Raw genomic sequence first — 230686 nt, 5'->3', positions numbered from 1 at the left:
ATCCAGCGAAGCTTCACATCATCGGTTTCCACCAAAGGATGTCGTTCCTCAGTATGCACGTTGATGCGAAACAATCGCAAGCTATCGCTCATCGACTGCGTATTGGAAAATATAATCTGCTCATCGTCTGCCCAAAAGAAACCTTGAACATTGAGACTTGATTGGTAAGTAAGCTGTTTAGAAGAATCTGGCTGTATTAAATCGAGAACAAAGATATTCTTGCAGTGGTCGTGTACACCTAAATAAGCAATCTTACTACCATCGGGCGATAGTCGAAAATTACTCTTATCCGGTTTTACAAAGAAGTCCTCAACAGGTATGATTTCATCACGTCCATTTTTTGACTTACAGGATGCTGCAGCCAACAAAACGCTCACAAGAAAAATCAAAATTCTAAAATTCATATTATTAACCAGCCTCTTTATCAAATATTAGAAAAAAATGTCGGAAAGTACGTTTTGCAACCTTATTTTTACAGCGGCAAACAACCCTATAGCATTATGTTTTTATACAATGTTTCTATTATTATCGAAGATTCTGTTCATCAGTCCTTACTTGATTGGATAAAACAACAACTCTTAACTAACGGAGATCCAGCATTAAAATTGTTAAAAATGCTTTACTCTCCTCATGAAGGACAAACCTATTGTTTACAGATAGTAGTGGAGGATGAGCAGGCAATTGAAGACTTTAAAGCTGGACTTATTCAAAATCTACAGGAACATATAGCAAGCAATTATCAAGATAAAGCTTTTATTTTCGATAGTGTGATGCAATACATCCCACAACAATAAGAAACTTACAGCTTATTTTTAACTTCCGCGTATTTTGGATTATACGATACTTTTGGCGATAAATAATGCAAAAGTACCAATCTGGAATAGCGGTAGTTAAAAGGAGCAAAAAGTACAATTGTCGTGAAAAGCACGATGATATAGGTCCATGGCGATTCGCTCTTTGTCGCTAAGGCGGTTACCAACGCCATACAGAGCACCTCTCCTACTGAAAAGGCATAACTTACGTACATCGCTGCATAGAAATAACCCGGCTCAATCTCAAATTTGAATCCACAGTGCGGACAATGCTCGTGCATCTTCTGCCTAGAAAGTCCATATGCAGAGCCAGAGAACATCTTACTTGTTCTACAGCGTGGACATTTCGATGAAAGTACTGCTTGAAACTTTGAAATAGACATCTATTCTTCCACTCCTTTTGCTACCGTAAAAGAATTGGAAGAACCGGTATGGCGGAATTTCTTATACCATAGAAATCCAACGCCCGCGGCAATCAGAAAAGGCATAGCTAAAAGGAATAAGATCCCATCGTTAAGCCCCTTGCCTTGGGTGTTGCCGTCCTGCGTACTATTCTCTGCGTTAAGAGAACACATTGCACATTGAGCTGAAGCCGTAGAAGTATAACCAACGCCCGTAAACGTCAGAAACAACACAAACAACAATCTAAAGGAATGTTTACGAATCATGCCACAAAGTTAAGTATTTAATCTAACAATCTTATAACTTATCGCTTAGCAGCACATTGAATTTCTCCCAAAAACCATCCACCGGAAGGGGTGCCTTAATAAGCATAGCTTCTTCTTTTATAGGATGTTCGAATGCCAAGGAGCGAGAATGGAGACATATCGTACGCTTTAAACTTCCGCGCGGATATCCGTATTTATTATCCCCAACGATCGGACAGCCCATATACGCCAGTTGACTGCGGATCTGATGCGTACGGCCTGTTAGCGGATTTACTTTCAATAAATAAAAACCGTCTAAATGGCCAATAACTTCGTAATCAAGCTCTGCAAAACTTCCATTCTTCACCTCACGATCATACGCCTTGGTAATCATTTTCTTCCGATCCCGAAGCAACCAGTTCTTCAAAGTGCCTTTCATATGCGGCGGCTTTTCGCGAACAACTGCCAAGTAAGTCTTTTTTACCTTACGATCATGAAACAAACGATTCATACGATCTAATCCCTTGCTGGTCTTTGCGAATAAAATCATACCGCTCACCGGACGATCCAATCGATGGATAACCCCAAGAAAAGCGCCGTTAGGCTTCTGATATTTCTCTGCCACGAAATCCTTCACCATCTCTTCCATCGACTTATCGCCGGAATTATCTACCTGAACGATATCGCCGCCACGCTTATTGATTGCTATATAGTGATTGTCCTCGTATAAAACATCGCTTTCCGTAATATTTGCCATATCTCGTCTTTCTGGTTTACAATGCAAACCTATTGTATTTAAATAAAAAAAGCGACCCGTGGCCACTTTTTAATCTTTTTATTGGAGCAGCGTGCTGCTCCATTTGAAATTAATTTGTTAAAGTATCTTGAGCTTGAGCTGCTTCCTCTTTCGCCTTCTTTTTAAAGAAGCCTCTTAACAAGAAGTTGCTTTGCAATGCCTCCATATTTTGATCAAGCTTCTCTGTTCCCATATTCAGGTTCTTTAAGATTTGCTTAATCTCATTAGCAGCCTCTGCATCATTGGTAAGTACACCAATCGCATTATTCTTATCATTCAAACGCGCCGTTGTCTCGTTCAGATTCGCCATCAAAGCGGATGCAGTTTGCGTTACGCCCTGCAACTGTGCTGCCGATTCACGTAAGCTAGCAAATACCTGTGTATCGGTCGAAAGATCATGAATCAATCCCTGATCTGAATTCAATTTATTGGTCAATGTCACCAAATTATTTACCGCCATATTCGCAGTTGTCATCGTTGAATTCAAAGAGTTGACAGACTTTCTTAAGTTATTAGCAATCTCTTCGTCCGTCATCAATGCCCCAACAGCACCTTTACCTTCTACCATCTGCTTAGACAGGGTCGCAAAGTTCTTCGTAATTTCTAATAAGTTTTCATTGTTCACCTGCAATGTGGAAAGCATCGCCTCCATACCGCCGGAAACGCCCGATTTGATTACATCACCATCTTTAATTGCCGGGATATTCTCACTACCGCCCACCAAACTAATGATCGCATTACCAATCAAACCGTCAGAACTAAGCGTCGCAATAACATCCTTACGGATAAATTGGCTCGATTTCTCTTCCACACTCATCACAACCCGCACATTCTCAACGCTCTCAAACTTAATCTCTTTGATGATACCCACCTTGACTCCCGAGAACCAAACGTTGTTACCAACTTTTAAGCCCTTCACATCTTTGAAATAGGTTGTCAATGCCAGATTCTTGCTAAATTTATTTTGTTGTGTACCCAACACTAAAATACCAGCCACCAAAATAACTAATCCTATCAAGGTAAATAAACCTACGATAATCGATCGTTTTCTCTCTTCTGTTGTTGCCATAAATTGTATTATACAATAAAATTATAATCATAGAAAGGCTTAACCCTTTCATCATTTGTATCAAATATCTCGTCGAATTTGCCAACGCGCTCAAATCGTCCGTCTAACAACATCGCTACACGATCGCCAACCATCTTCGCACAAGCTAAATCGTGCGTAATAATGATAGAAGAAGTTTTATATCGCTCCTGCACCTCATTGATCAAGGAGTTGATATCCAAACAGGTAATCGGGTCAAGACCCGCTGTAGGCTCATCATACATCATAATATCAGGGCGCAAAATTAATGTTCTGGCAATACCGATACGCTTACGCTGACCTCCGGAAAGCTCTGATGGCATTTGATTGATGGCACGAAGCAAACCTACACCATCCAATACGTCTTCCACCTCGCGATTGATCTCTGCTCTTGTGAGATTACGTTTATTACGAACCAATGGAAACTCCAAATTCTCGCGAACCGTCATACTATCGTATAAAGCCGAGTTCTGGAAGGAAAAACCAATACGCAAGCGTAGCGCGCGCAATTCCTTCTCGCTCAATTCGTTCACCGTCTCGCCAAGCACGTGAATGTTTCCCGAGTCAGGTTTCAAAAGTCCCGAAATCAGCTTTATCAATACGGATTTACCAGTACCCGAACGGCCTAGTACAACCAGGTTTTCACCATTATAAAGCTGCAGATCCACATTGCGCAACACGTGCAGATCACCAAAAGACTTACTGACACCATCAACATGGATGACAACATCATCGTAATTAATCTGAGCTACTTTTTTCTGTTCCATACCTGATTACCCCATTAAAGCTAAAATTTGAACAATCAGTAGTTCCTCAATAAAAACAATAAACATCGATGCTACAACGGCGCTATTGGCCGCCTTTCCTACTCCCTCTGTTCCTTTTGAAGAATAATAACCTACGTAGGTACTAACGAAGCCAATCGTGAATCCAAAGACAATTGCACGGAATACCATAGCAAAAACATCTTTTGGAGCAATCGCTTCAAAAACTTGGGTAATATAACTTAACACGCTAAGTTGGTCTTTCGATATAATACTCAGGTAACCGCCCGCTAAACCGATACCAGACACGTAAAAACACAATACCGGAATCATGATGGTCGTTGCGAGAATACGCGTACTGATCAAAAATTTAAATGGATTGGTTCCTGAAACCTCCATCGCATCAATCTGCTCCGTAACGTTCATCGAACTTAACTCGGCCCCGATCTGAGAACCCACCTTGCCCGAAGCAATCAAAGCCGTAACCAGCGGCGCTAATGCACGAACGATAGCAATAGAAATTAAATTGGGAAGCCAAGACGCTGCACCGAACTCTTCCAAAGAGGGCCTGGACTGTTTCGTAAATACAAAACCCACGATAAAACCCGTTAGACTGATCAGCGGAAAGGATTTCCATCCCACTTCATAACACTGCCTAACAATCTCTTTGAATTCATAGGGTGGACTTACTACCTCGCGAAAAAAACGCATCAGGAAACGATGCAGCTTTGCAAATTCAAGTAGTAAAGATTCTATTTTCTTCGCCATTAAAATTGTATAGTTAAAATAATAAGCCGCCTCTCCTACGGCAAATAACCTGCCAAAGGTACAAACTTTTATGGATACACTTAAGTCAACTTTAAATATTAACTCCAACAATTCAAGAAGTCAAAAAGTTTTACAAAAAAATTATACAGTTAAACCTTTTGCAAAAAACCACTGTCATAGAATTAAAATTGGTTGTAAACTTTAACAATTAAGGATATGAAAAACATAAGGACATACAGCTTTCTAGCATCCCTGATCTTGATGATCGTTGGGGTCTTTAAATCCAGCGAAGTATCCGCTCAAGGATACGATGATGTCACTTTTGATGACTTCTACTATGAGCTGGATCCTTATGGTGATTGGGATAATGACCCAGAATATGGGAATGTGTGGTATCCTGATGTCGAAAGAGACTTCAGACCCTACGGAACCAACGGGTATTGGTCAATGACCGAATATGGTAACACATGGGTTTCCAATTATGATTGGGGTTGGGCTCCCTTCCACTATGGGCGTTGGGTTCATTCTGCGCGCCGCGGATGGGGATGGATTCCGGGATACGAATGGGGACCAGGATGGGTAAGCTGGAGATCAGGTGGTGGATACTACGGATGGGCACCAATGTCGCCTGGAATAAGTGTGAATGTATCGTTTAACTTGCCAATAGATTTATGGGTATTTATCCCAACAGCGCGCATCTATGACCCTTATATCCACAGGCACTGGTCCTATGGTTCTAGATACCGCAATATCTACAACAGAACAACGGTAATTAACAATACCTATATTGTAAATAACCACCATTACTACAGTGGCCCATCACGTCGCGATATCGAACGCAACACTGGCCGCCGCGTAGATGTTCGTAACGTACGTTTCGACAACAACAGAGGCGCAAGCCGTGCCGACCGTCGCAATGTATCCATCTTCCGCCCGAACCGCGACAATATGGAGCGTATCAGAGGCGAACGTGCTAGCAGCAGCAGAAATGGCCGTGTAGAAAATAGAGGTAACTCCCGCGTGGAAAACAGAGGTAATGCGCGTGTGGATAATAACAGAAACTCACGTGTGGAAAACCGCAACGAGGGCCGCACCAACCGTTCAAATGAGAGCCGTGTAGACCGTAACGACCGTTCAAACGGCGATTACACAATCAAACGTAACGAACGTGGACAGCGGGAAATGCACATCGGAAACTCAAACGGGAGAAACGAGCGTTTAACGGTAACTAGACAACCGAATAATACACGCACTGATCGTTCGGCAGGAAACATTCGCAACGAAAGCAGAACGAACAGAGAGAGCAACCGTCAGATTCAAAGAGAGCGTCCAACGCGTCAGATTGGTACTTCTGAATCGCGTCAGCCACGCTCTTCGAGCCAAGGGCGCACAGCATGGGATCGCGGCACTTCTTCTAGACCTTCTAGAAGCGAAGCAGCACCACAACGCATGGAACGTAGCCCACGCCAATCAGCACCGAGCTCGCGTGAGCAACGTGCGCCGCAACAACGTGAGCAGCGTGCGCCACAACAACGTGAGCAACGCGCTCCACAACAACGTGAACAACAATCGCGTCAGCCGAGCCGCGTTTTCCAAGCGAGCAACACACAGCGTAGCAGCATGGAAAGACCATCACGTTCATCACAAGTTGAACGTAGCTCGTCAAACGTAAGCCGCCAATCGGGCAACCGCTCAAACGGTGGTAGTGCACGCGTAGAACGTGGAAACGGTCGCGGTAGAAACTAGTATTTTTTATTTAGTCGAGATAAATTTTTCAGAAAGAGCTGCCCTCCAGGGGCGGCTCTTTCACTTTGTACTTAGACCTCCCCGATGCTCCCAAACCACCTGCAGAATTATCGTTATTCATAGCTGCTGACAGTTTTTTGTTTGATAGAAAACCTGCACATTTGTATTTATTTTTTGTTAACTTGATATTTAGCACTAATTAATACAATATATGGCGAGACTCACTTCAATCCTAGATAACGACTTCTATAAGTTTACCATGCAATATGCGGTGGTCAAACTATTCCCAAAAGCTAAAGCGCGCTATCAATTTATCAATAGAGGAAAACATGAGTTTCCGGAAGGTTTCGCTGAAAAACTGCGCGAGGCCATCAATCATATGGCCGAGCTAAAACTTAGCAAAGCAGAGAAACACTTCTTCGCCAAAACTTGCCCGTACATAGATCCCACCTATTTCGACTTCCTTCAAGGCTATCAGTATGATCCCGAAGAAGTGACGATCACCCAAGAAGGAAGCAATGTGGAGGTACATATCGAAGGCTATTGGTATCGAACCATTCTTTGGGAGGTTCCGGTAATGGCATTGATCTGTGAGCTGTATTACGAAGAGACCGGACAAGAGCGCGTATCGGACGAAGAGGTAGCCCAGATCGTTAACGACAAAATGGACAAATATGATAAACTGAACATTACCATTGCCGATTTCGGAACCCGCAGACGACATTCTTATGCGGTGCACGATCTGGTGATCAAGGCACTGCGTGAGCATAATTCGAACACGTTCATCGGCACCAGCAATATGCACTTCGCTATGAAGTACAAAACAAAACCTATCGGGACGCATGCGCATGAGTGGTTTATGTTCCATGCGGCTAAATACGGCTATAAGATGGCCAACTTATTAGGTTTAGAGCATTGGGCAGATGTTTATCGAGGCGACCTGGGAATTGCCCTATCGGACACCTATACTACCGAAGCTTTCTTTAAACAATTCGACAAGAAATTAACGAAGCTCTTCGATGGTGTTCGTCACGACAGTGGCGATCCGATCGAGTTCGCTAAAAAAACCATCAAACATTACGAAAGTAAAGGCATTAACCCGTTAAATAAAACCATCATCTTTTCCGATGGCCTCGACTATGATAAAGTCGTGAAGATCGTAAATTTCTGCAATGGCAAGATCGGTCATTCCTTCGGCATTGGAACTGACTTCACCAACGACGTTGGTCTGAAGCGGATGAATATCGTATTGAAAATGACCGAAGCTTACCCTGACGAAGGCGAGTGGACTCCGGTAATCAAATTATCCGATGAGCCCCTGAAACATACCGGTGACCCAGAAGAAATCAAAATGGCGAAACGCTTTTTAAATATTCCTGACCATGCATAGAGATATCTACGGCGAGGCCCTTTACGATTTTCAAGAGAAGGGCGAATTAACGGAGCCCCTACTCCTACACAGCAGCTATGGCGATATCGAAGAGATGCCTGTGGAAGTGTTCTATCGCGAAGAGGATGATATCCCGGAAATGGAGTTTATCGCGCTCTCTTTATGCGATGGCAAGGTGCTGGATGTGGGCGCCGGCACGGGTGTGCATGCTTTATATCTGCAGGAGAAGAATTTTGATGTCACCGCACTTGAAGTCTCTGAGATTGCCTGCAATATCATGAGAAACCGCGGTGTTCAACAGGTGAAGCATGAGGATTTCTTCAAGTTTCATGGGGAACAATACGATACACTACTGTTTCTGATGAACGGTATCGGTATTGCCGGGACTTTAGATGGTTTCAAGTCGCTGTTACAGCATGCGAAGACCCTGATGACCGATCGCGGGCAGCTGCTATTCGATAGCTCCAACATCGAATACCTATACGAAGAATACCACATTAAACGTCCCGACCACTATTACGGTGAAATAAGCTTCCAATACGAATACAAAGGCCAAAAAGGTGAACCTTTCAAATGGCTATATATCGACCAGCAGACCTTGATCAACATAGCCCACGAGGAAGGCTGGGTCGTGCAAATCCTTTTCGAAGATGAAAACGACCAGTATTTGGTAAGGATGGAACCTAGAAGAAAGGATAGCTAGTACCAGTATACTTTTAATCAAACCCAATACAAAGCCCAATCATAGCCCTTTCCAAGCGGCTTTGATTGAGCTTTGTATTGGGTTTGAAAGGGAACTGAAAGGGCTTTAACTCAAAGCATTTATAAATAAATTTCGAGCATGGTATGGAATTCTATGCTATATTGCATCTGTTAGGTAAAACTTACAATATGGCTTACCGGTACGCAAAACAAACCAATATGAAACGACTTTATTCACTTGTCCTCATGCTGATTCCAGCATTGCTATGGGGACAAACTAAACAGGAAACTTCTGCAATTATGGATAAATGGAAAGAAATAGATCGACTGATCTCCATAAACAATTACGAACAAACAAAACCTTTGCTTGCGGATATCAAGGCCTATGCGCTAAAACATAAGGATGATCCAATGTTTGTGAAGGCTTTCCTTGCCGAGTCTAATGTGTATAGGATAAACAACGATGAAGAGAAGTTTTTTGAACAAGGGCAGGCTCATTTTGAAAAGAATATTGCAGCGAGCAAGAGCGTATTGGTCAAGAGTGTGTTGACTAATTTTTATGCGCAGTATTTGCAATCCATGCTTTATCTAAATTATAGCGAGCCAAAGAATGCTTTTTTGAAAATGAGTCGTAAGGAACGCATGCTCTTCATCGATTCGCTATATGCAAGCTCTTTGAAAAACAAGCAGGAACTGGCTCAGGAGAACCTTTCGAAATGGGCGGCGATCTTCGCTGACACAGAAAATATATCCCTTAGTCCGACGATGTACCATTATCTCGGTTATTTCTATATTTCATTTTTGAATTTAAGTGACTCCCCAAATCCAAAACAAAGGGCGCAATTAGTCGAGGATCTTTTGCAGCGAAGTAGGGCTTCGAAATCGGCAGATGCAATCTCTTATTTATTATCAGCGCAATTAGATCGTTCAAAGTTTACAACGTTAAAAAAACAAGCCGATGCTTACTATAAAATAATTGAAAGCAATAAAAGCGATTACAATACCTACCTCTATTTTGAGCTGGCCAGTGCGTACAAATCAGAACAAAGGCATACAGAAGCGCTACAAATTATTAAAAAAGCGAAAGAAGAGTATCCGAAGAGCAAATGGATCAATTCGGTAAAGAATTTAGAAAATGAGATCCTTCGCCCGGAGATTTGGATCAGCCATAAAAAGTATGAACCATCCGAATGGTACACTCCTTTTAAATTGAATTACAAAAATTTGGATACTTTATACATTCGCGTCTATCAAGCCTACTATTCGCCAAAGGACTTAACAGATTATAAAGTTAATCGAGACAGTTTATCAAATCTAGTGACTGTAAATTCGACGGTGGTTTATGAAGACCAGTTGGATTTGAAAGCATCCAATGATTTCAAAGGCCATTCGACGATTTATAAAATCAATCCGCTGCCCTTTGGAAAGTATATCCTACTCTACTCCAATAATGCTGAATTTAAAGATGATGGTGTTCTCTCAAAAGTTGTTAGCACCAGCATACAAATCAGCGATTTAGATATTTCTAATGTGGAAATGTTGGGTACTTATGAAATACGGAAAATGCAAGCGCTCTTACTGGACAAAAAAACGGGCCTTCCTTATGCAAATAAAGAATTGGCGTTTTATGATATTGTCGATAAACAAGCTAAGCTATATAAACAATTCAAAACAGACAAAAACGGTTTAATTGATTATTCAACCAAAGCGTCAGTCAATACGATGAGACTCAAAGACTATGTGTTTTATATCCCCGAAGAGCGTCAATTTATCGACATCCATTCGCTTCAATATGGTAGTGATGGATTCGAGGAAAGTGAAGATGATCAGGATGAAGACTCACAAACAAGAGCTACGATATTGACCGACCGAGCGATATATCGACCAGGACAGGAAGTTCAGTTCAAAGCAATCGTGTATAACGACAACCCACGAAAAGGCCGAACGCAGGAAGACATGAAGGTAGAAATATCGCTGTTAGACGCTAATTCGCAAGTAGTCGATTCCCTTAGGTTAGCGACGAATGCCTTTGGCTCTGTTCACGGCAAATTGAATATTCCGACGAGTACATTGAACGGTCAGTTCATGATCAGGATAGGAACCAAAGGTGAAGATTTCGGTCAGCAATACGTTCGTGTCGAAGAGTACAAGCGTCCAACGTTTAAAGTTACGCTAGACACCAATAAAGAGACCTACAGCAAAAAAGACACTGCCGTTTTCAAAGGAAATGCAGCAATGCTTTCGGGAGCTCCATTGATCGATGCGGAGGTTAAATATAAGGTACAAGTTAGCTCATATCAACGACGATATCGACAATTTGAAATAGCCGATACCAGTACGTTTACCGACGAGCACGGGAATTTTGAATTTAAAATTCCTTTAATGGATACCGCTTTGGCCGAGCTAACGAACTTTACGCTTTCTTATACGGTAGAGGTCGTTAACCAAACTGGCGAAATGCAGTCGATATCAGCAGCATATACCTACGCGGACAAGCCTTGGAATTTAGCCATTGAAGTTGCATCGCCGGCTATTGAAGGAAAATGGAAGGAGATCAAGATCAACAGTACAAATCCGAACAATCAATTTCTTCCCATGAAGGGCACCGTGAAGATTTACAAGACTACTGGTCCCGATAAAGTAATCTCTGATAAATTTATCCAGTATTTTAACGAAGTCGAGCGTCTGGTTTTAAGTTATGCAGATTATGAGCGCTATTTCCCTCACTATTTCGAGAAGAGCGTATTGAACAAGGAGGTTCGACAGGAATTGGTTGCTACATATGAATTTAATACTGCGGATACCAACTTAGTTCGAATCGATAGCCAGCTGTTCAAAAAGGGCATTTACCGAATTGTCGCGAGCAGTAAGCCCGACGCAGATAGCATAAAAGCGGAACGAACCATTTTTGTGGTTGATGAGGAAACGAAAAGCCATTCCGACAAAACCTTCTTCACTGTATATACGGACAAGCCAGTTTACAATACAGGCGATAAAGTTACCATACATGTAGAATCGAAGAAACAGGATGCAAAGAACGTCGTTCTTCTTTCACTATCAGGTGATAAGATGAGATCGCCAATTCATTTGGCATTAAAGGATGGAAAAGCAAGCTACTCGTTTACACTTGATGAAAATGCGCTCGTAGTACCATTAAGATGGAGAGCTTTGTTTATAGTGGATAATCAGTTAAGCTATCAGGAAGTTCCTGTAGAGGTTAAAAGAACCGAAAAAACCATTGTGATCAAAACCGCATCGTTTAGGGATAAGATTACACCGGGGATGAAAGAGAAATGGAGCTTTACGCTATCCTCAAGCAACAAAAAGCTAGAAACGGAAATTTTAGCAAGCATGTATGATGCCTCACTGGATCAATTTGCTAGCCTATATTATCCATCAACATTCCGAATGGCCTATGCTTATTATAATAATGACTATGACCACATTCAGCAAGGTTTTGACATGTTGAATTATCAAACTGACGAATTTCCAGATCAATTCGCTTACCCATACTACTTCAATTCTTTGCCAACTATTCAGAATTATAATTTCTGGCAAGGGGAGTTTCTGCCATTCCCAAGTCCTGCAGTCTATTTATCGGAGGGCGCGATAATGGGAACGACAAAAGGAGTAGAAGGTAGATCATACAAAAGTATGAGCAGGTCTCTAAACACCGAAAATGTAGTTGAAGAGGTGGTTGTAAGTTTTGATAGCAATTATGCACCGGTTGCCCCTCTTGGTGAATTTGGCCCTAAAAAGGTAGAAGATCTCGATCAGGTTAAAGCTCGCACAAATCTACAAGAAACGGCTTTCTTCTACCCTACATTATATAGCGATGCGGAAGGCAATGTTTCCTTTGAGTTCGACTCTCCGGAAGCATTAACACAATGGAAGCTCCTGTTATTTGCGCATGGTAAGAATTTAGAGGCTGGTACAGCTAGCTTCTATACACAGACGCAAAAAGAGCTCATGGTTCGTCCGAATCTTCCGCGTTATTTCCGCGAAGGCGATGAAATGACCATCAAAGCGCAAGTTCAGAATCTATCGGAAAAGCAGCAAGATGGGCAGGCGAAGATCCAGTTGATCAACCCGGTCGACAATAGCGATGTGACGAAAGAATTCTTGCAGGAGGATGCTATGAAGTCTTTCGTGTTGGCGAAAAAGAATAACCAAATTGTAGAATGGCGTGTTAAAGTTCCTGCTAGCTACCCGACCATTCAGGTAAAAATAGTAGCTGCATCGGCTGAATTCTCCGATGGAGAGATTCAAGAGTTGGCGGTATTGCCAAACAAAGTCTTGATCTTGGAGAGCGAGAAAGTCTTACTTAAAGCAAATGAGGCGAAAGAATTTAAGCTGGAAAGTGCTGCGAAAGAGAACTTGATGGCGAAGGTACAGGTGCAGAGCAATCCGATTTTGGAGATCATATCCGCACTAGATTATTTGAACCATTACCCTTATGAATGTACCGAGCAGAGCAGCAGCCGCTGGTTTGGGTTGAAGATGGTACAGTATATTGGCAATCACTATCCTGCGATTGTCGACTATTTCAAAGAGATCAAAGCGAAAGAAACGAAGAGCAGACTGGAAGAGAATGCGAGCTTGAACGAGTTGAAGATGCAAGAAATGCCTTGGCTGCGCGATATTCAAGGCGATGAGAAAAAGTTGCAGGCACTAGCCGAGCTATTCAATTCAAACATAGATGCTGAGTTGAAGCAACTGGAAAGTAAATTGGCGAAAGCGCAGTTGGCTAATGGTGCCTTCCCTTGGTTCGAGGGCGGAAACTCCAATACGCAGATCTCCATCCGGATCTTAGAGGTGTTCGGTAAAGTTCTTTATCTTGATAAATCATTGATTAATGCACCGGTTCAAGATCAGATGAAGCGATTGACAATTTATTTGGACGCAGACAGCAATATTTATAAGGAAAAAGCGTCAGCTGAACTTGCCTTAGATTATCTATATGCGCGTCATTTCTGGAATGGTTATTTCAAGCTTTCTAAGGAGACTTCCGATAAATTGAATAAGAAGATTGCCAGCGCTCCTATCATTACGGCTACAGGTCCGGCAGGCCTAGCTGCGAAGGCTTGGATTGTTAACCAACTATATGGTTCAGGCAAAGAAGCGAATGAGCTTAAAAATAGAATTCAGCAGGAGGCAATTTTCGACAAAGGCAAAGGGACTTATTGGCCATCGAATGAGCACTATAATAGCGTTAGTTTGCATACCTATCTAGTGGAAGCTTTTAAGAGCTACGACCCGAGCAAGCTGATGGATATTACGCAATGGCTATATTATAAGAAAGAGGCTAACTCTTGGAGAAGTACCTGGATGACAGTGGATGCGATTTATGCTCTGCTCTATGCGAACAATCCGAAAGACTTCGCCATGGAAAATACGGTCAATGTATTGGTTGATGGAAAAACTGCCGAGATGAATAATGCAGTCTTGGGACAGGTCAGCAAGACATTCAGCGTTTCGGAATTAACGTCGAACAAGACTATTCAGATTGCGAATAACAACGATAGAACAATTTATGGTGGTGTTTATCATCAGTATTTCATTCCTGTTGAACAAGTCAAAGCGAATACGAATGAGTTGCGCGTGAGCAAGCAATATTTGGTGGAGCGCAACGGCAAATGGGTGGAAACGAAAGAAGCGAAGCTAGGCGAGCGCATCAAGGTTAAGATTACGGTAGTAAATGATAAACCTTTGCAATATGTACATCTGAAAGATAGCCGACCTGCTGGCGTCGAACCGGTGTACAGACCTTCGGGATACCAATGGCGCGGAAGTTTCTACTTCACGTTGAAGGATGCCTCTACAAACTACTTCTTCGATTATCTGCCGAAAGGAACGCGAGAATATGAGTATGAGGTAAAAGCCAATAATATCGGTTTGTTCAACTCGGGTCTAAGTAGCATTGAATGTATGTACGACCCGACCGTGAATGCCCGATCAGCGAATGTGAAGCTTACGATTGTCGAATAGCATATAATAATAAAGGCCGCCCGATGGGTGGCCTTTATTATTTATTAGTAAGTCTTCAATCCGATGAACATTCGTGGATTACCCAAGTGTATTCAAAGAATTGTTAATAAGTACTTACTATTGTATTTCCTTATTGGTTTCCTTCATCACAATTACCTTTTCCTTAACTTCTTGTTTTTGCTTTTTAGCCTGTTCAGCAATATGATGTCCTCCCAAGATTGGGGCAATCACCAAACCTACCAGACAGGTTAATTTAATCAAGATGTTCATGGATGGACCTGAAGTATCTTTAAATGGATCGCCTACCGTATCTCCGGTTACTGCTGCTTTATGAGCATCAGAACCTTTGAAAGTCATCTCGCCATTGATCATTACGCCGGCTTCGAAGGATTTCTTCGCGTTGTCCCAAGCACCACCAGCGTTGTTTTGGAAGATAGCCCAAAGCACTCCTGATACCGCAACACCCGCCATATAAGCACCCAGAGCTTCCGCTCCCATCACAAAACCTACGATAATAGGTGTAATAATAGTGATAGCGCCTGGCAACATCATTTCGCGCAATGCTGCTTTGGTCGAGATATCTACACATTTACCATATTCTGGTTGTCCTGTTCCTTCCAAAATCCCTGGAATTTCGCGGAACTGACGTCTAACTTCGTTCACCATGTCCATCGCGGCTTTACCCACCGATTGCATCGCAAGCGCAGAGAACACTACTGGAATCATCCCACCAATAAACAAGGCGGCTAATACATCCGCTTTAAAGATGTTGATACCGTCGATTCCTGTAAAAGTGACATAGGCTGCAAACAGCGCTAGCGCTGTCAATGCAGCGGATGCGATTGCGAATCCCTTACCGACTGCTGCTGTTGTATTACCTACAGAGTCCAATACGTCGGTGCGCTGACGCACTTCCTTCGGAAGTTCGCTCATCTCCGCAATACCACCAGCATTATCTGCTATCGGACCGAAAGCATCGATAGCTAACTGCATTGCCGTCGTTGCCATCATAGCTGACGCCGCGATTGCTACGCCATAGAATCCTGCTAATTCGTAAGATCCCCAAATAGCTAAGGCAAATAATAATACCGAAGAGAATGTAGATTTCATACCGGTCGCGAGACCCGCTATAATATTGGTAGCTGCACCAGTAGATGAGTTTTGAACAATATTTAGAACTGGCTTTTTACCCAAACCTGTATAATACTCCGTGAAAGATGAAATCAACCCTCCCACCGCAAGTCCTACGATAGTGGAGTAGAAAACATTCATTCTTGCAATTTCTTTAAACCCTTCTCCAAAGAACTTCATGTGAATAGTCTCTGGAAGCATATATTGAATGAGGAAGAAACATGCGATAACTGTTAAAATAATAGATGCCCAGTTCCCTGTATTCAACGCTCTTTGCACCTGTGCTTCTTTCGCATCATTGCTGCTAACCTTCACCAAAAAGGTTCCGATGATGGAGGCGAGAATACCAACTCCTGCAATTACGATAGGTAAAAGAATAGGCCCCATGCCATTAAAAGCATCTGTATATGCAGTGCCGGTAGCTTCCGACATGTCCTTGATGATATAATTACCAAGAACCATGGATGCGAGAACCGTAGCAACGTATGACCCGAATAGATCGGCTCCCATACCTGCAACGTCTCCCACATTATCACCTACGTTATCCGCAATGGTAGCCGGATTACGCGGATCATCTTCCGGGATACCTGCTTCTACCTTACCCACTAAATCTGCACCTACATCGGCAGCCTTGGTATAGATACCACCGCCGACACGAGCGAATAAAGCAATGGATTCCGCTCCTAGGGAGAACCCAGCCAGAGCCTCCAATACGACGGTCATCTCGTTATAGAAGGTCGAGGTATTGGTAACAAACATTTTAAGGAACAAAAGGAAAAAGATACTGAGTCCTAATACTGCCAATCCAGCAACACCAAGCCCCATGACAGTTCCACCTGTAAAAGACACCTTCAATGCCTGTGGCAATGAAGTACGAGCGGCTTGCGTGGTCCGCACATTCGCTTTTGTCGCAATACGCATACCTATGTTTCCAGCTAAGGCTGAGAAAAAGGCGCCAAAGATGAAAGCAACAACAATAATCCAATGTGTTGTCTCCACTAAGGTTGATACGACGAATAAAGCTACCGACGCAATAACTACGAAAATTAAAAGAATTCGGTACTCCGCTTTTAAGAAGGCCATCGCCCCTTCTTGGATACTCTTCGAGATAAATTGCATTCGGCTTTCTCCCGCATCCTGCTTCCCAACCCAACTCGCTTTCGAAAGCATGAACAGTAACCCCAGAACAGCGAGCACTGCAGGTAGATAAATGATAAATTGTTCCATATAAAGTCTATTTGGTTTACTTTAAAGGTATCATTTTTTTTATATCAAAAAAAATGCGCTTAAGTACATTTTTATATGATATTTAGACAGTTATCGAAATAAAGAGTAGGAAGCTTAGGCTTAGAATACAGGCCAAGAATAAAGATTATCTTTTAGTAATACCTGCTCGGTATCCAGCAATTCGCGAAGAACTTCCAAACGCCTATCTTCTTTCCCAACAGTTAATGTGTCGATCAATTCATGCAGCGTCATTGCGCGAGAAAGCAATACCTGCTGAATCTCCTTCACAATTTTTTTATGTTCATTCTTACGAAAATCTCTCGTCACGCATAGATCACACACTCCGCATGGCTCCTTTGTGTCCTCTCCGAAATATTGCTGAAGGGCAATGCTGCGACAATCTTTGGTATCCAAATAATGGTAAATCGCCTTCACTTGTTCTTGCTTAAAAGCCTTCCGAGCCGCAATAAATTGCATATCGATATACAAGTTCTTATAATCAACTCTTGCTTGAAGGAATTGTAATTGCGGTTTATCAGTCTTACCCAGATAAGTTCCCATTTCATATTGCTGCATCATCTTTAGCATATGGATGACCTCATCAACAGATTTCCCGACCTTACGCGCTAGTTCGAACTCATTGATAGGAACAAAATAGTCGAATACTCCCCCGTAAAGTCTTAGAATAGCCTTCACTAGGTTATCATAAGCAACGCTGCTTACCTGAAACTTATATAGTTCTTGAAAGCCGACTTCGAACTTAAAACGAGCCGGGATATACCGCTTCCGACAGGCTCAGCCACTTATCCCGTTCTAAGAACTTCAGCGCACTAAGGGTCTTTGCTAATTCAAGCTTATACTTCTTTGAAAAATCTACTACATCAAAATCAAATGTCAACCCTTGTCCCGCGCCAATGGCAATCTGGAAATGATTACATAAGTAATGATAGCAGTGTTGAATGAAGGCAAAATCAGGAAAACTAGATTCGATATTTTCCCAAAGGTCATCTCGATCAGCTTGCTGATACAGCAAAACCGGATAGGCCTTTTTCTCATCCCTTCCGGCACGCCCAGCCTCTTGATAGTAGGCTTCTAAAGAATCTGGAATATCAAGATGGATAACAAATCGCACATCGGCTTTGTCGATCCCCATCCCAAAGGCGTTGGTAGCAACAATAACTCTAGTGTGATTCTTTGTCCAATCCTCCTGCTTTTTGTTTCGGACGGACATCTCTAACCCAGCATGATAAAAGTCTGCCGGGACGCCATGATTGAGTAAGTAACGGGCAACCTCCTGAGTTTCCCGTCTATTCCGTACATAGACGATTCCAGTTCCCCCCATCTTCTTTATCACCCGCAGCATCCTCCCCATCTTGTTCTCTTCGTTGAACACCATATATCCGAGGTTTTCGCGTCTAAAACTCTTAGAGAGAACATTCTCCTCTTTAAAACCCAGCTTTTCTTGGATATCTGTTACAACGCGAGGAGTGGCAGTTGCTGTTAATGCTAAAAAAGGCACATTGCTGTGTAGTTCTCTGAGCTTGATTAACTCGAGGTAGGAAGGCCGGAAGTCGTATCCCCATTGCGAGATACAATGGGCTTCATCGATAGCAAACAGATTCACTTTCATGTGGCGGATTCTCTCCTGCACTAAGTCTGAATATAGACGTTCAGGTGCAAGATATAAGAACTTGATATTGCCAAAGATGCAGTTGTCAAGCGCAATATCAACCTCCCTTGCTGACATCCCTGAGAATATAGCGATTGCAGGAATATTCCTTTTGCGTAGATTTTCCACTTGATCTTTCATAAGAGCGATCAAGGGGCTGATCACAATACAGATACCGTCGCTCAACAAACTAGGAACTTGAAAGCAAAGGGATTTACCGCCGCCGGTAGGCATCAACGCAAGCGTGTCCTTTCCGAGCAATACTTCATGGATAATCTCTTCCTGTAGAGGTCGAAACTTCTCATATCCCCAGTATTGTTTTAATATAGAAAGGCTCGTTTTTTCCATTGCTAATTGTCCCAAACATACGCAAAATTCTCTTTCAAAATATAGTAAGGTCGTCCAAGAGAATCTAATTCCTTATTCTTTTTATTGATGAAAGACCAAGAATTGCTAGCATCCAGAATAATAAAACTATGGTTATCAGAGTTCGTCAGTGAAACATTGTTTCGCAATAAAATGAAGGCAGCATCCGACGTACAGGCTTTATTACAGATCGCTATCATTTCCACAGCATTCTGGAGGATGACAGAGTTACTATCCTTCGACATATTCATAAAGAATACATCTTGTATCTCTGAAAATCGCGAAATGTCGTTATGTATAGTAAACTGTATGTTTTTCTGATATAAAGAATCCGCGGAGCTATAGACGTTTACCGTGCCTTCGTTGATAGAAGCAATCGCGAACTCTCTTCCCAGCTGGTAGAACCGTAATCCAACATAAGACTGGAGTGCTATTTCCTTTCTAACTTCATAACAGATGAACATCAATAAACAAAGCATACTTATCCACAGCAATAACCTTTCCTTGAATCGGAAGGCGATCAATAGGCCAAGCAAGATGATATGGGTCAGTACCATCTCTTGCCAACTCCAATAAATACCTTGAATAGATGAGAAAGGTAAAGCCTCCACCCGTCGCAATGCCGCATAACTTAATGCTATCGTATTTTGAAGGACAATCCCAACAAGTTCATTAACAAAATCAATAGGGCATAACATCAATATAATACCACCAACCATAATAATACTCGATGGGATGGCCATAATGAAATTCCCTAGCAAGAAATAGGTCGGGAATTGATGAAAAAAAAACAGTGCTAACGATGTTGTACTTACCTGAGCGGCAATACTCATATACAGTAAATCCAGCGACTGCCGTATTCCAATCTTATAAGAATAATACATACGCTGTAATATCGGCATCATGGTCATAATTCCGAATACGGCTAAGTAAGACAGCTGAAACCCCATATCCAACAACATTAGGGGATTAATGCAAAGCAATATTAATGCAGATCCCGCTAGTGAGTTTAAGCCAATCAGATCTCTTCTTAGCATAAGGGAGAAGAGATATAAACTGAACATAACCGTTGCTCGCAGAACAGCGGGACCAAGACCGCAACAGATAGCGAAAAGCCAGATGAAACCCAAGGAAATCCAAATACCTAATAGTCTTGTTCTTCTCACAAACCGCAAAGGCGACAACACAAATGTGATCACCGCGCATAGGATGGCGACATGCATGCCAGACACACTCAAAATGTGAATAGTACCTGTTTTTGAGAAGGTCTGCATCAACTCATTACTGAGCTCCGCTCTGTATCCGAATGTAATCGCTGATGCCAAAGCGGTATAACTCTGTTCGGGGATATACTGATGAAAGCGATCGTTAAGCAATTGTCTATTGTTTTCAAGCAATAGCGACAGATTCATCCCCTTCTCCCTAGCTACAGTCCGAAAGGATTTCGCACCAAACCAAATCTGATACTGTATACCCTGACTTTTCAAATAAGCTGAATAATCGAATGCATGCGGATTCCGTACGGTTGTGGTTTCTGTTATTTTCCCTCGAATCAGTAAAGTATCGCCCAAGCCAAAAGACACCGATAAGGTGCTATCCTTCCACAACAGTCCCTGGACTAATGGCGATTGGTTCAGTTCTTGGAAATCTTTATTTTCAAACCGCCCAATCACTTTCAATGTCATCCGATAAATCTTATCTCGCTCCACAGGAGATTCATCGACTAGGGCGACCCACAATTGTTCTGTGGCGCGAAGTTCCTCATCCAACATCGGTAGGCGATTGAACGTCATTTGGATTCCAAACAGGAGAAAACAGAGAGAAAGGTAAGCGGAAACCAGATAACTCTTCACGCTGTTCTTTACAAGAAAGAGAATTGGTAAAAATCCAGTCAGGTATACAAATCCATAATGAACAGCAATCTGTTCAACAGTTAAGAAATAAGCGATTGCTATCCCCGAACAGAAAGGAATAAGGGCTTTGACACATGGTGCCTTGGATACGTTAAGTTTAAAATCAAACCCACTCACCACCGAAACCTTACTTGCAAACGAATCTCACTTCTATAATCCTGCTCAATTCGATCCAAACCGGAACCTAGATGGTCGATATCAAAATATTTGCTAATGCCATACTTCGTCCAGACCGTCCATCGACTATTGAGGTTCCAGCGCTGATTAAAATAAAACCGACAGCCATGATGGAAGAAAAATGGAAATGAAAACGAATAAAGCATGTCTCTCTCAAAGCTATAGATGCGGGCATTGTAGCTGTCTATATTAAAATAAATCAATCGACCGCTTGCTTTCCAACGGTGGGACATTCCTGTCCATTGCAGATCCTGATACGCCAATATCCCATACTGAGGCGGCTCGCCGGATTTTAGAAACTGAACGAATTCAACCCGGTTCCCAATCTCCCAGGAATTAGAAAGCTGATACCGAAAACTCACTCTCGCCTGATCTTTTCGAACTTCCGCCAATCGATCCACAATCTTCAAATCAGCGAGAAAATTCTCTTCATAAAATCTATACTGATACCGCAAATTAAGTTCGCCTTTCTTATACCAAGTTCTTTTCAACTGACTAAAGAACATGATTCCCTTGCTTGGAAACCTTGCCCTAAACCGCAGTCAAGGAAATTGATGAATGTCGAAGCTATTTGCCCATTCCCAGCGACGCGAAGGGTGATATAACAAACCTAGATAGATACCCTCCTCGTTTCCTAGCGTCGACAGGCGACCATATCCCTGAGCATAAAACTGATGGTAATCGCTTTGGTAATTTCTATATGCGATCGAACTTGAGAACTTTGAACCCCAAGACGCGATAGCCCCATAAGAATGTCCCCATCCTGCATTCAAACTATGCGCCGATTCACCGAACATAAAAACATTCCGCCAGTTGAGATGTGCAGAGGCTCCACCTTGCTGCAGCTGCTTCCCCCTAAAACGATAGGCATTATATTCGCGGTCGGGCGGCGAAAAGTAATCTTTAAAATGGGTGCTTAAATAATTTAGACCTAACCTAAAGCTCTGCTTTTCATATTCGGAATTTAAACCATAAACCCATTGTTTCACCGCGTTTTTATTGCGCTGTTCCGAAGGCGTCCGATGCAAACCAGACTTGTTAATGCTCGAAACTACCCTGCGGCCATACTTGTCAGAAATCGTCCCTGTTAATTCATTGAATGCCGCATAGGGCGTCATCCGAAATCGCCCTTTCTCCACAGTAAATGCCATGCCTCTCAAGAAACCCGATTCGCGCATCCCACTATGTTGCCGAATGCCTGCACCGATGTTAGCTACTTGTAGCACGGGGTTGCCACGTCCAAACTGACCGCCAGTCCAGATTGCCAGCCCCTGACCAAACTGTATGTGATAATCTCCAACGATAAAACGCTTGAAAATACCCTTCTCCTTGACGAGAAGAGAGCCTGAGTAATAATCAAATCCATAGCGCTGAGCAAATTCAAAAAACGGCTCACCGGCATCCTTGGCCGCATTGAATGTAAGATAGTATTGCTTTCGGTGCTCCTGTCGCACACGGATCCTAAATTTATCGGGCGTACCTAGATAACGCGAACGCAACGGATCATCTATCCCAAAGCCTTTTTTCTCCTCCAACTGCCGAAAATAACTCCCCATCCCGAAACCACTCCCCTCTTTATTGATCTTTCCGAACTCCGGATTTAAAGTCTCGCTCACTTTCACAAAAGGTAAAACAGTCTGTATAGTTTCTAAATCAAATCCTTTAATCCCCTGCAATTCGTAGACTGAAGTAAAATATCCCACCCTTTCTCGATGAGCTATAAACTGCTCTATTTGATAAGAACTGAGAAAAAAAAGCTTGTCCAAATCAATTCTACTGGCTTTGTTCAGATCAAGTCTAGACTTTCGAAACTCCTCGAGCAACTCAACCTGCCCAAATACTTCCTCATCGATCTGCTCCTCATCAATGATATTATCGTTTAAAATCGCGTTCAAATCAACCTCCTTTTCTTGGCATCGGACATTTAAAGAATAATCAGGTCGAGAAAATTCTCCTCATCAACAGAAGATCAGCGGGATACCAGCACAGCAAAGTTGAAGAAATCTTACTGGGCGATTTTTTCGATTTATCCAGCATCAGAGAGAAGGTAGCGAACTATCATGCCTGCTTTTTCTGCCTAGGCATCTCGTCTATCGGCATGAAAGAACCAGAATATAAAAAAACGACTTACGATCTGACTTTAAATTTTGCAGGCTTATTAGCGGAGGTAAATCCAGGAATGACGTTTTGCTATGTATCTGGAGCCGGCACGGACAGCTCGGAGCAGGGAAGATCCATGTGGGCCCGGGTTAAAGGAAAAACGGAAAACGACCTGCAAAAACTGTCGCTCAATGTGTATAACTTTCGCCCAGCGTTCATGAAGCCATTTAAAGATGCAGAACATGCGAAATCGGCGTTGAAGCCACTGATCAGTATCTTCTCGCTATTCCGCCCATTCAACCCTTCCTATTTCTTAACGCTTGAAGAAGTAGGCAAGGCGATGATAAATGTTAGTATACACGGTTACTCCAAACATATACTCGAGACCAAGGATATTGCCTTTATGTCCAGTACGAAATAATATAAAAAAGGGAAGTCAAAAATGACTTCCCTCCTTCTTTACACAGATTTTATTTCTAAAATCTCATGTTTATCTAATAGCTAAATTAAATATCAATTTTCGCATATTTGGCATTGCGCTCGATAAATTCTCTACGCGGAGCAACTTCATCACCCATTAACATGGAGAAGATACGATCACATTCTGCCGCATTTTCAATTGTAACTTGGCGTAATGTACGTCTTTCCGGATCCATTGTCGTCTCCCATAATTGTTCCGCATTCATCTCACCAAGACCTTTATAACGTTGAACATGCACGCTATCTTCTTTACCTGCACCTTTTAGGCGCTGTATAGCAGCCAAACGTTGATCTTCGGTCCACGCGTATTCAAATTCCTTACCTTTCTTAACCATATATAAAGGTGGCGTTGCGATATAAACATATCCACGCTCGATCAATTCCTTCATATAGCGGAAATAGAATGTCAATAATAAGGTTGCAATGTGCGAACCATCGACATCGGCATCCGTCATGATGATTACCTTATGGTAGCGAAGCTTATCCGTATTCAATGCCTTCGAATCTTCGGCAGTACCGATGCTAACGCCAAGCGCAGTGAACATATTCTTGATCTCTTCATTTTCATAGATCTTGTGTTCCATTGCTTTCTCTACATTCAAGATCTTACCACGCAGTGGCATAATCGCTTGATACATACGATCGCGACCTTGTTTTGCGGTACCACCCGCCGAGTCTCCCTCGACAAGGAACAACTCACATTTTGCCGGATCGTTGTTCGAACAGTCAGCTAACTTACCGGGAAGGCCTGAACCACCCATTACTGTTTTACGCTGTACTAATTCGCGTGCTTTGCGGGCAGCAGCACGTGCCTGTGCCGCAACGATAACCTTCTGAACGATCAACTTCGCTTCTTTAGGGTTCTCTTCTAAGTAAGAACTTAAAATCTCGCCCACCGCTACGTCAACCGCACCCATTACTTCGGAGTTACCTAATTTCGTCTTGGTCTGCCCTTCAAACTGAGGCTCTGCAACCTTAACGGAAATTACGGCAGTCAACCCTTCGCGGAAGTCATCCCCTTGGATATCGACTTTCAAGTTTTTCAATAAACCCGAATCATCCGCATATTTCTTTAACGTACGTGTAAGACCACGACGGAAACCAGCAACGTGAGAACCACCCTCAATCGTATTAATGTTATTTACGTAAGAGTGAACATTTTCCGAGTAGGTATCGTTATATTGGAAGGAAAGCTCCACCGGAACGCCTTGCTTAATACCTTCTACGTAAATTGGCTCTGAAATAATAGACTGACGATTGCCATCCAAGAATTTAACGAACTCTTGCAAGCCACCCTCTGAAAAGAACTCGTCTTTTTTAAAGCTGCCGTCTTCTAAAATCTCGCGCTCGTCGATCAATGTCAAGCGGATTCCTTTATTCAAGAACGCTAGCTCACGCAAACGGTTAGCTAATGTATCATAGTTGTAAACCGTAGTGGTCGTAAAGATTTCAGGATCTGGATGGAACGTAACAATTGTTCCGTTTTTCTCTGAAGTACCGATCTCTTTAACATCAAACTGAGGCTTTCCTTGCGCGTATTCCTGCACAAAGATTTTACCCTCGCGATGTACTTCTGCACGTAATTTGGTCGATAAAGCATTCACACAGGATACACCCACCCCGTGCAAACCACCAGATACTTTATACGTATCCTTATCGAATTTACCCCCTGCGTGCAAAACTGTCATTACCAGCTCTAAAGCCGATTTATTTTCTTTCTTGTTGATACCCGTAGGGATACCACGACCATTATCACTAACAGAGATGGAATTATCTTGATAGATTGTGACAATAATATCATCACAATATCCCGCAACAGCTTCGTCGATAGAGTTATCTACGACCTCATATACCAGGTGATGTAAACCTTTAACACCGGTATCACCAATGTACATGGAAGGGCGCTTACGCACTGCTTCCAGACCTTCTAATACCTGAATATTGTCTGCTGAATACGTAGATGCATTTTTATTTTCTTCGCTCATGAAAATACCTTAAAATTACGTTGATTAACTTTCAAAAATACGAAATTTTACGCTAATTATCAAACCGTAAAGCGTTAAAAACAAACCCAAAAACCCGCTCTTTTTTTGCACATATCAACATAGTTTTTTAACGGCTTTTAACCTAAACAACTAGAATATTTAAAATTTTTATCTTAGGTTTGTCGTTTATAAAATTGAAATACACAATAGAATGAATAAAATAGCAAAATTGACCCTAGGCCTAATCGCTACAGCATCGGTAGTGGCTTGTAACCAACAAAGCGAAACCAAAACTCCAGCAGCAACTACGACTACAACCAACGCTGTCGCTGAAGCTAAAGAAGAAAAAATCGTTTATGTAAATTCCGACTCACTTTCTGAGCAATACCAATACTTTAAAGATATTCGTACGAAACTTGAAAATAAAGTAAAGAAAGCACAAAACGACTTGCAAGCAAAAGGTCAAGCTTACCAACGCGAAGTAGCTGAATACCAACAAAAAGCAGCTACGATGAGCGCGACAGATCGTCAAGCAACGGAAGAGCGCCTAGTTAGACGTCAACAAGAAATCCAACGCCTAGATCAAAATGCTTCTCAATCTATCGCACAAGACGAAAACACAGAGTTTACTAAAGTATATACAACAGTAACTGACTACTTAAAGAAACACGCAGAAGAGAAAGGCTACAAATTCGTATTGACTTACTCAAAAACTAATCCTGCTGTTCTTTACGCAGATCCTGCATCTGACATTACTAAAACAGTAATCGACGCCCTTAACAGCGAATATAAAGCTACACAAACAGCAGAAAAGAAATAAGCTGGAAATTCCTAGCTACCAAAAAAGCCGCTAACTGAGTTAGCGGCTTTTTTGGTAGACATTAGATTTTAGACATTAGATATTAGATGCTGGAAAGACAAACAATGCGATAGATTAATACTTAACATCAGCCTAATCAAACCCATATCAAAGCCCTTGCCGAGCGGGTTTGATTGGGTTATGTATTGGGTTTGGAAGGGAAGTGAAAGGGTTTTAAGCTGATGAAGGTTCGTCGTGTTGAGGGAGAAGGATTGAAGGAAAAATTTGTCTTGAACCAGGAAAGGAAGGATAAAAGGATTGGCAGGATCATGGTCATCATAAAATCCTTCCTTTCTTGGTTCAAAACAAACTGCTTCTCTTCAAAAATGTATGCTCTATTGTTGATCAGCGTAACGTCTAATGTCTAAAATCTAATATCTAATGTCCCCTCCCATTGTTCCGACAATTTGCTACATTTGATTATGGTAAAACAGATTTTGAGCAAGGCGCAACATGGATTTGACTGGTTTGATATTAGCAATCCTACGGTCGAAGATTTTGCAGAATTAAAGAACCAGTACAGTCTGAACGATGCCTCTATCAAGGACTGTTTGGAAACGGGGCATTTGCCTAAAATTGAAGAGTTCGAGTCTTACCATTTTTTAATTATCCGTTTTATAGCTGAAAACTTCCCTGAAAACTCCGATCATCTGATTGAGGTAACGAATAGGATTTCTATTTTCTATGATGAGGATTTTGTGATCACTGCCCATCGCTATGATATCCCTGTACTTCAGGAGCTGATTGATATGGACAAAGGCAATAAGCGTTTCAAATCGAGCAAGAGCCTGATCAACACTTTGGTATCCTTGTCCATAAAATCTTTTGAGAATTTGGTGGTCAATAGCTTGGCAACAAAGCTAGACCTTTATGAGGAAATCGTTTTCTTGCATAATCGGAGGAAACCTTTTTTACGTAAGTTGTACTATCTGAAGCGGCAAATCGACCTTATCCGAATTATTTTGACCTTTTATAAGGATATCGTTGAGTATTTTCATATGCCGGAATACCAGAATATCTATACGCAAGATTTGAGAGATCTGTATTCGAGAACGAATACACTTTATAGGAATATTGGAGAAAATACGGCGCAATTGCTATCGATCTATTTTAATATAGAATCCAACCACACCAATGAGATCATGCGGACGCTGACCATTATCTCGGTGTTCTTTATGCCGTTAACTTTTATTGTGGGCGTATATGGCATGAACTTTAAGCATATGCCGGAACTCGAATGGTATTATGGATACGCCTATGTAATGGCGGGAATGGCCATTCTTTCGATCATTATCTACATCTGGTTCAAAAGAAAACGCTGGCTATAATAACGGCGATTTCTTTGGCGCAGTGACCATAAAATCTTTCAGGTAATAAGGTTCGAAATAAGCAACATCCTCAAATTCGCCGGTTTGGAATTTCTCGTACGATAAGGCGTCTTGGAAACTTGCTTTGGCGTCGAAGCCTAATGCAACTTGGATTGCTGGATTCGCATGGAACTGCTCATCAAATTTATCTGCGCCAGAACCAAAGAAGATGAGATGATGTCCATCTGCCAAATAGGCGTCAAAACTTGTAGCATCAACAATCAAAGCTTTCGTCGATTCAATCACCTGTGCTTGGGAGTCCAACACCTGCGTGTACACTTCCTGGCGTCGTGCATCAATCATCGGAAACAACAATGTCTTATCGGACAGTTCTCCTGAGATTACCATAAAGCCATGATACATGGCGTCTAGCGTATTATTAGCAATCATGGGTATATCTAAGGCGTAACACAATCCCTTGGCCGCAGAAACGCCGATACGCAATCCGGTGTATGAACCTGGACCTTTACTTACTGCAATAGCCGATAGGTCCTTCATCTGCAATGATGCTTTTTGAAGCAGCTGATCGATAAACAAGGTTAAGGAAGACGCATGCATATTGGGCTCCTCGCCTACTATTTCATGTAGGGTTACACCGTTTTTTGCTAATGACACGGAGCATAGCGGAGTTGCCGTTTCTATCGAAAGGATATAAATATCTGACATAGTAATATTAAGGAACAGGGTCGTGGCCGTGGCCACCCCATGGATTACAGCTTACAATACGTTTTATCGTTAACCAGCCTCCCTTGAACGGTCCGTACTTCATTATCGCCTCTTTGCCATACTGCGAACAGGTCGGGGTATAGCGACAACTTGCCCCCAGAAAGGGCGAGATAAAAAGCTGATAGAAACGGATGATAATTAAGAAAACCCATTGCAGGGGCAGCTTAATTCCTTTTTCCCAAAGTAGACGAAGCAAGTTCATGTGATAATTTTTCTAACAACATCTTCATTTTCTGATGAAGATCAGTAAAAGGTAATTCCTCTTTACCGATGTATTGTATAGCTAATAGCAAATGTAGGGAATGTTCGTTCAAATAATCATAAAGATTATGTTTTTCTAAACGATAGCACTCACGTATCAATCGTTTTAAGCGATTGCGCATTACGGCATGCTTAAAACGCCGTTTAGAAACTGAGGTAATTACTTGAACTGGGAAAGGTAGTGCGACTGCAGTGCGCGAGTAGATCACGCGATAAGGATACACAACAAAAGAAGAACCATTATGGAAAAGGCCGTCAATTAACCTTTTGCTGCATAATCGTTCTTCTTTTGAAAATGTATATTTCTTCATCTCGATGAATAGATCCGGCATATTAGCGCTCGGCTCGTGGATCACCGGAGACCGAATAGATTACCCTTTGTGACGGTTTTCGTCAGAAACAGTAAGACGTTTTCTACCTTTAGCTCTACGAGAAGCTAATACTCTTCTACCATTTGCAGAGCTCATACGCTCTCTGAAACCGTGCTTATTTCTTCTTTTTCTTTGTGAAGGTTGGAATGTTCTCTTCATGACGCTTTTATGCTTGTTTTAATACTTTGATTCAATTTCTCCCTCCGAAGAGGAATGCAAAAATAAAGTTTATTTCACAATTCCGCAACACTGAAATAATAAATAATAAAACTTTCAATGAAAAACGACACTCGGAAGTTCCTGAGCGCCATTAGGAAGGGAAAATAGCAAATAAATAAGCAGATTATTTCAACCTTCGGCATCCATAATCTGCTTTCCTATAGTATCCTATCTTATTTGTTTCTTAGGATATCGCGAATTTCTGTAAGTAATACTTCTTCTTTTGTAGGTGCTGGAGCCTCTTCAGGAGCAGCTGGTTCTTCACGTTTCAATGAATTGATACCTTTTATCACCAAGAAAATACAGAATGCAATGATGAAAAATTGAATAAGCACATTGATAAACTCACCATAACCGATTGCAACTTCAGCAACACCTGCTGCCTCGTTGCCTTCTTTCAACACATATTTCATGCTTGAAAAGTCGATACCACCGGTTAACATTCCGATTGGCGGCATAATAATTTTATCAACTAGGGCAGTAACGATCTTACCGAACGCTCCACCAATTACAACACCGACTGCAAGGTCGATTACGCTGCCACGCATGGCAAACTCTCTGAATTCTTTAAAAAACCCCATAATTTTATTTTTTATTTTACTGCGAAATTTGCCAGCCTGACTTTAGACTAAGGCCCTAACAAACGCAAAAAAAATGCTTTGATATCACAATCTAAAATATTTTTAAGAATATATAGTACTTATTCGATAGAATAATTGGCAAATTGAAAAATAAATGCAACATATGATAAACAAATATCATAGAAACCGTTATATTTATAGCGTAAATATATAGCCTAGTCATAAAACGACCTTAAGATATTTACATTATAAAACAATTATTTCGTCATAATAAGAAACTCGGGGTCGAGATTCTGTTAGACAAATTTATTAATTTACAATACATCAAAGTCGTCTAAAGTAACAGCAGATACATGAAAAAAATACTAATAGCTGATGACCATATCATTGTTCGGTTAGGAGTATCGACAGCCATTAAAGAAACCCTTAAGAATACCGAAATTGTACATGCTGAAACATATGATGAGGTCTATGACAAGTTATCGAAAAGCAGGTTTGACCTATTATTGCTAGATATCAATATGCCCGGCGGTAATAATATCAAAGTAATTAAGGAATTATTGGAGACACAGTCTGACCTTAAAATCTTGGTATTCTCATCTTACGACGAAAGTCTATATGCCCTACGTTATATTGAAGCAGGTGCAGCCGGATATGTCAATAAGACTACCAGCATGAGCGAATTCACCAACGCCATCAATAGCATTTTTGAACGTGGAAAGTACATGTCGGATGCGATCAAGGATCTTTATGTACAAAAGCTAACGACCAGCAAATCGAAAATTGATAGCCTAAATCCTTTATATAAACTTTCGAACCGTGAAATGGATGTGGCAAGACATCTTATTGAAGGCTTAGGAATTATTGAAGTGTCGAGCCGTTTGAACTTGAGTTCGTCGACTGTGAGCACTTATAAGAGTAGAATTTTCGAGAAATTAAATGTGCACAATATCCCAGATTTGATTTCTCTGTTTAAGATACATGCAGAAAAGGAGTAGTTAAACTACTCCTTTTTTATTATTTCAGTTGTTTCTGGCGTTCGGCATCTAGCTTAGCAAATGCCCCATATCCACTACCGGAATATCTTTACGATCTACTAGTATTAGTTCCTGCTGATTCTTAAACGTATATCCTTCTTCGCTTAATTCCCAAAGAAGCGGCGCCAAGAAGTTGATACAAGCTTTTGCTCCCTGATTAATCGCTCCCATGTTCTGGGTATCCTTGGAATTCTTAGCTTCATTTTCTATCTCAAATGGTCCGCTAAACTTCCGGTCATGTAATGCTGCTACAAAAGCATTCCAGTCCATATCATCTGTACCACCAAAGCCGGGCATCATTGCTGTATAATGATGTCTATCCCAATCATGCTGTGGAACAGCAACACCTGCAGCAGCTGCAAGTTCAGCATCGACATGCTGCATTGGATACACCCCTCCCCACTCCACTCTTGCTTTTCCATCGTTCATCTTGGTTGTTTTTACGTGAATACGTTTTAAACGATCGATATCCATCGCTTTAATAACATCAACAGGATTCACATTTTGCCAAATATCATGCGAAGGGTCATAGATTTCTCCATGTGCCTTGCTAGGAATCATCGCATACATGAGCTTCCGAGCAGCCAGCACCGCAGGCAGATTGTTATAGGTACTCGTATAGCGCGAAGAGCGCCAGCCCTCCATCGGGCAGTTCTCATATACAACAGTTACCCCCAAGTCTTCGGCATATTTAATGATTGGTCCAAACACTCGCTTATACTCCTCTAAGTTCTTCTGAAAACCGTCTATCTCATTGCCCAACGCATGGTTGTAACCGACAAAAGTTCCGACCTTTACATCATTCTCATCGCCACCTAAAAGGTATGCTATTCGTATTAGTTTTAACAAGTGGTTCTGGTTTTTTACGCGTTCGATCTCATCACCACCAATCATATTCTCGAATGCACCCAAAGACAGCCTCAATTCCTTAGTATTAAAGCGCTCTAAGGTCGATTTTGCTTGCTCCGGTCCAAACCCTTCGTAATCTAAATGCGTCGCTGTATGGTCTTCTCTGGTACCATCCTTTCGGAACACACACAGATCGACACCCTGCGCACCATTTGCGCGGGCAATATCCAAGAGTTCTGTTTGATTTAATTTATCATAGGCCGAGCTCATCAACCATATCGGGTTTTGTATTGATTTCATAGCGTTGAAGTTATCAAAAATTTGGGCATTAAAAAAGCCCTGACGGGCTTAGAATGTAACGAGACTTGAAGAAAAGCTTATTTCTTATTCTTTAAATCTTGAATTCCTAGACGCAACGACTGCGATAGCGTTTTAATGTCTTGAAGACCTTTTCTCACGCGCGTACCTGCTGCGCTATTGCCTTTAGAGAAGAACTTTTCTGCATCTCCTTCTAAACCGTCAATAAGAGATTTTAATTCCTTGAATTTATCAATACTTGCCATAACTGTTAGATTTATGAGTTTATATTTAGTAACTAGCTTAAAATTAACATCTTTTTCCAAGAATCAAAATCTAAAAACAAAAAAAAAGGTGACCTTCTCAGGCCACCCTTATTTATTAAATAGGATAAGATTAATCAACATTGTCGTGTAAGAACGAGTTGTTTGGTCTGATTTCAGTCTCTCCATCGTCGAACGATAAAGTGAAACGAGACACTTGAGACTGCGAAGAATGTGGAACATCTTCTAAAGTCTTCTGCTTTCTTTTGTAAGCAGGCTCATTCTCTAATTCTTGAAGACCATTGGAAGATTTTAATTTCATGCTCAACTCTTTCAAACGTAAGATACGCTCTTTCGTTTTCAATAATTGATCTTCGAAATTGATCTCTTCTTTCTTCGCTTCTTCCAATTCTACTTCCGCTACAGGAAATTGTTCAAGTGCTTCGTTAGAAATCGGAGCTTCTTCTTCTTGTTGTTCTTCTGCCGGTTTGTAAGCATCAAATACCGTTGGCAATTTGAACTCGAATAACGAAGGCGTTGTCTTCAATTCAAAACCGTGCGGGTTTGAATCTTCCTCAACTTCATCAACCTCTGATGAGTTGTCGAACTCTAACGTATGACGAATGATCTTGTCACTGTTTTCAGCCACAGCAGCTGTACTCGGACTGGTCACCGTCTTATTAGAAAATAGATCTTGCGGAGGTTGTGCCGATGGGTTTTCTACAGGTTGAGAAGGCTTTACAAAAGCACTTTGATCTACCGCAGGACGCTCAGCAAATTGATTCTGAGAAACAGGTTTAACGAAAGCAGAAGTTTGAACTTCCGGAGTTAAGGGAATAGCAATCTTCTCTTTTTCTTTTTCCTTAACACGCTCTTCCGATGTTTGGAAACCTGTAGCTATAATAGTAACAGAAAGTTCCTCGTCGTAGTTCTCATCGATACAGTTACCCCAGATCAAGTCAGCGGATAAACCAGCTTTCTCCTGAATGTAGTCTGTAACGATAGCAACCTCGTCCATAGTTACTTCGCGTTTTCCGGAAGTAATATTCAACAAGATGTAACGAGCACCTTCAATTTCATTATCTTTTAATAATGGCGATGCTAAAGCACCAGTTACAGCGTCTAATGCACGTTGTTCACCAGTAGCAATCGCATTACCCATGATTGCAACACCACTATCATTCATTACTGTGCGAACATCTTTGAAATCGACGTTTACATAGCCCGGGATAGTAATGATTTCTGCAATACCTTTTGCAGCAGTTGTTAAAATATCATCTGCTTTCGCGAATGCAGCTGTCATGGTCAAGTTACCGAAGATCTCGCGCAAGCGATCATTCGAGATAACTAAATAAGAGTCTACATATTTACGTAATTCGCCAAGACCTTCCTCAGCTTGCATACGACGTCTTTTACCTTCGAAAGTAAATGGAGTAGTAATAATAGCAACGGTTAGAATTCCTAATTCTTTCGCAGCCTTCGCCAATACCGGACTTGCTCCAGTACCTGTACCACCACCCATACCAGCAGTGATGAAAAGCATCTTTGTATTGGTACCCAACATGCGTTTGATATCCTCAATACTTTCGATAGCTGAATTCTCACCAACATCAGGGTCAGCACCTGCTCCCATACCTTCTGTTAAGCTTGCACCTAATTGAACCTTATTTGGAATCGGGCTAAGCTCCAATGCTTGCGCATCTGTATTACAAACGATGAAGTCTACACCAGAAATCCCTTGCTTATACATGTGATTTACGGCATTCCCACCGCCACCACCAACACCAATTACCTTGATAATTGATGAATTCTCCTTTAACATTTCAAATTGTATCGACATATATGTTATCCTATTTAATTCTTCCTCAAGCAATTACGTTATCGCAATTTGACTCAACAATTCTAATGTAATATTACCAAAATCTTAACAACAGTTTTCCACATTTGTTAAAATGTGGAAAAATCGAACGATGTGGAAAATTATTTCTTTCCGATAAATGTGTCATCGTCGATATCGGCGCCATCCTTGATCCAGTCGCCTAAGAATCGAGTTAACCAACCCTCCTTTTTTGACTGTCCTTCCGCTATTTCTTTAACGCCTTCTTTCGCTTTTTCTTTTGTTTGAGGAGCTTTTTTAACTATTTTTTCTTCATTGCGCATCTCCTCTTCTTCAATCGACTGTATACCTTTAATCAACAATCCGATACCCGTTGCATACAATGGGCTCTTAAGCTCGTCAAAGGCTTGTTTGTTCAACATTTCGGTCTTTGCTAAATACTCATTCGGGTAACCAATACGACAATCGATACCTGTGATATATTCAACTAATTGAACTAAGTGTTTCAACTGCGCACCACCACCTGTAATAACAATACCTGCAATCAATTTATCTTCATAACCTGAAGACTTAATCTCGTAGTAAACATGCTCGATGATCTCTTCCATTCTAGCTTGAATAATATAAGCTAGGTTTTTCACAGAGATCTCTTTTGCTTCACGACCGCGGATACCAGGTACACAGATCACCTCGTTATCTTTGTTTTCGTCAGCTAATGCAGAACCGTAACGAACTTTCAATTGCTCCGCTTGATTGCGTAATACAGAACATCCCTGACGGATATCTTCTGTAACGATATTTCCACCCAATGGAATTACCGCCGTATGACGAATAATACCTTCATGGAAGATCGCCACATCCGTAGTACCACCACCAATATCAACTAACACCACACCTGCCGTTTTTTCCTCTTCATCCAACACAGCTTCGGATGATGCAAGAGGTTCTAAGATCAATTCAGAAACTTCAAGATCTGAATTATCTACACAACGCTTGATGTTTTTAATGTCAGTAACACGACCGGAGATAATATGGAAATTTGCTTCCACACGACGACCAGCCATACCAATAGGTTCTTTGATACCAGGTTCGTTATCAATAGTAAACTCTTGAGGCAACACATGGATAATCTCCTCTCCCGGAGGCAAAACCAATTTATACATATCCGAAATCAAACGCTCAATATCTAAACGTCCAATCTCATCATCGTCGTTCTTGGTTAAGATACCACGGTGCTGAATACTTTTAATGTGCTGACCCGCAATACCCACGTTGACAACCTTGATGTCTACGTTTGATTGCCCCTCCGCTACGGCAACGGCCTCACGAATACTTGTAACCGTTTTCTGGATATTTGCTACTACCCCACGGTTAACACCTGCAGATTCAGCTTTGCCGACACCTAAAAGCTCCACCTTATTGACCCCACTACGACGACCAACGGTTACACAAATCTTTGTTGTACCGATGTCCAATCCAACAATAATTGGATTCTCTTTTTCATTTTCTACAATTCTAGGTTTCATATGCTGTGTTTGATGCTGTATGTTATTAATTCTTTCTGTTTACTTCTTATTCATTTTCATCTGCAAGCTGTCGATGAACCAGTCACCATTACGCTCACAAATAATTTGGCCGCCATATTTCACATTCACTTTGCTATAGGCGCCAGTCCCCACTCTTGGCATGATATGCTTATAGAAGGTCGTCAGTCGATTCAATTTATAATCCAATGAATCAGCACTCCCGATAATCAATGACTGCTCACCAACGCGAGGGACGATTTCGATGTCACGATCGCTGTTAACAAAGAGCTGCACGATTTGATTGCTCCATAAATCATCGTTCTTTGTATGCTCGACAACATTTACTAAATCCTTTACCAGGGAAGATTGAACAGGCTCCAAAGCCTTCTTATAACCTTCTTTAATATTTCCGTTCGCCACCATCACATGTGGAACATATTTCAATGTCACCGGAATCTTTTGGTTCTTGGAGTCTACATAATACTCCTGCCCCATTTGATTGATAACACGAAGAACAACCTCACGTTGCAAAACCTGCACCTGCATCGTTCCATCCATGTCCATGTGTACATCTGCTTCCGACACGTAAGGAGATTTCTTTAACTCATTCTCGATCTTCTGCAAAGGAATTTCATTCAGATTCCTACCCACAACACGCCCAAACTTATCCTGAATCATTGACGAAATATCCTGCTGATCAATGAACGTTTCTTTACCTTCTACTAAAACCTTTAGTGACGTACATACCTGCACCTGATCTTTCTTCGTTACGAGGCTCATCAACATACCAACTCCTACCAGGGAAGCAATTCCTAGGAAAAAGTAGCCCACTTGGCGCCATTGTATGTTTCTAATTTTATTAAGCATTTGTCAATACTTCTTTAATCGGTTTAACCAACTTATCAATATCACCTGCACCTACCGTCACAACCAACTCCGGGCTCTCGGATTTTACAATCGCTAATACTTCTTCCGGACTTACCAAACGCTTATTTTCCAAGCGAATCTTTTCCAACAACCATTGAGAATCCACACCTGCGATCGGCAATTCACGAGCCGGATAGATCTCCATCAACAACAGCTCATCTGCTAAAGCTAAAACCTCAGCGAAGCCATCTACGAAGTCACGCGTACGAGTGAATAAGTGAGGCTGAAAAACAACCGTTAACTTCTTATTCGGATATAGCTTCTTCATCGATGTCAAGAAAGCGCGCAATTCCTCCGGATGATGCGCATAGTCATCGATGTAAATATGCTCAGGTGATTTAAAAATATATTCGAAACGACGTTTTACCCCTGCAAATGTTGATAATGCATGAACGATCTTCGGAGCAGCAATCCCTAATAGCTTCGCAACAGTAATCGCAGCAACCGCATTCTCTACATTATGCAACCCCGGAATACCTAAGTGAATATCCTTGATCGTCAAATCTTCCGAATGATAATCAAAATAGAACTCGCCATCTTTAACAACAACGTTCTCCGCGTATGCATCGCAAACCTCTTCACGAGCATAGTTGATATCTGCCGCAAATGGCAATCCCTTCCTTACGATCTTTTGACCATCTTCCACTACGCGATCCAAAAACATTTGGAAAGACTCCTGAAGCTTACTCGCTTCGCCATAGATGTCCAAGTGATCAGCATCCGCAGATGTAACGATCGCAATATTCGGGTGTAGCGTCAGAAACGAGCGATCATACTCATCCGCTTCTACAACCACGACGTTATTATCGCCAAACAATACGTTATTCTGATAGTTCGTGCTGATACCACCTAAGAAGGCAGAACAATCATAACCACTATCTTTCAATATATGAGCAACCATGGTCGACGTTGTTGTCTTGCCATGTGTTCCTGCAACAGCAATCGTGAAACGACTTGCTGAAATAAAACCCAACACCTGTGAGCGTTTGTACAACTCATGACCCGCTTTGATGAAATGAGATTTCAAAGCTAAGTCTGCAGGAATAGCTGGTGTAAAGATGATCAGGGTATCTTCACCTGCCGATTCAAACGATGCAGGCACTGCTGCCACATCATCCGTATAAATAATCGGCATCCCCTCTTCTTCTAATGTCCTAGTCAACTCTGTCGACGTACGATCATAGCCCGCAACCTCACAACCTAAGCGACTAAAATAACGAGCAAGACCGCTCATACCGATACCACCGATACCCAATAAATAAACTCGTTTGATTTTGTCGATATTCATCTTTACTTTCTTATTAGATTCAATACTTCTTGTGCAATCACCACATCAGCATCTGCTAGTGCCAGTTTATTGATTGCGTCGCCTAAGCCTTGCATTTTCGGTTCATCTTTCAACAAGCTTAATAGCTTTCTGACTAAAACCTCACGTGCCTCATTGTCTTTCACCATGATCGCTGCGTCCTTGCTGACTAATGCCATCGCATTTTTCGTCTGATGATCATCCGAAACATTCGGTGAAGGAACCAATACTACAGGTTTTCCAACCACACATAACTCCGAAATAGTACCTGCACCTGCACGCCCAACAATCACATCTGCCGCCGCATATGCATAATCCATACGGTCTACAAAAGCCATCAATTTGATCTCTTCCGGAAGCGAGTCGCCCAGTTCCTCTTTTAGTTTCTCATAGTAGTAACCGCCACACTGCCAGATCACCTGAACACCTGCCTCTACAAACTGCGGAATACCCGCTTTGATACAATCGTTCAATGTCAGCGCGCCTAAGCTACCACCCGTAACCAAAATAGTCTTCTTATTCATGTCCAATGCAAAGGCATTGATTGCTTCCTCGCGCTTGTTCTCAATCGCTACGGAAGACTTACGAATAGGATTACCGGTCAACAGAATGCGCTCGGCTGGAAAAAAACGATCCATACCCTCATAGGCAACACAGATCTTCTTCGCTTTTGCGCCCAACTTCTTGTTGGTCACTCCGGCATAAGAGTTCTGCTCTTGGATGATCGTCGGTAAACCCATCATATTCGCCATCATCAATAATGGACCTGATGCATACCCGCCGACACCAATAGCCACTTCGGCTTTAAACTGTTTAAGAACGCTGCGCGCTTTCAAAAGGCTCTTCAGCATTTTGAATGGAAGCGCTGAGTTTTTCAATAGGGATTGACGGTTGATACCTACGATATCCAGACCTACAATCTCATATCCTGCTGCTGGCACACGCTCCATCTCCATCTTGCCCTCTGCACCAACAAATAAAATCTCCGTGTCGGGCGCCAATTGCTTCAATGCATTCGCAATCGCAATCGCCGGGAAAATATGTCCTCCCGTGCCGCCTCCACTTATGATTACTTTATGCGCCATATATTTAAATAGTACCAACTACCACCTTACGAGCAGCTGGCTTTTTAACTACGTCTAATTCTTCTTTATGCTTCAACTCTTCAATGTTACGGCTCACACTTAGGATGATTCCCAAGGCCACGCTCGTAAACAAAATCGACGTCCCCCCCATACTGACCAAGGGTAATGGAACACCCGTTACCGGGCCAAGCCCTACCGCGACAGCCATATTAGCTAAAGCCTGTATCGTCAAACTGAAGCCCAATCCTGCCGCCAAAAAGGCGCCGAAGGCTCGCGGACTTAAAGTCACAATTCGAATACAGCGATACATCAAGGCAATGTATAAGAACAGCAATACTGCTCCCCCTATCGTGCCATACTCTTCAATAATAATCGCAAAGATGAAATCCGAATATGGGTGCGGCAAAACATTTCGTTGAACTGAATTACCAACGCCTTTTCCGAACATTTCCCCCGTTGCAATTGCAATCTTCGCATTGTTTGCCTGGAAGTTTTTATCCTCCTGGAATGAACCCTTCGAATCATGAACCTCTTCCGTTTGGAAGAATCCCTGAATACGACTGATGTATGTACCGCGACGTGGACCTAAAAGCATAACCAGTGTCAACAACACCGCTCCGCCTAAACATACCACCGCAATCTGTTTGAAGTCGATACGTCCGATCATCAGCAATAAAACACTTACACCAAACAGCATCAATGCTGTAGATAAGTTTGCCAAGGCAATTAACACGAACACCGCACAAACTGCCCCCATAATTGGGATGAACGACTTTTTAACGTCTTTAATTTCTTCCTGTTTTCTCGACAGCATACGCGCCAAGAATGTAATCAAGGCAAGCTTTGCTAAATCCGACGTTTGAAACGTCTGATTGATGATCGGAATAGTCAACCAACGGCTCGCCTCGTTCACCTTGCTACCAAACAGCAAAGTGTATAATAATAAAGGAATCGTGATCAACATTAACAGTTTGGATATACCGGCATAATAGCGGTAATCCAACTTGTGAGATAAGTACATTAATCCTAAGCCTGCAACAACGATAAATAGGTGCTTGAACAGATACATCTCGGTACCTTTGCCTTCTTTATAAGCCAAAGTACCTACAGAACTGTAAACTGCTAATAGTGACCAAATGGATAACAAGATCACAATGATCCAGATCCACTTATCGCCTTTTAGTTTAGAAAAAATGTATTCCATAGATCCCCCCTATATTATTATAAAGCCATTACAGCTTCCTTAAATTTATCACCACGCTCTTCGTAGTTCTTGAACCAATCAAAGCTTGCACAAGCAGGCGACAACAATACCGTGTCTCCCTTTTTCGCAAGATGAGAAGCAATCTGAACCGCATCAGACATTGACGCGGAATTAACGATCACTTCTGTGTCATCCTCAAAAGCCTCATGAATGCGGCCCGTATCTTTACCAATACAGATAATAGCCTTTACCTTAGACTTCACAAGATCACGCAACATGTCGTAATCATTGCCTTTATCCACACCCCCCATGATCAATACGATATCCGTAGAGAAACTCTCCAACGCATACCATACCGAGTTCACGTTTGTTGCCTTTGAATCATTGATATAATTCACGCCACCAACGCTAGCTACATGCTCAAGTCTGTGTTCAATATTTACAAAGGATCCCATACTCTCCTTCATCGACTGATTGCGCAATTCTTGAACTTTTGCAATCAATCCCGCCGCACTGTTATTGTAAACATTGTGCTTGCCCTGTAACGATAATTCTTCAATATTCATGGTAAAAACTTCTCTATTAGGTACTAAAATGTTCAAAGTGTTGTCTGCATCAACAAAAGCCCCCTGTGTTAATGCTTGCTCCTGTGTAAATGGCAAATGAATAGCCTTTGTCGGATGCTTATCCAATGCCGCTACTGTTTCCGGATCATCTAAACAGTAAATGAAGTAATCCGTCTCGCGTTGGTTCTGCAGCATTCTGAATTTCGAAGCCACATAATTCTCCATTTTATATTCGTAACGATCTAAATGATCGGGCGTAATATTTAAGATGACAGCAACGTCTGCACGGAAATGATACATATCATCCAACATAAAGCTGGAAATCTCCAATACATAACATGCATGCGGATCACGAGCTACCTGCAAAGCGAAACTGTTACCGATATTCCCTGCCAGACCAACATCCACCCCACCCTCTTTCAACAAGCTATAGGTTAGCATGGTGGTTGTCGTCTTGCCATTGGATCCTGTAATGCAGTACAATTTCGCATCGGTGTATTGAGCGGCAAACTCAATCTCTGAGATCAATGGTTTATTTAAAGAACGTAGCTGCTTGATTAATGGAGCCTTCTCCGGAATACCCGGGCTCTTCACCACTAAATCAGCATTCAATATCAATTCCTCACTGTGCTTGCCCTCTTCAAAAGAAATCTGCTCTTTTTCCAAGGTTTGCTTATAAGAATCGGCGATCTGCCCCATATCGGAAACAAATACATCAAAGCCCTTATCCTTACCTAAAATTGCAGCACCTACGCCACTCTCGCCCGCACCTAGGATAACCAGGCGGCCAGATTGTGGATAATAGGTATGTGCTATATTTGACATCTTCTTATTTTATCTAACTTTCAATGTAACTATGGTCAAAATCGCGAGGATAATCGACAGAATGACGAAACGCGTCACGATCTTCGATTCATGATATCCTTTCTTCTGGTAGTGGTGATGTAATGGGGACATCAAAAAGATACGTCTACCCTCACCATATTTCTTCTTCGTGAACTTGAAATAGGACACCTGAAGAATTACCGATAGATTCTCAATCAGGAAGACCCCACATAATACCGGAATCAAAAGCTCCTTACGGATCAGGATCGCAAAAGCAGCAATGATACCGCCGATGGCCAAACTTCCTGTATCGCCCATGAAAACCTGAGCAGGATAAGCATTGTACCAAAGGAAACCTGTACATGCACCGATAAAGGCACCGGCAAAAATTACCAACTCACTCGAGTTCGGAATGTACATGATGTTCAAATAGTCCGAGAAAATAATGTTACCCGATACATAGGCTAAAATCGCCAGAGTAATCCCCATAATTGCCGAGGTCCCCGTGGCTAGCCCGTCTATCCCATCCGTTATATTGGCCCCATTCGAAACCGCCGTAACAATAAATACGACCACAACTAAGAAAACCATGAAAGTCGCCCAAGGGTTATTCACACCCAAAAAGTCTAAGACTTTCGCATAGTCAAACTCATTATTCTTATAAAATGGAATATTCGTCTTGGTCGACTTCACATTCTCCGCATAAATCTTTTCGCCAGTTGATGGGTTGATAACCACCTCCACCGGTTTCGAAGAAGTCGGGTTGGTCACTTGCTGACGAACCACGATATCCGGATGGAAATACATGGTGATCGCAATCAAAACCCCAAGACCAATCTGACCGATTACTTTAAAACGTCCCGCTAATCCTTCTTTATTCTTACGGAATACTTTGATATAATCATCCAAGAATCCAATCGCCCCCATCCATACCGTCGTGATGATCATTAAGATGACATAGATATTATCTAGCTTCGCGAACAGTAAGGTTGGGATAAGGATACCTGCGATAATGATCAATCCACCCATCGTCGGTGTTCCTTGCTTCTTCTTCTCGCCCTCCAAACCTAAATCACGAATCGTTTCGCCTACTTGCTTCTGATGAAGCAAACGAATCAAACGACTACCGAATACCGTCGTGATAATTAACGAAACAATAACTGCCATGGCCGTCCGGAATGAGATATACTGGAACAATCCAGCTCCCGGGATATGAACATGTTCATTAAGCCAAGTAAATAAATAATATAACATCCTCTCTAATTGATCTCGTTAAATATATTTTCTAATTCCTCACGATCGTCGAAGTGATTCTTCACGCCCTTGATCTCTTGATACTTCTCGTGCCCTTTGCCTGCAACAAGGATAACATCTCCCGGTTGTGCTAAGTGAACCGCCGCACGAATCGCTTCTCTACGATCGGTAATCGAGAATACGTTCTTCTTCTTCTCCGCCGGCAAGCCAGCTTCCATATCTCTGATGATCTGTACCGGATCTTCTGAACGCGGATTATCCGACGTCAATATCACCTTGTCGCTCAATCGAGCGGCAACTTCCGCCATCTCCGGGCGCTTTGTTTTATCACGGTCACCACCACAGCCTAATACCGTTAATACCTGTTGACCTTGCTTTCTTAAATCAAGAATCGTTTCCAGCACATTCTCAACTGCATCCGGCGTATGGGCATAATCCACGATAGCAACAATCCCATTGTTCGAACGTACCGTTTCAAATCGTCCCTCTGCACCCGAAATCTCGCTCAAAGCAGTCAGAACCTTCATGGTTTCCTGCTCCAATAAAATGGCAGCGCCATATACCGCTAATAAATTGTAGGCATTGAAATGCCCAACCAACTTAACCCATAGCTCTTGACTATCAATCTGCAGCAACATCCCATCTAAATGGCTTTCCAAAATCTTAGCCTTGAAATCAGCCATCTGATGCAGACCATAAGTCTTACGATGCGCAAATGTATTTTGAAGCATCACTACACCGTTCTTATCATCGATATTCGTCAATGCGAAAGCGTAGCGATCTAAATCGTCAAAGAACTTCTTCTTTGCCTTGATATAGTTGGCAAAAGTGCCGTGAAAATCTAAGTGGTCATGTGTGATATTCGTGAAAATCCCACCCGCAAAGCGTAATCCAGCAATGCGTTGCTGAACAACGGCATGCGAGCTCACTTCCATGAAACAATAGTCGCAACCATCATCCAACATCTCACGCAATAATGCGTTCAAAGAAATCGGATCTGGTGTCGTATGTGTAGCAGGAACAATGCGATCGCCGATCTGATTTTGAACCGTTGATAACAATCCAACATGGTAGCCCAACTTCGTGAAAAGATTGAATAACAATGTCGCCACCGTCGTCTTACCATTAGTGCCTGTAACCCCTACTAATTTTAAATCTTTGGATGGATTACCATAAAAATTCGCTGCAAAAACACCTAGCGCAAATGAAGAATCATCAACCAATATATAGGTTACTCCCTCTGAAATTTCAGCAGGATATTCTTCCAATAACACCACGCTTGCACCTAACTCGACAGCCTTTGCGATAAACAAATGACCATCCGTTTGATGCCCACGAACCGCTACAAAGGCAGAACCTGCCTGTGCTTTTCTAGAGTCCAGACATACCGAAGTCACCTCTGCATCGAGAGTGCCTTGGTAATCCTTTACCGGGATAGCATGTAACAATTCTTTTAACAACATATTAGTGTAATTCAATTAACACCTTAGTACCCGACTTCAAACGCTGTCCGGCAGCTAATGACTGATTAAAAACTTTTCCTTTTCCACGTACAGTGGTCTTGAAGCCTGCATTCTCCATCGCAAAGATGGCATCCACTAAGCCCATACCTTTTACATCCGGAACAACCCCTTCTTTAAACTCTGCGCTCGTAAATGGCAAAGCGTTGGTGCTGTTCGCTCCTGAATCCGATTGAACTATCGCATTCCAGTTCACGGACTGAATACCCAACATCTGATAAACCTTTGCTGTGGCATCTTTCGAACCTCTCAATGTATATGGAACTTTCGCTCCTTTAAAATTTACCTGACGCTTGTCTAATGTGCTATGTAAAGACAGGTCATTCGCATAAACCATGTCTGCTAACTCACGAAATACCGGACCGGCAACTGACCCACCGTAATAACCATTTCTTGGGTTACGGATCACGACGATCATCGAATACTTCGGATTCTCCGCAGGGAAGTAACCAACGAAAGATGATTGATAACGACGAGCGCCATATCCCCTTGAGCCGTCCGCCATCTGCGCAGTACCGGTTTTACCCGCTGAACTGTACAACGGACTACGCAAGCGCTTTCCTGTTCCCTCCACCATTACACCTTCCATCATCTTCTGCATCTTGCGGATAGCATCTTCCGATGCCATTTGTTTATTAATGACGCGTGCATCAAACTTTTGCACGGTATTTCCTAAATGCTGGATTTCTTTAACGAATAAGGGAGCCAATAAACGCCCATTGTTCGCTACGCCATTCACCAACGTCAGTGTCTGTAACGGAGTCAATTTCAATTCGTAGCCGTAAGCCATCTGCACTAAAGACAATTTGCTCCATGAGCGGCTATCCGGCATCTTAACCCAAGGCTTACCTTCTCCTGGAATCTGCAAACCTAGTGGATCGTTCAAGCCCCATTTATGCAGCTTACCTGTATATTTTGCAGGGTTGCTACCATAATGCTGATTGATCAACTTGGCAACACCCACATTCGAAGACTCTTCGAATGCTTCTTTTGCGGTAACTTTAGATTTCTTCGGCGGATGCGAATCGCGAATCGTATGGCTCGGCACTTTATACGTACCGTTGCCAATATCTACAATAGTATTCGTGTCGATCACGCCATCATCCAACGCCACCAAATAAGATGCAATCTTAAAAGTCGAACCTGGATCCGCACCCTGCGCAATTGCATAATTAAATTTCTCTCTATAAACGCCTTCGGTATCACGTGTGAAATTCGCAATCGCGCGAACCTCACCTGTATTCACTTCCATAAGGATCACACAACCGTTATCAGCGTTACTTTGGATCAATTGCTTCTCCAATGCACGTTGCGCCATGTCCTGCATATTGACATCGATGGTTGCGATAATATCTGAACCATCCGTCGGAGCAACTTCCATCTCTCTATTCACCGGAATCCAGACACCGCCTGCGATACGCTGCATTAATTGTACACCGCTGCGCCCTTCGATATAATCGCCATAAGCACCCTCTAAGCCGACACGAACGGTGTCGCCTTTGGTATTTTTGTAACCTATGGTACGAGCCGCAAGATTAGTAAACGGCAAAATGCGCTTATTCTCGCGCACTGCTATTAAGCTACTTGAGTAGCGTTTCTTATTTTCTTTGAACCCTTTTAATAAAGGAAATTGCTTTAATGCTTTTAACTGTTGATGCGAGACCGCACGCTTGATCAACAAATAGCGCTGTTTCTTGGCGCGCGCTTCTTTCAATTGTCCCAAATATTGTCTGGACGATTTATCACCGAAGAATTTTGATAGTTGAATTGCCAAGGAGTCTACACGAGCGTTAAAAACATCGTTCTCTTCAGCAGGAATCGCCATCGCATCAAAACGAATGTCGTACTCAGGCACCGAGGTTGCTAATAAGCTACCATCGTTTGAATAGATGTTTCCACGTGCAGCTTCAACAACACGCTCGCGAATTGTCAAACTATCAGCGATCGCTCTCCAACGGTCACCGTCCACATACTGTAAATGCAAGAGCTTCCCGAAAACCAATAGGGCACCAAATACCATTAGCCCGAACGCCAGGTACACCCTAATCAATATGGATTTCCTAATATTCATGTAATGGTTCTTGTATTTACTGTTTAACTTCTTTTACTACTTGCAATTTGATCGGCGGTTCGGTTCTTTCCTTCAGACCTAATGTATCCGCACGTTTCGCTATTTCTGTCTGCGTCGTTAATTTCATCAACTCGGCATTCAACGATTTATAATCCCAACTCAACTCTTTCACCTCTTTCCCTAGGCGGTCGATTCGACGAACCGTATTCTCCGCAAGGTGTCGGTTTGAAATGTAAAGCAAACCCAACAAGGCCAAAAAAGCCACGAACGGTAGGTTCTTGGCAACGAGATAAGTAGAGAGCTTCTTTTGGGAGAAAATGGACTTCAGGAAATCTTCCGTCTCTTCCACCTTTTCTTCCAAAGCATCAGACATCTCCTCTTGCACTTCCTCGCTTAGCTCTTTATTTTTTATCGTATTCCTCGCCATTCGCTAGTCTTTGCTTCAATTACACCTTTTCTGCTATACGCAATTTCGCACTGCGCGCTCTGTTGTTTCTCGCCAACTCTTCTTCATTCGCCACAATAGCCTTCCGGCTGATTACTTTAAATGGTTTGATCTCATTCCCGAAAAAATCCTTCTCCACCTCTCCTTTGAACTTACCCTTCGCCATGAAATTCTTAACCAATCTATCTTCTAAAGAATGGTAAGACATCACCACCAATCGTCCGGACTCTTTCAAAACCCCAACCGTCTGTTCCAAAAACTCCTGTAGGGCTTCTAACTCTTTATTTACTTCGATACGTAAAGCCTGAAATACCTGCGCATGGTATTTATGTTCTTTACCTTTCGGAACTAATTTCTTGATCACCTCTTTTAGTTCAGCAACCGTATTGATCTCTTGATTTAAACGAGCAGTAACGATTGTTTTTGCTAAAGTCTTCGCATTGATGATTTCACCATACATCCCGAAGATGCGATGCAAATCCTCTTCAGCGTAGGTACTCAATACCTTGCGCGCATCTAAGTCCGAAACCTGATCCATCCGCATATCCAAATCCGCATCAAAGCGAATCGAGAAACCGCGGTCAGCATCATCGAACTGATGTGAGGAAACGCCTAAATCGGCTAAGATGCCATCAACGGCACGAATTCCCTCTAAACGCAAATAATTTTTTAAGAACCTAAAGTTTTGATGGATCAACGTGAAACGAGGATCATCCAAAGCATTCTTAACAGCATCCGGATCCTGATCAAATGCGATCAAACGACCCTTTGGCCCTAAGTGTTTCAATATTTCTTTTGAGTGTCCACCTCCACCGAAGGTCACATCTACATAAATCCCGTCTGGCTTTATAGCAAGTGCATCAATACACTCCTGGAGCATCACTGGTACGTGGTAGCCGATTTCGTTACTCATTCTCCATCCCTCCGAAATCAAATCCACCCATAACGTCTTCCGCTAGTGCAGCAAAATCATCGCCCATATCCGCATCCATAATCGCATCGTATTCTGCTTTCGACCACACTTCAATCTTATCAAACTGACATGCTAGAACAACATCCGCTTGAATACCTGCGTACTCTAACAAACCCTTCGGCAATAACACACGGCCCGCAGAGTCCAAAGACAATTCCGTTGCACCACGCATAAATTGACGAATGAAGTTTCTGTTCTTCGCATTATATTGGTTCAGCTTCGCCAGCTGCGCCATCTTCTTATTCCATTCCTCCCTCGTGTAAATCACCAAATTCTTCTCAAAACCTCGGTTCACGACAAGCCCTTCCCTCTCCGCTTCCGGCAGCTGCCGTTTAAGCGAAGCTGGAACCACCATTCTTCCTTTGGTGTCTAGCTTACATTCGAATTCTCCGATTAATTGATTCATTCAGTATACGTCTACACTAATTTTAATGTAAAAGTAGACACTTTCCCCCACAATCTCCCACAATCCCCCACAAAAAAGTTTTCCACATCATAATACGACTACAAAAACAGCCTCTAGCGCAACAAAATCAAAGGATTATATTGAATTACAATAAATTAAAAAATGTATCAAATCGATTGAAAACCATCGACTAAGGAAGGAATAATGGAAGGTTTTCCATAAAAAATTAGAAAAATAGGAACAAAGTGGCTGAAAGTGGGAGAAGATAAAACAAGCTCAAGTCAAAGCCATTCTAAACCCAATATTAACCCCAATCAAACCCGCTCTGGAGCGGGTTTAATTGGGGTTTGAATGGGGAGTAGTTAGTATTTAGTATTTAGTAGTTAGACCTATGGCGGCTATAGAGATTAGATGTTAGATTTAAGACATTGTCTTTGAACCAGGAAAGGAAGGATGCAAGGATGGACAGGATATCACGCCATCGGTCTTTATACTAAGTACTAACTACTAAATACTTTTTCTGAACCAGGAAAGAAAGGATGTAAGGATGAGCGGGATATTACGCCATAGGTCTTTATACTAAGTACTAACAACTATTTCTGAACCAGGAAAGGAAGGATGCAAGGATGGACAGGATCGGGTATAGCGTCCGATGAAGGAATGGACAGCATATTATCTAGGAGACGTTTAGTGAAACGTCTCTACGCGGTTCGTTATGAATACCGCCTATATATTACAAAATTGTATAGAAGCCAATTGGACGCCAATGCGTAGAGACGTTTCACTAAACGTCTCCTTTAACGCACGAAGCCTAGACCATCATCCAACACTATACATGATCCTGTCCATCCTTGAATCCTTCCTTTCCTGGTATTCTAGGTTTTTGACATATGCAAATTTTCTTTAATATTTTTTCTATCACGCTGCATAATGATAATCTTCCCGATACATCTCCTGTCGTCCGATCAAGGAAAACATGATCAAAATCAGCTTGAATTTCACATTGTTCAAGACCAACGGGTAAGCTTTGGTTGTGAGCTTCCGTTGCGCATATTCTCGGAGCGTCTTGTCATGTGTAATGGCAATCTTTGCCGCTTGGTTCAACTCCTGCTTTATGGCCTTGTTGGCCATATGCGAGACTCGCTTTCGACCGCGAATACTGGTCCCGGAAGTGTGCTCAAATGGTATCACACCGGCATAGACAGCGTATTTTCGGGGACCGGTAAAAGCCTTGAAATTCTCCGTATAAACGATCGTCATCCAGGCATTGACCGGGCCTATCCCTTTGACGCTTTTGAGGATCTGATAGTTCCTGTTGAGCGATTCATCGCTTTCGATGAGCTGTAAGATTTCTCGTTCTACTCTGTAGATCTCTTTCTTATAAACATCTATCATTGTTTTACTGACCTTCAGGATCACCTTCCCTGCGTCTTTCCCGTACATCGCCTTGCGCTCAGAGCTGCTCGCTTTGTAACCGGCCATCTCTCTCACTAGACGTTTACGAAAGGAGATCAGCTGCTTAAGATCAAATATTGTAGAATTCAATTTACCGCTTGGTTCGAGCATATAAGCCTTTTCTTCCCCATACTGGGCAATCCTAAAGGAGTCTTGCTTATCGCTCTTGCCACGGACCATGCCCATCGACTTCTTGATCTCTAGACCAGATTTGCGTGTATACGAAAGACCTTTTGACTCGCAATACTGCAGGAATCTATATTCATATCCACCAGTATATTCCATGATAAAGAAGACTTGGCTTGATACAAAACCTTTCCCTCGCATCCACTTTGCCAATTGCTTAAATCCCGAACTGTTGTTCTCGATCTTAATGAAATCATGTGTGCCCCAATGGCAGATGTCCAATGTCTTCTTAGAAACGTCGACACCTAAGGTAATACGATCTTTTTTCATGATCTAAACTTTTTAATGTAAATGATTGAAAAATTGCCCGTTACCTAGTACCTTTGAAGTACCTTTGATAATAAAACTATTCTAGTTTGGCCTTAGGCAATGAATAAGGTAGGCACAGATACCAGGAAAAGTCCTTAACGACTACTTCAAAATAATGTTCAACCTGCCTTATTCATCCTAACGCTTCCGTTAGGTAATACCTTATATCTTCTATTAAGTATTTATTCATCAATTACTCTCTGTTTAAACCAAAGGTTCAAAACAAAAGGCCCCTTCGAAACCAAACGTCCAAAACAAAACAATCCTGCCCACCCTTGCATCCTGCCTATCCTGTTCAAAACGATCCTGCCAATCCTTAAATCCTTTCTTTCTTGGTTCATAGACAAACTTTCATTTGTTGTTTATACCAAACGTTCAAAGACAAATTTTCCTTTCTTGTTTATTCCAAATGTTCAGAAACATCCCCCTTTTTCAAAACCAAAAAAGCCCCCCTTCCGTCTACATAAAATCCAATTCTTTATTTTAATATAAATCCGATAATTTTGTCCTTCTATAATAAAGACAGTAAATCATGCACAGAACACATACTTGTGGCGAACTAAGAATTGAAGATATTGGAAAAACCGTAACCTTAAGTGGTTGGGTTCAGAAATCACGCGACTTAGGAGGGATGACCTTCATTGACGTTCGTGATCGATATGGTATTACACAATTAACCTTTAACAGTGATGATGACGAGTCCCTTCGTAGCCGCGCACGTGAGTTAGGGAGAGAGTTTGTAATCAAAGCGACAGGAACTGTTATTGAGCGCTCAAGTAAGAACAGTAAAATCCCTACGGGAGAGATTGAAATTAAAGTGAGCAACTTGGAGATTCTAAACGAATCGAAGCTACCTCCATTCACTATTGAGGATGAAACGGACGGTGGTGATGATATCCGTATGAAATATCGTTATTTGGATATTCGTAGAAATCCGGTTAAGAACAGCTTACTTTTCCGTCATAAAGTAACGCAGGAGGTTAGAAACTATTTATCGAACCTTGACTTCTGTGAGGTGGAGACTCCTTATTTAATTAAGTCTACTCCAGAAGGGGCGCGTGACTTTATCGTACCTTCACGTATGAACCCTGGTCAGTTCTATGCATTACCACAATCTCCACAAACGTTCAAACAGTTATTAATGGTGGGTGGTATGGACAAGTATTTCCAAATCGTTAAGTGTTTCCGCGACGAGGATTTACGCGCTGACAGACAGCCGGAGTTTACACAGATTGACTGTGAGATGTCATTTGTAGAGCAAGAAGACATCTTGAATATCTTCGAAGGCATGACTCGTCACCTATTGAAAACAATCCACGGTATCAAGTTGGATCAATTCCCTAGAATGACATTTGACGAAGCGATGCGCACTTACGGAAATGACAAACCGGATATCCGTTTTGGAATGAAGTTCGGTGAGTTGAACGCCGTTGCGCAGCATAAAGAGTTTGCTATTTTCAACAATGCCGAACTTGTCGTTGGTATTGCTGTTCCAGAAGCAGCTTCTTATACTAGAAAACAGATTGATGAGCTAATCGACTGGGTAAAACGCCCTCAAGTTGGTGCATCAGGAATGGTCTATGCAAAATATGAAGCAGATGGCAGCATAAAATCTTCCGTTGATAAATTCTACGATCAAGCAGACTTATTGAAATGGGCAGAAGCCACAGGCGCTAAACCTGGCGACTTGATCTTGGTATTATCGGGTCCGGCAAATAAAACACGCGCGCAGTTATCTGCATTGCGTATGGAATTAGGAAATCGCCTAGGTCTACGTAAGCCGGATGAATTTGCACCGCTATGGGTAATCGACTTCCCATTATTGGAGTGGGACGAAGAAAGCGGACGCTATCACGCAATGCACCACCCATTCACTTCTCCGAAGTTAGAGGATATGCCGCTACTAGATACCGATCCCGGAAAAGTGCGTGCTAATGCATACGACTTAGTATTGAATGGTAATGAAATTGGTGGTGGTTCCATTCGTATCCATGATAAAGAAATGCAAGCCTTGATGTTCAAGCATCTAGGATTCACGGAAGAGCAGGCGCAGGATCAATTTGGATTCCTGATGAATGCCTTCCAATATGGCGCTCCTCCGCACGGCGGATTAGCATTTGGACTTGACCGTTTAACCGCAATTCTTGGTGGACAGGAGACGATTCGTGACTTTATCGCATTCCCGAAAAATAATTCAGGACGTGATGTAATGATTGATGCCCCTGCAACAATTGCTTTAGAACAACTAGATGAGTTGAATATTGCGTTGAAACCTTTAACAAAATAGTAGGAATCGGTTTTACCACATCCACTCATTAACGGATAAATTATTATCTTTATAAAAGTTGACCATATCCCGGTCAACTTTTATTTTTGTATACATCGCACACAATACCCTATGGCAGCATCAGTAGCAGACAAATTCCTTCAAGACAGTAAGACTAAATCTTTCGATTTGCGCCATCGCCAGATTATCAATACCAATATTGATAAGTATAATGTGGCTTTTGAGCGTGGCAAATCGAAATTTCATGACTTGGAGAATTCGAAACAGAAGGCTAATCTGATCAAATGGAAAGTGATGGAAAACCTGGACCGTTATTTATTGGATTTCGAGTCTAATTTTACGAAGAATGGCGGCCATGTGATCTGGGCGAATGATGCGGAAGAAGCAAGACAAGAGATTGCGAAAATTATCGAACAGCACAACGCGAAGTCGGTTATCAAATCCAAGTCGATGGCGACGGAGGAGATTGAACTGAATCACTTTCTTGCTAAGAAAAACATCGAGACTATTGAAAGCGATTTAGGTGAATTTATCATTCAGCTTTTAGATCAAAAACCCTATCATTTCGTCACTCCTGCTATGCACCTTAGTTTGGAAGATATTGCCAAGCTATTCCATGAGCGCTTCGAAACGCCCTTGGAAGCGACGGCAGAGGAGTTGACCATGAAGGCGCGGGAGATATTACGCGAGAAATATACGACTGCAGATATTGGCATCACCGGTGCGAATTTCTTAGTTGCTGATTCGGGAAGTATTGCCATTACGGAAAACGAAGGAAATGCACGCCTGACGACATCCTTTCCGAAAGTACATATTGCCGTTGTCGGGATAGAGAAGGTCATCCCGAATATGGGCGATCTGGATCTGTTCTGGCCTCTCCTAGCCTCCCACGGAACCGGGCAAAACCTAACAGTCTATAACACGCTCCTGAGCGGACCTCGAAAGGCCGCCGAGGCTGATGGACCGGAGGAAATGTATGTAATCCTATTAGACAATGGGCGTACCAATGTATTAGAACAAAAAGACCAACGTCAGGGACTATACTGTATTCGTTGCGGTGCCTGCCTAAACGTCTGTCCAATTTACCAAAATATTGGCGGTCATACTTATGAAACGACCTACCAAGGACCTATTGGCTCATTGATATCTCCACATCTGAACGGCATGAAGGAATTTAAACATCTGAGTTATGCGTCTTCCCTATGTGGAAAATGTACGGAGGTTTGTCCTGTAGGCATTGATATTCAAAAGATGCTGTTGTTGAATCGTCGCGATTCGGTTCAGGAAAATTTTACGACCGGATCGGAGAAAAAAGCTTGGGGTCTTTTTACCTGGGCCATACAGAAGCGCAAGATCATTGACTTCTTCGGCGGTAAGACCAAAAACTTCTTTGTAAGGAACTTCTTTAAAAAGGCATGGGGCGAAAGTAGAGAACTCCCTAAGATAGCAGAGAAATCATTCTCTCAGCAATATAAGGAAATGCAAAAGAAGAAGTAATCAAGGGTCTATTTGGACATTAATGCGTAGAGCCCTTTCATGAAAGGGCTCCAAAAAGAAATTCTTTACGCATTATCGTAGAATCGTTAATTTTATACTATCGCTTATCCAAGACCGCAGCATTCTCAGCCATGCGGATAAATTCTGCTCTATAGCCCTCATCATCTTTTCCTTTGGCAGCTTTTGCACGAGCTACTAAATTCTTATAACTCGCTTCTTGCTTATAATCTGAATTACGCAAAAGCATACCCAATTCGGCTACTGCGGCAGCAAATCTAAAGTCTTCGCTCATTTGATCGATACTTGCCATTTTGTTGGATACAATGACCTGTTGCAATTTACTCTTATCGCTTTCCGGCTCTTTGTAGCGGAATTTCACGGTCGCCAATTCTCCATTCAACGTGCCTTGGGCTGCATTCTTATTATCTTGATATTTCAAAGGATCGACCGTACCTATGATGCTGCTCTTCACTCCTACCGGTACAATTTCATAAATTGCTGTTACGCTATGGCCGACACCCATATCGCCACCTAATTTTGCGTCGTTATTGAAATCTTCCGCAGCAAGCAAGCGGTTCTCATAGCCTACTAAGCGGTATGCTTGTACATAAGCAGGGTTAAATTCGACCTGAATTTTAACATCCTTTGCCACGGTAAACAATGTTCCTCCAAACTCGGTAACCATGGCTTTGCGTGCTTCGGAGATATTATCGATATAGGCGTAATTTCCATGCCCTTTGTTCGCTAGCAATTCCATCTTGCTATCTTTTAAGTTCCCCATTCCAAAACCTAATACCGTCAAATGCACACCACTTTCGCGTTCCTTGCTGATCAGTTTTTCCATATCGTCGTCGCTTGATGCACCTACATTAAAATCGCCATCCGATGCTAGGATGATTCGGTTATTCCCGTTCTTCATGAAGTTTTGGCGGGCGATATCGTAAGCTTTCCGAATACCGGCGCCACCAGCTGTGCTGCCACCCGACACCAATTCATCAATCGCTTCTTTGATTTTCATCTTCTGGGTCCCTGAGGTACTTTCTAATTTTACGCCGGCACTACCTGCATAAGTAACGATGGCAACCCGATCTTGATCGCGCAATTGATCCACCAATAGTTTTAAAGATGATTTTACGAGCGGCAGTTTATTCGCTGCATACATAGACCCCGAAACATCGATCAAGAAAACGAAATTGGATGCCGGCAATTGTGCCGACGGAATATCTTTTGCCTTTAATGCAATGCGAATGAGCTGATGCTCTTTGTTCCACGGGGAAACACCCAATTCTGTGTAAATCCTCACCGGATCACCATTCGTAGGCGCTTTGAGATCATATTGGAAATAGTTGATCATTTCCTCGACGCGAACTGCATCCCGATCCGGCAGGTTTCCAGCATTGATCATACGACGAACGTTGCTATAAGAAGCCGCATCTACATCGGCCGCAAAAGTTGATAAAGGATCTTTTAAAGGTGATTTAAAAGCATTCTCATCAATATTCTTGTAACTTTCTGTATCCATACTCACCGGCATTCTGCTAATCATAATACCGGGCGAAGAACTTGCTACCTGATAACTAACGTCGTTCATCTTCGCAACACCCTTCACTCCTGTTACAACAACCTCCTCTAAGACCTGATTTTCTGGTTGTAAAGCAATATTGATTACTGTCTTTTTTCCAACTTTAACCGTTTGCTTTTGATAAGCTATGAAGCTGAACAATAACTTGTCCCCATCAACCGCTTTAATGGAGTACTTCCCGTCTTGCCCTGTACGAGTGCTCTTATATTTACCTAACACTGAGACCTCTACACCTTGTAAAGGGAGATTCGACTCGCGATCTGTCACTTGACCAGTAATAACTTTTTCCTGCGCATGAGCTCCGCCTACTAAAGCGAAAAACACCATCAAAATGCTGAGTATACTTTTCATGATTCTAATTTTTTGTTGAGGGATGCAGATTTCTCTAGATTTCCATAAACCAGAAAAAAAAATTATTTTACCCCTAGAATTTGCATTAGGATCTTGTCAAAACCAACATTACAATCTGATGAAGAGTTATTGGCCACCTACCTACGGGAAGGTGATCTCGCCTGTCTTGGTGACTTATACCAACGTCATAGCGAGATGGTATTCTATGTATGCTTGCGTTATTTCAAAGAACCTGAGCGCAGCCGGGATGCGGTGATGCAAATTTTTGAAGAGCTCATCGACAAGGTAAAGAAGCAATCAATTCAAGATTTCCCGCGCTGGCTATATGTGGTCAGCAAAAATCATTGCCTCATGGCATTACGGTCAGCGAAGAGCAAACCTGAAATTGTTACAAATGACTTTGTGGAATTTGCGGCAAACCTGCATCAGGAGGAAAACTATAAGGAGCGGGAGGAGCAATTGTCGCAATTGGAGAGCTGTATAGATCGATTAATAGAAAAACAACAACAGAGCATCCGCCTCTTCTTCATTGAAGAGAAATGCTATAAGGAGGTTGCCGAGATAACGGGATACAGTATGAACGACGTTAAGAGCGCCATTCAGAATGGAAAAAGGAACCTCAAAATTTGTATGGAAAGGGCACAACATGAGTAATCATTTTGATATCGCTTATTTACGTAGGTATGTGAACGGAGAATTAAGTTCCTCCGAGATGTACGCTATTGAAAAAGCTTCGCATCAGAACGAAATGCTGATGGATATCATTATGGGCTTGGAAGAAGAGCAAAGACTGAAGAGCAGCCTGAACCCTACGGAACTGCATGCTGCGATTTATGAACGTACGCATCCCGGGAAAATAAAAACACTGCTCCCTTATAAAGCTTTGGGAATTGCTGCTTCCTTATTATTAGTACTAGGAATTGGAACGATTTGGTATTTGAATCGACCACAAGACGAGACGGAATTAGCCATGGCACCGGCAGACATTGCAGAAACTGCCCCTACCGATACAACATTAAATAGCATCGAATTAGACAGCTTCGAAGAGGATTCTACCAGCAACTTAATTGCTGCAGCACCGGAATTGAACGAATCTAAAGCGCAACAAAGTACAGCACGGACAGCAGAACGCGCGAGCAGCAGGGAAGAAACTCGGAAGAAGGACCTGGTTATCAGTCCGGACCTATTCATAGATACGGTTCAAGTGATTTCCGGGAAAATGCTTGCAAAACGCTCTCCGGCAAACAATCCGAACGTCATCAGCTTACAAGGCAAGGTGTCTGGCATAAGTGTCGCGCCGCAGGCGGAAATGTCTGCACGCGTCGGCAGTCCGCAGGACTATAAACGTATTATCACGGGCGAAGTCATCGACCAGGATTCGGGTTATCCAATTCCTCAGGCAACGGTTAGAAACGTAAAAACGAATGAAGTGGTGATGACGGATTCATCGGGAAGCTTTGTGATGCCTTCAGCCATAGAATCTACCGAACTCGAAATTCTATCAATAGGATACCAATCCGCACGTATTCTTGCGAGCAATCAGCAGACCATCCGACTTGCACCAGACTATGCAACATTGGATGAGGTAGTGGTCATAGACGCTGGAAAAAATCAGAGTAAAATAAAATCAGAGCCTTTGATCGGGTGGAAAGCCTATAAAAAATATATTAACGACCATAGCAAGGAATCCCTATTTGGCAAAGGGAATGTAACACTTGTATTTGAAATCAATAATTTCGGTCGCCCGACAAATATTATTGTTTTGAAATCTGCCAATCCATCGCTAGATCAACAAGCTATTCAGATCATTAAGAATGGTCCGGATTGGAAAAAAGGTAATGATGGAAAAAGAATTGAGGTGAAGATTGAGTTCAGGCAGTAGGTTTCGATCGAGACATACTAAGGTTCGATAAGCCCTATTTTATCTCCTTCTTGGTCGTATCTAATGTTGGAATAGGTTTGATGGGTAGATCGCTGCGTGTTCCGCTCCAATTCCATAATTTTCTCCAGAATTCTCCAAGCGTATTAAACTCCTGACGGTAAATCAAACCAACGGCATTAATATAATCGTCGGTCGGTGTGAATAGAATATTTCTTGTATTCAAGCGATTGTACGCGCGGAACATTAAATTTCCATCCCTACGCAACTTAAAGGTTAATTCAGCATCGGTAGCAACTTTATTCGAGAAGAATGTTAAGTCTGTGGTTTGCACATTTCTTCTGTCCACAATCCCTCCGGTAAGTACAAGTCGGTCGTTAAAGAATCGGAAGGACGCAGAGGCATCATTCAGGGAGCGGATATTGAAATCTAAGAAATCGATCTTGAGCGATTGTGCTAAGATATTGTTCAACTGGTTGAATGCTATTTCCGTTCCTGCGGACAAGAGAGTATTGTTTACCTCGCGGCCCAGCTCGTTGTTGGAGCTCGCCGTGAAGCTTCGTCGAACGATCAAGCTCAGCGCCTGTTGATTGACATTGTTTGCATCGCTCAAATAAGCTTGGAGCTCGTCTTTGACGTATGGAGTTTGCGGGAAGTTAAGATCGAAAGATACATCGGGCTGGCTCAATGTTCCCTTAATATTCATGTCTGCCTGCGCCATGACGCGTTCATCCTGTCCGGAGCGTCCTGCAGCGTTATACAAAGGCGAGATGGATGTACGCTGTTGATAGATTGCCGTCATATTGATGGTAGCTCCCGATGGCGACCCTGTCCATCTAATGGTTCCTCCTTGCTTGATATCGAAAAACTTATTGAAGAAATCCTGTGCTGTAAAATGGAATTTTCCGGAATTTACGGTGTAATCGCCGAACATCTCAAAATCCCCTAGACTGGAAACTTTTAAGGTTATTTCTCCGGTTCCATTTCCTTTCAAGGAGCCCAGGTCGGTTTGCAGATTGACTTCTGCAGTTGGCGTAAATTCAATATCCATGTTCATGGTCATCCCTTTCAAGAGATACTTAGACTCCTGCTGTTTATTTTTACTGGAATCATTGCTCACAAAGTAGATAAAGTCGCTATCGGTTACCGTCATCGCCGAGTTGAATGGAATGGTGATGGAGGTGTTATCTTCCGATCTTGCTTTGATGTTGATGTCGATTGCAGAGGTCGCTCCTTTAAATTTAAAGGTACCCGTGGCATAAGCCGTCCCGAAGTAGAGGTTATTGTCTTTGTAAGTCGTATTCAGGATCATGGTATTGTTCGTCACCACATCCACATCGATATAAGGATTGCTTAGCTTATTGAGATTGACAATACCGTTGGCAACCGCCTGATGGCCTTTGCTGTCGTTGAAAGCCAATTGGTTCAACAAGATGTTATTCTTGTCTAATAGCACCGTTTGATTGCTGATATTATAAGAAGTTTTAAGGTAATTTACATTGAAGGAAGCATATTCGATTTTCGAAATAGCGTTGAACTCCGGGTTCTTCAGCGTTCCGCCAATTTGAATTTCAGCATTCATCTTCCCTTGCAATTGGGAGGTTAACGTCCGTACAAATGGTTGAAAAAGGATCAGCTCCATCTGATTTAGGGAGCCTTTAAGATTCAGTTCTTGATCGACACCGGCAATTTGATAGGTACCATTCAACTTCAGGCCTTTGTTGAGGTCGTCGAGCAGCTGGAGATCGAGGTTTGCTTGTTTGGTCTCTGGATCAAAATCTGCCAATAATCGAAGCTGCCCGATTGGGATTTGATTGTAAACCAAAGGGCTGGTTTGCACGTTGGCCGAGAGATAGGGCTTTTTAAACGCAGAGTGCAATTCAATATCCCCATTTAGTTCACCATCTAGGCGGATACCCAAAGGTTTCAGCACCACCTCCAGCGCGTTCAAGTTGAACTTGCTGAAGTTGACCTCTAGCTTATCGTCCTCATTGGATAAAACACCATTGAAAGCAACCTTTTGTTGACCTTGGCTAGCAATGAGATTCGTCAGGTAGAATTTACCTTTTGATACTCGCATTTCTGCATCAGTATTTAACGTCCAAGGCTCTTTGTTGACAATGATCGACGATTTATTGAAATGTATATAAGCCGGCTTATTATGCGCAAAATGTATATCGCCATTTAGACGGAGATAGTTCAGATCGGTCTCCTTAGCGCCGTTTATACTGAACAGCAGGCTATCATTTGAAAGGATATTATTGATTTCTATATCAGTCACAAATATGCTATCGCTCAGGAAGAGCTTGTCGGCAGTCACATCTAAGGAAAACGCTTCTTCATCTGCGTTTTCACGGATGTGTATATTTTGTACATTGATTCCCTGATAACGGACGAAGGGGCTGAATGCCGTAAATTCTGCGGTGAAATCTTCCGATGAGAAGTGTGCTTCCAGTGATGCGCCGTCATCCAATATAAGCGTTGGGTCTAAAAATGCAGAAACAGGCTCAAAGGATTTGACATTGAGTTGCAAGTCGAATATCTGTGGATTATAGGGTTCTACTGTAAGACCAATCGCCGGCGCATAGCGCATCGCTAATGCTTTGAAATAAGGGATGAGGGTATTTAGGTCGATCACTCCTTTCATTTCAGCATCCAAGACATTGGAGCGCAAAGTCAGTAACCGATCCATCTGCGTTCCTTCGGCAGAGAAGAAAAGGTCGTTGACAGTGAAGTCGCCTTTTGTTGTTTGCATATTGATCTGCTCAGCAATCACATCACCGTTCAGGTTATTGAGATTATTGCCGGTAAGATGGGTGTTGATTTGAGAATTGAAGATAACGATACTGTCTTTTTCGACAAATCCCATCTTTTTCAGATTGATCAATTCCACATCGGCCGATACGTCATAGCTTGCTTCGGCAGATTGGAAATCCACTTTGGCATCATATGCGAGTTGGGCATTCGGGTCTTGGATAAAACCCGTAACATCGATAAGTTTTTGATCCAGGAGTCCTGATACTTCCACACTGTCGTAGCTGTAGTTGCCAAACTGGAAATTGCGCAAGCCTCCTTCCAATTGGAGTTTCATTTTGTTGAAATCAAGGCTCTGCCCGTCGAAGTCAAAGGCGAACGCTGTATTTTTAATAGACTTGCTGCCTATAAGTTCGCCCAGTTGGAAGGATTTGGACGCCAGATGTCCTTGATAAGTTATTTCTTTTCGTATATCAATTTTGCTATCGGTATTGAGCGCGCCTAATTGGGTATCAAAATCACCTTTAATATCAAATAGATTATATAAACCATTGAAAGTCCCTTCGAATTTGATCAGTCCAAACTGATGCAATTGCTCGGGAAGGGAAAATTTAGCGCGGTTTGCTAATTTAGGGATCAATAGTTCAAGGTCTTTCGCGGAGGTCTGAAGATCGCTGGCTTCAAAATCAAAGATCGTTTTGTCCATATTCGGCAGCCCCTTGATGCTGAAGTCGCCTCTTAGGAGCGTTTCTTTACCTGTTTTGATATATGCATTTTGCGAGCGGATATTGTTTACAGTGCCCTCAACGGTGGCCTGCGGGACACTCGCTGTAAATTGAACCCTGTTCATCGTTGGTGCAAAGTATTCAATGTCGCGCGAATCTACATAGACATCGTCCATCGTTCCTTCGATGTGCACTTTCTTGATGAAATCTCCAAAATCTGCGAACTTCTTATAAGAGAACTTTAGATAGCGTCCAACCTTGGAGCGGTTGGTTTCCAGATCCAACTGATCGAACTCCATACTGGTATTGCTGATATAAGCCTTCGCAAGAAGGCGTTTAATCTGAAATCCGGATTTCTCCTGTAGCGAAAGCTCCTTGATGTCCGTTTTGAGCGATATAGAATCAAACTTAATATTGGCGAGATTGACGTTCAAATGTTGGAGTTCAATATCTGAAAAGTCGACGCCACGGTTATGATGCTTTTGCTGATGGTTTAAAATCTTGATATGATTATCGACCAATGTTAGATTGTGCAGCTGTAGTTCTAATGGTTTTTTCTTTTTGCCCTCGGGTTTCTTTTTCGGCGCAAAATAGTCGATGAGGAATTTAAAGTTAGAACTGTCTTTATAGACTTGAAAATCTACATAGGCCTTGTGCAATGCTAAGTCTTCGATAACAATTTTATTTTGGAAGAAATGTCTGAGCATCAGATCAGCATGGAGCTTCTCCGCACTTAGCATCGGCTTCCCCTGCTGGTCGCTGAGTTTGAACTCAGTCAGCGTCAGCTGGTCGAATGGGCGGAAGTAGATATGTTTAAGTTCAACTTTGGCGTTCAGCTCGTCGGAGAGGTAGTTCGCGACGCGTTTAGTTACAAATGTTTGAACCGATGCGAATTGAAGGGACAATACGACAAGGCAAAGCACGGCTATTAAGCCAAGCAAGCTATACAACGTTATTTTAAGTATTTTTTTGATACTTTTGTGCTTTATTTTAATACATCCCTCAAATGGCTATCATACTCGGTATAGAATCATCCTGTGATGAAACTTCCGCATCTATCTGTATAGACGGCGAAATTCGTTCAAATATCATTGCAAGTCAAGCAATCCATGCGAAATACGGAGGGGTTGTGCCTGAATTGGCATCCCGTGCCCATCAACAGAATATTATTCCCACAGTAGATCAAGCCATTATTCAAGCAAAAATAAGCAAAAAAGATATAGATGCAGTGTCTTTTACGCGCGGACCCGGACTTTTAGGGTCATTATTGGTCGGAACTTCCTTTGCAAAATCCTTCGCCCTGGCGATGGATATTCCATTAATTGAGGTTAACCATATGCAGGCGCACATTTTAGCACACTATATCGATAACCCGAAGCCCTCTTTTCCATTTTTATGTTTAACGGTATCGGGCGGCCATACACAGATTGTGTTAGTAAAGGATTATTTTGAGATGGAGCTTCTAGGAGAAACCTTGGATGACGCTGCTGGAGAAGCTTTCGATAAAACAGCCAAGATTTTGAATCTACCCTACCCCGGCGGACCATTGATTGATAAGCATGCGAAAAATGGAGCCCCTACGGCCTTCAAGCTGCCAGAACCTCAAATACCGGAGCTTAATTTTAGTTTTTCAGGCCTTAAGACGGCTATCCTATACCTCGTGCAAGCGGAGATCAAGAAAAATCCAAACTTCCTCGAGGAACGGATGGATGATCTTTGCGCTTCCGTGCAGGATCGAATCGTATCTATCTTATTGAACAAGCTTAAAAAAGCCGCAAAACAAACGGGCGTTAAAGATATTGCAATCGCCGGAGGTGTTTCTGCAAACTCTGGATTGCGCAGCTCGCTATTAGCGATGGGCGAAAAGTATAAGTGGAACGTTTTTATCCCTAAATTCGAGTACTGCACCGATAATGCAGCAATGATCGCTATTGCAGGGTATCATAAGTTCCTGGAACAAGACTTTGTTGGACAGGATATTTCTCCGCTGGCAAGAATGCATGTGTGAGGCTAGATGTGAGATATTAGATATTAGAGCAATATCTATCAAAACCTGCGGCAATGCAGGTTTTTTTGTTTTGGAGGAAGGATGGAGTTAGTTAGTGAAGGAGGTAAGAAGGTTGTCTTGAACTAAGAAAGGAATGATGAAAGGATTTGCAGGATCCTGAATATCCTTGTATCCTTCCTTTATTCGTTCAAAGGCAAATTTCCCTTTCTTTTTTGAAAACGTCTAAAATCTAATGTCTCATATCTAATGTCTAACATCTACTAAATACTAGATACTTTTAAAAAATTCACTACCTTTATCGGCAAAACAATCGAAACATTTATACTAAAAAATGAGTGCAGATATAAACAAGCTTGAACAAACAGCTTCTCAAGTAAGAAGAGACATTGTTCGCATGGTACATGCATGTCAATCAGGACACCCAGGGGGATCTTTAGGTTGTACAGATTATTTTGTGGCATTGTACTTCCACGCGATGAAACATGACCCTTCATTCAACATGGATGGTATTGGTGAGGATTTATTCTTCTTATCAAATGGGCACATTTCTCCGGTATTTTACAGTACCTTGGCGAGAGCTGGATACTTTCCGGTTAGTGAGCTAGCGACTTTCCGTAAGATTGATTCACGTCTTCAAGGACACCCGACTACACATGAGCACCTTCCAGGAATTCGTGTTGCATCTGGTTCATTAGGACAAGGATTATCTGTAGCGATCGGTGCTGCACAAGCGAAGAAGTTAAACAAGGACAACAGCTTAGTTTATGTCTTGATGGGTGACGGTGAGTTGCAAGAAGGACAGGTTTGGGAAGCAGCGATGTATGCTCCTCACAACAAAATGGACAACGTCATTGCAGCAGTTGACTACAACAATGCGCAGATTGATGGTTCTACAGAAACGGTTCTTTCATTAGGCAACCTGCGTGCAAAATGGGAAGCTTTCGGATGGGACGTGTTAGAAGTTGAGAAAGGTAATGATATGGCATCTGTTGTTGCTGGTTTAGATGAGGCTAAGTCTCGCACCGGAAAGGGTAAACCAGTAATTATCTTATTGCATACGGAAATGGGTAATGGTGTTGATTTCATGATGGGATCACATAAATGGCATGGTGTTGCTCCAAACGATGAGCAATTAGCAAGCGCATTGAACCAAATCCCTGCAACAATTGGTGATTATTAAGATAACATTTGTTAGACTTTAAATGGCTTTGCCATTCTGAACGAGACTTCAAAAAATGAAAAAATATACATATACAGAATCAAAAGATACACGCTCAGGTTTCGGTGCTGGCTTATTAGAAGCTGGTCAACAAAACGAAAACGTAGTAGCGTTATGTGCTGACTTGATCGGTTCATTGAAAATGAACGACTTTATAAAAGCTTATCCTGAGCGTTTCTTCCAAATAGGAATCGCGGAAGCAAACATGATGGGTATTGCTGCTGGTTTGACTATTGGTGGAAAGATCCCTTTTACAGGAACTTTTGCTAACTTCTCTACAGGGCGTGTTTATGACCAAATTCGTCAATCCATCGCTTACTCAGGTAAGAACGTGAAGATTTGTGCTTCACACGCTGGATTAACACTTGGAGAAGATGGTGCTACTCACCAAATCTTAGAAGACATCGGCTTGATGAAGATGTTGCCAGGTATGACAGTTATCAATCCTTGTGATTATAACCAAACAAAAGCAGCTACTATTGCGTTAGTAGACCATGAGGGGCCAGCATATTTGCGTTTCGGTCGTCCTGTTGTTCCTAACTTCACACCTGCAGATCAGAAATTCGAGATCGGTAAAGCCGTGATGTTGAACGAAGGTACGGACGTAACGATTATTGCTACAGGTCACTTAGTATGGGAAGCTATCCAAGCGGGTGAGGAATTGGAAAAAGCAGGTATTAACGCTGAGATTATCAATATCCACACGATTAAGCCTTTAGATGCTGAAGCTATTTTGAAATCTGTTGCAAAAACTAAATGTGTCGTGACTGCAGAAGAACACAACCGTTTAGGTGGTTTGGGCGACAGCGTTGCACAGGTATTAGCGAAAGAACTTCCTACTCCGCAAGAGTATGTTGCTGTAAACGATAGCTTCGGCGAATCGGGCACACCAGCTCAATTGATGGAGAAATATGGTTTAACGGCTGCAGACATTGTAAAAGCAGCGAAAAAAGTAATTAGCAGAAAATAATCCAATATGGAAGATTCCCTGATCATTGCGAAGTTCGCCGATGAGAAGACCCGCGAGGAAGCATTTCGCGAGTTATTAAAAAAGTACCAGCAGAAAATCTATTGGCATGTCCGGAGAATGGTTATTGACCATGACGATGCCGATGATGTTGTGCAGGATATCTTTATTAAGGTTTGGCGTAATCTCGAAAAGTTCAGAGAGGACTCGCAGCTATATACTTGGTTATATAGAATTGCGACGAATGAATGCATTACTTTCTTAAATAAGAAAAAACAAAAGCAGAATGTTTCATTGGATGATGAAACATCTGCTTATCTTTCGGATACTTTAGCGGACGGATCCTACTTTAATGGCGACCGCGCGCAGCAGAAATTGCAGGAAGCGTTGTTGACACTTCCCGACAAACAGCGTTTAGTTTTCAATATGAAATATTTTGAAGACATGAAGTACGACGAAATATCCGAGGTACTAGGTACAAGTGTCGGCGCTTTAAAAGCGTCCTATCATTTGGCTGTTAAGAAGATAGAGAACTTTTTTGCCAAGAATGATTAAACCTTTTGCGCAAAAACTATTCTATTAGTGTACTATGAAAGAAAACAACACATATTACGACAACATGGAAGGCAATAACTTACCTGATTCGTTGCGTGTTAACCCTTTCACTGTACCCGACAATTATTTCAATGAACAAACCAACAGGCTATTGTTCTTAGCAAAATTGGATAGTACAAGCAAGGATGAACGTGCTGGCTTCGAAGTTCCCGAAAGTTATTTCGGTGTATTGAGCGAACAGATTATGTCGCAAGTTAAGATTGACCAGTTTCAGCAACATGAAGGTTTTGAAGTTCCAGCGGGTTACTTCGCAGACTTAAATGATCGTATCATGCAGCATGTACAGATCGACCAATTGCAAGAAGAACAATTTACCGTTCCTGAAGGCTATTTTACGAACTTAAGCGATTCTATAATGGCGAAAGTAAGTGAGGATAATCTTCAAGAGCAAGTTAAAGAAAGTGGGTTTGAAATTCCAGACCAATATTTCGAAACTTCTACCGATCAGATCATGGCATCAATTGCTGTCGATGATTTGAAATCTAAAGTTCAAACGGACGGTTTTACTGTTCCGATGGGATACTTCGACAAATTAACGAAGTCGATATTAGATGAGGTTGAGGATAAGAAGGTTATCCAAATGCCACAACCTACGCCTACAACAGAGCGCAAGAAAAGCAGACCTGTTATTTGGATAGGTGCAGCCGCGGCGGCATGTGTTGCAGCATTTGTTGGTGTTTCTACTTATAATAGTGATCCTAACAATGTAAATTCTGCAGCAACTGTAGCGAATGCAGAGCAAGTTTCCTTGGATGAAATTCCTGAGGATGAAATCATAAGCTATTTAGCTAGTCATTCGGATGGCACGGATTTAGCATATTATGCAGAGTACATCTATGAGCCGGAGGAATCAGCAGCTATTGGTAGTCAAATTGATGACAAAGATTTAGAAGAATACTTAAATTATAATACATTATAATGCTTCGTTTGAAACATATTATTACGACATTCTGTTTGGCTTGCTTATTTTGTTTTGGAGCAAATGGACAATCACGTCAAGATAGATTTGAAGCGATAGAGAATCAAAAATCTGCATTCATTACCAAACAGTTACGATTGACTCCTGCGGAGGCTCAACAGTTTTTCCCTATTTACAATCAGTATACGAAGGAAATTAGAGATGTAAAGATGCAGAAGAGTCGTGGTAGCGAGCGCAGACAAGGAGGCTCCAATTCTTTTAGACCCGGAAATGACGCGATTTCCTTCGATGCGAAAGAAGTCGAAATTAAGAAAAACTATAGATCCCGCTTTGCGGAAGTTATCGGGCAATCCCGAGCTTCTCAATTCTTCTCTGTAGAACAAGAATTTATCGAGTTACTCTACAAAGAGCTGAAAGGCAGGAATCACAGAAATTAACAGAAGAAGCTCTAAGTAAGAGCTTCTTTTTTTCTTATAGGCTTTATTTATAAACGCCTTTGAGAACTTTCATCCTTGTTATTGCACCAATAGCGGCTTGAAAGTTATATTATCGAATAATACCCAACCATGATTAGCAATAGAGAACTTTTTTTACAAAATACCGCACAGACTTCAGAATCCCCAAGACTCATCGAAGTAGAGCGTACCGAAGGCATTTACCTTTATGGACCTGAGGGGCAATCCTATATGGACTTGGTTTCAGGCTTCAACGTGAGTAATATCGGTCATCGCCATCCAAAGGTGCTGGCTGCGATTCAGCAACAGCTTGATAAGTTTATGCATGTCACAGTGTATGGCGAGTTTGTACAAGCGCCGCAAGTGCAATTTGCGACAGATTTGCTAAGCGTTTTACCGAACAGCTTTGGATCTGTATACTTAACGAACTCGGGCGCGGAAGCTGTCGAAGGATCCATGAAAATAGCAAAGAAATTTACTGGTCGTCAGGAAATTATTGCTGCTAAAGAAGCTTACCATGGTAGCACACAGGGAGCATTGAGCTTAATCGGAAACGAGGATTACAGAAAAGCTTACGCCCCACTCCTACCGGGAATCTCTTTTATACAATACAACCATTTACCAGATCTAGAAAAAATCAATGATAAGACCGCAGCCGTTGTGGTCGAAGCGATACAGGGCGAAGCGGGCGTTCGCGTTCCTGACAAAGCCTATATGCAGGCTCTGCGTAATAAATGTGACGAGACAGGAACTCTCCTGATTTTTGATGAAATACAAACTGGTTTCGGAAGGACCGGAAAACTTTTCGCTTTTGAACATTTTGATATCGTTCCGGATATTCTCATGCTGGCGAAAGGTATTGGAGGAGGTATGCCTTTAGGTGCCTTCGTGGCGCGAAAAGAAGTAATGGACGTCATCAAAGCCAATCCAATGCTTGGTCACATTACAACCTTTGGTGGGCATCCTGTATCCTGCGCTGCTGCAAAAGCATCTTTAGAAGTCATTCAACAAGAAAAACTCGTGGAGCAAGTCGAAAGCAAGGCCGCATTGTTCCGAAAGGAACTTGACATCCCTCAAATCAAAGAAATCCGAGGACTGGGCTTAATGATGTGTTTGCAATTGGATAATTTCGAACAGGTTTATGCTGTCAGCAATTATTGTGCAGAACAGGGGTTAATCATCGACTGGTATCTACATTGTGAAACCGCCCTTCGTGTTGCTCCGCCATTGACGATTACCGAAGAGGAGATTAAAGCGGCTTGTAAAATTATTCGTGAAGGGATTGCCAAATTTTGCTAGTTTCCTTATCTTGTATAGGTATAATCAACCTATCCAAAGACCATGAATTCAAGAAGAGATTTTTTAAAGAAGAGTATATTGACTGTGGGGACTACAGCCATGGGCAGCGCGTTGTTGCATGCCGAGGATTTTTCATCCGCAAAGCCTAAAGGTGGAATCAGCATCAATCAGAACGATGTAATTCTATTCCAAGGAGATTCCATTACCGATGCTGGTCGGAAGAAAGACAACCTAAATCCGAATGAGATGAACGCCTTTGGAGGTGGCTATGCAATGCTTGCTGCGGGCGTTTTATTGAACAAGTGTGCAAGCAAGAATATCAAGATCTACAATCGTGGTATTTCTGGAAACCGCGTCCCTGATTTAATGAATCGCTGGCAAGCCGACTGTATTGATTTAAAACCCAACATTGTTTCGATTCTTATCGGCGTCAATGACTTCTGGAGAACGAAAGATCGCGGTGCGATCAATACGCCAGAACAGTACAAAGGACAGTACAAAGAGCTATTGGACAAAACTCTAGCAGCATTGCCAAACGTGAAGTTAATCATCGGTGAGCCATTCGGCTTAAAGGATGTAAAGCATATAAACGATAGCTGGTACCCGGAATTTCCTAAATACCAGTTAGCCGCGCGTGAACTTGCTAAAGAATATAAAACCGTCTTCATCCCCTATCAGGATATCTTTGATAAAGCTCTAAAGGCCAATACGGGCGCATACTGGACTACCGACGGAGTGCATACTTCTTGGGCCGGCGCCAACCTGATGGCAGAAAGCTGGTTAGCTCAAATCAAACTTGGATAGCCAGCATAGGCAATAAATAAAAAGAAAGTGCCGTCCAACTTGCACGACACTTTTAAACAACACGCATTATGTAAAGATAACCTAACTTTTATTATCTTGTGGCTGGCAGATCTCTGACACATCTAATAGGAACCCTATCGTCACGTGAGAAATACGGATCATTCAACCTATAGTAAAGCATATCTTTGTCACCGCCAGTATGTTCTTCCACAATCATTGGCATATGTACCTGCCAAGTTGCGTTTGCAGGCTTAACACCCTGTGTACCGTCGATCGCCATATATAACGCATCATGTTCATTAAAAATGTGATCATGATCTAAAACAGAAACGTTATTCACTATGAAGTAATGCAAACGTCCGGTCTTATAGAATCTCAATTGCCCAGCCGCGCCGGTCGATTGGTCAGTACCATCAAAGTAGATGTATGCATGGCCAGTCTTCTCTCCGTTTGGTTGAACACCATCGAAAGCTCCTTCCACACCAGCACTATTGATTACTTTAAAATATCCCAAAGCGGCGAAATCAGCAAGCTTTGGCATATGCCATTGTCCACCAGCGACAAGCTGACAAGGATCTTGGAAAGTCGCAGGAATTTTTGGAAAATGGGAATCCAGATCTTCAAAATATTCCCAAGGCACGTTCATGGCTGGCACCACCGGATTTTCTGCGGATGCGTAGTTCCAGTAATCGGTTGCATGGTAATCAAAACCAGTTTCCTCTGGTGAACTTCTATTGAAATATATTCCATTTACATAAGCTAAGTTACCTTTCGCCCATATCTTTCCGCCCACCGAAATACCAGTTGATTGCAAACTAAGTCGCAATTGATATTGTACACCCGGTCTTATTACTAGATCGGTGATATTCGCTAAGTTGGTACGAATTGGACCACCATTTAATCCAATTTCCAAAATCTTCAGTTCTAACTGCGCAGTCTCCGCATTGCTTATCAAAGTAGAGGTGCTAGTCACTGTAGCTAGATTTAATGTAGGAAAGTTGAACATTAATGGTGATGGCGTATTTGGATGTGTTAAAGCGCCATCCTTAAGCGCCATATTTACAGTTGGCTCTGCAGTGATGCTAGCTTTCAATGCGCTGATCGTCCCCAGCTCTGAAGCTGCTTCCATCGTTAAAGTAATTTTACTAAAGCGGTGCTTTAAAACTAAGCCCAGTAAATTTTCACCTCCTTGAACTGTCACTTCCCTGTTCATATAAAGCAAGGCTGAGCTTGTCGGTATATTTGATAGGGAAAGCCCGTCCAAAGGACTTTGTGCTACTTCAGGAATTGCCGTTGAATTGTTGAAGGAGTATGCAACAAAGCGATATGTACCTGGTTCCAATTCGAAGCCAGTAGTACTTGCCTCTTGCCCTACGATAAATTCTTTTTGGTCAACATAGCTATTATCGGTATTGAATACCAGGACTCTATACCGAACGCCTTGTTCCATCGGATTGATCACGCTGCTTCCGCGAGTCGAACCTTGTGCTTTTAGCTCTTGAGTTTTCGGTTTTAGCGAAACAATCAAATTGTAATCTTGATTGAATGTTACTTCTTTGACTTGTTCCGATAACCCAGGCAAGACGGATTTGGCATTAGCACTATTGTTGTTGCTTGAGGCTTCCGTGTAACTGACCTCCACACTTTTAATGTTCACAAGCGCAGCACCCCCCTGCACCTGTTTGTCCTTCTTACAAGCATATGCCAATAAGAGGAAGGCTCCAATAATTACGAAACTAAAGATTCGCCCAAATGTCTTCATATAGATATTATTAAATTATAAAGCAACAAATCAGGATCAAACCCTTATGAATGATGGAATTTAGACCAGGATATTTTAGTAAGCGACACGAACTCAATAGCCAAAAAGACTCTTTAATGCTAACAGTTTAAAAAAAGACGATAGACCTTTTTGTACTAGTTCGAACGTGCCGCGACTACTATTGCTTTGCACAAATATTACCCAATTATCCTATTAAGAAAATTACATATATCACTAATTATTTTTAGAAATCCTTTATGCAGTGAAATGTCGACAAGAGATAAAAAAGAAAAGGCGACCGTTAAGATCGCCTTTATTGGAACAACATGCAAACATATAAAGTTTAGAAACTAAATTTCCGAAACTACACGCTTAAACTAAAATAATTCACATAAATGATGATTTTTTTAAGTATGCGACATGCACGCTGCAGTTTAAACTACGTTAGAACTCGATGAAGAAAAAGTGCTAAAAAATGGATTAAAACATCCGCACACATGTCGCAATCATGAATTATTTATAACAAATATTAAAGTTATAACCTAATGTGAAAATGACTTAGGTCATACCTTCATGTTACAATTGGGTAGAAATCACATTAAATTACTGATTACCAACACTATACAGTTACTTCCCAAATAACAACCGTCATTTTATTGCGAGTTTTTTGTAGGTTGAAATTGACACCGACTGTATATCCCATCTAATATTCAATAAAAAAAGGATTAACAAACCTGTTAATCCTCTTTCTAAAGCACATATTTTCTTCTACAGTACGCGTACTAGCAAGCCCTTCAAATACTCACTTTCTGGAAATGACGCTCGCACAGGATGATCTTCCGGCTGGCAAAACTGATAAATAAATTGAATCTCTTTTCCCGCATCTAACGCAGCCCAAGCCAATACTTGCTTAAAGGTGTCGATGTCCATCGCTCCCGAGCAGGAGAAAGTAGCCAATAAACCTCCAGAATTCAAAAGCATCAATCCTCTGCGGTTTAAATCCTTGTAGGCACGGGACGCCTTCTCTAGGGTCGACCGTGAAGGCGCATATTTAGGAGGATCTAAGATGATTAAATCAAATTTCTCTCGTTGTTCCCCTAAATCGCGAAGGTATTTGTTCACGTCAGACTGTACTGCAATATGTTTTGAAGCGTCAAAACCATTCAATTGTATATTCTTCTGCAAGGTCTCTATGGCAAGTGCCGAACTGTCTACCGATGTTACGGACGCGGCTCCCTCACGAAATGCGTTCAACGTAAATCCGCCGGAATAGCAAAAACAATCTAATACTTTTTTGTCCTTAACATATTTCGACGTGAAATATCTGTTCTCGCGTTGATCGCAATAAAATCCAGACTTTTGCCCTTCCACGATATTCACCTGATACTGTATTCCGTTTTCAATAATATCAACAAATGGAGGAGGCATCTCGCCTGCCAATAAGCCGTTGCTGTCTGGCAAACCTTCATACGCTCTAGATTTTAGGTCGCTGCGCTCATAAATTCCTTTTGGATTCAACAATTGTTGCAATTCATCCACCAGTATCGACTTTACGCGTTCCATCCCTGCCGCATGCACCTGCACAGAGATGAAATCCCCATATTTATCTGCAATAAGCCCGGGAAGGAAATCCGCCTCGGCAAATACTAAACGAACAGAATTGTTCTTTTCGTTCAACAGATGCATACGGTTCTTTACTGCCCGCTGCAATCTATCACGCCACCAGCCTTCCGAAATCTCTTTTTGTGGATCCCACTCCAATAAACGTACTGCAACCCGCGATTGCTTATTGTACATCCCGTACGCAATAAATTCATCATCGTGATTATATACGGAAACGATATCACCGTTTTGAAGAGATTCAGACACTCGAGCAATGGCTCCGGAGAAAATCCAAGGATGTAACTGCCAGGCCGCCTTATCCTTTCCTTTGTTGAGGATTATTTTATTCATCCTCGCAAAAGTAGTTAGAATTGAAAAAAAATAAATCAGCTAAATGAAAAAAAAGTCTGTACAAAGAGCAGTGAATGCTTTTCCTCAGCTTAATCAAACCCAAATCAATCCCCTTTCAGAAGGGTTCTGATTTGGGTTTATATTGGGTTTGTATTGGGTTTGAAAGGGAAGTGAGACGTAGATGTTAGATATGAGATATGAGACATTAGAATATTTAGGGTTCTTAGAATGTTGTCTTTGAACCAGGAAAGGAAGGATGAAAAAGATCAGCAGGATCCTGTCAATTCTTAAATCCTTCCTTTCCTGGTTCAGAAAATACTCTTATATCTCATATCTTATATCTAAAAAGAAATGGCGACCATCTCTAGCCGCCATACTCTAAAATCTAATGTCTAAAATCTAATGTCTATTATCTAATATCTGAATCCGCTAGTTATTCACTAGCAGGTATGTTTTGAATGTTTTATAGTCTACCGGCATTTCGACTGCTTGCTTTTCTTTTTCTGCTAAGGCGGAAGCACCGTCGGGCAGCGCCACATGTTGGAATACCTCTGGTTTTATTGCTTCAGGGAATTTGCATGGATGAGCGGTAGATAAGAAAACGGAAGCATATTCGCCGGGATGCTCATTTCTATATGCTTTAGAAGCGAGATAAGCAATTGCTGTATGCGGACACGCTACGTATTTATATTTTTGGAACAATTCCTCCATTCCTTCTAACGTTTGCTCATCAGTATAGGTATAGGAGCTCACTTTGGCTTTTAGCTGATCGAGGTCTTGACCAAACAAGTCTTGAATGCGGACCCAATTGCTCGGATTACCAACATCCATCGCATTCGCCAAGGTTTGTACGGAAGGCTTCGGCTCATAGATTCCATGCTGTAGAAAGCGGGGTACCGTATCGTTGACATTCGTTGCTGCAACGAAATGCGCAACAGGCAATCCCATTTTATAGGCTAATAATCCAGCACCGATATTCCCGAAATTTCCGCTCGGTACGGTGAAGACGATTTCGTCCATTCCCTGCGATTTCAACTGTGCATAAGTCCAGAAATAATAAAAAGTCTGCGGAATGAGGCGGGCAATATTGATTGAGTTTGCCGATGTAAGTCGCAATGCATTATTCAGGTCTGGATCATTGAAAGCTTCTTTAACCAAAGCTTGGCAATCATCGAAAGTCCCTTCTACCTCTAAAGCGCGGATATTCTGTCCGTTGGTAGTGAGCTGTTCCTCTTGTACTTTCGATACTTTCCCTTTCGGATACAAGATAGTCACTCGAGTGCCTTCCACTCCTAAGAAACCTGAGGCCACCGCCCCACCTGTGTCGCCGGAAGTAGCCACCAAAACGTCAAGCAACTGTTCTCCCTGCTTGGAGAAATAGCCCATAACGCGACTCATGAAGCGTGCTCCGAAATCTTTAAAAGCATAGGATGGTCCATGGAATAACTCCAAAACCGCTGTTTCGGCGTCTAGAAACTTAACCGGCGCTTCAAAATTGATAGCGTCATCGACAATCGATTTGAGGTCCGCATCGGGAATGTCGTTTCCGATGAATGCCTTTGCGATCGTAAAAGCAATTTCCTGCAGGGAGTACTGCTGAATATTTTTAATGAAATAAGGATCGAGCTGAGGAATCACTTCCGGCATGTACAATCCCTTATCTTGCGGTAAGGAGTTGAATACGGCCTCTTGAAAGGAGACCCGGAGCGCTTTATTATTTGTACTGTAAAATTGCATATACTATTATTTTAGGTTGATTACTTTAGGACCAGCAACATTGACGGACGACACGTATTGCAAACTCTCAATTCCGTGTGAAGTTAAATGTGCTTGGATTTGATCTACGGCTTGTTGTGCTGCTTCTTTGCCCCTACTGATTGCAACAACGGATGGACCGGAGCCAGAAATACCGAAACTGAGCACGCCGCATGATAGGGCGATTTCCTTCATCGCATAAAACTCGGGGATTAAGATCGCCCGGGTTGGCTCGATAATGACATCGTGCATGCTGCGGCTGATCAAATCGTAATCGCTTCGATAAAGGCCAGCAACAAGCCCGGCGATATTGCCCCACTGCACGACAGCATCCTTTAAAGACACTTTCTCTTTGATCAACTGTCGGGCATCTCTCGTTGGCACATCGACCTGTGGGAATACAATCCCCGCGACCAGGTCTTCAGGTACCGGCAGATTAATCATATCAAGGGGCTCGTATCCTCTAATTAAAGTAATTCCGCCCATCAAAGCGGGAGCAACATTGTCGGCATGTCCGTGCCCGCAAGCCAAACGCTCGCCTTCCACACAGAATGGCATGAGTTCTTCCTTGCTAAGCGGTTCGCCCAGTAGGCTGTTGATCGCGAAAAGACCTGCAACAGTACTCGCGGAACTTGAACCTAAGCCACTGCCAATAGGCATGTGTTTCGTTAGTTCAATCTCCACCCCAATGCTGTCGCTCAAATCCAAATGCGCTAATAACATCTGAACGCAAGCGCTGACCGTATTTTTTTCTGGATCTAAAGGAAGGCGTCCTTCATCGCCATGAATTGCTTTAATAGTAACACCAGGCTTATCAGTTCTTCGCATCAGCACTTCATCGCCCGGGAAGTCAACCGCAAACCCGAGGATATCAAATCCACAGATCATGTTGGCAACCGTTGCTGGTGCAAATACACGAACCTCTTGTTTTATCTTTTCAAAATCTACTTTATGTTTCTCTTCCATTATGGAATCTTGATTAGTCATCATATTCATTGCATTATTTAGCACCAACATTCACTAGGTCGGCAAAAACGCCTCCGGCTGTCACCTCTGCCCCTGCTCCAGGTCCTTTCACCACTAATGGTCTTTCTTTATAACGCTCGGTTGTGAAAGAAATGATATTATCGCTTCCCGAAAGTGCATAGAAAGGATGCGTTTCATCGACCATCTGTAAGCTGATTGATACTTTTCCATCTTCTAAACTACCGATGTAACGAATTACTTTCCCTTCTTTGGCAGCTTGATCTTTCAGATTATTGAAATAATCGTCGGACTTTAACAATTCTGTATAGAACTCATCTACTGAACTAGCTTTTAAGCAGTTCTCCGGAAGTATATTGCCTAGGTCGACGTCTGATGACTCGATTACATGTCCTGCGTCACGAGCGAGGATAAGCATCTTGCGCATAAAATCTACTCCGCCTAAATCATCGCGTGGATCAGGCTCGGTATATCCCAGCTCCTGCGCCTTTTTTACCACATCGTAAAAAGATGCATCACCGTTGAAGTTATTGAAAATATAAGAGATGGTGCCCGATAGAATAGCCTCGATCTTTAGGATACGGTCGCCACTAAGCATCAAGTCCTTCAATACGCGTACAATCGGCAAGCCTGCACCAACATTCGTTTCGTAGAAGAAGTCTACGCCATGCTTTCTTGCGGTTTCATGCAAGGAGCGATACTGCGCATATTCTCCGGAGTTCGCTATCTTATTGCAGGTCACAATCGAGATGTTGGATTTGAAGATCTCCTCATAGTAGGTTGCCGGTAATTTGCTTGCAGTATTATCGATAAACACACAGTTCGGAAGATTCATCGCTTGCATTTTACTCACGAAGCTCGCAAGGTCTGCGACCTCGCCTTGTTCGTCCAATGCGGATTGCCAATTTGATAAATCCACGCCATCCGCGTCGAAAAGCATTCTTCGCGAGTTCGCCAGACCTACCACTTTGATTTCGATATCGTTATGATCTAATAGAAAATCATGTTGTTCGTGCAATTGTTTGAAGAGCGTTGCACCGATATTGCCGGTTCCTAGATTGAATACATGCAATGTTTTCTTGAGCTCGGCAAAGAAGGCGTCATGCACGGCATTTAATGCCTTTGCTAAATCTTCTTTATTGATAATAACCGATATATTGAATTCAGACGATCCTTGCGCGATCGCTCGAACATTGATACCATTTCTTCCTAACGCGTGGAAAAGGCGACCCGACATACCCGGTGTACGCTTCATGTTCTCTCCGACGATAGCCAGAATAGATAAACTCTCCTCAATGACAGGCGCCGAAAGCTTATTGGCCAATAACTCCAGTTCAAACTCTGTACTGATGAGCTTTACTGCCTTCTCCGCATCGCTAGGATTCACCGCGAAAGTGATACTATGCTCTGAAGAAGATTGCGTAATAAGGATCACATTGATTTGCTCTCTGGCTAATAAGGTAAACAGACGTCCGCTAAACCCTGATTTCCCTACCATTCCGCTACCTGTCAGATTGATAACAGATACGTCGGCAATGGAAGATATACCTTTGATGGGATAAGAAGACTTTCCGCTTTCAAATTGAATAACGGTTCCTGCTAGCTCTGGCTCAAATGTATTTCGGATAACGATTGGAATCTTCTTCAAAAATGCCGGAACCATAGTTGGTGGATAGATCACTTTCGCCCCGAAGTAGGAAAGCTCCATAGCTTCAGTATACGACAACACCGGAAGGGAAAATGCCTTTTTCACGATCCTAGGATCCGCTGTCAACATTCCATTCACGTCAGTCCAAATTTCAATTGCTGTCGCATTTAATACTGATCCGAAGATGGCTGCGGTATAATCCGAGCCTCCACGCCCCAGTGTAGTGATACGCCCTTGCTCGTTCGAACCGATAAATCCTGTTACAAAGAGGAGTTTATCAGCGTGGGTATGAGAAAGTGCTTGGATTAGTTGGGTGGTTAGTGGTTCATTAAGGTGGGCATTCCCGAAATTGGAGTCTGTTTTCACATAATAGGAAGCATTGATATACTCCGATTCTGGCACTTCTTGCTCCATGACTTTGGCAACGAGGTAGTTGCTGCATCGTTCTCCAAATGAAACGATCAAGTCACGACTTTGGTTGCTCAATTCCTTCAGTGCCGATACGCCTTGTAAAAGTTCTTCCAGTTCATTGAAAAGCAACTTTAAGCGCGTCAGAACAGGGTTCTGATACTTTACCGCAATCAGTTTCTTGACCACTTCAAAGTGCCTTTCCTCTAATTGCTTTAATCCTTCGTCAAACGGCTTCCCAGCTGCTGCATCTTCAGCCATTTGTGTTAACAGGTTGGTGACTCCTGACATGGCTGATAATACGACTAAAGGTTTTTCACCAGCGTCAAAAGAAGCTTTCACTATTTTTAACACGGCTTGGATGCTCTCTACGGAACCTACGGATGTTCCGCCAAATTTTAAGATTTTCATTCTGTTCTAGCTTGTTTTACTGTATGTTAATAAAAAAAGCCTTCCCCGAATGGAGGAAGGCTTCTAATATCTGTACTAAATTCTATACAATAGACTACTTCCTCCTAAGTTTTATCCCGGTGGTAATAATAATTGTAATAGAAATAGTGTTGATTAGCATTGTTGTTGATTATGATTTCTCAAATATATTACAATTCTTTTTAAAAAATCAAGATTTATTTAAATTATTTTAAATTCCAGATTATTGAGAGAATAATAAATCAAAAGGGAGCATATTAGAAAAATGAAAGATTTTTTGGCAAAATTTGCGAAACTGGCAATTGTTAAAAGTGTTAAAATTTTGTTAAATAGATTCAAAATTGTTTTGAATTCAAGACAGTATGTATTACATTTGCTTCAGCCTGTTGAAAAAATAGACAATAATGTGAATAACTCAACAAGCTGATGGTTGTAATAAAAAAGCGATTTAATGAAAACAAAGAAACTAGTGGCAGTAATGCTTCTCATAGGCTTATGTCTAGTCTCGCAGGCACAAACCAATAGTCAAAAGTCATCTGATCCAGATAACCTAGCTAAAGAATACTTCTCTCAGATCATGGGCGTTGCGGCAAACGCAACTACAAATACAAAGCTTTATCAATTTGTTTACGAATGGTTAGGAACTCCATACCGCTTAGGTGGAGATTCTAAAAGAGGAATCGATTGCTCGAAATTCTCGCTAGCTGTTTACGAAAATGTATTCAATACTACAATTGGATATAATAGCCGTAACCAGTACCAAAACGTAACACCTGTTCGTAAAGGCGAATTAGAACCAGGAGATTTAGTTTTCTTCAAAATCAGAAGCAGAAGTATAACACATGTTGGTGTTTACTTAGGCGACGATAAATTTGCTCATGCATCTTCAAGCCGCGGCGTTATGGTTAGTAACTTAAACGAGGCATACTGGAAAAGATATTATTACAACGGTGGCCGTCCGAAAGTTGATGATGCAAAAATCATGACGGCTGATGCTAATCCTAAAGAGAAAAGCAATTTAAATTAGACCAAACTCTTCAAATTTTATAAAAGAAATCCCAACGCTACAACGTTGGGATTTTTTTGTGACTATCCCTAAGGAGCATTAGTTAATTGCTTTCTCTAATAGAAATTAGAGAACTTTTAGTAAATTTACCGACAACAAAAGAATAGCAATGTCATCTAAGAAAACGCTTATATTAAACAAGGAACAGATCCTTCAAAAATCAAAACGGATTGCTTATCAAATCATCGAAGATAACTTCGATGAACCTGCCATTGTATTAGTCGGAATCGCCGATAGAGGATATGTTTTTGCGCAACGCCTGCAGAAATTGTTATTGGAGATTGAGCCAAACAGATCTGTGGAGTTATTGAAAGTAACGATCCAGAAGACGAAACGTAGTTTGGAGTCTTCAACAGATTTACCAATTGATACCGTAAAAGATAAAGTGGTTATTCTAATTGATGATGTCTTGAATAGCGGAAGAACATTGGCGTATGGATTAGGCGTTTTCTTGAATGTACCATTAAAACGAATGAGAACAGCGGTATTAATTGACCGTAGCCATCATCAGTTTCCAGTTTTCAGCGACTATTATGGATTAAAGTTATCGACAATCCTCAAAGAGCATGTTGAGGTATTGCTCGAAGAATATGACAATACAGAAGATGCGGCCTATTTATCATAAACCGCATCTTTTTTTAATCTCACCAGAGAAGCCTTCGCCCCTCTAGCCTTTCCCTTTGTAAATCTTTAGTTTCTGGCCAATCTTTAGATGGCTCCCACGGATATTGTTATCCGACTTGATGCGATTAACCGAAGAACCGCGATGTTTATTTGCAATTTCGGATAGCGTATCCCCTTTTTTTACCGTATAGGAGACGAATGTAGAACTGTTCTTCGTGCTCGTTTTAGTCTTCGTTGCAGCAATGACGTTCTTAGCCATTTTACTGTCCACTCCCTTGCTTACGATCAGATTTCTACCCGTAATACTACTTTGAGCAGAAAGTCTGTTCCAAGTCCTTATTTGCTGTACGGATACGCCATACTCCTTAGCGATACTTGCTACCGTTTCGCCACGTTTTACCTGATGCCTTTGCTCATCATCGCTCTCGACGGCTGCCAATGCCTGCATCACTTCTACGCGTTGATTATTAAGCGCAGCATAGATCAGTGAATCTGACATCGCTTCGTGGTAAGGAATGATAAGTCGGCGTGGCTTCGCTGGCGATCCAGATACCACTGCTCTTTTATATCCTGGATTCAACTGTTTCAACAAATCTGCTGAACAATTGAGGCCTTGAGCAACAGTATTCAAACTAACAGCTTTATCAACCATCAATACTTTATGATCTGTCATTAAATCATTCTGCTGCGGAACAAGTCCATACAGCTCAGCATGATTCAAAACATAGGTCATTGCGATAAATTTCGGGATGTAATTTTGCGTTTCTTTAGGTAAAAACGGTGATAATTCCCAATAATTGGGATTCACTAATCCAGAACGCTGAATAGCTCTTCTCACACATCCTCTACCACAATTGTACGACGCTAAAGCTAATAACCAATCGTTGAATTCATCATGTGCCTCCTTCAGATATGAAGAAACAGCATAGGTTGTCGAATAGACGTCCTTACGTTCGTCGAAACTACCATCCATTGTTAGATTGTAGATCTTTGCCGTGCCGTAAATAAATTGCCAGGGACCGACAGCCCCCGAGGTGGAGACCGTATGAGGGTTTAACGAAGATTCCACAACAGACAGATATTTGACCTCGTCAGGAATACCCTGCTCGGCAAAAATCTGATCGTATATTGGGAAATAGTAATTACCCAAGCCGAGCAACTTCTCCATGTAAGGTTTGTAGTTTCTTGAAATATACTTATCAAGATATACTTTTACCCGGTCGTTGTATTCTAATGGGATTGTTTTCTGAAGACGGTTAATTCGCTGCGCGATGTTAACATCCTCTGCGGAGAAATCGGTAGACCCTCCTGCTTTCTGTTTAACGGAATCTAGATGAGAGTAAATTAACTCCCGTTCTTTTTCCACTTGATCAATAACTTGGTTTTGAAATGAGTCGTTAAAAGTATGCAAGTCTGTACTGACTTCTTGCGCAACACTTAATTTCAAAACGCTTAGGCCTATTGTAACAAGAAAACTAATTTTTTTGTTCATAAGTAGTTTAATACTGTAAACACTGTTGGTTAGTTCTTCGCTTATCGTTGGCGAACCGAGCGGTAGCTCGTAGGTTTCATAAATAAAAAAGTTTCATTAAACTAGCGAATGCTAGTCTAATGAAACTATATAAATTTCTTTAATGTACGATATTAACGTTGATTGTTAACTGTATCATTGTTTGCTGTGTTGGTTGGATTATTCTCGGCATCAGGACCATCTTTCTGACCTTCTTTAAATTCCTTAACACCTCTACCCAAACCACGCATTAATTCAGGAATTTTCTTTCCCCCAAATAATAACAACGCCAATACTACGATGATGATGATCTCGTTAGTACTGATAAATAATAATCCCGATGTATACATATTTCTTTAATTTACTAATCTCTCATTTAAGTGTATCTAACAAATATAATAATTATAATGGAAAACATTGTAACTATCTTGCTATCCACGAACTAGGATTCATATGCGTTTGACCACGATAAACACTCAAATCAACATACGAATATCCGGCATCTGGATCTGAATCTGTCGTTCCGATCACCGTCCCGGTGCTTATCTTCTGACCATTGCGAACCGATACTGATTTCAAGTTCGAATAAACCGATAAGTACTCACCATGCTGAACAATAACAGCTGACGACCCCATATTAATTACTCTAATTACGGTACCTTCAAATATGGACTTCACCGATGCATTATCCGCTGTTCGAATACGGATATAGTCGTAGAAGTCTCGAACACCACGCTCAACCGTCACATTACCGTAGTTACGTACGATATTACCTTGGCTAACCGGCCATGGAAGGCGTCCTCTATTTGAACTAAATCCGGCCGATAGCTTAGTTGCCTCCGGCGAGTTATTCAATACAGCACTACCTGTCTTCTTCTCAATTTTCTTCTCGGCCTCTGCAACAGTAGTTCCTGATTTCTTAGCTTCAGCTTCAGCTAATCTTCTACGGCGTTCTTCTTCCGCTTTACGAGCAGCTTCCACTTCGCGAGCAATGGCCGACTTAATTGCCGCATCTAAACGACGTTTCTCTTGTTGTTTTTTAGTCAATTGCCCTTTGAAACCACGCTCCTCTTTAACAATCTGACTTAATTGTTGAGAATGTGCAGCCTTATCTTTCGCAATTACATTGCGTTCCGACTGCTGTTCTTTCAATAAAGCTTGTTGGGTTTGCTTATCGCGTTGCAGTTGAGCTAGCTTGAGCTCTATCTGCTTCTTATGCCCCTCAATCTCCGACACCTTCACTTTACGGGCGTCCGTAAATTGCTGCAAGTACTTAACGCGCTTAAAGGCTTGATTAAAATCTTTGGATGCAAAGATGAACATCATCTTATTGTAGGAATTCTTATTGCGGAACGCAAATAGAATCATCTTCTCATAATCTTGTCTTAGCTTCTCTAATTCGTCCTTAAGCTTATCGACTATTTTATTGTTGGATGCAATATTATTGTTGATGATGCGGAGCTCGCTATTGATGGTGCTGATTTTATCCTCACGTAAATCCAGCTGTTTGCTTAAAGCAGAGACTTCTCTTTGGGAGAGTAATTTCTCTTGTGTTTTGGCACTTAAAATCTTCTGAAGTTCAGCAATTTCTTTATCAAGTCGTTCTCTTTGTTTTTTTAACTCCAAGCTACTTTGACCAAACCCTACACTAACAAAAAGAAATATTGAAAATATACTTAATACGATTTTTTTAAATTCCATGAAACGCTAAATTCTTAATATCGTTTATATCAAAACGTCCAAAAATAAGGATATACTTAATACGAAGTTAATAAAATCATAATTTTATTTCCCATTCCCATTTCGTAATTATTTGATTTCCTTATATCTTGAAGGCACATTGAACGGCGTTTCAATAGCCGAATTAAACTCTGATTTATTGTAGAGCATATCCGCAGAAACTTTATCGCCGGCACCCTCAATGTTTAACGTGAAACGTTGAGGAAAATTATATCCACTGATATCTGCGAAGTCACTATATGTTGTTTCTAGCTTTTGGTTCTTGCCCAGCTCGATCAAATTGAAGGTAAAAGGACGATTCTTATTGTTTACTCCATAATGGAATGTCAATCCATCTTTAATGCCAATAACTTGGACATCATCGGAACTTGTAGCCACTTGAAGTTGATCCGTGCGAAGCATATCAACCGTCATATTGCCGACCAAAATATCCTGCAACATCCGGAAGGAAACTCCCTTATTCGTGTAATTATAAATATAAGAAAAGGGCTTAGCGATATATTCTCCCCGAAGCTTATTCATTATCTTTACGCTATCTGGGGTAATCAAGACGCGAGAGGCTTCCACGCCTAAAAGAGCAGTCACAGATATCCAAATTGATTTATCACGGTCCATGCGCACATTTACAGTCGCATTATGCGACTCCTCGCCAACCTGTAGCTTTGCTTTTGCTCGACCGCTGAACGTATGAAAATCTAAATTACTTAACTCGTAATTCTTCAACAATTCAGCTTCCGTAGTTGCGCGAGGCAGTACATCGTCTTTTTTAGCTACTCGTTTCTTGCTTGCGCAAGAAGCAATTATTAATACAGTTATGACTAAGAAACCAAGCTTAGTCCAAATATTTCTTCTCACTGATTTTCCTTTTTAATTTATCCTTATCCACTGCATTGCTAGCATCTGCACTACTCAACGCTCGCTCCCACTGCTTCAATGCTTCCTTGCTTTTTCCTAGCTTCATTAGAATATCGCCATAATGCTCAAATAAAACGGCCGAAGGTTCTGAATTCTTCACAGCGCGCTCCATCCAAACCAATGCTTCCTTATAGTCTCCGCGTTGAAACAATACCCAAGCATAGGTATCCTGAAAAGTACCTGAATTGGGCTCAAATTCATTAGCCCTAGCAGCATATTCCGCTGCTTTATCCAGATTCTCCTTCCTTTCAGACAAATAATATGCATAGTTGTTCATCGCGGTCACATTTGTGCTATCTCTTGTGATAGCCTCTTCGTAGGCTACATCTGAAGCCGATTCCATATCAAGCTCATGGTATAGATCCCCCAGCCCCGCATAGATCATTGATTGAACAAAACCATTTTCATTTGCACTTTGATCTAATGCTCCCTCTAGATATTGCCTAGCTTGCTCATTATCCTTTTTAATAAAATGGGCCATCCCGACAAAGTAAGTAAGGACAGGGCTACCTGGATTATGTGTCAAAGCCTCATTCCCGTGTTGAATCGCTTCGTCTAGCTGATTCAGATTCAGATCAATATTGATGAGTTTGCTCCAAGCGTCAATATGTCTTGGATTCATACCTACGGTCGTTAGAAAAAGCGACTTCGCTTGCGTCAGTTCGCCTTTCTGCCAAAGAATATCGCCTTTGAACATATGGGTATCCGGGATACGAGGATGCTTTAATACCAACAAATTCGCCAACTCCTGTTTCTGATCAAGTGTAAGAGTTGACTTCCCGTTCAAAACAGTCATCATCACACGATGCTTATCCAAGAAGTTTACTTTGTCGGATTCGAAAGCTTTCTTCACATAATCAAATGCCAGCTTCTCTTTGTTTGCAGCATTATAAGCATCAGCTAAATCCAGATATAACAAATCATCTTTGCTATTTTGAATTCCGCGTTCAAGCACTGCTAAGGCATCCTTCGAATTCTTCTCATCCAAGTAAATATAACTCAAGGTGCTATATACTTGGCGGATCGGAGATTTCCTTTTGTCCCAAGCCTGCAACACTTGCTTTGCATCATCAGGACGTTTCAAATCCATCAATATCTCCGCTTTCAACACGTCCAATGTATCCGACTCACCAAACTTAGCTTTGGTAGCTTCATATTCCTTCAATGCATCCTCAGATTTCTTTGCTGCATGCAGCAGCATGATTTTTTCGCGAAATAATTCCGGCTTATCCTTATGCTCGTTGATGACCTTATCGATCAAACCCACTGCCGAATCAAAATCACCTTCCGTTTTATAGAGCTCCATCAGGTGGTTGCCGAACATAAGATTCGCAGGGTCTATCTCCACAGCGCGCTCAGCAGCAGGAATAGCAACCTCTAAATTACGCGCCTGAGCGAACAACAATGACTTCGCATAGAACACTTCGGCACCCTGAGGATACTTCGCAATGGTCGCCTCAATACTGTTCAGCGCATTCCCAACATCACCTCTCTTCAATTGCGATTCGATAGAAGCGAGACTTTCCTTATAACCAGGATCCTGCTTGATATCTTGTTGTGCAAAAGCAGAAGTCCCCAACAGCACAAACAATCCCGCAATCCACATTCTACACTTAAACATTCTTCTCATTTTCTCTTTCTTTATTTTTCACCTCGGGTTTTACCCAGATAGATTAGGGTAAATCAAGGTAATAAATTAATTTTAAAGAGCACAAAAATGCTGAAAAGTTTAAATCAGCACCGCTTAATTAATGTTAAATCTTGATTAAATCGAATTGATAGCGTCTAAAAACACCATTGCAAATAGGCCGCATTTATCCGATCATGAACATCAGCATCCCTATTACTCCCTGAAGTTGTCCATTTAGCATCCTGCAAACCTAAGCGATAACCAACTCGCATATGATGATTCGTCCATCCCCTCGAATTCCGCTTCTTTAGTGCAAGACCAAAATCAACCACCGGACTAAAATGCTCCAGTTCGATCACATTCCCTCGTTCCGACTGCAGCAGTCCCTCCACTGTGGTTCCTTCGTCCTTTACTCGAATTCTCGAATCGGTCGACTGCAAACCAAAGCATACAAACGGACTTACGATCATCTGTCCCGTCACGATCTTATTTGTGGATACAAACATGCCGACACGTCCAGTTCTAACCCTTGCCTTATCCGAAAAGTTAATATTTCCCTCTAGATCTACCCCAATCAGCACAGGTCCAAGGTCATACCCCACTCCCAGTCCTACACCAACCTGTAGCTTTGAAATCTCCGGATAACCGTTCGCTTTCAATAGGTCATTTAAATTCGTGAGATTCATGTAAGAAGCTTGTAGGCCGAAGTATTTATCAAGCTTGGTCCTAAACTTCCAATACTTATTGTTTTGCGTAGAATCACCCATTTCTTGTGCAATTGACCACTGTGAAGAAGCAAAGAGGATCAACATTGTGATCATAAGCACGCTTTTAAAATTCGCTCTCATATAATTAACTGGTTTGTATAGACCAAATATAGTATCCTCGGATCTACTTAAAAAGAATAAAAACCGAAGCGAATAGAAAAAATATTAAAAACAACGATGCTTAGGAACACATTAAAGCAAAAGATATGCTCGATTATCAAAATGTTTTGGAATCGCGTTTTCCAAGTTTTGGGTTCAAAAAACATTAACTATCAGAATTTTAAAAAACGCTTTGCGATTACAATTTAAATAGTGTACCTTTGCGAACCTAATTGTAGGGATTACAATAGGATTTAAAACATTATTAATTAATTAAATAAAAGCAAGTGAATACGTTAAGTTACAAAACTGTCTCTGCTAACAAGAACACCGTTAACAAAGAATGGATCGTTGTTGACGCTGAAGGCGAGATTTTGGGGCGCTTGGCAAGCGAGATTGCGAAAGTGATCCGTGGAAAACACAAGCCAACATTCACCCCACACGTAGACTGCGGAGACAATGTTATTGTTATCAATGCAGACAAAATCAAATTGACAGGAAACAAATTAGGCGACAAAGTTTATGTTCGCTACACAGGCTACCCAGGTGGTCAACGTTTCGTTTCTCCAAAAGAGTTAATGGCAAAACACCCTGAGCGCATCATCGAGAAAGCGGTACGCGGGATGTTACCTAAAAACCGTTTAGGACGTCAATTATTCAAAAACCTTTTTGTTTATGCAGGATCTGAGCACAAACATGAGGCACAAAATCCAAAACCAGTTAAATTCTAAGGAGATCGATTATGTCAACAACTAACACTTCAGGAAGAAGAAAAACCGCTGTTGCCCGCATCTACTTAACTGCTGGTAATGGAAATATCATTGTTAATGGAAAAGACTACAAAGTATATTTTCCAACTTTGCCTTTGCAATATGTAGCTACACAATCTTTATTAGTAGCTGAGTCTCTTGCAAATTTTGACATCAAAGTAAACGTTCAAGGTGGTGGAGTAAAAGGTCAAGCTGAGGCTGTACGTTTAGCGATTGCTAAAGCGTTAGTAGAGCTTAACCCAGAAGTAAAACCAGCATTACGCGCGAAAGGTTTAGTTACACGTGATGACCGTATGGTTGAGCGTAAGAAACCAGGACGTCGTAAAGCTCGTAGAAGATTCCAATTCAGTAAACGTTAATTTAAGGAGGGTCAAAAAATGGCAAGAACAACATATCAAGAATTATTGGATGCAGGTGTTCACTTTGGTCACCTTACTCGTAAGTGGGATCCGAAAATGGCTAAGTACATTTTCATGGAACGCAACGGTATCCACATCATCGATTTGAACAAAACCCTAACTAAGTTAGAGGAAGCTGCTTCAGCAATCAAACAAATCGTAAAATCTGGTCGCAAAGTATTATTCGTTGCAACTAAGAAACAAGCTAAAGAAATTATCGCTGAACAAGCGAAAGCTGTTAATATGCCTTTCGTTACAGAGCGTTGGTTAGGTGGTATGCTAACTAACTTCGCAACTGTGCGCAAGTCTATTAAGAAAATGTCGAACATCGATAAAATGCAAAAAGATGGTACTTACGATGTATTATCTAAGAAAGAAAAATTGATGATTCAACGTGAGCGTATTAAGTTAGAAAACCTTTTAGGTGGTATTGCTGACTTAAACCGTTTACCAGCTGCTTTGTTCATCATCGATGTTAAGAAAGAGCACATTGCAGTAGCTGAGGCGATGAAATTAAACATCCCTACGTTTGCAATGGTAGATACAAACTCTGACCCTACAAACATCGACTTCCCTATCCCTGCGAACGATGACGCTACTAAATCTATCAGCCTAATCGCTGGTGTTATTGGTAAAGCTATCCAAGAAGGATTAGAAGAGCGCAAGCGCGATAAAGAAGAGGACGCGGAAAAAGAAGCTGCAGCAGCAAAAGCGGCAGTAGACAATGGTGAAGCTACTGAAGCGACTCCAGGAAAACGCACTCGTAAAGCAAAAGACGTAGAATAATATTCTATACTATTCCACCGGATAGACAAGTGTTGGTTTCTGGAAGTCAGCTTCCGTAAACTGCTCCTGTCTATCCGGTTTTTTTCTGAATAGGGAAACCTATTTAGCCTGAAAACAGCAAAATCACATATACGACCAGCTGTAAAACATTAAAAATTAACATTCTGTTGTTTTTACAACAAAAGATTGTTAACACTTCAATCGTAATTTTAACAAAAAAAATACTATGTCAGTACAAATTTCTGCATCAGATGTAAACAAACTGCGTCAACAAACTGGCGCTGGTATGATGGACTGTAAAAAAGCGTTAATCGAAGCAAATGGTGACTTCGAAGCTGCTGTAGATTACCTACGTAAAAAAGGTGCTAAAGTTGCTGCTAGCCGTCAAGACCGCGATTCTAACGAAGGTGTGATCATTGCTAAAGCTGCTGCTGATGCTAAATCGGGTATCGTAGTAGAAGTAAACTGTGAGACTGACTTCGTAGCGAAAAACGCTGACTTCATCGCTTTCGCTGAATCAGTAGCTGAAGTTGCTTTAGCTAACAAACCAGCTTCTTTAGAAGACTTAAAAGCTTTAGAAATCGGTGGTGTGAAAATCGCTGACTTATTGATCGATCAAACTGGTAAAATCGGTGAGAAAATCGACGTTTCTAAATACGAGAATGTAAGCGCAGAGAAAGTTGTTGCTTATATCCACGGTAACTACCGCCTAGGTGTATTAGTAGGTCTTTCTGCTGATGCTGAAGGTGCGGAAGAAGCAGGTAAAGATGTGGCAATGCAAATCGCTGCAATGAACCCTGTTGCTATCGATAAAGATGGTGTGGATTCAAAAACTATCGAACGCGAATTAGAAATCGCTAAAGAGCAAATCCGTGCAGAAGGTAAACCAGAAGAAATGGTTGAGAAAATCGCTGCAGGTAAATTGAACAAATTCTACAAAGATTCTACTTTATTGAACCAAGAGTTCGTAAAAGATTCTTCTAAAAATATTGCACAATTCTTAGACTCAGTTTCTAAAGGATTAACTGTTACTGCTTTCAAACGTATCCAATTAGGAGCATAAGTTTGATCGTAGCCTAACAAAGGCTTTATTTAAATCCCGTTCGTTTCCGAACGGGATTTTTTTTTAACCTGTCCGTTTTCACAGGACTCCCCTCCCTTCCTTTCCTCTTGCTGTGTCAATGGAAACATTAAAGTTTTTAAGCATACTTCCAATTAATACCAAATGCTAAGCAAAAATTCGCTAAACTTGTTTAGAGAATGAGCTAGCTATGCAGTACAAACAGATCAACAACAATTCCATCAATCAGATCATGCTGATCATTATCATCATCCTGATCTGTATTTTAATTTTCACCAATCTCTACTATTACTTCCCAGGGTTTCTTGGTGCAATAACCTTATACATCCTTTACCGCTCTTCGTACAATAGATTAACAGAACAGCGACGCTGGAACAAGTCGGCAACCTCCCTCCTGTTTATCCTTATCTCTATCGTATTTATCGTCCTGCCGGTCTGGGCTATGGTGGATTACCTCGCACCACAAATCAGCTCCCTTTTGGGAAATACAGATAAAATTGTCGAACAATTCAACTTGCTCAAAGAATATATGAGCGACAAGCCACTGCTCAAAGACATCGACATGTCTGACGAGGCTCTGGTCAACTCCCTTCAAAGCTTAACAAAATACCTTCCTAGTGTATTGAACTCCGTTGCTGAGGTTGCTGTAAACATTCTCGTTACCTTCTTTGTGCTGTTCTTTATGCAAGTACACAACAAGAAAATGGAGTCTTACATTATTCAGGCAATTCCATTCTCGATCAAAAGTAAAAATGAAATCTGGACCGAGGTAAATCTGATGGTTAGATCTAACGCCATCGGTATTCCTATTCTTGGCCTCTGTCAAGGTATTGTAGCCATGCTAGGCTACTACATCTTCGGTGTAGACAACTTCGTCTTGATGGGCATCCTGACGGGCGTATCGTCCATTGTACCTGTGCTAGGAACAATGACCATCTACATACCACTATCCTTAATCACCGTCGCTGCCGGAGACACCGGAAATGCAATCGGTATCTTCCTGTATGGCTTATTATTAATCGGCAGTATCGACAATATCCTTCGCTTTACCATCCTCAAAACCCTAGGCGATGTTCCACCTTTAATCACCGTATTTGGTGTACTGCTCGGCCTTAAGCTATTCGGAATGCTAGGACTGATCTTTGGTCCGTTAATCCTTTCCTCCGTAGGCGTGCTTATAAAAGTGTATGCGAATGAGTATGGAAAAGGGAAAAGTATTATTATTTAGATTTTAGATATTAGATGTTAGACATTAGAGTAGTGTCCATTTTAAAGTGATTGTTTTTGATCGCTTGGTTTAGAAAGAGAATTTTGTTTTGAACCCGGAAAGGAAGGATGCAATGTAGTTTTGAACCAGGAAAGGAAGGATGAAATGATGGACAGGATTTGGTATGGCGTACAAATGGGGCCCATATGTACGGTATTGATATTCTACGTTTCAGGAGACGTTTAGTGAAACGTCTCTACGCGGTTCGTCATGATTACCGCCTATATAGTTCAAATTGTATAGAAGCCAATTGGACGCCAATGCGTAGAGACGTTTCACTAAACGTCTCCTATAAAAAATACAAATCCATCCCTACATATTTAACGATACCTGATCCTGCTTATCCTTTGATCCTTCCTTTCCTGGTTCAGAATTAGCATCCCATACTCTAATGTCTCATATCTAATGTCTAACATCTACTAAACTAATATCTAACATCTAATCTAATTGTAAGAATTCTCCCATAATTTCCTATTTCCGTCACAATCTATGGAAACAGTGACTTCCGTCACAATATTCGAGCGCCATTATTCGTAAATTAAACTAAGAACAGATGCTAAACATAAAAATTGAATGAAACAATTAGAAAATAAAGTTTCCATCGTAACTGGGGGAGCCTCAGGTATTGGCAAGGCGATCGTCGAACTATTCGTTAAAGAAGGTGCTAAAGTAGTCGTTGCGGACTTAAATGAAAAGTTGGGTGACCAATTGATCGACAGTCTAGGCGACAGCAACATCATTTTTGTAAAAGCTGATGCTTCCTCTGCTGAGGACAACAAGAAAATTGTCGATGTAGCAATCGAAAATTTCGGTGCGCTGCATATCGCTGTCAACAACGCTGGTATTGGTGGAGACTCCGCAACAGTGGGTGACCTGAGCATTGAAGGCTGGAAAAAAGTAATCGACATTAATCTTAATGGCGTATTCTATGGTATGCATTATCAACTGCCAGAAATGGAGAAAGTCGGCGGTAGCATCATTAACATGGCTTCCATCTTAGGGCAAGTAGGATTTGCTAATTCATCAGCCTACGTCGCTGCAAAACACGGTGTTGTCGGATTGACGAAATCTGCAGGTTGGGAATACGCAACAAAAGGTGTAAGAATCAATGCAATTGGTCCCGGATTTATTTCTACACCATTGGTGGACAACGCTTTAGACGCTGATGCGCTTAAATATTTGGAAACGCAACATGCTTTTCAACGCTTAGGGAAAGCTGAAGAAGTAGCCGAATTGGCTCTATGGTTAGCATCCGATAAGTCTTCCTTTGTAACCGCATCTTACTATCCAGTAGATGGTGGTTACTTAGCTAAATAAGCCCCATAATTAAGTTTATATGTTAAAGCATCCGACTACGGTCGGGTGCTTTTTCTTTTTAAAGAATCGACTTTTAAAGCCCCTCAAAAAATCCGACGCCTGTTGGAAACTTGAAAGTTTTCATCGCAATCCTATTGCTAAAAACGAAATCCCTAAAAAAATATTTCTACCCCACTTGGGGGATTCTGCAAAAATACCGCTCTATATTCTAAAGCGGCGCGCGCCGCCAACCAAAATCTTAAACCAACAACACTAGCATAAAAACGAAAGGAGGTAAACTATAGAGATTATTTTACGAAAAAGCTGTTATGTCGTAGCAAGACAGCAACCCATTTTTGATTACCTAACTATGAAAACAAACGCTTAAAAATTATGAAAATCTCATGGAATGAAAAACCAATTCGGTCTTTCTTTAAAATCCTCACGATAATGAAATTTCTATTTTTCATTTCTGCTTTTACATTGCTCTATGCAAACAATGTATTGAGCCAGCAGATAAATTTCAAAATGAAAAACGCCAGTATAGACCAAGTGCTTCTAAAGATCAGTCAAGAAGTAAAACACGACTTAGTCTATGACTCCAAGATATTTACTGGTCAAAAGAAAGTTGATGTTGACTTTAAAAATATCAGCGTGAACCAAGCTTTAACGCAGTTATTTTCCGAGACTCCTTATGTTTTTGAACTTAGTAAAAACGTCATCGTCGTTCGTAAAGCACCAACCAAGACGGAGCGAGCAGTTAGCAGCTCTTCCTATCAACAAAGAATTGTCGGCACAGTAAAAGATGAAGCCGGCAATCCATTACCGGCAGTAACGATAAAAGCGACGAACAGTACTACTGCAACCACGAGCGATGCGGATGGTAATTATGAGATAAACGTACCTGCTGGAACGCAAAGTCTTAGCTTTTCCTTGCTTGGCTATGGAGATCGACAGATCGAAATCAACTCCAGCACGCGCATCGATGTTACCATGACCGCATCTGTTAGCGATATTGATGAGGTAGTCGTAGTCGGCTACGGGACCCAAAAGAAAGTAAATCTGACTGGATCGGTAGCACAAGTTTCCAGTAAAGATCTTTTGAAGCGAAATGCTTCGAATACATCTATTGCCTTACAAGGATTGATTCCAGGCGTCTCTGTTTCGACGACTTCCGGTAGACCCGGTTATGACGGCGCAGGAATAAAAATACGCGGTACAGGCTCGCTGAACTCTGAAAATGGCCCTTTAGTATTAATTGATGGTGTAGAGGGCTACATGAATTACTTAGATCCGAATAGTATCGAGAGTATTACGGTGCTTAAAGACGCCGCTTCGGCGTCGATTTATGGTTCCAGAGCATCTAATGGTGTCATCTTGGTAACCACAAAACGAGGAAGCGAAAATGCCTTAAGCATCAACTACAGCGGATTTGTAGGGACTAATATGCCGACCAATTTTCCAGATCCGGTAAGCGCTATCGAATATATGGAAGCAATTAACGTCGCGCGCAAAAACAATAACCAAACGCCACAATACAGCGATGATATCATCAATACCTATAAAACGCAAGGTGCTGATAACTTCAATTTCTATGACAGCAATTGGAAAGATCTGCTCGTTAGCAATAATGCGCTAACACATAATAACTCCTTGAGTTTCTCTGGTGGGTCGAAACGCATACGTACCTTTGCCAACTTTGCACATTACTCACAAGATGGTAATATCCCCAACAATAAATACACCCGTTCTACCTTAAAGTTGAACAACGACTTTACAATGACTTCTTGGTTGCGCGGAGGGATAGATTTGAATATTCGTCAGTCTAAGGTGACTGCACCGGCGGGTGATACGCCCGAAGCATTATTCAATAAGGTGACTACCTTTGTTCCAGTTTTCTCTGCCATCAACTCTGACGGCACCTGGGGTTATGGTCAGAATGGCGACAACCCCATTGCTTCTGCTGAGGTTTCAGGAGTATCAACCACCACCACACCAGAACTTGCTATCAAAGGGTTCTTGTCACTAACCCCTTTGGAGGGTTTGGAAATTTATACAAACTACAGTCAAAACAGACTGGAAAATAAGGCCGATCAATTCCTAAAACCTTATGACACCTACGAAACTGGAGTGTATAAAGTGACCTATCCTACCACCGGAAACGATAAATCCGAAAGCTGGAACCAGACTATTATCAACCAGTTCAATTTACAGGCATCCTATGAAAAAAATCTAGGCTCGCACTACTTCAAAGTATTGGGCGGTATGCAAACCGAAGAATTGCTAGGACGCTCTTTTGCTGCGGGTAGAAAATTCTTTAAATACGATGGCTTCGAAGATCTGAACAATGGCGATGTGCTTTCTGCAACAAACTCCGGATCGCACTACGAATGGGCCATGCTATCCTACTATGGCCGTTTGAATTACAACTACTTAGAGCGTTATCTTTTAGAGGTAAACAGCCGCTTTGACGCCTCAACGCGTTTTAAAGGTAAAAACCAATGGGGATACTTTCCATCGGTATCCGCCGGCTGGCGCATTTCCGAAGAACCGTTCTTTCAGAATATTAAAAACAGCATCAACGCCTTAAAACTTCGCGGATCTTACGGAACATTGGGTAACCAGGCAATTGGCGGCTATTATCCATATGCGGCAGCGATCTACGCTGGCCATGGCTATTGGTTTGATTATAATCAAGGTACAGGTGTTGCACAAACAGAGGTAGCTAATGAGAACATATCTTGGGAGAAATCACGTCAACTGAACGTAGGTTTAGATGCTCAATTATTGAATTCTAGACTCGGACTTACAGTCGACGTATTTCGTCGCAAAACCTACGACATGTTGCAACGCTTCCCCATTCCAGGTTTTATTGGGCTAACACCACCATGGGAAAACCGAGGCGATATAGAAAATAAAGGATGGGAAGTATCGGCTACTTGGAGAGACCAAGTCAACGACTTTAATTATGCCATTACTGCTAACCTTTCCGATATCAGAAATAAGGTCCTAAATTTATACGGAAATGAGTATATCAATACTTCCACTATAACGAAAGAAGGGGAAGCACTTAATTCCTACTACGGGTATGTTTCTAACGGACTCTTCCAAACACAAGAAGAAATAGATAACGCTGCTGTATATGGTACGAAAGCAAATACAAAACCTGGATATGTTCGTTATGTCGATTTGAGCGGTCCGGACGGCGTTCCTGACGGAATCATAGATAATCATGACCGCACCGTATTGGGTTCCAATATGCCGCGATATGAATACAGTTTAAACTTATCCGCTGAATGGAAGGGCTTCGACCTAACGTTGTTTTTTCAGGGTATTGGTAAAAAAGATCTGTTATATGAAGGCTACGGTGTTCGTCCATTCCTTGTCGGACGATCCATGTTCAAATATCAACTTGATTATTGGTCTGAAGAGAACCCTGGCGCGCAATTTCCAATACTTCTTATTGACGGATCGAATAATAACCCTAACAACATTCCGTCAGACTTTTGGATGAAAAGCGGTGCATTTGTCCGTCTAAAAAATCTAACTTTTGGCTATACCCTCCCAAAAGCTTGGACAGAACGGATGCAAACCAAACAATTCCGTGTTTATTTCAATGCACAGAATCTATTGACTTTTTCAAATGCATATGAAGGATATGATCCAGAAAATGCAGTATCAAGCGGTAGCTTCTATCCGCTCATGAAGACTTTCACATTCGGATTAAATGTAAATTTTTAAGCTAGGCATCATGAATAAGTTAAAAATATCAAACTATATATTAGGCGTATTATTAATATCGTCTACACTCTCCTGTAAAGACTTTCTGGACCGCGAACCAACCAGCTACTCATCTAGTGGATTTTACCAATCAGAGGCTGCTGTTGAAGACGGAGTCTCAGGCGTCTATGCCTCATTAAACATCAACTTGGCCTTCAATTTACCGTTTAACATTATGTTAGACCATTGGACCGGCTTTGCATTCGAGCGTGCCGAAAACACGACAATTGGGGCCGGTGGGTCGCTAAACCCGGATAACGCTTCAGTATCACAGTGGTGGACAGCTTCTTTCAATACGGTTTCGCGAGCAAATGCAGTACTTGTCGGCGCAGAACCCTACCTTGATAAGTTAGAAGGAAAATCCAAACAGTATTTAGCAGAGGCGCGGGTACTTCGTGCCTTCGCATATTGCAATTTAGTGACAGCTTTCGGAAAGGTGCCTTTATTCGAAAAGCCGGTAAGTCAGCAAGACTATAATGTGGAGCGAACCAATGAAGATGTTATTGTCGATTTTCTGTTAGCAGACTTAGATGCTTGTCTCAACGATCTACCATGGATAGCAGAAAACCGTGGGCGTGTGGATCGTGCAGTCGCATATGGAATAAAAGCACGCTTAGCACTATTAGCGGGGAGTTTAAACTTTGGTGGAAAGGGTCCTGCATATTACAAGATTGCGGCAGAATCGGCACAAGCCGTTATCGGGCAAAGACAGTTAGCAGCTAATTTTGAAGATCTATTTAACAAAGCAGGACAACAAAAAGCCGACGTAAGAAATGAGTCCCTTTTCGAAATTATTTATTCGGATAAAGGAATCAAGAAAACACATATGATTGGCTTTGGTCAGGTTTCCAGAAATTACGGACAGACGGGTAGACATCCTTCACAGATACTTGCTGATACTTATGAATGTAAAGATGGTTTACGAATCGACGAATCACCGTTATATGATCCTAAAAAACCATGGGCAAATCGAGACCCTCGATTCCGTTACACCCTTTGGATGCATAAAGATACTGTTGAAGGAAATACAAACGGTACTGAAACAGGACGAGTTAAAATGATTTTGGATGTCTATCAACCGACTACCCAAATATTCAATTTCGCAACACAAACGTGGAATTCGGGTGTTAATGCCGATATAAATTCCGGAGCTGCATGGACGAGCTTCGCGAATGCTGGAGTTGGATATATGTGGAAAAAATACAGTAATGAGAAGGTTGAATCGATCGGTGCACAGACCTGTAATTCCATCATCATGCGCTATCCAGAAATCTTGCTCACTTATGCAGAAGCCAAAATAGAGTTGAATGAACTTGACGGGTCAGTTTACGACGCCATCAATCAAGTTCGAAATCGTTCTAAAATGCCTAATGTTTCTGCCGATCGTATCGGTAACCAGCAAAAAATGCGTCAGCTGGTACGTCGCGAACGTAAAGTAGAGTTTGCGCTCGAAGGTTTGCATTTCTCGGATATGCGTCGATGGAAAATCGGCGACTTGGAAAATGAAGGACCATCGTATGGCTACCCTCTTCCCACTCGCGCAGCAAATGGAAGCGTTCTTCAAGAAGGTTATGATTTGGTTACCCCAGACATGGTGCCTAACTTTAAGAAAACAACGCGTCATGACCTGAACGATATTGCCAATTACGATGCCTATAAATCAAAACTTAAAGTTAGAGACCTGAACCGTTTCTGGGATGATAAATTCTACCTTTTCCCAATTCCGCAACGCGAGCTTGACTTGGCGCCTGCACTGGGACAGAACGACGGTTACTAAATTCAATTACGACAAAGAAACATGAAGAGAAGAAATTTTTTACAATTAGCTGCCCTGACGGGGTTGGGCAGCTTAAATCTACCAATTGTATCCGCAGGAAGTTTGGAAAGCCAGACCAGAGCAAAAACTTACGACGGATCTGATGAAATAAAGACCGACGTTTGCATCATCGGCGGCGGTCTGGGCGGATGTGCCGCAGCGTTAGCTGTCTGCAGAAACGGCCTTCGTGCTATCATGACCGAGGAGACCGACTGGATCGGTGGACAGATATCGCAACAAGGGGTTCCACCAGACGAGCACCAATGGATAGAAACACATGGCGCACCTAGCTCCTACCGAGATTACAGAACTCGCGTTCGCGATTTCTATCGCCGTAACTATCCTCTAACTCCGGAAGCAAGAAACAAGATCAACTTAAATCCAGGAAATGGGTCGGTATCCCGAATTTGCCATGAGCCCCATGTTTCCGTGGCTGTGCTGTACGAAATGCTGTTGCCTTACCTCAGCAATGGACAGCTGCAGATATTCTTAGGATTCAAAGCTAATACAGCTCAAATTCAAGGCGACGATGTGAAGAGCATTGCGATTCGCTCCACTGATGAAGATAAAACGATCAACGTCTTGGCAAAAAACTTTATTGACGCTACGGAATGTGGCGATTTACTGCCGATTACCAAGACGGAATATGTCACTGGAACGGAGTCGAAGAAAGAAACCAAAGAGCTACATGCTTCGGAAACCAAAAGACCTCAGAACCATCAGGCGTTTACCGTTTGCTTTGCGATGGACTATCAAGACGGCATTGACAACACAATTGACAAGCCTACAGATTACGATCGATGGAAAAATTACGTCCCTAAACTGAATCCAGCATGGTCTGGAAAACTACTGGATTTATCCTACTCCAATCCGCGCGACCTCAAACCGAAGCGCTTGGGCTTTGATCCTCGCGGTATTGATACACCGGGTATGTTGAACTTATTCAACTACCGCCGATTGATTCACAAGGACAATTTTACGCCCGGCTTTTACGATGGCGATATCACCATTGTAAACTGGCCACAGAATGATTATATGATGGGCAATCTGATCGACGTATCCGGAGCGGAATTCAAAAAGACAGTGGAAGATGCGAAAAACCTTAGTCGCTCCCTTTTTTACTGGCTACAGACAGAGGCACCACGTGCTGATGGCGGCATGGGTTGGAAAGGGCTACGTCTGCGCGGTGATGTGATGGGCACCGTTGATGGCATGGCAAAATATCCTTATATACGCGAATCGCGACGAATCAAGGCACAGTTTACGGTCTTAGAAGAACATGTAGGCGCAGAGAACAGAAAGTTGGTAGCTGGCGAAAAAGAAGGACAAAAAGCCTTTCAATTTTATGATTCTGTGGGCGTGGGCTATTACCATATCGATCTACACCCCAGCAATCAAGGCGACAACTATATAGATTTCGGATCCCTTCCGTTCCAGATACCACTCGGATCCCTATTACCGCAACGCGTAAACAACTTGTTCCCTGCCAATAAAAACATCGGAACAACACATATCACCAACGGATGTTATCGCTTGCACCCCGTAGAATGGAGCATCGGCGAAGCCGTAGGTCTATTGATTGCTTACAGCACTAAAAACAATGTGCATCCAAAACAAGTCAGAAGCAATAAAAACAACCTTAGCGCCTTCCAGAGCTTTATTCAACAACAGGGAATTGAGACGGCATGGAGGATCTAGATATTAGATGTAAGACATTAGATTTTAGACCTGCAGCAATGCAGGTTTTTTCTGTGTTTAGGGGGGGGATGTTTTGACCCTTTGGGTTAAACAAGAAAGGAAAATTTGTTTTGAACCAGGAAAGGAAGGATACAAGGATGAGCAGGATGTTTCGTCTTTGAACCAGGAAAGGAAGGATACAAGGATAAACAGGATCATGTAGAAAGGATAAACGTGCATTTTTCATAGGAGACGTTTAGTGAAACGTCTCTACGCATTGGCGCCCAATTGGCTCCTAAATAATTTTGAACTATTTAGGCGGTAATCATGATGAACCGCGTACTAAAGAAACGTATGATATCAATACCGTAAATGTGCATACCAATATGCAACGCTATAACCGATCCTGTTCATCCTTGCATCCTTCCTTTCCTGGTTCAAAGACGAATTATCCTGACAATCCTAGCATCCTTCCTTTCCTGGTTCAAGACAAAACAGCCTGCAGTTCTAAAATCTTACATCTAATGTCTAATATCTAAAACTTAATAGCCACCCTAGGTCTAAATACTAACTACTAAATACTAAATACTACCCCATTCAGACCCCAATCAAACCCAATTGAAATTGGGTTTGATTGGGATCTGAATGGGGTATGCATTGGGTTTGAAAGGGCTCTATGTCGAAGCAGTCCCCTTCTATTTTCGAAGCGCATTAGCAGAGTTTCTAAGGAGTTTTCTACTCAAAAACCAGTAACTTAGCAAGAATTGGATTTCAGATGCCTGCTATTCTTAGGATATTTGAGTATGGAAAAGACACAACAAGCGATCAATTACGACCGTATCGCACAGGCGATACAGTTTATTCAGGATAACTTTCAGCGTCAGCCGAGCCTGGAGGAAATTGCTGAGCACGTACATCTGAGTCCCTTTCATTTTCAGCGGATGTTTTCTGAATGGGCCGGTACGAGTCCTAAGAAATTCCTACAATATATTCAGATAGACTACGCCAAGAAATTATTAAAAGAAGAACAACGCACCTTGTTCGACACCCATATCTTGACCGGATTTAGCAGCACCAGTAGATTGCACGATCTGTTTGTGCAGATCGAGGGCATGACGCCGGCGGAATACAAACATGGGGGTGCGGGTCTAAGAATTGCCTATAGCTTTCAGGAAACACCGTTCGGCCGTTGTTTAGTAGCTTCGACCGACAAGGGTATTTGCTATATGGCGTTCACCGACAACGAAGAAGATGCTTTACAGACATTGAAATCCCAATTCGAAAAGGCTGAATTTGTCGCTGAAGAGAAGGAAAGCCATCGTCAAGCCCTAACGATTTTCGATCCTGCAGCAGAAAATCCCGTGGATCGTATCAAATTGCATTTAAAAGGTTCCCCTTTTCAATTGAAAGTATGGCAAGCCTTATTGGAAATTCCAACTGGGAAACTCAAGACCTACAAAGAAATTGCGGAGGCAATCGAGCGGCCGACGGCATCAAGAGCCGTAGGTACAGCGATTGGTCAGAATCCTATTGCTTATTTAATTCCTTGTCACCGTGTGATTCAAACTTCAGGAAAATTTGGCAGTTACCGCTGGGATCCTTTACGCAAAACGGCAATCATCGGTTGGGAAATCGCAAAACAAAAACCCGCAATGAGCAATGAGACTATTTAATAATGCAGATCCCAATAAGAATTGGCTTCCCTACGACGGTACGGTAAACTACTATGGGGTCGTAATCGATGACACCGCAGCATTTTATCAGAGTTTGATGCAGGATATTGCGTGGAAGAACGATGAGGCCATGATCTTTGGAAAACATATCTTAACGAAACGCAAAGTGGCCTGGTACGGCGACAATGCTTTTGAGTACACCTATTCGGGGATACTAAAGCGCGCCTTACCTTGGAATGAAACACTCCTGCGTTTAAAGGAAATCGTCGAGCAGGTTTCAGGTGAAACATTTAATTCCTGCCTCTTGAATCTTTATCACGACGGTAGCGAAGGCATGGCATGGCATAGCGATGGAGAGAAGGATTTGAAAAAAAATGGGGCTATCGCTTCCTTGACCTTTGGGGCAGAAAGGAAGTTCTCCTTTAAGCATAAAGAAAGTAAAGAGAAGGTCGATTTGCTGCTGGAAGATGGCAGCCTTTTGATCATGAAGGATACCACACAAACCCATTGGTTGCATCGATTGCCACCAACAAAGGTCACCCATGGCCCAAGAATTAACCTGACCTTTAGGACGATTGAGGAAGTATAGCGAATTTCCAAATGATCTTTTAGTTACGCTGATAAAATTTGCCTAGATTCATTTGATTAACAGCATCTTTCTATTTGCTATTCAGGAAATTAATCTTTATTTTAGGGAAACTAATTTTATTAACACCTATTTTTAGATTATGAACAACTTTCAACGATTCCTCTTGGCGCCGCTCATATATACGCTCTGCATGTTCGTGTTTTTTTGGTTTGAATATGAACCTGTTAAAGCCATTTTAGGTGGAATCATGGCGGGTCTGATGTTCGGAATATTTTACTACTTCTATCAGACTAATAGGATGAAAAAACAATTGACGACGGACGGACTGGATAAAGAGCAAGTCAAGTTACTTAATGGTGCAAATTATGTTACCAAAAACGATTCGCAAGCCGTTAGATTATACCTTCTTTCCGATCGATTAGTATTTATATTCCATAAACCAAAGACAGCGGATGCTCAGAAAGAAATCCCTCTTGAGCAGATTCAGTTAGTAGAAACGGATATGTCAAAGGGACTATTTTTCAAAGGATTGTCCATAAGACTGAACAGTGGCGAGCATATGGATTTCCGTATATTTGCTCCAAAAAAATGGAAAGCGGAAATTGAGAACGCAATGACGAACAATTTGTCTGCGGGCTTAGCGTAATTCAAACGCGTGACACTTCTTAGATTGTCAATAGTCGAATTGTGCGAATTTTTTCCTTATCTTTGTATCAATCAAAATAAATAGCAGTATGTAATACCCCTCTTTCTATCGTTTTATTCCAGCACCTACGGGTGAGATTTATGGTTTCACAAACTTTGAAAGAGCTATGGTTATTTTACAGAACGCTACTTATATACATCCTAATAAAGATGTCCTATTTCAGGACCTACAATTCACGTTAAATAAACAAGAAAAGATTGCCCTCATTGGTCACAATGGCGTCGGCAAGTCTACCCTATTGAAAATTATCGCGGGAATTTTGCCCCTAAATAGCGGGCTACTATCTGTTGATGTAAGTCCCTATTATGTTCCGCAACTATTTGATGCGTACGAGCACTATAGCATTGCGAAGGCTTTAGGCATTGCTGAGAAGATCGACGCCTTACAAAAAATTACGGAGGGCGACGCTTCGATGGAGAACTTTGAGATCCTCAATGATGATTGGGATATCGAGGAGCGTGCGAGCTATGCACTTCAGGAATGGGGTATGGGAGACTTAGCATTATCAGTTCCTTTAAGCTCCTTGAGTGGCGGACAAAAGGTGAAGGTTTTTCTTGCCGGAATTTCGCTGCATCAGCCAGAACTAATATTGATGGATGAGCCTAGCAACCATTTGGATTTGTCTTCGCGCAAGAAGCTTTACGAGTTAATAGAGGATAGCAATGCCAGTATGCTGATCGTGAGCCACGACAGGACTTTGCTGAACCTATTGGACATGACGGCGGAGCTTAGTCCAAAAGGCGTTCAGCGTTTTGGGGGAAATTACGCAGAATTTGCCGAGCAAAAGGACGTAGAGAAGAACGCATTGGATCAGCAACTTCAGAACAAAGAAAAGGAGCTTCGCAAAGCGCGCGATAAGGAACGCGAAGCGGCGGAAAGGCAAAATAAGCTAAATGTCCGAGGTAAAAAGAAGCAAGAGAAGGCAGGCGTAGCGCGTATTATGATGAATACCTTGCGCAATAAGGCCGAGGGCAGCAGCGCCAAATTGAAGTCTGTACATCAGGAGAAAATTGGTGGTATTCGTCAGGAGCTTCATGATCTACGGATAAACCTCTCCGAGTTGGATCAGATGAAGTTTGGTTTCGACAATTCGGATACTTATACCGGGAAGAATCTTATCGACGCGCAGCAAATCAATTTCTCGTACGATCAAGAGATGCTATGGTCGAATGACCTTTCCTTTAAAATATATCATGGCGATCGCGTTGGGATCTATGGCGATAATGGCGCTGGTAAATCGACTTTGATAAAGCTTTTGTTGAATGAGCGGCAACCTGGTAAAGGAACAATTTACCGTGCAGATTTCACATCCATCTACATCGATCAGGACTACTCGATCATCCGGTCGGCGAAGAGTATTTACGAAATGGCCGAATCCTTTAACCAATCAGGTCTTCAGGAGCATGAAATCAAGATCCGCTTGAGCAGGTTTCTATTTGGGAAAGAATCTTGGGGAAAGTCCTGCGCGGTGTTGAGTGGCGGCGAACGCATGCGATTATTGTTATGTTGTCTGAATATCTCCAGCAAAGCGCCAGACATCATTATGCTCGACGAGCCGACGAACAACCTTGATATTCAAAACATTGAGATCTTATCATCTGCGCTAAATGATTTTCAAGGTACGCTATTATTGATTTCGCACGATAAAGTGTTTATGGAGGAGTTGAAAATCGACAAAAGCATAAATTTAAACTAGAATTAAAGGATTTCTTTTTGATTTAAAATTTCTTTGGCGTAAATTCACATTGTATTAAGGAATATCCTTTTTATCAAACCTCTCAAGCCCAAAAGGAACCATGAGATTGACTCTGCTCTTTGTCTTTGCCTTTGGCTTACTCTTCGGATGTAAGGAGGATGATTTTGCGCCAGAAAATAAAACTTTAGATGTTTCGCTATTACAGCAGTATAGCTGGGAGAACCGATCGGAAGTAGAAGAGCAAGCGGTAGATCAGCCTGTGGTTTACAAATACGCAAAAAGGATAACATTGGCATTCAACGAGATACAATTTTCCCATAAGACAGAATCGTATTTTCTAACCAAGCCGGAGAAAATGGGCAACATTAATTTTATTCCCGCATTGGACAATGGGGAATTTTATGGAGATTATACCATTTCAGCTCCTGACTCCATCCTTACTTTTAACTTCTCCTATAGCAATCCAGTAAATAGCGAGTGGAATGTCAATGCTGATACGGTGAATTCAAGCATCAGATACAAGATATTGCAATTAGATCAACGAAAGTTGGAAATAAAACCGTTGAGCGATATGCAGATTGATGGCACGCATCAAAGTATTACTTTTCAGCCGACTGGAAAGTAAAGTCGCTATAGATTGGGATGATATTCTCGATTGATCTGTTCCCTTAGTTCGGGATGCTTCTTAACATATTTGGAAACAAAGGGACAATATACCATAACCTTCTTTTTCTTTTCTTTGGCAAATGCAAAGGCTTGTTCAGCTAATGCAGACGCTACCCCCTGTCCTTTCATGCTCTCAGGCACTACTGTATGCATCATAGCGATATTGTCTTTGTAAAAACGGTATTCCAGCCGTGCTACCTCGTCGTTATGATGGTATTCAAATTGTAGATTCTTTTCGTTATTGATGATTTCCATAATGCGATGTTGTAATAGGATAACGCTAGATTGGGGTGGATGTTTTGGACTTCGATAACGGAAGCAGATATTAAGCTGATAAAAATATAGGTTTGATTTGTTATATTCGATCTAAAACTCTTTCAGTTTTCGGGATGCGACGAATATTAATCGATGATATTGATTCAGAGGATTTTGAAGATATACTTCTTCAGATCGAGGTTTCATTTGACATAAAGTTCGAACGGAATGAGTTAGAAAATATTTATGCACTTGGCGAGCTTTTTGATCATATTGAGAACAAAATCGAGTTGGAAGACCGAGCCGATTGCACAAATCAGCAGGCTTTTTACATGCTTCGAGAAGCAATTGCGCAAACACTTGAAATCGACAAATCGACCATTGGGTTGCAATCTAAGCTTGCCGATCTAATGCCTCGAAACGAAAGACGAGTTTTGCTTCGCCAAATTGACGAGCATTTAGGATTCAAGCTGAATTTATTAAAACCTTCCAATTGGGTAGAGATTTCACTGATGATACTCACATTAATATCATTTGCGACTTTATTCTATGATTCGTGGATAGGATTCACCGGTCTTCTTATTTCCATAATCGGATTCCGTGTTGTTTATTATTTTGCTAAGGAATTGAAGGTTGAAACTATTGCTGATTTAGTTAAAAAAATGACGCGAGAAAACTACATAAGGTCGAGACGCTACGCAACTACTTTCAATAAGAACGAAGTAAAAAAGATATTAACCGAAATATTTTCTGAGTATCTATCTGTTCCTGTTTCGCGCTAGGGTATTATCTCAACCTGTTTTCTTAATGTTCTATATTTTTATTTTTAGTCCTGCGGATAAGTTTCTTCCGGGCAGAGGAGCCAGGTATTTTAATGGAGAGTTTTGCGGTCTCGCCTCTACGTTCAAAAGATTGTTCCCTGATACGAATGCAGTAACCTGATAGGCCCGAAGAGTGAAGAGATAGCCAATATTGGCAGACAGCATAACATAGGCCGGCATCGCTTTTTCTATATTGATATTTTTACCTAAATATTTTTGCTTCATAAACTGCGTATATGCTATATTGAGATTCACCTTCCTTATGTCCGCACGTACCTGCATTCCGTACCGACTTGTCGGAAGATTAGGCATATAATCTCCTTCCGCCCACTTCCGCATTTCATCATCGGAGGTATTCTTATTTTTTACCAAATCTGTAAATCCTTCGAATTGGATACCCTGCTTATTATCCCATTTCTTTTGGTATTGAAGCGTCATTTCAAATCCCGAGATTTCTGTATCGGCAGCCCGCCATTCCTTTTTGACAAATCCACCGGGATTGGAAAGTCCAGTATGCGCTAAATAGATGTAGTTGTTGAAGTTATTATTATAAATATTAGCGACGAGAGTAAATCCTTGGTAACTAATCTTTGCTTCAGCTTCAATGCTATTTGCAATCTCTGGATTAAGCTTGTCATCACCATTCTCTTCGGTAATAATGGCGAAGTGATTATTGCCGGCGTATAGTTCATTAACATCCGGAGCGCGCTCCGCATGATTGTATGAAAGTCTAAACTGCAATAAAATATTGTAGTGCCATTGTACACTACTGGAGAACTGATTAAGATGAAATGATCTTGGGCTAAGAGTGCCTCCTGCCAATCCCCTTGACGTTTTATAATCTGCATCAGCCTGAGCGTGCCGATCGATCCAATCATGCCTGTAGCCTAGGTCTAATTGAAAGGCTTGTAGCTTGAATTGATGAAGAGTAAAAGCCCCGGTTTCTCGGCTTCCAACATTAGGTAGATAGTGCATCAGCCCCTCTCCTAGCATGGATAAGTTGGAGTAATCAACGCCTGTAGTGCTATTCCAAAAATCCTGAGAATGTAGCTCTACTTCCGATCGAATAGCATGACGACGGCTGTTGAATTGATTGACCTTATAGATATCAAGCAGCTCCCTGTTATCGCCATATTGATAACTGTAATTGAGTGTGACTTTATTTATCAATCTATGGATCGGTTGATACGAACCGATCCAAATAAGCCCTCGTAATTCAAGCTTCGCGTATTGATGGGAGAATAGACCGGAGCTTTCGCCGGAGCGCCATGATCGTGATTGTGCTCCGGCTGTTCTATCTTGGCAAATGCAGGGACTCCGAAATAACCTTCGTTGGCTTTAATGCCTACCCCAATCCTTAAATCATGCTTAATGAAGCTTGTCCCTAGGTTGACGGATTTGCTTTCGCCGTGGCTGTTCGGCATAGTTCCTTTCTCCACGGGATGATAGTCTCGTATTCCGTAAACTTCCCGTACATAGCGTGCTGTATTTTCCGGCTGACCAGCAATAAACTTATCGTTTTTTGGATTCTCCACTTGCGTTCCCCCAATTACCGAGTAAGGTTTGTCGGTGTATAGATCTTCTTCTGACAATCCGTGATCGGGCTCCTTCATCTTTTCGATTACATATTGGCTTAAATATGGATAAAGACTGACGTTCTGTACGTTCCGAGCATCAACAATTACTTGGGCGAGGTCTTCGGTTCCTGGATCGATATCGTTATCATATGCTAAAGCTGGCTTAGGATTTCCTGGGATTTTAAAGCGTTCATTCTTGTAGTTCATTCCTCCAAAATGCCAACCCCAATGCTTTCCGATTTGACCCGCAAGGCTTACGGACTGCTTATGTCCACTGTTTGTCCCGGCCTCTGCACTGAAGCCACCTTGTAGTTTGGTGCCACCCAAATGCTTTGGAATAGTCTGATCAATTAAGTTTACCGCCCCTCCTATCGCCTTCCCACCATAAAGCACACTTGCGCCCGATTTGTGTATTTCTATTGCTTCAACGTTATCGAAATCAACATGAACACCCAAGTTTGGTGAGATCCCAGATAAGTTGTTCGTAGAAAGATTATTATTCAATATGCCTACTCTACTGCCACTTAAACTACGAATAGTCGGCATACCGATATATGGTCCATAATTAGAATTTTGTATTCCCGGAATACTGCTTAAAGTTTCCCCCAGTGTGCGTGACTGTATATTTTTCAACTTCAAACTATCTATATACAAACCAGCCGGATATTTGGATAGTCTTTTTTCGACTAGAACTTCTTCAATACTTATTCTTTTTATTGTATCTCCGGTTAGCGACTGTTGCCCCCTCAATCCACAAGAAACAAATAGAAAGATTAATAACAAGTATTTTCTCGCAATCGACAATAGTATCATCTTAATTATCATTTAATGCGGTAAAAGTAAAAATTATTCACTTAATAATGCAACATTATTGCATTTGTAGAATAATATTTTTTACTTTTGACGAAATCAAATACACATACATGAAAATTATTATGAAACCAACTCTCTCTTTTTCTTGCTTTATCATCACGCTATCTCTTTTATTTTCATCATGTAAGAAGGACGGTACATCGGAACAGAAGATGATACAAGAAGAAACCTCAGACTTTAAATTGCAATTCGGTCAGGATACAACATTGGCATTAACACCCATTGATAACATAAAGGGGCCAGTGGATTATGTACTGTCTTTTGACGAGACTGCGGATATCAAAATATCAGAGTCTATCAAACTGCATGATAAGCTAAAAGATGCAATACAAGTCGATTGGGAGAATAAGAAAATCGTCATTAAAAGCGGGCTACTGTATCCCAACTCGGAGGTATCGACCATTAACGGCGCTACGGTTCCACCGATATATAAAATAAAGCTGCGTGCTGTAGCAAAGGATGGCAAGTTACTGGCTGAAAAACTAATAAGTTTTGTTTTGCAAAAATCATCGGTAAACATACAGAGCTCAAATGGTGAATCTTTGGCATTTATTTACACGCTCTTTAGCGATAAAGCAAGTTCTTTCGAACTTCATAGTGAAGCCACGAGAATCGCCGGTACGAGTTGGAATGCGAAATCCAAAGGAATTGACGGTGAAGCAGTTAAAATTGAGAATAATAAAGTCGTCTTTCCAGGTACTTCCGGGAGTCTGACACAAAAGGAAGAGAAAACCTATGAGCTTGAGCCACAATTATTAAAAGACGGCTTCGCAGTAGCTTCCAGTAAGATTAAGTTTATTTTTATCCCCGCAATTCAGTTTGTATATGGCACCTATTATCCTGATTTAAATCTTACTGTAAAATACAATTACCTTATTGTTGATCTACAAGCTGGTTATGTTTCGAAAGCTCCTGCATTTTATCCAGAATCCTACAAAGGGAAATTCAGCATCGATAAAATCGAATGGAACAACAAACCTTATGATGATAGTAAGGGGATCTTTTCAATCAATGAAGATACAGGGATTATCTCGACAAAGGCTAAGAATGATTTACAGAAAGGAAGCTATAAATTGACTATCAAAGCAACCGCGAAACATGGCTTAGAGTTTACCACGCCGATGACTTTGGTGTTGGAGTAAGGATATTGGCGATTAGCAAACTGAATCATATTATTATTGTTTGACTTAATAGGATAGTCGCTTTTGAATCGTATGCAACTTCAAAAGTGACTATCTATTTATATAAATAACAGCAAATGACACATGGATCAGAAAGAGCAAATTTTTGAAATCATTAGTTTCACCGCAGACAATAGAGAATATTATCCGGCATCAATGGAACACGAAGATTGGATGCCAGAGAACTTTGTGAAACACACGGAAATAGAGGCCGCGTTGGGGCAATCTCGATATGGCGGACCAATTATTGATCTACCTCCGGGAGTTGAACATCCAGATAATCTAAGATTTGCAGCACAGTTGGATTTGTCAAAATTCTCGCCCTTCGACAAATCAGGGCTATTACCTAAGAAAGGTCAACTTATCTTCTTTGCAGAAATACTCAACGACACTGGAAAAGTGATTTATGCAGATGTTGCTAACGAGCAATTAGTTCGAATCACCAAGGAACATGAAGACAATTTCTATACTGGAATCTTAATTGACCAAGTATTTGCTGATACAGAAACGTTTGCAGAACGCTATTACGAACCTGATGACGAAGATGAAGAGACAAATGAAGACGGTCTTGTTTGGGGCTACTTTTCTGGTTCCGAAAAATCAAAAATATTCGGAATTTATACCAATTGCCAGTTGCAGGATGAAGAGATTAAAGAAATTACATTTTCCGACAAAGTTGTACTTCTGCAGATCGGTGAGAATGGATTTAATGATGAAGGAGTTTTCAGCGTATTGATTCCAAAAGAAGATTTGAAGAATATGGACTTCGATAATTGCGAGTTTGTTTGGGCGCAATCTTAGGATAAAGATGAATTCTCCTGGGAAATATGTATACTAAAAAAGCTCATCTTTCGATGAGCTTTTTTCCAGTAGCGGGGAGCAGGATCGAACTGCCGACCTCAGGGTTATGAATCCTGCGCTCTAACCATCTGAGCTACCCCGCCGTTTTTCGGTATGCAAAGATAGCAATAAGGAATAAGTTTCAAAGAAATTTTGAATAAAATAATTCAAATTCTCTACTTTATTTTTCCATTCCTTCACAACCATTTTATAATTAAAAAGATAGAATCTAGCATCTGGATCGCTATTTTGAAGACCCTATAAAAAACAGCCTCCTGCCGTCTTGTTGATAACCGTTCTAATGTGCAAAAAAAGATACTGCCGTACTTTTGGATTACAGTTTTATTCGCTAATATTACAAAAAGTAGGTATGCAAACATACCCACTTGAAGAACTTAAATTGTTAGAGACTTCTACTTTGAATAAATATGTCGGAAAAAATTAAACTAGATTTAGAATATGTACTAAATTCTTCTCCTCGAATTTTATTTCCTTACCTGCAGGAGCCAAATGAGCTGGCGCAATGGTTTGCTGACGATGTAAACTATCATGACGGCATATATGAATTTGTATGGGATAACGAGTCACATCGTGCAAAACTCGTTGCTGTCAAAGAAAATAAGAGCGTAAAATTCAAATGGATCGATGATGATCCTTATTTCTTCGAAATCGAAATCGTGCAAGACGAGTTGACAAACGATGTCGCACTCAGCATAACAGATTATGTCAAAGAAGACAACCTCGACGATCGTAAGAAAATCTGGGATAATTCTATCGGATACTTACAAAGCGTTATCGGCGCATAAAACATACGATGCACCCCAACGACCGTTGGGGTGCATATCTTTCCCCCTCTCCTTTTTCACCACCTTTTACATTAACAATTGCGATTCTCAATTGATCATTAACGTTTTTCTAACACATTTCAAGACGTAAAAATTGTATCTTTGCGGATAAACTAGGACGAATAATCTTTTGACTTTCTACCTAGAAGGCATAGGTTTATATGAAGAAAATACATTTATTAATTCTACAAGCATTTATTAAACCATTCTTGGTCACATTTTTCATTGTGATGTTTGTATTATTGATGCTTTTCTTGTTTAAGTATATTGATGACTTAATTGGAAAAGGCTTCCAATGGTATGTTATTTTAGAGCTATTGAGCTACCAATGCGCTGTGCAGTTAGCGATGGCTCTACCCTTATCCATGTTACTATCTTCTATCATGACGTTCGGGAACTTGGGCGAAAGCTATGAGCTCGTGGCTATCAAAGCCGCTGGCGTTTCCTTACGGAAAGCAATGACGCCGCTATTCGTCGTGGTAGCACTATTCAGTGCCGGATCATTTTTCTTCTCGGATTATATATTGCCGGTGGTAAACCTAAAGATGGGTTCGCTGCTTTATGATGTCCGTAAGAAAAAAGCCGACTTCTTTATTAAACCAGGTGTATTCAATAGTACAATTCCGGGCTATTCTATTCGCGCAAAAGCAAAGAGCGAAGACGGTACGACGCTCTATGATATGATGATCTATCAACATCAGTCAGGTGGTACTGCAGATAATGTCACCTTCGCAAAAGAAGGCTATGTGCAGAACTCGCCAGATAACAGATACATGGTATTGAAGCTGATTGATGGTGTTCGTTATGAAGATGCACGGGTGAAGAACGCGAAGCGTTATGATCCGAGACAGCAGTTTACTCGATTTAGGTTCAAGGAAACGACGACTAAGTTTGACATGAGTTCCTTTGATATGAACCGAACGGATCAGGATCTCTTCAAATCACATCATCAGATGTTGAACTTGAAGCAGCTTCGTTTATATTCTGATTCCAATCACGTTTACATCGACAGCTTACAACAGGTCAATGCATTAGAGGCTAAACGTTATATCAATCTTTATTCTTCCTATTTCCAGAACGGCAAACCTCCTGCAAGCAAAGCAAATATCCATCTAGATGATATTGCCACGAAAGAGCAGTATAGAATGGCCCTAAATAATGCATTAAATCAGGCTCGTCAGGTAAAAGACCTTGCGGTGAATAAGCAGATGGAATACGCTCCTTACAAGGAGAAAGACATTCGCTATGATATAGAATGGCACCGGAAGTTTACATTGGCGGTATCCTGTTTGCTCTTGTTCGGTATTGGAGCTCCCTTAGGGGCTATTATCCGTAAAGGCGGTCTTGGCCTACCTGTGGTTATGGCGATTATCTTCTTCCTTATTTACCACGTTATTGCAACGCTGGCAGAGAAAGCAGCGAAAGACGCTAGCTTAACACCAATGTGGGGCATGTGGATGGCTATCATTGTGCTCACGCCGCTAGCTATCTTCCTGACTTACAAATCAACTACCGACTCCAAACTATTCGATGCCGATCAGTATAAACTGAAAGCCGAAGCCCTATGGAAACGTATTGTCGCATTTTTTAATAGAAAAAAGAAAACCGATTATAGCAAAGGCTAGTATATTATGACAGCATATTAATAAAATAATGCATGATATGCCCTACCTTTGTACTGATATTTACTACAGAATGGAAATTAAATTAAACACGATAGAGGAAGCTATTGAGGATATCAAAGCTGGAAAAGTCATAATCGTCGTAGATGATGAAGATCGTGAAAACGAAGGCGACTTCGTAACTGCTGCGCGCAATGCGACGCCAGAAATTATCAACTTTATGGCCACTCACGGACGTGGGCTTGTATGTGCACCATTGACCGAAGAGCGTTGTCGTGAGTTGAACCTAGGCTTAATGGTCAACAACAATACGGCTGTTTATGAAACAAACTTTACCGTATCTGTCGATCTACAGGGTTATGGATGTACAACTGGTATCTCCGCATCCGATCGTTCAAAAACAATCAAAGCATTAATCGATCCCAATATCCGCCCAGAGGAGTTAGGACGTCCGGGACATATCTTTCCATTGATCGCTAAAGATGGCGGTGTTCTTCGTAGAACAGGTCATACTGAAGCATCGGTAGACTTAGCGCGCTTAGCGGGTTTTGAACCTGCAGGCGTATTGGTCGAAATCCTTAAAGACGATGGAGAAATGGCTCGCCTACCTGATTTGATCAAGGTAGCTGAACGTTTTGATTTAAAAATCATCAGCATTGAAGACCTTATCGAGTACCGTTTGAAACATGACACCTTAATCAAAGAAGAGGTTACTGTCGAGATGCCTACGGAATGGGGTGACTTCAAAATGAAAGCATTTACGCAGAAAAATACCGGTGAGCAGCACTTAGCCTTATACAAAGGGGAATGGAATGAGGACGAACCTGTCCTTGTCCGCGTTCATAGCTCATGTGTTACAGGTGATATATTCGGTTCATGCCGTTGTGATTGTGGACCACAATTACACAAATCAATGGAGATCATCCAGAAAGAAGGTAAAGGTATTATCGTTTATATGAACCAAGAAGGTAGAGGAATTGGCTTGGTTAACAAGCTTCATGCTTACAAACTCCAAGAGCAGGGTTCTGATACGGTAGATGCTAATATCGAACTGGGTTTCAAACCAGATTTAAGAGATTATGGCGTTGGAGCACAAATCCTTCGTTATATGGGCGTTACGAAAATGCGCTTGTTATCAAATAATCCAAGCAAACGAGCTGGACTTATCGGCTACGGATTAGAAGTGGTAGAAAATGTGCCAATTGAAATCCAACCCAATCAGTTCAACGAAAACTACTTGAAAACAAAAAGAGACCGCATGGGTCACACCCTAAGCAACTTATAAGCATATTAAGAGGAGGATTAAACATCCTCCTTTTCTATTAATATAATACCCTAAGTTTTAGCTTTATTCCAAATCAGCATCGGATATGAACAAATCCTTGATTCATACGTTGCTAAGAAAAAGAGATCATGAAAAATACCCTATTGATAGAGAAGGCCTATTTCAATGGTGCCTTTATTACAGCCGATAAGACTTTTGAAATCATCAATCCTTCTACCCAGAAACCCGTAGGCGTTCTACCGGATCTGTCGGTAAAAGATGCAAAGAAATATATCAAGGCCGCTCATGATGCCTGGTTAACATGGCGCGGTACGGCAGTAGGCGAACGTTCGAGAATACTACGACGCCTCTTCGACCTAATCAACGAGCGCCGGGACGAACTCGCCGAAATCATGACCCTGGAAAGTGGCAAGCCGATCAAGGAATCACAAACCGAAGTCGATTATGCCAACTCATTCGTCGAGTGGTTTTCGGAAGAAGCAAAGCGCGCCTATGGCGAAACAATCCCCTCAACGGCCGGAAACAACAGAATGCAGACCATTAAGCAAGGTGTTGGTGTAGTTGCTGCAATAACCCCATGGAACTTCCCATTGGCGATGATTACCCGCAAGGTGGCTCCTGCCCTAGCCGCAGGATGCTCCGTAGTGCTTAAACCAGCCTCGCAGACACCTTTCTCTGCCATTGCGTTCGCTAAGCTTGCCGAAGAAGCCGGAGTCCCTAAGGGCGTCCTCAATGTTATCACGTCGAAAGACAGTCGTGGTTTGGGCGAAGAGATGGCAACTAATCCGCTTGTTCGGAAGATATCCTTTACCGGATCTACCGCAGTAGGTAAAACGCTGATGTCGCAGGCAGCATCTAGTATCAAACGCATCTCTTTGGAATTAGGTGGGAATGCGCCATTTATCGTCTTTGACGATGCAGATATCGATAAAGCAGTCGAAGGTGCTATCGCCGGCAAATTCCGAAATACCGGACAAACCTGCGTTTCTATCAATCGATTCTATGTGCAAGATGACGTTTATGATGAATTTGCAAAGAAATTGACGGCAGCGGTAAAGAAACTTGAAGTTGGAGATGGCTTGAAGAAAACCACGCAAGTGGGCCCACTTATTAATCCTGAAGGTTTAGAAAAAGTAATACATCATGTGAAAGATGCCACAGAGAAAGGCGCAACTATTGCAACCGGTGGAAAAGCCATAAAAGGCAACTTCTTCGAACCGACAGTATTGCTAGATGTCCCACATGATAGCATCATTGCAGAAGAAGAAACTTTCGGCCCCATCTGTGCACTATTCAGGTTCAAGACGGAAAAAGAGGTGATAAAATTAGCCAATGATACACCGTTTGGTTTAGCATCCTATTTCTATAGCGACAATGTCACTCGCTGTTTCCGCGTCGCGGAGCAATTAGAAGCCGGTATGGTGGGAATCAATGCAGGTCTTATTTCCAATGCCGCAGCACCTTTCGGTGGAGTGAAAGAATCAGGATTAGGAAGAGAAGGTTCTAAATACGGCTTAGACGAATATATCGAAGTGAAATATATGTGCTTTGGTTACCAGATATGATAGCGTAATCCAAACATTACATAATTCGGCTCCGTCACTTCGTTTTTGAACTGATACTTTAATTTGTATCCCGCATAAAGCGATAGCTGAACCGGAGCAAAATAATAACTCAAACCAGCTTGTCCATTCGCAACGGAAAAGTTATCCTTGGTACGGACAGGCTGTGTTTCCCCTTCAATCACCGTCATATCATAGGTATAGAATTCTTGGCTAAATCCCCCACCTAAGAACACATTGAAACTAGACTTCTCTTTATTCAGCAGGTTGAAAAGATAGTCTGCGCCTACCGCAACAAAATCGCCACGTCCATGCACCTGTGCTTGCAACGCTTGGTAATTTCCGATATCGTACTTTCCCTGAACACCAAAACTGCCGTTGTAGGAAGGGTCTTCCAACTGCACATCGCCGTAAAATCCAAATGCCCAATTATGATCCTGCGCTTGTACAGAACTTAGGCCTAGTAAACTGCAAAAAAATAATAGTACATATCTCATATGACTGTTTTAATCGACTTTTTCACCCTTCGCCTTTCGGTACTTCTTGTAAAGCTTTATCAATATCATCAATAAAATGCTTAAGCCTAATAGGCCCATCACCCCAAATATCCAATTTAGCGACGATTTGAGCACCACTAAAAATACAATAGCAAAGAGTATCAATGTAGACACTTCGTTCCACATACGAAGCTTATTCGACGTCCAGGTAAGCTTTTCATCACGCAACTTGAACATCATCTGCTGACTGATAAAATGGTAGGCGATCAACCCAGCCACAAAAGTCAATTTGATATGCATCCATCCCATCGACAATAATCCTGGATTGATATAGAGCATCAAAAGTGCAGAAACAACGGTAATATACATAGCAGGCGTCGTGATGACCCACCAAAGCCTATTTTCCATAATCGTAAATTGCTTGTGCAAGACCTGATATTCCACAGGAGATTTAGATTTCGCCTCGGTATGATAGATAAACAAACGCGGCATGTAGAACAAACCCGCCATCCAGCATACGACAAAGATTATATGTATCGCTTTCGCGTATAGATAGAGCATATTAAAATAATATCTTCAAAAATAACAATTAATCAGCCAATAAATAACAGGCGAAGGTAAGGAATAAAGACAAAGAGGAGCTGCATATACACACAGCTCCTCTTTCTATCTAAAATGGAGATAATTAATAGCGATACTCTTTAATCGTTTCCACCGCGAATTTGACGTTATCAAATGGGATATCCGGCATGATACCGTGGCCCAAGTTAAAAATAAAGCCGTCTTCACCGCGCATACGCTCGAATAGATCAAGAATCTTTTTCTTGATCACCGGTTTGTCAGCATATAATACGAACGGATCTAAGTTACCTTGAACCGCCATACCTGCTGGAAGCGATTTTTTAATGTTCAATAAGTCTGCATTCCAATCTACTGATACGACATCCGGTTGTGCTTCGGCCATTAATGGCGCAAAAACAGAACTTCCTTTACAGAAAGAAATCACCGGAACCGTTCTTTTCAATTTAGAAAGAATGTACTTATTGTATTTGTGCGAAAACTCTTGATAGTCATTCCATGAAAGCGCCAAAGCCCAGCTATCAAACAACTGCAAAGCATTTACGCCTGCGTCAACCTGCATATTTAAATACTCGATGGTCACATCAGCAATTTTTTGCAAAATGTAATGTGCCAACTCAGGTTGGTTGTTCAACAAGGTTTTTGTCAATTTGAAATCCTTAGAAGAACCACCTTCAACCAAATAACTTAAGATAGTGAAAGGCGCCCCGGCGAAACCAATCAATGGCACTTTGCCGTCCAAACGTTGTTGGATAACCTTGATGGCGTCGCCAACATATTGCAAGCGATCTAAACAATCTACCGAAAGTTTTTCTGCATCCTGCAGATTTCTAACCGGGTTAGAAAATCTTGGACCCACACCTTGCTCGAAAGACAAGTCGCCACCCATCGCCTCTGCTGTCACTAGGATATCGGAGAATAAAATCGCCGCATCCACATCTAGCAAATCAATCGGCAACATGGTTACATCCGCCGCAATTTCAGGCGTTTTGCACATCTCTAGGAAAGAATATTTGTTCTTAATTTCCCAATACTCTTTCATAAATCTGCCTGCCTGTCTCATCATCCACACAGGAGGTCTTTCCGTAGGCTGCGATAATGCAGCACGAATCAAAAGATCGTTCTTCAATGAATTGTTCACTATTTATGTTTATTTACTTCGTTTTTTATTTTTTCTAGAATAGACTGTTGTCTTGCTGTCAGCTTCAACTTCTCTGCCGCGTCCACATAACCTTCTACCCTATCGTATTCTTTCTTGCGCAAGTTGATGCTCGCCAAATTGATAAGCACCATACCCTTTTCATGGTCGCGACGCCAAGGCAAACGCGATGCCAATTGAAAATGATACTCCGCTTCTTCAATCTTTTCCTCCTTCAACAAAATATTGCCCATCATAAACTCGTAGAAGTTTCTGCGACCCTTACGAAGTCGATCTGGGTTCTTAATCTCCGCTAAAAGGCGTTTTGTTTTTTCATAATCTTGCTTATGAAATGCTTGCGTCGCTAAATATACAGTCCCCTCTTTCAGGTAACTCCATACCAAGTAGGCGATACCTCCGAAGATATAAACTGCAATATTATAATGCTTTGCAAAGACAGCATACAAGAGAAATGCGATCGCAATTGCGATAACTATTTTTCTAGCTCTATTGGTCATCCTTACCTAGTTCTGGTTATCGGTAAACTTATACCCAACACCGCGAATCGAGTGGAAATAGATTGGATGCTTTTGATCGGGTTCAAAATACTTCCTAAAGGTCAAGATGAAATTATCGATGGTACGTGTTGAAGGGTAAACATCATAATTCCAAACCGTTTCAAGAATCTGCTCGCGAGAGACTGCTTCGTTACGACGCTCGATCAGAAGCTTCAATAACATCGTCTCTTTCTTAGTAAGCGAGGTGATTGTTCCATCAGCTTGGTGCAGCTCGAAGGAGTTGAAATAAATCGTCTTATCCCCGATGGTATAAGAGTTCAATTCTTTCAGATCATCACCTTTCATTCCTCTACGGATCAAGTTGCTCACGCGCAGGATCAGCTCTTCCAAGTTGAAAGGTTTTACCAAGTAATCATCGGCGCCTTTCTTTAATCCCGTAATGCGATCTTCACTGCTATTCTTAGCCGTTAAGAACATAATAGGAACTTCAGAATTCTGCAATCGGATAGTTTCTGCCACCTGGAATCCGTCGATTTCAGGAATCATCACATCTAGAATAATTAAGTTAAAACGCTCTTCCTTAAATATTTTCAATGCTTTTTTACCGTCTGTTGCCGTTGTTACGCGATAGCCCTCAAGCTCTAGGTTTAACTTGATCGCCTCTAATAGATGCTCTTCATCTTCAACTAAAAGTATACGTTGTTTACTTTGCATAATTTTCAAAAGTTACTTCAAAGATACTACCGGATGGCTTGTTATCTTTCACCCGGATGGAGGCATTGTGTTTCTGTAAAACAGTCCTCACAATATATAACCCCAAACCTGTACCCTTGGTTTTACGAGTTGCTTCACTGCCCACTCGATAAAATTTATTAAATATAAGTCTTTTTTCCTCGTCTGGGATACCGATACCATGATCAGCAACCGAAAAAATCAGATTTCCACTCTCTTCTTTCAGCTTCACATAGATCATTCCACAGGCTGGAGAATACTTTACCGCATTCTCGACAAGGTTGGTAATAACGTTCGTAATAGCAAATTTATCGGCTTTCAGCTTGATATGTTCATCCAAATCCGCTTTAATAACCTGCGTTTTGCAAGCATTCTTCTGCAAGCGATCGATGATCTGTTCTACCAGTTCCGACATATCAAATACCTCTTTTGGTAATTGATAAGCACGATTTTCTAATTTTGTAGATAATAATACATTCTCCACCAAGTCGTCCAAGCGTTCTATATCTTTCAACGAATTCGACAGGAAAACCTTTTGCTGTTCTCTATCCAATTCTCTTTTTAGAATCGTTTGAATATATAATTTGACAGATGCCAATGGCGATTTTAACTCATGCGTCACAGCAAGTAGAAAGTTTTGTTGCTGGGTATTGATCTCATGTTCGCGCTTCACCTGCTTCTTCAGCTTCAACGCGCCCCAGATAAAAATGAGCATAAAAATCAATCCTTCACCGATAATCATGCCTTTCCTCTCTGGTTCGAATTTAATCAAAATATAACCCCACCACAGTAACTGTGTGATGGCATAAAAAATCAGAAAGTAAAATAGAAATAAGGCTTTTCTCATATGCTATGTTTCCCGTGCAAATGTACTTAAATAGCCTTTCAATAGGAAATACCCAAGACATTATGACAATAAAGCGAGAATCAAAATTGCGTTGCCAAGCGCGGCACTGTATATTTGCATATGTTCAACGACAAAAAGCATCTATTCTTCGATCTAGACCATACCATTTGGGATTTTGATAAAAATGCGGAGGAAACCCTCCACGACTTGTACTTCAAATATAAGTTTGATGATCTTTTCAATATCCCAACTTCCGATAGTTTTATCGAAACTTATACGATCAATAACCACCGCGTTTGGGGATTATATCACCATGGAAAAATAGATAAGCCTACCTTGCGCTATTTGCGTTTTGCGGACACCTTTACCCAGTTAGGGGTTGACCCCAGCATGTTTCCTACAGAATTTGAGGAAGAATACCTCGCCATCTGCCCTACTAAAACGAATCTATTCCCTAATGCGCACGAGACCTTAGCGTATCTAAAGGATAAATATACCCTTCACCTAATTTCCAACGGCTTTAAAGAGGCCTGCGAAAAGAAGCTGGAACACAGCAAGCTGTCCCCCTACTTCAATACCATCGTTATCTCCGAGATTATCGGCATCAACAAACCGGACCCCCGGATTTTTGAACATGCATTACAAAATGGACAGGCACTGCGTGAACAGGCTGTCATGATCGGTGATAATATCGATGCGGATGTTCGTGGTGCGCAGAACGCCGGAATTGAAGCTATTTTCTTCAATCCACTGGAAGTCGAGAAACCCGGCGATGTGAATTATATGATCAAAGATCTGAAGGAACTGCAGGAGTTGTTCTAGCGGGAAATTCTATGCATTTTACTTTTTTGGATTGCTTGCCGTGCGACGATTTATGCTCGCAAGGGATTGCTATGGGTATGCGCCATTGTTAAAGTGTATTAAACCTAATGTATAGCCCTTTCGGCACGGCTCTGATTGGGGTCTGTATTGGGTTTGTATTGGGTTTGAAAGGGAACTGAGTGGTAGTTGTCTTATAGATGTTAGATATTAGATATGAGACATTAGACTTTTGTGTCTTGAACCAGGAAAGGAAGGATGCAAAGATTAGCAGGATGTATCGTCTTTGAAGCAGGAAAGGAAGGATTTAGGGATTGGCAGGATCATGGTTATCTTTTTCATCCTTCCTTTCCTGATTCAAGACAACCCTAAAAAAAGGCGACCGATATTGGCCGCCATAGGTCTTAATACTAAATACTAGCTACTAATTACTAACCTATTTATTCAAAATAAAAAATAAAAATAGACTATAATATTTAAGATTTTTCTCTTTAAATATTTCCTTTAAAGTTTGTATTGCTTTTGATTTAGCAAAGTAAACAGTACTCGGAGTCGTGTCCAGCATATCACATATTTCTTTAGTTTCCAATCCTTCGAAAAAAGACATCTTAAAGACTTTTGCTTGCGTAGCTGGCAATTTCTCCAATTCCTTTGAAATCGCGTTTAATAATTCATTATAGATTATTTGAGCTTCAAAATCCTGGTCGGGTTGGATTAACATATCAAGAGCATCAGAATCGTGTTTCGCACGATTTACATTCAAATCCACATAATCGTAACAAGCATTTCTGGTAGAAAGGTAAAGGAATGCCCTTACATTATCCTCCGTCTTTGTTCTTTCCCTGCCATTCCATAACTTGTAGAAACTATCCGAAACAATCTCTTCTGCTGCGCCTTTATCTTTCACAATTGAATATGCGAAGAAGCGTAACGAACTCCCATATTTCGACATGTAAAAGGTGAGTCCAGCTTCCTTTCCATTTCTTAAATCTGACAATGGCACTGATGAAGGTATCATAAAATAGTGCTTAGGTTTATTCTTGAAATTACTAAATAGTTTTAACACTCTAAAACAAATAGCGTCATTTTATCAATGACGCCATTCAATGTAATATTACGCCGAAAGCTATGAATAGTCCTCAATTAACTGAGAACAATTCAGCGCTTTTTCAAATAAATCCTGCGGGACGTAAAAATAGTGGTTTGAAGCTTCAAAACCGATACGAGAATCACTCCCTTGCACCTCCGCCAAACGAAGAGCCAGATCAATTTCCGATTTCAATATGTTTTTCAGTTTCGCTTTGACGTCATTTGAATTTGACGATTGAAGCTCCCTTCTAGCCATAATAAACTTTGCTTGATTAACGATGCTAGCGTAATGCAAATAAAGAGCTTCCGCAACGTTAATCTCTTGTTGCATCAATTTGCTAATATTATTGTTCTTCGTTGCAGATTTCAAAATCAATATCCCACTTGAAAATCCGTCACACACCTTCTGAAGTTGGCTTACAAAAACATCTTCAGGATAAATACTTCGCCAGCTCTTCAAATCGTCATAAGGCAATCCCACCATGGTCGCTTTGTAATTTGTTTCGTTTTTCCATAGAAGATTGGATGGTCCAGCTTGTAATGGCGCCGTATATACTACACTGATATTGTAAGGAAACTCCCTAAAAGCCATACTAAAAATCTTCCAAGCTTCAGCGACTTTAGTACCGTACTCTCCATAACGATTTTCAGCGACTTTCAATATTGCTTCCTCGAAGGGCATCGATTTGTTTTTGCCGAGCATATCGACTAATTCGAGGTTTGGAGATGGATATCCTCCCAAACTCCAACCTAACATTAATCCCGTTACTCCAGCATTCCTTAAGTTTGAAATATGTTGTCCAACATTGTATAAAGCGGGGATATACGGTATTGCACCGATTTCCCAGCTATTGTTAGCTTGAATTTTTGCCATACAGGCTATATTGTTTTCCTTCGCTATTTTCCAATGCTTTGTAGCTCTTGGTCCAGGACCGATACTGCTTATTGAATACTCGCCTACTTGGCTTTTTATTCCTCCTCTTTCAATTGGCAAACTCCATTCGCTCACGCTCATAAAACTCAGTGACTCGTTCTTCAGACTCGGCAATACAACTTCCGCGATGCCGTCCTGCCACCCCCAGTCCCAAACAATCAATCGTGGTCTTTCAGCATGGCTGGCCAGTGTTTTTTTAGCCTTTCGATACCCATTTTCAATAGCGTCGATATATAAATTATTCAACTCTGCAATAACCTTTCCTGCCCCTTTGGGTCCGCAGTCAGGACATAGATTACCCCGATTGTGCGACCAACAATGCGTCGGATTTTCAGAGGCACTAATCGAGAAAAAACCACCTAAACCTGGTACTCGCTCTGCTATCACTGCAAGTGAACTTTTTAAATATTCCTGCACTTCAGATTTACTCGTACATAATGAATTTCCACTGCCCTTCAACTGAGGATATTTAGCAAAAAATTCTTTCGTTTGATTTCGAGGCTCGTTCAGATACAAAAAGATTTTTATACCCTTCTGACCGGCGCGATCTACCAATTTTACCATATTAGCCAATCGTTTTTCCCAGTTCTTACTTTGTTTCATATCCCAAGGGAAGGGCGATATTTTGCTTAACACAATATGCATCCATATACTGTCGACACCTTTAGCGTGCATTTTTTCTAAATATGCGTCTGGATAAGAATCAGTACTCTCCGATAATAGAGGATCACCAAATAATGCGAAATATGGGTAAGCTAATCTTGGGCTAAACATGGAATCTCCCTCTTCGACTTTCGTCGGACTTGCCGCCGATAGCTCTTCGACAAAATGGAAGAAAGGTTCCTCTTGCTTTGGTAATCCTTTGGGAAACACGGATTGCAAGCGCTTCTTAAACTTCGCCAATTCTGCCTTATCCAAGCTCTTCATAGCTTCGGAATAATTTAAAGTTTTACATTTAGGCTTTAGATTCCCTAGTTTTACGTAGAAAAAATCATCTTCTATAAGCGTAAACTCCAAATGCTCATTTGTCCAATCCATTAAGATCAAAAGTTGAGACTTCGGCAATAAATGCCAATTTCTTCGAATAACAGTTAGATAACTGCGCTCCCACTGCGAATCGCTAACCGATTGCTCCTTCGGCAGCAACATTTCCCGTGCAAGTCCTCTTATCTGCGAAGCGGTGGCGCCAATGGTCTTTGCCATGCGTTCAGTGGGTACTAAATTCCAATTTCGCCACACAAAAGCATGTAGTAAACTTGGAAAATGCGTTGGAACTAATGCCAAAGGCCCCTCAGTATCAGGCTCTATTTGTTGAAACTGATAAGGTATCATTCCTAAGCCAAGGAAGGCTCCAACTGCCAATCCACTACTCGCTAAAAACTGACGTCTATTAATAGATGATGTTAAGGTCATAATATTTACTTTTTTGCAACACAATCAATTTCTACTTTTATTCCCTGCATAAGAACAGATTGTACGGTCGTTCGCGCAGGCTTAATATTTGGAAAATAGGTTCGATAAACGGAATTAAAGGCTTCGAAATCGTCCATATTAGCTAAATGAACATTACATTTCACGATGTTTTGAAACCCCATCTCCTCTTGCGACAAGATTAGTCTTATGTTCTCCATCGTTTGCTTAGTTTCCTCTTCAATATTGTTCAGAAGAAAGGTTCCTGTCGAAACGTCAACAGAACCTTGTCCACTTACATACATCCAATTACCATCTAATATGGCATCGCTTAACGGAGGGTCAGAGTTGAGCGGCCTCATTGGGTGTTTTATACTTTTCATCATTTGGTTTATGGTTTAATATTATAAAAATCTCGACATGTGTTTCCCCATATCGCTGCCTGTTCTAGCTCGGTAAGCTTCGAAATATGTTGTTCAACAATAGCACAAACTTGCGTATAAGATCCGCCGACCTTACATACAGGCCAATCACTTCCAAACATCATCCTATTTGGGCCAAATACCGATAGGCAAAAATCAATGACTTCCTTAAAATCATCGACTTTCCAATGATTCCAATCAGCTTCAGTAACTAGACCGGCTAATTTACAGCCAACATGATCCATTGACTTAAACTCTTTTATCTTCTTTTTCCAGTCTGTGAAATTTCTATTCTTGATGTCTGGCTTACCAATATGGTCTATTATTAATTTCTGATCAGACAATGTCTTACAAAATTCTAACGCTATATCTAGATGTTTCGGGTAGATTAATACATCGTAGCTAAAATTGTACTTCTTCAACAAGGCGATCCCATTCATAAAAGATGGTTTCAATAAATAATTTAGATCAGGCTCCGATTGGACAATATGTCTAAATCCCTTCATCAGGCTATTCTTTGCATAGCATGCCAGTCTTTCTTCAATGTTGTTGCTCCGAAAATCAACCCATCCAACGACCGCAACAAAAGAAGCGTGCTGTTTAGCGATCGTTAATAGAAAATCATTCTCATTTTCACTCTGATCCGCTTGCACTAAAACCCCTTGTTCGATGCCTGAATCATTCATCTGGTGCAATAAATCATCGGGCATATAATCTGACTTTAGGACTTCCATTTCGTCGGTAATCCAAGCATCTTTTATCGGATGGTATTTCCAGAAATGGATGTGGCTATCTATTTTTATCATAAACTTCAGGCTAAACAGGAAGGTCCTGCCGGTTCAAAAAACTTATATCCAAGCGAAAACTCAAAGTGTCCTAATTCTTCTGCTTTTGTTCTCTTGCCGCCTGCTACTTCTGCAATACGAAGAATGATCTCATTCGCAATATCTTCCAAACTGCTCTCGCCCAATAGTATTTTTCCAGCATTCACATCCATATTTTCCTCCAAACGCACATAATTTTCTGGGTTTGCCATGATTTTTATGACGGGAGATATTGCAGAGCCAGCTACTGATCCTCTTCCAGTGGTAAATAAAATACATTGAGCACCCGAGGCGATCAACTCATTCATTTCCGAGATATCATTTGGATTTGGAAAACCGAATGTAGGTACACCATCAGGTACAATATCCATTAAGTATAATCCAGGAACCGTTGGTAGATCGCAAGGTTTTAACAATCCGACTATTGCTGATGATCCACTCTTACAGTAGGCACCGATCGACTTTTCTTCCAATGTTGTCAGGCCGCCCTCGGCATTTCCGGGGGCAAAACTTCCATGCCCCATGTTCGCATAATAGGATGCGGCCTTTAGTATCGTGTTTTTTAGTTCTTCCCCTAAGTCTGGGCGACTTGCTCTATGTTTTAAATCATCCTCTAATCCAATCATTTCACCGGTGTTTTCAAAAATACAGGTACTATCGAGCGTCTGTAATTTATCGAAAGCTAATCCTGTAGCTGGATTGGCAGTCAACCCACTTGTAGCGTCGCTTCCTCCAGAGACCACCCCAATAATCAAATCTTTCCAATAAATCTCAGTTCGAGGAATTTGATCTAATTGCGCTAATGCAAATGTTATAAACTGCTTACCCTCCTCGATAGCCATTTTCGTACCGCCGGTCTGTTGAATACCTACCAGCTTTACAGGTCTGTTGGAAGCCTCCACATGTTTCAGCAATGAGCTCCCGTTAAAACTTTCACATCCCAGAGACACCAATAGCACGGCTCCGACATTTGGTTGAGTGCAAAGCGAATGCATCATTCGCTCGGCGTAGCTATTCGGATAACAGCCACTAAATCCAATCATTTGAACTTGCTGTTCATCGAATTGTAGGGCTATTTTTTGAGCGACATGCCTGGCACATTCTACTAAATAAACGATTAGCACAATGTTTCTAATTCCTTTCCTTCCATCCGCGCGTAAATATCCACTGCCTAGGCTGTTATTTTTACTTGTTATCAAATCGTTCATCCTTAGAATATGTTGGTAAATAATCGCTTTTCAAATTATGTAAATGCACATGTTCTCCAAGTTGGATTTCCTTCGTGGCAGAACCGATCTTCATACAAAATTTGATGACTTTTTCACCTTTTTGGATTTTGCTGGCAGCGAGTTTATGCCCGCGTCCCATATCATAGGGAATTCTAATTGGATTACCATCAATCTCAATGAATTCACCCGATAAAACCGGCTCTTTCAGAACATAGACATTGTCTTTATCATTAATCTTATATAACTTTTCCATCAATTTATACGTTAATGTGGTCTCAGCTTACTGCCTATTAAAGCATAGAATAACAGATATAGATAAGCAGGAATACAGATTGAATAGGCGATTTGATGTTCATACAGATCCGCTAAATAACCGAAGATTAAAGGAAGCACTGCACCCCCAATAATACCCATCACCAACACTGAAGCTCCTTTTTTAGTAAAGCGTCCCAGGTCACGTAATGCCAAAGGAAATACCGTCGGCCATAGTAAGGAGTTTGCGACGCCTAGAGCGGCGACGAGATAGATAGAGATAATCGGTTCTACAACCAATATAACTATTGTAGTTACTATACCCAAAAGTGTGCATATAACAAGTCCCTGTCTTTGGGAAAGTCGTTTTGGTATTAGGCTTACGCCACACAAGTAGCCAAATACCATTCCAAAGGTCGTATACCAAACATAGTGTTCAGGATGTTCGAGATTTAAACTCTTTGCATAATCATTAATTGATCCAAGAGCAATTATTTCCACCCCGACATCAAAGAATATTGCAATCGCGCCGAGATATAAATGTGGGATCTGGAAGATGGATGATTTCGTATTTCCATAAACGCTGGCATCAAGCTCTGAACTTTCGCTATCTTCACCTGGTGCGGATATTTCTGGTAAAGGAGAAAAATATATCGCAACCCCGACTAAAACGGCAATCGCAGCGATACTGTAAAATGGAATTTTTAGGTGGTTGATATCTACATTCTTTAAGTCTAAGAACAGGGCCAAAATAAAGGATGCACCTGCAAGTGCTAGTTTATCAGCGATCCCCATGATACTGATTCGCTTGGCTGCGGACTCCGGCGATCCCAGGATCGTCACATAAGAATTGATGGAGTCCGTGAGCAAGGTCTGCGCAATCCCCAACACAAAAAGGCCGAAAAGGAATAATTCAAAACTCGCTGACTGGGAAGAAAAAGCTATTAGTGTGAACCCACTTGCCAATATGAAAAATGAGGTACATATAGAATTACGGTATCCAATCTTCTTTAGCAACATTGCTGAAGGAATGGCAAAAAGCACGTAAGCTGAAAAAGTAGCTGTCATAATAAGATATGACGTTGCTGTTTTTAATGTAAATGCTTCTTGAACAAAAGGGATGAAATAGGCATTTATTCCTATAGAAAAGCCCAAAACCGCGTACATACACCCGATAATGATTAAATATAGCCTAACATTTGCTGTTGACAATGTTTTCATAATCTTGATATTAGGATTTCGGCTTCAATTTCGCTATCAAATGATCCTTAACTCTGGCTAAGACAGCTTCACCGTACTCCAAGTTGGCGTCTTTTGCAGTCTGCGTATACCATTTATCCTCCGAGAAATGATCCATATATACCCCTTCAGGACATACTGCCATCATTAATGCTGTTTCTAATTTCCCTGCATGATCAATAGGATATTCCTTTTGAATAGAATCGGACAATAATGGATAAGCTTGAATCCAATTAAATGGATTATCGCCTTCCTCATGCCCTTCATAATAATTTGCAGCGTCTGCTTTACCCCACCAGCCTTCACCAGATTGCCGCTCAATAAAATCGAACAAGGTCTGCCGTGCTGCTAATTTGAAAGATAAATCCGTAGGCATCCCTGCTGCAAAATTCTCACTCTGATGATGCACAATGATATGGATATTCCGAAAACCAATCCTTAGCAAGTTCATAAATAATGAACTTGCAAAAGGATAAAGTATATCTGGTCGATTATGTATACTACCATTTGCTTCAGGGCCTTCGACCGCGTAGCTTGAAGCGCCATAATAAAAGGCTGGTAAGATAATAAAGGGAACTTCGTTTTCTAATCGTGCTAACGTCTCCGTAATCACCAAAGTGTCTACTCCTGTGCATAGATGCTCTCCATGATATTCCAACACACCTAATGGAAGAACGACCGGAATGTTGTCAGCGATTGCTTTACGAATCTGTGTCGGAATCATTAATTCGTATCTCATAATAAATTAGTTTTAGCGTTTATCACTACCAACCTTGGTTCTGTTCTAGGTTTCCATTTTTATCAATTTCGCCTTGTGGAATCGGCATAAAATACATTTTGCTTTCAAACACGATCGGTGTTGCATCAACTTCAGGATAAGCATATGTGAAGCTTCCGTCTGCATGCTTGGTTATTAGGGCCCCGTGATATTTTTTCCCGTTTAAGACTGTTTCTGCCAATTTCCAACGTCTTAAATCCCAATATCTCTTCTTCTCAAAGCACATTTCCACATAACGTTCGTTACGAATCAAATCGCGCATCTGCACTTTATTTAGTGATCCTACTGCCAAATCTGACGTTATACCTGCGCGTTTTCGCAGCGTATTCAACGCTTGATAGACGGAAGCATCTGGTGAGGAAAGCGCCTCGTTCTGAGCCTCTGCATAATTCAACAAAACCTCTGCATAGCGCAGTTCTATCCATGGCTGGTCACTTCCTGTGCTGCCGGTATATATTGTATTATCTGGATTGATAGCTTTTCGCGTATAGTAGCTCGTTATGGTGTTATAGATCGTATTCTCTTTTGAGGCGTCATAATCTCTACCACCTGAGTATGTTTCCAACGTGATTTCACGAACTGGCGGACCAGAAGTTGTACCCTTGACTTTAGACCCATTAAATGCGATGAATGCATAAAAACGATTGTCGCGACCGACATAGGGATCGTTCGGATTGTAATTTGATCCCGCTTCTTTGATTCCTTTTCCGTTCTTCATCGGAAATGCGTCTACCAATTCCTGCAATGGAGATAGTTGACCAGCATTGTTATTGGCAAGGATTAGGGGTCTCAATCCAGCATCCCAGCTGTGTTGCTTTTCTGGTAATTTATATTGTATTTCAAAAATTGACTCAACGTGATTATTTGCCTTATCCAACCAGATTTTATTCAAATCGGGATACAAGCTATATTTGTTCAAATCCATTACATCTTTGCTTGCTTTCGCAGCCTCTGCCCAAAGTGAACTATTGTTTTCCTCGTTATACAGAGGACTAGCATAATACAATAAGGCTCTTCCTAACAATGCCATGGCCGACCCTTGGGATGCTCTTCCTCTCGGCGCTGAAGGGGGTAGTTCATCCTTAGCTAATCTTAATTCACTCACGATAAAGTCAAACGTTTCTTTAATACTGGCTCTTTTTACCATCAAATCATCCGAGATGTCTTGTGGTGTTGTTATGATTGGAATTCCACCATAACGTTTGACCATATCAAAATATAGAAAGGCCCTTAGAAAACGCGCCTCTCCTTTTAGGCGCTTTCGCGTTTCGTCATCTAGCGTAGCGCCATCAATCTTTGATAAAAACTCGTTTGCTCGACGAACCTGTTGGTATGCCCAAAAACCCAATGGATTATAAGTCTGATCCCATTGACCTCGAAGGATTTGGTTGGGTGCATCCCCCGTATAATTACATCGACCTTCATCGACGATGTTGTCTTGCGTATTTGAATATTCGTATCCTTGTCTATCATTATACATTTGGTTGACTAATAACTCAATTAATTTACCGTCCGACCATACGTCTTCTTCTGAAATAGCCGATGGATTTTTGGGGTCTAAAAAGTCTGACTCGCAGGAAGAAAAGGCGAAAGTAAAGAAAGCGACTATTGCTATATATTTTGTGAATTTCATAACGTTAATAATTAAAATGAAAGCATAACACCTAGGTTGTATTTACGTTGTTGCGGATAGTAGTTTCCAGCACCTGTTGCAGCTTCAGGATCTAATTCATCGATTTGGCTAATCGTGAATAGATTAAATCCTGATACATATAATCTCATTTTGCTGACTTTGATTTTATCTAACCAGTCGCCAGAGAAATTATATCCCAAGTCCAATGACTTTAATCGCACATACCCGGCCTTGCGCAACCAGAAATTAGAATCGCGATTATTGATTGATCGAGAGTCAACCCATGCAAGCGGATATTTGGCGTCTGGATTCTCAGGAGACCATGAATCAGCAAAATAAGCGAAGTTATTACTTGACCCACCGTTCAAATACATCACACGTCCAGCGGCAGTCAACATCATATTACGTTGTGAAGCTCCTTGGAAAAAGAAATTCATGTCTAAATTCTTCCATGAAAGCGATCCATTAAAACCGTACATAATGCGCGGTTCACTTCCATAGTTAGCAATGACTTTTTGGTCTTGGATAGTAATTTCGCCATCACCGTCGATATCAGCGTATTTGATATCTCCTGGAAGACTTTGCAAACCGAACTGTTTGCCGCCATACCATGAATCAGCTTCTTCTTTTGATCGAAATAAACCCAATGCTTCGTAGCCTGCACGGTAGCCAATGGGACGCCCTAGTTGCTTATTAAAGTCCATCGCATTCGCGGGATCGTCTATTTGTGTTACTTCATTTGTTGCATAAGAACCCACTAGCCTAAAATTGTAACTCCAGTCATTAACAGCGTTCTGATGGCCGATAGTGAATTCAACACCTTTACTTTTAACTTTGGCATAATTTTCATTTGGCAACTGGCGGCCAAAAGTTCCAGGAACCGATCTATCCTTGCTCCAAAGGATGTCGCGGGTATGTCGGAAGAAATAGTCGACTTCGAAATTCAACATAGAATTCCATAGGCTCCATTCCAATCCAATGTTCGTGTTGTCTTGTTTTTCCCAAGTAATATTATAATTCGGATAAACACCATATCCAACCTGTGGTACAGCTTGCCCGTCGACCACAGGCCCTGCCCCGGTTATGATTGAATAACTCTCCAAGAATTGATATGCATTCACTCGATCATTACCTATCAAACCTTTAGATGCCCGTAGCTTTAGGTTATTTATAAAGTTCAAACTCTCATTATTCTTAAAAAAAGGTTCTTCTGAAATTCTCCAACCCGCAGAAACTGCAGGAAAGAAGCCAAATCGTCTCTCTTTCGGGAAACGATAAGAGCCATCATACCTAAACGTCCCTTCAAACAAATATTTTCCTGCAAAAGCATAATTCACGCGCCCCACGAGCGAACGACGTGCATCGTTGATATATCCACGTCCATCAATGGATTGATTAGTTGGCCCACTCGCAAAAAATTCATCTTTTATATTTGATATGAAATCTTCCTTTCTCGCGGTAAAGTTTTTACCTTTTGCTCCATATTGCTCATAAAGTAGCATACCGGCAACATTATGATTATTAAAGTCGCGGGCGTAGTTCAATGAAATATTGTAAGTCGTATTGGTCAAGGCATCAAAACCTTCGGTTAAAGACGTTTTACTACCCACCATTTTTTCATTGGTAACATTTCCCTGTGCATCTTCATCGTACATGGTATAAGGCATCGCGAACACCTTATTGAAATAATGTTGTTTATAGTACGAGAAATTTCCATTCAGTGCGAGTCCTTCAGTCAGTATGTCTAACTTTTGATTGAAGAATAAGGTTCCTTGAAAAATATCGTATTCTTGATCTTTGTACCCAGAGTTTCTTATCATTTCTACCGGATGCGAACCTGTGGTATTAGCAGCTCTACCGCTAGGGTGATATGCTAAACGCGTAGGAGAAGCGTTGATAACACGATGAAAGATTTCCGAAGCGTCCCAACTTGGAGATTCAAATAGCTCCTGTCGTGCTTCAAGATTTAATCCAACCGTTAAACTATTTGTTATTGAAGCATCGATATTTGAACGAATATTATATCGTTTGAAACCGATATTATCATATAATCCGGTTTGGTTCAGATAACCTAGCGAACCAAAATATCGAACAGACTCGCTACCACCCTGAAGACTCAAATTATGTTGATTTTTAGGACTACGATCTTTGAACGTTTCAGCATACCAATCGGTTCCACTTTCCTTAAATTTCTGTAATTCAGCATCGGTATAGAAGTTATTTGCCTGTGCGGGGTTATTCGGATCGTAGCCTTGATTATAGAATGCCTGATTGCGCGTAACACCATAGTCATAAGCGGTCATTAACGTTGGATATTGGGTTGGCTCCTGCAGCCCTACCATGCCAGAGTAAGTTAAAACGGGTTTTCCGACTTTTCCTCTTTTTGTGGTAATCAGGATAACACCGTTTGCTGCTCGAGCGCCATAAACCGCTGCGGCTGACGCATCTTTCAAAACGGAAATGCTAGCGACTTCGTTTGGATCGATATTTCCAAAGCCATCGGAACGAACCACACCGTCGACTACCACGAGTGGATTATTGTCATTCAGTGTGCTTAATCCGCGAACACGAATAGTGGATCCGTTCCCCGGGCGACCATCAGAGTTCACTGAGGAAACCCCAGGCATACGACCACCTATTGCATTCGATAAATTATTTGTCGGTGTTTTTGCAATTTCATCGCCACTAACTGTCGCCACAGAACCTGTTAAATTGATTTTCTTCTGCGTACCATATCCAACTACGACAACCTCATCTATATCATCAACAGCCTCCAATAAGGTTATATTTACATTTGATCGATTGCCGATTGCAACTTCTTTACTCGAAAACCCCATCAAACTGACAATTAAAACAGGGTTTTGAGTGGAATAGGATAAGGAATATTCGCCTCTTTCATTTGTAGAAACAGCAGCAGAAGTGCCTTTTATAGCCACGGTGGCACCAGCTAGAGGCTCTCCTGACTCTTTGCTAACAACGCCTTGAACGTTGCTTTGCTGATTCCAAGCATTAAGACTCTCCGCATGAATTTGCAATTTTTGAGGCTTCAGATTTCCGTTCTGCTTTTGCTTAATTACGATGATGTCATCTTGCATTTCCCAAGAAACCGGCTTTCCGTTTAAAAGGGACTCCATAGCGAGCGGTAAATCCATCGATTTCACATTAATATTCACCCTAAGCTCGGCTAGTTTTCTCCCATTCAGAAAAAACTGTTTACCGGTCTGCTGTTGAATGCTGCGCATGGCCTGTACCAAAGTAATGCCCTCCCCCTTCAGGGTAACTTGCTGCGCAAGTCCATTCCCTAGAACGGTGCAGATATTTAAGAAAGTTAATAAGACTATTAATTTCATGGCTAGTAAAAATGGCTTCCCTAAAGACCTGATACGGTCTTTAACAATTGAATAAAAAATCATAATTTTAAGTGGTTTAAATTGTTTTTGTTGCTTTTAATTGGCCTTCCTACAGTTCAATTGATTAAATAATTGATTTAAATCACGTCCAAATAGTGTAGCAGCACTATTTGGACTCATTTTTAATCCATTATTTCTTAACTACTAACCGAAAGCGGTTATCTTGTTTTTCCATTCTGAATTTTACACCTCCTTTTTCTAGTGTTTTTAGTACTGTGGTTAATTTATTGGAACGATTGATTTCTGCATAAAATTGAGATTGGGGCACCTCGCCTTCATAAAGAACATCGAAATCATACCATCTACTCAATACTTTCAATGCTTGACTCAAGTCAGTATTGTTGAAAATGAACTTATTATCCTTCCATCCTAAAATGTCGTCTGGATTAAATTGCGTCTTCTCGATAGATGAATCGCTAATAATCGACTGCTCTCCTGGAATTAGATTTAATTTTTCCGAAGATCTAAGTACTTCCCTAACACGGACTCTACCATGTACTAAACTTGTTTTCTCAAGTTTATCGTCAGCATAAGCTTCTACATTGAAAGCTGTGCCTAGCACTTCTATAATTTGTCTTTTTGTATGTATTAAGAACGGTGTCCGAACCTGCTCTTGATCTGAAAGGTCTGTATGGACCCTCGTAGAAACTTCGAAATACCCTTCCCCTGACAGCTCTACTAATCGCTCCTGGTTTTTAAACTTCAAAGGATACTTCAACACACTCCCCGAGTTTAACCAAACCTTTGTTCCGTCGCCTAAAACAAGATGATAGTTACCTCCTTTCGGAACCTCCAAACTGAGCATCACAGTGTTTGATAGTTCGGAGTCATTGCCAACAGATGTTCCATCGACATAGGATAAACCGTTATCTATCAGAAGCCCAGATTTCGCGGAATCAAGCTCGATAACTTTTCCATTATCGAGTCGCAGAATTGCTTTGGAAGAAGGCGTTGGAATTTCACTAACAATCTCGATATTAGAACTATTTCGACTTTTTAGATATAAAATAAACAAGGTAGAAATGGAGAGTGTGACAAGTAATAGACTCGCTATACGAAGCCATGATATACGCTTAAACTTATTTGGGAAAACTTTAAATTCTTGCTCCCGAACCTTACCCAATGTTTGAATCCTCAACCTTTCCTCCCATGATTCTTTATCGGATTTTTCTAACTCTAATTTTTCAACTAGATCATCCCACAATACACCATCTTCTCCAATCTTTTCGAGAACCCGTTGGAAATACGGATTGGAAGAAGCGTAGCATTCTAAAATAGTGGATTCTTCCTCAGTTATACTGCCATCGATTCGCTTCTGTAAAAGCGATAAAATTTCATCGAGATTATACATTGGTTATAAACAATTTCACTAGAAACGGGAAACTGAATTAAACCTTAGCAAAAAAGTTTGATTTTTTTACATAAAAAAAAGATCCTCACAGAACAGAGAAAAGTATGCATAATGACTAAACCCAGCTATAACGACGACCCATCACAAAAAAAGGCGCCTTATCGGCGCCCTGCTCTAATGTCTAATGTCTTATATCTAATGTCTACTAAATACTACCTCAAAATTTGTTTCAAAACTTTGGTATAAGCATCGGAAATCTTCTTCATGCCTATATCATTAGGATGGGCATAATCTACGGTAGATTCGATATCGAAGCCAATATCCTGACTTGACACCCAATACAAATTCGCATCGCCTTTTGCTTTAATCTCTTTAAAAGTCTCGAATGCGACCACCGAAGAGGAGCCATATTCTGAAAGGTTGGTTTTGCTCATAATACCCGGCACCTCGCTAGAGCTGTGTGCCATCAGCATAATTGGCGTCTTGGGATGCTTCTTACGCAAGGTAGAAACAGCGTTAATGATCAACTTTTTCAGATCATCGGCCGAACGATCTTTGTTCAATCCTAGGTTAGGGATGCAATCCAACAAATAGGCAGCAGCATCGACATCATTGATGAGGTCGAGGATCGGCTGTTCCAGTCTACCATTTCCGGAGAACGCCAGATTGATCACCGGTTGGCTAAAGTTACGACCGAGGATATTCGTCCAGCCTAAACCTGGACGCGTGGCACAAGCTCCCTGTGCAATGGAAGTGCCGTAGACAATAATTGGTTTTTCTGTATTTTTCTTGAATTCAAAGCTCGTTCCCTCATTTACGCCGATCTCCATCCAATCAACCGCATTATAAAGGGGGAGATAAAGTCTATAGTGGTTCCCCTTATTCGTTGGCACTGCAAGGTTTACATAGTTGTAAGTAATGGTGTCAGCGAACTTGTATTTGCCAAAAGACCATTTCCAATCGCCCTCTTTTTCACCCTTTGCATACAGGTCGACACCGCTCACACCGGTGGTCGGCATATGGGGCATATTCAAAGCATTGCGCACCTTGTAGCGCACGGATACTTCCGGCGAGTTCGAAACAAACTCCACATAGATACCCGCAGCTTGCTGCCCCAGATACCACACCGGTTCACGAACTTCCGATTTCAAATTCAATGGCAATCGAGCGTACGCATCCTCTGTTTTTAAAGCAGCTGTACGTCCCTGCAGAGCGGATTCTTGCAATGGATTATGCCAGGAAATACCTTGAGCCAACAAACTGCCAGTAGCTACAAGCAAGAAAAGAGAGCTCAATAAGCTCTCTTTCCAATTATGAAGTGTTTTCTTCATTATAATACTTTTACAGTTACATTTCTCAACCAAATATCATCACCGTGGTCTTGGAAACCGATAACGCCAGCCTTTTCTTTTCCACCAACAGTACTTAACAACTCAAAAGCCAAAGGCCATTTCTCCTTGCTGAATTTGCTAGCTTGTAGCAATTCAATCCAAGACGGCGTCCATAGTTCGTATTCAACAACTTTTTCATCGTTTTGATAATGCGTTACTTTCCCTTTATTAACGACAATCTTCGCTCTATTCCACTCTCCTGCTGGGAAAGCATTCTGCGGCTTTGCTGGAATCATGTCATACAGAGACGCGGATTTACGGTTGCCATCAACACCTTGCTTTGCATCCGGGTGGTTTTGATTGTCTAGCAATTGATACTCAGGAGAAGAGATATAGATTGGTTGGTTTTTAACCTCTTTGGCTAAGAAAAACACACCCGAGTTTCCCGCTTGCGAGATTTTCCATTCAAATTCTAATTCAAAGTTTTTAAAATCGTGGGCAAAAATAATATCGCCACCTTCCGCCTTCGCATTCCCTCCCGGTGCTTTCGAGAATTTCAATGTACCATTGTCGATAGCCCATTTTGCAGGCACATGGTCTTTATTGTACCCTCTCCATCCATTTAAAGAAGACCCATCAAATAATACATAAGCGCCCGCAGAGTTCTTTTTGAAATCTTTAAGATTGACCTTTGGAAGATTATTTAATTCGTATACAGGCTGCGCTTGAGGCGCTGTGGTAGATGATTTTGTTGCACAGGAACCTAATGTTAAACCAAATGCAACGATTAATCCATACCCAAAATTTCTTTTCATAGTCATTAGTCGATTAAGTTGAAAGATTAAATTTAGTGAAACAAATCGTAAATGCAAGGTTTAAAATTGCTGTCCTTCCATGTCGCCCATATCGTTTTGCTCTCTTCTCTCTTTCTTGTTTAGGTCTTGAATACCGAAACGGTAAGAGAATGAAAGAGTCACCATTCTACGCATCCAACGGTGTGAAAAATGCATTTGACGATCGGCTAGATAGTTTTTCATTTCAAATTTACGTGTATTGAACACGTCTCTTGCGTTCAAGCTTAAGGTACCTTTATTCTTTAAGATGTCTTTCTTAAGCGCTACATCCACCCCTTTCATCGGTTCCATCTGCCCTTGCATGGTTTTCATGCCGCTGCGATAATCTCCGCGAACTTGTGCAGAAAAAGTAGGCGTAAATTTCACGTTGGTAGTCAAGTTTCCATTCCAGTTGAAGGACTCACGCTCGTTTAATCCCAATCCTGGTTTAGGATTGAATTTGATAGAAGATAAGTTTAAGTTTCCTGTAACATCCCACCAGCTAAAAATATTGACCTTGGAGATCAACTCGAAACCGGCGACATCCATATCGGAAGCATTTTCCCATTTTGAATAATTCACGTTTGTGCGGTCACCGACGATCTCCGAAATCATTGATGGATCGTACAATACCGGTTGTACTTCATCATTTACACGACGATAGAAAGCAGAAGCTACGAAATTCCATTTCTCATAGAATTTAGAGAAACCTAACTCCATGGCATGGATATCCTCCGGCAATAGGTTAGGATTTCCTTGCATGAAGTTCTGCTCGTCCGACATGTTGATAAATGGATTCACCTGCCAACCTCTCGGGCGTTGTACGCGACGTGAATAGCTTAACTGGATTTTGTCGGTCTTTGCTTCGCCAACTCCATAACTCAAGAATACACTTGGATATAAACGGAAATAATCTAGTTTTCCATCAGCACGGATAGGTACCGTAGGCGCATCTTCATCGAAAGAATAGATACTGGTATTTAAATAAGCCTGTTCGGCGCGCAAACCTAGTTGCGCTCCTAATCGGTCGGTCAATTTACGCTGATAATTGGCATACAGCGCATGTACAGCACTGCTCATATCGAAATCATTCGTAACAGAAAAATCTGTCGCAAATTCATTCGTAAGAGTATCCAGTAATTCGGAATACTGGCTTTCATCAGCATAGCGCAATATCGAACGGTATCCAGCTTCAAACTTATGATCCTCGCCTAATGGGAGCGTATAATCTAATTGGAAGTTCCAGTTTCTGCCAAGCTCAGAAGTGGTATTCTGACGTCTTAAATCAGCGATGCCGCTTGCATAGGTTTGGTGGAAATCGTTTGTCCCGTCTTCCGTGTCATAACCGAATGACACGTTCGCCATCAACTCTTCGCCTTCACGTTTAAAAGTACGCTTATAGTCTAATTGTGCATCAACTCCGAAATCCTGCTCTTCCTGCATCGCGTTTCTATAACTGCTTGCTCCGTATTCAGGAATGTTCCAATATTGATAATTGATTTTACGGCCGCGTTCATTATCGCGGATACTGAAGTTTCCAGCAATACTTAGTGAGTTTTTATCATTGATATAATAGTCAGACCCCAAACGGATAGTGTGGTTGTAGCCTAATCTGGAGCTCTCATCTTCGCTACGCGTGCGCGGACTTAAATCCGTAACCTGTCCGTTTATATATTCTGTATTATCATTGAAACCATCGCCCATTGAGTTTCTCCTGGCAAAATTGTAACTACCAAAGTAATTCACCTTACCCGGTCTGTAGTTTAATGTAACACCACCGTTTGCATTTTCATAGTTTCCTACAGAAGCATTTACCGAACCGTTCAGTCCCAATCGTGCATTTTTCTTTAGGATGATATTAACAATACCCGATTGTCCTTCGGCGTCATAGCGCGCAGACGGGTTGGTGATAATCTCCACCTTATCAATAGCCTCAGCCGGCAGAGACTGTAAGAAGGCGTTGATGTCAGAACCTGCCATTGCAGACTCCTTGCCATCGACTAAAATACGTACCGAGGTTGAACCACGAAGACTGATCGCACCGTCAGATTCGACCTGCAAGGTTGGCACATTGCCCAACAATTCTTGCGCACTTCCTCCAATGCTGATTGTACTTTGGGATACATCGAATACCTTTTTGTCGATTCCGATCTGCAAATCCGGCACCCTTCCTTGAACTACGACTTCTTCAATCTGCTTACCATTTTCCAAAAGCGTGATCTTTCCAATATTGAAATCCTGGTTCGCTGTAATGCTGATACTACCTCTGTTGTAGGTTTCATGTCCAAGAAAACTTATTTGTATACGATAGGTTCCTGCCGTTAGGTCTTCAAATCTGAATGTTCCAGCATTGCTTGTTTGCTGACCTTTTTGAGCACCCTGCGCGGCCGCAGGAATTAGATTGACACTAGCACCAATGGCTAATGTTGTTCCATCTTGTTCATAAACAGTTCCACGGATAATACCTTTCTGAGCAAATAAAATAAATGGAAATAGGAATAGGATGAGGAGTAGATGATTCTTCTGCATGCAATATCTTCGTTTCTAGTGATAAGATGCAAAATTGCACAATAAAGGGGGAACTGAGCCTATCGTAACTGCATTATTACGTGTGTCTTAGCCCCTTACTCAATGCTAACGGTAAGTCCCTCAGACTTTAAGATCTTTCGATAAACTTCCATTTCTGTATAGGAGCCTTCGAGAATGGCGCATTTTCCTTTGGTATGAACCGTCCAAGCTATTCTTGCCGCTTCTTCTTCGCCATATTGCAGATAATGCATCAAACATTCGATCACATGATCGAAGGTATTGATATCATCGTTCCATAAAATCAATCGATTGGACTCCTTGGTTACGGCTAGTATTTCTTCAAGTGTAAATGCCTCGGTTTCTACCTCTACGCTCATAATGCAAAAATAGCTTATTTTTCAAATAATTCCTTAATTTTGGCGAACTGTTTACTAATAAAGACCCTATGTTTCAATCAAAAATAGCTGGACTAGGCTACTATGTCCCTAAGAATGTATATACCAATAACGATATGACACGTTTTATGGAGACCTCTGATGAATGGATCCAGGAACGTACGGGTATCAAAGAAAGACGATTTGCCGACCGCGTTGGGGAGACTACAACGAGCATGGCAGTTGAGGCTTCTAAAATTGCGATCGAGCGGGCAAATACAACTGCTGAGGAAATCGATTTTATTATTTTCGCAACATTATCTCCTGATTATTACTTCCCTGGATGTGGCGTTTTGTTACAAAGAGAGATGGGAATGAAAGAAGTCGGTGCATTGGATGTCAGAAATCAATGTTCTGGCTTCGTATATGCACTATCTATTGCCGATCAGTTTATTAAAACCGGTATGTACAAGAATATTCTTGTGGTAGGATCTGAGAAGCATTCCTTCGCACTGGATTTTTCAACGCGCGGACGTGCAGTATCTGTTATCTTCGGAGACGGTGCTGGTGCGGTCGTGTTACAACCGACTACAGAACCTGGAAAAGGCATCCTAAGTACACATCTTCACTCCGACGGTGCGGAAGCAGAGAAACTAGCGATGTATTATCCTGGAGCTTCTGCGGGCTGTTATTTGGAAAATCCTCCAGCATGGCCAGAGCAAGAGTTGGGCGGTATGTTGATGACGAAAGAAATGTTAGAGGATGGTTCTGCATTCCCTTACATGGACGGACAAGCGGTATTCAAAAAAGCGGTGGTGAAATTCCCTGAAGTTATTGGAGAAGCATTAGCAAAGAATAGCTTGAAACCGACCGACATCGATATGTTGATTCCGCATCAGGCAAACCTCCGTATCTCCCAATTTGTACAAAAGACAATGGGATTACCGGATGAGAAGATCTTCAACAATATCCAGAAATACGGTAATACTACAGCTGCATCGGTTCCAATCGCACTTTGTGAGGCATGGGAACAGGGGAAAATTAAAGAGGGCGACCTCGTATGTTTAGCAGCTTTCGGTGCTGGATTTACTTGGGGATCAGCTTTAATTCGCTGGTAATAACCCAATAAAACTTTCATGTTTTCATTGAAACACCAACAGGGATGAAAGTTCTTGATGGCTTCTGAAAACAAACACTTTTAGAAAAAAAGAGGGGGCTATCGAAATCGATAGCCCCCTCTTTTTATGCATTCTCTACTGACTCTTGGGAAAGCTTTTCAGTCTTTACGCTCTTCGCTGATTTCTTCTTAGGAAATCCCGAATTAAAAAACACATCCCAAATCGACGAACTTACGCCAAATCCCTTTTCAGGATCTGAGTAATGATGTAACATATGGTGGTCCTTTATTCTCTTAAAGAGTCCGGATTTGAAATTTGCATGATGCATCGCATAATGGCTCTCGTCATAAATCAAGTATCCTAAGAGAAATCCAGCAAAGAACGCCGCCAAGGTAAACTCGGCAAAGAAAAAACTAAATAGAATATAAATAATAGTAGCCATTGGAATACTGGCTGATAATGGCATAACTAGACGCAATCTATCCTTCGGAAAGTCATGATGTACGCCGTGGAAGATGAAGTGAACACGTTGACCGAACTTTGAAGTAGGTTCGTAATGAAATACCCAACGATGAAGAACATATTCTGCTAACGTCCAGAAAGCTAGTCCGAAGATAAACCACAAGGCTATGGCTCCCGCCGTCATCCCTCCTTGAGCTGACGCTTTCCATATAAAATAGATGATAACCGGTATCCAAAAGATAATTGGAACAGTAAAGTGGACTTTGGTTAAGGACTCCAAAAAATCGTTCTTAAACATTCGTGAGGATTCCGTAGAATTGGAAACATATAACTTCTTCGCCATAGCACATCTATTAAAAAAGTAAACCCTAATAGTTAATAATCTAGCCGCAATAGCGTTCGGCTAGCCTAATTGAATTAGAACAAATGTACTTAAAAATGGTTCGGCGCTCTTAAATTAGCTGATATTTTGACAATTTTTAGATAAAAGTCAGAAATAGAGTTAGATTTTAGATATCAGATGTTAGATATTAGAGTATTGCGGCATGTATTCGGCGGTTAGTTATCGGTGAGAGGAAGATTGCAAGGAATATTAGAGTGGAATCTAAAGTTTTATAACAAATTTCGATTCTTAACTAATAAAGGATGAATGTTGTGAATATTCACAGTCTAATGTCTTATATCTAACATCTAAAATCTAAACACCAAAAAAGCCGCTGACTAAGTCAGCGGCTTTCCTTATACAAATATTTGTTTTGCTTATCCGTTTGATAGCGCTGCAGCACCCGAAACAATCTCTGTTAACTCGGTAGTAATAGCAGCTTGACGAGCTTGGTTGTATGACAATTTCAATGAACGCAATAGATCACCTGCGTTTTCAGTTGCTTTATCCATTGCAGTCATACGAGCACCATGTTCTGAAGCATTAGAATCTAGAACAGCTTTGTAAAGCTGAATCTTAATTGCTTTAGGAATTAGCTCTTCAATAATCTTCTCTTTAGAAGGCTCGATAATGTAATCAAGTTCTGCAACATTCTCTTCTTTTTCTTCAGGTAGCAGAGGTAAGATTTGCTCTGAAGTAAGGATTTGAACGGCAGCATTGCGGAATTGGTTATAAACAACCTCTACGCGGTCGATATTACCTTCCTTGAATTGATCCATAACATATTCTGTCACTTTAGACACGTTTTCAAAGTCTAAGTTGTTGAATAGTTCATTATGGTTCCCAATTACATTAAAGTTACGTCTGCTAAAGAAATCATGACCTCTCTTACCGATAGCGATAATACTAACATCACCTCTTGCAAATTGATCTGCATACTTATCAGCGATCAAGTTGTTGGCAGTCTTAATGGCATTCGCGTTGAATGCTCCAGCCAAACCTCTATTCGAGGTAACCACAATAACCATAACCTTAGTAGGAATACGATCTTGTGTATAAGGCGAATTATTACCCTCTACAGATGCTGAAACCTGCGCTAAAATGTCTCTTAACTTGTTAGCATAAGGACGCAATTGCACAATAGCATTTGTCGCACGCTTCAACTTCGCAGCGGAAACCATTTTCATAGCTTTCGTAATCTGCTGAGTTGATGTTACGGAGGTAATACGATTTCTAACTTCTTTTAAGTTTGCCATATTTCTTTTTTAGATATAGGATCTTAGATTTCAGATGAGTGAACTATCCATTAAGAATAAATCACCCATCCTACTCTATGATCTAATGTCTATACTCTAATGTCTAATTAATATTTAGAAGCTAATTCTTTAGCTACTTTTTCTAATACATCAGTCAACTCATCGGAGAACTTACCTGCTTTTAACGCTGATAATACTTCTGGATGACGTTGCTCCAATTGAGTTAAGAACTCCTCTTCGAATTGTCTTACTTTATTTACTGGAACAGCACGTAATAAACCTTTTGTACCTGCGTAAATAATAGCAACTTGTTTCTCTACAGCTACTGGTGAGTATTGACCTTGTTTAAGGATTTCCACGTTACGAACACCTTTATCTAACACCGCTTTAGTAGCCGCGTCTAGATCAGATCCGAATTTCGCGAAAGCCTCTAGCTCACGGTATTGAGCTTGATCCAATTTCAATGTACCAGCAACTTTCTTCATCGACTTGATCTGCGCATTACCACCAACACGTGATACCGAAATACCTACGTTGATCGCTGGACGGATACCTGCGTTGAATAAGTTAGACTCTAAGAAGATCTGACCGTCAGTAATCGAAATTACGTTAGTCGGGATATAAGCTGATACGTCACCCGCTTGAGTTTCGATAATAGGAAGAGCTGTTAATGAACCTCCACCTTTAACTAAGTGTTTGATAGACTCAGGAAGGTCGTTCATGTTACGAGCAATCTCATCTGAAGAGTTGATTTTCGCAGCACGCTCTAATAAACGAGAGTGAAGGTAGAATACGTCTCCTGGGTATGCCTCACGGCCTGGAGGACGTTTTAATAATAATGACACCTCACGGTACGCCACTGCTTGTTTAGATAAATCATCATAAACGATTAATGCAGGACGACCTGTATCACGGAAGAACTCACCGATTGCAGCACCCGCCATTGGCGCGTAGAACTGCATTGGAGCTGGATCAGCCGCAGATGCAGACACGATCACTGTATAAGGCATTGCACCTCTTTCTTCCAATGTACGTACGATGTTAGCAACTGTAGAGTTCTTTTGACCTACAGCAACATATATACAGAATACTGGTTGACCAGCATCATAAAATTCTTTTTGGTTCAAGATAGTATCGATACATACCGCAGTTTTACCTGTCTGACGGTCACCGATTACTAACTCACGCTGTCCACGACCAATTGGAATCATCGCGTCAATCGCTTTGATACCAGTTTGTAATGGCTCAGTTACTGGTTGACGGTAGATAACACCTGGCGCTTTACGCTCGATAGGCATTTCGTATGTTTCACCAGCGATAGGTCCTTTACCATCGATTGGCTGACCTAAAGTATTTACTACACGGCCTAACATACCTTCACCTACTTTAATAGATGCGATACGGTTAGTACGTTTGATAGTATCACCTTCTTTGATTTCATCTGAAGAACCTAAGATTACGACACCCACGTTGTCTTCTTCTAAGTTCATCACGATACCTTGTAATCCGTTTGCAAACTCAACCAACTCACCTGATTGAACTTTTGTTAAGCCGTAAATACGTGCAATACCGTCACCTACTTGTAATACGGTACCCACTTCTTCTAATTCGGCTTCTGACTTAAAGCCTGACAATTGCTCTCTTAGAATTGCCGAAACTTCATCTGGTCTTACCTCTATCATTGTTTAAATTCGTATAAGGGGTTTTTATTCTATTATTTCTTGTCTCGCTAGGCCGATTAATTCTGCCCTGCGAAATGTCTTTCTAATTTCTCTAATTTACCGTTGATGCTTGCATCAATTTGTCTATCACCAACGCGAACAACAAAACCACCAATTAAAGACTTATCAACCTTGTTAGACAAGATTACCTCTTTATTGATTTGTTGAGCGATAGCAGTACGCAAAGCTTGTAAATTATCTTCCGATAGCGGAGCTGCTGACGTAACTTCTGCTTTCACAATGCCCTTCACCTCGTTGTACTCAGCGATGAACTCCTGCGCAGTAGCAAATACCAATTCAGCACGTCCTTTTTTCACCATGATATTGAAGAAACCAATAATCTCTGGCTTCACCTTACCTTGGAATAATGCGTTCAAGATCGCCAATTTCTTATCTGTTTTGATAATTGGGTTCTTTAAAACAGCTTGCAACTCGGTACTCGATTTAATGATCGACACGATTTCTTCCATGTCGCCCTTAATCTCGTCTAAGTTGTTATGCTCTTTTGACAAATCAATTAATGATTTGGCATATCTTGAAGCTACTTTGAAAACTGACATACGTTAATTCTTAATTTGGTAAGCAATTAGTTTAATTTCACATCTTTCAACAAATCAGAAACTAATGCTTCTTGTTTGTTTTGATCTTCAAACTCTTTGCTTAATACTTTACGAGCAATATCCAAAGATAATGCAGACACTTGATTTTTAACCTCAGCTAAAGCTTTTTGTTTTTGGTCTTCGATCTCACGTTTTGCTTGCTCGATGATTTTACCACCTTCTGCTTGAGCTACTTCTTTCGCTTCAGCAACAATCTTATCTTTCAATTCTTTTGCTTCTTTCAAGATGATATCACGTTCCTCACGAGCTTGCTTTAATAAAGCCTCATTCTCGTTCGTTAAACGCGCCATCTCTAACTTCGCTTTCTCAGCAGAAGCTAAAGCATCAGAAATACCTTTTTCGCGCTCTTCTAAAGCGTTTACAATAGGTTTCCAAGCAAACTTACCTAGGATAAAGATAACGATCAATAAGATGATCAATTGCCAGAAGAACAGACCGTACGAAAACTGATTAATTAATGCGTCCATTTATGTATGTATAAAATATAGATTTTAAGTTCTTTTTTTTGTTAAAACATAACTTGCAACCAACCGTTACAAGTTATGCTTATTTTTTTCAAATCTTGGGGCTTATTTACCTAAGATTAAAGCACCGAATGCTAAACCTTCAACAAGGGCACCGATGATGATCATTGCAGTTTGAATTTTTGATGCTGCTTCTGGTTGACGAGCGATAGCTTCCATTGCAGAACCACCGATTTTACCTAAACCTAAACCTGCACCAATTACGATTAAACCTGCACCTACTAAATTTGGGATCATAATAATTATTATTTATATAATTTAACAAAAAAATTCTACTAGTGATGAGCGTGTTCCTCTACTGCCATACCGATAAATAGGGACGACAACATGGTAAAGATAAACGCCTGTAAAAATGCAACCAATAACTCTAGGAAGAATAAGATCAATGTCAATACCATCGATACACCGATACTTCCAGGGATAGTTAATTGATGTTGGAATAAGTAAACGATTGCAATTAATCCCATTACTACAGAGTGACCCGCTGTAATGTTTGCAAACAAACGTAGCATCAACGAGAAAGGCTTAGTAAACATACCTAGAACCTCAATAGGAGCTAATACGAATTTAAAAGGAACCGGTACACCAGGCATCCAGAAGATGTGTTTCCAATAGTCTTTATTCGCTTTGAACGTAGTGATTACGAACGTGAATAAAGCTAAACACAATGTGATGGAGATATTACCTGTTACGTTGAATCCAAGTGGAGTCAATCCTAATAAGTTTAAAGTGAATATTAAGAAGAATACCGAAAGTAAGTACGGCATAAATTCTTTGTAGCGGTGACCGATGTTAGGGATTGCCATCTCGTCACGAACGTAAAGCACTAGCGGCTCTAATACACGTGCGAAACCTTTAGGGATAGCGTTAGCACCGTTTTTATAAGTTTTTGCTAAACCGATGAAACCAATGAACAACAACACTGCTGTCAACATTAAACCTAAAACATTCTTCGTAATCGAGAAGTCTAATGGTTTTTCATTCGTTGCATGATGCTTATCATCATAGGTAATCGTGCCGGCAGCATCAGTTTTATAGATTTTACCGTGGTATAGTTTGTAATAATTTCCAGCCTTTTCAACTACTTTATCGCCATGTTCAAATTCAGCAGCTGAAAACACATGAAGACCGTTGTCAATCAAAATTACAGGAAGAGCGAAGCCATAATGCTTGTTCGCTTCTTTATCCACGAAGAACGTCCAATAGTAATCATCCTGTAAGTGATGATCAATGTGTTCTTTGATTTCTTGGTCTTTTGTTTTTCCCTCAGTTCCGTGTGCTTCCTCAGCAGCGAACGAGCGAAATGGGCTTACAGCGATAAATAATACTGCGATAAATAAAAGTACTCTTCTAAGACTCACCATTTTAACTAGTGTTGAATTATGACAAATTTTGCGCAAAAATACAATTTTATTTGGCATTAGTTCACATTTATGAAAACTTTTTGAAAATTTACTTTTCCACATTGCGACCTTCCGTATTAAGTAGACGAAATGCAATGTAGACGTCGAAAAAGAGGTATAAAAAGAATACGCCTAAGAAATTCAACTCGATGAAATTATTCTCCAATAAATCTAGGCCAGAATGAATAAAAATATAGCTCGCTACAGACTTCAACAACATGGCTCCAAGGAACACAAAACCCAATTGTTTTGGCATCGCATATTCGGCGCCATAAAGGAATAAAATCATCACTAAAGAAGACACCGCACCAAAGGTATACATGCTCGCCAAGCTATAGTCTGTTCCAATCCACCAATGATCTTGATCATTAATCTTAAGGATAAAATAATGCAGCCCATAGGCAATACCCGTCAGAACAACCAAGTAGATTAAGAATTCGAAAATTTTATTCATTTTTATTGATATAGTTTACCTGTCTAATAAATTGGTACATCGAAACCAACACACCCAGCATCGTCAATCCCTTCATCCACCACTCTCCCTCAACTTGATATTTACCATCTAGCCAAGTCCCAACCCAATAGAAAGCATAAATAGTCACGCCCATTTGAAAAGGCATACTCGTGAAAACCAACCACTTATTTACTTTCTTGTTTGATTTTTCTTCTTTCAAAGGTATTCGATTTCAGCAAATATAATTATTTATACCTACGCTATGGCTTCTCTGCCAATATTTCCACGTGTCTTTGTGCTATCCGAATTGCCGGGTAATCCACATCAGGCCCTAACATGGTCTTCAGCTCCAATGTTGTCGCCTCGGGGTTCTTTTCTATCAGTGTAACAATCTGTGTTAGCTCCTTTTCCGTCATCAGGTCGGTCGCTTCCAGGTCGGTACCCATGAAATTGATTAAATGCCCATAAATAGTGCCTACGACCATATTGCGTTTCTCCGCAATTTCCGCAATCTCCATCCCATCCTGAAACATCTCTAAGGTAATCGACTTAGTATCCTTTTCCTTCTCATTCTCCGACTCTTTGGGAAGATCATCCTTTGGCTTCGCCCAAGTCAACAATTCCTCCGAAACTTGGTCATTCGACTTGGTCAATGCCTCCGCAATCGTCAAGCTGTGTTTCAGTTGCTCAAACTTACGTTTGAAATCTAACAACAATCCCTTCAACAAAGTCACATACTTCTTCGTGCGCTTCTTGACCTTCCAAGCTTCTAAATGAGCTTCCAAAGCCTGAAGGCACTCCTTTTCAAAGGTTGGCAAAAACCAATTCACCGCAGCCTTAGAACGATCGCAGATCAGGTCGTAATCAATTTCCTCTCGTTTGCTCAATAGTCCATGCAGTTGAGTCATAAATTTATTCGCCACCTGCTCTTGTTTTTTCAGTGCGTCTAAAATGCCCGTTAATACCGTAATAGCCTCCTCCTTCTGTTCCATCTTCTTGTCGCGATACTCTTCCACAAGTTTCTCGAATTCATCCGTCAATTGATGCCAGCGGAAAGAATGCAAAAGGATTTGACCTAGATAATTCTGCCTGCTCTTCTGCAGGATCTCGTCTAGATTACCCATAGCGGCCATTTGCTTCATAAAGTTCACCACCTGATGATCGGTGCGAATAGCAAATGGAGAAATCTTAGAACGCAAAACTAAGCCCTCTAAGCCCGTCAGTCTACTCAAGGCTACATAGACCTGCCCTGCCGCGAAAGAAGTCCCTGCATCAACGATAGCCTTCTCAAACGTCAATCCTTGGCTCTTATGAATCGTGATTGCCCAAGCCAACCGCAAAGGGAATTGCGAAAAGGTACCTAATACTTCTTCTTCAATCTTATCATCCCCTTTGTTGTAGGAATACCGAATATTCTCCCAAGTCTCCCGCTTCACCACGACATCTTCCTCATCATTTGGAAAAGAAACGATTACCTGATGCTTATCTAAATTAATATCCTTAACCGTACCGATCTTTCCGTTATAGTATCGTCTATCCTCCCCTGTGTCGTTTTTAATGAACATTACCTGTGCACCGATACGCAAACTCAGATTCTCGTCGGCAGGAAACATCGACTGACCAAAATCATCCTTAATCAGCGACTTTATCTGATGTAGCTTCGTATCCAAGCTCATCAGCTTTTCCTGATTTATTTGATCAGCTAGGCGATTATGCGAAGTCAGCGTAATGTATTGCTCGTCTTTTTCCGGAACAAAATCCGGTTTATAGTGTGCATTCAGTTCTTCCAGTTCTTCAGCGCTCGTCTCATTATTTCTAATGCTATTCAACACACGAATAAAGGCATCGTCCTGTTGTCTATAAATCTTTTTTAACTCGATCAATATCGGCGGATGTTGCTTGAATACCTTAGCATCGAAGAAAAACATACTGCTGTAGTAATCTCTCAGAACCTGCCATTCTCTGTCCTGCACCACCGGCGGAAGCTGATATAAGTCGCCAATAAACAGGACTTGCACACCACCAAAGGGGCGCATATCCCGACGAACGTTCTTTAGTATGACGTCGATCGCATCCAGCGTATCTGCGCGTACCATCGACACCTCATCGATAACCAACAACTCCAGCTCTTGAAGAATAGCTCGACGCTGTTTCGTTAGCTTGATTGTGCTGAATAAACGATGCTTGTTGTAGATAAATTGATCTGTTTCACCCCATTGCAGAGGATAATCCTCAATAAAAACACCAAAAGGCAGCCAAAACAATGCATGTAGCGTAGTGCCACCCGCATTCATTGCCGCCACACCTGTTGGCGCCGTAACAGCCATCTTCTTGTAGCTATTTTCACGAATAAACTTCAAGAAGGTGGTTTTACCAGTACCGGCCTTTCCTGTTAAAAATATAGGTTGTTGCGTCTGATTGACGAAAGCAACAGCTTGGGCAAAAACATCATTATCGGTATCGAAACTCTGAGACATAGCAAGTAAAATTACGAAGACAAATATACGTCAATTCGGGCGAAGGACTTTCGAAATATGCTTGTATTAATTCAAAAGTTATATTATCTTCACCATGTAAACGTAAATAACCATGGCATATATTGATAAAAATGATTTGTTCCAAGAGGTTGAAACAAAGTTGACCGAGAAAGGCTTTAAGATTGAGAATGTTGATCAAAACAGACCGTGGGGTGGTTTCTTTGTTATCAATGAGGAGCAAGCACAGGAGTTTGCCAATGCATACTTCGAAGGACTTGACGTTCAAGATTTAAAGATCTCTGGCAAATTGAGCCCAAAGATTCTTATTGTTGGACCGAACAAACGTCTTTCTTGGCAGTATCATCATCGTAGAGCAGAAATTTGGCGCGTCATTCGCGGCGAAGTAGGCGTAGTAACAAGCCCGAACGATGAAGAACATGAATTAAAAATCTTGAAAGAAGGCGATTCTATCCGCCTAAGTCAAGGTGAAAGACACCGATTGGTAGGTATGGAGTCCTATGGCGTAGTTGCTGAAATCTGGCAACATACGGATGCAGGAAATCCATCGGATGAAGAAGATATTGTACGCGTGCAGGACGATTTCGGCCGCGGAGAATAATAAACGGTATTCGAAAGAAAGAGGCTGTCTAAAAAGGTCTCTTAAAGAAAGAACCCCGTCATTAAAAAATGGCGGGGTTTTTCTGTTTTTTTGTCCTTAAGATTTTGTATCTTAAGGTGCACCCAAAAAAACAATATGGCAAACATACAATTCAAAGCGCTTCCATCCAATAGTCCGAGTCTATTTCCTGAGAATATTTTAGATCGTATTCCAATGAATCATCCGGTTCGTTTGGTGAGTCAGGTTGTTGATCAGTTGGATCTTGAACCTATTATCCGTCAGTATAAAGGCGGAGGCACCACTAGTTTTCACCCTAGAATGCTCATTAAGGTGCTGTTCTACGCCTATTTAAGCAATATCTATTCTTGCCGAAAAATCGAGCAGGCCCTTCACGAGAACATCCATTTCATGTGGCTTTCAGGGAACAGTACACCTGATTATCGTACGATCAATTATTTCAGAGGAAAGCGTCTTAAAGGACAGATACAAGAGCTGTTTGCCAGTATCGTTCGTATGCTACATGATATGGAGTATGTTAGCTTGAAAGTTCAATATGTAGATGGTACCAAGATCGAGTCTGTCGCTGGTCGTTATACGTTCGTTTGGAAGAAATCGGTCGAGAAGAATAAGGTAAAGTTAGAAGCAAACATTGCTTCGGTTCTTTCGGAAATCGAGGCTCAGATCGCCCAAGACCAATCTTCATTAGGTAATCAAGAAGTTAGCAAGGCCATCGATAGCAGTCAGTTGAAGGAAAAGATCGAAGCGATCAATGCCAAGTTCAAAGGAGCCAATAAATCTACTGATAAGCAACTTAAGAAACTTGAAGAGGACTATTTACCTCGACTAGAGAAATATGAAGAGCAACTGGAAGTACTGGGAGATCGCAATAGTTATAGCAAGACCGATACCGATGCTGTGTTTATGCGGATGAAAGAGGACCACATGAAGAATGGCCAGCTTAAGCCAGCCTATAATGCCCAAATCAGCACCGAAGATCAGTTCATCACCCATTACAGCATCCATCAAACAACTGCCGACACCACAACCCTGCCGGAACATTTGGAAGGCTTTGAGTGCCATTACGGAAAACAAAGCGAACAGCTTGTAGCAGACGCGGGTTATGGTAGCGAGCAGAACTATGAATTGATGGAAAAACAGGGCATAACTGCCTTTGTCAAGTACAATTACTTTCATGTGGAACAGAAGCGCAAGCATAAACAGGATCCTTTCTCGGTACAGAATCTGTATTACAACCAGCAAGATGACTATTATGTATGTCCCGCAGGACAGAAGCTCAGCTTTATCGGTCATGCAACCAGAGTTAGTGCCAACGGATACACAGCCCAGGTCAGCTGTTATCAGGCTCAGCGATGCGAAGGCTGCCCGATGCGCAGTGGGTGTCATAAAGCTAAAGGCGATCGGCTCATTGAAGTGAACCATAGACTCAATCAGCTCAAGGATAAAGCCCGGGAAAGGCTGGTATCGGAAGAGGGAATGTACCATCGAAGCAAGCGCCCCATAGAAGTGGAATCCGTTTTCGGTCAGATGAAAAGCAACAACAGGTTTACCCGGTTCACAATGAAAGGACTGGAGAAAGTCGCTGTGGAGTTCGGATTGATGGCCATTGCCCATAACCTCAGAAAATGGGCGAAAAAGTGGGCAAACGATGTCTTCTTTGGGAATGGTTATAGCGATAAAACACTATATACAATAAAAATTCGAGTCAGGAGCGTTAAAACCATAAAATATCGACTTACTGCTTAAAACTCAAAAATGAAAACAGTAATGAAATCGCAAAAGCTATAAAACAGAAGAAGGTGCCTTTTTAGACACCTTCTTTTTTGTACCCAAAAATCCCAATATCCACTTCCTCTAGCAGAATGCGGATTATTCGACAAAGGACTCGACGATACTCCTACATGCTGCAAAGCTTGATTACGTTTACTGTTAAGTTTTTTTATATTTTTGCAATGGTTCATTCATATCTAGTATAAATTATGACAGCATATAACGAAGACAGTATACGATCGCTCGATTGGAAAGAGCATATCCGGTTAAGACCAGGTATGTACATCGGTAAATTGGGAGATGGTTCTGCTTACGATGACGGTATTTATGTTTTGCTAAAAGAAGTTGTGGACAACTCAATTGATGAGTTCGTAATGGGTGCAGGCAAAACGATTGATATTACAGTCAACGACAATAAGGTTTCCGTACGAGATTATGGTCGTGGGATTCCTATTGGTTCTGTTGTCGATGTTGTTTCAAAAATCAATACCGGTGGTAAGTATGACAGTAAAGCCTTTCAAAAGTCAGTAGGATTAAATGGTGTGGGTACAAAGGCAGTAAACGCCTTGTCTAACCAGTTCACCGTACAATCCTACCGCCAAGGACAAACACGTATTGCCCTATTCAGCAAAGGCGAGCTACTAACCGATGAACAAAAAGAAACGACGCAAAGAAACGGTACATCCGTAACCTTCTACCCTGACGATTCTATTTTCAAGAACTACAAATATCGTTTAGAATTTGTAGAGAATATGATCTGGAACTACGTGTTTCTAAACTCTGGATTGACCATCAACTTCAACGGAGAGAAATTCATTTCAGAAAATGGTCTTAAAGATCTATTAGAGCGCAATGTCGACACAGAAGGCATGCGCTATCCTATTATCCACTTACGTGGGGAGGATATCGAAATCGCTTTGACCCATGGTCAGCAATATGGGGAGGAGTATTATTCCTTCGTCAACGGGCAGCATACTACACAAGGAGGAACACATCAAGCAGCATTCCGCGAGGCGCTCGTAAAAACCATCCGCGAATTCTATAAAAAGGAATTTGATGCGTCAGACGTACGTGCCTCTATCATTGGCGCAATCGCTATCAAAGTTCAGGAACCGGTTTTCGAGTCGCAGACGAAGACAAAACTGGGTTCCCAAAGTGTAGGACCAGACGGACCGACCGTCAGAACCTTCATCAACGACTTTGTTAAGAAAGCATTGGATGATTATTTGCATAAAGATTCTGCAACGGCAGACGCTTTATTAAAACGTATCATGCAATCGGAGCGCGAGCGCAAAGATATTGCCGGTATCAAGAAATTAGCTAATGAGCGTGCGAAGAAAGCTTCGCTACACAATAGAAAACTGAGGGATTGTAAGATTCACTTCAGCGATAAGCATGAACGCAATTTAGAGACTACCTTATTCATCACGGAGGGAGACTCGGCAAGTGGATCCATCACCAAATCGCGTGATGTACAAACACAAGCAGTCTTCAGTTTAAAAGGTAAGCCCTTAAACTCTTACGGTCTGACCAAGAAGATTGTCTACGAAAATGAAGAGTTCAATTTATTGCAACATGCGTTGAATATTGAAGACGGTATCGAAGGATTACGTTATAACAATATCGTAATCGCAACGGATGCCGATGTCGACGGAATGCACATTCGCCTGCTCCTGATGACATTCTTCTTGCAGTTCTTTCCAGACTTAGTGAAAGCGGGCCATGTTTCCATCTTGCAAACACCATTATTCCGCGTAAGAAACAAGAAAGAAACAATCTACTGTTACTCTGATGAAGAAAGACAGCGCGCGATCGCCAAATTGGGCGCCAAGCCTGAGATTACACGATTTAAAGGTCTTGGAGAGATCTCACCATCGGAATTCGGTTTATTCATAGGGAATGACATGCGTTTAGAACCTGTTATCCTTTCAAAAGACAATAAACTTCCACAGTTGCTTGAGTATTATATGGGTAAAAATACCCCAGATCGTCAGCAGCACATCGTCAACAACCTACGGGTTGAAGTTGACCTTGAGGAAGAACTGGCTAAAGAAGCCGTATAACCTATATGGGGGAGGATTTCCTCCCCTACATATATTTACAACCTAACCTAACATGCATAATCAAACTTTAATTCTCATCCAATGCAGGGATGCAGTTGGTCTCGTGGCCATCATTTCCAATGTATTGGCACAGCATCATCTGAACATTGTTGCGATGCGCGAGTTCGTGGATGAAGTCGATCGTAAATTTTTCGTACGCGTAGTGTGTAGTGGAACATTGCACAATAAAAGCAAACTTCAAGAAGACCTGTCCGCGCAGCTTCCAGAGAGCACCCAACTGACAATCAATCCGGATATACAGAAGAAACTCGTTATCCTGGTTACCAAAGAACACCATTGCCTAGCGGATATTCTGGTTCGCTATTATTTCAAGACCCTACAGGCCGACGTCGGTGCAGTCATCGGAAACTACGATACGCTTCAACATTTTACGGAGAAGTTCGATATTCCTTTCCATCATATCTCGCATGAAGGAAAATCTAAAGAGGAATTTGAATTCGACCTTGCTGAAGCAATAAAACCCTACCAACCCGATTATATTATCCTTGCGAAGTTCATGCGTATTTTATCGCCGACCTTCGTAAGCCAGTTTAAAGGTAAACTCGTAAACATCCACCACTCCTTCTTGCCCGCCTTTATCGGTGCAAACCCATATCAGCAAGCGCATGACCGGGGTGTAAAAATTATTGGAGCAACCGCACACTATGTCACCGACGACCTCGACGAAGGACCCATCATCGTGCAAAACACCAAGTCAATCGACCACAGCTACGACGTACAACGTATGCGAACAGCAGGAAAAGAAATCGAAAAAGCGGTACTCATACGGGCTATACAGTTGCTGACGGAGGATAGAGTGATGCTGAATGGAAATAGGACAATTGTTTTTAAGTAGTAGTTAGATTTTAAATGTGAGATATTAGACATTAGACGGTCTTGAACCAGGAAAGGAAGGATGAAAAAGATGAGCAGGATCGGGTATAACGTCTTTTCAGGGAATAGACATCGTACGTTTAAAAGGAGACGTTTAGTGAAACGTCTCTACGCGGTTCGTCATGATTACCACCTATATAGTTCAAAATTGTATAGAAGCCAATTGGACGCCAATGCGTAGAGACGTTTCACTAAACGTCTCCAACTCTATACCTGACCTCTAATCCATACACCCTTCCTTTCGGATTAGATACTAGACATTAGACCCGATCCTGTTTATCCTTGCATCCTTCCTTTCCTGGTTCAAGACAAACTTTCTCTTCCTTTTTAGCTAAAAACAAAATGGCCCTGCAAAAAATGCGCCTAATCGGCGCCATACTCTAATATCTAAAATCTAATGTCTAATATCTATAAACGCCCTAGGTCTAACTACTAAATACTTACTACTAAATACTATATTCATATCTTCGATCACTATCCCCCATTTGATTCCTCTTTTACTCCCAAATCAAAGCCCTTCGGAAGCGGCTTTGATAGGGTTATATATGGGGTTTGAAAGGGCTTTGAAAGGAAAGTAAACCAACGAAGCTTGGGAGCTTCTATTTCGTCGGTGTGATGCATATCACATTTCCCCCTATGCTGCATTACTTTTTCTTTGCTTAAAATTTTGCTATTTGCGACGCACAGATAAAGAAGATGACCCATACATTTCACATTCCTGTATTAGGATTGGCCTTTTCCGTCGACACTCCGCTTAAAGTAGCTCAATACGGCATTTCCTCGGTAATGTCTATTGTAGACGATGAGCTCGTTGAGAGACTGAGAGCCTACTATTCTAAACAGCATAATCTACCTTACGAAGAGATTGAAAAATATAGTCCTGATGCTCGGGCGAACCGCATCAGCGCGTATTTAAACATGGTTAAAGATTTAGTCGATAAGCAAATTCGACATATTAAGCGAGCGAATTGGTTAAAGGATGAACATGCGATACAGTATTTTCGACTATTACCGGAAGGGGGATTGAAGCAGCTTTTCAACACATGGCTGACACTAAACCCTAGCCAAGAAAAGGAATCGCTTACAGAAATTATTAAAGAACAGATTACCGCCGGCGACATCGATGTCAACATCATGTCTAAAGTCGACAAGATAAACCATGCAAAGAACGGCGAGATGCTTCCGGAACAATTCTCCGATGCCTCGGCTGCCCTGCGTGGATTTGCGAACAGTAACTTACGATCATCTGTGGTTTTGTCTGCAGGGATGAATCCTAGGTTGTATAGTTACCTCGCTGAGTTTCCAGCCTTTATGCCGAATAGCGCTGGAACATTCGATAAGAAGATAACCTTAAAAGTCTCTGATTATCGATCTGCTCTTATTCAAGCTAAATTTTTAGCGAAGAAAGGTATTTGGATTTCCGAATACCGTATCGAATCGGGCTTAAACTGTGGAGGACATGCGTTTGCCACCGAAGGCTTCCTATTAGGCCCGATTCTAGAAGAGTTTAAAACAAATAAACTTAATATGATTCAGGAGGTTTTGCCATTGTACCAACAAGCATTGGCAGAAAAAGGGATAATTTTTAACGATACACCCCTCCTAAAAATCACCGTTCAAGGTGGTGTAGGTACAAATCGGGAACACCAGTTTTTGATGAACCATTATGGTGTCGATCAAGTTGGCTGGGGTTCCCCATTTTTACTGGTTCCGGAAGCAACGACTGTGGATGAAGAAACCCTGCAGAATTTAGCGAGCGCAGATGCTAGCGACTTCTATATCAGTGAAGCCTCGCCGCTGGGTGTGCCTTTCAACAATTTCAGAAAAAGCACCGCAGAGATTAATCGCCTGCAGCGTATCGAACAGGGAAAACCTGGTTTCCCATGTACCAAAAAGTATCTCGTTTCCAGCAATGTTTGTGGCGAGGAATTGATCTGCACAGCCTCTCGACAGTATCAAAACCTGAAGATCAAGGAACTGAAAGCACAAGATCTGCCACAACCGGAATATCAGCAGGCATTTGATAAAATAGTGGAAAAGCAGTGCCTTTGCGAAGGATTAGCCGCTCCGGCCTATTTAAAATATGATATTTTAAAACCTAGAGAACGTAAGGCTGTTGCGATCTGTCCGGGTCCGAATACCGCCTACTTTAAGAAAGTCTACAGTTTGAAGGAGATGGTAGATCATATTTATGGTCGAATAAACGTCTTAAAAAACGTGGAACGTCCATCGCTTTTTGTGAATGAGCTAGAACTCTATGTAAAACACCTAGCCACTTACATCAACAATAACGTAGCAGATCTAGACAATAAGAAAAAGAAATACATCAATAAATTCAATGCGCAGTTGTTAGAGGGCATTGCCTACTATCGCGGATTGCAGGAGCAAGTACAGCAGGCATTCGGCGAATCGAAGGCGAACTTCCTTGAACAATTAAATCGTTATGAATTACAATTGAAACCGCTTGTGGTTGAATAAGACGGTTGAGAAGATACTTATTACCTATGAAAACGGAATTGGCCATCTATTGATGGCCTTTTCTATTTTGCTATTTTTCTGAACTTTCCAAAGACACCTAATGGCAATTTAGGACCAGCAGTTGCCTGAAGAAAAAGCTCTCCGATTTCAAGATTTTCAACCTTAGGGTAGGCTGTTTTTATCAAGTTTTCTACGATTACAGAAGAAAAACCTAATGAATACGTGTTCAGAATAAGGAAGTGCTCGTTAGGATCCAGCAATTGTACAACATCGCGCATCATCTCCATGATATGATCTTCGAGTTTCCATTTCTCGCCCTTCGGACCATGTCCGTAAGCTGGAGGGTCGAGGATAATCCCGTTGTAGGTATTTCCACGTTTCAACTCTCGCTTCACAAACTTCAGTGCATCTTCAACAACCCAACGAATGTCTTGAAGTTCCGATAGTTCCTGATTTTCATTCGCCCATGTAACGACCTGCTTAATCGAGTCGACATGCGTCGTATCGGCACCTGCCGCCTTCGCAATTAACGAGGCGCCACCTGTATAAGCAAATAGATTGAGTACTTTGGGTTTTGGAGTTTTGAAAGATTTAATGGAACTGGAAATATAGTCCCAATTTACTGCCTGCTCCGGAAAAATACCCACATGCTTAAAAGAGGTTAGCCCCAGGCGGAAGCGGATAGCTACATCGGAATTTTTATATTCAATATGCCAACGATCTGCTGCCTTTGGGTTCTTCTTTAACCACTCTCCGCTTGTTGCCGAGCGACCTTTAAACTTAATATGATAACGCTTATTCCACTCAGCTTCAGAAAGGCTCTTTGGCCAAACAGCTTGAGGTTCCGGACGAATAAGAATTAAGTCACCAAAGCGCTCTAGTTTTTCAAAATCGCCACAGTCTATTAATTCGTAATCTTTCCAGTGTTGTGGAGTAAGTAGTTGTATTTGCGTTGAAGTATTCAATGTGATATTTTTCTGCAAAGATAGAAAATTAGAGCAAAGATTCGGGATACCCCCATTATTGCTTGATGGTATCTCGGGCTGCTTTCATTAACGGGCTGGCGAATACGAAGTCGTTGAGTTCTTTATTATCAGACTTCAACATATCCTGATTCGAGCCTTCCCAGTATTTCTGTCCTTTAAATAAGAATAGAATATAATCGCCGATACCCATTACCGAGTTCATATCATGCGTTACGACTACGGTAGTACATTTAAACTCGTCTGTAAGTTCTTGTATCAATTCATCGATAAGAATAGACGTAGCAGGATCAAGTCCAGAGTTGGGCTCATCGCAAAATAAATATTTAGGATTCATGCTGATTGCACGCGCAATACCGACCCTTTTCTTCATACCTCCGGATAGTTCAGAAGGATATAGATCATTTTTTCCGGCAAGATTTACCCGCTCAAGACAGAAATTTGCTCGCTCCACCTTTTCTGCTCTGCTCATGTCAGAGAACATATCTAGGGTAAAGACAATATTCTGCTCTACAGTCATGGAATCAAAGAGCGCGGAGTTTTGAAATAACATCCCGATCTCCTTACGAATAGGCACCTTCTCCTCGAAACTCATCTTCGTGAATTCCTGTCCATCGAAAAACACCTTGCCTTCGGTAGGTTCATGAAGACCGACAATACATTTCAGGAGCGTACTCTTTCCTGAGCCGGATCCACCAATGATCAAACTTACTTTTCCAGGTTCGAACACCGCATCAATACCGGTTAAAACATGGTTATCGCCAAAAGATTTATGAATATTCTTAACTTCAATCATTGTATTATAACATTAATGCGGTAATGATGTAGTCACACGCCAAGATGCTGATACATCCGATTACTACAGCGCGCGTACCTGCCTGTCCTACTTCCAAGGCGCCCCCTCTTACGAAGAACCCTTTGTAAGCTGGTACAGAAGTGATAATAAAGCCGAATACAAATGCCTTGACCATGGCAACAGCCACCGTAAAACCATTGAATCCACCTTGGACACCTTCTATATAATCATCGGCACTGACCGCTCCGGACAATACCCCTCCAAATAAACCACCTACCAAGGCACAGCCAATGGCCACTGTTACTAACACAGGTACCATGATTACCCCGGCAATGATTTTTGGGAGGATAAGGTATCCTGCAGCATTGATCCCCATGATTTCCAGGGCATCGATTTGCTCGGTTACCCGCATAGATCCGATTTGTGATGAAATGGAACTACCAACTTTTCCCATCAATACTAATGCGGATATGGTTGGTCCTAATTCTAGAATATTGGAGTCGCGGTTAATCTGTCCGATTACGGAACTAGGGATAAGATCAGAAACCAACTGAAAGGCAATCTGCATGGTCATAACGGCACCAATAAAGGTGGAGATAATCACGATAAGCCCTACAGACCCTACGCCTATCTCTGTCATTTCATGAATAATTTCCCTTATGTATATTTTCCATTTCTCAGGTTTTCGGAAAACCTTTTTCAATAGTAACAGGTACTCACCAAAATAGTAAAATATCATATGTTGGTTTTATTACGTTTTATGATTCTTAGTCTTGTTTTTAACGTAGTGAAGAACAATTTGTTTTTTAATTTCTCAATATACAAATTACTCTCGACTATTTTCACCGACAAATCTAATTGATTTACCGAAAATATCCCTAGCATAACCTATTTTAAGTGATTTAATTTGTATTATCGTGCTAGTTTTGGGACAACAAAACAAACTAACAATGAACAATAAAGTAGCAACAGGTATATGGTTAGTCTTCATCGGACTGGTATTTCTATTAGACAATTTCCGTGTCATCGACTTTCATTTTTTACAGGTCTTAAGATTCTGGCCGCTCCTATTAGTTTCAATTGGTCTCAACCTATTGTTACAGAACCGACCGTATAGCACCTATTTAACAGCCGGGATCAACATTCTCCTATGTGTTTTCGTGTTCTTTAAAGGAATTTATCCGGACAAAAATGCCAATACGAATTTCGAATCGATGATCGGCAACAGCGTTATTATTGAGAATACAGACGATAAGGACAAAAGTTACAGTAAGACCGTCCGTGCAGACTATAATTCGGAGGTTCAAGAAGCGAAACTGACAATAAACGGCGGAGCCGCTAAATATAGATTTGTTACCAAAGCAGACTCCTCCAACTTATTTAGTGGATCTACTAATGCCAGCAACATGAAGTTGAATTTGGATAAGTCAGGTACGACAAAGACTAAGCTGGAACTTAATTCGAGCATTAAAGGAAATGGAAAGAGCAATAATTTAGTAGAGTTGAGTCTGAATGAGGCTCCAATTTGGAACTTTGAGTTCAATATTGGTGCAGCAGCGGTAGAAGGAGATTTCAAAAAACTGAAAATCAAAAGACTTGAGTTGAACTCGGGAGCTAGCAAAATGACCTTATCGCTGCCTACGCCTACCCTAGGAACAACTGAGCTAGAAATAAATACTGCCGCATCCCAAGTACACTTGCAAATTCCGAAAGGCGTTCCTTGCATGGTGGAATATGATAGTATCATCTCGAACAATAAACTTGAAGATATAGAGCATAAGGATGGCGACGTTCGTAAATCCACAGGATATGACCAGGCAGCAAATCGCTATCACATCGTCATCTCCGGCGCCGCAAATTCCCTAACTGTCGTACGCTATTAAAGGGAAAATAGCTAACTTTGCATTAGCATGGACAGTATTACATCAGCACACTTAGGAGGCGGCTATTGCAACTCCAAAACTACCTATAGCAGATTCCTAACCCGAGAGGTACAAATAGGCAATATTCCTATGGGTGCACATCACCCCATCCGTATACAAAGTATGACAACCGTTGATACGATGGATACGCTTGGATCTGTAGAACAAACTATTAAGATGGTTGACGCGGGGTGTGAATATGTACGGATCACTGCACCGAGCATCAAGGAGGCGGAGAATTTAGCGAATATAAAAAATGAATTGCGCAAGCGGGGCTACGATGTCCCGCTTGTTGCGGATATACATTTTACACCAAATGCTGCGGAGGTTGCTGCACGCATTGTTGAAAAAGTTCGTGTGAACCCAGGCAACTACGCCGATAAAAAGAAATTTGACCAGATCGACTATACGGATATTGCCTATCAAGCAGAGCTTGATCGTATCTATAAGAAGTTTGCTCCCCTAGTAAAAATCTGTAAAGAGTATGGCACCGCGATGCGAATTGGGACGAATCATGGTTCTCTTTCCGATCGTATTATGAGCCGGTACGGGGACACTCCGGAAGGAATGGTGGAGTCGGCATTAGAGTTCATTCGCATCTGTGAAGATTTGAACTACTATAATTTAGTTGTTTCGATGAAATCCTCCAATCCGCAAGTGATGGTGCAAGCCTATCGTTTGTTGGTGGAGAAGATGGTTGCGGAGAATATGAATTATCCTTTGCACTTAGGTGTTACAGAAGCTGGTGACGGCGAAGATGGACGTATTAAGTCGGCAGTGGGTATTGGAACACTATTGGAAGACGGTCTTGGTGACACGGTTCGTGTATCGCTTACCGAAGAACCAGAAAAAGAAGCACCAGTCGCTATCGCATTAGTAAATCGATATGCGAAACGTGAAAAACAGATTCAAGCAGTCGCTCAACGTGAAATTCTAAGATTAACAAACGAGATCACGACCAAGCCTTATGAGACGAAGGAGGTAAATGCTTTTATTGGCGGCTCCCTGGTTCCACGTGTCGTGGTCGATATTTCAAAAAAGAACTTAAAGGACCCATTTATCTTGACGGATGTGGGTTATAAATATGACGCTGTTTTAGATAAGTATCATATGGGCGATCAATCTGTAGATTTTGTATATCTCGCAGACGGCTTGCCTTCCTTTACGATGCCTGGTAACTTAAAACAGTTATATAACTATGGAACTTGGGTTAAGTTGGCGAATAAAACCAATATACACCCGGTTTATCGTTTACAGGAATTTGTTGCTGCCGAGCACAAAGATCCAGTATTGAACCTTGTGCATATCTCGAATGATGATTTGGCGGGCGATAGCTTTTCGCAGCTACCCCTGGACGAGACAGTTGTATTCGTTTTAGAAACCAATCACATCCATGGAATGGCCGATCAGCGCCAGTTCTTTGCGAATCTGCAGGAAATTGGATTAGATAATCCTGTTATTATCAAACGTAGCTATCCGAAGGAAGAATTTTCGGGTCCTATGGGTGATGTCATGAGCCCTGAAGAACCTATCTCGAAGATCCAGCTTTATGCTGCTACCGATTTGGGTGCTTTGTTGATCGATGGATTGGGCTCGGGTATCTGGATTGATAGCGAGGCAACACCTACCGACAAACTTAGCTCAGTATCTTTTGGTATTCTACAAGCAACACGCTCCAGAATATCGAAAACAGAGTATATCTCCTGCCCTAGCTGCGGCCGAACCCTCTTCGACCTACAAGAAACTACGCAGATGGTAAGAAGTCGTACTAACCATTTAAAAGGTTTAAAGATTGCCATTATGGGTTGTATCGTCAATGGACCTGGAGAAATGGCAGACGCCGACTATGGTTATGTAGGTGCAGGTCCCGATAAAATTACACTATATCGAAGCAAAGAAGTCGTAAAAAGAAATGTTAGCTCTGCTCGCGCTTTAGATGAACTGATCGAGATAATTAAATCTGATGGACTTTGGGTGGAGGAAGGTAGTATTTAGTAGTTAGTATTTAGTATAAAGACCTATGGCTATGCATTGAGGTTTATTTTGAACCTTTGTTTAGAAAGGGTAATTTGTTTTGAACCAGGAAAGAAAGGATTTAAGGATTGGCAGGATCATGTTGAAAGAAAAAAAGGATTTCTTAATACCAGGAAAGGAAGGATATAAAGATTAACAGGCGCCGGTCTATTATCTAATGTCAGCTGTGTAAAATCTAGTCTGAACCAAGAAAGGAAGGATAGAAAGATGAACAGTATCCTGATCATCCTTGCATCCTTCCTTTCCTGGTTCAAAGACAAAGCCCCCTTCCTTTCGTGGTTCAAAGACAATGCATCCTGAACATCCTTGCACCCTTCCTTTCCTGGTTCAAGACGCTCTAATGTCTAAAATCTAATATCTAATATCTAAAACCTAACGTCTAGCGAATCTCATTACCGCAACATCGCCGATAATCAAGGTCATGGTATCTCCATTTACGCTGATGACATTTACTTTTTGTAAAGTTTCGAAGTAAAGGCCTTCACCATTTCCTAGACATCCCATACGTGTTGAAGCAACAGGGCCGATTTTGATACTTCTACCGTTGATTTCTACTGTCGCATTATAGTTATTACAAGCGCCCTTTCCGTTTACTTTCTTAGCGTTAAGATCAAAGTTGATTGTTGGTTTTCCTTGTGGAAACAGTTCATTGAATGGGGTGTTTCCGCCTTGGATATAATCCAATTCCCAAGTTCCGGCAAGTTCGCTGTCTGCTGCTACTGCTTTAAACTTAGCTAAAGGCGTGTTTCCTTTATACAACACTAGGATTTCGTCCTCAATTGCGTATTTGGAAGTTTGTGTAACTGCTGAAATCACTTCGCGATCGATTTCCATGTCATCGCAGGCCATCATTGTTGAAATTCCTTGGCTGAACTTAATACCGCCCGCTTTCTTCGTAAAGGAGTAAGCACCATTAAGGGTATTACACCCCCCTGTTACGGCATAACGACTTTCCGAAGGGATAAGCGATAGATGCAAGGTGCGTTTAGTGACTGTGGAAATTTCCTTTCCCCCTATTTCTATCAGTTGCCATTTGTGGCCTGTTAATTTTGAAATATTTGCATCATTTCCCGCTACATTCTTAGCGCCGCCACAACTAGCGAATAAAATGGTGAATACTGCAAGCATGCTTAAAATAGATTGTTTCATATACTTTATATTATTTAATTCTTCTATAAATACCACAAAACAGACGAAAGGTTTAACATTTGTGCTACACAATGTCTGTAAATTTGAATAAATAATGGTGTTCTTTTATTAAATCTGACTATTCTTAGTGAGGCAAATAGCAGGCCAAGAAATAATCTACTAAGTTGGTATATTTTTTATTTATTATGGCGTATTTGTCTCGATTTACGTATGTTTGTAGCTAATCAAGAACTATTCTAAAAAGAAGTTTGGACTCCTTATTTATCTATATTCTCGTACCTGTAGCCATTTTTTTATTTATTGCGCTATTCACACTCTTTGCCGTATATGCAGAGCGGAAGATTGCGGGTTTTGTACAAGATAGATTAGGCCCCATGGAAACCGGCAAATTTGGTTTGCTCCAGACCTTCGCCGATATTCTAAAACTTTTGCAAAAAGAATTGATTACGCCAGCTGCCGCGGATAAAGTATTGTTCGCTTTAGCACCTGTAATCATATTCGTTGCTGTATTCATTGGTTTTAGCGTGGTGCCCTGGGCGCCGAATTTTATGCCCGCCAATGTACATACCGGGCTCTTTTTTATTATGGCGGTTGTTTCTATAGATGCCATCGGTATTTTGATGGCTGGCTGGGGCTCCAACAACAAATACTCTTTATTGGGTTCTATTCGTGCAATCTCGCAAATGATATCCTACGAATTGCCGGTGGGCCTTTCTTTGATTGCAGCTGTCATGATTACGCAGACCCTCAACCTAAATGAAATCGCACTAAGCCAAGGAATCTTGGCTACTCAGGATATTTATTTTCTAGGTTTTTGGAAAGTGAATGAAATAGGAGGCATATTGGGATGGCATATATTCCAAGCTCCGCATTTGCTCGTTAGCTATGTTGTTTTCTTTATTGCCACGTTGGCAGAATGCAATAGAGCGCCGTTCGATATACCAGAAGCCGAGAGTGAGCTGATCGGCGGGTTCCACACGGAATATGGAGGCATTCGATTTGCTTTTATTTTCCTTGCGGAATATGCCATGATGTTCCTCGTTGCGATGCTAGGCGTCGTTATATTTTTAGGAGGATGGAACACGCCGCTGCCAAATATCGGGTCAGTACGCTTGGCAGATTGGACAACAGGGCTTTATTGGGGTATATTTTGGACATTAATTAAGTCCCTGACTATTGTTGCTATTCAAATTTGGATTCGATGGACTCTACCTCGCTTCCGTGCGGATCAATTAATGACTTTATGTTGGAAAATCCTGATTCCTGTTGCTTTCGCATGTATGGCGATTTCGGGAATCTGGAGAATAATGGTAATGCTGTAACGTGATATTAAAAACGACCATACAAGGATTATTAACGGCTGTAAAGGGGCTTATGCTTACGATTAAGCATCTTTTTGCTGCGCGCACCGCTCGTCGCAGCAAAGATATTAAGGACCCGAATTACTTTGAGCGGCAGGATGGCGTGACGACCGTTCAGTTTCCGAAGGAAAAGATGCCTATCCCTGAAGTTGCGCGCTATCAACTGGACGTAGAAATAGACGATTGTATTGTATGTGACTTATGTGCAAAAGCCTGTCCTGTGGATTGCATTACGATAGAATCAATTAAAGCAACTGAGGCGATCGGGAAAACATCGGATGGCAGCGTGAAGAGACTATATGCAGCGCAGTTTGATATCGATATGGCGAAATGTATGTATTGCGGGTTATGTACTGTGGTATGTCCGACTGAATGCATCACGATGACCAACCAATACGATAAGAGCACGTCTAAATTAACAGACTTAATATATGGCTTCGCGGAGATGAGCGAACAAGAGATTGTTGATAGAAAAGCGGAATGGACCAAGTTTCAAGCTGAGAAGGAGGCGGCCAAAACAAAATAATGGAATTAGCAATTTTCTACGCGTTCGCGGTTTTGGCAATCGGTTCGGCCTTAATGGTCGTTAGTTTAAAAAATACGACAAGAGCGCTCTTTTTATTTTTCGTGGTTTTATTTGCGATGGCGGGCCTATTCCTATTCGCATTAGCAGATTTTGTCGCTATCACGCAAATATTGGTGTATGTGGGCGGTGTATTGATCCTAATGATATTTGCCTTTATGCTTTCCAACAAGGAATTGCTCGCTGACCTACAAAATACCAGCAGCAAATTTCTATCTCTGCCTAACTGGCAATCGCTGCTATTAGCGGTGGGATTCTTCGCCGTGCTTGCTTACGGCATTTGGGAATGGCATGAGCATACACCGATGTGGATAACAGAAAACATCCGTTCTGGAGAGGTAATCCAGTCGTCGGATAATAATATACAACATTTGGGGGTGCATTTTATGACGAAGTATCTGCTTCCATTTGAAGTTATTTCCATCTTTTTATTGGTTGCTCTAATCGGTGCAGCCCACTTATCTAGAAAGGAGGAAAACGCTTGATCACGTTGACTCATTTTTTAGTCGTTTCGGCCATACTATTCTGTATCGGTCTTTATGCCATGGTTTCTAAAAGAAATGCAATTATGGTGCTAATCGGTATTGAGCTGATCATCAATGCAGCGATTCTCAACTTCGTAGCGTTCGGACGATACGATAAGGTGAACTACGGAGGACAAGTATTTGCTCTATTTGCAATTGTATTGGCTGCAGCAGCTGTAGCTGTCGGCTTGGCGATTATTCTCAACGTCTACCGAAAATATAAAACAATTAACCCGGATAATATCACTGACTTAAGAGATTAATGGTAGCAGTAGAACAAATATCGCCTGTTTTTGCCGCTATTGTAGTGGTTGCTTTGCCCTTTATCGCATTCTTGATTCAGGCGCTTTTGGGCAAACGTTCAACATCGGGCAATATATCTTTAATTGCGATCTGCTTAAGCACGGTCATTAGTATGGTATGTGTATTTGCTGAAGTTTGGCAATCAATACCCCGTAGTGCTACACAACCTTGGTTCACAATAGGAATAAACACGTTTACCGTTGGAGTATTACTCAATAACCTGACGGTCCTCATGCAACTGTTGATCTGCGTTATTGCGCTTCCCGTTCATATCTATTCTCGGGCATATATGAAAGGTGACCCGGGCATACATCGCTATTGGATGTATTTAAGTTTGTTCTGTTTCGCCATGTTGGGCCTATGTATTTCGAAGAATCTCTTTATGATGTACATCTTTTGGGAGCTCGTAGGTTTTGCATCCTACCTCCTGATAGGGTTTTGGTTTACTAAAGAGAGCGCGGTACAGGCGAATAAAAAGGCCTTTATCGTGAACCGTATAGGGGATTTAGGTTTCCTAATCGGCATTGCGACGGTTTTCAGTGTTTATGGCAGTCTGGACCTTGTTGAATTATTTGGTAAAGAAGGCCGATTTTATAGCGTAGCTTCAGAGAATTCGGGCTTATTAACATTGGCGGGAATCGGGTTCTTTATTGGAGCCATGGCTAAATCAGCACAGTTTCCACTGCATGTATGGCTTCCTGATGCGATGGAAGGCCCAACGGCGGTATCATCCTTAATACACGCTGCCACGATGGTTGCAGCGGGAATCTTCTTGCTTAGCAGTGTTTTCCCACTGTTTAACGATACTGTTTTGTTGATTATCGCTATTATCGGAGTGACGACAGCTGCTAGCGCGGCGTACTTTGCTCTAGCGCAAACTGACATTAAGAAAATCTTAGCATTTTCAACGATTTCGCAACTGGGATTCATGATGGTCGCTATTGGTGTAGGCGCTTGGGATGCTGCGATGTTCCATTTAGTGACGCATGCTTTCTTCAAGTGTCTTCTTTTCTTAGGTGCTGGCGCAGTAATACATGAAATGGCCCATTTGAAGCATGATCATCATCTAGACTTTGACCCACAAAACATCAATAATATGGGCGGGCTAAGGAAGCAAATGCCGAAGACCTTTGTGCTAATGGCAATTGCCTCGCTTGCATTGGCGGGTTTCCCTTTGACATCAGGCTTTCTTTCGAAAGATGCAATCTTGATATCGTCCTATGAGTGGGCAATTAGCAAGGGCGGCGCATCTATTCTTATTCCGATGCTACTAACGATTGTTAGTGTGCTGACAGCATTCTACATTGGGCGACTAATATTTAAGGTGTTTTTTGGAGAGTTTAAGCTTCCCTTATCTCCCAGCAATATTCAGGACGCGAACAAGACGATGTTATTGCCAATGGCATTTCTAGGTATTTGTTCGCTGTTTTTCGTTTTTTCTTTCAATCCTATCTCCTACCACGATGCCAATGTATTTCAAGGTTTCTATGTTGATTACAGTTTCGAAGAGGTCCATACTTTACATCTTTTGATCCCCATCGGATTGACTTTGGCGAGCTGTTTCATGTGGATCATCGCTTGGCGATGGTATGTTAAAGGATCCTATCCGTTAAATGCTGCATCAAAAGGAATTGCATTTTCTTTAAATCAGGCTTATTTGAATCAGTTTTATACAAGAACCATTGTTGCAGGGACAGTGAATTTAAGCAAAGGACTCTATTGGTTCGATCGCAACATCATAGACGGCATAGTGAATCAGCTTGGAACGTTGGCAAAGGGAATCAGCCGCGTTGCAGCCTGGATCGATAAATACATTGTCGATGGACTTATCAATACGCTCGGTGGTACGACTTATTACTTCGGGCATTTATTGAGGTGGGTTCAGAATGGTCGCCTGCAGAACTACTTGGGTTTTGCTTTTACGGTTTTATTAATTGGAATAATTTATTTGATATTGACATAAGATGGGACTATTATCCTTACTTATTTTCCTTCCGATCATAGCTCTGGCTGGTATCTTGGTTCTACCAAGCCGCTTCAATCAAAGCTATAAATATATTGCGCTGTTGATCACCTTTATTCAGCTAGGTGTTTCGGGCTATTTATATAGTCAGTATAATCCGAATATAGCCGGGTTCAATCAGCTATCGGGCTATCAATTTGTAGAGCAATTGCCTTGGATTCGACTAGACTTAGGTTCGATTGGAAAACTGGAGATTGACTATTTCCTAGGTGTCGATGGGTTTTCTTTACCCTTACTTGTTTTAAGTGCTTTTGTCATGCTGATGGCAGTAGGTGCCTCGTGGAACATCAGTAAAAGTGTCAAAGGCTATTTCGCGTTGTTAATGCTGTTGAATACGGCTATTATGGGAATTTTCTGCTCGTTAGATCTATTTCTTTTCTACGTATTCTACGAAGTGATGTTATTGCCATTGTACTTCTTAATCGGCATCTGGGGTGGCGCACGCAGAGAATACGCAGCTATTAAATTCTTTTTATATACGCTCTTTGGATCGGTATTCATGCTATTGATTATTGTAGGCTTATATTTCTCTGTAGTCAATCCTCATACCGGTGCACATACGTTCAACATCCTTTACATGATGAACCCGGAGAATTATGTGAATGGATCGTTTTTCGACTATCTGGCAAACAGCTATGAGGTCTTTGGTATCCCTGCGCGTATGATTGGGTTTATCGTCCTGTTCGTAGCTTTTGCTATTAAGATACCGATTGTTCCGTTGCATACCTGGTTACCCGATGCTCACGTTGAAGCGCCTACTCCTGTTTCGATCATACTAGCAGGTATTCTATTAAAGATCGGGGGTTATGGGATAATTCGTATCTGTATAGGTATTTTCCCAGATGCAGCCGCAGAGGCGAACTGGTGGTTAGCTTTGATTGGAATTATTTCCATCCTATACGGAGCTTTCAATGCATTAGCTCAGACCGATTTAAAGCGCATGATAGCCTATTCTTCGGTTTCCCATATGGGATTCGTTTTGTTAGGAATAGCATCATTAACAGCAGAGAGTATCTCTGGTGCAATGTTCCAAATGTTAAGCCATGGGTTCTTATCTGCGGCCCTTTTCTTCTTAGTTGGTGTACTTTACGACCGCGTACATGATCGATTTATCTACAACTTCCGAGGTCTAGCGAACATAATGCCTAAGTACACAGCCTATGTTGCTATTGCATTCTTTGCCTCTTTAGGGCTTCCTGGATTCTCTGCCTTCATCGGAGAAGCATTTGTAATCATCGGAACATTTAACGCAGAAAGCGTCGGTACTGGCATCCCTCGTTGGATGGCAATCTTCGGTTCTCTAGGTATTCTATTATCTGCAGCCTATTTCCTTTGGACTTTACAACGTATGTTCTTTGGTGAAACAAGATTGAAAGGAGGCGAAGAATGGGCGGTATCTCTTAAAGATCTAACAATTAGAGAACAGTTGATCCTATTCCCGGCTTTGGCATTAGCACTGATGTTAGGTGTTATGCCATCTCTAGTATTCGATCCATTGAATAGCTCGGTAATTAGTTTGTTGAACATAGTCTCTAATTATTTCTAGGCTTGGGTAATGAATGATTTTACGCCACATATCACCCACTTTATTGATTCGATTCTAGCGTCTGTAGGGTTCTTCAAAACAGAGCTTATTCTAGCTATTGGATTTTTATTATGTGTTTTTAGCAGCTTATTTTTCGATCGGAAATGGAAAGACAGCTCATTTAGCATTGCGATTCTAACACTGATAGCGGCATTGATATGCAGTTTCCTTCAATATGAGGACTTAGGAACTGGGTTCTTTGGCATGCTACAGATTGATAACATGGCATTGCTCTCCAAGACGCTAATCCTGATTGGGCTTCTTGTATCTGCTGTTATGATACGGCAGCATTTTGAAAAGCGCGAGACGAAAAAGCGTAAGGGTGATTTGTATAGTATTTTGATAGGATCATCCATTGGCTTACTGATCTTGGTGATGACCAGCAATTGGTTATTAGCTTTTATCGCTATAGAAATGGTGTCCATATCCTCCTATATCCTAGTCGGCTATTTTGCGGAGGATAAAAAGCAAACGGAAGCCGCCATGAAATATGCGTTATTCGGTTCTGCTTGTGCTGCAATTATGCTCTACGGCTTATCGCTGCTCTACGGCTTTACGGGAGTACTCGATTTTGCGGATACCCGACATATTCAAGGCTTAATCGACTCGCCTAAAGTGATGAGCAGTATTGCCATTCTCTTTATGTTGACTGGTATCGGATTTAAACTAAGTTTTGTGCCATTTCATCTTTGGACACCTGATGTTTATGAAGGTGCCCCAACTCCGATAACGGCTTTCCTATCCACCGTTCCAAAGATCGCCGCTATCGTGCTCTTTGCAAGATTAGCAGCATCCTATGGAACGACTTTATTTTATTTCTCCGATATCTTCGTTCTATTTTTAACGATTGTAGCTATCGTAAGTATGTTAGCGGGAAATTTGATTGCACTACGCCAGTACAATGTGAAACGAATGATGGCCTACTCGTCAATTGGCCATACGGGCTTTCTCTTGATGGCGGTCGTTGGATATATGGGCGGGCATCAAGATACCCTCCTGTTTTATTTATTTGTATACACATTGATGAACCTTGCCGCCTTCGGCTTTATTGATATACTTGAGCAAAAATATGCTGCCAACGAATTCTCTGACTATACCGGGATGGGAAAACGTATGCCTATCATCTTTACATTATTTAGCATTGTCGGGATTTCATTAGTCGGACTTCCCCCTACAGCAGGGTTCATCGGGAAATTGCTTGTGTTTTCTTCTATTTTTGAAATCTTCCAACAGAATGAAGAAGCGACGCATTTATGGCTATTAATCATCGGAGCATTGACCTCGGTCATTTCCCTATTTTATTATTTCAAAATACCTTTATTTGCCTTCTTAAAGCATAAATCTGAAAATGAATCACTTGGGGGGCCGACGATAACTGCAACCTATGTCATTGCAGTAGTACTAGCGCTCCTGCTGCTTTTATTCGGAATCTTCCCAACAATAATTATCAATTTCTTTCAACAATAAGTAGGGCAGTTAAACGAGCCACGCATTTTTCTGTGAATTATCTGTTTTCAATGTACATCGAGAACTTTATTCGCTATTGATGTTCTATGGAAACATCAAAGTTTTTACGAAATAAACATCTTTTGTTCATTTTAAGTAAATGAAATGATAAAACATGTTTTTATTATGTAGTTTTGTGTATGATTAGCGAATTAGCCAACCGTATTTTTGATCAAGTAATTGCAGACTATCACGTCCACGACGCTATCGATCATCCTGTAGAGAATCCATATGATTCTTCAAGTCTAGAACATCTATTATATTTGAAATGTTGGATTGACACCGCACAGTGGCATATGGAAGATGTGGTACGAAATCCGGAAATTGATCCTCGCGAGGGATTGTACTGGAAGCGTAGAATTGATCGTCAAAATCAGGAACGTACGGATATGGTGGAATATATTGATGGCTATTATCTTCAGAAATTTGAAGGCGTTACTCCGCTTGCTGGGGCTAAAGTAAATACGGAGAGTCCAGCATGGGCTATTGACAGATTGTCGATCCTAGCGCTTAAAATATATCATATGGCGCAAGAGACAAAACGAGAGGATGTTTCACATGCTCATCTGGAATCTTGCCAAACAAAACTTAATATCCTGTTAGAACAAAGAAAAGACCTTTCTAAAAGTATAGACGAGTTATTATCAGACATTGAGTCGGGCAATAAATACATGAAAGTGTATAAGCAGATGAAGATGTACAATGACCCCAACTTGAATCCGGTACTCTACGGCGTTAAAAAATAGTATCTCTAATGAAGCGCATCCTCGTTACTCGTTTTTCCGCAATGGGAGATGTAGCCATGGTCGCCACTGTGCTCCGTGAATTTCAAGAGCAACATGCGGATGTTGAAATCATTATGGTTTCAAGAGCATTCTTTGCTCCCTTTTTCGAAGGAATTCCAAGAATTTTATTTCATCCAATTTACCCTGATAAACAACATAAGGGAATAATTGGATTGTATCAGCTTTTCAAGGAGCTCCGTGCTTACAAACCAACAGCATTGGCCGATCTACACGACAACATCCGTTCGAATATTTTAAGCACATTCTTCCGTCTTTCGGGATACAAAGTCCAGACGATCGACAAAGGAAGAAAAGAAAAAAAAGCATTAACGAGATCAATAAATAAGGTCAAAAAGCAATTAAAGTTAACAACTGAGCGTTATGGAGATGTATTGCGGTCATTGGGATACACATTGGAATTAACGCATCAGCTGAGAAAAGAGCCTGTCGCATTACCGAAAAACATACAGACGCTGTTTGTCGGAGGGAAGAGGTTTTTAGGTATTGCTCCGTTTGCACAGCATCCTTATAAAGTCTTCGCCTTGGAACGCATGGAAGAGGTCATCGCTGGGCTATCCGATGATAATGTACAAATACTGGTGTTCGGAGGTGGAAAGAAAGAAAAGGAAATCGTGGATGAATGGGCTAAAAAATATCAGCACGTCTTTAATACGATTGGAAAATTCAGTCTTCGAGAAGAACTTGACATTATCTCCAACCTCGATTTGATGCTGAGCATGGATAGCTCAGGTATGCATATGGCATCCTTAGCGGGTACTAGAAGCCTTTCGATCTGGGGGGCGACTCATCCCTATGCGGGCTTCATTGGATACGGACAATCCATCGATGATTGCATTCAGGTCGAACATCCGAACCGTCCAAGCTCGGTTTATGGAAATATACCATGCAATTGCGATGGAATAGAAGCGATCGACTTAGTAACAGTTGAAATGATTATTGTTAAAGTTAAAAAAACTATCTTTACGCTGTAGCGATAACATATGGTTCATACGTTATGCTTACCAAAAGGATAAAATAGTATATGGATAAAATTTGTTTTTTAGTCTGTCAGTACGGCAAGGAAGTGAATGGAGGGGCAGAATATCATTGCAAAATGCTCGCAGAGCGTTTGGTAGGTGATTTCCAAGTGGATATTCTAACGACAAAAACAATAAACTATCACACCTTCGAACCTTATTACAAGAACAATCAAGAAACAATAAACGGTGTCAATGTACTACGGTTTGATTGTATAGATTATTCTGCTGAGGAACATGGCAAGTGGCGAAAGAAGACTAAGTTTCCTCGCAAAGTGCGCCGCAACTTATTTCGCATGGGCTTATTAGAAACAGCCGCCAATATGAATCCTATTTGGGATATGGGAATTAAAAACGAGGAGATGCTCCTAAAGACCCATGGTTTTTATTCCCCAGATTTGTTGAATTATTTGGAAGCAAATAAAGATTCCTATAAAGCTATCATCCTGATGTCTTATGTTTATCCACATACTATATTTGGTTCGCGTATTGCCCCGGAAAAAACAATCTTGATTCCTACAGTACATAATGAAGGTGATATATTTCGTTCCATCCAGACTCATGTATTTACCAGCGTAAAGCATATTGGATTTAATACGGAAGAAGAGCGGAATCTGGCACGAAAGATCTTTGGTAATAAGATGTCTGAAAGCAGCATTCTCGCAGTTGGTATAGAGACTGAATTTGAAAACTCGATATCAAAGACTGAGATACAGAAAAAATTCACCCTACCTGAACGCTATTTACATTATTTCGGCCGCATCTGTAACTCGAAAATGGACAAATTGATCCCTTGGTTTATCCGATATAAGGAAAAATTTCCGTCCAATTTAAAATTGGTGTTAACAGGGAGATTATTTCAGGACAAGGTGGAGCATCCGGACATTATCTATACAGGCTTTGTAACGGACGAGGAGAAAATAGCATTGGTAAAAAATGCCACGCTTATTATCAATCCATCAAGAAATGAAAGCCTATCATTGTTGTTATTGGAAGCTATGAAGCTTGGAAAAACTGTACTGGTAAACAAAAAGTCGGATGTTATGGTTGGCCATGCAATCCGTAGCGACTATGCTGCTGAGCCCTACGGGAATGAAAAAGACTTCCAAGAGAAAATTAGAAAGCACCTGGAACATCCAGAACTTAACGAGGAGTCGGAAATCAAAGCAAAGAACTACGTCGATGAACATTATTCTTGGCCAATTATTATGGGCCGTATAAAACATCTAATCAGCACCATATAGAAAGTTGTTATTAATTCCTCAAAAAAATCAAATCTATTTTTTTAACAACTAACTAATTATTTCTATAATTGGGGACCTATTCTATTTGCGAAATATGTCGGACAACAAATGCTCATTAATTATTGCCACCTACAATTGGCCTGAAGCACTAAATTTATGCTTATTGAGCATACGGAAACAACGTGTCCTACCCAATGAGATCATTATTGCAGACGATGGGTCTACGGAAGAAACTCGCCAGCTGATTGACAAAATAAAAAAAGATTATCCAGTGCCAATAACTCATTTATGGCAAGAAGATAAAGGATTCAGGAAAACCATTATCCTGAATAAATGTTTCGCTAAGGTACAATACGAATACATTATTCAAATCGACGGTGATGTTTTTCTACACCCCGACTTTATCAGTGATCATCTTAAGGCCGCTCGCCCGAATTATTTGCTTCAAGGCAGCCGTGTTATGCTGAGCGACGCTTATTCGAAAGAACTCATCGAAAAGGTTAATACCAATCCACAACTTCTTGGACATAATAATAAGCGAATAGAGAACGGCATACGATTTCCTCTGCTCTCCAATTATCTTTTAAATCGTTACAAAAACAAATATCCTGTTTATTATGCACGAGGAGCGAACATGTCTTTTTGGAAGAAGGATATCTACGCTGTTAATGGCTATAATGAGTCTTATGAGGGCTGGGGACATGAAGATAGCGACCTTACCCTACGATTGATGAATACGGGTGTTCAGAAATCTGTAATCAAGTTTGCAGCAATCGTTTACCACCTCTACCATCCCGAAAAGAAGAATAATCAACAAGAAGAGCGCAATAAAGAGATCATGGAAGCGACGCTAAAAAATCAGATCACTTGGATAAATGCAGGTTTAAATCAATATCTTTAAACCAAATATGAGTATATCATCAGATAAACCCAAAACGGTTAGTATACTAATCTCCACATACAATTGGCCCGAAGCGCTAGAGCGCTGTGTACAGACAGTATGGGCGCAAGACCGTCTGCCAGATGAAATCCTTATTGCTGATGATGGTTCAAAAGAACCTACCAAGCGCCTAATTGAACGACTAAAGCAAGAATCTCCAGTACCCATCGTCCATGTTTGGCATCCAGACGAGGGCTTTCGCCTTTCAGTTATCCGAAACAAAGCCATAGCGATTGCAAGCTCTGAATATATTATCCAGATCGATGGCGATATCTTACTAGATCCTCATTTTATCAAAGATCATTTAAGTCTGGTAGAACCGAATTATTTCCTGTGTGGAAGTCGCGTTTGGGTTTCTAAAGAGCAAAGCCAAGAGTTATTAGAGCAAAAGTCTACGATCAAAGTTCAAAGGCATAAATTCCCGTTGCCATTTATTTTGAACAGCCTACGTTCAGGCATATTATCTCGATTCCTTGCTGATCGATATAAGAAAAATAAACCTCGAATATTAAGAGGTTGCAATATGTCTTTTTGGAAGAAAGACCTGCTCGCTGTTAATGGTTATAATGAAGCAATTCAGGGCTGGGGAAGTGAAGATGCGGAACTCGCATTTCGATTAATGAACACCGGGGTCAAAAAAAGATTCTTAAAGTTCGCAGCAGTTGCTTATCACTTATATCATAAAGAAAACAACAAGGAGAACCTTCCTGAAAACGACAAAATATTAGAAGATACCATAAACACAAAAAAGGTGTGGGCAAAAGAAGGTATTGTTAAACAGTAGTGCTCGGAACAGCAAAAACTAATTAACGTCTACTCGAATCGCTTTGCAACAAACTGCTGTTCAGAAAATCTAATTCTTTCGATGGGTGATGGTGTTGCTGAAAGTATCGGACCGCATCAGCACGATGCATCTGATAAGCCTTGTCATCATTTAATAGCAGTTCAATATTATCCACGAATTCCGTAGGGTTATCTGAAATCAAACATCCGTTATTCGTCTTATTTAAGAGTCCATCGACCCCTCTCATTGTCGTGACTACTGGGATTCCAAACGACAGGGACTCCAGTACCTTAATCTTTACCCCAGTACCAGAAAGCATGGGGCAAATGGTTATCCTGGCTTTCGAATACTCTTTATCTAGATCCTCCACAAGACCAAGTTTCGTTATCTGAGAATGATCAGGAATAGCATCGCAAATCTTTCCTACCACCGTTACTTTTCTGTTCTTTAACGACGGTAATACATGCTCCATAAACCAATTCATGCTCGTCACATTATGATGATTATCGCTTGCGACGTAAAGTATATCGTATTCTTTAGCAATTTCCCCCTTTGCTGTTCGGTCTTCAAAAGAAAGCGGAACTAATTTAACCTTGGTGTTCAGGAATTGGTCGAAAATAAAACGTTCCTCCACTGAATAAGACCAAACTTCATCGAATGGATTCAAAAGGCTTAATTCCTCCTGAAACATTTTACCTACTGCTGCGAAATCATTGGATTCTTGCGGTGCATGTTGAACAGAGAGAAAATCATGCGTATCGTTTATCTTATAGGTTGCTGGGATCAATTTTATAAGCTCAGCCCAATAAGCATAACTTACTATGAGGACATCATAATGCCTATCTGCGTATCGCTCGAGGAGTTGCTTCTCAACAAAAGGAGTAACCAGACTGATCAACTTTTTCGCATTTCTTTTCTTGCCAATCAAACGAGGTAATTTTTCGTGAATGAAGTATTTCGTATAGTTATCCTTCTTTGAAAACTCGCTCCCTGGCCGAAACAGATCCAGTTTAATCGTTGGATAAATCGATTTGAATTTCTCTATCTCCTCTTCTGTCCAAGGTTGAAGCGTCAGAAAATCCACATCAAAAACGTCAGATCTACTGCTAAAGTAGTCCAACATCTTATTGCAACGCGTCGTATTTCCCGCCTTATACCGCATCGGATTGTCGGTCATGAAATACAAAATCTTTCTCTTGTTCATCTGTTCTATCGCTCTACAATTTCATTTATCAACTCATCCCACTTCGCCAATACTGACGCCGGCGTATAGGCGCGCATCAGCTCTACCCCCCTCTTTCCCATTTCTTGCCTCAATGCCGAATTGTTCATCAACTGTTTTAACCGAAATGCCATCGCCTCTACATTTTCAACTAAGTAACCAGATTCTCCATCTACAATAAGCTTATTTACGCCCGAACAACTTCCCAGACCAATAGCAGGTAAGCCAACAGACATCGCTTCCCCTAATGCCAAAGGAAAACCTTCATACCGGCTCGGAAATAAAAATATATCTGCGTTCTTTAAAACAGCAATCGGATCGGTGCAAAAGCCCTTAAGAGCTACTTTATCACCTAGAGCAAGTTCAGCAATTTTCTGTTGAATCATATCCCGATCTGCTCCAGTACCCCACAAATCCAATCGCCATTCAGAATTCTCGCTACACGCACGATGGAATGCTTCAATTGCTAGAGTTTGCTGCTTACAATCATTATCTAAACGTCCTAAATGGGAGATGACGTATTGACTCTTTTCTATTTGATGATCCACGTGTTCCGTCGTGTCGACCTCAGGGAATGGATTGCCGATTACGAATACCTTGCCCTTAAACGTATCCGGAAGAAACTTATCATAATCATCCAATAAAATCTGAATTCCACTTAAGCGCGAGTAAGAATTCTTTAGCAGATTCTTTTCTAGGGGGTCTCTTCGACCAAATACATCCTCATAATCATAATCCGGACGCCCGTTCACAGAATTAATAATCGGGATATCCAAAGTATTATCGTAGGTAATCTCCAATAGCGAAGCCGTAGACATCGTTATAATCAAATCTGGTTCTGCGGCCTTTAAATACGCGTACCATTGCTCCGATCGTTTCTTTAGGTTATGCTTATAAACCCCTTGATACCCGTCGGGGAAAGCTCGGCATTTATTCTTATTGACCTGTTTCGTATATTTCTTTTTTATCTTTCCAACTAACCAGGCGATTGGGTTTTTCCCCGAATAATTAACAATGGGTAGAAGCTCAATCTGATCGACTCGAGCGTTATAAATATTGTCAACCTTGATGTCCGAATTCAAAGGAAAAACGGGACTGCCCCCCTCCTTTTGGTTGACGGCGATGTTGACCTCATGCCCCTTTTCTGAAAAGCTATTCGCTAAAAAAGTACACATTTTCTCTGACCCACCGTTCCCATTTAAAAAGGAATTATGCTGTATAAATATTATTTTCATTTAATTTCTTTCTTCCATAATTGTTGCCTTATCTTTCTTCTCCAAGAAGAAATCGGCAGTAACTTCAATAGCTTAAGCTTCCACTTGATCGAATTATTGATGCGGCTCTTATAACGTTCGTATTGTTCATCGAAATCCTCCGCACTACTAGCTTCTAAAAATAACTGAAACCTACCTGATAAACTGTCAAATTCCTCTTTAGGTAGGTAAGGAGCCACTCTTCGCTTATAAAAATCCTGTACGGACTGAAATACTCGTTCCTTTTGTTCTGCGTTGAATGGCATTAACAAATAGCGGAGCTCAAAGGGTTCATGCTCCAAAAATTTGGCTAAATGTAACGCACGACGCTCAAATAAGGATTCCCTGCTGTAAAAATCATCCAAATAAGTAAACCACTTATCCATCTGCTGCAATACGGACTCACAATCGCGATTAATCAGAAGATGATTCTGCCCCTCATGTCGTCCATAATAATAAATACCAGCTGGATTTGCGGCGATACGGTCTGTCATTGCTAATAAACAGTGAGAAAATAGGCCATCTTCGCCAGGCTGTACTCCTACTGGAAAACGGACAGTGCTATTTTGTTTTAAGAACGCATGACGCCACAATTGCCCGCAGGTCGGCAAAGCCGTTGGATGAGGTAGTCGATCTTGATATGGCTGCCCCACAACCACCACATCTGCTGCGGAACGTTCAATCACATCAATAGAAGTTCTTAAAAATTCGAAATCCAAAGCATCATCCGAATCCAAGAAATAGACGTACTTACCGCCCGCACGCGACAGACCTACATTTCGAGCAACCGAGACACCCGCATTTTCCTGATAAACATAGTTAACTCTAGCATCACGCTGCGCATACCCCTGAACAATATCCGAAGTCCGATCCTTACTTCCGTCATCAACCACCCAAAGCTCGAAATCAACAACGCTCTGTCCTAAAACACTTTCAATTGCTTGTCCTATAAATGCTTCCCGGTTATAAACAGGGATAATTATTGAAATCAGAATATCGTTTCTCTCCAAAATATCTTAATTCTTTTTACCTATCCATCTTATTATCAATCAGCTCTTGCATTTGAGCCCACTGTAGACTCATCTCCGCATACTTGAAAACACCAGTTTTATAACCTAGTATTGCTCCGAACTGAACGGCTTTCTCATCAACAGTTTTTGGAAAAATGGCAGAGCGGTAGGCATCCTCTGTAATAATAGGTTTTGGACAGACGTAAAAATTTAGTCCATCGTTCGAAAAAGCAAGATACAATTGATCAGCAGTGTACTTCTTCACATCACCCACAGCGATACAGAGAAAGTAAAAACCGTCTACATAGCTCGCTTGTAAATGCCAGGGACCATTATCGCGATTCTGTCGGATCCAGGGCTCATTGATAAAGTTAACAATTTTACTATTTGAAAAGCGACTAAAATCAAGTCCATTGGTCGAACTCCGCTGTATAACAAAAGAAGGCTTATCCTGCTTAAAGTGTTTCTTCCCCGAATTCAGCTCCACCTCGTAACTAACATAGCCTTCACCAACTTTGAGAAAGGATGGTGACAGCATATGACTATTCTTCGGCGAATAAGGGACATCAGAATACATGACAGCTTCTAAAGGATCCCAATGCACGCCATCCCTCGAAGTTTGACGAACGATGGTTCTACGCGCGTTCTTTATCAATTTTGCGCGGTTGTTTTGACTCTTTGCTCCGCGCGCTGACAAAGCTTTTGCTGATAAAAAGCTCCCTCGATAATACAGTTGAAATTCCCCGCCTTCAAATAACCAATCCACATCGGACCAAAATCCTTGAATCTGCTCCCCCTGCATCTCCCGAAAACTCTCCTTATAACCTGGGCATGCCTGAATCGGATTAACAATTCCCGCAGGTTCTACCCAATTCAAGCCATCGTTAGATACAACAATTGTCGGGTTTTCATAACGCTTTGCCAATTGATCGCCTCCAATGGCGCCAAAATAAGGCGTAAAAACCATCCAATACTTATAGCCTTGAAAACCATCCGGAAAATACTGTACATCAGGATGACAATAGCTGCTATTGTTATATCCGATATTCTTGATAAATTCTGGTTTTACATATCTTGGATAGTTCCCATTTGCCAGCATATCAATATTTACCTGCTGCGGAAAAATATTAACTTGCAAATCAATAGTAAAATCTTTTCTTCCTACCTTTTCCGGAATTTCCTCGGGAAATAACTCCATTTCTCCTCTAGCACAAGCTGTAAGAAAAAGAATTAAAGTAAATGCGCCAAAACGCAGCACAGTTTTATTAAACAACATATAAATGCTCACAAACAATCTACTGTAAATAACGTAAATTCCTTCTATAACGTAACAGCCATTAAGAGGATTTTTAAATATTTTTCTAATTGCCGCTTACAGCAACGAAAATATGATTCGCGATATTTTTTCAATTTTAAGTAAAAAATATAGTGTTAAGAATCGCTTTAAGGTTAAACCTATATAGGTCCTACTTGGTATGCTCGGAATCCCCCTCAATATTAACAATTTAGAAACACACATTTAATCCAGAAAACCTTAAATTAGCTAGTCAATTAACAGCGAATTACACTAGGTATGAAAACACTCTATCTCATACGTCACGCAAAAGCCGAAGATCATGGCCTTTTGAAAAACGACTATAACCGTAATATTATATCCAAAGGAAAAGAAAGAGCAATCAGAATTGCCAACGAGCTGGCAACACAGCTAAAGATTGATAGCAATACGCTCGTTATCAGCTCCTCCGCCAATCGCGCAAAACAAACAGCAGACATCTTTTGTGAAATATTAGGCTATCCTTTAGCGGACATTCAAGAAACCAAAGAAATATATGAGGCACACTTCATCGATATCCTACGAATCATAAACGGTATGCCTAACAAGGTTGATAAACTGCTAGTCTTCGGACATAATCCAGGACTTTCCAATCTAACAAACTACCTCAGTCACGCGGAGGTAGACCTAGCGACTTCCAACGTTGCCATATTAACTTTACCTGACAACTTTAACTTCTCCGAACTCGCAGGAGGTACAGCGACCTTACTGAACACAATTCAGTAATATTCTCTACCTTCGTATTCTATGGCAAACAAACTGCAGAACGAAAACTCCCCTTACCTACAACAACACGCCCACAACCCGGTACAATGGTACCCTTGGGGCGAGGAAGCTTTAAAAAAGGCAAAGGAAGAAAATAAACTCATCATCATTAGTGTCGGCTATTCGGCATGCCATTGGTGTCATGTGATGGAACGCGAAAGTTTTGAAAACGACGCCATCGCACAAACCATGAACAAGTTTTTCGTATCGATCAAAGTCGACCGCGAAGAACGACCGGACATCGATCAAATCTACATGATAGCCGTCCAACTGATGACAAACGCCGGCGGATGGCCATTGAACTGTATCTGTTTGCCGGACGGCCGCCCTATTTATGGAGGCACCTATTTTAAACCGCAGGATTGGCAAAATGTGCTCCTACAGATTGCTAAAATGTGGGAAGAAACACCAGAAGTTGCCTTAGACTATGCAGATCGCTTAACAAAAGGCATACAACAAGCAGAAAAGCTACCGATTCAGGAAATACCAGAAGCCTATACAAAGCAGGACCTATTAAATATTGTAGACCCTTGGATAGAAACCTTCGATCAAAATGAAGGGGGGTATCGCCGTACTCCTAAGTTTCCTCTGCCAAACAATTGGTCGTTCCTCCTTAGATATGGCGCATTAAGTAAAGATCAGGCAATATTAGACCATGTACACTTTACCTTAGAAAAAATAGCAAATGGCGGTATCTACGACCAAATTGGAGGTGGTTTCGCACGCTATTCTGTCGATAACCGCTGGCATATTCCGCATTTCGAGAAGATGCTATACGATAATGGGCAGTTACTAAGCCTTTATAGTGAAGCCTACCAGCAGAAGCCAACTATCCTCTATAAGCGTGTAGTAGAAGAAACCATTGCTTGGGCCGAACGTGAAATGCTTGATCCTAACGGCGGATTTTACAGCGCATTAGATGCCGACAGCGAGGGCATAGAAGGCAAATTCTATAGCTTCGATTATGATGAGTTTGATATTCTCGGCGATCGAGCAGACCTAGCAAGAAATTACTTCCATATCAGCAAAAACGGGAATTGGACCGAAGAACAAACGAACGTTCCTTACCTCAGCGCAGATGATAATCAACTGATCGCCGAGGCTGGCTACAGCGAATATGAATGGGAAGAAGAACTAAAGTCAATTAAAGAAACTCTACTGAATTACCGCAAACAGAGAATCCGACCCGGTTTAGACCATAAGCAGCTTGTGACCTGGAATGCGTTGATGATCAAAGGACTCGTAGATGCTTACCGCACCTTTAGAAATGATCATTATTTGAACCTAGCGAAGCAAACAGCGGAGTTTATATGGACAAAATGTCATGAAAATGACATACTACTGCACCAACCGGCTGACAGCAACCGAAGTATTCCTGGATTCTTAGATGACTATGGTTTCAGCATTGAATCCTTCATCAGTTTATACGAAGCGACATTTGATGAAACTTGGATTAACCGCGCAAAAACACTTACAGAACAAGCGATTAACATTTTTTACGACAAAGACGAACGCACATTTTTCTACACTTCCTCACATGGGGAAGAACTGATTGCACGAAAAAGTGAAATCATGGATAATGTCATTCCGGGTTCGGTATCGACAATGGTACGCCAATTGTATAAGTTAGGCATCTTGTTCGATGAGGAACAATATACGCTAATAGCCGATCAGGTTTTCGCAAATGTATTTCCGCACATTAAATCATATGGGTCAGCCTACTCAAACTGGGCCATTCAATTACTGGAACTGCACTACGGAATTTGGGAAATAGCGCTTACCGGAGCAGATGCTTCCGAGTGGCGAGAGGAATTAGACCAGTATTATATTCCAAATAAAGTAACATTAGGTGGAACAAAAAGCAGTCTACCCTTGTTAGAACATAAAGCGGGTATGGAATCAAAAGCATACCTTTGCCAGAATAAAACATGCAGTCTTCCGCAAACGTCGATTGCCCAAATAATAGAATTAATAAATAATAAACAGGGCTAGTACCCCATAAACTAAGTACAATGGCAGTAGAAAACAACAACGTAGTAACGTTGAATTACGTTCTTCATACAATTGAAGAAAATGGAGAAAAAACCTTTGTAGAGCAAACAACATCGGACAATCCGTTAACATTTTTATATGGTGTAGGCATGATGCTTCCTAAATTTGAGGAAAACATCGCTGGATTAAACGCAGGTGATAAAACATCATTCGAATTAGAACCAAATGACGCTTACGGTGAGCGTGACGATAAAGCAATCGCACAATTACCAGCGGAAATGTTCCAAGAAGTTGGACTTCCTCCTGTTGGTGAAGTAATACCTTTGCAAGATAACCAAGGAAACCAATTCCGCGCGGTAGTTATCGAAGTAACTCCAGAAACGGTAGTTGCTGACCTTAACCACCCAATGGCTGGTAAAAAATTAAACTTCGACATCGAAGTAATCGCTTCTCGTCCAGCAACTGCTGACGAGTTGTCGCACGGCCATGCACATGGCATCGACGGAAATGAAGCCCACTAAGTAGTTAGTAAATTTAAAAAAAAAGAGTTGCTCCTTTCGAGGGCACTGAAAAAGCCTCAACTTTCTAATGAGACTTAAAGAAATGACTGAGTATAGGTTTTCCCCTACTCGGTCATTTTTGTTCAAAGGGTTTCTGGAAGTTTGTTTTTTATGAGCTTATTGAAGGTGTAAGCGACTAGGACTTGCTATTTGAGTTTTTAGCATCCCATCTAGGCTTTTTTGAGGCAATATCTCACCTTTTTATATCAATTTCAGGATTCTTTTCAGGTTTACGGTGAAGATGGCCATTGCGCCCTGCATTTCCATATTATGGATTCCATAAGCATCAGCTCTGCCATAGCCATGGACATTCTTGAGCTCACTGTTCTTGGCCTCGATCTTATACCTTTGCTTAGACTTGCTTCGATAATAATCGGTTTGCTGGAAAGCCATCTGCTCCCTATGGAGTTCGGATTTTATGGAGACTGAATAGGATTTGGTTCTGGCCCCTTGCTTGTAACATCCTTCCCTAAGAGGACAGACCTTACATTTCTCCACATCAAAGTAATAGGTCTCCGTTTGATTTGTACCTTGTTCCTTCTTTCCCTGACGCGCCTTGCGGATGGCCAAATGTCCTGCGGGACAAACAAACATATCCGCATCTTTATTATAGTCAAACTTGTCTTTATCTTTCCTAAAGCCTTGGGTAATGGATGGATTTAATTTAGCGATGATATCAATGTTTTGTTCTTTTGCCACCTGAAGATTTTCTTTTCCCGAATACGCGGCATCACCTATTATTGTATCCACTTGCATTCCATTCTGCTGGCTGATCTCTAATAACCTAGGTAGTTCAGGGCCATCACCTTTTTCGCCTGTAGTAACGACCGCTGCTGTAATGATGCGTTCCTCAGTCATCGCCAGATGTGTTTTATAGCCAAAGAAACTGCTGTCCACTGACTTGTGTCCAAGTCTGGCCTCATCATCCTTAGAGAGCAGATAGTATTCTTTTGTGTCTTCAATGGTTTCCTTCAACAGATTCAGCTTTTCTTTCACAGCCGGTATTTCACTGATAGATTGATCTTCATCAAGGACCCTCTGTAATTCCCTGCAATAAGCAAGCTCTTGATCCAGGTCGTTGGATTCATTCTTTTGTGGTAGATTCCTCTTGTATTCCCCATCAATCTGATATATCGCTTTTCTTAATAGTTTGGAGCGTTCCCTGAGTACTGCCAATGCTGTGTGCGGATTCGATCTGGAAACGGTATGGGTCGCGTCTACGATAATAGACTTTGATTTTATAATGCCTTTTTCAAGAGCAATCGTTACGGTCCTATTGATCAACAGGTTCAACAGATCCATATCTTTTAATCGTAGTTTGCGGAATTTGGTAAGCGAACTTGAATTGATCACATCCTCCTCTGGTGCCATTTCAAGAAAATATTTGAAGGACATATCATATCTGGAACGTTCAACGACATCTACATCCGAAACGGTGTAGATCGTTTTTAACAGAAGGTATTTGAACATCTTGATAGGGCTCTCCGCTGTACGGCCATTCGTCTGGCAATACTTAGCCAAAAGCTCGTCATAGATAAAACTGAAATCGATAAGATCGTTGATTTTTCGAAGTAGATTATCTTTTGGTACGATAATATCGTACAATCCTGAATAGGAACTGAACTGTATTTTTTGTTGGGTAGAGAGCATCCTAATGTCCATTAAAGCCTACCTTAAAATACGAAAAAGGGAGCAGAAAACTGTAGTTTTCGACTCCCTTTTTTAACCTTTTTTTCTAAGGGGACTTTTTCAGTGCCCTCCTCCTTTCGGAGCAACTCTTTTTTTAGTAGTTAGTATTTAGTAATGCGAATTAAGGGTTGAAAATAGGCTTTATGAAACAGGCTGTTAATTTACCGAACACATGTACTAATAGTCCTTTGGTAGATCTGACCTTACTTGCGTTTTGTATCTGTGTTTTTTCATTTATCCAATTAAAAAAGGATTCGATTGGTTGTCTTACCTTAGATACTGCTCTTGAAAACAGGTCATTATAAGCACGATCCCTGTTTTTTAAACAATCTGGTTTTCCTTGGGTTTCCCTTATCGGAGTATACATAATTGATTTTTTTTCTTTATAAAACCACTCGAAGAACGGGGCGTCACGGTATATCTTGTCACCAAAGAACGTCCTACCTGCGATGGATGCCCAATTCTCCTTAAATATGTTCAGGTCACTTTCAGATGCCTTGCTTATTACAATGCTTTCCGGACGAGGCAGCGTGGATTTGTTATAGCTGTTGAGCGCATGAAGCTTTAATCCAAAATACCAAAGCCTCTTCGTTGAGCAGAAGCTTTTATCCGTTATCTCCAGAGCTACCTTTGCCCTTCTAGTCCCACTGCAGGTTATGATGGGCATAGAGTCCAGTAGGGAAAATTCTCTGGAGCACTCCTCTGGTGCAAAGTCCTCTATAACTGACTGACAGAGAGACCTCAAAACATCAAAAAGGCGGTTGATACGGGTGTTGAATGCTACGTACGAAGTTAGCTTGGGAAACCAATCCATCAGATAATCCGAGGCGAATTTATGAATCTGCTTGATCCCTAGCCGCTGTTCCTCGTGCACACTGAATAAATAGATGGTCAAAACCTCCTGATCAGTAAAGTCAGGTTTGTTATTGTTTGAAAATCGCTGACAGTAATATTGCAGTTCACTGTCATATTTATCACAAACATACTGGTATAATTTTATTAATTTTAGAGCCCTGGCCTGATTGATCATGTTGTTTAATAATGCGTAAGGAACATTATAAATATACTGATAATCAGGCTTTTATGCAAGTTTTCACCCCTCTTTTTAAGAAGCTTTTTCCAATATATTTCAACCCTTAATTCGCATTAGTAGTTAGTATTTAGACCTATAGTGGGATATTAGAATCCTTGTTTTGAGGTAAGAAGGGAAAGGTTGTTTTGAACCAGGAAAAAAAGGATTTTAGGATTAACAAGATCCTGCCCATCCTTTCATCCTTCCTTTCTTGGTTCAGAAAATTACCCTTCTACAAGATCCTGCCCATCCTTGCATCCTTCCTTTCCTGGTTCAGAAAATCCACTTCAATGCCCATAGTCTGGCCGCAATAGGTCTAAATACTAACTACTAAATACTAACTACTATACAACAACTACTACTTAAAGCCCTTTCAAACCCAATACAAACCCAATACAAACCCAATGCAGAACCCTTTCAGAAGGGGTTTGATTTGGGTTTGATTAGCGTTTAAATTGCGAATGTCAGATAGCAGATACCATCCTTACCATAACCAACTCCGCTCTAATATCTAACGTCTAATATCTACTGTCTAATTTCACAGCCCTTAGCATTTCACGTTTTCCGGGCGCGCCGGGTGCTTTTTCGATGCTAAAGCCTATAGACTTCATCGCTCTTTTGAGGTTACCGGTAATGGCGTAGGTGACAAATACGCCGCCGGGTTTAAGAAATTGGCAGACATGCGCTAATGCTTCTACAGTCCACATTTCGGGTTGGTGGATTTCAGCGAAAGCATCGAAATAGAGCACATCAAAAAGTTGATCTGGATGGAAGTCCATGAGCTTTTGATGTGCGATTTGCAGATCAATATGGGGAAGAATGTTTGTTTTGTCAATTAATGCAGCTTCATAATGGTCAAGAAACGCGTCCCAGAGGGAGGCATCGATGTATTGATTGTATTCAGATTGACTGATCAAACTTAAGGGCAATGGATAAGCCTCGATACCGCAGTAATCTAGCGTAATCTCTGATTTTCGGCAATAATCTGCTGTTAATAAGAAATTTAAACCTGTCCCGAAGCCCACTTCTAAAATGGATGCTTGGGTTGTTTGTTCCTTTTCGAGGAAAAAGCGTAAGCCGGTGTTCAAGAAAACGTGTATACTTTCCTGATGTGCGCCATGTTTAGAGTGGTAGTGTTCACCCACCTCCGCTTGGTAAAGCGTTTTGGAGCCATCGTCTGTTTTTACAAATTCCATTACGTATTTTTGGCAAATCTAAAATAAAAACAACTATTTTAGCTTTTCTCAAAGAATATTTAAATGAACAAGGTTCTACAAAACTATGGAAGCATCATCTGGTTGCTCGTTGGTATCACAATCGGTAGCTTAATAGGCGTATTTTACCCATCGGCCGTTGATGTGTTGAAACCAGTTGGAGATATCTTTTTGAACCTGCTCTTTGTATCGGTCATTCCACTTTTATTTTTCGCTATTTCTTCTTCTATCGCTAATATAGAGGACAGCAAAACCCTGGGAAAAACAATCAGCATCATGACGATCGTGTTTATCTCGACCATCGTGATAGCAGCCGTTGCGACAATCTTTGGGCTTTGGACTTTCCCGGTTACAGCACTGCAGGACAGCAATGCGCTGACAGACGCGCTGCCGAGCAATCCTGAAGACACTTGGGGCGACCGCATTGTTCGTTTCCTGTCGGTAGATGAGTTTGCTAATTTATTATCTCGCAAAAGCATCCTGGCATTCGTTATATTCTCCTTATTGGTCGGCGTTGCAACTCGTCGTTCTGGCGAAATGGGAAAACAGTTTACACAGTTTCTAAATGCAGGAAACAAGGTCATGGAGAATCTGTTGACCTTGATCATGAAAGCAGGGCCTATAGGTCTTGGCGCATATTTCGCCTTTCAAGTGAAAACATTAGGACCAGAGCTTTTCGGATTCTATGCAAAGCCGCTGGGCTTTTACTATGTGTTCGGAATGATATTCTTCCTCGTATTCTTCAGCCTTTATGCGTTTATCGCAAAAGGTCCATCGGGTATCCCTTTGTTCTGGAAGCATAATATTGCGCCTTCGCTAACCGCACTGAGTACCTGCTCAAGTTTGGCCACCCTTCCTGCTAACTTGTTGGCGGCAAAAAGAATAGGCATTCCGCATAACATCGCCAGTATTGTCATCCCGCTAGGAAATACGCTATATAAGAATGGATCAGCTATTTCATCTATCTTAAAGATCTACGTAGCATTTTCCATTCTCCAATGGGATTTCTTTGAACCCACGACCTTGATTACAGCAGTAGGAATTACCGTGTTGGTATCCATGGTAGCCGGCGGAATTCCCAATGGTGGATTTATTGGCGAGATGCTGATGATTTCGATCTATGGAATCCCGAATGAAGCTGTGCCTTCCATTTTGATCATTGGCGCCCTAGTCGATCCATTGGCAACGGTATTGAATGCAACTGCCGATACCGTGGCAGCCATGCTGGTGACACGGTTCTCGGGAGAGAAATTTGAAGCTGAAAGTGCCGAAGCTTAATATTTAAGCATTATTCGTCACTTCGAAATACTTCGATAATACCATCACGGCAATCAGATCTTCCTTTTCCTGATCCTGGAACTTCCTGCAATAGCCATTCGCCTGCTTTACAATTTCCTCTGCCTCCTCAGGATGTGCGATATAGTAGTTGAGGCGTTCTTCCAGGTCGCTATAGTCGGCTTTGATCTCGATATAATGCACATTTGGAATCAGCGTACCTTCCATATACCAGGTTTCATAGGTCGGCTTGGGCATGACGGCGACCGAATTGGACGACATAATCCACTTGAGGTTGGTCGCTACATCGTGTCCTTCGATAGCAAGGACGAATTTATATTTTAGATGCTCGGTAATCGAGATTTATGGCTTTTCCCACTTACTACCTTTCATGATATCGCCTAGATCGCAGAGCGGATGATTAAAATAAAGTTCGTAGAAAGCCTTGCGATGCTCTTGTTGCACAGCCGCACGACCAATAAGTTTATTCATCTTACTCCTAAAAGGAATATCATCCTTTATAAAATTGAAATGCCTGATCTTGTCAAGGTTTAACAAGACCGAGTTTGCATTATCGCCTGCAATAGGGCGGCTTTTTACGATGCTTGGCGACTCCGGGATGTCGACAACATCACCAGGCACCAACTGAAACGTCAAGTCACCCTCGAAATAGCGCAAGTATTCTTTACTATCGTAATAGTACACTTTAAGATGATCAGGACGATGATAATCGGCGATTCGGAGTCTGCCATTCAATAAGGGGCGATGCCCGGAGAGTTTATTATAATAATCTACGCGTTGTTGAATTTCGTTACCATCATATCGCGATAGAGTCTGTAAAAGTGATTCTCTTTTACTAACGAAGTCGGCAGCAAACTTATCTCGGAATTCGGCTTTCAGGTAACACCAGGGCTTAAAGTTCTTATTTTGGAACAATAACTTCTTAATGTTCATAGCAAAGGGTAATAATTATTAAAATGGACGCTTCGCAATCGAAGTATATCCAATTTAAAGGTAAAATTTAAAGTGGAGATTTAATCATAAAACTGCGCCATATAGGTCAATGAATTGCAATCATCATTTTACAATTCAAATTTGGTTTGCGTTTTCAAGCCAACACATTAACTTACAAGCGCTTGCAAATGGCCGCTACACTAAATTAGAACAATTCTAAATAACTTCAAATATTTGTTTAATTCATTGCAGTGCGTTGTATTTCGTATTTTTGTAATTGATTAGAATTATATTAACATAAGATGAAGAAAAGCTCGATCATTTTAATTGGTATTATCGCTATTGCGATTGCGATGATTCTTGTGATCTATACAGATTCAAGTACCTATTCTACGTTTACTGAAGCGAAAGAAAAAAATACAGAACTGTATGTTGTAGGGGTTTTAAATAAAGAAAAGGCTTTACACTACGATCCTGTTACAGATGCTAACCATTTTTCATTCTACATGTATGATAATGACAGCACTGAATGTCAGGTTGTATTCAATGGGTCCAAACCTCAGGACATCGAACGTTCTGAGCAGATCGTTTTGACCGGAAAAATGGAAGGCAACACTTTCCATGCGAGTAAGATTTTGATGAAATGTCCTTCGAAGTACAATCAAGATCAAATGGAAGTGATTGAAACGTCTTCCGCAGCCCTTTAATTTAAAATACTTTTTTAATTCCTTATGGACGTAAATTACGTTGGAGAAAACCTGTTGCCAGGCCAAATAGGACAATTCTTTGTTGTACTTTCCTTTGGTGCGGCATTATTTTCCTTCATTTCTTATTTTTTTGCTAGTAAAAATCCCGAGGTGACATCGTGGAGAACCATGGGCCGTATTGGTTTTTGGTTAAACGCGCTGTCTATTGCAGTTATTGGTGGTACCCTATTCTACATTATCTATAACCACCTTTTTGAATATCATTATGCCTATGCGCATTCATCGACAAAACTTCCGACACACTATATCATTTCCGCATTCTGGGAAGGACAGGAAGGTAGTTTTTGGTTGTGGATGTTTTGGCAAGCCGTTTTAGGGACTGTATTGGTCTTTAAAGCGAAATCTTGGGAAAGTCCGGTAATGACTTTCGTCATGCTATGTCAGGTTTTCTTGGCATCCATGCTACTTGGTGTAGAGGTATTTGGCTCCCGTATCGGTAGCTCGCCATTTATTCTCTTGCGCGATGCATTGAATTTCCCTTTCTTAAAAAATGCAAATTACTTATCCATGATTCCTGATGGTAGAGGATTGAATCCTTTATTACAGAACTATTGGATGGTTATCCACCCGCCTACCCTATTCTTAGGTTTTGCTTCCATGATCGTTCCATTTGCTTATGCAGCATCTGGCCTTTGGTTGAAACGCTTTAAAGATTGGATCAACCCGGGATTACCATGGGCATTATTCGCTGTCATGATTTTGGGAGCTGGTATTATTATGGGTTCTTTCTGGGCATACGAAGCGCTTAACTTCGGTGGCTTTTGGGCTTGGGATCCGGTGGAAAACGTATCGATTATTCCTTGGCTAACCTTAATCGCGGCAGTGCACGTGATGGTAGCTTTCAAAAATACTGGACACGCTTACTTTACTTCAGCATTCCTATGCTTAATTAGTTTTGTATTGGTGATCTACGCTTCTTATTTGACACGTAGCGGTATCTTGGGTGAAACCTCTGTACACTCTTTTACGAGTTTAGGGATGTCCGGACAGCTCATCCTGTTCAATCTAACTTTTTTAGTCATTATGATTGTGGTCTTAGTGTTCAGAAAGAAAGAAATGCCTTCTACGCAGAAAGAAGAAGATATTTATTCGCGTGAGTTCTGGTTATTTATCGGAGCCTTGGTACTTACAGTTGCCTGTGTGCAGATGATTGCAACGACTTCCATTCCGGTGTTCAACGCGTTGTTCGGTACGAAGGTAGCTCCGCCAATCGACCCTATCCCGCACTACAATAAATGGCAGGGCGCATTCGCCGTTGTGGTTATGACTTTAACTGCTTTTACGCAGTTCTTGAAATACAAACGCTCAGATGCTAAGAAATTCTGGGCTTCCACCCTAGCATCGTTTATTATCGCATTGGTTCTGTCCGCTGTAATCGTGTACTTCACGAAAGTCTACGGAAATATCATGTACATCCTGATTACGTTCAGTTCCGTGTTTGCGATCTTAGCAAACCTGCAGATATTAGCAGACTCCTTCAAAGGCAAATGGCGTTTGGCAGGATCAGCCGTATCCCATATCGGTTTCGGTTTATTATTGATTGGAGCTTTAATTGCGGCTGCTACTAATGAGGTCATCTCGGTGAATAGCAGTAATTATATTGCAGTTGCCGGTTTCGATCAGGTAGAAAAACCGGGCGAGAACTTATTTTTGACAGAAGGCGAGCCGGTGCAGATGGGCGAATACAAGATTACCTATGTAGGTGACTCCGTTGCTGCTCCAAACGTATTCTACAAGATCAATTACGAGCGCATAGACGAGGAAACAGGTGCCGTGAAGGAATCCTTCGTACTGATGCCTTTCGCACAGAATAACCCACAAATGGGTGGATTGATTGGTACTCCAGGCACAAAACACTTCTTAACACACGATATCTACACCTTGATTACTGCAGCAGCTTCGGATTCACAAGCAGCCGTAAACCAAGAGGAAGACGCTTCAGAGCGTTCCAGCTTTGATGAATACGAAGAGCCGGCGACTTATGAGGTTAATATTGGCGATACCCTACGCTACAGAAATGGTTACTATATCATCGATGCCATCAATAAAAATGCGACTATCTCGAATATTCCTAAAGAAGAAGGCGACGTACTGGTGGGTATGCAAATTAGAGTTGTGGCTTCAGATGGCAAAGAATTTAAGGCAGAGCCTATCTTCATGATCAAAGGTGGCAATACGATGGATTTCCATAAAGATGTTCCTGAACAGGGCCTTCGCTTCCGTTTCTCGAACATTATGCCAGACAAGAATAAACTAGAATTAATCGCTTACCAAAAGCCTCTTCCTGAAAAGAAATGGGTGGTATTCAAGGCGATAAAATTCCCTTATATCAACTTCTTCTGGTGCGGAACGATCGTGATGACCATCGGATTCTGTATGGCCATCTACAGAAGATTAAAAGATTCTAGAATTAGTAAAGTAAAGACCAGCTAATGAACATTGTTTTAATAGGCAGCGGAAACATCGCCAGCACTTGGGGAAAGGCCCTTGCTGCATTAGGACATCACATTACGCAGATTTATAGTCATACATTAGCCAATGCGCATGCATTGGCTAATTCGCTTTCTAGCCTGGCGACCGATAAACTTGAGGAGCTTGATTTGACCGCTGATCTTTATATCGTAGCAGTTAGCGATTCAGCTATTCCCTCAGTCGTTGAGCAGATGCTTCAGCATTTAGCAGGGCTCGTTATACATTGTTCGGGTGCAACGGACATAAAAGCACTGTCGGGCTTTAAACGCTTTGGCGTGGTCTACCCTGTTCAAAGTTTTTCCAAGACGGTTGCCATTAATTTCAATAAAATTCCCTTCGGTATTGAAGCCAATACCGCAGAAGATGAAGCTTTGTTGCAAGGATTATTTTCGGAATTATCTTCGAATGTCTTCCCTTGCTCTAGCGAGCAGCGCTTGGCGATTCATCTAGCTGCCGTCATGGTCAACAACTTTAGTAATGCCTTATATCAGATGGCTTACGAGCTTTTAGAGCAGAAGAATTTATCCTTTGACCTGATGCGACCAATCATCCTTGAAACGGCAGAAAAGGTGCAAAATCACGTTCCTAAGGACGTTCAGACAGGACCCGCAATAAGAAATGACGATGTGACGATAAATAAGCATTTACAGTTTATTAGTGACAATCCTGAATGGCAATCTATTTACCAACAAATAACCAGCCTTATTAAAAAAAGAGGATGAAAGACAATTAAAATTTAGAAAATCACTAAATCTTTACGTTCCTCATCAAATTCTTCTTTATACTCGTTGAACTTGCTAATTTTGCATCTTAATAGTCAAGCGGTTGATCTGTTATTTAATGTGGCACATTTATAGCAGCATCAATCTGGAATTGAAAAAAAGCTTTTGATCATATAATAAATCTATCATGCAGGTTAGAAAACTAATTTTAGGGACGATCATCCTTATTAACTTAATCATCATTTCTTTCGGTATCATTTTCACACCGAGATGGTTTTGGTTATTATTAATCCCTTTCCCTCTTTTGATTATTGCGTTATATCACAGTTTCCAAACAAGTCACGCGATTTTACGTAATTACCCATTAGTAGGTTATTTCAGATATTTTTTCGAATCTATTCGCCCGGAGTTGAGACAATACTTTTGGGAATCCGATACTGATGGACGTCCTTTCAACCGTCGTCAGCGTTCGCTTGTTTATCAGCGTGCAAAAAACCAACGTGAGACCGTAGCATTCGGTATGCAATCTGATCCGCAAGCGGTGGGTAATGAATGGGCTGCACACAGTATTTTCCCGGTTCACATCGAAGATCATAACCTTCGTACTATGGTTGGAAACAGCCAATGTAAGCAGCCTTATAGCTTAAGTGTATTCAATATCTCTGCAATGAGTTACGGTGCGTTAAGCCGCACAGCTATCACAGCGTTGAATAAGGGTGCTGCCTTACAAAATTTCGCTCATAACACGGGCGAAGGTGGTATCAGTCAATACCATATCAGCGGTGGTGATTTGATCTGGCAAGTGGGTACAGGTTATTTCGGTTGCCGTGATGAGAATGGTTTCTTCTCGCCTGAGTTGTACCGCGAAAAATCAACAAGACCCTATGTAAAGATGATCGAGCTGAAATTATCGCAAGGTGCTAAGCCAGGTCACGGAGGTATCCTTCCTGCGGCAAAGAACACGCCTGAAGTTGCTGCAATTCGCCACGTTGTTCCTGGAACAGACGTTATGTCGCCTCCAGCGCACAGCGCATTCCGCACGCCCGTGGAGATGATGCATTTCATCCAGCAATTGCGTGAACTATCGGATGGTAAGCCGGTAGGTTTTAAATTATGTATCGGTGATAAAAACGAGTTTTTAGATATCTGTCATGCAATGCAAGAAACGCAAATTATGCCTGACTTTATCTCGGTTGACGGTTCTGAAGGTGGTACGGGTGCTGCTCCTCTTGAGTTCACGGATAACTTAGGTATGCCTTTATACGATGCTTTAGCTTTCGTAACAACGACATTAATCAACTACGGTCTGAAGAAACATATCAAGATTATCGTTTCAAGCCGTATCGTTACGGGATTCGATATTCTTAAAGTGATTGCTTTAGGTGCTGATGCTTGTTATAGTGCGCGCGGAATGATGTTCGCATTAGGTTGTATCCAAGCATTGAAGTGTAATGAAGACGTTTGTCCAGTTGGTGTTGCCACACAACAACCTCACCTATACAAAGGATTAGACGTGCAGGATAAGTATGTCCGCGTAGCGCAGTTCCATAGAAATACCTTGCGTGCAACGGTTGAGATTATGGAAGCTTGTGGTTTCAAAACGCTGGAAGATGTTTCTGCAGATAAATTCTTCCGTAAGGTAGACAGCCAGAATACATTAAGTTTCCAGGATATTTATTTCAAGAATACAGGAAAATTAGTCAACAACCGAAGCGATTTCGCTCCGGAAGTGTTTGACTAATAAAAATATCATAAACCTTATTTAAGGTTGTTAAAAACTATCTCCAGAATCTGCTGAGCCTGTCGCATAGAATCTCTATCGACTCCCTCCATAGCTTCTGAGATAGTTTTTTCTGCTTGTGCCATACACTTATCTTTAATTCTATGGCCTTGTGCAGTTAAATAAATCTGATTTGTTCTGCGGTCCCCCGATCCGCTTACACGAACTAATAATTTCTGTTTCTCTAAGTTGGAAATCAAGCGAGAAATACTCGGCTTGTCGCGAAAGGTAAGACGCGCAAGATCTTGCTGGCTTAACCCTTCTGAATCCCACAAGAAATACAGGATACTCCATTGCTCCGCGGTAATATTTAAACCTATCTGTTTAAAATTACGCTGTAGACGACGTCCTATCGCGGTGGAAACCCGACCGGTCAGGAACGAATAGAATTCGTCTTGGTACATGTTTGCTACATCCATTATAATAATTTGGCTAATACGGTTAACAGTTGTTGATGCAATTAAGAGATAAATTAAGAGAATTGCAAATAAAAATGTTACAAAGCGGATTTGATTGAAAAAATAATTAACTTTAAGGCTATGGAGACTATTTTAACAATACTGCTTGTAGTTGGCGGAATCTTATATAAGATTTATGAAAATTATAAGGAGGAAATGGAAAAATCGAGGAAGCGCATGCAAGAGCGGATGAAGCAAATGCAGCCCCCTGCTCCTACTCCACAACCACAATCTATGAAGTCTGCGCAGAAGCAACAGGAAGCTAAACCTATTGTTCTTCGTGTAGAGAGAAAGCGTGACGAAATCCCTCCTATACCAGTTTATCAGTCTGAGGTTCGGGAAATTGACGAAGTAGAGTTGGCTCATCAACAACGATTAGCTCGCCAAATGAAACAAAGACAAGCACAACAACAGCAGCAGCAAGCTTTAGCACTTGTTGAAGAGCATTCCAATATACAGGGTGAATTTGACCTAAGACGTGCTATTATTCAACAAGCAATCTTAGAACGCCCTTATAAAGACTAGTTGATTTAGAGAATTTTGAATTGATCCTGATCATCAAGGAAAGGAAAGCGATCTCTGTTTTCCTCTAGATCTTTCGGATAGATGGTAAATGTATATAAATCCTCGTCCTCCGGTTTATAATACACTACATCACCATTTGGATTGATACACATCGAACCGCCTGAATAATAAACTTCATTACCATCATGTCCGACACGATTGACACCAATAACGAACGCTTGGTTTTCAATTGCGCGTGCTGGTATTAAAGCGCGCCAATGCTGCGATCGTTTATCTGGCCAGCTCGCTGTATAAACCAATAAATCGTAGGCTCCGTTTTGATTTCTAGACCAGATAGGGAATCTAAGGTCATAACAGATCATTGGGCAGATCTTCCAACCCTTTAGTGGCAATATCACGCGGGATTGCCCTGGGGTAAATACCTTATCTTCGTTTGCCATGCTAAACAAATGGCGCTTGTCATAGTGTACATAGCTGCCATCTGGCGACATCCAAATAAAGCGGTTATAATATTTGCCTTCTTCCTCGATGATGAGTGTTCCGGCAATCACACAGTCGAACTTCTTGGAAGTCTCATAGAGCCAGTGCATTGTTTTGCCCGACATCGTTTCAGCACACTTCTCGACATTGGTCGTGAAACCTGTATTGAACATTTCTGGCAGGATGATCAAGTCTGTCTTTTCTCTGAGTGCCGATAGGCGCAAAGAAAGGTTCTGCAAGTTCTTATCGACGTTTTCCCAAAAAAGATAGGCTTGAAATATTGTTATTTTTAAAGGCTCCATTTGCTAAAATCCTTTTTCGCTATGTATTATTCTAATTACCAAAGTAACAAAATCCTTGCAAATTTCATAATTACTTAACACGGTTCATCAGCATGTCTGCCAATGCAAAAAGCTCTGCTTTATTCGCTTCAGGAACACCAATAGCGCTTAATTGATTGTATGCCAACTGCATATATTCTTCTTTTAGCTGATTTGTGTATTCATCAACCGCAAGCGTGCTGTATAACTTTTTCATCCTCGTGATCTTTTCTTCGTCACTAAGCTGATTAGGAAAAAGAAGATTCTGCAATTCTTCTTTGTTTTCGCCTTCTGCTAATTGCTGCGTGCGGATACGCAGAATGGTCTTTTTATCGCAAAGAATATCGCCTCCTACTTGCTTGCCAAAGCTAGAAGGATCGCCATAAACATCTAGAAAATCATCCTGTAATTGGAATGCAATTCCTAAGTTCACTCCGAAATCATAGATCAATTGTTGTTGCTCTTCACTAGCGTCTGATAGGATGGCCCCCATTTTCAAGGCTCCACCTAGTAAAACCGATGTTTTGAGCTTGATCATATTCAAATAAGCCTGCTCGGACACGATTTCCATATTCTCGAAATCCATATCCAGCTGCTGTCCCTCGCAGACTTCTAAAGCAACTTGATTGAATACGCGAAGCAATGCAGGAATCTTATCGGCCGGACAATACGCCAGTTCTTCATACGCTTTCACTAATAGGGCATCACCAGATAATATGGCTACATTATCATTCCATTGCATATGCACTGTTGGCTTTCCTCTTCGCAAAGGCGCCTTATCCATGATATCATCATGAATCAGTGAGAAGTTGTGGAAATATTCTATCGCACAGCTTGCAGGCAATACCTCCTGTAGATTTTCTTTCCCAAACAAACGTGCCCCCATCAATGCTAACATTGGGCGAATGCGCTTTCCAGAAAGGGAGAGGATATAGCGAATGGGATCATAAAGATAAGCAGGCGTCTGAGGAAAACTGCGTTCTTGCAGATATTGACTAACTAGTGTGCTGTAGGGATGCGTTTCGAACATAATCTTTTAATTAGGCGAAGATAAGGAATTTTGAAAGGAAACGCCGTTTTGGGCTTTTGAATTTCAGGTCAGTCTATGTAACTTGCGAAAATTCACAATCTATTTATGCGGATTCTTATCATTCATAATCAATACCAACACATTGGAGGCGAAGATTTCGTCATGCGACAAGAAATGGATATCCTCCTGAAGGCGCATGAAGTAGAGTTATATTCCGTAAAGAACGTCAAAGGCATAAAAGGCTATTTGCAATACTTGAGTTACCCTTGGAATTGGAAAGAAACCAAGCGCATCCGTTCCAAAGTGGAGGAATTTAAGCCTGATATCATTCATATACACAACATGCATTATGCCTTAGGCCCGCTGTTTATTCTGCATTTGAAGAAGCTGGGAATTCCTATGTTGTTGACGCTGCATAATTTCCGGTTGATCTGCCCATCGGCTACATTATTTCACGATGGCAATATTTACCTGGAATCAATCAAGTCCAAGTTCCCCTGGGATGCTGTGAAAAAGAAAGTGTTGGAAAATTCGTATATTAAAACGTTTTGGACAGCTATGACCTATTGGATCCACCGCAATCGTGGAACTTTCAACGCTATTGATCAATACATTGTGCTCTCAGATTTTGCTAAACGAATATTTGCAGAATCCAGTTTTCCGGTTTCTGCGGAGAAGTTTATTGTGAAGCCCAACTTTGTTGCACAAATAGAGCCCGATAGCATCGTTGATGATAGCTCCTTTATTTACATCGGTCGTTTATCAGAGGAAAAAGGGATCCTCCCTTTATTACATGCTTGGAAAGCTACTAACCATCCCTTGAAGATATTTGGTACCGGTCCGCTACAACAAGACGTAGAACAGATCTGTAATCATTCTCCCAACATTCAGTACATGGGCTTTCAGTCGCGTGAAGCAATCAGTAGGCATTTGGCTGGAGCAACAGCACTCGTTGTGCCTTCTGTTTGCTATGAAGCCATGCCTTTGTCAGTATTGGAGGCTTACTCGGCTGGGGTACCGGTGCTAGCAAGCAATATTGGAATTTTAACGGAAATGGTTGTACCTTTGTATACAGGTCTACTTTTTGATCCACACCATCATACGGACATTATCCAGCGATTAGCTGAATGGGTCAATTTAGATGCTGCAAAGAAATTAGAAATTCAAGAGAATTGTCGTCGTGAATATCTGCAGAAATACGAGCGCGCGTTGGTGATGAAGCAACTCGAGCAAATTTATCAACAGGTATTGGCAAAAGGAAAAGGAGAATAGGATGAACATTATTATCATGGACAGGCTAGGTTTAGCCCCTCAAATACAAGATGCTTTAGCAACGGTCTATGACCCGGAATTGAAGCCTGCAAATATTCTGGATCTAGGTCTGGTTTATGAAATCATAACAAAAGAGAATAAGCAAGCGAAGATTGTCATGACGCTGACTGCACCGGGATGTCCGGTAGCTGGAGAAATCATGAATGAAGTGCAGCAAAAAGTAGCTGCCATCGATGGCATCGACGAAGCGCTGGTAGAACTTACTTTTGATCCGCCTTGGACAAAAGATATGATGACTGAAGAAGCAAAATTGGAATTAGGACTGCTTTAGTCCTTTTCTACTGAAAATACTGTCGAAGTGCTTGAATCTGTTTAAGGTTGAGCACTTTTTTTAGGTCCTCATCCGAAGCTTCTCGCACCTTTTTTACCGACTTAAAGGTCTTCAACAGCTTCTCTACCGTCACCTTCCCTATGCCGGGAATATTGTCTAACTCCGAAACAAAAGTCTTTCGACTACGCTGATTTCGGTGGAAGGTAATACCGAAGCGATGCGCTTCATCACGCAAATGCTGAATAATCTTTAGGGTTTCTGATTTCTTATCTAAGTAAAGGGGATATTGATCGCCCGGATAAAATAATTCTTCCAAACGTTTAGCAATACCGATTACGGTGACCTGCTTTTCAATCCCCAACAGTCTAAGACTCTTCAATGCTGTTCCCAATTGTCCTTTTCCACCGTCAATGACGATTAATTGAGGTAGGCTTTGGTCTTCGTCCAGCAGTCTTCTATACCTCCTAAAAACCGCCTCTTCCATTGTCGCAAAGTCGTTTGGCCCTTCTACTGTCTTCACGTTGAAATGCCGATAATCTTTCTTCGAAGGTTTAGCGTCTTTAAAGACAACAATTGCCGATACAGGATAATTCCCTTGAATATTGGAGTTATCAAAACATTCGATATGACGAGGGAGTACAGGAAGGCGCAAATCCTTCTGCATCTGCTTTAAGACGCGTTCTGTTTTCACCTCCGGATTAAGCTTCTCATATTGCAACAAACGCTCTTTTTTAAAGTAGGCCACATTCTTGAGCGATAGGTCGAGTAGCTTTCGCTTCTCGCCCATTTTAGGCACCACAAATCGATTATCCTCATTCCCTTCGATGTCTAACTCGAAAGGTACTATAATCTCCTTAGAATGGCTCCGAAAGCGGGACCTTATTTCCGGGATAGCAATAGCCAATAGCTCTGCATCGGATTCATCCAAACGCTTTTTCATCTCCAAGGTCTGCGTTTGAATAATAACGCCATTCACGACTTTCAGGAAGTTTACAAAAGCATAATTATCTTCCGAAGCAATGCTGAACACATCCACATTGGTAATCGAGGAACTTACGACAGTAGACTTGCTTTGATAGTTGGCAAGTTTGTCAAGCTTCATTTTAAATTTCTGCGCGCCTTCAAAATCCATCCGTCCGGCCGCTTCCTGCATCTGCTCTTTCAAACGGTTGGTCACCACTGTAATTTTACCGTTTAAGATATCCTTGATATCGCTGAGATTCTGATTGTAATCCTCTTCGGTTTGATAACCCTCACAGGGTCCTTTGCAATTGCCGATCTGATACTCCAAACAGACTTTGAATTTCCCTTTTGCAATGTTCTCCTGACTAAGACTTAGGTTACAGGTGCGTAGGGGGAAAAGTTCTCGGATCATATCCAAAACAATGTGCATCATACCTACTGAAGCGTAGGGACCAAAATATCGCGACCCGTCTTTGATGTATTTTCGGGTCCAGAAGATTCGAGGGAAGCGTTCATGTTTGATGACAATCCAAGGATAGGTCTTATCATCTTTGAGCATGACATTATAACGAGGCTGATGCTTTTTGATCAGGCTATTCTCCAAAAGCCAGGCATCAATCTCGGTGTCTACGATGGTAAAAGCAATGCGGTTGATTTTACGGACCAGCACACGAGTCTTGCTGTTCAGTTGATCAGAATTGACAAAATAAGAACCCACTCTGTTCTTCAGATCTTTTGCCTTTCCGACATAGATTAAAGTCCCTTCTTTATCAAAATATTGGTATACTCCCGGTCTATGGGGTATCTTGGTCAATTCTTTCCTGTAATCAAATTCCATCATTGCATAAAAAAACCAGACTTCAATTTACGTAAATTTTCAGTCTGGTAAAAAAATTGATATCGTTGTATGACTAGAATCCTAGTCGATCATCTTCTGTCAACGGTGTTTCTGTTCTACTTGGATCATTTCCATAGAATTGAGAGAAGTTCGAACAGTTCATTTCAAAACGCGTTATTCCACCTGGAGGCATTGGGAAGTCTTCCTGCGTATAATGAAGATCCTTGTCTGCATAGACGCGTTTCATGAACAACCCGAATACCGGCATCGCCGCAGCGGCACCTTGTCCATATTGCATACTGCTGAAGCTAATACCTCTATCCTCCGCACCAGTCCAAACACCTGTAACCAGGTCTGGAGTTACACCAATAAACCAAGCATCAGAGTTATCATTCGTAGTACCTGTTTTACCACCAATTGGGTTTTTCAATCCACCAAAGTTGGGATCCCATCTCAATCGATTACCCGTACCACCATCAACTACGCCTTTCAACATATCCACCATAGCATATGCTGTTTCGCTGTTCAAAGCCTTCAATACCTTTGGTGCTTTTTCATAAATCGGTGCGCCGTTTTTATCTTCAACACGTAAAATCATGGTCGGTTCTACCCAAGTGCCCTGATTAACAAAAGCTGAATATGCACCAACCATATCAAACAAAGAAGCATCGTAAGAACCCAACGCAATGGAAAGCTCATTAGGGATATTTGAGTTAACCCCCATACGCTTCGTTAGATCCGCAACGTTTGCTGCTCCAACTTCATTGATCAGATATGCAGAAGCATAGTTTTGTGAGTACTTGATTGCATTTTTCAACGTAATAGGGTCACCACCTTGCTGTGTTCCGCGCGGTGTCCAGTTACCGTAAGTTCTAGAATGGTTAGGAATAGATACACACGGTCCGTAGCCATTATCAATAGCATAAGCATACACAAACGGCTTCGCGGTGGAACCTACTTGGCGAGTTCCTAAGCGTACTTGATCATATTTGAAATGCTCAAAGTTGATACCACCGACCCAAGCTTTGATATAACCTGTCTTTGGCTCCATCGCCATCATCGCATTGCGTAAGAAGAGCTTGGTGTAGCGGATAGAATCCATTGGAGTCATCGTCGTATCGATATTACCCTTCCAGGTAAATAGATTCATTTGAACTTTCTTATCAAATTCCTTACGAATCTGTGCGTCCGACAAACCTTCTGCTTTCAATGCGATATAACGATCCGAACGCTTCATCCCTTTTTCTAAAAGGTTTGCGTTCTTGCCTGTAAAAGCATTGCGGCGCTTCCATTGTTTATCAAACTCACGCTGCAAGCGCGTCATCCACTCTTTCTGAGCTTCTTCAGCGTGCTGTTGCATTTTATAGTTAATCGGGGTGTAGATTTTTAATCCGTCACGATCTAAATCGTATGGAGTACCATCAGGTTTTGTGATAGCTAGACGCTGAAATTCTTTCTTGATTTCCTCTTTCAACACCGCTCGGAAATAAGGCGCTAGACCTTCGCCATAGTTCGAAATCGTTAATTTCAGACCTAAAGGTTTCTCCGATGCCTTTGCATAATCCTCAGCCGTGATAAAGTTCTGATTACGCATGTTAGCCAACACCAAATTACGACGTTGCAATGCTCTTTCTTTTTGTCTAACCGGTGAGTACTGGCCTGGACCTTTCAACATCCCTACCAATAAAGCAGCTTGCTCCGCAGTCAGCTTATCTGGAGTGGTATTGAAATAAGTACGAGCTGCTGATTTAATTCCGAAAGTATTATAGGCTCCAAAGTCTACCGTATTGAAGTACATCATGATGATCTCTTCTTTGGTATAATTACGCTCTAAACGAACCGCAGTAATCCATTCCTGAAACTTCTGCATGATACGCTTCACCGAGCTGCGCGCTCTTTGTTCACCAAAAAGGTTCAGCGCTAATTGCTGGGTAATCGTACTACCTCCCTGCTTGTTTCCACTTAGGGTTAATAAAACCGTAGATATCGTACGTGAATAATCGATACCTGAGTGCTCGTAGAAACGCTTGTCCTCCGTAGAAACCAAGGCTTGAACAAGGAATGGAGATAATTCAGAATATTTTACGTTGGAGCGATTATGCACATAATAGGTTCCTAATACGCGATTATCGTCAGTAATAATTTCAGATGCTAAATTACTTTTGGGATTTTCTAAGTCTTTGAAGGTTGGTAACTTTCCGAAAATACCGATGCGGACACTGAGTAGAAATAGTGCGCCAAACAACACCAGTCCAATTAAGATTTTCCAGAAATTACGCGTATACCTTTTTACGTCTTCTTCGGTAAGATTACTACTTTTTGCTTCTCTCTTCATTTGTTAATTAATGAAACCACGAAAGCCTCACTCACTGTGTGATAGTTTCGATTTCCTATAACATCAGTAAGTGTGCCAATTGTTAGATTACAGGTACAAAAGTACCATATTTTTCTGGACCAAAAGGAATATACGAAAAATGAACAAATATTTTTCTGGTGATCGTGTTTAGAGAAAAGAGAAAACCCATTTTAACGGGAATTGTAAAATCATTTATACAATGGACATCCGTCAATTTTCTACGGCAATAATGTTTATCTATTTGCGATAATCGCTTTCAAATAGCTACCTTCGCAATAGTATGCTGGCGAAAATCAACACTAAATCTGGGCTATTCTTCATCTTTCTTACCGTCGTATTAGACTCCATAGGTCTGGGTATTATTATTCCGGTAATGCCTGCTTTGATTAAAGAGTTAATCCATGGCGATATTAGTCAAGCCTCATCATATGGCGGCTGGCTTACATTCTGCTATGCATTTATGCAATTTTTCTTTGCGGCAGTATTAGGAAATCTAAGCGACCGCTATGGTAGAAGACCGGTATTATTATGTTCGCTATTTGGCTTCGCTATTAATTACATACTGATTGGATTTGCCCCAAGCATATTTTGGCTATTTGTAGGCCGCATTGTAGCCGGAATCACTGGAGCTAGCCATACCGTTGCTGCAGCTTATATTGCAGACGTTAGTACGCCACAGAATAAGGCGCAAAACTTTGGCCTTTTGGGTGCTGCTTTTGGATTAGGCTTCATTATCGGGCCTGTACTAGGAGGTTTACTTGGTCATTATGGTCCTAGAGTTCCGTTCTTCGCAGCCGCAGGTTTAACGTTTTTCAATTTTCTATACGGGTATTTCATCGTCCCGGAGTCGTTGAAACCCGAAAACAGAAGACCTTTTAGCTGGAAAAACGCCAATCCAATCGGTAGTTTCCGACATATCGGGCGCTACGTGCATATTCAGCCGCTCGTCCTCTGCATTTTCTTAATCAATATTGCTGCCCATGCCGTCCAGAGTACTTGGTCCTATTACACGATGGAACGCTTTGATTGGAATGAAAGAATCATCGGTTATTCTCTTGGATTTATCGGAATCTTATTAACTATTGTACAGGCCGGGTTGATTCGCATCATTATCCCTAAAATAGGCATACCGAAAAGTATCATCTTTGGTCTCTTACTGAGCTGTATTGCCTTTCTGATGATGGGACTAGCAGGCTCGTCTGCCATGCTCTATTTCTCTAGCATCTTCTATGTTTTCTCAGGCATTGCCGGCCCCGCCATACAGAGCTCCATATCCAATCAAACTCCAGCAAACGAGCAGGGACAGATTCAAGGGGGATTGACCTGTATCATCAGTTTGACAGCTATTATCGGCCCATTGATGATGACCAGCCTTTTTTCCTTCTTCACAAAAAAGAGCACCACGCTTTATATGCCTAGTGCTCCATTTTATCTGGCTAGTTTATTAGGCTTGATCGCCTGCTTGACTGCCTTACAATATTTTAGAAATCGTCAGAAAGATTAGTCTGCTTTTTGTATTAAACATACTGCATAAGCAACAACACCTTCCTCTCGCCCGATAAAGCCCATCGTTTCATTTGTCGTTGCCTTTATCGATACATCGTCTACCGATATTCCTGCTGCTTCGGCAATATTGATCTTCATTTGAGGAATATAAGGCTTGATCTTAGGTGCTTCTAAACAAAGCATGCCGTCGATATTACCTAGCTCATACCCCTTTTGTTTTATTAAAGCTACGCAGTGCTTCAATAGATCCAAACTATTCGCGCCTTTCCAACGATCATCAGTATTGGGAAAATGATAACCAATATCTTCTAAATTGGCAGCGCCGAGAATTGCATCACAAATCGCATGAGCCAAAACATCTGCATCTGAATGTCCGAACGCACCTGCATGGTGTTCCAGTTTGACGCCTCCAACAACGAAGGGGTGCCCTTCGCGCATTTGGTGCACATCAAAGCCAAATCCTACTTTTATTTTCATAATTGTTACGAAGATACAGCAATATATTCTGTTAAAAAAATGAAGGAAAATCGCCTATTACAAGCTATTATTCCAACATTTTACTACAAATCGTTAAAAATCATTGAATACAGTACAGGAAACTCATTTTCCTCTAATATTTATTTACTACTTTTGGATTTTAAATCCTCATTATTTATGATGTATTCGAAAAAAATATTAATTCCAACACTTTGCCTAGCCTTCGGTTTATTAATATTTAGCTCGTGTAGTAAAAGCCACAACAGTAATTATTCGTCGAAAACCGGCGTGAAGTACAACGACCCTTATAATGGCGGTCTGCAGATCAATCGTAAAGTCAAAGAAGCTCCAGGCCCCGGCCTTGTAGGCATCGAAGGCGGTACTTTTGTGATGGGAGGTAGCCTTAATGAAGATCTGGGTTATGACTATGACAATGCGAAACGTCGTGTGACCGTTGCATCGTTCTATATCGACGAAACAGAGGTCTCTAATGCAGACTGGTTAGAATACTTGCAATGGATTGCGCAAAGCTATCCTGAAGACGGAAAGATGTACTATGATGCACTTCCTGACTCGCTAGTATGGCGCCATCCCCTATCTTACAACGAACCTTACGTTAACTTATATTTCAGACATCCTTCGTTCCAAGACTACCCTGTTGTTGGTGTAAGCTGGGAACAAGCGAATGCGTATTGCCAATGGCGTACAGATCGCGTAAATGAGCACATTCTTCGCGAATCGGGTGTATTGATGGACTATAAAACCATGAATAGCCAGCAGACAAAACCGGAAACTGGTTTTAATACTGAACTTTATCTAAATGGACAGATCCGCGGCGAAAACGTCGATGGAAAGAACATGCCTAAAGATAACAGTATCGGTGCTGCCAAAGATGCGCGTCGTCCGGTACGCATGGAAGATGGTGTATTAAAACAACCTTACCGTTTACCAACGGAAGCAGAATGGGAATATGCAGCCCTTGGATTAATTGGAAATTCATTCCAAGGAAATATTCAAACTGCTCGTACCTATCCTTGGGACGGCTTAGGCGTGCGTTCTGCACAGCGTAAATCGCAAGGAAAGATGTTGGCCAACTTCAAAATTACCTCCGGTAATAATATGGGAGTGGCAGGTAATTTAAATGATGGTGGAGATATCACTGTACCGGTACGTGCTTATATACCAAATGACTTTGGATTATATAATATGGCCGGAAATGTGAATGAATGGGTTAGTGATGTTTATCGCCAATTATCTTTCGAGGACTTTGAAGATTTCAACCCTTATCGTGGACATGTGTTCATGGATAATCAATATGAAGATGCACAAACTCGAACGCTAGCAAAAGATGAGTATGGAAGACCAATCAAGGTCCCTGCAAAGGCTGCGCGCAAACAGACTTGGGAAGAACTGCAACAAGCAAAGACAATCGACTCAATCAATATGGGAGCAGCAACAGCTTACGATCATGATGTTCGCGGATATTTAGACGAAGAGCAAAAAGCATTATTCGGAAAAGCAACGCTTGTGAATGATAAGTCTCGCGTTTATAAAGGAGGATCATGGAACGACAGAGCTTACTGGTTGAACCCAGCGACACGTCGCTTCGCTCAACAAGATCAGTCCAGTGCAATGATTGGATTCCGATGTGCAATGACCATGGTTGGAAATATTTACGGACCTGCATCAAACACGCGCCGTTAATAGCATTCAAAAAATAAGACATAAAGAAAAGGGCTTTGAAATTTCAAAGCCCTTTTCTTTATGCGAATCCGAAGTAAAATCTATGCAGATACTTCTTCGTTTACAAATTCATCATACAAATCTCCGAACGCTTCATAATCGTCATCAGACGCAGGAGCGAATAAGCGGATGTTGTTGTCTTTGATATAAGACATAATTTCTGGATCGATGTTCTCATCAGATTTAACTACGACGTCTGTAAATGACAAAGCGCCTTTTGTTAGATCTACAAAACTTCCAGATCCGTAAGCAGCAAGATCAGCAGCATCGATATCAACTTGTGATGCCAATTCAGCATACTTACTACCTAATGATGCGTTAGCAAAGTCTTCCTCGTACAACGAATAGAATACTTTAGCATCTTTGAATGTAGGATCATCTTTGTAGGCAGTCTTTAAGTAAGCAGGAACCATAGCTGTAAACCAACCGTGGCAGTGTACTACATCCGGAGACCAACCTAATTTCTTAACAGTTTCCAATGCTCCCTTACAGAAGAACAAAGAACGCTCGTTGTTGTCATCAAAGAACTTCCCACTCTCATCACGAAAGACCTTCTTCCGCTGGAAATATTCCTCATTATCTAAGAAATACACCTGCATCCTTGCCGCAGGCAAGGATGCTACTTTAATAATTAGCGGATTATCATTATTGTCCACCACAATGTTCATTCCCGACAACCTTATCACTTCATGAAGACGATTTCTGCGCTCATTAATATTACCAAAACGAGGCATCAGAATCCGAATTTCGAATCCTTTTTCTTGCATCGCATGTGGTAACTGGCGTGTAATTTCAGAAATTTTACTTAATTCAAGGAAAGGCGACATTTCATGGGTTATAAACAAGATTTTCGTTTTTGCCATCTCCAAAGTTTTTTTTAATATTGAATAGTAAAATCGGTCTACAAAGGTACTAATAATAAATGAATTTTACAATTCCTTAAAAATCATCATTTTATAATTCAAAGATTATTCCTCACTTTTGTACCTTATTTTAATAAACAGAAGTGAAAATATTCCGCACAAAAAATGAGCTTAAGGAAGCTCTAGCAGGATTGAAAGCGCAAAACAAGACCATAACGCTTGTCCCTACCATGGGCGCTTTACACCAAGGCCACATCTCTCTCATCGATTATGCGAAACCGCAAACTGATATCATCGTTTGTAGCATTTTCGTTAACCCGACACAATTTAATGACCCCAAAGACTTAGAGAAATATCCACGTCCGATCGAACAGGATATCGCGCTACTAGAAGCAGCAGATTGCGATATACTCATCCTGCCTACAGTCGAAGAAATGTATCCAGCGAATGATCCGGCTTGGCGTATAGATTTAGGAGATCTCGATCGAATTTGGGAGGGCGAGCATCGCCCGGGACACTTCCAAGGTGTTACACAAGTCGTATATAAACTGTTTTCTTTGGTAGAACCAGATCAAGCATGCTTTGGACAAAAGGATTTCCAGCAAGTTATGGTTATCCAAAAGATGATTGAAATCAAGGAGCTACCTGTAAAACTACTAATCTGTCCAATCGTAAGGAATGAAAACGGGCTCGCATTGAGCTCACGTAATGCCCGATTGACTGATGAAGGACGAGATACTGCTCTAATTCTATACAAAGCGCTAAATCACATTAAAACCGCCAATAAATCAAGATCTCCACAAGTATTGATTAATGAGGCGAAAGAAATTATAGCAGCAGTTCCTGAAGTTGAATTGGAATATCTGGCAATTTGCGAGACCAGCACGCTCCACTCCGCTTCCCAGTTCGATCCTGAAAAGGAATATGTCGTCTTAGTTGCGGCATGGCTCGAAGGCGTGCGATTGATTGATAACATCTTACTGTAATTTTTCCGGAAACCAGCTTGCTAAGCGCCTTAAACGCGCTGCCAACAAAGAATAACTGTCCTAAATAAAAAAAAGAAAAGCGTAACTTTGCATCATGATGATTGAAGTAATGAAGTCAAAAATTCACCGAGTACATGTCACTCAGGCTGAATTAAATTATGTTGGAAGCATCACCATTGATGAGGATTTGATGGATGCTGCGAACATTATCGCGAACGAAAGAGTTCAAATCGTAAATAATAACAATGGCGCTCGTTTGGAAACTTATGTAATTCCTGGACAACGTGGATCGGGTATTATCTGTTTAAACGGAGCCGCGGCACGATTGGTGCAGGTTGGTGACATCGTCATCATCATCTCCTATGCCCTGATGGACTTCGAAGAAGCCAAGAAGCATAAGCCAACGACTATCTTCCCCGACGACCATAACAAATTAATATAACGAGATCAGTGAAAACGGCTATAATTTTGTAAATTTATAGCCGTTCGCTTTTTACGACTATGCACAAATCAACTACATATCGCTTATCGATAGCTCGCTTCCTCCTCATATGGATGTGTGGCATTATCGTCAGCGGCGTAGTGTTTATGCACAAAGAGGTGACATCAACCGGAGAAATAGTCACCCACATTCACCCCTATAACTTAGGAGAGAAAAAACATCACCGACACCATTCGGACGCAGAAATTAGATACCTCGATATCATCTATCAAGGCAGTTATGTCGAATGGTCACCGTTTGTGTATAGTACTCCTATACAGACCCTTTTATCAGAAGTACAATTTGGCTTTACTGAAAGCCAACACATAACCCGCTCAGCGCACAGTCACGCCGATAGAGGTCCTCCTGCCCTTTTAGTATAACCCATCTTTTTATTTTTGGTATCCATCGATATATGGATACCCGATTGGTTTATCCTATCCGGATAAGCCTAATTCATGTTGGATTTATAGCTAAATTTCTAATGACATTATTATACAACAAGTATATGTTATGCCTATTCTTTTTATGGATGGGGCAGCAAACTATTTATGCCCAAATTAAGGGGCAGGTGATCAACGATAAACAAGATCCTATCGCCAATGCAACCGTTCAAATAGACGGTACACAAATCGGAACTTCTACAGATACCCTCGGTAACTTCGAAATACATATTAACGGATTGAATAAAGCAAACCTAACGGTTCGTGCGGTCGGTTATCAACCTTTGAAAAAGCTGATTCAAGGTGAGCAGATCAATAGATTCCAATCCCTAGCATTGCATGAAGACAACCTGAACCTGCATGAGGTGGTTGTCAGTGCGTCACGCTATGGCATGGAGCGAAAGAAAGCTCCCGTTATTGTCAATGTGTTAAGCCCAAAACTTTTCAATGCCACACAATCCGTAGCCATGTCAGAAACACTCAATTACCAACCTGGTGTCCGAGTGGAAAACAACTGTCAGAACTGTGGGTTTACCCAAGTACGCTTAAACGGTATGGAAGGTGCTTATTCACAAATTCTGATCAATAGTCGTTCGGTTTTCTCCGCCTTGAATAGCGTATATGGCTTAGATCAGATTCCTACGAGTATGATCGATCGTATCGAAGTCGTACGCAGCGGAGGCTCTGCGCTATTCGGCGCCAATGCGATTGCCGGAACAATCAACATTATCACCAAGGATCCTGTTGAAAACGACTGGCAAATAAAATCGACAAACTCCCTTATTGACGGAAAGTCTTGGGATAATACAATTGACTTCAATACGTCTTATGTCGACAATGATCTGCGAGCGGGCGCGACCTTTTATGGGATGCATCGAAACAGAGAGACCTATGACGCCAATGGCGATGATTTCTCGGAGATGACTAAACTAAAAAACTTGACTTTCGGCACGAAAGCTTTTTTCAAACCATCTGAATTCAATAAGTTAACAGTTGATTTAAGTGTATTGAATGAATTTCGACGTGGTGGCGACCGCTTAGACCTTGCACCGCATTTTACCGATGTAACCGAACAGCTTCGTACAAATTCCTTTATCGGCGGCTTGACCTTCGACCAATATTCGAAGGACTTTAAACATAAGCTGTCGCTATACGCGTCGGCCCAAAAGACTAACCGCGAGAGTTTCTACGGTGGTCTCGGCGGCGGAAGAACAGCGCAGGATTCTATACTCGCATCCAATTCTTACGGCACGACAGATGACTTCGCGATGGTCGCTGGCGCGCAGTACACCTATACCTTCGAAAAGGACGTCATCACTGCCGGAGTGGAATATTCAGGAAACAAGACAGAGGATAATATCCCAGGCTATGAGCGATTGATTGACCAAAAGACGCATGGAATCGGTAGTTATTTCCAATATGAATGGAATATCCTACCGAACCTAAAGTCCCTACTCGGCGCTCGCTATGACTATACGCACGTCGATGGAAAGTATAAGTTAGCAGGTTATAACCGTAGCTCCGCAGAAGATTTCGGAACTTTTAGCCCACGAATCACCTTGCTTTACGACATCACAGATTTCCTACAATTCCGTGGTGGATATGCACGCGGCTTCCGCGCTCCGCAAGCCTTCAATGAAGATATGCACGTAACGTCCATCGGGGGACAACAAGTCTTTGTGTTGATTGGAGAAAACCTTAAAACAGAATACTCCAATGCCTATACCGGATCCTTGAACTTCACTAAAAACTTCGGCTCCCTGCAAACCAGCCTATTAGTAGAAGGATTCTATACTGATCTTAAAAATCCATTCACAACCGTGATGACCTCCGAAGAGGAAAACCTCATCATCGAGGAGATGCGAAACGGCGCAGGCGCCAAAGTATATGGCTCCAATATCGAGCTGAATGTTGCGCCATCATCACGTTTCAGCGTTCAAGCAGGTGGAACCATACAGCGCTCCAACTATGAAGAGAATCAATTGCTATACGAAGGGGCTACAGAAGCGGAAAACGTAAGCTCTAAGCGCTTCGTTCGCACACCAAATACTTACGGATACATTAATACAAACTGGAAGCCTGTAGCACCTTTTAGCGTGGATTTAACAGGTGTTTATACCGGAAGCATGATTGTTCCGCATGTGTTGGCTGATGATCAATTCCTACTGAAGAAATCGCCTGACTTTATGGAACTAAACTTACGCCTCGGCTACACCTTCGCGTTGAAGAAAGATCTGAACATGGAGATCTTCGGCGGAATGCAAAATATCTTCAATGCCTTCCAAAAGGATTTTGACACCGGTGCATTGCGCGACTCACAATATATCTACGGACCATCAAGACCACGAACGATTAGTTTCGGGGTTAAAATAGGACATTTTCACTAATGAAGTTGTTACAAATCATTATAGCACAACTATTAATGTCGATCTCACTTTCGCAGGCTCAGGAGCCTGCGAAAGCCGAGATCAATTGGCTTAGCTTTGAGCAATTAGATGATTCCCTGGCTACAAGTCCAAAGCCGGTCCTATTGTTCTTCCACACTGACTGGTGCAGCTATTGCAAGAAGATGCTCAATGAAACGTTTCAGAATCCTCAGGTAATCCAAAAATTAAATAAGCAATACTACAGCGTACAATTTGACGCAGAAACCGCAGATATGATCAACTTCGATGGCGTAACTTATACGAATGAACTAAAATCTAAAAGAAGAGGGAATTACCATACGCTCGCTAAATTGATTTTAGGTAATCCAAAGCAATATGTTTTTCCGACTACAATCTTACTTGACTCCGATTTTAGCGCAAAAAAACGCACATCCAAATACCTTAGTATTAAAGAATTATTAAAAATTTTATAATTTTTTTCACTGTTTTGTAGCACATTTATAAATTCGAACGTTTACATTAGCATTACAGATATTCACAACACATTATGAAAAACTTTAAAATTTTACTTATTGCTTTATTGGCCGTTGTTTCCGTGAGCTCGTGTATGAAGAATGATGATCCAACGCCAGGTATTGATTATGAAAAAGAAAGAGCACGTATTGATTCTACTCTTAGAGCGCAAAAACCAATCTTAGCGGAATGGGCACAAGATAATTTCGAAAATCCGATCTATAACGATTCGCTTCAAATGTGGTACGAGGTGATCACGCCAGCTATCGACGAGTCTTTTGAATACGTTCTATCAGGATACTCTTTCGTGCCGGTTAAAGCCGATGTAAAGTATAAAGGAGAATTACTTGACGGTACAGTTTTCGACGAAACATCAAGTACATCAGAAATGACGATTGGTAGAGGACAATGGTTACAAGCATTTGAGCGCGCATTCTGGCCTCAAAAGGTGACTATCGCTGGTGTAGATTATTTTCCAGGATTGACACCAAAAGGATTGCAAAAAGGTCAAAAAATTAGATTTGTGGCTCCATCACCATGGTGTTATGATAACAAAGAGCAGAAAGACAAAGATGGCAAAGTGAAAATCCCTGCTGACTCGCCATTAGTATTTACTATTGAAGTAAGCAACTTAGTAAAACTCAACTAATAATAATTTATTGAAACAAAGATATTGAAAGAGAAGGGACTGTCCATATGATTGGACAGCCCCTTTTTTCTTTTAGGAATAATCCGAGCGCTCAAAAGTCTCCTTTCAAGGATCTCACCCTAAGCGGCTTCAAACCTGCTTGCTACATAAGCTTTTCTTTACTCTATTCAAACCCATATCAAACCCCTTCTGAGACGGTTATGATTGGGGTTATAATTGGGTTTAGATTGGGTTTGAAATGGGTTTGAGTAGTACTTATTAGTTAGTATTAAGATATTAGACATTAGATTTTAGACAATTTGAGTATTGTGTCAGGAAAGAAAGGAAATTTGTCTTGAACCAGGAAAAAAAGGATACAAGGATTGGCAGGATCGGGTGGAAAGGAAGGATGTAAGGATTGGTAATGTTGGAGACGTTTAGTGAAACGTCTCTACGCATTGGCGTCCAATTGGCTTCTATACAATTTTGGACTATATAGGCGGTGATCATGACGAACCGCGTAGAGACGTTTCACTAAACGTCTCCTATAAAAAATACAATCGCCCCCTTCATATGTCACAATACCCGATCCTGTCAATCCTTAAATCCTTGCTTTCCTGGTTCAAGACAAATTTCCTTCCTTTCCTGATACAAGACACATACTCTAATGTCTAATATCTACTAGCCCCCCTTAAACTTAGAATCTTCCAATATCTCCTGCGCATTTTCGGTCTTTAAAAGATCGATTAATGTTTTTTCGGGATGTCGACTCATATATTTTCGAACAATCTGCCAACCGATATAGCTTCCTAATTTAGGAGCAGACTCATTATTGCTCCCTAGTTCTGGTGTGAAGGGTGCTTCGGTAAAGTATTTCTGAGTTCGCAGGTAATCGGTACTGTAGAGGAGGTCTTCTTGCAGAAACCATTGCCATACGTCTTTTTGATATTGCTGAGCCCAGGCTAGCTGCGCTGAGGTATATCCTATTTTTAGGGAGTCTGGTACTTCCGTCAATTGATCCATCGCGTATAAGACCTTTCCGTGGTAGATCATCTGCTGAAGCGTATTGACGTCGGCATCCCGAACAGGGAATAACTCTTCGCGGATCACGGCTTCGATGATGCGAGGAGTGATATTTTCAGCAGTAAATCGGCGCGAAACGTATAAGGGGATGGAGCCTATTAAGGCAGGGTAAAAAGGCGAATCATTACCTAGGAACATATCGAGCCCTACCCCGATATATTTCTCTCCAATCGGCACCTGTACTTCAAAACCAGAGAAAAAAGAAATTATACGAGGGACTTCATATTGGGGAAAGTAATGCTTGATATAGCGAAAAGCCTGTGTAAGCTCTTCCTCCTGTGTTTTTAGATCAGGATATTTCTTCCCGATTGCCGCCGCTAAATCGATGAAATCCTTCTTTTGGATGACTTCCTTTAAAATTTCCTTTAAATAAATCGAGTCTCGAGGATCGCTGACCTTCAGCATATATTGCATGTAGTCAGCGTAGAAGGGATTGTATTTCTGCTGCCATTCCGTATTTTTCACTTGTATCTCATTGGGCTTAAGGGCTGCAATCTCACGATCGAATCTTTCGATCTTAATATCCACAGGTATGGAAGAAACATCAGGCTTTTCCTTTTTCGATTGACAGGACAGAATAAAAAAACAAAGAAACAGAATCGATAATAGCTTGTTTAAAGTACGGCTCATCAAGTTATACGCTAGTGATACACAAAATTATTTAGTAAATTTACAATAAATTCAGCCACATGAAAATTGCGTTAGCACAACTTAACTACCATATCGGAAATTTTGAAGCGAATAACCAAAAAATAATTCAAGCAATACAGACGGCAAAGTCTGCTGGGGCAGATTTAGTTGTATTTGCAGAATTAGCAATTGGAGGATATCCCGCAAAAGATTTATTACGAAACCTTTCCTATCTAACCCAATGTGAGCAGAGCATTGCAGCCATAGCAGATGCCTGTCAGGGAATTGCTTGTATCATTGGTGCACCTATTCGTAATCAAGATGGTGAAGGCAAAGCGCTATACAATGCTGCCTTGCTCCTGGAAGATGGAAATGTTTCGCAAACCGTAAAGAAGAGTTTACTGCCGGACTATGATGTATTCGACGAATACCGCTATTTCGAACCTAATAAGCAAGTAAATTGCATTCCTTTCCGAGGTAAGACCATCGCATTAACCGTATGCGAAGACCTTTGGGATGATGACGGGCCGAATTCCTATGTAGGCGATATCATGCTGGAGCTAGCGAAAGAGAATCCAGATTTGATTATCAATATTGCCGCTTCGCCTTTTTCTTATACGCACTTTGAAAGCCGCAAGAATGTTTTAAGCCGCAATGTGATTAAGGCAAATGCACCGCTGATCTATGTCAATCAGGTCGGAGCGCATGCTGATATTATCTTTGACGGCAGATCGCTTGCATTCAATAGAAAAGCAGAAATCATTGAAGAGTTAAATGCTTTTGACGAAGATTTGCAGTTTGTTGAGCTTGAAAAAGATTTAACAGCAGAACGAACAATTACTATTTCTACGAAGAGTGAAATTGCGCTGATTCACGATGCGCTAATCTTGGGACTTCGCGATTATTTCAAAAAATCAGGATTCAAAAAAGCTGTCCTAGGACTTTCCGGAGGGTTAGATTCAGCGTTAGTCGCGGCACTCGCATGCGAAGCGATAGGCGCGGAGAACGTCTTGAGCGTATTGATGCCTTCGATTTACTCTAGCGATCACTCATTGAAGGATGCATTAGATCTTGTAAAGAATACGGGGTGTGCACATCAAATCGTGCCGATTAAGGATATAGCCAATGCGTTTGAAACAGGTTTAGCGGATACTTTTGCGGGAAAAGCGCCTGATACGACCGAGGAGAACATACAAGCTCGAGCTAGAGGAACTATCCTGATGGCAATCTCCAACAAGTTCGGAAACATCCTGCTCAACACCTCCAACAAAAGCGAAGCTGCCGTAGGCTATGGAACCTTATACGGCGATATGACCGGTTCCATTAGCGTTATTGGCGATGTGTATAAAACGCAGGCCTATCAGTTGGCAAACTACATCAACAGAGATCAAGAAATTATTCCCATTAATACAATCGTTAAACCGCCATCGGCAGAGCTGAGACCTGATCAGAAAGACTCAGACTCCTTGCCACCATACGATATCTTGGATGCCATCTTATTTCAACTGATTGAAATGGAAAAATCCGCCAGCGAGCTGGTAAACCTAGGTTTCGAGGAAGCATTGGTGCAAAGAATATCCAAGCTATTAAACAATGCAGAGTTCAAGCGCTTTCAAGCTCCACCGATATTGCGCGTCAGCCCGAAGGCTTTTGGATCAGGCAGAGCAATGCCATTGGTTGCAAAATATCCTTTTTAATAAACTGGTTTTAAACCTTTAACGTTTAGCATAGTCAAAGAGAAAAAGAGTAGAATTATGAAATCGCTTTTGTCTACATTCATTGCCGGGGTCGCGTTATTTTTAGCGTCCTGTTCATCCTATAAGTATAATACTACGAGGGTGCAAAATTTAGATTTCTCACAGTATAAAACCTATGGTTGGTTGCCTCCTGTGGATTCCCTTTCAAAGAATTATTTCACGAATGATATTTCACGTAGCAACATTATCTCGACTGCAAATAAGCAGATTGAAGCACGTGGACTAACTTATTCTAAAGAAAACCCAGATATTCTATTTCGTTACGTGACGATTGTGAACAACAAAAGTCGCATGGTTTACAGCCATAGCTACGGATGGGGCGGCCCGTGGGGCATGTATCGTCCGTGGGGTTGGGGCTGGGGATGGTATGGCGGTGGTCCTTCATACCCGGTTGGAAAAGAGAAATTCCGCTACTCTCACGTTATCATAGAAGCCGTAGATCGTAAGACAAATTCGGTGGTATGGCAAGCGAGAGGTTCTGGTGAGATTAGAACGCCAGAAAAAGCAATCAATAACCTTCCGAAAGTTGTGGAAGGTATCTTCAACGAATATCCATTGAAGTAGTTTGAGCAAAGATTTTTTTAGATTTTTTATAAAAAAGAGGGGCAGCCGATATAGACTGCCCCTTATCTATTTTATTTATCCGCCCTTAGATTGAAGGCCGCTGATTAATATAAAATGGCACTTCGACATGGTCTTTTGATTTATTGATAATTAACTCTGCAGCCATCTTTCCCATCATCTCAAAATCCGTTGATATTGTCGTAATACCGTTTAGAATAAATTTCTTAAGCGGCGTTTCATTGTAGGAAATCACGCCTACATCCTGCCCTATCTGCAGCTTCTTGTTGATAATCTTATCCAACAGCTTTACCAAATCATCTTCCGCGATATTGATATAGCAGGTTCCGACAGTAATACGCTCCTTGTCAAGTTCGCTCACCAAACAATGATTAAATGCATACTGCTGAGCAAACTTATAAAAACCTTTAATAATAGCTTTCGGATAATCGCTATTGTCCGGGAATATCAACTTGATTGTCGCATATTTGGCCAATGCCGGCAAGGCTTCTTCCAATGCACAATAGATATCCTTTTCATAATTCTCATAAACTGCAGCAAACTCCCCCTGAATATCTTCGATATACTTACCTAAAAGCACCAGCTTTTCTCTGGGAATATATTTATTGATGATCTCAGACGCCTGATCTCTACCCTCTTTAAAATGTGGGAAAAGAACGTAATAGTCATAAGTTTTGGTCAAATTTCCCAAAAGGGTCCTCAGATAAGTAATGTCGCTGTTATAAACGAATAAATCCAAAGCGGCTTCATCCGCTAGCTCGTTTGCAAATGAGTCGTAGACAATCTTCTTATGCGCGCTCAATTTGTTCAACAACATCGCAATCTTGGCGCGTTGCTTCACATCCGTTGTAGCAACGTAGTACCCTTTGCCGGGTATAGAAGCAATAACATCAGAATTCTTTAAAAATTTATAGGCTTTTTCAACGGTATCTCGAGAAATATCGACATAAACACTGAGCTCATTGATCGATGGTAACATATCATCCTTTTCGAGGGTGCCATTCTTCACCGCATCAATAATCGCAGATGCTAGCTGTTGATATTTCGGAGTGGCCGAAAAATCACTTATTTGAATGGTTTTCAGAAAGTCTGTCACCTTACTGGTCATAGGATCGGCATTATAATAAGTCAGGTTCTCTTTATGTTGCATTCTAATATAGATAAAATACTTTACTTAGCGACTATATTTAAGGAATAGCCAGCATTGGAACCCTAAAATTAACCTATGCCATTTGTTAATCTATCCTGCCCTTACATGCGATAGCTGTTTAAAATACTTTCGCTAATTGTACGCCCAAGGCATGATCTTGATAATACGGACTGATAAATGTTGTCGAGTTGTGATGTTTCCTATTAAACAATTGCGATGTCATGGGATAGGTCCAATAAGCGAGTTCTGTAGATAGTATTCCTATGCCGGCACCAGCAACAACATCGCCAACCCAGTGTCGGTCATTGAATATTCTATAGATGCCTGTCGCTGCAGCCAAAGGATAGCCGGATATACTCAGCCAGAAGTTGTTGTCTCTATACTCATGGAATAGAAACTGTGCAGATGAGAAGGCTGTCGCGGTGTGTCCCGATGGAAATGATCTTGTATTCGATCCATCCGGACGAATCTCTCCGACCCACCTTTTCGTTGGGATCACCATCGCGCCCATATAGACTTGCGAGGTGAGGTATATCATCGTTCGATCTTTAAGATTATGCTTTCCTTTAACGCCAAATATGTTCAGTCCATAAACAGCCCCTGCAGGCGCATATTGCATGTAATTATCAATAACAGCACCCACCGTGATATGCTCTCTCGTTTCGTAGCGCGTGGAGCTATTCAATTCTTTTAAACTGGGGCTTATCAAACTGGCAACCCCGTATCCAATAAAAACAGTAGGAATAATTAGCTTCTTGTAGTGGAAATGATAAGCAGGATCATCGAGTAGTATCCTACTAGAATCTATATGGTCTACTATTTGCGCCTGAGCATGACAAACGTCAAGAAAGATTAGTAGGCAGATGAATCCAATTCGCAGCATGATGTTGTTTTTCTAACAGAAATTAACGCAATTATTCAATAAAAAATATGCAAACAAAAGTTAAAGATTTTAACATTTGTAGCGATTCGTCAACCTGTATAATTTGTATGCTGGAAGATAGAATTATCCCGAAAATTCATCTAACATTTCTAAAGATGGAACGAAGAACAAACTTCCCGTCTTCGCTGTACTGAAGTCTAATATCCGATCGTAGTTTCCGGCAGGATTTCCGATAAACATATTCCTCAACATCTTCTCTACAGTCGTAAATGTGCTGGCATAACAGATAAAATAGGTACCCATCTCATTGGAACTTACTGTACCGAAAGGCATATTATCCCTAACAATCTTGAAGTCATCACCGACATTCGCCAGTGCGCTATGCGAGTTGGCAGGTTTCTCCTCATCGCTCATCTCGATATCCATATCTTTCGAGCGGCCGATTACTTTCTCCTGTTCAGCAATGGGGAGTGCATTCCAGGCAGTTAAATCATGGACATATTTTTGAACAAACAGATAACTCCCTCCTTTATACGCCGGATCCTCACCTGAAACGATAGCAAAGTAATCCCGATCGGCGCCATGTGGATTCTCCGTGCCGTCTACAAATCCTAATATCGAACGACTATCCCAATAACGGAAGCCCTGCACTTCAACAATACAGTCTGCAAAATCGTTCATAAAAGAACTGATCGTATTCGCCATATCATAAGCCAGGCTCTTTTCGTCAGCGCGAATGTGAAAATGAAAATCAGCAGGCGTAAATACCGCTACATGCTTATCGCCGGCTATAGCCTCAAAATTCTTGAGCTCTTTTGGGAGGGGCTTTGGTAAATCTAAACTTTGCCAAGCGTCATGTCCGATTCCAAAAACGACGCTAGCCTTTGCGTCCGGAAAGCGATCCAATGCGGAATTATTCAAATTGATCACCAACGCACAGATACGCTGAAACTTCTTTTTAATTTCAGGAAGTGCCAAGGATGTACGCATTTTCCAAACCAGGAAAAAGGTATTATTATTCGGATAATCGGTGACATTTTGTGCATGATGTGCACTGTAAGACTTATTAACAGCCATAGGAAATTCTTAATCTAAAAACCATCTGCTTCAACAACGAATAAACGGCATCAATGTTTTGATCCGAACTTTTGAATTCTACTGATCCGTTCCGAAGATTTTATTAAGAATAATCTCCTTTATTGCTGTAGGCTCCAGAGAACCTTCAAACTTGTCCTTACTGATCCATATTGGATAATATTGCCGCTCTACATCCACTATTCCATGCGAACCTTTGACCAGGTTGGCATCCAATGGCGTAATATCTAATACCGCACGAAACCCAATCTTTTTCAATAAAAGCTTAAAGATTGCCCTAGATTTCGAGGTCATGAACATCTCTACAGGATCGTAGCCGGGCTTCTTATGAATATCGACCATGCGCGCATAGTCTGGAGCCTTCGCATCGTCCTCCCAGAAATAATAGGTAAACCAGGCATTCCGCTTTGCTAGTACTAGTAAATCGCCGGAACGCTCATGGTCCATACCATAGGATTTCTGTTCTACTTTATCCAATACTTTATCCACCCCATCCAAGCTTGACAGCAGGTTTTTAACCTTGGTCTCTATGGCTTTCGATTTACAGTAAACATGCGCAATCTGATGATCGGATACCGCGAAAGCATCCGACGCCGCTGCATCGAGCAACTCCAAACCTCGCTCCATACGAATCCCCAAAAGTCCCGCTTTTCGAAGCGCTCGATTGATATGAACCGGCTGATCAACCGCCGCGATACCATATTCCGAAAGAAGAATGACTTCAATATTTCGACTTTCAAAGAACTCCACTAGCTCTTTCACAAGGCTATCGATCTCCAACAGTTCGTTTTTGATTTTCTCTTGATCTGGACCAAACTTCTGTAAGCAGTAATCCAGGTGCGGAAGATAAATCAAATTCAATGTGGGCTGATGCTTCTCCTCCACATACATGGCCGAATTGGCAATCCAACGGGAGGAAACAATATTTGCATTTGGTCCCCAAAAATTAAATAAAGGGAATTTACCAAACTTCTCCGTCAGCTCGTCACGCAAGCTAGCAGGATAAGCATAGCAGTCGGGCATCTTTCTGCCGTCTGCTAGGTAATTTGGACGTGGTGTAACCGAATAATCCGCATCGTTGTACATGTTGTACCACCAAAACATCTGAGCGCAACTGAAGTCAGCATTGCGCTTCTTCGCGGTCGTCCAAATGCTCTCCGCCTGCACCAGCTTATTCGATTGTTTCCAGAACTGTATCTCCGAAGCCGAATGATCGTACCAACCATTTGCCACAATCCCATGTTCGCTAGGCGTCGTGCCTGTTAAGTATGTCGTCTGCGACGCAGTTGTCAATGCCGGCATTACTGGTTTAATATCCCCTAAATGATTACGCTTTACAAAAGCATTCAAAAAAGGCGTGTATTCGCCAAGTACCGACTGTGATAAACCAACTACATCTATTACGCAAACTCTATTCATCTCTATGTTAATCTTTTAACTCGTCTAATAACCATTGCAACTCCCTTGCTATTGAATCCTGAATCGGAATCTGCAAAGATGGAGGCAGCACCCCCCAGGTGTAAGTCTCTATTTCCAAATGTCGCGACCGCTCTTTCTCCTTATGCAAAGCTAAGACCTCCAATATATCTTGCTGTGTGGAAGACACTTCGCCATACTGCTCTAAGAATATAGGCACATGGAAATGGCTGCGCCATTCTACCTGATCCAGATTCTCGATATGGGGCAGCGCATCCATTAAGTCGCGATACTTAACCAATTCATTCTTTTTATCACGAGCGATAACCTGATGAAGATAGATCGGTTCATCAAATTCCTCCAGCACCTTCTGCTTATGAAGCCTGTCGGCAACATCATCAGTAAACTGTACCTTCAGCGCCGAGCTGATCTGGAACTTACCGATGTTAATTCCCAATTTTTCCAAACGCTTCATTGCTTCCGGATGCTGTTCGTATGCCAGTGCAAAATGACAAACATCATAACAAAGTGTAATATATCGATTGATGATGTGCTTTGACTGCTCTGCATCCAAACCCGCCACCTTCTCAAAATATGCGCGCGCTGCTGGCAATAGTTCTTCCTGATACCAAGCAATAAACTCATCCACATTCTCAAGTACACCGTCAGGTTCAGGCTCTATATCCAGGTGCATATACTTCCCTGTGCTAATTTCCTTCTGATACAGAAAGTTTGCGACCTCCACAATCTGCTGTGTGGCCTCATGCCGCATCGTCCGCCATTCCTCGGCCGACTCATCAAACCAAAAACGATAACTAAGCGGCGATGTTGAAATCCCCGCCTCTCCTTTATCCGGTATCAGCTCCGCCAAGATTTTAAATAAGGAGATCGTATAGTCCTTCCGCTTTTTGCTCGTCCAATCCGGAAAATGAACCATATCCTTCACCCGCTTCTCATGGAAATCCCCAAAAGGAAAACCGTTCAGCGTAAAAACATAAATATCATTACGCTTCAGCCATAGCTGGAACTCCAGCAAGCATTCAGGCTTCAACAATTCTTCACTCGCTTCTGCCGAGATACGCAGACCTAAGCCAAAGGGAGCATCTGGAGAAACAGCCTCTTTGATCGCAGGAACATGCGTCCGCAACTGATCAAAATGCGAATGCCAATCCTGTCCTGGGTGTATATTCGTGCAATACGAAATATGTGTGTTAGCTAACTTCATCCAATTGATTATATGCTTGTTGAAACTCACTTAAAAAATCAATCGCCTGTAGCACATATTCCGTATCAATCTGATGGTAATCCTTGCCTTTACCCATCCGCTCTAATAGAACGACAGTCAGGCGACCGCCCAAGTGTTCCTGGAACTCCGTCAGACCCTTGATCAACTGCTGTTTTCCTTCCGGTTTCGATAGGATCGGATGATATACCGGCAATCCGAGATGATGAATCAGATGAACAACCGAAAGCGCCTCATGCTCCGAAAGATTGCCAATAAGGTAAGAATAAACGACGTCGATCGCTATCCCTATCGCCACAGCTTCGCCGTGTAGCACCTCAAAATTACTTAGCTGCTCCAGTTTATGAGCACTCCAATGCCCAAAATCCAAGGGACGCGAAGATCCCAACTCAAATGGATCACCATTTCTGATATGTTCTAAATGCAAATCTGCACAGCGATATATCAACTCGCTCATGGATTGAGAATCTCTGCGCGGTAGATCATCCGCTTGAGCCTGTATCCAGTTATAAAAATCCAGATCCTTGATCAAAGCAACTTTGATCGCCTCAGAAATCCCAGCCAACCAAGATCTATTATCCAATGTAGATAAAAACGAATAATCATTGAATACTGCGACAGGTGGTGTAAAAGTTCCCAGGAAGTTCTTCTTTCCTTTATAATTTACGCTGTTCTTTACTCCAACACCCGAATCATTTTGCGAAAGCACCGTCGTCGGAATTCTGATATGACGAATCCCACGATGGGAAATTGCAGAGGCATAGCCCACTAAATCCAGAATTGCCCCGCCGCCGATAGCAACGACATAAGAATGTCGATCGACGCCGTAATCATCGATTGCCTGCACGATAGACTCCAAAGCTTCCGGATTATTTTTGCAGACTTCGCCACCAGCCAATATCAAAGGCTCCCCCGCTAGAACAACGTCGTCCAAATCCTCAAAATAATCCTTGATTTGTCCCGCCAAAGCTGGGTGGTTTTCCCAAACACCACGGTCTACAACGAAAAGGACCTTTTGCTTAAAATCCGGATTTCTACGTTGAAAGAAGAAATCCCGAAGCAAGTTATTTTGTGGGGCAAAAATGCCCACTGTGAAATAGATATTATAAGAAAAATCTATGTTAAAGCCTTGTTTTAACACACGTTCCATACGTTAAAAATAATTAGGTGACAGCAAACTTCTTTGCTAAAACAATTGAGACCGGTAGGATGCAACAGACAGCCAAAGCCAAAATCCAAAAACCGCTCAAAGCAATCCAACTTGCATTCATTAAGATCAAGGCTAAAACCCCAAACTTAACGGCTTGCCGAATATCCATAGGCGCTAGTGTTCTTAGAGCTTTAAATAAAGGTCTCGCGATCATGGCAACAAAACCAGCGATAAAAAGAAAAGCATAGGCATATCCGCTCCGCCACGCGAAATAACACAGCGTAGCGACAACCAACAAATATAGCCCCAAGGAAACCTGCATGGCAGTTTTATTATTTCCATACACCTCCCCGCGAGAAATGTTAGTAACCGATGCAATATAGATGAGCGGCACAAAAGCGAGATACCAATAGGAAAGCGAATCTGGAATAACCGCAAAACCCAACAACAGGTTTAAACCGCGGCACATCCCCATCGTAATAGGACCCAAAACGAAATGATGTTTCGCCTTTCCATTATACACTAAGCACATCAGCACAATAGCCAATGCCATGTAGAAGCAGGTCATGTTAACCTGATAGGCCAGCCAGCAAGCAATAATAAAGGCTACAGCACCAAAAATTGCCGCAGATGATATATCGATGCGCCCCGACGGAATAGGGCGCTCAGGGCGCTCTATCTTATCTAATTTCGCGTCAAAAACATCATTATATACGATGCCCCCTGTATAGAGCAGCATGCTAGAAACGACTATATTCAGGATGACATCCCAGGATGGTAATGCTTGCTGCATAAACAAACAAGCAATAGCAAGGCCTGCCAACACATCGCTAATAGCGGTCAACACGTTTGAAGGTCTAATCAACTGCATCCATGCCTTCATATCTTCTCTTCTGCCTTATGAAATAATAATAGAACCTTTATTTAAGCGTGGCTGTTGTCCGCCGCGCAAGATGGTATTTCCTTCAAACTTCGCAGTAGGGTCAGCATTCAATGTTTCATTGAGTGTTGCTAAATCCAAATGATTAGCCACGGCGAATGCTTCGATTGCATTGCTATAGGTCACTTTCTCCACGCTCTCCCGGTCAATGCCTTTCTGCAACATCAGCGCCGCGGTTTTAGGAACCGCCAAAGGATCACTGATCCCCCAATCTGCCGCCGAGTTTACCATGATGTTTTCAGCGCCGTAGGTCTTCACGATATCCACCATGCGCTCATTTCCCATTTTCGTAAATGGGTAAATAGTGAAACCAGCCCAGAAACCACGATCCAGAACATCTTTAACCGTCTCCTCAGAGTTATGATCGATGATGATCATTTGTGGGTCTAAGCCATGCTCCAAAGCAATTTCCATGCTACGCAGTGTACCACGTGTTTTATCGCGATGCGGCGTATGCACCTGTACCGGTACATTCGCCTCCTTAGCCAATTCCAATTGCGCTCTATAATATTTTTCTTCAGCTGCCGTCTGGTCGTCAAAACCAATCTCACCGATGCCCAATACCCCCTCTTTGTAGATAAAGTGCGGCAATAATTCCATCACCTGCTCTGCGAGCGGTTCGTTGTTCGCTTCACGGGAGTTCAAACCAATCGTACAAAAATGGCGAATGCCAAACTGCGATGCTCTGAATCGCTCCCAACCGATCAGGCTGCTATAATAATCTTTAAACGTATCAAGACCCGTTCGCGGCTGCCCCACCCAAAAAGCTGGCTCGATGACCAGTAGAACACCGGCATCAAACAAGGCTTGGTAATCATCAGTCGTTCTGGAAACCATATGGATATGCGGATCAACAAATTTCATCCCTTTTATCACATCCAATTCCAATGGGATAGGCTTACCCATACTGGCTAAGTCTCTATTCAATTCAGTACACATAGGCTTTTTTATTTATATGCTTCCAATACTTCTTCTATTGGAGAAATTTGTTCCAACGCTTGCGCATGAGCCGACTTAAACGAGTCGCTTAACTGCTCACGATTGCTTGACAAAGATTGAAGCAGGATTGATTTCTTGGTCTCATCTGCTTCCTGCTCATAAGATTCCATCAGGATATCCAATGCGCGTGCCGGCAGATGCTCTTTCGCTAATATCCATAACATCGGATGGATCTCGCGCTTTGCAGAGTGTCGCTCATAGATATAGTCGACGATGGAGTCTGCTAATGATTTATTATTTCGTTCAAATAATCCGTGGATATTCAAA

General features: G+C 41.5%; 196 protein-coding genes, 1 tRNA gene and 1 pseudogene (2 of these 198 only partly in view). 85 read left to right on the top strand and 113 right to left on the bottom strand.

Features of this window, described 5'->3' with window-relative positions; translation table 11 throughout:
* Positions 1-404: the beginning of a S9 family peptidase gene (locus DSM08_RS05025; protein WP_149525131.1), read on the bottom strand. Its footprint begins 1480 nt before the window's first position; 404 of the gene's 1884 nt are visible here — the first part of the coding sequence; its start codon is at positions 402-404; its stop codon lies beyond the left edge, outside the window.
* Positions 405-500: 96 nt separating this feature from the next.
* Here DSM08_RS05025 and DSM08_RS05020 point away from each other — a divergent pair, with 96 nt between their 5' ends.
* Positions 501-794, top strand: a complete 294-nt coding sequence (locus DSM08_RS05020; RefSeq protein WP_149525130.1) for a DUF4286 family protein — start codon at positions 501-503, stop codon at positions 792-794.
* Between the two features lie 5 nt (positions 795-799).
* Here the strand turns inward: DSM08_RS05020 and DSM08_RS05015 are convergent, their stop codons facing one another.
* The 6 genes from DSM08_RS05015 to DSM08_RS04990 form a co-directional block, all read right to left on the bottom strand.
* A complete protein-coding gene (locus DSM08_RS05015) occupies positions 800-1195 on the bottom strand; it encodes a DUF983 domain-containing protein (RefSeq protein WP_149525129.1) in 396 nt (131 codons plus the stop codon).
* Complete coding sequence (locus DSM08_RS05010; protein ID WP_246172470.1) at positions 1196-1480, bottom strand: hypothetical protein; 285 nt, start codon at positions 1478-1480, stop codon at positions 1196-1198.
* Between the two features lie 31 nt (positions 1481-1511).
* Entirely contained in the window at positions 1512-2216 is a 705-nt protein-coding gene (locus DSM08_RS05005) for an RluA family pseudouridine synthase (protein ID WP_149525128.1), read from the bottom strand.
* A gap of 109 nt (positions 2217-2325) precedes the next feature.
* Complete coding sequence (locus DSM08_RS05000; protein ID WP_149525127.1) at positions 2326-3324, bottom strand: MlaD family protein; 999 nt, start codon at positions 3322-3324, stop codon at positions 2326-2328.
* Between the two features lie 8 nt (positions 3325-3332).
* Positions 3333-4109 carry an ABC transporter ATP-binding protein gene (locus DSM08_RS04995; protein WP_149525126.1) on the bottom strand — a complete coding sequence of 259 codons (777 nt, stop codon included), beginning with the start codon at positions 4107-4109 and terminating at the stop codon, positions 3333-3335.
* Between the two features lie 6 nt (positions 4110-4115).
* Positions 4116-4874, bottom strand: a complete 759-nt coding sequence (locus tag DSM08_RS04990; RefSeq protein WP_149525125.1) for an MlaE family ABC transporter permease — start codon at positions 4872-4874, stop codon at positions 4116-4118.
* A 216-nt stretch (positions 4875-5090) separates the two neighbouring features.
* On the opposite strand from DSM08_RS04990, the gene DSM08_RS04985 reads away from it, so the two are divergent.
* The 4 genes from DSM08_RS04985 (at position 5091) to DSM08_RS04970 (ending at position 14700) form a co-directional block, all read left to right on the top strand.
* Positions 5091-6620: a DUF6600 domain-containing protein gene (locus DSM08_RS04985; RefSeq protein WP_149525124.1), complete on the top strand. Its 1530-nt coding sequence runs from the start codon at positions 5091-5093 to the stop codon at positions 6618-6620.
* Between the two features lie 211 nt (positions 6621-6831).
* A complete protein-coding gene (pncB, locus tag DSM08_RS04980) occupies positions 6832-8010 on the top strand; it encodes a nicotinate phosphoribosyltransferase (protein WP_149525123.1) in 1179 nt (392 codons plus the stop codon).
* Positions 8003-8713 (top strand): class I SAM-dependent methyltransferase, encoded by a 711-nt coding sequence (locus tag DSM08_RS04975; protein WP_149525122.1) that lies wholly within the window; start codon positions 8003-8005, stop codon positions 8711-8713. Before pncB ends, DSM08_RS04975 begins: the two co-directional genes overlap by 8 nt.
* A gap of 218 nt (positions 8714-8931) precedes the next feature.
* Positions 8932-14700, top strand: a complete 5769-nt coding sequence (locus DSM08_RS04970) for an alpha-2-macroglobulin family protein (protein WP_187773979.1) — start codon at positions 8932-8934, stop codon at positions 14698-14700.
* A gap of 117 nt (positions 14701-14817) precedes the next feature.
* Here the strand turns inward: DSM08_RS04970 and DSM08_RS04965 are convergent, their stop codons facing one another.
* The 6 genes from DSM08_RS04965 to DSM08_RS04945 form a co-directional block, all read right to left on the bottom strand.
* Positions 14818-17058 carry a sodium-translocating pyrophosphatase gene (locus DSM08_RS04965; protein ID WP_149525120.1) on the bottom strand — a complete coding sequence of 747 codons (2241 nt, stop codon included), beginning with the start codon at positions 17056-17058 and terminating at the stop codon, positions 14818-14820.
* Positions 17059-17178: 120 nt separating this feature from the next.
* Positions 17179-17754, bottom strand: coding sequence for a RecQ family zinc-binding domain-containing protein (locus DSM08_RS19385; RefSeq protein WP_317131798.1), 576 nt, complete (start codon positions 17752-17754; stop codon positions 17179-17181).
* A 64-nt stretch (positions 17755-17818) separates the two neighbouring features.
* Positions 17819-19075: a RecQ family ATP-dependent DNA helicase gene (locus DSM08_RS04960; protein WP_317131797.1), complete on the bottom strand. Its 1257-nt coding sequence runs from the start codon at positions 19073-19075 to the stop codon at positions 17819-17821.
* Positions 19076-19077: 2 nt separating this feature from the next.
* The gene (locus DSM08_RS04955) at positions 19078-21123 is read right to left on the bottom strand and encodes a ComEC/Rec2 family competence protein (protein WP_187773978.1); all 2046 of its coding nucleotides are present in this window, start codon (positions 21121-21123) and stop codon (positions 19078-19080) included.
* A complete protein-coding gene (locus tag DSM08_RS04950) occupies positions 21120-21689 on the bottom strand; it encodes a hypothetical protein (RefSeq protein ID WP_149525118.1) in 570 nt (189 codons plus the stop codon). Before DSM08_RS04950 ends, DSM08_RS04955 begins: the two co-directional genes overlap by 4 nt.
* A 36-nt stretch (positions 21690-21725) precedes the next feature.
* Positions 21726-23078: a ComEA family DNA-binding protein gene (locus tag DSM08_RS04945; protein ID WP_149525117.1), complete on the bottom strand. Its 1353-nt coding sequence runs from the start codon at positions 23076-23078 to the stop codon at positions 21726-21728.
* A 203-nt stretch (positions 23079-23281) separates the two neighbouring features.
* On the opposite strand from DSM08_RS04945, the gene DSM08_RS04940 reads away from it, so the two are divergent.
* On the top strand, positions 23282-23704 hold the full coding sequence (locus DSM08_RS04940; RefSeq protein ID WP_246172466.1) for a Rossmann-fold NAD(P)-binding domain-containing protein: 423 nt from the start codon (positions 23282-23284) through the stop codon (positions 23702-23704).
* Between the two features lie 85 nt (positions 23705-23789).
* On the opposite strand, the gene gyrB is transcribed toward DSM08_RS04940, so the two are convergent.
* On the bottom strand, positions 23790-25748 hold the full coding sequence (gene gyrB, locus DSM08_RS04935; RefSeq protein WP_149525115.1) for a DNA topoisomerase (ATP-hydrolyzing) subunit B: 1959 nt from the start codon (positions 25746-25748) through the stop codon (positions 23790-23792).
* A 211-nt stretch (positions 25749-25959) separates the two neighbouring features.
* Here gyrB and DSM08_RS04930 point away from each other — a divergent pair, with 211 nt between their 5' ends.
* Together DSM08_RS04930 and DSM08_RS04925 are read left to right on the top strand one after the other, a co-directional pair.
* Complete coding sequence (locus DSM08_RS04930) at positions 25960-26568, top strand: OmpH family outer membrane protein (protein ID WP_149525114.1); 609 nt, start codon at positions 25960-25962, stop codon at positions 26566-26568.
* A gap of 461 nt (positions 26569-27029) precedes the next feature.
* Positions 27030-27935, top strand: coding sequence for a CorA family divalent cation transporter (locus DSM08_RS04925; RefSeq protein ID WP_149525113.1), 906 nt, complete (start codon positions 27030-27032; stop codon positions 27933-27935).
* Here DSM08_RS04925 and tsaB read toward each other — a convergent pair.
* From tsaB to mscL, 5 genes are all read right to left on the bottom strand, one after another.
* On the bottom strand, positions 27930-28640 hold the full coding sequence (gene tsaB / locus DSM08_RS04920) for a tRNA (adenosine(37)-N6)-threonylcarbamoyltransferase complex dimerization subunit type 1 TsaB (protein WP_149525112.1): 711 nt from the start codon (positions 28638-28640) through the stop codon (positions 27930-27932). The two genes, DSM08_RS04925 and tsaB, sit on opposite strands and share 6 nt — an antisense overlap.
* Before the next feature lie 7 nt (positions 28641-28647).
* Positions 28648-28902 carry a membrane protein insertion efficiency factor YidD gene (yidD, locus tag DSM08_RS04915; RefSeq protein ID WP_149525111.1) on the bottom strand — a complete coding sequence of 85 codons (255 nt, stop codon included), beginning with the start codon at positions 28900-28902 and terminating at the stop codon, positions 28648-28650.
* Positions 28865-29293, bottom strand: a complete 429-nt coding sequence (locus DSM08_RS04910) for a ribonuclease P protein component (protein WP_246172465.1) — start codon at positions 29291-29293, stop codon at positions 28865-28867. Before DSM08_RS04910 ends, yidD begins: the two co-directional genes overlap by 38 nt.
* Positions 29294-29332: 39 nt before the next feature.
* Positions 29333-29491, bottom strand: coding sequence for a 50S ribosomal protein L34 (rpmH, locus tag DSM08_RS04905; protein WP_149525110.1), 159 nt, complete (start codon positions 29489-29491; stop codon positions 29333-29335).
* Between the two features lie 233 nt (positions 29492-29724).
* A complete protein-coding gene (mscL, locus tag DSM08_RS04900; protein ID WP_149525109.1) occupies positions 29725-30132 on the bottom strand; it encodes a large-conductance mechanosensitive channel protein MscL in 408 nt (135 codons plus the stop codon).
* A gap of 353 nt (positions 30133-30485) precedes the next feature.
* Between mscL and DSM08_RS04895 the strand changes: the two genes are divergently transcribed.
* The gene (locus DSM08_RS04895; RefSeq protein WP_149525108.1) at positions 30486-31130 is read left to right on the top strand and encodes a response regulator transcription factor; all 645 of its coding nucleotides are present in this window, start codon (positions 30486-30488) and stop codon (positions 31128-31130) included.
* A 48-nt stretch (positions 31131-31178) separates the two neighbouring features.
* Here the strand turns inward: DSM08_RS04895 and DSM08_RS04890 are convergent, their stop codons facing one another.
* The 16 genes from DSM08_RS04890 to DSM08_RS04815 form a co-directional block, all read right to left on the bottom strand.
* Entirely contained in the window at positions 31179-32318 is a 1140-nt protein-coding gene (locus DSM08_RS04890) for a sugar phosphate isomerase/epimerase family protein (RefSeq protein WP_149525107.1), read from the bottom strand.
* A 77-nt stretch (positions 32319-32395) separates the two neighbouring features.
* Positions 32396-32581 carry a histone H1 gene (locus tag DSM08_RS04885; RefSeq protein WP_149525106.1) on the bottom strand — a complete coding sequence of 62 codons (186 nt, stop codon included), beginning with the start codon at positions 32579-32581 and terminating at the stop codon, positions 32396-32398.
* A gap of 130 nt (positions 32582-32711) precedes the next feature.
* The gene (gene ftsZ / locus DSM08_RS04880; RefSeq protein ID WP_149525105.1) at positions 32712-34418 is read right to left on the bottom strand and encodes a cell division protein FtsZ; all 1707 of its coding nucleotides are present in this window, start codon (positions 34416-34418) and stop codon (positions 32712-32714) included.
* A 140-nt stretch (positions 34419-34558) separates the two neighbouring features.
* Positions 34559-35941 (bottom strand): cell division protein FtsA, encoded by a 1383-nt coding sequence (ftsA, locus tag DSM08_RS04875; RefSeq protein ID WP_149525104.1) that lies wholly within the window; start codon positions 35939-35941, stop codon positions 34559-34561.
* A gap of 39 nt (positions 35942-35980) precedes the next feature.
* Positions 35981-36808, bottom strand: a complete 828-nt coding sequence (locus DSM08_RS04870) for a cell division protein FtsQ/DivIB (RefSeq protein WP_149525103.1) — start codon at positions 36806-36808, stop codon at positions 35981-35983.
* Positions 36801-38156 (bottom strand): UDP-N-acetylmuramate--L-alanine ligase, encoded by a 1356-nt coding sequence (gene murC, locus DSM08_RS04865; protein WP_149525102.1) that lies wholly within the window; start codon positions 38154-38156, stop codon positions 36801-36803. Before murC ends, DSM08_RS04870 begins: the two co-directional genes overlap by 8 nt.
* Positions 38157-38158: 2 nt before the next feature.
* Positions 38159-39259 carry an undecaprenyldiphospho-muramoylpentapeptide beta-N-acetylglucosaminyltransferase gene (murG, locus tag DSM08_RS04860; protein WP_149525101.1) on the bottom strand — a complete coding sequence of 367 codons (1101 nt, stop codon included), beginning with the start codon at positions 39257-39259 and terminating at the stop codon, positions 38159-38161.
* Between the two features lie 4 nt (positions 39260-39263).
* Positions 39264-40463 carry an FtsW/RodA/SpoVE family cell cycle protein gene (locus tag DSM08_RS04855; protein ID WP_149525100.1) on the bottom strand — a complete coding sequence of 400 codons (1200 nt, stop codon included), beginning with the start codon at positions 40461-40463 and terminating at the stop codon, positions 39264-39266.
* A 17-nt stretch (positions 40464-40480) separates the two neighbouring features.
* Entirely contained in the window at positions 40481-41854 is a 1374-nt protein-coding gene (murD, locus tag DSM08_RS04850; RefSeq protein ID WP_149525099.1) for a UDP-N-acetylmuramoyl-L-alanine--D-glutamate ligase, read from the bottom strand.
* Positions 41855-41863: 9 nt separating this feature from the next.
* Positions 41864-43108 (bottom strand): phospho-N-acetylmuramoyl-pentapeptide-transferase, encoded by a 1245-nt coding sequence (gene mraY, locus DSM08_RS04845; protein WP_149525098.1) that lies wholly within the window; start codon positions 43106-43108, stop codon positions 41864-41866.
* 5 nt (positions 43109-43113) lie between these two features.
* The gene (locus tag DSM08_RS04840; protein WP_149525097.1) at positions 43114-44571 is read right to left on the bottom strand and encodes a UDP-N-acetylmuramoyl-L-alanyl-D-glutamate--2,6-diaminopimelate ligase; all 1458 of its coding nucleotides are present in this window, start codon (positions 44569-44571) and stop codon (positions 43114-43116) included.
* 1 nt (position 44572) lies between these two features.
* Positions 44573-46699 (bottom strand): penicillin-binding protein, encoded by a 2127-nt coding sequence (locus DSM08_RS04835; RefSeq protein WP_149525096.1) that lies wholly within the window; start codon positions 46697-46699, stop codon positions 44573-44575.
* 16 nt (positions 46700-46715) lie between these two features.
* Entirely contained in the window at positions 46716-47126 is a 411-nt protein-coding gene (locus tag DSM08_RS04830) for an FtsL-like putative cell division protein (RefSeq protein WP_149525095.1), read from the bottom strand.
* 19 nt (positions 47127-47145) lie between these two features.
* Positions 47146-48057 carry a 16S rRNA (cytosine(1402)-N(4))-methyltransferase RsmH gene (gene rsmH, locus DSM08_RS04825; RefSeq protein ID WP_149525094.1) on the bottom strand — a complete coding sequence of 304 codons (912 nt, stop codon included), beginning with the start codon at positions 48055-48057 and terminating at the stop codon, positions 47146-47148.
* Positions 48050-48523 carry a division/cell wall cluster transcriptional repressor MraZ gene (mraZ, locus tag DSM08_RS04820; RefSeq protein WP_149525093.1) on the bottom strand — a complete coding sequence of 158 codons (474 nt, stop codon included), beginning with the start codon at positions 48521-48523 and terminating at the stop codon, positions 48050-48052. Before mraZ ends, rsmH begins: the two co-directional genes overlap by 8 nt.
* Before the next feature lie 918 nt (positions 48524-49441).
* Positions 49442-50434 (bottom strand): transposase, encoded by a 993-nt coding sequence (locus DSM08_RS04815; RefSeq protein WP_149525092.1) that lies wholly within the window; start codon positions 50432-50434, stop codon positions 49442-49444.
* A gap of 571 nt (positions 50435-51005) precedes the next feature.
* Between DSM08_RS04815 and aspS the strand changes: the two genes are divergently transcribed.
* Both aspS and DSM08_RS04805 read left to right on the top strand, forming a co-directional pair.
* Positions 51006-52760 carry an aspartate--tRNA ligase gene (gene aspS, locus DSM08_RS04810; RefSeq protein WP_149525091.1) on the top strand — a complete coding sequence of 585 codons (1755 nt, stop codon included), beginning with the start codon at positions 51006-51008 and terminating at the stop codon, positions 52758-52760.
* 111 nt (positions 52761-52871) lie between these two features.
* Entirely contained in the window at positions 52872-54257 is a 1386-nt protein-coding gene (locus tag DSM08_RS04805) for a LutB/LldF family L-lactate oxidation iron-sulfur protein (RefSeq protein WP_149525090.1), read from the top strand.
* A gap of 97 nt (positions 54258-54354) precedes the next feature.
* Here the strand turns inward: DSM08_RS04805 and DSM08_RS04800 are convergent, their stop codons facing one another.
* Complete coding sequence (locus DSM08_RS04800) at positions 54355-56190, bottom strand: vWA domain-containing protein (RefSeq protein WP_149525089.1); 1836 nt, start codon at positions 56188-56190, stop codon at positions 54355-54357.
* A 93-nt stretch (positions 56191-56283) separates the two neighbouring features.
* Here DSM08_RS04800 and DSM08_RS04795 point away from each other — a divergent pair, with 93 nt between their 5' ends.
* Together DSM08_RS04795 and DSM08_RS04790 are read left to right on the top strand one after the other, a co-directional pair.
* Complete coding sequence (locus tag DSM08_RS04795; RefSeq protein ID WP_246172462.1) at positions 56284-56844, top strand: RNA polymerase sigma factor; 561 nt, start codon at positions 56284-56286, stop codon at positions 56842-56844.
* Positions 56837-58072 carry an energy transducer TonB family protein gene (locus DSM08_RS04790; RefSeq protein WP_187773977.1) on the top strand — a complete coding sequence of 412 codons (1236 nt, stop codon included), beginning with the start codon at positions 56837-56839 and terminating at the stop codon, positions 58070-58072. Before DSM08_RS04795 ends, DSM08_RS04790 begins: the two co-directional genes overlap by 8 nt.
* Before the next feature lie 34 nt (positions 58073-58106).
* Here the strand turns inward: DSM08_RS04790 and DSM08_RS04785 are convergent, their stop codons facing one another.
* Positions 58107-62471 carry a translocation/assembly module TamB domain-containing protein gene (locus tag DSM08_RS04785; RefSeq protein WP_223110865.1) on the bottom strand — a complete coding sequence of 1455 codons (4365 nt, stop codon included), beginning with the start codon at positions 62469-62471 and terminating at the stop codon, positions 58107-58109.
* 83 nt (positions 62472-62554) lie between these two features.
* On the opposite strand from DSM08_RS04785, the gene tsaD reads away from it, so the two are divergent.
* The 8 genes from tsaD (at position 62555) to DSM08_RS04745 (ending at position 69834) form a co-directional block, all read left to right on the top strand.
* A complete protein-coding gene (gene tsaD / locus DSM08_RS04780) occupies positions 62555-63556 on the top strand; it encodes a tRNA (adenosine(37)-N6)-threonylcarbamoyltransferase complex transferase subunit TsaD (RefSeq protein ID WP_149525086.1) in 1002 nt (333 codons plus the stop codon).
* 331 nt (positions 63557-63887) lie between these two features.
* Positions 63888-64736: a transketolase gene (locus tag DSM08_RS04775; protein ID WP_149525085.1), complete on the top strand. Its 849-nt coding sequence runs from the start codon at positions 63888-63890 to the stop codon at positions 64734-64736.
* A 55-nt stretch (positions 64737-64791) separates the two neighbouring features.
* Complete coding sequence (locus DSM08_RS04770; protein ID WP_149525084.1) at positions 64792-65745, top strand: transketolase family protein; 954 nt, start codon at positions 64792-64794, stop codon at positions 65743-65745.
* Positions 65746-65751: 6 nt separating this feature from the next.
* Positions 65752-66297 carry an RNA polymerase sigma factor gene (locus tag DSM08_RS04765; RefSeq protein WP_149525083.1) on the top strand — a complete coding sequence of 182 codons (546 nt, stop codon included), beginning with the start codon at positions 65752-65754 and terminating at the stop codon, positions 66295-66297.
* 34 nt (positions 66298-66331) lie between these two features.
* Positions 66332-67276 carry a hypothetical protein gene (locus DSM08_RS04760; protein ID WP_149525082.1) on the top strand — a complete coding sequence of 315 codons (945 nt, stop codon included), beginning with the start codon at positions 66332-66334 and terminating at the stop codon, positions 67274-67276.
* Complete coding sequence (locus DSM08_RS04755; protein ID WP_149525081.1) at positions 67276-67713, top strand: hypothetical protein; 438 nt, start codon at positions 67276-67278, stop codon at positions 67711-67713. Before DSM08_RS04760 ends, DSM08_RS04755 begins: the two co-directional genes overlap by 1 nt.
* A 129-nt stretch (positions 67714-67842) precedes the next feature.
* Positions 67843-69030, top strand: coding sequence for an aspartate aminotransferase family protein (locus DSM08_RS04750; protein ID WP_187773975.1), 1188 nt, complete (start codon positions 67843-67845; stop codon positions 69028-69030).
* 42 nt (positions 69031-69072) lie between these two features.
* Complete coding sequence (locus DSM08_RS04745; RefSeq protein ID WP_149525080.1) at positions 69073-69834, top strand: SGNH/GDSL hydrolase family protein; 762 nt, start codon at positions 69073-69075, stop codon at positions 69832-69834.
* A 91-nt stretch (positions 69835-69925) separates the two neighbouring features.
* On the opposite strand, the gene DSM08_RS04740 is transcribed toward DSM08_RS04745, so the two are convergent.
* From DSM08_RS04740 to thrA, 5 genes are all read right to left on the bottom strand, one after another.
* Positions 69926-71596 carry a fimbrillin family protein gene (locus tag DSM08_RS04740; RefSeq protein WP_149525079.1) on the bottom strand — a complete coding sequence of 557 codons (1671 nt, stop codon included), beginning with the start codon at positions 71594-71596 and terminating at the stop codon, positions 69926-69928.
* A 768-nt stretch (positions 71597-72364) separates the two neighbouring features.
* Positions 72365-73549, bottom strand: coding sequence for a class I SAM-dependent rRNA methyltransferase (locus DSM08_RS04735; RefSeq protein ID WP_149525078.1), 1185 nt, complete (start codon positions 73547-73549; stop codon positions 72365-72367).
* A 429-nt stretch (positions 73550-73978) separates the two neighbouring features.
* Positions 73979-75286 (bottom strand): threonine synthase, encoded by a 1308-nt coding sequence (thrC, locus tag DSM08_RS04730; RefSeq protein ID WP_149525077.1) that lies wholly within the window; start codon positions 75284-75286, stop codon positions 73979-73981.
* Positions 75287-75292: 6 nt separating this feature from the next.
* A complete protein-coding gene (locus tag DSM08_RS04725; RefSeq protein WP_246172461.1) occupies positions 75293-76294 on the bottom strand; it encodes a homoserine kinase in 1002 nt (333 codons plus the stop codon).
* A 10-nt stretch (positions 76295-76304) separates the two neighbouring features.
* On the bottom strand, positions 76305-78755 hold the full coding sequence (gene thrA, locus DSM08_RS04720; RefSeq protein WP_149525076.1) for a bifunctional aspartate kinase/homoserine dehydrogenase I: 2451 nt from the start codon (positions 78753-78755) through the stop codon (positions 76305-76307).
* 469 nt (positions 78756-79224) lie between these two features.
* On the opposite strand from thrA, the gene DSM08_RS04715 reads away from it, so the two are divergent.
* Together DSM08_RS04715 and DSM08_RS04710 are read left to right on the top strand one after the other, a co-directional pair.
* The gene (locus DSM08_RS04715; protein ID WP_149525075.1) at positions 79225-79800 is read left to right on the top strand and encodes a C40 family peptidase; all 576 of its coding nucleotides are present in this window, start codon (positions 79225-79227) and stop codon (positions 79798-79800) included.
* A 148-nt stretch (positions 79801-79948) separates the two neighbouring features.
* Positions 79949-80464 (top strand): phosphoribosyltransferase family protein, encoded by a 516-nt coding sequence (locus DSM08_RS04710; RefSeq protein WP_149525074.1) that lies wholly within the window; start codon positions 79949-79951, stop codon positions 80462-80464.
* Between the two features lie 42 nt (positions 80465-80506).
* Here DSM08_RS04710 and DSM08_RS04705 read toward each other — a convergent pair whose 3' ends face one another.
* The 6 genes from DSM08_RS04705 to DSM08_RS04680 form a co-directional block, all read right to left on the bottom strand.
* On the bottom strand, positions 80507-81955 hold the full coding sequence (locus DSM08_RS04705; RefSeq protein WP_149525073.1) for a lytic transglycosylase domain-containing protein: 1449 nt from the start codon (positions 81953-81955) through the stop codon (positions 80507-80509).
* Between the two features lie 152 nt (positions 81956-82107).
* Complete coding sequence (locus DSM08_RS04700) at positions 82108-82323, bottom strand: Sec-independent protein translocase subunit TatA/TatB (protein ID WP_149525072.1); 216 nt, start codon at positions 82321-82323, stop codon at positions 82108-82110.
* A 73-nt stretch (positions 82324-82396) separates the two neighbouring features.
* Positions 82397-83674 carry a murein hydrolase activator EnvC family protein gene (locus DSM08_RS04695; RefSeq protein WP_149525071.1) on the bottom strand — a complete coding sequence of 426 codons (1278 nt, stop codon included), beginning with the start codon at positions 83672-83674 and terminating at the stop codon, positions 82397-82399.
* A 108-nt stretch (positions 83675-83782) separates the two neighbouring features.
* Positions 83783-84568, bottom strand: coding sequence for a DUF4292 domain-containing protein (locus DSM08_RS04690; RefSeq protein WP_246172459.1), 786 nt, complete (start codon positions 84566-84568; stop codon positions 83783-83785).
* The gene (locus tag DSM08_RS04685; protein WP_149525070.1) at positions 84546-86258 is read right to left on the bottom strand and encodes a tetratricopeptide repeat protein; all 1713 of its coding nucleotides are present in this window, start codon (positions 86256-86258) and stop codon (positions 84546-84548) included. The genes DSM08_RS04690 and DSM08_RS04685 overlap by 23 nt, the downstream gene beginning before the upstream one ends.
* A gap of 155 nt (positions 86259-86413) precedes the next feature.
* A complete protein-coding gene (locus DSM08_RS04680) occupies positions 86414-87079 on the bottom strand; it encodes a hypothetical protein (RefSeq protein ID WP_149525069.1) in 666 nt (221 codons plus the stop codon).
* 332 nt (positions 87080-87411) lie between these two features.
* Between DSM08_RS04680 and rplM the strand changes: the two genes are divergently transcribed.
* The 14 genes from rplM to DSM08_RS04610 all read left to right on the top strand — a co-directional run bounded on the left by rplM (position 87412) and on the right by DSM08_RS04610 (position 105284).
* Positions 87412-87855, top strand: coding sequence for a 50S ribosomal protein L13 (gene rplM / locus DSM08_RS04675; RefSeq protein WP_149525068.1), 444 nt, complete (start codon positions 87412-87414; stop codon positions 87853-87855).
* Positions 87856-87866: 11 nt separating this feature from the next.
* Positions 87867-88253 carry a 30S ribosomal protein S9 gene (rpsI, locus tag DSM08_RS04670; protein ID WP_149525067.1) on the top strand — a complete coding sequence of 129 codons (387 nt, stop codon included), beginning with the start codon at positions 87867-87869 and terminating at the stop codon, positions 88251-88253.
* Between the two features lie 18 nt (positions 88254-88271).
* Complete coding sequence (gene rpsB / locus DSM08_RS04665; protein WP_149525066.1) at positions 88272-89078, top strand: 30S ribosomal protein S2; 807 nt, start codon at positions 88272-88274, stop codon at positions 89076-89078.
* A gap of 226 nt (positions 89079-89304) precedes the next feature.
* A complete protein-coding gene (gene tsf / locus DSM08_RS04660; protein WP_149525065.1) occupies positions 89305-90141 on the top strand; it encodes a translation elongation factor Ts in 837 nt (278 codons plus the stop codon).
* A 208-nt stretch (positions 90142-90349) separates the two neighbouring features.
* Positions 90350-91387, top strand: a complete 1038-nt coding sequence (locus DSM08_RS04655; RefSeq protein WP_149525064.1) for an AI-2E family transporter — start codon at positions 90350-90352, stop codon at positions 91385-91387.
* Positions 91388-91999: 612 nt separating this feature from the next.
* Positions 92000-92743 carry an SDR family NAD(P)-dependent oxidoreductase gene (locus DSM08_RS04650; RefSeq protein WP_149525063.1) on the top strand — a complete coding sequence of 248 codons (744 nt, stop codon included), beginning with the start codon at positions 92000-92002 and terminating at the stop codon, positions 92741-92743.
* 429 nt (positions 92744-93172) lie between these two features.
* Positions 93173-96463 (top strand): TonB-dependent receptor, encoded by a 3291-nt coding sequence (locus DSM08_RS04645; protein ID WP_223110864.1) that lies wholly within the window; start codon positions 93173-93175, stop codon positions 96461-96463.
* 10 nt (positions 96464-96473) lie between these two features.
* Positions 96474-98279: a RagB/SusD family nutrient uptake outer membrane protein gene (locus DSM08_RS04640; protein WP_149525061.1), complete on the top strand. Its 1806-nt coding sequence runs from the start codon at positions 96474-96476 to the stop codon at positions 98277-98279.
* Positions 98280-98300: 21 nt separating this feature from the next.
* On the top strand, positions 98301-100016 hold the full coding sequence (locus tag DSM08_RS04635) for an FAD-dependent oxidoreductase (RefSeq protein WP_149525060.1): 1716 nt from the start codon (positions 98301-98303) through the stop codon (positions 100014-100016).
* 782 nt (positions 100017-100798) lie between these two features.
* Positions 100799-101668: a bifunctional transcriptional activator/DNA repair enzyme AdaA gene (locus tag DSM08_RS04630; RefSeq protein WP_149525059.1), complete on the top strand. Its 870-nt coding sequence runs from the start codon at positions 100799-100801 to the stop codon at positions 101666-101668.
* Positions 101655-102257: an alpha-ketoglutarate-dependent dioxygenase AlkB family protein gene (locus DSM08_RS04625; RefSeq protein ID WP_149525058.1), complete on the top strand. Its 603-nt coding sequence runs from the start codon at positions 101655-101657 to the stop codon at positions 102255-102257. Before DSM08_RS04630 ends, DSM08_RS04625 begins: the two co-directional genes overlap by 14 nt.
* Positions 102258-102396: 139 nt before the next feature.
* Positions 102397-102903 carry a hypothetical protein gene (locus DSM08_RS04620; protein ID WP_149525057.1) on the top strand — a complete coding sequence of 169 codons (507 nt, stop codon included), beginning with the start codon at positions 102397-102399 and terminating at the stop codon, positions 102901-102903.
* Between the two features lie 166 nt (positions 102904-103069).
* Positions 103070-104659 carry an ABC-F family ATP-binding cassette domain-containing protein gene (locus tag DSM08_RS04615; RefSeq protein WP_149525056.1) on the top strand — a complete coding sequence of 530 codons (1590 nt, stop codon included), beginning with the start codon at positions 103070-103072 and terminating at the stop codon, positions 104657-104659.
* Positions 104660-104759: 100 nt separating this feature from the next.
* Positions 104760-105284: a hypothetical protein gene (locus DSM08_RS04610; RefSeq protein ID WP_149525055.1), complete on the top strand. Its 525-nt coding sequence runs from the start codon at positions 104760-104762 to the stop codon at positions 105282-105284.
* 5 nt (positions 105285-105289) lie between these two features.
* Here DSM08_RS04610 and DSM08_RS04605 read toward each other — a convergent pair whose 3' ends face one another.
* A complete protein-coding gene (locus DSM08_RS04605) occupies positions 105290-105580 on the bottom strand; it encodes a GNAT family N-acetyltransferase (RefSeq protein WP_149525054.1) in 291 nt (96 codons plus the stop codon).
* Between the two features lie 134 nt (positions 105581-105714).
* On the opposite strand from DSM08_RS04605, the gene DSM08_RS04600 reads away from it, so the two are divergent.
* Positions 105715-106362 carry a hypothetical protein gene (locus tag DSM08_RS04600; protein ID WP_149525053.1) on the top strand — a complete coding sequence of 216 codons (648 nt, stop codon included), beginning with the start codon at positions 105715-105717 and terminating at the stop codon, positions 106360-106362.
* Between the two features lie 30 nt (positions 106363-106392).
* Here DSM08_RS04600 and DSM08_RS04595 read toward each other — a convergent pair whose 3' ends face one another.
* Both DSM08_RS04595 and DSM08_RS04590 read right to left on the bottom strand, forming a co-directional pair.
* Positions 106393-107571: a TonB-dependent receptor domain-containing protein gene (locus DSM08_RS04595; protein WP_187773974.1), complete on the bottom strand. Its 1179-nt coding sequence runs from the start codon at positions 107569-107571 to the stop codon at positions 106393-106395.
* Positions 107568-108803, bottom strand: coding sequence for a TonB-dependent receptor plug domain-containing protein (locus DSM08_RS04590; RefSeq protein WP_149525051.1), 1236 nt, complete (start codon positions 108801-108803; stop codon positions 107568-107570). The genes DSM08_RS04595 and DSM08_RS04590 overlap by 4 nt, the downstream gene beginning before the upstream one ends.
* Before the next feature lie 98 nt (positions 108804-108901).
* Here DSM08_RS04590 and DSM08_RS04585 point away from each other — a divergent pair, with 98 nt between their 5' ends.
* Entirely contained in the window at positions 108902-109993 is a 1092-nt protein-coding gene (locus DSM08_RS04585; protein WP_149525050.1) for a cadherin repeat domain-containing protein, read from the top strand.
* A gap of 123 nt (positions 109994-110116) precedes the next feature.
* Positions 110117-110833: a DUF1963 domain-containing protein gene (locus DSM08_RS04580; protein ID WP_149525049.1), complete on the top strand. Its 717-nt coding sequence runs from the start codon at positions 110117-110119 to the stop codon at positions 110831-110833.
* A 69-nt stretch (positions 110834-110902) separates the two neighbouring features.
* On the opposite strand, the gene DSM08_RS04575 is transcribed toward DSM08_RS04580, so the two are convergent.
* Positions 110903-110976: transfer RNA gene (locus tag DSM08_RS04575), tRNA-Met, on the bottom strand.
* Positions 110977-111300: 324 nt separating this feature from the next.
* Between DSM08_RS04575 and DSM08_RS04570 the strand changes: the two genes are divergently transcribed.
* The 4 genes from DSM08_RS04570 to DSM08_RS04555 all read left to right on the top strand — a co-directional run bounded on the left by DSM08_RS04570 (position 111301) and on the right by DSM08_RS04555 (position 116189).
* Positions 111301-111678, top strand: coding sequence for an START-like domain-containing protein (locus DSM08_RS04570; protein WP_149525048.1), 378 nt, complete (start codon positions 111301-111303; stop codon positions 111676-111678).
* Between the two features lie 200 nt (positions 111679-111878).
* Positions 111879-113342: an LptF/LptG family permease gene (locus tag DSM08_RS04565; RefSeq protein ID WP_149525047.1), complete on the top strand. Its 1464-nt coding sequence runs from the start codon at positions 111879-111881 to the stop codon at positions 113340-113342.
* 70 nt (positions 113343-113412) lie between these two features.
* A complete protein-coding gene (locus DSM08_RS04560) occupies positions 113413-114624 on the top strand; it encodes a bifunctional 3,4-dihydroxy-2-butanone-4-phosphate synthase/GTP cyclohydrolase II (RefSeq protein WP_149525046.1) in 1212 nt (403 codons plus the stop codon).
* A gap of 128 nt (positions 114625-114752) precedes the next feature.
* On the top strand, positions 114753-116189 hold the full coding sequence (locus DSM08_RS04555) for an NAD-dependent succinate-semialdehyde dehydrogenase (protein WP_149525045.1): 1437 nt from the start codon (positions 114753-114755) through the stop codon (positions 116187-116189).
* Here the strand turns inward: DSM08_RS04555 and DSM08_RS04550 are convergent.
* From DSM08_RS04550 to DSM08_RS04525, 6 genes are all read right to left on the bottom strand, one after another.
* On the bottom strand, positions 116177-116683 hold the full coding sequence (locus DSM08_RS04550; protein ID WP_149525044.1) for a hypothetical protein: 507 nt from the start codon (positions 116681-116683) through the stop codon (positions 116177-116179). The genes DSM08_RS04555 and DSM08_RS04550 overlap by 13 nt on opposite strands.
* 9 nt (positions 116684-116692) lie before the next feature.
* Positions 116693-117244, bottom strand: a complete 552-nt coding sequence (locus DSM08_RS04545; protein ID WP_149525043.1) for a CopD family protein — start codon at positions 117242-117244, stop codon at positions 116693-116695.
* 124 nt (positions 117245-117368) lie between these two features.
* Positions 117369-118391: a uroporphyrinogen decarboxylase gene (gene hemE, locus DSM08_RS04540; protein ID WP_149527641.1), complete on the bottom strand. Its 1023-nt coding sequence runs from the start codon at positions 118389-118391 to the stop codon at positions 117369-117371.
* An 11-nt stretch (positions 118392-118402) separates the two neighbouring features.
* Positions 118403-118918 carry a hypothetical protein gene (locus DSM08_RS04535; RefSeq protein WP_149525042.1) on the bottom strand — a complete coding sequence of 172 codons (516 nt, stop codon included), beginning with the start codon at positions 118916-118918 and terminating at the stop codon, positions 118403-118405.
* Between the two features lie 6 nt (positions 118919-118924).
* Positions 118925-119632: a response regulator transcription factor gene (locus DSM08_RS04530; protein ID WP_149525041.1), complete on the bottom strand. Its 708-nt coding sequence runs from the start codon at positions 119630-119632 to the stop codon at positions 118925-118927.
* Positions 119622-120497 (bottom strand): sensor histidine kinase, encoded by an 876-nt coding sequence (locus DSM08_RS04525; protein WP_149525040.1) that lies wholly within the window; start codon positions 120495-120497, stop codon positions 119622-119624. The genes DSM08_RS04530 and DSM08_RS04525 overlap by 11 nt, the downstream gene beginning before the upstream one ends.
* Positions 120498-120617: 120 nt before the next feature.
* Here DSM08_RS04525 and DSM08_RS04520 point away from each other — a divergent pair, with 120 nt between their 5' ends.
* Positions 120618-121319 carry a YjjG family noncanonical pyrimidine nucleotidase gene (locus DSM08_RS04520; RefSeq protein ID WP_149525039.1) on the top strand — a complete coding sequence of 234 codons (702 nt, stop codon included), beginning with the start codon at positions 120618-120620 and terminating at the stop codon, positions 121317-121319.
* Between the two features lie 433 nt (positions 121320-121752).
* Here DSM08_RS04520 and DSM08_RS04515 read toward each other — a convergent pair whose 3' ends face one another.
* The 15 genes from DSM08_RS04515 to DSM08_RS04445 form a co-directional block, all read right to left on the bottom strand.
* Positions 121753-122334 (bottom strand): RNA polymerase sigma factor, encoded by a 582-nt coding sequence (locus tag DSM08_RS04515; RefSeq protein ID WP_149525038.1) that lies wholly within the window; start codon positions 122332-122334, stop codon positions 121753-121755.
* Positions 122335-122442: 108 nt separating this feature from the next.
* A complete protein-coding gene (locus DSM08_RS04510; protein WP_223110863.1) occupies positions 122443-124752 on the bottom strand; it encodes a hypothetical protein in 2310 nt (769 codons plus the stop codon).
* A 5-nt stretch (positions 124753-124757) separates the two neighbouring features.
* Positions 124758-125135: a RidA family protein gene (locus DSM08_RS04505; protein WP_223110862.1), complete on the bottom strand. Its 378-nt coding sequence runs from the start codon at positions 125133-125135 to the stop codon at positions 124758-124760.
* A 5-nt stretch (positions 125136-125140) separates the two neighbouring features.
* Positions 125141-125977: an amidohydrolase family protein gene (locus tag DSM08_RS04500; protein ID WP_149525037.1), complete on the bottom strand. Its 837-nt coding sequence runs from the start codon at positions 125975-125977 to the stop codon at positions 125141-125143.
* A gap of 5 nt (positions 125978-125982) precedes the next feature.
* Complete coding sequence (locus DSM08_RS04495; protein ID WP_149525036.1) at positions 125983-127203, bottom strand: UxaA family hydrolase; 1221 nt, start codon at positions 127201-127203, stop codon at positions 125983-125985.
* Positions 127181-127477, bottom strand: a complete 297-nt coding sequence (locus DSM08_RS04490; RefSeq protein ID WP_149525035.1) for a UxaA family hydrolase — start codon at positions 127475-127477, stop codon at positions 127181-127183. Before DSM08_RS04490 ends, DSM08_RS04495 begins: the two co-directional genes overlap by 23 nt.
* Before the next feature lie 11 nt (positions 127478-127488).
* The gene (gene gluP / locus DSM08_RS04485) at positions 127489-128697 is read right to left on the bottom strand and encodes a glucose/galactose MFS transporter (protein ID WP_149525034.1); all 1209 of its coding nucleotides are present in this window, start codon (positions 128695-128697) and stop codon (positions 127489-127491) included.
* Positions 128698-128707: 10 nt separating this feature from the next.
* Positions 128708-129454: a creatininase family protein gene (locus tag DSM08_RS04480; RefSeq protein ID WP_149525033.1), complete on the bottom strand. Its 747-nt coding sequence runs from the start codon at positions 129452-129454 to the stop codon at positions 128708-128710.
* A 25-nt stretch (positions 129455-129479) separates the two neighbouring features.
* Complete coding sequence (locus tag DSM08_RS04475) at positions 129480-131126, bottom strand: RagB/SusD family nutrient uptake outer membrane protein (RefSeq protein WP_149525032.1); 1647 nt, start codon at positions 131124-131126, stop codon at positions 129480-129482.
* 11 nt (positions 131127-131137) lie between these two features.
* A complete protein-coding gene (locus tag DSM08_RS04470; RefSeq protein ID WP_187773973.1) occupies positions 131138-134476 on the bottom strand; it encodes a TonB-dependent receptor in 3339 nt (1112 codons plus the stop codon).
* Positions 134477-134666: 190 nt separating this feature from the next.
* Positions 134667-135887, bottom strand: coding sequence for a FecR family protein (locus DSM08_RS04465; RefSeq protein ID WP_149525030.1), 1221 nt, complete (start codon positions 135885-135887; stop codon positions 134667-134669).
* A gap of 212 nt (positions 135888-136099) precedes the next feature.
* A complete protein-coding gene (locus DSM08_RS04460) occupies positions 136100-137218 on the bottom strand; it encodes an SGNH/GDSL hydrolase family protein (protein ID WP_149525029.1) in 1119 nt (372 codons plus the stop codon).
* Positions 137218-138033 carry a 3-keto-disaccharide hydrolase gene (locus tag DSM08_RS04455; RefSeq protein ID WP_149525028.1) on the bottom strand — a complete coding sequence of 272 codons (816 nt, stop codon included), beginning with the start codon at positions 138031-138033 and terminating at the stop codon, positions 137218-137220. The genes DSM08_RS04460 and DSM08_RS04455 overlap by 1 nt, the downstream gene beginning before the upstream one ends.
* A 60-nt stretch (positions 138034-138093) precedes the next feature.
* Entirely contained in the window at positions 138094-140580 is a 2487-nt protein-coding gene (locus tag DSM08_RS04450) for a TonB-dependent receptor domain-containing protein (RefSeq protein ID WP_149525027.1), read from the bottom strand.
* 95 nt (positions 140581-140675) lie between these two features.
* Positions 140676-140957 (bottom strand): ATP-dependent Clp protease adaptor ClpS, encoded by a 282-nt coding sequence (locus tag DSM08_RS04445; protein ID WP_149525026.1) that lies wholly within the window; start codon positions 140955-140957, stop codon positions 140676-140678.
* Between the two features lie 68 nt (positions 140958-141025).
* Here DSM08_RS04445 and DSM08_RS04440 point away from each other — a divergent pair, with 68 nt between their 5' ends.
* Positions 141026-142072: a 3-oxoacyl-ACP synthase III family protein gene (locus DSM08_RS04440; RefSeq protein WP_149525025.1), complete on the top strand. Its 1047-nt coding sequence runs from the start codon at positions 141026-141028 to the stop codon at positions 142070-142072.
* Between the two features lie 124 nt (positions 142073-142196).
* On the opposite strand, the gene DSM08_RS04435 is transcribed toward DSM08_RS04440, so the two are convergent.
* From DSM08_RS04435 to DSM08_RS04390, 10 genes are all read right to left on the bottom strand, one after another.
* Positions 142197-142877, bottom strand: coding sequence for a sterol desaturase family protein (locus DSM08_RS04435; protein ID WP_246172457.1), 681 nt, complete (start codon positions 142875-142877; stop codon positions 142197-142199).
* Positions 142878-143293: 416 nt separating this feature from the next.
* A complete protein-coding gene (gene atpG, locus DSM08_RS04430; protein WP_149525024.1) occupies positions 143294-144172 on the bottom strand; it encodes an ATP synthase F1 subunit gamma in 879 nt (292 codons plus the stop codon).
* 107 nt (positions 144173-144279) lie between these two features.
* Positions 144280-145854 carry a F0F1 ATP synthase subunit alpha gene (atpA, locus tag DSM08_RS04425; protein ID WP_149525023.1) on the bottom strand — a complete coding sequence of 525 codons (1575 nt, stop codon included), beginning with the start codon at positions 145852-145854 and terminating at the stop codon, positions 144280-144282.
* A gap of 56 nt (positions 145855-145910) precedes the next feature.
* Positions 145911-146453 (bottom strand): F0F1 ATP synthase subunit delta, encoded by a 543-nt coding sequence (locus tag DSM08_RS04420; RefSeq protein ID WP_149525022.1) that lies wholly within the window; start codon positions 146451-146453, stop codon positions 145911-145913.
* A gap of 26 nt (positions 146454-146479) precedes the next feature.
* Positions 146480-146980 (bottom strand): F0F1 ATP synthase subunit B, encoded by a 501-nt coding sequence (locus tag DSM08_RS04415; protein ID WP_149525021.1) that lies wholly within the window; start codon positions 146978-146980, stop codon positions 146480-146482.
* Positions 146981-147082: 102 nt separating this feature from the next.
* Positions 147083-147274 (bottom strand): ATP synthase F0 subunit C, encoded by a 192-nt coding sequence (gene atpE / locus DSM08_RS04410; protein ID WP_099367593.1) that lies wholly within the window; start codon positions 147272-147274, stop codon positions 147083-147085.
* 38 nt (positions 147275-147312) lie between these two features.
* Positions 147313-148401, bottom strand: a complete 1089-nt coding sequence (atpB, locus tag DSM08_RS04405) for a F0F1 ATP synthase subunit A (protein WP_149525019.1) — start codon at positions 148399-148401, stop codon at positions 147313-147315.
* 88 nt (positions 148402-148489) lie between these two features.
* Positions 148490-148894 (bottom strand): hypothetical protein, encoded by a 405-nt coding sequence (locus DSM08_RS04400; RefSeq protein ID WP_149525018.1) that lies wholly within the window; start codon positions 148892-148894, stop codon positions 148490-148492.
* Positions 148887-149114, bottom strand: a complete 228-nt coding sequence (locus DSM08_RS04395) for an AtpZ/AtpI family protein (RefSeq protein WP_246172455.1) — start codon at positions 149112-149114, stop codon at positions 148887-148889. Before DSM08_RS04395 ends, DSM08_RS04400 begins: the two co-directional genes overlap by 8 nt.
* 40 nt (positions 149115-149154) lie before the next feature.
* On the bottom strand, positions 149155-151371 hold the full coding sequence (locus DSM08_RS04390; protein WP_149525017.1) for a helix-turn-helix domain-containing protein: 2217 nt from the start codon (positions 151369-151371) through the stop codon (positions 149155-149157).
* 112 nt (positions 151372-151483) lie between these two features.
* Between DSM08_RS04390 and DSM08_RS04385 the strand changes: the two genes are divergently transcribed.
* From DSM08_RS04385 to DSM08_RS04365, 5 genes and pseudogenes are all read left to right on the top strand, one after another.
* A complete protein-coding gene (locus tag DSM08_RS04385; RefSeq protein ID WP_149525016.1) occupies positions 151484-151990 on the top strand; it encodes a cupin domain-containing protein in 507 nt (168 codons plus the stop codon).
* 135 nt (positions 151991-152125) lie between these two features.
* Positions 152126-153667 (top strand): annotated as a pseudogene (locus DSM08_RS04380) (IS1182 family transposase); the annotation flags it as partial.
* Positions 153668-153987: 320 nt separating this feature from the next.
* Positions 153988-155841 (top strand): DNA topoisomerase IV subunit B, encoded by a 1854-nt coding sequence (locus tag DSM08_RS04375; protein ID WP_149525015.1) that lies wholly within the window; start codon positions 153988-153990, stop codon positions 155839-155841.
* 52 nt (positions 155842-155893) lie between these two features.
* Positions 155894-156736 carry a formyltetrahydrofolate deformylase gene (gene purU, locus DSM08_RS04370; RefSeq protein WP_149525014.1) on the top strand — a complete coding sequence of 281 codons (843 nt, stop codon included), beginning with the start codon at positions 155894-155896 and terminating at the stop codon, positions 156734-156736.
* A gap of 734 nt (positions 156737-157470) precedes the next feature.
* The gene (locus DSM08_RS04365; RefSeq protein ID WP_149525013.1) at positions 157471-159252 is read left to right on the top strand and encodes a hypothetical protein; all 1782 of its coding nucleotides are present in this window, start codon (positions 157471-157473) and stop codon (positions 159250-159252) included.
* Positions 159253-159314: 62 nt separating this feature from the next.
* Here the strand turns inward: DSM08_RS04365 and DSM08_RS04360 are convergent, their stop codons facing one another.
* The 3 genes from DSM08_RS04360 to DSM08_RS04350 are packed head-to-tail and all read right to left on the bottom strand — an operon-like array spanning position 159315 to position 161770.
* Positions 159315-160217 (bottom strand): class I SAM-dependent methyltransferase, encoded by a 903-nt coding sequence (locus DSM08_RS04360; protein WP_149527636.1) that lies wholly within the window; start codon positions 160215-160217, stop codon positions 159315-159317.
* A 55-nt stretch (positions 160218-160272) separates the two neighbouring features.
* Positions 160273-161031 carry an ABC transporter ATP-binding protein gene (locus DSM08_RS04355; RefSeq protein WP_149525012.1) on the bottom strand — a complete coding sequence of 253 codons (759 nt, stop codon included), beginning with the start codon at positions 161029-161031 and terminating at the stop codon, positions 160273-160275.
* 4 nt (positions 161032-161035) lie between these two features.
* Entirely contained in the window at positions 161036-161770 is a 735-nt protein-coding gene (locus tag DSM08_RS04350) for an MlaE family ABC transporter permease (protein ID WP_149525011.1), read from the bottom strand.
* Between the two features lie 211 nt (positions 161771-161981).
* Here DSM08_RS04350 and DSM08_RS04345 point away from each other — a divergent pair, with 211 nt between their 5' ends.
* Both DSM08_RS04345 and ispG read left to right on the top strand, forming a co-directional pair.
* A complete protein-coding gene (locus tag DSM08_RS04345; protein WP_149525010.1) occupies positions 161982-162914 on the top strand; it encodes a LiaI-LiaF-like domain-containing protein in 933 nt (310 codons plus the stop codon).
* A 27-nt stretch (positions 162915-162941) separates the two neighbouring features.
* A complete protein-coding gene (ispG, locus tag DSM08_RS04340; protein WP_149525009.1) occupies positions 162942-164948 on the top strand; it encodes a (E)-4-hydroxy-3-methylbut-2-enyl-diphosphate synthase in 2007 nt (668 codons plus the stop codon).
* Between the two features lie 411 nt (positions 164949-165359).
* Here ispG and DSM08_RS04335 read toward each other — a convergent pair whose 3' ends face one another.
* Complete coding sequence (locus DSM08_RS04335; protein WP_149525008.1) at positions 165360-166136, bottom strand: META domain-containing protein; 777 nt, start codon at positions 166134-166136, stop codon at positions 165360-165362.
* A gap of 248 nt (positions 166137-166384) precedes the next feature.
* On the opposite strand from DSM08_RS04335, the gene nuoH reads away from it, so the two are divergent.
* From nuoH to DSM08_RS04275, 12 genes are all read left to right on the top strand, one after another.
* Entirely contained in the window at positions 166385-167458 is a 1074-nt protein-coding gene (gene nuoH / locus DSM08_RS04330; protein ID WP_149525007.1) for an NADH-quinone oxidoreductase subunit NuoH, read from the top strand.
* A 4-nt stretch (positions 167459-167462) separates the two neighbouring features.
* The gene (locus DSM08_RS04325) at positions 167463-168023 is read left to right on the top strand and encodes a 4Fe-4S binding protein (RefSeq protein ID WP_394344164.1); all 561 of its coding nucleotides are present in this window, start codon (positions 167463-167465) and stop codon (positions 168021-168023) included.
* Positions 168023-168565, top strand: coding sequence for an NADH-quinone oxidoreductase subunit J family protein (locus tag DSM08_RS04320; protein WP_149525006.1), 543 nt, complete (start codon positions 168023-168025; stop codon positions 168563-168565). Before DSM08_RS04325 ends, DSM08_RS04320 begins: the two co-directional genes overlap by 1 nt.
* On the top strand, positions 168562-168867 hold the full coding sequence (gene nuoK, locus DSM08_RS04315) for an NADH-quinone oxidoreductase subunit NuoK (RefSeq protein WP_149525005.1): 306 nt from the start codon (positions 168562-168564) through the stop codon (positions 168865-168867). Before DSM08_RS04320 ends, nuoK begins: the two co-directional genes overlap by 4 nt.
* Complete coding sequence (locus tag DSM08_RS04310; protein ID WP_149525004.1) at positions 168867-170870, top strand: NADH-quinone oxidoreductase subunit 5 family protein; 2004 nt, start codon at positions 168867-168869, stop codon at positions 170868-170870. The genes nuoK and DSM08_RS04310 overlap by 1 nt, the downstream gene beginning before the upstream one ends.
* Before the next feature lies 1 nt (position 170871).
* Positions 170872-172476, top strand: a complete 1605-nt coding sequence (locus DSM08_RS04305) for a complex I subunit 4 family protein (protein ID WP_149525003.1) — start codon at positions 170872-170874, stop codon at positions 172474-172476.
* A 9-nt stretch (positions 172477-172485) separates the two neighbouring features.
* Positions 172486-173982: an NADH-quinone oxidoreductase subunit N gene (locus tag DSM08_RS04300; protein ID WP_149525002.1), complete on the top strand. Its 1497-nt coding sequence runs from the start codon at positions 172486-172488 to the stop codon at positions 173980-173982.
* Between the two features lie 179 nt (positions 173983-174161).
* Positions 174162-174767, top strand: coding sequence for a DUF4254 domain-containing protein (locus tag DSM08_RS04295; protein WP_149525001.1), 606 nt, complete (start codon positions 174162-174164; stop codon positions 174765-174767).
* 8 nt (positions 174768-174775) lie between these two features.
* Positions 174776-175798, top strand: a complete 1023-nt coding sequence (locus DSM08_RS04290) for a glycosyltransferase family 9 protein (RefSeq protein WP_246172454.1) — start codon at positions 174776-174778, stop codon at positions 175796-175798.
* A gap of 50 nt (positions 175799-175848) precedes the next feature.
* Complete coding sequence (locus DSM08_RS04285; RefSeq protein WP_149524999.1) at positions 175849-177087, top strand: glycosyltransferase; 1239 nt, start codon at positions 175849-175851, stop codon at positions 177085-177087.
* 94 nt (positions 177088-177181) lie between these two features.
* Positions 177182-177988 carry a glycosyltransferase family 2 protein gene (locus tag DSM08_RS04280; RefSeq protein ID WP_149524998.1) on the top strand — a complete coding sequence of 269 codons (807 nt, stop codon included), beginning with the start codon at positions 177182-177184 and terminating at the stop codon, positions 177986-177988.
* A gap of 7 nt (positions 177989-177995) precedes the next feature.
* Complete coding sequence (locus tag DSM08_RS04275; protein ID WP_149524997.1) at positions 177996-178811, top strand: glycosyltransferase family 2 protein; 816 nt, start codon at positions 177996-177998, stop codon at positions 178809-178811.
* A gap of 22 nt (positions 178812-178833) precedes the next feature.
* On the opposite strand, the gene DSM08_RS04270 is transcribed toward DSM08_RS04275, so the two are convergent.
* From DSM08_RS04270 to DSM08_RS04255, 4 genes are read right to left on the bottom strand one after another with little or no spacing between them, the layout of a single operon-like run.
* The gene (locus DSM08_RS04270) at positions 178834-180015 is read right to left on the bottom strand and encodes a glycosyltransferase (RefSeq protein WP_149524996.1); all 1182 of its coding nucleotides are present in this window, start codon (positions 180013-180015) and stop codon (positions 178834-178836) included.
* Positions 180016-180020: 5 nt separating this feature from the next.
* Positions 180021-181268, bottom strand: a complete 1248-nt coding sequence (locus tag DSM08_RS04265; RefSeq protein WP_149524995.1) for a glycosyltransferase — start codon at positions 181266-181268, stop codon at positions 180021-180023.
* Positions 181265-182296 carry a glycosyltransferase gene (locus DSM08_RS04260; RefSeq protein ID WP_187773972.1) on the bottom strand — a complete coding sequence of 344 codons (1032 nt, stop codon included), beginning with the start codon at positions 182294-182296 and terminating at the stop codon, positions 181265-181267. Before DSM08_RS04260 ends, DSM08_RS04265 begins: the two co-directional genes overlap by 4 nt.
* Positions 182297-182312: 16 nt before the next feature.
* Positions 182313-183494 carry a hypothetical protein gene (locus DSM08_RS04255; protein WP_246172452.1) on the bottom strand — a complete coding sequence of 394 codons (1182 nt, stop codon included), beginning with the start codon at positions 183492-183494 and terminating at the stop codon, positions 182313-182315.
* 375 nt (positions 183495-183869) lie between these two features.
* Between DSM08_RS04255 and DSM08_RS04250 the strand changes: the two genes are divergently transcribed.
* The 3 genes from DSM08_RS04250 to DSM08_RS04240 are packed head-to-tail and all read left to right on the top strand — an operon-like array spanning position 183870 to position 186907.
* The gene (locus tag DSM08_RS04250; RefSeq protein WP_149524992.1) at positions 183870-184355 is read left to right on the top strand and encodes a SixA phosphatase family protein; all 486 of its coding nucleotides are present in this window, start codon (positions 183870-183872) and stop codon (positions 184353-184355) included.
* 21 nt (positions 184356-184376) lie between these two features.
* Complete coding sequence (locus DSM08_RS04245; protein WP_149524991.1) at positions 184377-186386, top strand: thioredoxin domain-containing protein; 2010 nt, start codon at positions 184377-184379, stop codon at positions 186384-186386.
* 20 nt (positions 186387-186406) lie between these two features.
* Positions 186407-186907: an FKBP-type peptidyl-prolyl cis-trans isomerase gene (locus DSM08_RS04240; protein ID WP_149524990.1), complete on the top strand. Its 501-nt coding sequence runs from the start codon at positions 186407-186409 to the stop codon at positions 186905-186907.
* Between the two features lie 240 nt (positions 186908-187147).
* On the opposite strand, the gene DSM08_RS04235 is transcribed toward DSM08_RS04240, so the two are convergent.
* The 3 genes from DSM08_RS04235 to mnmD all read right to left on the bottom strand — a co-directional run bounded on the left by DSM08_RS04235 (position 187148) and on the right by mnmD (position 190903).
* Positions 187148-188596 carry an IS1182 family transposase gene (locus DSM08_RS04235; RefSeq protein ID WP_149526622.1) on the bottom strand — a complete coding sequence of 483 codons (1449 nt, stop codon included), beginning with the start codon at positions 188594-188596 and terminating at the stop codon, positions 187148-187150.
* Positions 188597-188756: 160 nt separating this feature from the next.
* Positions 188757-189665, bottom strand: coding sequence for a transposase (locus DSM08_RS04230; RefSeq protein ID WP_149524989.1), 909 nt, complete (start codon positions 189663-189665; stop codon positions 188757-188759).
* Positions 189666-190225: 560 nt separating this feature from the next.
* Complete coding sequence (mnmD, locus tag DSM08_RS04225) at positions 190226-190903, bottom strand: tRNA (5-methylaminomethyl-2-thiouridine)(34)-methyltransferase MnmD (RefSeq protein ID WP_149524988.1); 678 nt, start codon at positions 190901-190903, stop codon at positions 190226-190228.
* A gap of 63 nt (positions 190904-190966) precedes the next feature.
* On the opposite strand from mnmD, the gene DSM08_RS04220 reads away from it, so the two are divergent.
* Positions 190967-192199, top strand: a complete 1233-nt coding sequence (locus DSM08_RS04220) for a dicarboxylate/amino acid:cation symporter (protein ID WP_149524987.1) — start codon at positions 190967-190969, stop codon at positions 192197-192199.
* A gap of 3 nt (positions 192200-192202) precedes the next feature.
* Here the strand turns inward: DSM08_RS04220 and DSM08_RS19280 are convergent, their stop codons facing one another.
* Positions 192203-192553: a glycosyl transferase family 90 gene (locus tag DSM08_RS19280; protein WP_262713916.1), complete on the bottom strand. Its 351-nt coding sequence runs from the start codon at positions 192551-192553 to the stop codon at positions 192203-192205.
* 6 nt (positions 192554-192559) lie between these two features.
* Positions 192560-193150 (bottom strand): hypothetical protein, encoded by a 591-nt coding sequence (locus DSM08_RS19275; RefSeq protein WP_246172451.1) that lies wholly within the window; start codon positions 193148-193150, stop codon positions 192560-192562.
* A gap of 302 nt (positions 193151-193452) precedes the next feature.
* On the opposite strand from DSM08_RS19275, the gene DSM08_RS04210 reads away from it, so the two are divergent.
* The 4 genes from DSM08_RS04210 (at position 193453) to DSM08_RS04195 (ending at position 198852) form a co-directional block, all read left to right on the top strand.
* On the top strand, positions 193453-193857 hold the full coding sequence (locus DSM08_RS04210) for a cytochrome c maturation protein CcmE domain-containing protein (RefSeq protein ID WP_149524986.1): 405 nt from the start codon (positions 193453-193455) through the stop codon (positions 193855-193857).
* Positions 193858-193881: 24 nt separating this feature from the next.
* Positions 193882-196350 carry a heme lyase CcmF/NrfE family subunit gene (locus DSM08_RS04205; protein ID WP_149524985.1) on the top strand — a complete coding sequence of 823 codons (2469 nt, stop codon included), beginning with the start codon at positions 193882-193884 and terminating at the stop codon, positions 196348-196350.
* On the top strand, positions 196350-197111 hold the full coding sequence (locus DSM08_RS04200) for a Rossmann-like and DUF2520 domain-containing protein (protein WP_149524984.1): 762 nt from the start codon (positions 196350-196352) through the stop codon (positions 197109-197111). The genes DSM08_RS04205 and DSM08_RS04200 overlap by 1 nt, the downstream gene beginning before the upstream one ends.
* Before the next feature lie 187 nt (positions 197112-197298).
* Positions 197299-198852: an FMN-binding glutamate synthase family protein gene (locus DSM08_RS04195; protein WP_149524983.1), complete on the top strand. Its 1554-nt coding sequence runs from the start codon at positions 197299-197301 to the stop codon at positions 198850-198852.
* 17 nt (positions 198853-198869) lie between these two features.
* Here DSM08_RS04195 and DSM08_RS04190 read toward each other — a convergent pair whose 3' ends face one another.
* Positions 198870-199310, bottom strand: coding sequence for a MarR family winged helix-turn-helix transcriptional regulator (locus DSM08_RS04190; RefSeq protein ID WP_149524982.1), 441 nt, complete (start codon positions 199308-199310; stop codon positions 198870-198872).
* 120 nt (positions 199311-199430) lie between these two features.
* On the opposite strand from DSM08_RS04190, the gene DSM08_RS04185 reads away from it, so the two are divergent.
* Complete coding sequence (locus tag DSM08_RS04185; protein ID WP_149524981.1) at positions 199431-199874, top strand: hypothetical protein; 444 nt, start codon at positions 199431-199433, stop codon at positions 199872-199874.
* 5 nt (positions 199875-199879) lie between these two features.
* On the opposite strand, the gene DSM08_RS04180 is transcribed toward DSM08_RS04185, so the two are convergent.
* On the bottom strand, positions 199880-200656 hold the full coding sequence (locus DSM08_RS04180) for an amidohydrolase (protein WP_149524980.1): 777 nt from the start codon (positions 200654-200656) through the stop codon (positions 199880-199882).
* Positions 200657-200726: 70 nt separating this feature from the next.
* Positions 200727-201704 (bottom strand): polyprenyl synthetase family protein, encoded by a 978-nt coding sequence (locus DSM08_RS04175; RefSeq protein ID WP_149524979.1) that lies wholly within the window; start codon positions 201702-201704, stop codon positions 200727-200729.
* A 105-nt stretch (positions 201705-201809) separates the two neighbouring features.
* Between DSM08_RS04175 and DSM08_RS04170 the strand changes: the two genes are divergently transcribed.
* Positions 201810-202976, top strand: coding sequence for a glycosyltransferase family 4 protein (locus DSM08_RS04170; protein WP_149524978.1), 1167 nt, complete (start codon positions 201810-201812; stop codon positions 202974-202976).
* 1 nt (position 202977) lies between these two features.
* Positions 202978-203307: a metal-sulfur cluster assembly factor gene (locus tag DSM08_RS04165; protein WP_149524977.1), complete on the top strand. Its 330-nt coding sequence runs from the start codon at positions 202978-202980 to the stop codon at positions 203305-203307.
* A 7-nt stretch (positions 203308-203314) separates the two neighbouring features.
* On the opposite strand, the gene uvrC is transcribed toward DSM08_RS04165, so the two are convergent.
* Positions 203315-205111: an excinuclease ABC subunit UvrC gene (uvrC, locus tag DSM08_RS04160; protein WP_149524976.1), complete on the bottom strand. Its 1797-nt coding sequence runs from the start codon at positions 205109-205111 to the stop codon at positions 203315-203317.
* Positions 205112-205181: 70 nt separating this feature from the next.
* Positions 205182-207443: a penicillin-binding protein 1A gene (locus DSM08_RS04155; protein WP_149524975.1), complete on the bottom strand. Its 2262-nt coding sequence runs from the start codon at positions 207441-207443 to the stop codon at positions 205182-205184.
* Between the two features lie 301 nt (positions 207444-207744).
* Between DSM08_RS04155 and DSM08_RS04150 the strand changes: the two genes are divergently transcribed.
* Entirely contained in the window at positions 207745-208968 is a 1224-nt protein-coding gene (locus tag DSM08_RS04150) for a TCR/Tet family MFS transporter (RefSeq protein ID WP_149524974.1), read from the top strand.
* Here the strand turns inward: DSM08_RS04150 and ispF are convergent.
* On the bottom strand, positions 208965-209447 hold the full coding sequence (gene ispF / locus DSM08_RS04145) for a 2-C-methyl-D-erythritol 2,4-cyclodiphosphate synthase (protein ID WP_149524973.1): 483 nt from the start codon (positions 209445-209447) through the stop codon (positions 208965-208967). The genes DSM08_RS04150 and ispF overlap by 4 nt on opposite strands.
* 39 nt (positions 209448-209486) lie before the next feature.
* On the opposite strand from ispF, the gene DSM08_RS04140 reads away from it, so the two are divergent.
* Positions 209487-211151 carry an SUMF1/EgtB/PvdO family nonheme iron enzyme gene (locus DSM08_RS04140; protein WP_317131796.1) on the top strand — a complete coding sequence of 555 codons (1665 nt, stop codon included), beginning with the start codon at positions 209487-209489 and terminating at the stop codon, positions 211149-211151.
* 80 nt (positions 211152-211231) lie between these two features.
* Here the strand turns inward: DSM08_RS04140 and DSM08_RS04135 are convergent, their stop codons facing one another.
* A complete protein-coding gene (locus tag DSM08_RS04135) occupies positions 211232-212053 on the bottom strand; it encodes a glycogen/starch synthase (protein ID WP_149524971.1) in 822 nt (273 codons plus the stop codon).
* 143 nt (positions 212054-212196) lie between these two features.
* On the opposite strand from DSM08_RS04135, the gene panC reads away from it, so the two are divergent.
* The 5 genes from panC to DSM08_RS04110 all read left to right on the top strand — a co-directional run bounded on the left by panC (position 212197) and on the right by DSM08_RS04110 (position 217512).
* Positions 212197-213039: a pantoate--beta-alanine ligase gene (gene panC, locus DSM08_RS04130; protein ID WP_149524970.1), complete on the top strand. Its 843-nt coding sequence runs from the start codon at positions 212197-212199 to the stop codon at positions 213037-213039.
* 94 nt (positions 213040-213133) lie between these two features.
* Positions 213134-213481 carry an aspartate 1-decarboxylase gene (gene panD / locus DSM08_RS04125; RefSeq protein WP_149524969.1) on the top strand — a complete coding sequence of 116 codons (348 nt, stop codon included), beginning with the start codon at positions 213134-213136 and terminating at the stop codon, positions 213479-213481.
* Positions 213482-214004: 523 nt separating this feature from the next.
* Positions 214005-216350, top strand: coding sequence for a TonB-dependent receptor (locus DSM08_RS04120; RefSeq protein WP_246172448.1), 2346 nt, complete (start codon positions 214005-214007; stop codon positions 216348-216350).
* Complete coding sequence (locus DSM08_RS04115) at positions 216350-216823, top strand: thioredoxin family protein (protein ID WP_149524968.1); 474 nt, start codon at positions 216350-216352, stop codon at positions 216821-216823. Before DSM08_RS04120 ends, DSM08_RS04115 begins: the two co-directional genes overlap by 1 nt.
* Positions 216824-216897: 74 nt before the next feature.
* Positions 216898-217512, top strand: a complete 615-nt coding sequence (locus DSM08_RS04110; RefSeq protein ID WP_149524967.1) for an FKBP-type peptidyl-prolyl cis-trans isomerase — start codon at positions 216898-216900, stop codon at positions 217510-217512.
* Positions 217513-218172: 660 nt separating this feature from the next.
* On the opposite strand, the gene gldB is transcribed toward DSM08_RS04110, so the two are convergent.
* Entirely contained in the window at positions 218173-219204 is a 1032-nt protein-coding gene (gene gldB / locus DSM08_RS04105) for a gliding motility lipoprotein GldB (protein ID WP_149524966.1), read from the bottom strand.
* A 59-nt stretch (positions 219205-219263) separates the two neighbouring features.
* Here gldB and DSM08_RS04100 point away from each other — a divergent pair, with 59 nt between their 5' ends.
* Together DSM08_RS04100 and DSM08_RS04095 are read left to right on the top strand one after the other, a co-directional pair.
* Positions 219264-220901 (top strand): NAD+ synthase, encoded by a 1638-nt coding sequence (locus DSM08_RS04100; protein WP_149524965.1) that lies wholly within the window; start codon positions 219264-219266, stop codon positions 220899-220901.
* 57 nt (positions 220902-220958) lie between these two features.
* The gene (locus DSM08_RS04095) at positions 220959-221525 is read left to right on the top strand and encodes a DUF4136 domain-containing protein (protein ID WP_149524964.1); all 567 of its coding nucleotides are present in this window, start codon (positions 220959-220961) and stop codon (positions 221523-221525) included.
* An 85-nt stretch (positions 221526-221610) separates the two neighbouring features.
* Here the strand turns inward: DSM08_RS04095 and DSM08_RS04090 are convergent, their stop codons facing one another.
* The 9 genes from DSM08_RS04090 to DSM08_RS04050 form a co-directional block, all read right to left on the bottom strand.
* The gene (locus DSM08_RS04090) at positions 221611-222693 is read right to left on the bottom strand and encodes a GntR family transcriptional regulator (RefSeq protein ID WP_246172443.1); all 1083 of its coding nucleotides are present in this window, start codon (positions 222691-222693) and stop codon (positions 221611-221613) included.
* Between the two features lie 118 nt (positions 222694-222811).
* The gene (locus DSM08_RS04085; RefSeq protein ID WP_149524963.1) at positions 222812-223576 is read right to left on the bottom strand and encodes a phosphatase PAP2 family protein; all 765 of its coding nucleotides are present in this window, start codon (positions 223574-223576) and stop codon (positions 222812-222814) included.
* 123 nt (positions 223577-223699) lie between these two features.
* On the bottom strand, positions 223700-224653 hold the full coding sequence (locus DSM08_RS04080) for a Dyp-type peroxidase (RefSeq protein WP_149524962.1): 954 nt from the start codon (positions 224651-224653) through the stop codon (positions 223700-223702).
* A gap of 78 nt (positions 224654-224731) precedes the next feature.
* Entirely contained in the window at positions 224732-226090 is a 1359-nt protein-coding gene (locus DSM08_RS04075) for an alkaline phosphatase family protein (RefSeq protein ID WP_149524961.1), read from the bottom strand.
* 7 nt (positions 226091-226097) lie between these two features.
* Complete coding sequence (gene eboE / locus DSM08_RS04070; protein WP_149524960.1) at positions 226098-227312, bottom strand: metabolite traffic protein EboE; 1215 nt, start codon at positions 227310-227312, stop codon at positions 226098-226100.
* Entirely contained in the window at positions 227299-228480 is a 1182-nt protein-coding gene (locus tag DSM08_RS04065) for a 3-dehydroquinate synthase (RefSeq protein ID WP_149524959.1), read from the bottom strand. Before DSM08_RS04065 ends, eboE begins: the two co-directional genes overlap by 14 nt.
* Before the next feature lie 13 nt (positions 228481-228493).
* The gene (gene eboC, locus DSM08_RS04060; protein ID WP_149524958.1) at positions 228494-229363 is read right to left on the bottom strand and encodes a UbiA-like protein EboC; all 870 of its coding nucleotides are present in this window, start codon (positions 229361-229363) and stop codon (positions 228494-228496) included.
* A gap of 15 nt (positions 229364-229378) precedes the next feature.
* Complete coding sequence (locus DSM08_RS04055; RefSeq protein ID WP_149524957.1) at positions 229379-230359, bottom strand: TatD family hydrolase; 981 nt, start codon at positions 230357-230359, stop codon at positions 229379-229381.
* 8 nt (positions 230360-230367) lie between these two features.
* Positions 230368-230686, bottom strand: the end of a protein-coding gene (locus tag DSM08_RS04050) for an EboA domain-containing protein (RefSeq protein WP_149524956.1). 524 nt of this gene lie beyond the right edge of the window; only the last 319 of its 843 coding nucleotides appear in the window; the start codon falls outside the window, past its right edge; it ends in the stop codon at positions 230368-230370.

The sequence above is a fragment of the Sphingobacterium hotanense genome (genome assembly GCF_008274825.1).
GTDB classification, from domain to species: Bacteria; Bacteroidota; Bacteroidia; order Sphingobacteriales; family Sphingobacteriaceae; genus Sphingobacterium; species Sphingobacterium hotanense.
Note: the sequence above shows the minus strand (reverse complement) of the source record. Positions and strands in the feature narration are given on the sequence as shown.

What these genes read in the sequence shown, in the direction of transcription:
- DSM08_RS04840 (WP_149525097.1), bottom strand. Translation starts at nt 44,571, where the DNA reads ATGTTGTTAAAAGAATTGTTACATGCTATCCCGGTAAAGGATTACCAA.
- DSM08_RS04750 (WP_187773975.1), top strand. Translation starts at nt 67,843, where the DNA reads ATGATTAGCAATAGAGAACTTTTTTTACAAAATACCGCACAGACTTCA.
- DSM08_RS04680 (WP_149525069.1), bottom strand. Translation starts at nt 87,079, where the DNA reads ATGATCACAATGTTGATCCTCTTTGCTTCTTCACAGTGGTCAATTGCA.
- DSM08_RS04115 (WP_149524968.1), top strand. Translation starts at nt 216,350, where the DNA reads ATGAAGTTGTTACAAATCATTATAGCACAACTATTAATGTCGATCTCA.
- DSM08_RS04100 (WP_149524965.1), top strand. Translation starts at nt 219,264, where the DNA reads ATGAAAATTGCGTTAGCACAACTTAACTACCATATCGGAAATTTTGAA.
- DSM08_RS04805 (WP_149525090.1), top strand. Translation starts at nt 52,872, where the DNA reads ATGGCAGCATCAGTAGCAGACAAATTCCTTCAAGACAGTAAGACTAAA.
- DSM08_RS04385 (WP_149525016.1), top strand. Translation starts at nt 151,484, where the DNA reads ATGGCATATATTGATAAAAATGATTTGTTCCAAGAGGTTGAAACAAAG.
- mscL (WP_149525109.1), bottom strand. Translation starts at nt 30,132, where the DNA reads ATGGGGTTTTTTAAAGAATTCAGAGAGTTTGCCATGCGTGGCAGCGTA.
- gyrB (WP_149525115.1), bottom strand. Translation starts at nt 25,748, where the DNA reads ATGAGCGAAGAAAATAAAAATGCATCTACGTATTCAGCAGACAATATT.
- DSM08_RS04110 (WP_149524967.1), top strand. Translation starts at nt 216,898, where the DNA reads ATGAAAAACTTTAAAATTTTACTTATTGCTTTATTGGCCGTTGTTTCC.
- DSM08_RS04190 (WP_149524982.1), bottom strand. Translation starts at nt 199,310, where the DNA reads ATGGATGTAGCAAACATGTACCAAGACGAATTCTATTCGTTCCTGACC.
- tsf (WP_149525065.1), top strand. Translation starts at nt 89,305, where the DNA reads ATGTCAGTACAAATTTCTGCATCAGATGTAAACAAACTGCGTCAACAA.
- DSM08_RS04495 (WP_149525036.1), bottom strand. Translation starts at nt 127,203, where the DNA reads ATGAACGATTTGATAACAAGTAAAAATAACAGCCTAGGCAGTGGATAT.
- rsmH (WP_149525094.1), bottom strand. Translation starts at nt 48,057, where the DNA reads ATGAGTAACGAAATCGGCTACCACGTACCAGTGATGCTCCAGGAGTGT.
- DSM08_RS05000 (WP_149525127.1), bottom strand. Translation starts at nt 3,324, where the DNA reads ATGGCAACAACAGAAGAGAGAAAACGATCGATTATCGTAGGTTTATTT.
- DSM08_RS04290 (WP_246172454.1), top strand. Translation starts at nt 174,776, where the DNA reads ATGAAGCGCATCCTCGTTACTCGTTTTTCCGCAATGGGAGATGTAGCC.
- DSM08_RS04320 (WP_149525006.1), top strand. Translation starts at nt 168,023, where the DNA reads ATGGAATTAGCAATTTTCTACGCGTTCGCGGTTTTGGCAATCGGTTCG.
- DSM08_RS04450 (WP_149525027.1), bottom strand. Translation starts at nt 140,580, where the DNA reads ATGCAGAAGAATCATCTACTCCTCATCCTATTCCTATTTCCATTTATT.
- DSM08_RS04985 (WP_149525124.1), top strand. Translation starts at nt 5,091, where the DNA reads ATGAAAAACATAAGGACATACAGCTTTCTAGCATCCCTGATCTTGATG.
- DSM08_RS04280 (WP_149524998.1), top strand. Translation starts at nt 177,182, where the DNA reads ATGTCGGACAACAAATGCTCATTAATTATTGCCACCTACAATTGGCCT.
- DSM08_RS04460 (WP_149525029.1), bottom strand. Translation starts at nt 137,218, where the DNA reads ATGAAGAAAACACTTCATAATTGGAAAGAGAGCTTATTGAGCTCTCTT.
- rpsI (WP_149525067.1), top strand. Translation starts at nt 87,867, where the DNA reads ATGTCAACAACTAACACTTCAGGAAGAAGAAAAACCGCTGTTGCCCGC.
- DSM08_RS04455 (WP_149525028.1), bottom strand. Translation starts at nt 138,033, where the DNA reads ATGAAAAGAAATTTTGGGTATGGATTAATCGTTGCATTTGGTTTAACA.
- DSM08_RS05020 (WP_149525130.1), top strand. Translation starts at nt 501, where the DNA reads ATGTTTTTATACAATGTTTCTATTATTATCGAAGATTCTGTTCATCAG.
- ispF (WP_149524973.1), bottom strand. Translation starts at nt 209,447, where the DNA reads ATGAAAATAAAAGTAGGATTTGGCTTTGATGTGCACCAAATGCGCGAA.
- mraZ (WP_149525093.1), bottom strand. Translation starts at nt 48,523, where the DNA reads ATGAATCAATTAATCGGAGAATTCGAATGTAAGCTAGACACCAAAGGA.
- ftsZ (WP_149525105.1), bottom strand. Translation starts at nt 34,418, where the DNA reads ATGTCGATACAATTTGAAATGTTAAAGGAGAATTCATCAATTATCAAG.
- ispG (WP_149525009.1), top strand. Translation starts at nt 162,942, where the DNA reads ATGGACAGTATTACATCAGCACACTTAGGAGGCGGCTATTGCAACTCC.
- DSM08_RS04995 (WP_149525126.1), bottom strand. Translation starts at nt 4,109, where the DNA reads ATGGAACAGAAAAAAGTAGCTCAGATTAATTACGATGATGTTGTCATC.
- DSM08_RS04500 (WP_149525037.1), bottom strand. Translation starts at nt 125,977, where the DNA reads ATGATAAAAATAGATAGCCACATCCATTTCTGGAAATACCATCCGATA.
- murG (WP_149525101.1), bottom strand. Translation starts at nt 39,259, where the DNA reads ATGGCGCATAAAGTAATCATAAGTGGAGGCGGCACGGGAGGACATATT.
- DSM08_RS04335 (WP_149525008.1), bottom strand. Translation starts at nt 166,136, where the DNA reads ATGAAACAATCTATTTTAAGCATGCTTGCAGTATTCACCATTTTATTC.
- DSM08_RS04375 (WP_149525015.1), top strand. Translation starts at nt 153,988, where the DNA reads ATGACAGCATATAACGAAGACAGTATACGATCGCTCGATTGGAAAGAG.
- DSM08_RS04735 (WP_149525078.1), bottom strand. Translation starts at nt 73,549, where the DNA reads ATGAATAAAATAATCCTCAACAAAGGAAAGGATAAGGCGGCCTGGCAG.
- DSM08_RS04975 (WP_149525122.1), top strand. Translation starts at nt 8,003, where the DNA reads ATGCATAGAGATATCTACGGCGAGGCCCTTTACGATTTTCAAGAGAAG.
- DSM08_RS04700 (WP_149525072.1), bottom strand. Translation starts at nt 82,323, where the DNA reads ATGTATACATCGGGATTATTATTTATCAGTACTAACGAGATCATCATC.
- DSM08_RS04510 (WP_223110863.1), bottom strand. Translation starts at nt 124,752, where the DNA reads ATGACCTTAACATCATCTATTAATAGACGTCAGTTTTTAGCGAGTAGT.
- DSM08_RS05010 (WP_246172470.1), bottom strand. Translation starts at nt 1,480, where the DNA reads ATGATTCGTAAACATTCCTTTAGATTGTTGTTTGTGTTGTTTCTGACG.
- DSM08_RS04645 (WP_223110864.1), top strand. Translation starts at nt 93,173, where the DNA reads ATGAAATTTCTATTTTTCATTTCTGCTTTTACATTGCTCTATGCAAAC.
- DSM08_RS04490 (WP_149525035.1), bottom strand. Translation starts at nt 127,477, where the DNA reads ATGGAAAAGTTATATAAGATTAATGATAAAGACAATGTCTATGTTCTG.
- thrC (WP_149525077.1), bottom strand. Translation starts at nt 75,286, where the DNA reads ATGCAATTTTACAGTACAAATAATAAAGCGCTCCGGGTCTCCTTTCAA.
- rpsB (WP_149525066.1), top strand. Translation starts at nt 88,272, where the DNA reads ATGGCAAGAACAACATATCAAGAATTATTGGATGCAGGTGTTCACTTT.
- DSM08_RS04855 (WP_149525100.1), bottom strand. Translation starts at nt 40,463, where the DNA reads ATGGAATACATTTTTTCTAAACTAAAAGGCGATAAGTGGATCTGGATC.
- DSM08_RS04200 (WP_149524984.1), top strand. Translation starts at nt 196,350, where the DNA reads ATGAACATTGTTTTAATAGGCAGCGGAAACATCGCCAGCACTTGGGGA.
- aspS (WP_149525091.1), top strand. Translation starts at nt 51,006, where the DNA reads ATGCACAGAACACATACTTGTGGCGAACTAAGAATTGAAGATATTGGA.
- DSM08_RS04950 (WP_149525118.1), bottom strand. Translation starts at nt 21,689, where the DNA reads ATGTTCTTTAGTCAGTTGAAAAGAACTTGGTATAAGAAAGGCGAACTT.
- DSM08_RS04970 (WP_187773979.1), top strand. Translation starts at nt 8,932, where the DNA reads ATGAAACGACTTTATTCACTTGTCCTCATGCTGATTCCAGCATTGCTA.
- DSM08_RS04090 (WP_246172443.1), bottom strand. Translation starts at nt 222,693, where the DNA reads ATGCAACATAAAGAGAACCTGACTTATTATAATGCCGATCCTATGACC.
- DSM08_RS04255 (WP_246172452.1), bottom strand. Translation starts at nt 183,494, where the DNA reads ATGGAGTTATTTCCCGAGGAAATTCCGGAAAAGGTAGGAAGAAAAGAT.
- DSM08_RS04365 (WP_149525013.1), top strand. Translation starts at nt 157,471, where the DNA reads ATGACCCATACATTTCACATTCCTGTATTAGGATTGGCCTTTTCCGTC.
- yidD (WP_149525111.1), bottom strand. Translation starts at nt 28,902, where the DNA reads ATGAACTTGCTTCGTCTACTTTGGGAAAAAGGAATTAAGCTGCCCCTG.
- DSM08_RS04745 (WP_149525080.1), top strand. Translation starts at nt 69,073, where the DNA reads ATGAATTCAAGAAGAGATTTTTTAAAGAAGAGTATATTGACTGTGGGG.
- eboC (WP_149524958.1), bottom strand. Translation starts at nt 229,363, where the DNA reads ATGAAGGCATGGATGCAGTTGATTAGACCTTCAAACGTGTTGACCGCT.
- DSM08_RS04095 (WP_149524964.1), top strand. Translation starts at nt 220,959, where the DNA reads ATGAAATCGCTTTTGTCTACATTCATTGCCGGGGTCGCGTTATTTTTA.
- DSM08_RS04165 (WP_149524977.1), top strand. Translation starts at nt 202,978, where the DNA reads ATGAACATTATTATCATGGACAGGCTAGGTTTAGCCCCTCAAATACAA.
- DSM08_RS04615 (WP_149525056.1), top strand. Translation starts at nt 103,070, where the DNA reads ATGGTTATTTTACAGAACGCTACTTATATACATCCTAATAAAGATGTC.
- DSM08_RS04065 (WP_149524959.1), bottom strand. Translation starts at nt 228,480, where the DNA reads ATGGAACGTGTGTTAAAACAAGGCTTTAACATAGATTTTTCTTATAAT.
- DSM08_RS04715 (WP_149525075.1), top strand. Translation starts at nt 79,225, where the DNA reads ATGAAAACAAAGAAACTAGTGGCAGTAATGCTTCTCATAGGCTTATGT.
- DSM08_RS04275 (WP_149524997.1), top strand. Translation starts at nt 177,996, where the DNA reads ATGAGTATATCATCAGATAAACCCAAAACGGTTAGTATACTAATCTCC.
- ftsA (WP_149525104.1), bottom strand. Translation starts at nt 35,941, where the DNA reads ATGAAACCTAGAATTGTAGAAAATGAAAAAGAGAATCCAATTATTGTT.
- DSM08_RS04835 (WP_149525096.1), bottom strand. Translation starts at nt 46,699, where the DNA reads ATGAATATTAGGAAATCCATATTGATTAGGGTGTACCTGGCGTTCGGG.
- DSM08_RS04250 (WP_149524992.1), top strand. Translation starts at nt 183,870, where the DNA reads ATGAAAACACTCTATCTCATACGTCACGCAAAAGCCGAAGATCATGGC.
- DSM08_RS04085 (WP_149524963.1), bottom strand. Translation starts at nt 223,576, where the DNA reads ATGCTGCGAATTGGATTCATCTGCCTACTAATCTTTCTTGACGTTTGT.
- DSM08_RS04710 (WP_149525074.1), top strand. Translation starts at nt 79,949, where the DNA reads ATGTCATCTAAGAAAACGCTTATATTAAACAAGGAACAGATCCTTCAA.
- gldB (WP_149524966.1), bottom strand. Translation starts at nt 219,204, where the DNA reads ATGAGCCGTACTTTAAACAAGCTATTATCGATTCTGTTTCTTTGTTTT.
- DSM08_RS04965 (WP_149525120.1), bottom strand. Translation starts at nt 17,058, where the DNA reads ATGGAACAATTTATCATTTATCTACCTGCAGTGCTCGCTGTTCTGGGG.
- DSM08_RS04505 (WP_223110862.1), bottom strand. Translation starts at nt 125,135, where the DNA reads ATGATGAAAAGTATAAAACACCCAATGAGGCCGCTCAACTCTGACCCT.
- DSM08_RS04555 (WP_149525045.1), top strand. Translation starts at nt 114,753, where the DNA reads ATGAAAAATACCCTATTGATAGAGAAGGCCTATTTCAATGGTGCCTTT.
- DSM08_RS04415 (WP_149525021.1), bottom strand. Translation starts at nt 146,980, where the DNA reads ATGGACGCATTAATTAATCAGTTTTCGTACGGTCTGTTCTTCTGGCAA.
- DSM08_RS04515 (WP_149525038.1), bottom strand. Translation starts at nt 122,334, where the DNA reads ATGATACCTTCATCAGTGCCATTGTCAGATTTAAGAAATGGAAAGGAA.
- DSM08_RS04885 (WP_149525106.1), bottom strand. Translation starts at nt 32,581, where the DNA reads ATGGCAAGTATTGATAAATTCAAGGAATTAAAATCTCTTATTGACGGT.
- DSM08_RS04960 (WP_317131797.1), bottom strand. Translation starts at nt 19,075, where the DNA reads ATGGAAAAAACGAGCCTTTCTATATTAAAACAATACTGGGGATATGAG.
- DSM08_RS04610 (WP_149525055.1), top strand. Translation starts at nt 104,760, where the DNA reads ATGAGATTGACTCTGCTCTTTGTCTTTGCCTTTGGCTTACTCTTCGGA.
- DSM08_RS04400 (WP_149525018.1), bottom strand. Translation starts at nt 148,894, where the DNA reads ATGAATAAAATTTTCGAATTCTTAATCTACTTGGTTGTTCTGACGGGT.
- DSM08_RS04815 (WP_149525092.1), bottom strand. Translation starts at nt 50,434, where the DNA reads ATGAAAAAAGATCGTATTACCTTAGGTGTCGACGTTTCTAAGAAGACA.
- DSM08_RS04535 (WP_149525042.1), bottom strand. Translation starts at nt 118,918, where the DNA reads ATGACCAATAGAGCTAGAAAAATAGTTATCGCAATTGCGATCGCATTT.
- DSM08_RS04295 (WP_149525001.1), top strand. Translation starts at nt 174,162, where the DNA reads ATGATTAGCGAATTAGCCAACCGTATTTTTGATCAAGTAATTGCAGAC.
- DSM08_RS04350 (WP_149525011.1), bottom strand. Translation starts at nt 161,770, where the DNA reads ATGATATTTTACTATTTTGGTGAGTACCTGTTACTATTGAAAAAGGTT.
- DSM08_RS04625 (WP_149525058.1), top strand. Translation starts at nt 101,655, where the DNA reads ATGAGACTATTTAATAATGCAGATCCCAATAAGAATTGGCTTCCCTAC.
- DSM08_RS04545 (WP_149525043.1), bottom strand. Translation starts at nt 117,244, where the DNA reads ATGCTCTATCTATACGCGAAAGCGATACATATAATCTTTGTCGTATGC.
- DSM08_RS04635 (WP_149525060.1), top strand. Translation starts at nt 98,301, where the DNA reads ATGAAGAGAAGAAATTTTTTACAATTAGCTGCCCTGACGGGGTTGGGC.
- DSM08_RS04590 (WP_149525051.1), bottom strand. Translation starts at nt 108,803, where the DNA reads ATGATAATTAAGATGATACTATTGTCGATTGCGAGAAAATACTTGTTA.
- DSM08_RS04640 (WP_149525061.1), top strand. Translation starts at nt 96,474, where the DNA reads ATGAATAAGTTAAAAATATCAAACTATATATTAGGCGTATTATTAATA.
- DSM08_RS04230 (WP_149524989.1), bottom strand. Translation starts at nt 189,665, where the DNA reads ATGATCAATCAGGCCAGGGCTCTAAAATTAATAAAATTATACCAGTAT.
- DSM08_RS04445 (WP_149525026.1), bottom strand. Translation starts at nt 140,957, where the DNA reads ATGAGCGTAGAGGTAGAAACCGAGGCATTTACACTTGAAGAAATACTA.
- DSM08_RS04830 (WP_149525095.1), bottom strand. Translation starts at nt 47,126, where the DNA reads ATGGCGAGGAATACGATAAAAAATAAAGAGCTAAGCGAGGAAGTGCAA.
- DSM08_RS04890 (WP_149525107.1), bottom strand. Translation starts at nt 32,318, where the DNA reads ATGAAATCAATACAAAACCCGATATGGTTGATGAGCTCGGCCTATGAT.
- DSM08_RS04570 (WP_149525048.1), top strand. Translation starts at nt 111,301, where the DNA reads ATGTCGGAAAAAATTAAACTAGATTTAGAATATGTACTAAATTCTTCT.
- DSM08_RS04755 (WP_149525081.1), top strand. Translation starts at nt 67,276, where the DNA reads ATGCTTCGTTTGAAACATATTATTACGACATTCTGTTTGGCTTGCTTA.
- DSM08_RS04760 (WP_149525082.1), top strand. Translation starts at nt 66,332, where the DNA reads ATGAAAGAAAACAACACATATTACGACAACATGGAAGGCAATAACTTA.
- DSM08_RS04775 (WP_149525085.1), top strand. Translation starts at nt 63,888, where the DNA reads ATGAGTGCAGATATAAACAAGCTTGAACAAACAGCTTCTCAAGTAAGA.
- DSM08_RS04055 (WP_149524957.1), bottom strand. Translation starts at nt 230,359, where the DNA reads ATGTGTACTGAATTGAATAGAGACTTAGCCAGTATGGGTAAGCCTATC.
- DSM08_RS04585 (WP_149525050.1), top strand. Translation starts at nt 108,902, where the DNA reads ATGAAAATTATTATGAAACCAACTCTCTCTTTTTCTTGCTTTATCATC.
- DSM08_RS04390 (WP_149525017.1), bottom strand. Translation starts at nt 151,371, where the DNA reads ATGTCTCAGAGTTTCGATACCGATAATGATGTTTTTGCCCAAGCTGTT.
- pncB (WP_149525123.1), top strand. Translation starts at nt 6,832, where the DNA reads ATGGCGAGACTCACTTCAATCCTAGATAACGACTTCTATAAGTTTACC.
- DSM08_RS04475 (WP_149525032.1), bottom strand. Translation starts at nt 131,126, where the DNA reads ATGAAATTCACAAAATATATAGCAATAGTCGCTTTCTTTACTTTCGCC.
- DSM08_RS04355 (WP_149525012.1), bottom strand. Translation starts at nt 161,031, where the DNA reads ATGATTGAAGTTAAGAATATTCATAAATCTTTTGGCGATAACCATGTT.
- DSM08_RS04695 (WP_149525071.1), bottom strand. Translation starts at nt 83,674, where the DNA reads ATGGAATTTAAAAAAATCGTATTAAGTATATTTTCAATATTTCTTTTT.
- DSM08_RS04205 (WP_149524985.1), top strand. Translation starts at nt 193,882, where the DNA reads ATGGACGTAAATTACGTTGGAGAAAACCTGTTGCCAGGCCAAATAGGA.
- DSM08_RS04265 (WP_149524995.1), bottom strand. Translation starts at nt 181,268, where the DNA reads ATGAAAATAATATTTATACAGCATAATTCCTTTTTAAATGGGAACGGT.
- DSM08_RS04470 (WP_187773973.1), bottom strand. Translation starts at nt 134,476, where the DNA reads ATGAAATTAATAGTCTTATTAACTTTCTTAAATATCTGCACCGTTCTA.
- tsaD (WP_149525086.1), top strand. Translation starts at nt 62,555, where the DNA reads ATGGCTATCATACTCGGTATAGAATCATCCTGTGATGAAACTTCCGCA.
- DSM08_RS04685 (WP_149525070.1), bottom strand. Translation starts at nt 86,258, where the DNA reads ATGAGAAGAATGTTTAAGTGTAGAATGTGGATTGCGGGATTGTTTGTG.
- DSM08_RS04520 (WP_149525039.1), top strand. Translation starts at nt 120,618, where the DNA reads ATGTTCAACGACAAAAAGCATCTATTCTTCGATCTAGACCATACCATT.
- DSM08_RS04870 (WP_149525103.1), bottom strand. Translation starts at nt 36,808, where the DNA reads ATGCTTAATAAAATTAGAAACATACAATGGCGCCAAGTGGGCTACTTT.
- atpG (WP_149525024.1), bottom strand. Translation starts at nt 144,172, where the DNA reads ATGGCAAACTTAAAAGAAGTTAGAAATCGTATTACCTCCGTAACATCA.
- DSM08_RS04530 (WP_149525041.1), bottom strand. Translation starts at nt 119,632, where the DNA reads ATGCAAAGTAAACAACGTATACTTTTAGTTGAAGATGAAGAGCATCTA.
- DSM08_RS04080 (WP_149524962.1), bottom strand. Translation starts at nt 224,653, where the DNA reads ATGGCTGTTAATAAGTCTTACAGTGCACATCATGCACAAAATGTCACC.
- DSM08_RS04140 (WP_317131796.1), top strand. Translation starts at nt 209,487, where the DNA reads ATGAAGGAAAATCGCCTATTACAAGCTATTATTCCAACATTTTACTAC.
- DSM08_RS04925 (WP_149525113.1), top strand. Translation starts at nt 27,030, where the DNA reads ATGGTAAAACAGATTTTGAGCAAGGCGCAACATGGATTTGACTGGTTT.
- DSM08_RS04345 (WP_149525010.1), top strand. Translation starts at nt 161,982, where the DNA reads ATGAACAATAAAGTAGCAACAGGTATATGGTTAGTCTTCATCGGACTG.
- DSM08_RS04185 (WP_149524981.1), top strand. Translation starts at nt 199,431, where the DNA reads ATGGAGACTATTTTAACAATACTGCTTGTAGTTGGCGGAATCTTATAT.
- DSM08_RS04630 (WP_149525059.1), top strand. Translation starts at nt 100,799, where the DNA reads ATGGAAAAGACACAACAAGCGATCAATTACGACCGTATCGCACAGGCG.
- atpB (WP_149525019.1), bottom strand. Translation starts at nt 148,401, where the DNA reads ATGGTGAGTCTTAGAAGAGTACTTTTATTTATCGCAGTATTATTTATC.
- DSM08_RS04305 (WP_149525003.1), top strand. Translation starts at nt 170,872, where the DNA reads ATGGGACTATTATCCTTACTTATTTTCCTTCCGATCATAGCTCTGGCT.
- atpA (WP_149525023.1), bottom strand. Translation starts at nt 145,854, where the DNA reads ATGATAGAGGTAAGACCAGATGAAGTTTCGGCAATTCTAAGAGAGCAA.
- DSM08_RS04910 (WP_246172465.1), bottom strand. Translation starts at nt 29,293, where the DNA reads ATGCCGGATCTATTCATCGAGATGAAGAAATATACATTTTCAAAAGAA.
- DSM08_RS04930 (WP_149525114.1), top strand. Translation starts at nt 25,960, where the DNA reads ATGAATAAAATAGCAAAATTGACCCTAGGCCTAATCGCTACAGCATCG.
- DSM08_RS04120 (WP_246172448.1), top strand. Translation starts at nt 214,005, where the DNA reads ATGACATTATTATACAACAAGTATATGTTATGCCTATTCTTTTTATGG.
- murC (WP_149525102.1), bottom strand. Translation starts at nt 38,156, where the DNA reads ATGAATATCGACAAAATCAAACGAGTTTATTTATTGGGTATCGGTGGT.
- DSM08_RS04560 (WP_149525046.1), top strand. Translation starts at nt 113,413, where the DNA reads ATGGAAATTAAATTAAACACGATAGAGGAAGCTATTGAGGATATCAAA.
- DSM08_RS04465 (WP_149525030.1), bottom strand. Translation starts at nt 135,887, where the DNA reads ATGTATAATCTCGATGAAATTTTATCGCTTTTACAGAAGCGAATCGAT.
- DSM08_RS04245 (WP_149524991.1), top strand. Translation starts at nt 184,377, where the DNA reads ATGGCAAACAAACTGCAGAACGAAAACTCCCCTTACCTACAACAACAC.
- DSM08_RS04175 (WP_149524979.1), bottom strand. Translation starts at nt 201,704, where the DNA reads ATGTTCGAAACGCATCCCTACAGCACACTAGTTAGTCAATATCTGCAA.
- DSM08_RS04285 (WP_149524999.1), top strand. Translation starts at nt 175,849, where the DNA reads ATGGATAAAATTTGTTTTTTAGTCTGTCAGTACGGCAAGGAAGTGAAT.
- DSM08_RS19275 (WP_246172451.1), bottom strand. Translation starts at nt 193,150, where the DNA reads ATGAACATTAAGAAGTTATTGTTCCAAAATAAGAACTTTAAGCCCTGG.
- DSM08_RS04580 (WP_149525049.1), top strand. Translation starts at nt 110,117, where the DNA reads ATGGATCAGAAAGAGCAAATTTTTGAAATCATTAGTTTCACCGCAGAC.
- DSM08_RS04990 (WP_149525125.1), bottom strand. Translation starts at nt 4,874, where the DNA reads ATGGCGAAGAAAATAGAATCTTTACTACTTGAATTTGCAAAGCTGCAT.
- DSM08_RS04605 (WP_149525054.1), bottom strand. Translation starts at nt 105,580, where the DNA reads ATGGAAATCATCAATAACGAAAAGAATCTACAATTTGAATACCATCAT.
- DSM08_RS04770 (WP_149525084.1), top strand. Translation starts at nt 64,792, where the DNA reads ATGAAAAAATATACATATACAGAATCAAAAGATACACGCTCAGGTTTC.
- DSM08_RS04525 (WP_149525040.1), bottom strand. Translation starts at nt 120,497, where the DNA reads ATGAGAAAAGCCTTATTTCTATTTTACTTTCTGATTTTTTATGCCATC.
- DSM08_RS04420 (WP_149525022.1), bottom strand. Translation starts at nt 146,453, where the DNA reads ATGTCAGTTTTCAAAGTAGCTTCAAGATATGCCAAATCATTAATTGAT.
- DSM08_RS04565 (WP_149525047.1), top strand. Translation starts at nt 111,879, where the DNA reads ATGAAGAAAATACATTTATTAATTCTACAAGCATTTATTAAACCATTC.
- DSM08_RS04075 (WP_149524961.1), bottom strand. Translation starts at nt 226,090, where the DNA reads ATGAATAGAGTTTGCGTAATAGATGTAGTTGGTTTATCACAGTCGGTA.
- DSM08_RS04790 (WP_187773977.1), top strand. Translation starts at nt 56,837, where the DNA reads ATGAGTAATCATTTTGATATCGCTTATTTACGTAGGTATGTGAACGGA.
- rpmH (WP_149525110.1), bottom strand. Translation starts at nt 29,491, where the DNA reads ATGAAGAGAACATTCCAACCTTCACAAAGAAAAAGAAGAAATAAGCAC.
- DSM08_RS04655 (WP_149525064.1), top strand. Translation starts at nt 90,350, where the DNA reads ATGCAGTACAAACAGATCAACAACAATTCCATCAATCAGATCATGCTG.
- DSM08_RS04195 (WP_149524983.1), top strand. Translation starts at nt 197,299, where the DNA reads ATGCAGGTTAGAAAACTAATTTTAGGGACGATCATCCTTATTAACTTA.
- tsaB (WP_149525112.1), bottom strand. Translation starts at nt 28,640, where the DNA reads ATGTCAGATATTTATATCCTTTCGATAGAAACGGCAACTCCGCTATGC.
- purU (WP_149525014.1), top strand. Translation starts at nt 155,894, where the DNA reads ATGCATAATCAAACTTTAATTCTCATCCAATGCAGGGATGCAGTTGGT.
- DSM08_RS04210 (WP_149524986.1), top strand. Translation starts at nt 193,453, where the DNA reads ATGAAGAAAAGCTCGATCATTTTAATTGGTATTATCGCTATTGCGATT.
- DSM08_RS04765 (WP_149525083.1), top strand. Translation starts at nt 65,752, where the DNA reads ATGGAAGATTCCCTGATCATTGCGAAGTTCGCCGATGAGAAGACCCGC.
- uvrC (WP_149524976.1), bottom strand. Translation starts at nt 205,111, where the DNA reads ATGATGGAATTTGATTACAGGAAAGAATTGACCAAGATACCCCATAGA.
- DSM08_RS04895 (WP_149525108.1), top strand. Translation starts at nt 30,486, where the DNA reads ATGAAAAAAATACTAATAGCTGATGACCATATCATTGTTCGGTTAGGA.
- DSM08_RS04650 (WP_149525063.1), top strand. Translation starts at nt 92,000, where the DNA reads ATGAAACAATTAGAAAATAAAGTTTCCATCGTAACTGGGGGAGCCTCA.
- gluP (WP_149525034.1), bottom strand. Translation starts at nt 128,697, where the DNA reads ATGAAAACATTGTCAACAGCAAATGTTAGGCTATATTTAATCATTATC.
- eboE (WP_149524960.1), bottom strand. Translation starts at nt 227,312, where the DNA reads ATGAAGTTAGCTAACACACATATTTCGTATTGCACGAATATACACCCA.
- thrA (WP_149525076.1), bottom strand. Translation starts at nt 78,755, where the DNA reads ATGAAAATCTTAAAATTTGGCGGAACATCCGTAGGTTCCGTAGAGAGC.
- DSM08_RS04725 (WP_246172461.1), bottom strand. Translation starts at nt 76,294, where the DNA reads ATGATGACTAATCAAGATTCCATAATGGAAGAGAAACATAAAGTAGAT.
- DSM08_RS05015 (WP_149525129.1), bottom strand. Translation starts at nt 1,195, where the DNA reads ATGTCTATTTCAAAGTTTCAAGCAGTACTTTCATCGAAATGTCCACGC.
- DSM08_RS04800 (WP_149525089.1), bottom strand. Translation starts at nt 56,190, where the DNA reads ATGAAAAGTATACTCAGCATTTTGATGGTGTTTTTCGCTTTAGTAGGC.
- DSM08_RS04135 (WP_149524971.1), bottom strand. Translation starts at nt 212,053, where the DNA reads ATGGCAAAAACGAAAATCTTGTTTATAACCCATGAAATGTCGCCTTTC.
- atpE (WP_099367593.1), bottom strand. Translation starts at nt 147,274, where the DNA reads ATGATCCCAAATTTAGTAGGTGCAGGTTTAATCGTAATTGGTGCAGGT.
- murD (WP_149525099.1), bottom strand. Translation starts at nt 41,854, where the DNA reads ATGTCAAATATAGCACATACCTATTATCCACAATCTGGCCGCCTGGTT.
- DSM08_RS04620 (WP_149525057.1), top strand. Translation starts at nt 102,397, where the DNA reads ATGAACAACTTTCAACGATTCCTCTTGGCGCCGCTCATATATACGCTC.
- DSM08_RS04270 (WP_149524996.1), bottom strand. Translation starts at nt 180,015, where the DNA reads ATGAACAAGAGAAAGATTTTGTATTTCATGACCGACAATCCGATGCGG.
- DSM08_RS05005 (WP_149525128.1), bottom strand. Translation starts at nt 2,216, where the DNA reads ATGGCAAATATTACGGAAAGCGATGTTTTATACGAGGACAATCACTAT.
- DSM08_RS04155 (WP_149524975.1), bottom strand. Translation starts at nt 207,443, where the DNA reads ATGAAGAGAGAAGCAAAAAGTAGTAATCTTACCGAAGAAGACGTAAAA.
- DSM08_RS04235 (WP_149526622.1), bottom strand. Translation starts at nt 188,596, where the DNA reads ATGCTCTCTACCCAACAAAAAATACAGTTCAGTTCCTATTCAGGATTG.
- DSM08_RS04220 (WP_149524987.1), top strand. Translation starts at nt 190,967, where the DNA reads ATGAACAAGGTTCTACAAAACTATGGAAGCATCATCTGGTTGCTCGTT.
- DSM08_RS04150 (WP_149524974.1), top strand. Translation starts at nt 207,745, where the DNA reads ATGCTGGCGAAAATCAACACTAAATCTGGGCTATTCTTCATCTTTCTT.
- DSM08_RS04550 (WP_149525044.1), bottom strand. Translation starts at nt 116,683, where the DNA reads ATGAGATATGTACTATTATTTTTTTGCAGTTTACTAGGCCTAAGTTCT.
- DSM08_RS04480 (WP_149525033.1), bottom strand. Translation starts at nt 129,454, where the DNA reads ATGAGATACGAATTAATGATTCCGACACAGATTCGTAAAGCAATCGCT.
- DSM08_RS04435 (WP_246172457.1), bottom strand. Translation starts at nt 142,877, where the DNA reads ATGGCGAAGAAGTTATATGTTTCCAATTCTACGGAATCCTCACGAATG.
- DSM08_RS04440 (WP_149525025.1), top strand. Translation starts at nt 141,026, where the DNA reads ATGTTTCAATCAAAAATAGCTGGACTAGGCTACTATGTCCCTAAGAAT.
- mnmD (WP_149524988.1), bottom strand. Translation starts at nt 190,903, where the DNA reads ATGGAATTTGTAAAAACAGACGATGGCTCCAAAACGCTTTACCAAGCG.
- DSM08_RS04180 (WP_149524980.1), bottom strand. Translation starts at nt 200,656, where the DNA reads ATGGAGCCTTTAAAAATAACAATATTTCAAGCCTATCTTTTTTGGGAA.
- DSM08_RS04240 (WP_149524990.1), top strand. Translation starts at nt 186,407, where the DNA reads ATGGCAGTAGAAAACAACAACGTAGTAACGTTGAATTACGTTCTTCAT.
- mraY (WP_149525098.1), bottom strand. Translation starts at nt 43,108, where the DNA reads ATGTTATATTATTTATTTACTTGGCTTAATGAACATGTTCATATCCCG.
- DSM08_RS04300 (WP_149525002.1), top strand. Translation starts at nt 172,486, where the DNA reads ATGAATGATTTTACGCCACATATCACCCACTTTATTGATTCGATTCTA.
- DSM08_RS04170 (WP_149524978.1), top strand. Translation starts at nt 201,810, where the DNA reads ATGCGGATTCTTATCATTCATAATCAATACCAACACATTGGAGGCGAA.
- DSM08_RS04310 (WP_149525004.1), top strand. Translation starts at nt 168,867, where the DNA reads ATGGTAGCAGTAGAACAAATATCGCCTGTTTTTGCCGCTATTGTAGTG.
- DSM08_RS04740 (WP_149525079.1), bottom strand. Translation starts at nt 71,596, where the DNA reads ATGAAGACATTTGGGCGAATCTTTAGTTTCGTAATTATTGGAGCCTTC.
- panD (WP_149524969.1), top strand. Translation starts at nt 213,134, where the DNA reads ATGATGATTGAAGTAATGAAGTCAAAAATTCACCGAGTACATGTCACT.
- DSM08_RS04705 (WP_149525073.1), bottom strand. Translation starts at nt 81,955, where the DNA reads ATGAACAAAAAAATTAGTTTTCTTGTTACAATAGGCCTAAGCGTTTTG.
- DSM08_RS04600 (WP_149525053.1), top strand. Translation starts at nt 105,715, where the DNA reads ATGCGACGAATATTAATCGATGATATTGATTCAGAGGATTTTGAAGAT.
- DSM08_RS04940 (WP_246172466.1), top strand. Translation starts at nt 23,282, where the DNA reads ATGAAAGAACCAGAATATAAAAAAACGACTTACGATCTGACTTTAAAT.